This window comes from Streptomyces sp. NPDC045431 (assembly GCF_040646655.1).
GTDB lineage: Bacteria > Actinomycetota > Actinomycetes > Streptomycetales > Streptomycetaceae > Streptomyces.
The window spans coordinates 284,761-507,630 of record NZ_JBEZAQ010000002.1 but is presented as its reverse complement, the minus strand read 5'-3'; the positions used below and the strand labels follow the sequence as shown (position 1 = coordinate 507,630).

General features: G+C 72.8%; 219 protein-coding genes, 1 tRNA gene, 5 pseudogenes and 1 riboswitch (1 of these 226 only partly in view). Of the genes and pseudogenes, 106 read left to right on the top strand and 119 right to left on the bottom strand.

From position 1 onward, the window contains the following. The first annotated feature begins 80 nt into the window (after positions 1 to 80). From AB0A69_RS06770 to AB0A69_RS06730, 9 genes and pseudogenes are all read left to right on the top strand, one after another. Positions 81 to 3,026: a tetratricopeptide repeat protein gene (locus tag AB0A69_RS06770; protein ID WP_361416084.1), complete on the top strand. Its 2,946-nt coding sequence runs from the start codon at positions 81 to 83 to the stop codon at positions 3,024 to 3,026. A gap of 800 nt (positions 3,027 to 3,826) precedes the next feature. Then, positions 3,827 to 4,228 (top strand): hypothetical protein, encoded by a 402-nt coding sequence (locus tag AB0A69_RS06765; protein ID WP_361416082.1) that lies wholly within the window; start codon positions 3,827 to 3,829, stop codon positions 4,226 to 4,228. A 418-nt stretch (positions 4,229 to 4,646) separates the two neighbouring features. Next, on the top strand, positions 4,647 to 4,988 hold the full coding sequence (locus tag AB0A69_RS06760; protein WP_361416080.1) for a CU044_2847 family protein: 342 nt from the start codon (positions 4,647 to 4,649) through the stop codon (positions 4,986 to 4,988). Then, entirely contained in the window at positions 4,988 to 8,035 is a 3,048-nt protein-coding gene (locus tag AB0A69_RS06755) for a serine protease (protein WP_361416078.1), read from the top strand. The genes AB0A69_RS06760 and AB0A69_RS06755 overlap by 1 nt, the downstream gene beginning before the upstream one ends. Positions 8,036 to 8,426: 391 nt before the next feature. Then, a pseudogene (locus AB0A69_RS06750) lies at positions 8,427 to 8,776 on the top strand (IS5/IS1182 family transposase); the annotation flags it as partial. A 217-nt stretch (positions 8,777 to 8,993) separates the two neighbouring features. Next, entirely contained in the window at positions 8,994 to 9,875 is an 882-nt protein-coding gene (locus AB0A69_RS06745) for a DUF72 domain-containing protein (protein WP_361416076.1), read from the top strand. A gap of 32 nt (positions 9,876 to 9,907) precedes the next feature. Continuing rightward, positions 9,908 to 10,054, top strand: coding sequence for a hypothetical protein (locus tag AB0A69_RS06740; protein ID WP_361416074.1), 147 nt, complete (start codon positions 9,908 to 9,910; stop codon positions 10,052 to 10,054). A gap of 78 nt (positions 10,055 to 10,132) precedes the next feature. Continuing rightward, positions 10,133 to 10,525, top strand: a complete 393-nt coding sequence (locus tag AB0A69_RS06735; protein WP_361416072.1) for a hypothetical protein — start codon at positions 10,133 to 10,135, stop codon at positions 10,523 to 10,525. Next, positions 10,468 to 10,887: a hypothetical protein gene (locus tag AB0A69_RS06730; protein WP_361416070.1), complete on the top strand. Its 420-nt coding sequence runs from the start codon at positions 10,468 to 10,470 to the stop codon at positions 10,885 to 10,887. Before AB0A69_RS06735 ends, AB0A69_RS06730 begins: the two co-directional genes overlap by 58 nt. Before the next feature lie 64 nt (positions 10,888 to 10,951). Here AB0A69_RS06730 and AB0A69_RS06725 read toward each other — a convergent pair whose 3' ends face one another. Then, positions 10,952 to 11,536: a CchlQ gene (locus tag AB0A69_RS06725; protein ID WP_361416068.1), complete on the bottom strand. Its 585-nt coding sequence runs from the start codon at positions 11,534 to 11,536 to the stop codon at positions 10,952 to 10,954. A gap of 118 nt (positions 11,537 to 11,654) precedes the next feature. On the opposite strand from AB0A69_RS06725, the gene AB0A69_RS06720 reads away from it, so the two are divergent. Next, positions 11,655 to 12,713: a hypothetical protein gene (locus tag AB0A69_RS06720; RefSeq protein WP_361416066.1), complete on the top strand. Its 1,059-nt coding sequence runs from the start codon at positions 11,655 to 11,657 to the stop codon at positions 12,711 to 12,713. A 171-nt stretch (positions 12,714 to 12,884) separates the two neighbouring features. Here the strand turns inward: AB0A69_RS06720 and AB0A69_RS06715 are convergent, their stop codons facing one another. Beyond that, positions 12,885 to 14,501, bottom strand: coding sequence for an alpha/beta hydrolase (locus AB0A69_RS06715; RefSeq protein WP_361416064.1), 1,617 nt, complete (start codon positions 14,499 to 14,501; stop codon positions 12,885 to 12,887). 450 nt (positions 14,502 to 14,951) lie between these two features. On the opposite strand from AB0A69_RS06715, the gene AB0A69_RS06710 reads away from it, so the two are divergent. The 3 genes from AB0A69_RS06710 (at position 14,952) to AB0A69_RS06700 (ending at position 18,141) form a co-directional block, all read left to right on the top strand. Next, positions 14,952 to 16,301, top strand: a complete 1,350-nt coding sequence (locus AB0A69_RS06710) for an MFS transporter (protein ID WP_361416062.1) — start codon at positions 14,952 to 14,954, stop codon at positions 16,299 to 16,301. A gap of 92 nt (positions 16,302 to 16,393) precedes the next feature. Continuing rightward, entirely contained in the window at positions 16,394 to 16,699 is a 306-nt protein-coding gene (locus tag AB0A69_RS06705; RefSeq protein WP_361416060.1) for a hypothetical protein, read from the top strand. A 32-nt stretch (positions 16,700 to 16,731) separates the two neighbouring features. After that, positions 16,732 to 18,141, top strand: coding sequence for an amidase (locus tag AB0A69_RS06700; protein WP_361416058.1), 1,410 nt, complete (start codon positions 16,732 to 16,734; stop codon positions 18,139 to 18,141). A gap of 125 nt (positions 18,142 to 18,266) precedes the next feature. Here the strand turns inward: AB0A69_RS06700 and AB0A69_RS06695 are convergent, their stop codons facing one another. The 3 genes from AB0A69_RS06695 to AB0A69_RS06685 all read right to left on the bottom strand — a co-directional run bounded on the left by AB0A69_RS06695 (position 18,267) and on the right by AB0A69_RS06685 (position 19,872). After that, positions 18,267 to 19,322, bottom strand: a complete 1,056-nt coding sequence (locus AB0A69_RS06695; RefSeq protein WP_361416056.1) for a lipoate--protein ligase family protein — start codon at positions 19,320 to 19,322, stop codon at positions 18,267 to 18,269. A 74-nt stretch (positions 19,323 to 19,396) separates the two neighbouring features. Further along, positions 19,397 to 19,570 carry a hypothetical protein gene (locus AB0A69_RS06690; protein ID WP_361416054.1) on the bottom strand — a complete coding sequence of 58 codons (174 nt, stop codon included), beginning with the start codon at positions 19,568 to 19,570 and terminating at the stop codon, positions 19,397 to 19,399. A gap of 53 nt (positions 19,571 to 19,623) precedes the next feature. Continuing rightward, entirely contained in the window at positions 19,624 to 19,872 is a 249-nt protein-coding gene (locus tag AB0A69_RS06685; protein ID WP_361416052.1) for a hypothetical protein, read from the bottom strand. Between the two features lie 76 nt (positions 19,873 to 19,948). On the opposite strand from AB0A69_RS06685, the gene AB0A69_RS06680 reads away from it, so the two are divergent. The 4 genes from AB0A69_RS06680 (at position 19,949) to AB0A69_RS06665 (ending at position 24,667) form a co-directional block, all read left to right on the top strand. Next, a complete protein-coding gene (locus AB0A69_RS06680; RefSeq protein ID WP_361416050.1) occupies positions 19,949 to 21,718 on the top strand; it encodes a gamma-glutamyltransferase in 1,770 nt (589 codons plus the stop codon). A 129-nt stretch (positions 21,719 to 21,847) separates the two neighbouring features. Beyond that, positions 21,848 to 22,681, top strand: a complete 834-nt coding sequence (locus tag AB0A69_RS06675) for an inositol monophosphatase family protein (RefSeq protein WP_361416048.1) — start codon at positions 21,848 to 21,850, stop codon at positions 22,679 to 22,681. A gap of 55 nt (positions 22,682 to 22,736) precedes the next feature. Beyond that, entirely contained in the window at positions 22,737 to 24,158 is a 1,422-nt protein-coding gene (locus tag AB0A69_RS06670; RefSeq protein WP_361416046.1) for an NAD(P)/FAD-dependent oxidoreductase, read from the top strand. Further along, entirely contained in the window at positions 24,155 to 24,667 is a 513-nt protein-coding gene (locus AB0A69_RS06665) for an O-acetyl-ADP-ribose deacetylase (protein ID WP_361416044.1), read from the top strand. Before AB0A69_RS06670 ends, AB0A69_RS06665 begins: the two co-directional genes overlap by 4 nt. Positions 24,668 to 25,140: 473 nt before the next feature. Here AB0A69_RS06665 and AB0A69_RS06660 read toward each other — a convergent pair whose 3' ends face one another. The 4 genes from AB0A69_RS06660 to cpt all read right to left on the bottom strand — a co-directional run bounded on the left by AB0A69_RS06660 (position 25,141) and on the right by cpt (position 27,750). Beyond that, a complete protein-coding gene (locus AB0A69_RS06660; RefSeq protein ID WP_361416042.1) occupies positions 25,141 to 25,815 on the bottom strand; it encodes a DUF3618 domain-containing protein in 675 nt (224 codons plus the stop codon). Beyond that, entirely contained in the window at positions 25,791 to 26,237 is a 447-nt protein-coding gene (locus tag AB0A69_RS06655; protein ID WP_361416040.1) for a phage holin family protein, read from the bottom strand. Before AB0A69_RS06655 ends, AB0A69_RS06660 begins: the two co-directional genes overlap by 25 nt. Next, the gene (locus AB0A69_RS06650; protein ID WP_361416038.1) at positions 26,234 to 26,995 is read right to left on the bottom strand and encodes a hypothetical protein; all 762 of its coding nucleotides are present in this window, start codon (positions 26,993 to 26,995) and stop codon (positions 26,234 to 26,236) included. The genes AB0A69_RS06655 and AB0A69_RS06650 overlap by 4 nt, the downstream gene beginning before the upstream one ends. A 221-nt stretch (positions 26,996 to 27,216) precedes the next feature. Then, entirely contained in the window at positions 27,217 to 27,750 is a 534-nt protein-coding gene (gene cpt / locus AB0A69_RS06645; protein WP_361416036.1) for a chloramphenicol phosphotransferase CPT, read from the bottom strand. 60 nt (positions 27,751 to 27,810) lie between these two features. Between cpt and AB0A69_RS06640 the strand changes: the two genes are divergently transcribed. Continuing rightward, complete coding sequence (locus tag AB0A69_RS06640; protein WP_361416034.1) at positions 27,811 to 28,617, top strand: aminotransferase class IV; 807 nt, start codon at positions 27,811 to 27,813, stop codon at positions 28,615 to 28,617. Between the two features lie 39 nt (positions 28,618 to 28,656). Here AB0A69_RS06640 and AB0A69_RS06635 read toward each other — a convergent pair whose 3' ends face one another. From AB0A69_RS06635 to AB0A69_RS06595, 9 genes are all read right to left on the bottom strand, one after another. After that, a complete protein-coding gene (locus tag AB0A69_RS06635) occupies positions 28,657 to 29,487 on the bottom strand; it encodes a hypothetical protein (protein WP_361416032.1) in 831 nt (276 codons plus the stop codon). Between the two features lie 102 nt (positions 29,488 to 29,589). Then, positions 29,590 to 30,744, bottom strand: a complete 1,155-nt coding sequence (locus tag AB0A69_RS06630) for an oxygenase MpaB family protein (protein WP_361416030.1) — start codon at positions 30,742 to 30,744, stop codon at positions 29,590 to 29,592. Positions 30,745 to 30,870: 126 nt separating this feature from the next. Further along, positions 30,871 to 31,893, bottom strand: coding sequence for an ABC transporter substrate-binding protein (locus AB0A69_RS06625; RefSeq protein WP_361416844.1), 1,023 nt, complete (start codon positions 31,891 to 31,893; stop codon positions 30,871 to 30,873). Positions 31,894 to 31,898: 5 nt separating this feature from the next. Further along, positions 31,899 to 32,690, bottom strand: a complete 792-nt coding sequence (locus AB0A69_RS06620) for an ABC transporter ATP-binding protein (protein ID WP_361416028.1) — start codon at positions 32,688 to 32,690, stop codon at positions 31,899 to 31,901. Next, on the bottom strand, positions 32,690 to 33,715 hold the full coding sequence (locus AB0A69_RS06615) for an iron ABC transporter permease (RefSeq protein WP_361416841.1): 1,026 nt from the start codon (positions 33,713 to 33,715) through the stop codon (positions 32,690 to 32,692). The genes AB0A69_RS06620 and AB0A69_RS06615 overlap by 1 nt, the downstream gene beginning before the upstream one ends. A 208-nt stretch (positions 33,716 to 33,923) precedes the next feature. After that, positions 33,924 to 34,014: riboswitch (cobalamin riboswitch) on the bottom strand. A gap of 32 nt (positions 34,015 to 34,046) precedes the next feature. After that, the gene (locus tag AB0A69_RS06610; RefSeq protein ID WP_361416026.1) at positions 34,047 to 34,502 is read right to left on the bottom strand and encodes a MaoC family dehydratase; all 456 of its coding nucleotides are present in this window, start codon (positions 34,500 to 34,502) and stop codon (positions 34,047 to 34,049) included. Beyond that, entirely contained in the window at positions 34,499 to 36,043 is a 1,545-nt protein-coding gene (locus AB0A69_RS06605; RefSeq protein WP_361416025.1) for a long-chain fatty acid--CoA ligase, read from the bottom strand. Before AB0A69_RS06605 ends, AB0A69_RS06610 begins: the two co-directional genes overlap by 4 nt. 24 nt (positions 36,044 to 36,067) lie before the next feature. Beyond that, complete coding sequence (locus AB0A69_RS06600; RefSeq protein ID WP_361416023.1) at positions 36,068 to 36,961, bottom strand: amidohydrolase family protein; 894 nt, start codon at positions 36,959 to 36,961, stop codon at positions 36,068 to 36,070. Between the two features lie 4 nt (positions 36,962 to 36,965). Further along, a complete protein-coding gene (locus AB0A69_RS06595) occupies positions 36,966 to 37,880 on the bottom strand; it encodes an SDR family oxidoreductase (RefSeq protein ID WP_361416021.1) in 915 nt (304 codons plus the stop codon). A 200-nt stretch (positions 37,881 to 38,080) separates the two neighbouring features. Here AB0A69_RS06595 and AB0A69_RS06590 point away from each other — a divergent pair, with 200 nt between their 5' ends. Beyond that, positions 38,081 to 38,521, top strand: a complete 441-nt coding sequence (locus AB0A69_RS06590; RefSeq protein WP_361416838.1) for a MarR family transcriptional regulator — start codon at positions 38,081 to 38,083, stop codon at positions 38,519 to 38,521. Here AB0A69_RS06590 and AB0A69_RS06585 read toward each other — a convergent pair. The 7 genes from AB0A69_RS06585 to AB0A69_RS06555 all read right to left on the bottom strand — a co-directional run bounded on the left by AB0A69_RS06585 (position 38,506) and on the right by AB0A69_RS06555 (position 46,120). Then, positions 38,506 to 38,964 carry a DUF3237 domain-containing protein gene (locus AB0A69_RS06585; RefSeq protein WP_361416019.1) on the bottom strand — a complete coding sequence of 153 codons (459 nt, stop codon included), beginning with the start codon at positions 38,962 to 38,964 and terminating at the stop codon, positions 38,506 to 38,508. The two genes, AB0A69_RS06590 and AB0A69_RS06585, sit on opposite strands and share 16 nt — an antisense overlap. Then, the gene (locus tag AB0A69_RS06580) at positions 38,961 to 39,791 is read right to left on the bottom strand and encodes an ATP-binding cassette domain-containing protein (RefSeq protein ID WP_361416017.1); all 831 of its coding nucleotides are present in this window, start codon (positions 39,789 to 39,791) and stop codon (positions 38,961 to 38,963) included. The genes AB0A69_RS06585 and AB0A69_RS06580 overlap by 4 nt, the downstream gene beginning before the upstream one ends. Next, complete coding sequence (locus AB0A69_RS06575; RefSeq protein ID WP_361416015.1) at positions 39,784 to 40,824, bottom strand: ABC transporter ATP-binding protein; 1,041 nt, start codon at positions 40,822 to 40,824, stop codon at positions 39,784 to 39,786. Before AB0A69_RS06575 ends, AB0A69_RS06580 begins: the two co-directional genes overlap by 8 nt. Further along, positions 40,821 to 41,696 carry an ABC transporter permease gene (locus AB0A69_RS06570; protein ID WP_361416013.1) on the bottom strand — a complete coding sequence of 292 codons (876 nt, stop codon included), beginning with the start codon at positions 41,694 to 41,696 and terminating at the stop codon, positions 40,821 to 40,823. Before AB0A69_RS06570 ends, AB0A69_RS06575 begins: the two co-directional genes overlap by 4 nt. Beyond that, positions 41,693 to 42,643, bottom strand: coding sequence for an ABC transporter permease (locus AB0A69_RS06565; protein ID WP_361416011.1), 951 nt, complete (start codon positions 42,641 to 42,643; stop codon positions 41,693 to 41,695). The genes AB0A69_RS06570 and AB0A69_RS06565 overlap by 4 nt, the downstream gene beginning before the upstream one ends. Further along, on the bottom strand, positions 42,640 to 44,343 hold the full coding sequence (locus AB0A69_RS06560) for an ABC transporter substrate-binding protein (protein WP_361416009.1): 1,704 nt from the start codon (positions 44,341 to 44,343) through the stop codon (positions 42,640 to 42,642). The genes AB0A69_RS06565 and AB0A69_RS06560 overlap by 4 nt, the downstream gene beginning before the upstream one ends. A gap of 79 nt (positions 44,344 to 44,422) precedes the next feature. Beyond that, on the bottom strand, positions 44,423 to 46,120 hold the full coding sequence (locus AB0A69_RS06555; protein ID WP_361416007.1) for a CocE/NonD family hydrolase: 1,698 nt from the start codon (positions 46,118 to 46,120) through the stop codon (positions 44,423 to 44,425). A gap of 107 nt (positions 46,121 to 46,227) precedes the next feature. Here AB0A69_RS06555 and AB0A69_RS06550 point away from each other — a divergent pair, with 107 nt between their 5' ends. Both AB0A69_RS06550 and AB0A69_RS06545 read left to right on the top strand, forming a co-directional pair. Continuing rightward, positions 46,228 to 46,821, top strand: coding sequence for a TetR/AcrR family transcriptional regulator (locus AB0A69_RS06550; RefSeq protein ID WP_361416005.1), 594 nt, complete (start codon positions 46,228 to 46,230; stop codon positions 46,819 to 46,821). 339 nt (positions 46,822 to 47,160) lie between these two features. Continuing rightward, on the top strand, positions 47,161 to 48,621 hold the full coding sequence (locus AB0A69_RS06545) for an amidase (protein ID WP_361416003.1): 1,461 nt from the start codon (positions 47,161 to 47,163) through the stop codon (positions 48,619 to 48,621). A gap of 86 nt (positions 48,622 to 48,707) precedes the next feature. Here the strand turns inward: AB0A69_RS06545 and AB0A69_RS06540 are convergent, their stop codons facing one another. The 3 genes from AB0A69_RS06540 to AB0A69_RS06530 form a co-directional block, all read right to left on the bottom strand. Further along, entirely contained in the window at positions 48,708 to 49,484 is a 777-nt protein-coding gene (locus AB0A69_RS06540; RefSeq protein WP_361416001.1) for an SDR family oxidoreductase, read from the bottom strand. Between the two features lie 94 nt (positions 49,485 to 49,578). Continuing rightward, the gene (locus AB0A69_RS06535) at positions 49,579 to 50,511 is read right to left on the bottom strand and encodes an NAD(P)H-binding protein (RefSeq protein ID WP_361415999.1); all 933 of its coding nucleotides are present in this window, start codon (positions 50,509 to 50,511) and stop codon (positions 49,579 to 49,581) included. Beyond that, a complete protein-coding gene (locus tag AB0A69_RS06530) occupies positions 50,508 to 51,131 on the bottom strand; it encodes a ScbR family autoregulator-binding transcription factor (protein ID WP_355353314.1) in 624 nt (207 codons plus the stop codon). The genes AB0A69_RS06535 and AB0A69_RS06530 overlap by 4 nt, the downstream gene beginning before the upstream one ends. Before the next feature lie 219 nt (positions 51,132 to 51,350). Here AB0A69_RS06530 and AB0A69_RS06525 point away from each other — a divergent pair, with 219 nt between their 5' ends. Together AB0A69_RS06525 and AB0A69_RS06520 are read left to right on the top strand one after the other, a co-directional pair. Next, entirely contained in the window at positions 51,351 to 52,322 is a 972-nt protein-coding gene (locus AB0A69_RS06525; protein ID WP_361415996.1) for a ScbA/BarX family gamma-butyrolactone biosynthesis protein, read from the top strand. 129 nt (positions 52,323 to 52,451) lie between these two features. After that, positions 52,452 to 52,742 carry a hypothetical protein gene (locus AB0A69_RS06520; protein ID WP_361415994.1) on the top strand — a complete coding sequence of 97 codons (291 nt, stop codon included), beginning with the start codon at positions 52,452 to 52,454 and terminating at the stop codon, positions 52,740 to 52,742. 62 nt (positions 52,743 to 52,804) lie between these two features. Here the strand turns inward: AB0A69_RS06520 and AB0A69_RS06515 are convergent, their stop codons facing one another. Further along, positions 52,805 to 53,245 (bottom strand): DUF6086 family protein, encoded by a 441-nt coding sequence (locus AB0A69_RS06515; protein WP_361415992.1) that lies wholly within the window; start codon positions 53,243 to 53,245, stop codon positions 52,805 to 52,807. 174 nt (positions 53,246 to 53,419) lie between these two features. Further along, on the bottom strand, positions 53,420 to 54,658 hold the full coding sequence (locus tag AB0A69_RS06510) for a transposase (protein WP_361415990.1): 1,239 nt from the start codon (positions 54,656 to 54,658) through the stop codon (positions 53,420 to 53,422). Positions 54,659 to 54,967: 309 nt separating this feature from the next. Here AB0A69_RS06510 and AB0A69_RS06505 point away from each other — a divergent pair, with 309 nt between their 5' ends. Then, entirely contained in the window at positions 54,968 to 56,128 is a 1,161-nt protein-coding gene (locus tag AB0A69_RS06505; RefSeq protein WP_361415988.1) for an acyltransferase, read from the top strand. Between the two features lie 2 nt (positions 56,129 to 56,130). Further along, positions 56,131 to 56,877, top strand: a complete 747-nt coding sequence (locus AB0A69_RS06500; protein ID WP_361415986.1) for a DsbA family protein — start codon at positions 56,131 to 56,133, stop codon at positions 56,875 to 56,877. Here AB0A69_RS06500 and AB0A69_RS06495 read toward each other — a convergent pair. Both AB0A69_RS06495 and AB0A69_RS06490 read right to left on the bottom strand, forming a co-directional pair. Further along, the gene (locus AB0A69_RS06495) at positions 56,817 to 57,557 is read right to left on the bottom strand and encodes a formylglycine-generating enzyme family protein (RefSeq protein WP_361415984.1); all 741 of its coding nucleotides are present in this window, start codon (positions 57,555 to 57,557) and stop codon (positions 56,817 to 56,819) included. The genes AB0A69_RS06500 and AB0A69_RS06495 overlap by 61 nt on opposite strands. Positions 57,558 to 57,567: 10 nt before the next feature. Further along, entirely contained in the window at positions 57,568 to 58,704 is a 1,137-nt protein-coding gene (locus AB0A69_RS06490) for a dihydrofolate reductase family protein (RefSeq protein WP_361415982.1), read from the bottom strand. A gap of 608 nt (positions 58,705 to 59,312) precedes the next feature. On the opposite strand from AB0A69_RS06490, the gene AB0A69_RS06485 reads away from it, so the two are divergent. From AB0A69_RS06485 to AB0A69_RS06440, 10 genes are all read left to right on the top strand, one after another. Next, the gene (locus AB0A69_RS06485; RefSeq protein ID WP_361415980.1) at positions 59,313 to 60,755 is read left to right on the top strand and encodes a glycosyltransferase; all 1,443 of its coding nucleotides are present in this window, start codon (positions 59,313 to 59,315) and stop codon (positions 60,753 to 60,755) included. After that, complete coding sequence (locus AB0A69_RS06480) at positions 60,745 to 61,992, top strand: hypothetical protein (protein ID WP_361415978.1); 1,248 nt, start codon at positions 60,745 to 60,747, stop codon at positions 61,990 to 61,992. The genes AB0A69_RS06485 and AB0A69_RS06480 overlap by 11 nt, the downstream gene beginning before the upstream one ends. Before the next feature lie 48 nt (positions 61,993 to 62,040). Further along, positions 62,041 to 62,697 carry a GTP cyclohydrolase II gene (gene ribA, locus AB0A69_RS06475; RefSeq protein ID WP_361415976.1) on the top strand — a complete coding sequence of 219 codons (657 nt, stop codon included), beginning with the start codon at positions 62,041 to 62,043 and terminating at the stop codon, positions 62,695 to 62,697. An 83-nt stretch (positions 62,698 to 62,780) separates the two neighbouring features. Further along, entirely contained in the window at positions 62,781 to 64,088 is a 1,308-nt protein-coding gene (locus tag AB0A69_RS06470; protein WP_361415974.1) for an MFS transporter, read from the top strand. A gap of 34 nt (positions 64,089 to 64,122) precedes the next feature. Then, the gene (locus tag AB0A69_RS06465; RefSeq protein ID WP_361415972.1) at positions 64,123 to 65,805 is read left to right on the top strand and encodes a WD40 repeat domain-containing protein; all 1,683 of its coding nucleotides are present in this window, start codon (positions 64,123 to 64,125) and stop codon (positions 65,803 to 65,805) included. A gap of 16 nt (positions 65,806 to 65,821) precedes the next feature. Then, on the top strand, positions 65,822 to 66,571 hold the full coding sequence (locus AB0A69_RS06460; protein ID WP_361415970.1) for a class I SAM-dependent methyltransferase: 750 nt from the start codon (positions 65,822 to 65,824) through the stop codon (positions 66,569 to 66,571). Between the two features lie 34 nt (positions 66,572 to 66,605). Next, entirely contained in the window at positions 66,606 to 67,988 is a 1,383-nt protein-coding gene (locus AB0A69_RS06455) for an extracellular solute-binding protein (RefSeq protein WP_361415968.1), read from the top strand. 103 nt (positions 67,989 to 68,091) lie between these two features. Next, positions 68,092 to 69,171, top strand: coding sequence for a phytanoyl-CoA dioxygenase family protein (locus tag AB0A69_RS06450; protein WP_361415966.1), 1,080 nt, complete (start codon positions 68,092 to 68,094; stop codon positions 69,169 to 69,171). After that, positions 69,168 to 70,478: a DUF6271 family protein gene (locus tag AB0A69_RS06445; protein WP_361415964.1), complete on the top strand. Its 1,311-nt coding sequence runs from the start codon at positions 69,168 to 69,170 to the stop codon at positions 70,476 to 70,478. Before AB0A69_RS06450 ends, AB0A69_RS06445 begins: the two co-directional genes overlap by 4 nt. Continuing rightward, complete coding sequence (locus AB0A69_RS06440) at positions 70,472 to 71,017, top strand: GNAT family N-acetyltransferase (protein WP_361415962.1); 546 nt, start codon at positions 70,472 to 70,474, stop codon at positions 71,015 to 71,017. The genes AB0A69_RS06445 and AB0A69_RS06440 overlap by 7 nt, the downstream gene beginning before the upstream one ends. On the opposite strand, the gene AB0A69_RS06435 is transcribed toward AB0A69_RS06440, so the two are convergent. The 9 genes from AB0A69_RS06435 to AB0A69_RS06395 form a co-directional block, all read right to left on the bottom strand. After that, positions 70,983 to 71,555 (bottom strand): hypothetical protein, encoded by a 573-nt coding sequence (locus AB0A69_RS06435; RefSeq protein WP_361415960.1) that lies wholly within the window; start codon positions 71,553 to 71,555, stop codon positions 70,983 to 70,985. The genes AB0A69_RS06440 and AB0A69_RS06435 overlap by 35 nt on opposite strands. A gap of 217 nt (positions 71,556 to 71,772) precedes the next feature. After that, entirely contained in the window at positions 71,773 to 72,267 is a 495-nt protein-coding gene (locus tag AB0A69_RS06430; RefSeq protein WP_361415958.1) for a MarR family transcriptional regulator, read from the bottom strand. Positions 72,268 to 72,432: 165 nt separating this feature from the next. Then, complete coding sequence (locus AB0A69_RS06425) at positions 72,433 to 74,937, bottom strand: sugar phosphate nucleotidyltransferase (protein ID WP_361415956.1); 2,505 nt, start codon at positions 74,935 to 74,937, stop codon at positions 72,433 to 72,435. Continuing rightward, positions 74,934 to 75,329, bottom strand: a complete 396-nt coding sequence (locus AB0A69_RS06420; RefSeq protein WP_361415954.1) for an STAS domain-containing protein — start codon at positions 75,327 to 75,329, stop codon at positions 74,934 to 74,936. The genes AB0A69_RS06425 and AB0A69_RS06420 overlap by 4 nt, the downstream gene beginning before the upstream one ends. Beyond that, a complete protein-coding gene (locus tag AB0A69_RS06415; RefSeq protein WP_361415952.1) occupies positions 75,326 to 77,209 on the bottom strand; it encodes an AGE family epimerase/isomerase in 1,884 nt (627 codons plus the stop codon). Before AB0A69_RS06415 ends, AB0A69_RS06420 begins: the two co-directional genes overlap by 4 nt. Continuing rightward, the gene (locus tag AB0A69_RS06410) at positions 77,206 to 77,817 is read right to left on the bottom strand and encodes a DJ-1/PfpI family protein (RefSeq protein ID WP_361415950.1); all 612 of its coding nucleotides are present in this window, start codon (positions 77,815 to 77,817) and stop codon (positions 77,206 to 77,208) included. Before AB0A69_RS06410 ends, AB0A69_RS06415 begins: the two co-directional genes overlap by 4 nt. 60 nt (positions 77,818 to 77,877) lie before the next feature. Then, positions 77,878 to 78,330 (bottom strand): nuclear transport factor 2 family protein, encoded by a 453-nt coding sequence (locus AB0A69_RS06405; RefSeq protein WP_361415948.1) that lies wholly within the window; start codon positions 78,328 to 78,330, stop codon positions 77,878 to 77,880. 27 nt (positions 78,331 to 78,357) lie between these two features. Next, entirely contained in the window at positions 78,358 to 80,055 is a 1,698-nt protein-coding gene (locus AB0A69_RS06400) for a thiamine pyrophosphate-binding protein (protein WP_361415946.1), read from the bottom strand. After that, positions 80,045 to 80,872, bottom strand: coding sequence for a type 1 glutamine amidotransferase domain-containing protein (locus AB0A69_RS06395; protein WP_361415944.1), 828 nt, complete (start codon positions 80,870 to 80,872; stop codon positions 80,045 to 80,047). Before AB0A69_RS06395 ends, AB0A69_RS06400 begins: the two co-directional genes overlap by 11 nt. 249 nt (positions 80,873 to 81,121) lie before the next feature. Between AB0A69_RS06395 and AB0A69_RS06390 the strand changes: the two genes are divergently transcribed. From AB0A69_RS06390 to AB0A69_RS06310, 17 genes are all read left to right on the top strand, one after another. Next, positions 81,122 to 83,368: a maltotransferase domain-containing protein gene (locus AB0A69_RS06390; protein ID WP_361415942.1), complete on the top strand. Its 2,247-nt coding sequence runs from the start codon at positions 81,122 to 81,124 to the stop codon at positions 83,366 to 83,368. Further along, a complete protein-coding gene (treS, locus tag AB0A69_RS06385) occupies positions 83,365 to 85,128 on the top strand; it encodes a maltose alpha-D-glucosyltransferase (RefSeq protein ID WP_361415940.1) in 1,764 nt (587 codons plus the stop codon). The genes AB0A69_RS06390 and treS overlap by 4 nt, the downstream gene beginning before the upstream one ends. Then, positions 85,125 to 86,501 carry a phosphotransferase gene (locus tag AB0A69_RS06380; protein ID WP_361415938.1) on the top strand — a complete coding sequence of 459 codons (1,377 nt, stop codon included), beginning with the start codon at positions 85,125 to 85,127 and terminating at the stop codon, positions 86,499 to 86,501. The genes treS and AB0A69_RS06380 overlap by 4 nt, the downstream gene beginning before the upstream one ends. After that, positions 86,495 to 87,118 (top strand): TetR/AcrR family transcriptional regulator, encoded by a 624-nt coding sequence (locus AB0A69_RS06375; protein ID WP_361415936.1) that lies wholly within the window; start codon positions 86,495 to 86,497, stop codon positions 87,116 to 87,118. The genes AB0A69_RS06380 and AB0A69_RS06375 overlap by 7 nt, the downstream gene beginning before the upstream one ends. 181 nt (positions 87,119 to 87,299) lie before the next feature. Beyond that, complete coding sequence (gene galU, locus AB0A69_RS06370; protein ID WP_361415934.1) at positions 87,300 to 88,214, top strand: UTP--glucose-1-phosphate uridylyltransferase GalU; 915 nt, start codon at positions 87,300 to 87,302, stop codon at positions 88,212 to 88,214. A gap of 230 nt (positions 88,215 to 88,444) precedes the next feature. Continuing rightward, the gene (locus AB0A69_RS06365; protein ID WP_361415932.1) at positions 88,445 to 89,518 is read left to right on the top strand and encodes a winged helix-turn-helix transcriptional regulator; all 1,074 of its coding nucleotides are present in this window, start codon (positions 88,445 to 88,447) and stop codon (positions 89,516 to 89,518) included. 75 nt (positions 89,519 to 89,593) lie between these two features. Then, positions 89,594 to 91,039 (top strand): MFS transporter, encoded by a 1,446-nt coding sequence (locus AB0A69_RS06360; protein ID WP_361415930.1) that lies wholly within the window; start codon positions 89,594 to 89,596, stop codon positions 91,037 to 91,039. 108 nt (positions 91,040 to 91,147) lie between these two features. Further along, the gene (locus AB0A69_RS06355; RefSeq protein WP_361415928.1) at positions 91,148 to 91,936 is read left to right on the top strand and encodes an SDR family oxidoreductase; all 789 of its coding nucleotides are present in this window, start codon (positions 91,148 to 91,150) and stop codon (positions 91,934 to 91,936) included. Between the two features lie 21 nt (positions 91,937 to 91,957). Further along, a complete protein-coding gene (locus AB0A69_RS06350) occupies positions 91,958 to 92,662 on the top strand; it encodes a sigma-70 family RNA polymerase sigma factor (protein WP_361415926.1) in 705 nt (234 codons plus the stop codon). Further along, a complete protein-coding gene (locus AB0A69_RS06345; RefSeq protein WP_361415924.1) occupies positions 92,662 to 93,882 on the top strand; it encodes an MFS transporter in 1,221 nt (406 codons plus the stop codon). The genes AB0A69_RS06350 and AB0A69_RS06345 overlap by 1 nt, the downstream gene beginning before the upstream one ends. A 66-nt stretch (positions 93,883 to 93,948) precedes the next feature. Beyond that, positions 93,949 to 95,625, top strand: a complete 1,677-nt coding sequence (locus AB0A69_RS06340; RefSeq protein WP_361415922.1) for an FAD-binding protein — start codon at positions 93,949 to 93,951, stop codon at positions 95,623 to 95,625. 650 nt (positions 95,626 to 96,275) lie between these two features. Further along, positions 96,276 to 97,466: a UDP-N-acetylglucosamine 2-epimerase (non-hydrolyzing) gene (wecB, locus tag AB0A69_RS06335; RefSeq protein ID WP_361415920.1), complete on the top strand. Its 1,191-nt coding sequence runs from the start codon at positions 96,276 to 96,278 to the stop codon at positions 97,464 to 97,466. 40 nt (positions 97,467 to 97,506) lie between these two features. After that, entirely contained in the window at positions 97,507 to 98,217 is a 711-nt protein-coding gene (locus AB0A69_RS06330; RefSeq protein WP_361415918.1) for a hypothetical protein, read from the top strand. Positions 98,218 to 98,239: 22 nt separating this feature from the next. After that, the gene (locus tag AB0A69_RS06325; RefSeq protein WP_361415916.1) at positions 98,240 to 99,532 is read left to right on the top strand and encodes a VCBS repeat-containing protein; all 1,293 of its coding nucleotides are present in this window, start codon (positions 98,240 to 98,242) and stop codon (positions 99,530 to 99,532) included. Between the two features lie 101 nt (positions 99,533 to 99,633). Further along, positions 99,634 to 100,938 carry an acyltransferase family protein gene (locus AB0A69_RS06320; RefSeq protein WP_361415914.1) on the top strand — a complete coding sequence of 435 codons (1,305 nt, stop codon included), beginning with the start codon at positions 99,634 to 99,636 and terminating at the stop codon, positions 100,936 to 100,938. A gap of 55 nt (positions 100,939 to 100,993) precedes the next feature. Then, positions 100,994 to 101,809: an alpha/beta hydrolase gene (locus AB0A69_RS06315; protein ID WP_361415912.1), complete on the top strand. Its 816-nt coding sequence runs from the start codon at positions 100,994 to 100,996 to the stop codon at positions 101,807 to 101,809. Positions 101,810 to 101,977: 168 nt separating this feature from the next. Beyond that, entirely contained in the window at positions 101,978 to 103,081 is a 1,104-nt protein-coding gene (locus tag AB0A69_RS06310; RefSeq protein WP_361415910.1) for an AI-2E family transporter, read from the top strand. Between the two features lie 121 nt (positions 103,082 to 103,202). Here AB0A69_RS06310 and AB0A69_RS06305 read toward each other — a convergent pair whose 3' ends face one another. The 5 genes from AB0A69_RS06305 to AB0A69_RS06285 all read right to left on the bottom strand — a co-directional run bounded on the left by AB0A69_RS06305 (position 103,203) and on the right by AB0A69_RS06285 (position 107,947). Continuing rightward, complete coding sequence (locus tag AB0A69_RS06305) at positions 103,203 to 104,258, bottom strand: MsnO8 family LLM class oxidoreductase (RefSeq protein WP_361415908.1); 1,056 nt, start codon at positions 104,256 to 104,258, stop codon at positions 103,203 to 103,205. Continuing rightward, positions 104,255 to 104,833: a hypothetical protein gene (locus tag AB0A69_RS06300; protein ID WP_361415906.1), complete on the bottom strand. Its 579-nt coding sequence runs from the start codon at positions 104,831 to 104,833 to the stop codon at positions 104,255 to 104,257. The genes AB0A69_RS06305 and AB0A69_RS06300 overlap by 4 nt, the downstream gene beginning before the upstream one ends. Before the next feature lie 36 nt (positions 104,834 to 104,869). Then, positions 104,870 to 105,715, bottom strand: a complete 846-nt coding sequence (locus tag AB0A69_RS06295; protein ID WP_361415904.1) for an alpha/beta hydrolase — start codon at positions 105,713 to 105,715, stop codon at positions 104,870 to 104,872. A 156-nt stretch (positions 105,716 to 105,871) separates the two neighbouring features. Beyond that, entirely contained in the window at positions 105,872 to 106,324 is a 453-nt protein-coding gene (locus AB0A69_RS06290) for a VOC family protein (protein ID WP_361415902.1), read from the bottom strand. Between the two features lie 174 nt (positions 106,325 to 106,498). Beyond that, positions 106,499 to 107,947 carry an MFS transporter gene (locus AB0A69_RS06285; RefSeq protein WP_361415900.1) on the bottom strand — a complete coding sequence of 483 codons (1,449 nt, stop codon included), beginning with the start codon at positions 107,945 to 107,947 and terminating at the stop codon, positions 106,499 to 106,501. A gap of 186 nt (positions 107,948 to 108,133) precedes the next feature. Here AB0A69_RS06285 and AB0A69_RS06280 point away from each other — a divergent pair, with 186 nt between their 5' ends. After that, on the top strand, positions 108,134 to 109,057 hold the full coding sequence (locus tag AB0A69_RS06280; protein WP_361415898.1) for a helix-turn-helix transcriptional regulator: 924 nt from the start codon (positions 108,134 to 108,136) through the stop codon (positions 109,055 to 109,057). A 51-nt stretch (positions 109,058 to 109,108) separates the two neighbouring features. On the opposite strand, the gene AB0A69_RS06275 is transcribed toward AB0A69_RS06280, so the two are convergent. Both AB0A69_RS06275 and AB0A69_RS06270 read right to left on the bottom strand, forming a co-directional pair. Continuing rightward, positions 109,109 to 110,260, bottom strand: a complete 1,152-nt coding sequence (locus AB0A69_RS06275) for a hypothetical protein (protein WP_361415896.1) — start codon at positions 110,258 to 110,260, stop codon at positions 109,109 to 109,111. Positions 110,261 to 110,410: 150 nt separating this feature from the next. After that, positions 110,411 to 111,580 carry a hypothetical protein gene (locus AB0A69_RS06270; protein WP_361415894.1) on the bottom strand — a complete coding sequence of 390 codons (1,170 nt, stop codon included), beginning with the start codon at positions 111,578 to 111,580 and terminating at the stop codon, positions 110,411 to 110,413. Between the two features lie 175 nt (positions 111,581 to 111,755). Here AB0A69_RS06270 and AB0A69_RS06265 point away from each other — a divergent pair, with 175 nt between their 5' ends. Continuing rightward, the gene (locus AB0A69_RS06265) at positions 111,756 to 113,039 is read left to right on the top strand and encodes an alpha/beta hydrolase (RefSeq protein WP_361415892.1); all 1,284 of its coding nucleotides are present in this window, start codon (positions 111,756 to 111,758) and stop codon (positions 113,037 to 113,039) included. Here AB0A69_RS06265 and AB0A69_RS06260 read toward each other — a convergent pair. The 8 genes from AB0A69_RS06260 to AB0A69_RS06225 all read right to left on the bottom strand — a co-directional run bounded on the left by AB0A69_RS06260 (position 113,033) and on the right by AB0A69_RS06225 (position 121,063). Then, positions 113,033 to 114,049, bottom strand: a complete 1,017-nt coding sequence (locus tag AB0A69_RS06260; RefSeq protein ID WP_361415890.1) for an arabinan endo-1,5-alpha-L-arabinosidase — start codon at positions 114,047 to 114,049, stop codon at positions 113,033 to 113,035. The genes AB0A69_RS06265 and AB0A69_RS06260 overlap by 7 nt on opposite strands. Positions 114,050 to 114,083: 34 nt before the next feature. Further along, positions 114,084 to 114,956 (bottom strand): carbohydrate ABC transporter permease, encoded by an 873-nt coding sequence (locus tag AB0A69_RS06255; RefSeq protein WP_361415888.1) that lies wholly within the window; start codon positions 114,954 to 114,956, stop codon positions 114,084 to 114,086. Beyond that, the gene (locus AB0A69_RS06250) at positions 114,953 to 115,855 is read right to left on the bottom strand and encodes a sugar ABC transporter permease (protein WP_361415886.1); all 903 of its coding nucleotides are present in this window, start codon (positions 115,853 to 115,855) and stop codon (positions 114,953 to 114,955) included. The genes AB0A69_RS06255 and AB0A69_RS06250 overlap by 4 nt, the downstream gene beginning before the upstream one ends. Continuing rightward, positions 115,852 to 117,189, bottom strand: coding sequence for an extracellular solute-binding protein (locus AB0A69_RS06245; protein ID WP_361415884.1), 1,338 nt, complete (start codon positions 117,187 to 117,189; stop codon positions 115,852 to 115,854). Before AB0A69_RS06245 ends, AB0A69_RS06250 begins: the two co-directional genes overlap by 4 nt. Before the next feature lie 66 nt (positions 117,190 to 117,255). Then, a complete protein-coding gene (locus AB0A69_RS06240) occupies positions 117,256 to 118,791 on the bottom strand; it encodes an alpha-N-arabinofuranosidase (RefSeq protein WP_361415882.1) in 1,536 nt (511 codons plus the stop codon). A 54-nt stretch (positions 118,792 to 118,845) separates the two neighbouring features. Next, positions 118,846 to 119,859: an arabinan endo-1,5-alpha-L-arabinosidase gene (locus AB0A69_RS06235; RefSeq protein WP_361415880.1), complete on the bottom strand. Its 1,014-nt coding sequence runs from the start codon at positions 119,857 to 119,859 to the stop codon at positions 118,846 to 118,848. Between the two features lie 216 nt (positions 119,860 to 120,075). Further along, complete coding sequence (locus AB0A69_RS06230; RefSeq protein ID WP_361415878.1) at positions 120,076 to 120,513, bottom strand: ATP-binding protein; 438 nt, start codon at positions 120,511 to 120,513, stop codon at positions 120,076 to 120,078. Between the two features lie 100 nt (positions 120,514 to 120,613). Beyond that, positions 120,614 to 121,063: a flavin reductase family protein gene (locus AB0A69_RS06225; protein ID WP_361416835.1), complete on the bottom strand. Its 450-nt coding sequence runs from the start codon at positions 121,061 to 121,063 to the stop codon at positions 120,614 to 120,616. A 318-nt stretch (positions 121,064 to 121,381) separates the two neighbouring features. On the opposite strand from AB0A69_RS06225, the gene AB0A69_RS06220 reads away from it, so the two are divergent. The 3 genes from AB0A69_RS06220 (at position 121,382) to AB0A69_RS06210 (ending at position 124,895) form a co-directional block, all read left to right on the top strand. After that, positions 121,382 to 122,749 carry an amidohydrolase family protein gene (locus AB0A69_RS06220; RefSeq protein WP_361415876.1) on the top strand — a complete coding sequence of 456 codons (1,368 nt, stop codon included), beginning with the start codon at positions 121,382 to 121,384 and terminating at the stop codon, positions 122,747 to 122,749. 151 nt (positions 122,750 to 122,900) lie between these two features. Beyond that, positions 122,901 to 124,376: an AlkA N-terminal domain-containing protein gene (locus tag AB0A69_RS06215; protein WP_361416832.1), complete on the top strand. Its 1,476-nt coding sequence runs from the start codon at positions 122,901 to 122,903 to the stop codon at positions 124,374 to 124,376. A gap of 21 nt (positions 124,377 to 124,397) precedes the next feature. Beyond that, a complete protein-coding gene (locus tag AB0A69_RS06210; protein WP_361415874.1) occupies positions 124,398 to 124,895 on the top strand; it encodes a methylated-DNA--[protein]-cysteine S-methyltransferase in 498 nt (165 codons plus the stop codon). Between the two features lie 64 nt (positions 124,896 to 124,959). Here AB0A69_RS06210 and AB0A69_RS06205 read toward each other — a convergent pair. From AB0A69_RS06205 to AB0A69_RS06185, 5 genes and pseudogenes are all read right to left on the bottom strand, one after another. Further along, positions 124,960 to 125,729: pseudogene (locus tag AB0A69_RS06205) on the bottom strand (transposase). 42 nt (positions 125,730 to 125,771) lie between these two features. Next, positions 125,772 to 126,206, bottom strand: coding sequence for a hypothetical protein (locus AB0A69_RS06200; RefSeq protein ID WP_361415872.1), 435 nt, complete (start codon positions 126,204 to 126,206; stop codon positions 125,772 to 125,774). Between the two features lie 150 nt (positions 126,207 to 126,356). Beyond that, the gene (locus AB0A69_RS06195) at positions 126,357 to 126,644 is read right to left on the bottom strand and encodes a hypothetical protein (RefSeq protein ID WP_361415870.1); all 288 of its coding nucleotides are present in this window, start codon (positions 126,642 to 126,644) and stop codon (positions 126,357 to 126,359) included. A gap of 2 nt (positions 126,645 to 126,646) precedes the next feature. After that, a complete protein-coding gene (locus AB0A69_RS06190) occupies positions 126,647 to 127,171 on the bottom strand; it encodes a hypothetical protein (protein ID WP_361415868.1) in 525 nt (174 codons plus the stop codon). Between the two features lie 493 nt (positions 127,172 to 127,664). Next, a complete protein-coding gene (locus AB0A69_RS06185) occupies positions 127,665 to 128,387 on the bottom strand; it encodes a Sir2 family NAD-dependent protein deacetylase (RefSeq protein WP_361415866.1) in 723 nt (240 codons plus the stop codon). 66 nt (positions 128,388 to 128,453) lie between these two features. Between AB0A69_RS06185 and AB0A69_RS06180 the strand changes: the two genes are divergently transcribed. Continuing rightward, positions 128,454 to 128,654: a type II toxin-antitoxin system VapB family antitoxin gene (locus tag AB0A69_RS06180; RefSeq protein ID WP_361415864.1), complete on the top strand. Its 201-nt coding sequence runs from the start codon at positions 128,454 to 128,456 to the stop codon at positions 128,652 to 128,654. A gap of 17 nt (positions 128,655 to 128,671) precedes the next feature. On the opposite strand, the gene AB0A69_RS06175 is transcribed toward AB0A69_RS06180, so the two are convergent. Continuing rightward, positions 128,672 to 129,166 (bottom strand): NUDIX hydrolase, encoded by a 495-nt coding sequence (locus AB0A69_RS06175; protein ID WP_361416829.1) that lies wholly within the window; start codon positions 129,164 to 129,166, stop codon positions 128,672 to 128,674. A 90-nt stretch (positions 129,167 to 129,256) separates the two neighbouring features. On the opposite strand from AB0A69_RS06175, the gene AB0A69_RS06170 reads away from it, so the two are divergent. The 4 genes from AB0A69_RS06170 (at position 129,257) to AB0A69_RS06155 (ending at position 133,897) form a co-directional block, all read left to right on the top strand. Continuing rightward, a tRNA-Asn gene (locus AB0A69_RS06170) sits at positions 129,257 to 129,326 on the top strand. A 210-nt stretch (positions 129,327 to 129,536) separates the two neighbouring features. Further along, on the top strand, positions 129,537 to 131,144 hold the full coding sequence (locus tag AB0A69_RS06165) for a TROVE domain-containing protein (protein WP_361415862.1): 1,608 nt from the start codon (positions 129,537 to 129,539) through the stop codon (positions 131,142 to 131,144). 100 nt (positions 131,145 to 131,244) lie between these two features. Then, positions 131,245 to 132,399, top strand: coding sequence for a glycerate kinase (locus AB0A69_RS06160; protein ID WP_361415860.1), 1,155 nt, complete (start codon positions 131,245 to 131,247; stop codon positions 132,397 to 132,399). 217 nt (positions 132,400 to 132,616) lie between these two features. Beyond that, entirely contained in the window at positions 132,617 to 133,897 is a 1,281-nt protein-coding gene (locus AB0A69_RS06155) for a hypothetical protein (protein ID WP_361415858.1), read from the top strand. Here AB0A69_RS06155 and AB0A69_RS06150 read toward each other — a convergent pair. Then, positions 133,837 to 134,130, bottom strand: coding sequence for a hypothetical protein (locus AB0A69_RS06150; RefSeq protein WP_361415856.1), 294 nt, complete (start codon positions 134,128 to 134,130; stop codon positions 133,837 to 133,839). The two genes, AB0A69_RS06155 and AB0A69_RS06150, sit on opposite strands and share 61 nt — an antisense overlap. A gap of 86 nt (positions 134,131 to 134,216) precedes the next feature. Beyond that, the gene (locus tag AB0A69_RS06145) at positions 134,217 to 135,404 is read right to left on the bottom strand and encodes a helix-turn-helix domain-containing protein (protein WP_361415854.1); all 1,188 of its coding nucleotides are present in this window, start codon (positions 135,402 to 135,404) and stop codon (positions 134,217 to 134,219) included. Between the two features lie 179 nt (positions 135,405 to 135,583). Between AB0A69_RS06145 and AB0A69_RS06140 the strand changes: the two genes are divergently transcribed. The 6 genes from AB0A69_RS06140 to AB0A69_RS06115 are packed head-to-tail and all read left to right on the top strand — an operon-like array spanning position 135,584 to position 141,027. Continuing rightward, on the top strand, positions 135,584 to 136,381 hold the full coding sequence (locus tag AB0A69_RS06140) for an ABC transporter ATP-binding protein (RefSeq protein ID WP_361415852.1): 798 nt from the start codon (positions 135,584 to 135,586) through the stop codon (positions 136,379 to 136,381). Continuing rightward, positions 136,378 to 137,148, top strand: a complete 771-nt coding sequence (locus AB0A69_RS06135; RefSeq protein ID WP_361415850.1) for an ABC transporter ATP-binding protein — start codon at positions 136,378 to 136,380, stop codon at positions 137,146 to 137,148. The genes AB0A69_RS06140 and AB0A69_RS06135 overlap by 4 nt, the downstream gene beginning before the upstream one ends. Then, a complete protein-coding gene (locus tag AB0A69_RS06130; protein ID WP_361415848.1) occupies positions 137,145 to 138,035 on the top strand; it encodes a branched-chain amino acid ABC transporter permease in 891 nt (296 codons plus the stop codon). The genes AB0A69_RS06135 and AB0A69_RS06130 overlap by 4 nt, the downstream gene beginning before the upstream one ends. 55 nt (positions 138,036 to 138,090) lie before the next feature. After that, on the top strand, positions 138,091 to 139,140 hold the full coding sequence (locus AB0A69_RS06125) for a branched-chain amino acid ABC transporter permease (protein ID WP_361416826.1): 1,050 nt from the start codon (positions 138,091 to 138,093) through the stop codon (positions 139,138 to 139,140). Next, positions 139,137 to 140,408: an ABC transporter substrate-binding protein gene (locus tag AB0A69_RS06120; protein WP_361415846.1), complete on the top strand. Its 1,272-nt coding sequence runs from the start codon at positions 139,137 to 139,139 to the stop codon at positions 140,406 to 140,408. The genes AB0A69_RS06125 and AB0A69_RS06120 overlap by 4 nt, the downstream gene beginning before the upstream one ends. Positions 140,409 to 140,463: 55 nt before the next feature. Beyond that, positions 140,464 to 141,027, top strand: a complete 564-nt coding sequence (locus AB0A69_RS06115; RefSeq protein ID WP_361415844.1) for a GNAT family N-acetyltransferase — start codon at positions 140,464 to 140,466, stop codon at positions 141,025 to 141,027. 65 nt (positions 141,028 to 141,092) lie between these two features. Here AB0A69_RS06115 and pssA read toward each other — a convergent pair whose 3' ends face one another. The 9 genes from pssA to AB0A69_RS06070 form a co-directional block, all read right to left on the bottom strand. Next, positions 141,093 to 141,956, bottom strand: a complete 864-nt coding sequence (pssA, locus tag AB0A69_RS06110) for a CDP-diacylglycerol--serine O-phosphatidyltransferase (RefSeq protein ID WP_361416823.1) — start codon at positions 141,954 to 141,956, stop codon at positions 141,093 to 141,095. Further along, a complete protein-coding gene (locus AB0A69_RS06105) occupies positions 141,949 to 142,605 on the bottom strand; it encodes a phosphatidylserine decarboxylase (RefSeq protein WP_355363238.1) in 657 nt (218 codons plus the stop codon). Before AB0A69_RS06105 ends, pssA begins: the two co-directional genes overlap by 8 nt. A 168-nt stretch (positions 142,606 to 142,773) precedes the next feature. Continuing rightward, complete coding sequence (locus AB0A69_RS06100; RefSeq protein ID WP_355363236.1) at positions 142,774 to 143,979, bottom strand: acyl-CoA dehydrogenase family protein; 1,206 nt, start codon at positions 143,977 to 143,979, stop codon at positions 142,774 to 142,776. Between the two features lie 2 nt (positions 143,980 to 143,981). Then, positions 143,982 to 144,494, bottom strand: a complete 513-nt coding sequence (locus AB0A69_RS06095; protein ID WP_361416820.1) for a MaoC family dehydratase — start codon at positions 144,492 to 144,494, stop codon at positions 143,982 to 143,984. Between the two features lie 5 nt (positions 144,495 to 144,499). Continuing rightward, positions 144,500 to 145,462: a CoA ester lyase gene (locus tag AB0A69_RS06090; protein ID WP_356645562.1), complete on the bottom strand. Its 963-nt coding sequence runs from the start codon at positions 145,460 to 145,462 to the stop codon at positions 144,500 to 144,502. Further along, the gene (locus AB0A69_RS06085; RefSeq protein WP_361415841.1) at positions 145,459 to 147,471 is read right to left on the bottom strand and encodes a protein meaA; all 2,013 of its coding nucleotides are present in this window, start codon (positions 147,469 to 147,471) and stop codon (positions 145,459 to 145,461) included. Before AB0A69_RS06085 ends, AB0A69_RS06090 begins: the two co-directional genes overlap by 4 nt. Before the next feature lie 17 nt (positions 147,472 to 147,488). Next, on the bottom strand, positions 147,489 to 148,826 hold the full coding sequence (gene ccrA / locus AB0A69_RS06080) for a crotonyl-CoA carboxylase/reductase (protein ID WP_361415839.1): 1,338 nt from the start codon (positions 148,824 to 148,826) through the stop codon (positions 147,489 to 147,491). Between the two features lie 411 nt (positions 148,827 to 149,237). Continuing rightward, entirely contained in the window at positions 149,238 to 150,071 is an 834-nt protein-coding gene (locus AB0A69_RS06075) for a TetR family transcriptional regulator (protein WP_361415837.1), read from the bottom strand. Between the two features lie 103 nt (positions 150,072 to 150,174). Next, positions 150,175 to 151,956: a 3-hydroxybutyryl-CoA dehydrogenase gene (locus tag AB0A69_RS06070; RefSeq protein ID WP_361415835.1), complete on the bottom strand. Its 1,782-nt coding sequence runs from the start codon at positions 151,954 to 151,956 to the stop codon at positions 150,175 to 150,177. Between the two features lie 383 nt (positions 151,957 to 152,339). Between AB0A69_RS06070 and AB0A69_RS06065 the strand changes: the two genes are divergently transcribed. Further along, a complete protein-coding gene (locus AB0A69_RS06065) occupies positions 152,340 to 152,930 on the top strand; it encodes an adenylosuccinate lyase (RefSeq protein WP_361416817.1) in 591 nt (196 codons plus the stop codon). Between the two features lie 25 nt (positions 152,931 to 152,955). On the opposite strand, the gene AB0A69_RS06060 is transcribed toward AB0A69_RS06065, so the two are convergent. Both AB0A69_RS06060 and AB0A69_RS06055 read right to left on the bottom strand, forming a co-directional pair. Next, complete coding sequence (locus AB0A69_RS06060; RefSeq protein WP_361415833.1) at positions 152,956 to 154,527, bottom strand: alpha/beta hydrolase; 1,572 nt, start codon at positions 154,525 to 154,527, stop codon at positions 152,956 to 152,958. A 114-nt stretch (positions 154,528 to 154,641) separates the two neighbouring features. After that, a complete protein-coding gene (locus tag AB0A69_RS06055; protein WP_361415831.1) occupies positions 154,642 to 155,649 on the bottom strand; it encodes an Rv2578c family radical SAM protein in 1,008 nt (335 codons plus the stop codon). Positions 155,650 to 155,790: 141 nt separating this feature from the next. On the opposite strand from AB0A69_RS06055, the gene AB0A69_RS06050 reads away from it, so the two are divergent. Both AB0A69_RS06050 and AB0A69_RS06045 read left to right on the top strand, forming a co-directional pair. After that, positions 155,791 to 156,234 carry an SRPBCC family protein gene (locus AB0A69_RS06050; RefSeq protein ID WP_361415829.1) on the top strand — a complete coding sequence of 148 codons (444 nt, stop codon included), beginning with the start codon at positions 155,791 to 155,793 and terminating at the stop codon, positions 156,232 to 156,234. A gap of 242 nt (positions 156,235 to 156,476) precedes the next feature. After that, on the top strand, positions 156,477 to 158,798 hold the full coding sequence (locus AB0A69_RS06045) for an MFS transporter (RefSeq protein WP_361415827.1): 2,322 nt from the start codon (positions 156,477 to 156,479) through the stop codon (positions 158,796 to 158,798). 66 nt (positions 158,799 to 158,864) lie between these two features. Here AB0A69_RS06045 and AB0A69_RS06040 read toward each other — a convergent pair whose 3' ends face one another. Continuing rightward, entirely contained in the window at positions 158,865 to 159,425 is a 561-nt protein-coding gene (locus AB0A69_RS06040) for a hemerythrin domain-containing protein (RefSeq protein ID WP_361415825.1), read from the bottom strand. A 117-nt stretch (positions 159,426 to 159,542) separates the two neighbouring features. Here AB0A69_RS06040 and AB0A69_RS06035 point away from each other — a divergent pair, with 117 nt between their 5' ends. Further along, positions 159,543 to 160,067, top strand: coding sequence for a hypothetical protein (locus tag AB0A69_RS06035; protein WP_361415823.1), 525 nt, complete (start codon positions 159,543 to 159,545; stop codon positions 160,065 to 160,067). A 28-nt stretch (positions 160,068 to 160,095) separates the two neighbouring features. On the opposite strand, the gene AB0A69_RS06030 is transcribed toward AB0A69_RS06035, so the two are convergent. Continuing rightward, a complete protein-coding gene (locus AB0A69_RS06030; RefSeq protein WP_361415821.1) occupies positions 160,096 to 160,530 on the bottom strand; it encodes a hypothetical protein in 435 nt (144 codons plus the stop codon). 97 nt (positions 160,531 to 160,627) lie between these two features. Between AB0A69_RS06030 and AB0A69_RS06025 the strand changes: the two genes are divergently transcribed. Next, positions 160,628 to 161,068 (top strand): MerR family transcriptional regulator, encoded by a 441-nt coding sequence (locus tag AB0A69_RS06025; protein WP_361415819.1) that lies wholly within the window; start codon positions 160,628 to 160,630, stop codon positions 161,066 to 161,068. Further along, the gene (locus tag AB0A69_RS06020) at positions 161,065 to 162,192 is read left to right on the top strand and encodes a glutamate--cysteine ligase (protein ID WP_361415817.1); all 1,128 of its coding nucleotides are present in this window, start codon (positions 161,065 to 161,067) and stop codon (positions 162,190 to 162,192) included. The genes AB0A69_RS06025 and AB0A69_RS06020 overlap by 4 nt, the downstream gene beginning before the upstream one ends. A gap of 9 nt (positions 162,193 to 162,201) precedes the next feature. Here AB0A69_RS06020 and AB0A69_RS06015 read toward each other — a convergent pair whose 3' ends face one another. From AB0A69_RS06015 to AB0A69_RS06005, 3 genes are read right to left on the bottom strand one after another with little or no spacing between them, the layout of a single operon-like run. After that, the gene (locus AB0A69_RS06015) at positions 162,202 to 162,903 is read right to left on the bottom strand and encodes a 2OG-Fe dioxygenase family protein (RefSeq protein WP_361415815.1); all 702 of its coding nucleotides are present in this window, start codon (positions 162,901 to 162,903) and stop codon (positions 162,202 to 162,204) included. A gap of 25 nt (positions 162,904 to 162,928) precedes the next feature. Continuing rightward, complete coding sequence (locus AB0A69_RS06010; RefSeq protein ID WP_361415813.1) at positions 162,929 to 163,630, bottom strand: phosphoribosyltransferase; 702 nt, start codon at positions 163,628 to 163,630, stop codon at positions 162,929 to 162,931. 20 nt (positions 163,631 to 163,650) lie between these two features. After that, positions 163,651 to 164,325, bottom strand: a complete 675-nt coding sequence (locus tag AB0A69_RS06005) for a dienelactone hydrolase family protein (protein ID WP_361415812.1) — start codon at positions 164,323 to 164,325, stop codon at positions 163,651 to 163,653. A gap of 221 nt (positions 164,326 to 164,546) precedes the next feature. On the opposite strand from AB0A69_RS06005, the gene AB0A69_RS06000 reads away from it, so the two are divergent. The 5 genes from AB0A69_RS06000 to AB0A69_RS05980 all read left to right on the top strand — a co-directional run bounded on the left by AB0A69_RS06000 (position 164,547) and on the right by AB0A69_RS05980 (position 170,049). Next, the gene (locus tag AB0A69_RS06000) at positions 164,547 to 165,380 is read left to right on the top strand and encodes a M55 family metallopeptidase (protein ID WP_361416814.1); all 834 of its coding nucleotides are present in this window, start codon (positions 164,547 to 164,549) and stop codon (positions 165,378 to 165,380) included. Further along, on the top strand, positions 165,373 to 166,734 hold the full coding sequence (locus AB0A69_RS05995; protein ID WP_361415810.1) for a M20/M25/M40 family metallo-hydrolase: 1,362 nt from the start codon (positions 165,373 to 165,375) through the stop codon (positions 166,732 to 166,734). The genes AB0A69_RS06000 and AB0A69_RS05995 overlap by 8 nt, the downstream gene beginning before the upstream one ends. A 45-nt stretch (positions 166,735 to 166,779) precedes the next feature. Next, positions 166,780 to 168,759 carry a prolyl oligopeptidase family serine peptidase gene (locus AB0A69_RS05990; RefSeq protein WP_361415808.1) on the top strand — a complete coding sequence of 660 codons (1,980 nt, stop codon included), beginning with the start codon at positions 166,780 to 166,782 and terminating at the stop codon, positions 168,757 to 168,759. Next, positions 168,756 to 169,685, top strand: a complete 930-nt coding sequence (locus AB0A69_RS05985) for an LD-carboxypeptidase (RefSeq protein ID WP_361415806.1) — start codon at positions 168,756 to 168,758, stop codon at positions 169,683 to 169,685. Before AB0A69_RS05990 ends, AB0A69_RS05985 begins: the two co-directional genes overlap by 4 nt. Before the next feature lie 79 nt (positions 169,686 to 169,764). Further along, positions 169,765 to 170,049, top strand: a complete 285-nt coding sequence (locus tag AB0A69_RS05980; RefSeq protein ID WP_361415804.1) for a hypothetical protein — start codon at positions 169,765 to 169,767, stop codon at positions 170,047 to 170,049. A 24-nt stretch (positions 170,050 to 170,073) separates the two neighbouring features. On the opposite strand, the gene AB0A69_RS05975 is transcribed toward AB0A69_RS05980, so the two are convergent. Both AB0A69_RS05975 and AB0A69_RS05970 read right to left on the bottom strand, forming a co-directional pair. Beyond that, the gene (locus AB0A69_RS05975; RefSeq protein WP_361415802.1) at positions 170,074 to 171,171 is read right to left on the bottom strand and encodes an adenosine deaminase; all 1,098 of its coding nucleotides are present in this window, start codon (positions 171,169 to 171,171) and stop codon (positions 170,074 to 170,076) included. Positions 171,172 to 171,259: 88 nt separating this feature from the next. Next, positions 171,260 to 172,009: a GntR family transcriptional regulator gene (locus AB0A69_RS05970; protein ID WP_361415800.1), complete on the bottom strand. Its 750-nt coding sequence runs from the start codon at positions 172,007 to 172,009 to the stop codon at positions 171,260 to 171,262. 233 nt (positions 172,010 to 172,242) lie between these two features. On the opposite strand from AB0A69_RS05970, the gene AB0A69_RS05965 reads away from it, so the two are divergent. Both AB0A69_RS05965 and AB0A69_RS05960 read left to right on the top strand, forming a co-directional pair. Then, complete coding sequence (locus AB0A69_RS05965; protein ID WP_361415798.1) at positions 172,243 to 173,715, top strand: MFS transporter; 1,473 nt, start codon at positions 172,243 to 172,245, stop codon at positions 173,713 to 173,715. Between the two features lie 109 nt (positions 173,716 to 173,824). Continuing rightward, the gene (locus AB0A69_RS05960; protein ID WP_361415795.1) at positions 173,825 to 174,382 is read left to right on the top strand and encodes a GNAT family protein; all 558 of its coding nucleotides are present in this window, start codon (positions 173,825 to 173,827) and stop codon (positions 174,380 to 174,382) included. Positions 174,383 to 174,459: 77 nt separating this feature from the next. On the opposite strand, the gene AB0A69_RS05955 is transcribed toward AB0A69_RS05960, so the two are convergent. The 15 genes from AB0A69_RS05955 to AB0A69_RS05885 form a co-directional block, all read right to left on the bottom strand. Next, complete coding sequence (locus AB0A69_RS05955; protein ID WP_361415793.1) at positions 174,460 to 174,633, bottom strand: CsbD family protein; 174 nt, start codon at positions 174,631 to 174,633, stop codon at positions 174,460 to 174,462. A 50-nt stretch (positions 174,634 to 174,683) separates the two neighbouring features. Continuing rightward, positions 174,684 to 175,115, bottom strand: coding sequence for a gas vesicle protein K (locus AB0A69_RS05950; RefSeq protein ID WP_361415791.1), 432 nt, complete (start codon positions 175,113 to 175,115; stop codon positions 174,684 to 174,686). After that, entirely contained in the window at positions 175,105 to 175,383 is a 279-nt protein-coding gene (locus AB0A69_RS05945; protein WP_361415789.1) for a gas vesicle protein, read from the bottom strand. The genes AB0A69_RS05950 and AB0A69_RS05945 overlap by 11 nt, the downstream gene beginning before the upstream one ends. Then, on the bottom strand, positions 175,380 to 176,210 hold the full coding sequence (locus AB0A69_RS05940) for a GvpL/GvpF family gas vesicle protein (protein WP_361415787.1): 831 nt from the start codon (positions 176,208 to 176,210) through the stop codon (positions 175,380 to 175,382). The genes AB0A69_RS05945 and AB0A69_RS05940 overlap by 4 nt, the downstream gene beginning before the upstream one ends. Beyond that, positions 176,210 to 176,677 (bottom strand): gas vesicle protein, encoded by a 468-nt coding sequence (locus tag AB0A69_RS05935; RefSeq protein WP_361415785.1) that lies wholly within the window; start codon positions 176,675 to 176,677, stop codon positions 176,210 to 176,212. Before AB0A69_RS05935 ends, AB0A69_RS05940 begins: the two co-directional genes overlap by 1 nt. A gap of 27 nt (positions 176,678 to 176,704) precedes the next feature. Further along, on the bottom strand, positions 176,705 to 177,811 hold the full coding sequence (locus AB0A69_RS05930) for an SRPBCC family protein (protein WP_361415783.1): 1,107 nt from the start codon (positions 177,809 to 177,811) through the stop codon (positions 176,705 to 176,707). Continuing rightward, positions 177,808 to 178,431 (bottom strand): hypothetical protein, encoded by a 624-nt coding sequence (locus AB0A69_RS05925; RefSeq protein ID WP_361415781.1) that lies wholly within the window; start codon positions 178,429 to 178,431, stop codon positions 177,808 to 177,810. The genes AB0A69_RS05930 and AB0A69_RS05925 overlap by 4 nt, the downstream gene beginning before the upstream one ends. 31 nt (positions 178,432 to 178,462) lie before the next feature. Further along, positions 178,463 to 178,714, bottom strand: a complete 252-nt coding sequence (locus tag AB0A69_RS05920) for a gas vesicle protein GvpG (protein WP_361415779.1) — start codon at positions 178,712 to 178,714, stop codon at positions 178,463 to 178,465. A gap of 213 nt (positions 178,715 to 178,927) precedes the next feature. Next, entirely contained in the window at positions 178,928 to 179,368 is a 441-nt protein-coding gene (locus AB0A69_RS05915) for a gas vesicle structural protein GvpA (protein WP_361415777.1), read from the bottom strand. A gap of 72 nt (positions 179,369 to 179,440) precedes the next feature. Then, positions 179,441 to 179,812: a gas vesicle protein gene (locus tag AB0A69_RS05910; RefSeq protein WP_361415775.1), complete on the bottom strand. Its 372-nt coding sequence runs from the start codon at positions 179,810 to 179,812 to the stop codon at positions 179,441 to 179,443. A gap of 438 nt (positions 179,813 to 180,250) precedes the next feature. Then, positions 180,251 to 180,844, bottom strand: coding sequence for an alkaline shock response membrane anchor protein AmaP (gene amaP / locus AB0A69_RS05905; protein WP_361415773.1), 594 nt, complete (start codon positions 180,842 to 180,844; stop codon positions 180,251 to 180,253). A 10-nt stretch (positions 180,845 to 180,854) separates the two neighbouring features. Then, positions 180,855 to 181,526 carry a DUF6286 domain-containing protein gene (locus AB0A69_RS05900; protein WP_361415771.1) on the bottom strand — a complete coding sequence of 224 codons (672 nt, stop codon included), beginning with the start codon at positions 181,524 to 181,526 and terminating at the stop codon, positions 180,855 to 180,857. Next, the gene (locus AB0A69_RS05895) at positions 181,523 to 181,969 is read right to left on the bottom strand and encodes an Asp23/Gls24 family envelope stress response protein (protein WP_361415769.1); all 447 of its coding nucleotides are present in this window, start codon (positions 181,967 to 181,969) and stop codon (positions 181,523 to 181,525) included. The genes AB0A69_RS05900 and AB0A69_RS05895 overlap by 4 nt, the downstream gene beginning before the upstream one ends. Next, positions 181,966 to 182,193, bottom strand: coding sequence for a hypothetical protein (locus AB0A69_RS05890; protein WP_361415767.1), 228 nt, complete (start codon positions 182,191 to 182,193; stop codon positions 181,966 to 181,968). Before AB0A69_RS05890 ends, AB0A69_RS05895 begins: the two co-directional genes overlap by 4 nt. Before the next feature lie 38 nt (positions 182,194 to 182,231). Then, entirely contained in the window at positions 182,232 to 182,663 is a 432-nt protein-coding gene (locus tag AB0A69_RS05885) for an Asp23/Gls24 family envelope stress response protein (protein WP_361415765.1), read from the bottom strand. A 698-nt stretch (positions 182,664 to 183,361) separates the two neighbouring features. On the opposite strand from AB0A69_RS05885, the gene AB0A69_RS05880 reads away from it, so the two are divergent. The 3 genes from AB0A69_RS05880 (at position 183,362) to AB0A69_RS05870 (ending at position 184,573) form a co-directional block, all read left to right on the top strand. Next, the gene (locus AB0A69_RS05880; RefSeq protein WP_361415763.1) at positions 183,362 to 183,631 is read left to right on the top strand and encodes a hypothetical protein; all 270 of its coding nucleotides are present in this window, start codon (positions 183,362 to 183,364) and stop codon (positions 183,629 to 183,631) included. A gap of 368 nt (positions 183,632 to 183,999) precedes the next feature. Then, positions 184,000 to 184,206, top strand: coding sequence for a cold shock domain-containing protein (locus AB0A69_RS05875; RefSeq protein WP_361415761.1), 207 nt, complete (start codon positions 184,000 to 184,002; stop codon positions 184,204 to 184,206). A gap of 193 nt (positions 184,207 to 184,399) precedes the next feature. After that, entirely contained in the window at positions 184,400 to 184,573 is a 174-nt protein-coding gene (locus AB0A69_RS05870; protein ID WP_361415759.1) for a hypothetical protein, read from the top strand. Positions 184,574 to 185,040: 467 nt separating this feature from the next. Here AB0A69_RS05870 and AB0A69_RS05865 read toward each other — a convergent pair whose 3' ends face one another. From AB0A69_RS05865 to AB0A69_RS05840, 6 genes are all read right to left on the bottom strand, one after another. Beyond that, entirely contained in the window at positions 185,041 to 185,754 is a 714-nt protein-coding gene (locus AB0A69_RS05865) for a GvpL/GvpF family gas vesicle protein (protein WP_361415757.1), read from the bottom strand. 5 nt (positions 185,755 to 185,759) lie between these two features. Continuing rightward, a complete protein-coding gene (gene gvpJ, locus AB0A69_RS05860) occupies positions 185,760 to 186,218 on the bottom strand; it encodes a gas vesicle protein GvpJ (protein ID WP_361415755.1) in 459 nt (152 codons plus the stop codon). Positions 186,219 to 186,227: 9 nt separating this feature from the next. Next, positions 186,228 to 186,587 carry a gas vesicle protein gene (locus tag AB0A69_RS05855; RefSeq protein WP_361415753.1) on the bottom strand — a complete coding sequence of 120 codons (360 nt, stop codon included), beginning with the start codon at positions 186,585 to 186,587 and terminating at the stop codon, positions 186,228 to 186,230. 139 nt (positions 186,588 to 186,726) lie between these two features. Then, positions 186,727 to 187,086 (bottom strand): VOC family protein, encoded by a 360-nt coding sequence (locus tag AB0A69_RS05850; RefSeq protein ID WP_361415751.1) that lies wholly within the window; start codon positions 187,084 to 187,086, stop codon positions 186,727 to 186,729. A gap of 57 nt (positions 187,087 to 187,143) precedes the next feature. Further along, positions 187,144 to 187,947: a methyltransferase domain-containing protein gene (locus tag AB0A69_RS05845; RefSeq protein WP_361415749.1), complete on the bottom strand. Its 804-nt coding sequence runs from the start codon at positions 187,945 to 187,947 to the stop codon at positions 187,144 to 187,146. Positions 187,948 to 187,993: 46 nt separating this feature from the next. Then, entirely contained in the window at positions 187,994 to 188,506 is a 513-nt protein-coding gene (locus AB0A69_RS05840; protein WP_361415747.1) for a hemerythrin domain-containing protein, read from the bottom strand. Between the two features lie 54 nt (positions 188,507 to 188,560). Here AB0A69_RS05840 and AB0A69_RS05835 point away from each other — a divergent pair, with 54 nt between their 5' ends. The 13 genes and pseudogenes from AB0A69_RS05835 (at position 188,561) to AB0A69_RS05775 (ending at position 197,687) form a co-directional block, all read left to right on the top strand. Continuing rightward, positions 188,561 to 189,718, top strand: coding sequence for an SDR family oxidoreductase (locus AB0A69_RS05835; RefSeq protein ID WP_361415745.1), 1,158 nt, complete (start codon positions 188,561 to 188,563; stop codon positions 189,716 to 189,718). 124 nt (positions 189,719 to 189,842) lie between these two features. Next, entirely contained in the window at positions 189,843 to 191,255 is a 1,413-nt protein-coding gene (locus AB0A69_RS05830) for an NAD(P)/FAD-dependent oxidoreductase (RefSeq protein WP_361415743.1), read from the top strand. 1 nt (position 191,256) lies between these two features. Continuing rightward, the gene (locus AB0A69_RS05825) at positions 191,257 to 193,104 is read left to right on the top strand and encodes a transketolase (RefSeq protein ID WP_361415741.1); all 1,848 of its coding nucleotides are present in this window, start codon (positions 191,257 to 191,259) and stop codon (positions 193,102 to 193,104) included. Between the two features lie 93 nt (positions 193,105 to 193,197). Further along, positions 193,198 to 193,690: pseudogene (locus tag AB0A69_RS05820) on the top strand (ATP-dependent DNA ligase); the annotation flags it as partial. 204 nt (positions 193,691 to 193,894) lie between these two features. Then, positions 193,895 to 194,317: pseudogene (locus AB0A69_RS05815) on the top strand (DNA primase small subunit domain-containing protein); the annotation flags it as partial. A gap of 71 nt (positions 194,318 to 194,388) precedes the next feature. Beyond that, complete coding sequence (locus tag AB0A69_RS05810) at positions 194,389 to 194,649, top strand: gas vesicle protein (protein WP_361415739.1); 261 nt, start codon at positions 194,389 to 194,391, stop codon at positions 194,647 to 194,649. 38 nt (positions 194,650 to 194,687) lie between these two features. Beyond that, entirely contained in the window at positions 194,688 to 195,089 is a 402-nt protein-coding gene (locus AB0A69_RS05805; RefSeq protein ID WP_361415737.1) for a gas vesicle structural protein GvpA, read from the top strand. Next, a complete protein-coding gene (locus AB0A69_RS05800) occupies positions 195,086 to 195,802 on the top strand; it encodes a GvpL/GvpF family gas vesicle protein (RefSeq protein WP_361415735.1) in 717 nt (238 codons plus the stop codon). The genes AB0A69_RS05805 and AB0A69_RS05800 overlap by 4 nt, the downstream gene beginning before the upstream one ends. Positions 195,803 to 195,819: 17 nt before the next feature. After that, positions 195,820 to 196,056 carry a gas vesicle protein GvpG gene (locus AB0A69_RS05795; protein ID WP_361415733.1) on the top strand — a complete coding sequence of 79 codons (237 nt, stop codon included), beginning with the start codon at positions 195,820 to 195,822 and terminating at the stop codon, positions 196,054 to 196,056. Further along, the gene (locus tag AB0A69_RS05790; RefSeq protein ID WP_361415731.1) at positions 196,053 to 196,370 is read left to right on the top strand and encodes a gas vesicle protein; all 318 of its coding nucleotides are present in this window, start codon (positions 196,053 to 196,055) and stop codon (positions 196,368 to 196,370) included. The genes AB0A69_RS05795 and AB0A69_RS05790 overlap by 4 nt, the downstream gene beginning before the upstream one ends. Beyond that, positions 196,367 to 197,176, top strand: coding sequence for a GvpL/GvpF family gas vesicle protein (locus AB0A69_RS05785; RefSeq protein WP_361415729.1), 810 nt, complete (start codon positions 196,367 to 196,369; stop codon positions 197,174 to 197,176). The genes AB0A69_RS05790 and AB0A69_RS05785 overlap by 4 nt, the downstream gene beginning before the upstream one ends. Then, positions 197,173 to 197,415 carry a gas vesicle protein gene (locus tag AB0A69_RS05780; protein ID WP_361415727.1) on the top strand — a complete coding sequence of 81 codons (243 nt, stop codon included), beginning with the start codon at positions 197,173 to 197,175 and terminating at the stop codon, positions 197,413 to 197,415. The genes AB0A69_RS05785 and AB0A69_RS05780 overlap by 4 nt, the downstream gene beginning before the upstream one ends. Continuing rightward, entirely contained in the window at positions 197,412 to 197,687 is a 276-nt protein-coding gene (locus tag AB0A69_RS05775) for a gas vesicle protein K (RefSeq protein ID WP_361415725.1), read from the top strand. The genes AB0A69_RS05780 and AB0A69_RS05775 overlap by 4 nt, the downstream gene beginning before the upstream one ends. A gap of 18 nt (positions 197,688 to 197,705) precedes the next feature. Here AB0A69_RS05775 and AB0A69_RS05770 read toward each other — a convergent pair whose 3' ends face one another. Further along, a complete protein-coding gene (locus AB0A69_RS05770) occupies positions 197,706 to 197,873 on the bottom strand; it encodes a hydrophobic protein (protein ID WP_361415723.1) in 168 nt (55 codons plus the stop codon). 120 nt (positions 197,874 to 197,993) lie between these two features. Between AB0A69_RS05770 and AB0A69_RS05765 the strand changes: the two genes are divergently transcribed. Further along, a complete protein-coding gene (locus AB0A69_RS05765; RefSeq protein ID WP_361415721.1) occupies positions 197,994 to 198,764 on the top strand; it encodes a hypothetical protein in 771 nt (256 codons plus the stop codon). 10 nt (positions 198,765 to 198,774) lie between these two features. On the opposite strand, the gene AB0A69_RS05760 is transcribed toward AB0A69_RS05765, so the two are convergent. The 7 genes from AB0A69_RS05760 to AB0A69_RS05730 all read right to left on the bottom strand — a co-directional run bounded on the left by AB0A69_RS05760 (position 198,775) and on the right by AB0A69_RS05730 (position 205,905). Then, on the bottom strand, positions 198,775 to 200,295 hold the full coding sequence (locus tag AB0A69_RS05760) for a phosphatase PAP2 family protein (RefSeq protein WP_361415719.1): 1,521 nt from the start codon (positions 200,293 to 200,295) through the stop codon (positions 198,775 to 198,777). A 191-nt stretch (positions 200,296 to 200,486) separates the two neighbouring features. Beyond that, the gene (locus tag AB0A69_RS05755; protein ID WP_361415717.1) at positions 200,487 to 201,650 is read right to left on the bottom strand and encodes a Vms1/Ankzf1 family peptidyl-tRNA hydrolase; all 1,164 of its coding nucleotides are present in this window, start codon (positions 201,648 to 201,650) and stop codon (positions 200,487 to 200,489) included. A gap of 120 nt (positions 201,651 to 201,770) precedes the next feature. Further along, complete coding sequence (locus AB0A69_RS05750; RefSeq protein WP_361415715.1) at positions 201,771 to 202,343, bottom strand: TIGR03086 family metal-binding protein; 573 nt, start codon at positions 202,341 to 202,343, stop codon at positions 201,771 to 201,773. A gap of 106 nt (positions 202,344 to 202,449) precedes the next feature. Further along, positions 202,450 to 202,995, bottom strand: a complete 546-nt coding sequence (locus AB0A69_RS05745) for a type 1 glutamine amidotransferase domain-containing protein (protein ID WP_361415713.1) — start codon at positions 202,993 to 202,995, stop codon at positions 202,450 to 202,452. Between the two features lie 37 nt (positions 202,996 to 203,032). Beyond that, positions 203,033 to 203,464: a CBS domain-containing protein gene (locus tag AB0A69_RS05740; protein ID WP_361415711.1), complete on the bottom strand. Its 432-nt coding sequence runs from the start codon at positions 203,462 to 203,464 to the stop codon at positions 203,033 to 203,035. An 82-nt stretch (positions 203,465 to 203,546) separates the two neighbouring features. Then, positions 203,547 to 203,909 carry a DUF2795 domain-containing protein gene (locus tag AB0A69_RS05735; RefSeq protein WP_361415709.1) on the bottom strand — a complete coding sequence of 121 codons (363 nt, stop codon included), beginning with the start codon at positions 203,907 to 203,909 and terminating at the stop codon, positions 203,547 to 203,549. Positions 203,910 to 204,114: 205 nt separating this feature from the next. Further along, positions 204,115 to 205,905, bottom strand: coding sequence for a thiamine pyrophosphate-requiring protein (locus tag AB0A69_RS05730; protein ID WP_361415707.1), 1,791 nt, complete (start codon positions 205,903 to 205,905; stop codon positions 204,115 to 204,117). A gap of 282 nt (positions 205,906 to 206,187) precedes the next feature. On the opposite strand from AB0A69_RS05730, the gene AB0A69_RS05725 reads away from it, so the two are divergent. Continuing rightward, positions 206,188 to 206,982 carry an RNA polymerase sigma factor SigF gene (locus AB0A69_RS05725; RefSeq protein WP_361415705.1) on the top strand — a complete coding sequence of 265 codons (795 nt, stop codon included), beginning with the start codon at positions 206,188 to 206,190 and terminating at the stop codon, positions 206,980 to 206,982. On the opposite strand, the gene AB0A69_RS05720 is transcribed toward AB0A69_RS05725, so the two are convergent. Continuing rightward, positions 206,960 to 208,156 carry a PAS domain-containing protein gene (locus tag AB0A69_RS05720; protein ID WP_361415703.1) on the bottom strand — a complete coding sequence of 399 codons (1,197 nt, stop codon included), beginning with the start codon at positions 208,154 to 208,156 and terminating at the stop codon, positions 206,960 to 206,962. The genes AB0A69_RS05725 and AB0A69_RS05720 overlap by 23 nt on opposite strands. A gap of 99 nt (positions 208,157 to 208,255) precedes the next feature. Here AB0A69_RS05720 and AB0A69_RS05715 point away from each other — a divergent pair, with 99 nt between their 5' ends. The 3 genes from AB0A69_RS05715 to AB0A69_RS05705 all read left to right on the top strand — a co-directional run bounded on the left by AB0A69_RS05715 (position 208,256) and on the right by AB0A69_RS05705 (position 211,477). Next, positions 208,256 to 209,005 carry a GAF and ANTAR domain-containing protein gene (locus AB0A69_RS05715; protein WP_361415701.1) on the top strand — a complete coding sequence of 250 codons (750 nt, stop codon included), beginning with the start codon at positions 208,256 to 208,258 and terminating at the stop codon, positions 209,003 to 209,005. Positions 209,006 to 209,100: 95 nt separating this feature from the next. Next, entirely contained in the window at positions 209,101 to 210,354 is a 1,254-nt protein-coding gene (locus AB0A69_RS05710) for an aminotransferase class I/II-fold pyridoxal phosphate-dependent enzyme (protein ID WP_361415699.1), read from the top strand. 13 nt (positions 210,355 to 210,367) lie between these two features. Continuing rightward, positions 210,368 to 211,477, top strand: a complete 1,110-nt coding sequence (locus AB0A69_RS05705) for an MBL fold metallo-hydrolase (protein ID WP_361415697.1) — start codon at positions 210,368 to 210,370, stop codon at positions 211,475 to 211,477. A 94-nt stretch (positions 211,478 to 211,571) separates the two neighbouring features. Here AB0A69_RS05705 and AB0A69_RS05700 read toward each other — a convergent pair whose 3' ends face one another. Both AB0A69_RS05700 and AB0A69_RS05695 read right to left on the bottom strand, forming a co-directional pair. Beyond that, entirely contained in the window at positions 211,572 to 212,204 is a 633-nt protein-coding gene (locus tag AB0A69_RS05700; RefSeq protein ID WP_361415695.1) for a VTT domain-containing protein, read from the bottom strand. Continuing rightward, entirely contained in the window at positions 212,201 to 212,968 is a 768-nt protein-coding gene (locus tag AB0A69_RS05695; protein ID WP_361415693.1) for an MBL fold metallo-hydrolase, read from the bottom strand. Before AB0A69_RS05695 ends, AB0A69_RS05700 begins: the two co-directional genes overlap by 4 nt. A 103-nt stretch (positions 212,969 to 213,071) precedes the next feature. On the opposite strand from AB0A69_RS05695, the gene AB0A69_RS05690 reads away from it, so the two are divergent. From AB0A69_RS05690 to AB0A69_RS05680, 3 genes and pseudogenes are all read left to right on the top strand, one after another. After that, on the top strand, positions 213,072 to 213,476 hold the full coding sequence (locus tag AB0A69_RS05690; RefSeq protein WP_361415691.1) for a hypothetical protein: 405 nt from the start codon (positions 213,072 to 213,074) through the stop codon (positions 213,474 to 213,476). Between the two features lie 70 nt (positions 213,477 to 213,546). Continuing rightward, positions 213,547 to 215,670 carry a phage holin family protein gene (locus tag AB0A69_RS05685; protein WP_361415689.1) on the top strand — a complete coding sequence of 708 codons (2,124 nt, stop codon included), beginning with the start codon at positions 213,547 to 213,549 and terminating at the stop codon, positions 215,668 to 215,670. A 69-nt stretch (positions 215,671 to 215,739) separates the two neighbouring features. Then, positions 215,740 to 217,130: pseudogene (locus tag AB0A69_RS05680) on the top strand (amino acid permease). A gap of 51 nt (positions 217,131 to 217,181) precedes the next feature. On the opposite strand, the gene AB0A69_RS05675 reads toward AB0A69_RS05680, so the two are convergent. Together AB0A69_RS05675 and AB0A69_RS05670 are read right to left on the bottom strand one after the other, a co-directional pair. Beyond that, positions 217,182 to 218,099: a helix-turn-helix domain-containing protein gene (locus AB0A69_RS05675; RefSeq protein WP_361416811.1), complete on the bottom strand. Its 918-nt coding sequence runs from the start codon at positions 218,097 to 218,099 to the stop codon at positions 217,182 to 217,184. Between the two features lie 13 nt (positions 218,100 to 218,112). Beyond that, positions 218,113 to 219,081 (bottom strand): helix-turn-helix domain-containing protein, encoded by a 969-nt coding sequence (locus AB0A69_RS05670; RefSeq protein ID WP_361415687.1) that lies wholly within the window; start codon positions 219,079 to 219,081, stop codon positions 218,113 to 218,115. 269 nt (positions 219,082 to 219,350) lie between these two features. Here AB0A69_RS05670 and AB0A69_RS05665 point away from each other — a divergent pair, with 269 nt between their 5' ends. Then, complete coding sequence (locus tag AB0A69_RS05665; protein ID WP_361415685.1) at positions 219,351 to 219,809, top strand: hypothetical protein; 459 nt, start codon at positions 219,351 to 219,353, stop codon at positions 219,807 to 219,809. A 115-nt stretch (positions 219,810 to 219,924) separates the two neighbouring features. On the opposite strand, the gene AB0A69_RS05660 is transcribed toward AB0A69_RS05665, so the two are convergent. The 3 genes in view from AB0A69_RS05660 to tdh are tightly spaced (at most 51 nt apart) and all read right to left on the bottom strand, a layout consistent with a single transcriptional unit that may run on beyond the window. Further along, complete coding sequence (locus tag AB0A69_RS05660; RefSeq protein ID WP_361415683.1) at positions 219,925 to 220,845, bottom strand: LysR substrate-binding domain-containing protein; 921 nt, start codon at positions 220,843 to 220,845, stop codon at positions 219,925 to 219,927. Then, complete coding sequence (locus tag AB0A69_RS05655; protein WP_361415681.1) at positions 220,842 to 222,023, bottom strand: glycine C-acetyltransferase; 1,182 nt, start codon at positions 222,021 to 222,023, stop codon at positions 220,842 to 220,844. The genes AB0A69_RS05660 and AB0A69_RS05655 overlap by 4 nt, the downstream gene beginning before the upstream one ends. A gap of 51 nt (positions 222,024 to 222,074) precedes the next feature. Continuing rightward, on the bottom strand, positions 222,075 to 222,870 hold the 3' portion of the coding sequence (tdh, locus tag AB0A69_RS05650; RefSeq protein WP_361415679.1) for an L-threonine 3-dehydrogenase. The gene runs 233 nt beyond the window's last position; 796 of the gene's 1,029 nt are visible here — the last part of the coding sequence; its start codon lies off the right edge, out of view — the gene reads right to left on this strand; the stop codon is at positions 222,075 to 222,077.

The window sequence follows — 222,870 nt, the reverse complement described above, 5'->3', positions numbered from 1 at the left end:
CGCAGCCCTGCTCCCCGACCCCGCGGGCCCATTCCATGACGACCCGCCCCTCGGCATACTGTCCGCCGGGGGTGGGGCGTATGGCCGAGCAGAGTCCGTCGCGGCGCGAACTGATCCGTCGGCGGCGGAGCATCGGCTTCGTGGGGCGGCAGAGCGAGCTGAATGTGTTTAAGGAGAATCTGGCCCGTAAGCCCGGTGACCCCGACTACCAGTTCCTCTTCCATGTGCACGGCAACGCGGGTGTGGGCAAGACCTGGCTGGTGCGCCAGTGGGAGGACGCCGCGGCCGAGGCGGGCGCGGCGACCGCGTACCTCGACGACAGTGTGCACAGCCCGCTGGGCGCGATGGAGACGATCAGTGCACAGCTGGCCCGGCAGGGCCTGGGGCTGAAGCGGTTCGACAGACTGCTGGGCAGGTTCCGGCAGAACGCCCATGAGGCGCAGATCGCGCTCGCCGCCGAACAGGAGGCATCCGAGGGCGGTGCGGGCGGGGAAGCTCCGCGGGCGTCGGGGTCCAGCACGCTGCTCGCGCAGGCGGGGCTGGCCGGCCTCGGGATGATTCCGGTGGTGGGAGCGCTGGCGGGAGCGGTCGATCCGGCGCCGGTGGCACAGGCCGCCGACCGGATGAGAGCGGCGGTCGGCGCGCGGATGAGATCCCACGAGGACGTCCGGCTCGTCCTCGACCCGGTGGGGCGCCTGACCCCGGTGTTCCTGGAGGATCTGGCCGCGGCGGCTTCGGGCCAGCCGTGGATGGTCCTGATCTTCGACGTGTACGAACGCTCCGGACCGGCCCTGGACGACTGGCTGTGTGCTGTCGCGGCTGCCGAGTCGACCGTGGAGCTGCCGTTGAATGTGCAGATCGTGGTGTCCGGGCAGGGACCGCTCACGCCGTTGTGCTGGGAAGCGGCGCGCGACCTGACGGTGGAGGTGCCTCTGGACGTGTTCACCGAGGCCGAGGCGAGGACCCTGCTCGCACACCAGGGCATCTCCGACGAGCAGGTCGTGGAGGTGATCCTGCGGCTTTCGGGCAGGCTGCCGGTTCTGGTCCACATGCTGGCCCAGAGCCGCCCCCACTCGGCCGGGGACGTGGAGGACCCGTCGGGGACGGCGGTGGGACGGTTCTTGAAATGGGAGCGAGACCCCGCGCGCCGGGCGGCGGCGAGTCTGTGCGCCCTACCCCTCCAGTTCGACGAGGAGGTCTATCGCAGGACCGTGCCGGACGAGTCGGCGGCCCCGTACAGCTGGATTCGTACGCTGGCCTTCGTCAGCGATCGCAACGGCCAGTGCCGGTACCACCACGTGGTCCGCGCTTCCATGCTCCGCCTGCAGCGGGCCCAGTCACCCGCCCGCTGGCGCGCCGCGCAGGAGGCGCTCGCGGAGCTCCACCGTGAACGCCGGGAGGCACGGGAGACCCAGTCCTCCGCCGACGACCACTGGGAGGACGCGGAGTGGCGGACCCACCGCCTCAACGAGACCTACCACCGCCTGTGCGCCGATCCGCAGCGCGCGCTGCCCCGGGCGCTCCTGGAGACCGCGCAGAGCTGCGAGCTGAGAGACGGCTCGGTGCGCCGCTGGGCCCAGATGATCCTGCAGGCGGGTCAGGACACCGACGACGTTCGGCTGACGGAATGGGGCCGCCGTCTGACCGAAGCCTCCGGCGAGGCGCAGACCGTGGACGCCGTCCCCGTCCTGGACACCCTCCTCGGCCACCCCGGCCTGACGACCGGGGGTGAAGCGAGCACCCGTGCCATCCGGGGCCAGGCGCATCTGGACGCGCATCGCCCTGAACAAGCGCTCGCCGACTTCACCGCCGCGCTCACCCTGGAACCCCAGCGGAGCAGCTTCTTCATCGACCGGGGCTTCACCTACATCCGGCTCGACCGCCACGACGAGGCACTCGGAGACATGGACCGAGCCGTCCGGCTCGATCCGGACTCGTCCTGGGTGTATCTGTGCCGGGGGCACGCACGGCGGTGGGTGGGTGATTCCGAGGGCGCGGTCGAGGACTTCACCACCGTCATCGGGCTCGATCCGGAACACGACGTGGCATGGGCGATGCGGGGCAACCTCCTCCGCCTGAACGAGCGGTACGAGGAGGCGCTCGCCGATCTGGATCGCGCGCTCGCGATCGACCCCCGGTACGGATGGGCGTACTACGAGCGATCTTTGTGCCTGCGCATGCTGGACCGCTGGAACGAGACGATCCGCGACCTCCGCCGGTACGTTGAGGTGGTTCCGGACGACGTATGGGGACGCGTCGGGCTCGCTGATGCCCTGCTGTCCACCGGACGCTACGTTCAGGCGCTTGAGGAGATCGACTCCGCGCTGGCCGCCACGGGTGAGGACCGAGCCGACGACGCTGCATGGCCCCATGTCATCCGGGCCTGGGCCCTGCACAGTCTCGGGCAGGACAGCGAGGCCCTGGTAGCTCTGGAACGCGCCGAGAGCCGGGACGACCCGAGGGCGGAGATCTTCGCCCAGAGGGGATGGCTCCTGTGGGAAGCGGGCCGCCTGGACGAAGCGGAAGCGGCATTCGATCGGGCTCTGTCGGACAGCCCGAGTTACCCGTGGAGCCTGGCCGGCCGCGGAGTGGTCCAGTTGTACGGGCGGCGGTACGAGGAAGCCACCGACTCCCTGGCCAAGGCGTTCGCGATCCAGTTCGGCCTCTCCGAAAGCGACGCAGAGATCGACCTGGCCCGCCCGGTGGTCGCCCTGCTCCAGGACCATCTGCCGGCCAACCGGGAAGCCATCACGGCGGCCGTACGGCTCATAGCCCAACTGGCCTGGCAGCAGCAGTGGCCCGGCCTCACACGGCAGATCGCCTCCGTGCTCGCCCTGCGTCCCAGCCCGCGCCTGCTTCTCGGGGCAGCCAGACTCCTGCGCCAGATCGTCACGGTCCTGAACGCCCGGCCCGAGCAGGGGGATTCGCGCCGGATCGCGTGGTCGCTGCGGTTCCTCGGACCCGTCCAGCGGATCCTGGACCGATTGCCGGAGGCGGGGAGGCGGTCGCAGGGCGGGAACGGGTGAGCTGGCCTCGGCGGCATGCAGCGTCCCCCGGCCGGCCGCCGCGGGAACCCAGGAGGACGGGCCGGGGCCGCACGACTCGGTCAGGGCCCGAGGCCGCACCGGCGGCCAGAAACCCAAACTCGGCCCCCGCCAGGTCCAGCTCGCCCGGGAGATGTACGACTCCGGCGACTACACCGTCCCGCAGATCGCCGACGAATTCGGGGTACCGCTCCAAGCCTGGCCGTGTCCGCGTCCGTTCCCGTGCCCGGCCCCCGGCCGGCTCCGCGCCGGTACGTTTCCGTGCCCCCGCGCCGTGCCCTCGGTCCGCGCACCCGCCGCGTCACCCGCCCCACCAGAACCGGCCCCGAGCCCAAGCCGATTGCCGCGCGACCGCAGGCAGTCGATCATGCCGCTCAGCGCCGTCCACCCCGAGCACGGCACCCTGACCTCACCCTGGACGGCCTCGGCTGCCAGGGCCGCCTCAGCGGGAACAAATCCACCGTGCGCGGCCCAGAGCACCGCTGACCTGGCCAGAGTGCCAATGGAAGCTCTGCCCGAAGCTCTCACCGAACGGCTTTCAGTACTTCCCCCTGCTCCCGGGGCACCCGACTGCTCACTACGGGAGGAGATCGAACACCACCGGCAGCTCAAACGGGACCTCGCCGAATGCTGCCGCCGGGTCCCGGGCTGGTCCGCCGAACTCGAACAAGCCGGGACCCACCGGGCCTGGCGGGCCGACGTGCTTGCCACCTGCGTCACCGGCGGCCAGTACGCGTTCGAAGCCCCCTGCGCTGGGCGCCACGCTGCAGGTGCTGCGGGGGATGTTGCTGATCCTCTGGATCGCCCTGCTCGTCACCAGTGTCGTCAACCCGTCCGCGGTCGACGGCAATGCCGCTGTCGCGACAGCCGTGGTGGCCGCGGTGTACGCCCTGAAGTTCGGATGGCGCTGGCTGACCGCCCGGCTTGGTGTGAACAGGTGTTACCTGTGCTCGGACGGCGTGGCCGTCACCAACCTGTTCGGCCAGATCCGCGACTCCGTGGCGTGGAACGAGGTGACCGGAGTGCGGCACAGGACAGTAGCGAGTCTCGTCATGGCCTGCCACCGCATCGAAATCTTCAGAAGCCGCTCCGCCACGCCCCTTTGGTTCGTGGCGCCGGGAGCGAAGTCCGCCCTAGTGCAAGCTCTGTTCGACGAGGGCAGGCGCAGCGGCGCACTCCAGTGATCTGTGCACGGGCGTTGACGGTGACTCCTGAACTGCGGCGGCGGTAATTCGAGCGCGCCGTTCCGCTCTGCTACGAGCGTGGCGCCGGGCCATGACCTGGCTTGCCAGCTGCCGCAGACTCACCAATCCACCTGTCGATGGTCGATGGCCGATGGCAGGGATCGCTCGGGCTGCGCGCTGGTTGGCAACGTCGTCGCGTGTCCAGGCACTGTCCGGTTGATCTTGCCGACGGCGGCACGGCTGGCCGACGCCGTTGGCTGCGCTGCTTCTCCAGCTTTCGGAGATGTCTCCATTTCGCATCCAGCAAGAGCGGCCGGACGGGCCGCTGGGTCGGAGCAGGGGAGAAGTGTCATTCGGCCACCGGGTGGGCGGGTGAGCAGGTAGCGTGCCCGCTGATCGTCCTATCGTCAGGGGGACTGTGGCGGAGCAGCGGGTGCGGTTGGCCGAGGTGGAGTTGGACAACGGCCAGGTGATGCTGGTGGAGGTGGTCTCCAGTGGCGGTGGTGATGTGGCGGCGCCGGGACGCCTGCACCTGTCGCAGGTGAAGGAGACGCTCGGCGAGGTCAGCCGCTGGGCCCTGGAGAGCGTTCGGGAGGCGCTGCCTCAACCGCCCGACCGGCTGGAGGTCGAGTTCGGTCTCAAGCTCGCGGTCAAGTCCGGTCGGCTGCTCGGCGTCCTCGCGGAGGCCGGCGGCGAAGGAAGTGTCAGGGTCACGATGGGCTGGGACCGGGTGCCCGGACAGGCCCCGGACAGTAACTGATGGACCGTACGGCGCCCGGCACGGAAGTGACCGAGCTGGCTCGCCGGCACGCGGTGGCGGTGCAGCTGGGGAGCAGGTTCGCCGGGAGCGGCTTCCTGCTCACCTCCGACCTGGCGGTCAGCTGTGCGCACGTGGTCGCGGACGCCCCGCACGAGGTCGGTATTGAGATCGGCGGGCGCCGTTACGGCGCGGCTGCGGTCGAGTGTCTGCCGGCCCGGCCCGGCGGCGGCGACTACTACGCCTTCCCCGACCTCGCCCTGATCCGACTGACCGAGCCGGTACCCGGTCTGGACGGGGTGTGGCTGGCCGAGCACGCCCCGGCGCCGGGATCCATGGTGCTGGCCCTCGGGTACAGCACCTACACCACCGAGGTCGGGCCCGCGGTGGACTCCCTGCACCTGCGCGTCACCGGTCAGTCGGGTCCAATGCTGCGGGTGGCGGACGACTGGGTGGTGCCCGGGATGAGCGGTGCGCTGGTGCTCGATCCAGCCAGCGGCCGGGTGTGCGGGATGGTGAAGGCCACCCGCGACCAGGACGGCGTCCAGGGTGGCTGGATCGTGCCGTGCGAGGTGCTGGCGGAGCACACCGCCGAGCGGCTGGCCGGCGCGGCTGGACACCGGCCCGGCACCCGGTGGTTCGACCTGGCCAGCGGGCGCGCCGCGTTGAGCCGGACGCTGTTCGGCACCCAGGACCCGGTCGCCGAGCCGCCGACGCCACCGCCCGACCCGCGCCCCTCCTGGTGGCTGGACACCCGCAACCAGGTGGTGCCGTTCACCCCGCGCCCGGAGCTCGACGAACTGCTCGCTTGGTGCGGTGATCAACCGGCCCCGGCAGTGCGGCTGGTGACCGGCGGCGGCGGGGCCGGCAAGACCCGGCTGGCGATGCGGTTATGCCGGACGCTGCGTCAGCAGGGCTGGCTCGCGGGCTTCTGGCCGCAGGGGCGGGCACAGGACAGCGAAACGGTGACGCAGGCGGTGGCCGCCGGGTACCGGGTGCTGCTGGTACTCGACTACGCCGAGACCCGCGCCGGCGAACTGAGTGCCCTGCTGCAAGCGCTGGCCCGCGTGCTGTATTCGGTGCGGATCCTGCTGCTGGCCCGCTCCGCCGGACCGTGGTGGACGACCGTGACCACCGAGTTCGAGCAGGTCGCCGACCCGGATCCGATGCCGCTCTCCCCGCTCGCCGAACGGCTCGGCACCCGCCATGTGGTGGCCGAGGCGTGGTGGGCCTTCAACACCGCCGTCCTGAACCGCGCCGCGCCCGACCTGCCGCCCCGGCTGGCCGGCTTCGACAGCTCCGGCGATGCGCTGACCCTGCACGCCCTGGCCCTCGACGAGGTGCTGATCCAACGGGACGGGACCTGGTCGACGGCTCCGGATCCGCTGCGGGCCATCCTCGGTCACGAGCAGCGGTACTGGCGCAGGATGAGCTGCGAGCATGGACTGGCGCTGGCCCGGGACGACGCCCGCCTGCGCCAGACGCTGCTGGTGCCGACCTTGTTCGCCGCCGCGGACGGCGATCAGGCGGCGAGCGCGCTGCAGGCTCTGGCGGAGCTGTCGATGGCCGCGAGCTGTGAGGCTCGCCCGGCCGCGCAGCTGCTCCGCCAGCTCTACCCGCACGCTGAGCTGTACTGGTCTCCGATGCAGCCCGACCGGCTGGGCGAGGCCTTGCTCCTCGATGTGGTCGCCGAGGCCGACACCGTCGCGGCGGCCACCCGGCTGCTGGTCGCCATGCTGTCGCAGTGCGACACCGAGCAGGCCGAACGCGCCCTGGTGGTGCTGATCCGCGCCGCGCGCCCCTTCCTCGCCGCGGCGACGGAGCGGACCGAGCGACTGGCGGCCGTGTTGCCCGCCCTAGTGCAGCAGCAGCCGCGCTGGTTCGCCACCGCCGCGGTCGCGCTCCCGCTCCCCGAGGAACTGGTGGCCGCGCTGACCACCGTGGCCCGGCAGGCCGACGCCGACCTGCTCCAGGAGATTCTCACCCGGCTGCCCGACACCCACGTCCAGCTGAAGGAATTCGCGGTGCTGGCCGCTGAGGAGCTGGTGAACCGGCTGACGGCCGCGCTGCCACGCTGGGGTGCGGTCCGGTCGCAGCCGGCGGAGGTGAGCCGACTGGCCCAGGCACTGAGTGAACTGGCGTTCCGTTGGGATGCGGTCGGGGAGCTGGCGCAAGCGGCCCGAGTGACCGAGCAGGCGGTGGACCTGACGCGCAAGTTGGCCGACGCCGACCCCCGCTGCCACCAGCCGACCTATGCCGAATACCTCGACGCCCTGGCGCTGCGGCTGTACAACCTGGGTGAGCTCGAGCAGGCGCGGAGCATCGGCGAGTCGGCGGCACGCGAGTGGGAGAAGATCGCCCGCAAGGACGTCGGCTTCGCTCCCCGGCTTGTCGACGCGCTGCTGGGTGTAGGGCGGCTGTGGTCGGAGACAGGCCGCGGCGGCCGCGCCCTGTCCGCCTTCCAGCAGGCCGCCGACCTCGCCGCCGATCTGACCAACGTCGACCGGTACGCCCACGGTCGGCAACTCATACGCTGCCTGCACGCGTTCAGCGTCCAGCTGAGCCGGGAGGGAATGCACCCGGCGGCCGTGGAGCAGGCCGGGCTCTGCTTGGCCGCGACGAAATTGTTCAAGTCCGGGTCGCCGGAGGAGTGGTCGGCGCTGGCCGATTGCATGGAGAACTACTCACGCACCCTCGCGGCCGTCGGTCGGATGAACGAGGCCATCGAATGGAAGGTCGAGTGCGCGCGGGCCCGCCAGCGTGCCGTGGACGAGAGCGTCATGCCCTACTTGTCTCCCCCTCCTCCGTTCGCCGTATTCGCCCCACCGCAACTACAGGAACCCCTGGTCATCACCCTGTACGGGCTGGCCCACCTGCTGCGGCGGGCCGGGTACGGTGAGGAGGCGAAGGAGGCTAGCGCGGCGGCGAGGCGGGAACACGTTCGGTTGGCCGACACCCCCGGCCCCGAAGGCGGCAACCCCGCCTACCTGGAGCTGACCGAGGCGTGGCTTAAGCGAATCGCGGCCTCCGACGGGTTCTTCCGGGACTAGGGCCTGTCTTTCGGATCAGGCCGGATCAGGGAGCGGGGTCTGGTGCATGGGGTCTCCCCAGGCCCCTATGGGGCCGAGGGGACGGATCGCAAGGCGGAGGAGGGAGCCTCCCCCGTGCCCGCAGGGCTACGGGGGCCATTGGCGACCGACGACAACGCGGCGTGGGGGCACCCCCAGGCGAAGCTCTGGGGGAGCGGTGCCAGACCCCGCGAGCCCGGCAAGATCCGGGAGACAGGTCCTAAGGGCCCGTAAGTGCCGGTGTCCGGTCTTAGTGACGTTGCGACGATGCCCTCTGGCGCGGTCCCGAGGCGCTGGCAGCCACCGAGTACCGGCGGGCGACGGCTGCCTGGGGTCCTGTGAGCGCCGCCGCCCCTCACGAGCCCCCGTGATCGATCGGGTGAAGAACTACAGCTCGACCACCAACCACCAAGTCGACGTCGACGGAGATACCCGGCTTGTCGTCGTGGTTGGCCGGCCGCTGCCCGGCAACCGCAACGACGACAAGGTACGGGCCCTATCCGGAGCCAAGGACGCCTCGGCCGCATCACCATGATCGCGACGGCGCGGCTACCGGGGCACCGCCCTGGTCATCCCGCACCGTCGCGAGCACGGACAGAGCGAACTGGCTGCCTGGAAGGAAGAGCACGCCATGTCCCATGTGACTGCCACTTGCAGTGTGACGGCGTCCATCGCGCGATGAGCGGGATTGCCCGCCTGCACAACCTGGCGCTCGGCCGTTAGGCGAACAAAGTCGACCGCGGGACACCGCCTCGAAGATTTTTACGGGACAAGCTTTAGGCCATGCGAGAGAGGGAGCCCCGACCTGTCACAGTGTTGATCGGTCTCACCTTCCCAGTTCGCCATGATGCACAGCGGCGGCGAACGTATCACAAGGGGCCGGCCAGAGGACGAAGGTACGGAGAGGGGCGGAAGCGTCGTGCCGGGGTAGGCGGGCCGTATGGGTGAGATCCTGATCGGTACATGTTCCTGGACGGACAAGGCACTTGTGGCCAGCGGGTGGTACCCGCCGGGACGGCAGGACCCGGAGGGTCGGCTGCGGCACTACGCCGAGCGCTTCTCCGTGGTGGAGGTGGACGCCACCTACTACGCGCTGCCCAGCACGCGCAACAGCCTCCTGTGGGTCGAACGGACTCCGCCCGGCTTCCGCTTCGACGTCAAGGCGTTCTCCCTCCTCACCGGCCACCCCACCCGCGACGCCGCCCTGCCCGCCGATCTGCGCGGCCGGCCCCGTACCACCGGCGACACCGGACTTCTCGACGAGATCTGGCACCGTTTCAGCGACGCCCTCCGGCCGTTGCGGAACGCCGGCCGCCTCGGCACGCTGCTGTTCCAGTTCCCGCCCTGGTTCGCCCCCGGCGCGCGGTCCGAGGCCGCCCTCCGGCACACCCGCCTGCGCACCGGCGACTGGCCCGTGGCCGTGGAGTTCCGGCACCCCGACTGGTGGCGGGACGAGCACCGGGCCCGTACCACCGCCCTGCTCAGGGAGCTGGACGCCGCCGCTGTGGCCGTGGACACGCCACAGGGACTGCCCACCTCGATACCGCCGGTCACCCCGGTCGCCTCCCCCGACCTCGCGGTGGTGCGCTTCCACGGGCGCAGCCCCGAGTGGGGCAGGGGCAGTAAGGAGGACCGCTTCCGCCACGCGTACGCGGAGGACGAGCTGCGGGAGTGGCGGCCGCGTCTGCGTGCCCTGGCCGACCGGGTCACGCACCTGCACGTCCTGTTCAACAACTGCTGCGCCGACGCCGCCGTACGCGCCGCCGCGTCCATGCAGGGCCTCTTGAGCCCGTGCGGACATCCGTCGGACGTGTCCGGGTAGGAGAGTGGTAGACACACACTCCAGGAGGTGCCATGTCCGGACTGATGACACGCATCCAGCGGTTCGTCCGCAGCCCGCAGGGGCAGCGGGCCGTCGCCTCGGCGCGCCGCGCCGCCGCCGACCCGCGCAATCGCACCCGGGCCCAGCGGCTGCTCGCCCGGCTGCGCGGGCGCCGGTGACGGGGTAGGGGCCGAGGGCGTACCCGCGGCGGGCGTCCGGACGGCGGTGATGATGCGCACGGAGGTGGCTCGAGTGGTGTGGGGGGTGCGGGTGGCGCCGGCGGTGCTCCGCTGACGAGCAAGATCGCTGCTCCAGCGGCCTTCGACAGCGCCCAGGGCTGGGAGGTCCAGGCTGCCTGGCTTCCGCCGGGCCAGCCGCTCCCGTACGCGGGACCCAAGCTCACCGAAGAACAGGCCGACGAGACGTCCGGCAAGCTGGCGGTTCCGCAGATCGCCCTCGTCCCCGGTCGGGACCGCGAGTACTTCGCGGTGTGGGCGCGGGGCCAGGTTCGGAAGGACGACTTCCACAAGTACAAGGAGGCCGTCTCCGTGGCTTTCTACCCGGCCGACGTGGCCCCGGTCGCGTGGGGAACGTGGAGGCTCCGGACGGCCGGTTCGCCCGGCCGAAGGCGGTCGATCCCGACTACCTGATGTCGTTCCCCGGTCCGAAGGGGCTGGTGACCAACGGCCCGGAGGACGCCGGGGCCGACGGCGACTGGCAGAGCACGAAGGTGGCTCCGCCCGGCGTCGAGGCGGTCCGCAAGAGGGAGAACGTGGGCTTCGGGATGACGGAGACGCCGAACGGCCGCATCATCGGGGCCGTCGCCGACGACGGCACCGCCTACGGCATGGCCGGCGACGACGCGCCGCTGACCCCGGTCTCCGTCTCCACCGCCACGCCCTTGCCGGAGGCGACGATCACGCCGAAGGCCATGGCCAACGGCGCGGGCGCGTTCGTCACGCACGCGGGGACGGACTCCATGCGTCTGATCGTCCTCAAGCTGAAGAGCTGATGATGCCAGGAGTCGAACGGGTGTCGGTACGGCGGCAGGGCGGAGCCCATCGCCACCACGGCCTTCAGCGCGCCGACGCCCGCTCGGCCCCGGCTGCGCCTCCCGCGCCGCCTGAGCCCCCTGCGCCGCACAGCGAGCAGCGTTCCCTGCCGTCCCAGTCCGCCCAGCCGAAGACGCCCGGCGACAGGGAGCGGCCCTCCAGCTCGTCGCGCACCGCGACCCGGTAGTCCCACACGGACGCGATGTACGGGTGGTAGACGTCGTGGAAGGAGGGCTGGGACAGCAGGGCGCCCGCGGCGACGGCACGGCGCAAGGCGCGCAGCTGCTCGAACATCGCCTGCCCGGCGGCGGCGACCGGCGCGGCGGCGTCGATGAACAGCCGCTCCCGCACCTCGTAGATGTGCGCGTCGGCGAGGGCGGCACGGCTCGCCGCCTCCCGGTCGAGGGACGGGTCCGGGTCCTGGGCCAGCTCACGCAGCCGCGTATGGGCGGTGCCCGCCGCCGAGATGAAGTCGATGTACACCTCGCGCCTCAGCGCGCCGAGCCCCCGCCCCTCCTCCTGCCGGGTACGCAGCCGGTCGGCGAGCACCGTCCCCGCTATCGCGATGACCGCGCCCCCGAACGTCGCCACCAACGTCAACCACTCCACGCCGAGCCCCCCTCGCTCTGCCGTGCCCCCTACGGTCGCGGCACCGTAACATCCGCCGACGGCTGGCCCTGGACACCCCGCGGAATCGGTCCGGCCCGCGCTACCCGACGATGACCCGATGAACGGACAACGGGGAAGCATCGAAGAGGAATCCATCGCCGACCTCGCCCGGCGGCTCGTCGCGGCGGACACCGGCGGCTGGACGCCCGACGGGGCGAGGGCCTTGGCGGCCGAACTGGGCTGGGCCTGGGGCGGCACGCCGGAGAGTCCCGTCCTGATCACCGGCCGGGCGGCGGGGAACGCCCGACTGCGCCCGGTGGGCCGGTTCGAGAAGTCCTACGTCGACGGGGAGTCGTACGTGGAGGTCGCGGTCCCCGTGGCGACGGCCGCCCGGGAAGCCGCCGCTCAGGCCGCTGCCTACCGCACCGTCAGGACGGAGGTGACCCCCGCGCTGGGTACGCCCTCCATCATGGGCTCGCACGGCGACTTGGGCCCCTACTACGACGGCGGGCCGTTCTGGGGCGCGCCCTTCCTGCGGTGGCGCGGCAGGGAAGACACGCTGGAACTGCGCGCCGGGACCGAGGGGCCGGGGCTGGTCCTGCAGCCCACCAGGCCGGCGGAGAACTGGTTCTGGCGTCAGGGCATCGGCGAGGAGTACGCGATCAGCGGCTTCTTCGGCGGCAATCGCGACCCGGCCAACTCCGGCCTCGGCTTCCCCGGTGGCTGGGCGGCCCGGAGCTGGGAGACCGTCACCCGGACGCTGGACGGCTTCCTGGGCGCGCTGCCCGCCGAAACGACCGCCCTCGGCATCAGGATCGGCATGCCGGTCCACGGCCGCACCGACCGCGGCGCACCCCTCCTGTTCCACGTGGCATGTGGCGACCGGCTGACGATCGGCTGCTTCGCCCCCGACGATGTCGATCCGGCCTCCCTCGGCTGGGGGACAGTCGCCCAGCACCCCGACACCGCGTCGGTCTACGGCGACGGCGGCCCGGTATGGCGCGTGGACGCGGGCGGCCCCGGTGAACCGAAGAGCCGTGCGCTCGCGGAGATGCTCGTGGCGACGGCCCGGGCAGTGGGCGTGAACGACCCGTCCGACCTGATCGTCGGCCGCGAGGCCGAGGACGTGGACGGCTACCACGTCACGTACTACGGGCTGGGCCTGCCGACCGGCTGACCATTCCCCTGACGCGGCCGGCACGGCGCCTCGGTGTCGGGCGGGCGCGCGAGGTGGCGTTGCCGTGACGGCGGCGGGAACCTCGGCGCCCACCGGCTGACGCTCACCGTGTCCGACGGTGGGGGCCTTCCGCGAGGGAAGGCCCCCACCCACGCCGGCGAGCGGCGTTCGTCAGCGTGCGTTCATCGCCGGGACGCCCGGAGGCGTCGGCAGCGGCAGCCGCAGACGGGCCGGCTGGTCGGAGACGGCCGGGGTGCGGCAGGTGAGGTCCTTCGCCGGGAGCTTGCCGGTGGTCAGGTAGGCCGTGGCGGTCTTGTCGGCGCAGGACTTGGTTCCGTAGACGCCGTGGCCCTCGCCTCCCAGGACCGTCACCATGCGCGAGCCCTTCATGGCCCGGTGCAGGCCCTGACCGCTGGTCAGCGGGGTCTGGGAGTCCCACTCGTTCTGCAGGATCAGCGCGCCGACCTTGTTGTTCACCGCGGTCGCGGGCTCACTGCCGTTCTTCCAGAACGCGCACGGCATGATGTTCGACGCGAAGTCGCCGTACAGCGGGTACCTGGCCTTGTCGCGGATCGCGTCGCGGCGGTACTGCTCCGGGTCGCGCGGCCAGGCCCGGGTGTCGGCGCACACGACGGCCCAGAAGCTCGCGTCGCCGTTGTCCGACGGGACCTCCGCCCGGGCGAACGCCGGCGGTGCGGGGCGTTCGGGGCTCGGCGTCGCGTCGCCGTTCCGGGACGGGGCCGGCTTCTGGCCCGAGGCCGCCTTCTTCAGGTCGGCGACCCGCTCGGCGGCGTTCTGCACGTAGAAGAAGACGGCCCGCTCGGCGCGGATGTCGTCACCGGTCATGCGCGTCCCGTCGACATCGATGGGCTTGCGGTCGGCCCGGGCGACCAGGTCCCAGTACGTCTTGCGGACCTTGGCCGGAGTGTCGCCCAGCCGGTACGTCGTGTGGCGCTTCGCGGTCCACTCGGTCCAGCGCGTGAACGCGGGCTCGGCGCCCTCGGCCCACACCTGGATCATGCCCCGCCAGGCGCGCTGGGGGTCGACGCCGCTGTCCAGCACGAACCGGTCCGCCCGCTGGGGGAACAGCTGCGTGTAGACGGCTCCGAGGTACGTTCCGTAGGAGAACCCCAGGTAGGAGATCTTCTTCTCGCCGAGCACGCCGCGGACGACGTCCATGTCGCGGGCCGTGTTGCGGGTGGTGAGGTGGGGCAGGACCGCGCCGCCCTTGGCCTGGCACTTGTCGGCGACCGTACGGGCCCACTTCACGTCCTTGGCGAACGTCGCCGCCTTGTACGGGCGCTGCCAGTTGAATTCGTCGTCCGCGAGGCCGCAGCCGACCGGAGTGCTCCGGCCGACGCCCCGTGGGTCGAAGCCGATGAGGTCGTACTGCTTCTTCACGGCCGCGGGCAGATCGGGACCCAGGTACAGGGGCATGTCCAGGCCGGAGCCGCCCGGGCCCCCGGGGTTGAGCAGCAGCACACCGCGACGTTCCTTGGTGCTGCTCGCCTTCAGACGCGACACCGCGATGTCGATCTGCTTGCCGCCGGGACGGCTGTAGTCGAGCGGCACCTTGAGGGTCGCGCACTGCAAGGCGGCGGGGCTCTCGGCGTCACACCGCTTCCACTGCGGCTTCTGCTGCAGGTACCGCTGCAGAGGGTCCGCGGTCGCGGGACGCGAGGGCGACGCGGCGGAAGGGGTGGCGGAGGCGGTGGCGGGTGCGAGGGCGGGGATCAGGGTCGCGACGGCGCCCACGGCCAGGAGAGGGGCTATTCGGCTGCTGCGCACGATGATGCCGTTCCTTACGTAGAGGGTGGCTGTGACCCACCCACCCTCTCGGACAACGGGAGTTGGGCGAATCCGCCGCCGGACCCCCGGCGTCTCCGACCGCAGGAGTAGGGAGTGACCCGGTGAATGGTCCCCCTGTAGGAGAACGCGAACCGCCGTTTTTCCGTCCGCGGTGGCCATCGCGTCGGATGAGGCCCCCGGTCCGGGGGTGGGGAGCCGAGGCGGCCCACCGGTTCCTCCGGTCCACCGGTTCATCCGGCCCCTTGGCCAACCCGGGCGCGGGCCCGGCCCGGAGCGAGCATGGGGTTCGACCCGCGCGGGCGTCCTTCGCCGGAGCCGGGACAGAAGGCTGAGGGGCGCCGCACGGCGGAGCCACGCCCGCGGGTCGCGCTCGTGGGCCGGGGCCCGAACCCATGACCGTTCCCACCGAGTAAGGGGGTTGAGCAACACATGCAGCAGCAAGCGGGGAGGAAGCCAGGACCGCTGGGGCTGCCCCGGGACTTCTGGCTGCTCTGGACCGCGGCAGCGGTCTCCGGGCTCGGCGACGGGCTCGAACTGAGCGCCTTTCCCCTGCTGGCCAGCCACTGGACCCAGGACCCGCTGCTCGTCTCCGCGGCCGCCGCCGCGGCACAGGCACCCTGGTTGTTCCTCGGGCTGCTGATCGGCGGACTGGTCGACCGCTGGAACCGCAAGAGCGTGCTGCTCATCGCCGACAGTTGCCGCGCCCTGCTCGTGATGGCCCTGGCGGTGGCGGTGGCACTCGGTGAAGGGAACATCTGGCTTCTGCTGGCCGTGCTCTTCGCTCTGGGGACGGCTCAGATCTTCTTCGACACCTCGGTACAGGCGGTGATCCCGTCCGTGGTCGGCACGGGTTCGCTGGTCCGCGCCAACAGCCTTCTCCAGGGCAGTTCGACCGTCCTCGTCCAGTTCGTGGGACCGGCGGCGGGTGCCGCCCTGTTCGCGGTGGCCCAGTGGCTGCCCGCAGGCGTCGACGCCGTCAGCTACCTGCTGGGAGTGATGCTGCTGGCAGGCGTCCGGGGCCGCTTCCACCCGTCGCGGACATCCTCGTCCGCGACGGTCTCGTCGGCGACGGCCTCCTCGGCGACGAGGCCTTCCTTGCGGCACAGCGTCGCCGAGGGGCTGCGCTGGCTGCGCGGCGACACGGTGGTGCGAACGCTGGCCATGGCGACCGTTCTGCTGGGTATGGGGAGCGCGGCCGCCTGGGGCGTCATGGTGCTGTTCGCCCGGCAGCAGTGGCACCTCACGGGCGCCGGTTACGGCCTGCTGCTGACGGCGAGCGCCCTCGGCAGCATCGCCGGCTCTCTGGTCGCGGCCCCGCTGGCCCGCCGACTGCCACCTCGGCTGGTACTGGCGGGCTCCGCCGCCGGTTCGGCGGCGGCCTTCGCCCTGCTCACGGTCTCCCGCTCCGCCGCGTTCGCCGCGGTCCTCCTGGCCGTCAACGGGCTGTGCGTGGTGGTGTGGAACGTGGTCACGGTCTCCGAGCGGCAGGCCCGCATCCCGGACGTCCTCACCGGCCGGGTCACGGCCGCCTACCGGGTCCTTGCCTGGGGCAGCATGCCTCTCGGGGGACTTCTGGGTGGTGCGTCGGCTTCCGTCCTCGGGCTGAGCTCAGCCGTTCTGCTGGCAGCCCTGCTGCTCGCTCTGGCAGCCTTGCTGGTCGGCGTGGCACGCGGCGATGCGGACGGCCATGAGGACCTCCACGAAGACCTCCACGAAGACCTCCACGAGGTCTGTAATGAGAAAGCAAAACGATCGTCAACGCGCAAGAACGACTGTTGACTTATCAACAGCAGCCCTTTTACGTCCTGGTCGAGCGTCAGTGATCTCGAAGAGGTTGATTCCTGAGCCCGAACCTGGCCGACGGAGCGCGTGTGTCTGCTGTGATCGAAGCCCAGAACGTCTCCAAACTCCTCGCCGAACACCCGCAATTCGGGGACGCATCCGCCATGCGAAGGCGCGCGGCCGAAGTGCTCGACTTCACGCTGGAAATCCTGTCGGACTCCTTAGCGCCGGCCGGCCCGGCCATCGCCGCCGGCGCGCTGCGCATCCGGCAGGAGCGCCTGTATTTCGATCCCGTGGTCCGGGACATCCTGGAAGTGGGTCTGCGGGAGCTGAAGTGCGCCCGGCGCGTCGCAGATGTGGGAACTTCGCCCTCCTCGGCTCGACTGACCCCCTGACAGCCTTACTTACCGTCCAGTAAGCTCCGGCCATGTCCACCCCCGCCCTAGCCGGACTCACCGATTCCGTACGCGCCTTGACGGAGGGTCAGGTCACCTCCGCCGCCCTCGTCCAGGCCTCCCTCGACCGGATCGAGGCCACCCGCTCCACGGTGAACGCCTTCCGCCTCGTGCGCGACGCCGAAGCCGTCCTCGCGGAGGCCGCGGAGGCCGACCGCCGGCTCGCGGCGGGGGAGCGGGCCCCGCTGCTGGGCGTACCGGTCGCCGTCAAGGACGACACCGACATCGCCGGGCTGCCCACCGCCTTCGGCTGCCGCGGCGACCTCCCGGCCGCGAGTGCCGACGGAGAGGCCGTCCGGCGGCTGCGCGCCGCGGGCGCCGTCATCGTCGGCAAGACCAACACCTGCGAGCTGGGCCAGTGGGCCTTCACCGAGGGCCCCGCCTTCGGCGCCACCCGCAACCCCTGGCACACAGGCCACACGCCCGGCGGCTCGTCCGGCGGCTCGGCGGCCGCCGTCGCCGCCGGGCTGGTCCCCGCGGCGCTCGGCTCCGACGGCGCCGGGTCCATCCGCATACCGGCCGCCTGGACGCACCTGGTCGGCATCAAACCGCAGCGCGGACGCGTCTCCGTGCACCCGTACAACGACTGCTTCGAGGGCCTGACGGTGAACGGACCCCTCGCCCGCACGGTCGCCGACGCCGCGCTGCTCCTCGACGCCGTCTCGGGCGCGCACCCCTCCGAGCGCCACCACCCGGCGCCCGTCGACGCCTCCGCCGCCGCACGCCGCGAACCCGGCCGGCTGCGCATCGCACTCGCGTGGCGCTCGGCGTTCACCGCCACCCGCAACCCCCTGCACCCCGACATACGCCGCGCCGTGACCGACCTCGCCGAGGCCCTCGCCCGCCTCGGCCACACCGTCGAGGAGGCCCGCCCCCGCTACGGTCTCATCGGGCTGAGCTTCCTGCCGCGCGCCACCGCGGGCATCGCCGCGTACGCCGACCGGCACCCGGACCCGGCGCTGCTGGACCCGCGCACCCGCGGCACCACCCGCACCGGCCACCGCCTCGGCGGCCGCGCCCTGCGCACCGCCCGGGCACGCGAGGCCCGCCAGCACCGCCGCATCGGGGCCCTCTTCGCCACGTACGACGTGCTCCTGACCCCCACCACCGCCGCCCCGCCGCCCCGCGTCGGCACCTTCGACGACCTGTCGGCCTGGCGCACCGACCTCACCATGGCGGCCGCCTGCCCGTACGCCTGGCCCTGGAACGTCCTCGGCTGGCCCGGCGTGAACGTCCCCGCCGGCTTCACCACGACCGGCCTGCCGGTCGGCGCCCAGCTCCTCGGCCCGGCCGGCAGCGAGGAACGCCTCATCTCCCTGGCGGCGCAGCTGGAGGCGGACCGGGGCTGGCACCTCCTCCGCCCGGCCCTCGACCCGCTCTGAGAACTCCCGACGAACTGCTGCGCCGCGGAGAGCACGCCTGGCCGGCGGAGCTGGACCTGATGGCACGGCTGCCCATGGAGGCCGTGCCTGCCTTGAGGCTCCTGCCGGGAGGCGATCCGAGAGTTCTAAGGCACGCGTGCCGTCCACTCGGGGGAAGAGAACTTCGTCTCCACCAGCTCCCTCGCCCGCGCCATCTCCTCGGCCGTGACCGCGCCGTCCGTCAGCCCGTACCGCTCGCGGAACGAACCGATCATCCGCTGGATGACCGTGGCACGCGGCAGACCCGTCTGGCGGCGCAGCGGGTCCACGCGCTTCTTCGCGCTCGTCGTGCCCTTGTCCGAGAGCTTCTCGCGGCCGATGCGGAGCACCTCCGTCATCTTCTCCGCGTCGATGTCGTACGACATCGTCACGTGGTGCAGTACCGCGCCCTCCCCGCCGACGATCCGCTTCTGCGCCGCGCCCGCGATCTTGCCCGCCTCGGTGGCGATGTCGTTGAGGGGCTGGTACCAGGCCTTGATGCCCATGTCGCCGAGGGCGCCCAGCACCCAGTCGTCGAGGTAGGCGTAGCTGTCCGTGAAGGAAAGCCCCTTGACCAGGGCCTCGGGGACGGAGAGCGAGTACGTGATGGTGTTGCCCGGCTCGATGAACATCGCGCCGCCGCCGCTGATCCGGCGGACCACCGTGACGCCGTGCCGCTCGGCGGCCTCGGCGTCGACCTCGTTGCGCAGCGACTGGAAGCTGCCGATCACCACGGCCGGCGCGCCCCACTCCCACACGCGCAGCGTCGGCGGCCGGCGCCCGGCCGCGACCTCGGCCGTCAGCGCCTCGTCCAGGGCCATGTGCAGCGCGGGCGACTGCGGCGCGTCGTGGACCAGCTGCCAGTCGTAGTCGGTCCAGTCCGTGGCGTGCGCGAGGGCCCGCCGTACGGCGACGCCGATGCCCTCGCTGGTCAGCCCGAACATCTCCGTCCCGGGCGGGAGCGCCGCGTCGATGCGCGCCGCCAGCCCCGAGGCGTCGGTGTCGGCGGGGGCGCCCTCCAGGGCCCGGTCGATGGCGTCCAGCGCGTCGTCGGGCTCCAGGAAGAAGTCTCCGGCGACCCGCACCCGCCGCAGGACGCCGTCCTCGGTGTCCAGGTCGACCGTGATCAGCTTGCCGCCGGGGACCTTGTACTCACCGTGCACCGCGCGCCCTTCCTGTCGGGGCTTCCACGGTATCGGGGCCCGCCGACATCAAGGCCCGTCCTCCACGCCGGCCGTCAAGGCCTGTCCTCCTCCTCGCCGGACCTCTCGGTCTTGCGGCCTCGCTCGGTGCCGCTCTGCCGTCCGGTGCGGGTGCCCTTCCGCTCCTCCTCCGGGTGGACGTCGTCCTCGCCGGTCACCCGCTCCAGCGGTGCCTTGTTCCGGTCTTCCTGCCGTCCGCGTTCGCCCATGACGTCCGTCCTTCCTGTTCGCCGGGGTCGACGGGTTCCCCACCCGGGGCCCGTCACGCACCCAGCTCCCCGGCCATGGTGCGCAGGGTCGCCGCCAGCTCCCGCACCTGGTGGTCGGACGGCGACGGCGTGCCGATCCGGTCCACCAGGTCGCCGCGCGTCAGGAGCACGGCCGCTCCCTCGCACCGCGCGGAGGCGAGCCGGTCCGGGCGGACCACATGCGCCCGTCCCTCCATCAGGACGAGCGCGGCACCGTCGTCGGGCAGCGCGAGCAGCTCGCGTACATGGCTCTCGTCGATCATGCGGCCCGAGTACCCGATCCGTACGGCCCCGATCCGCCTCGGCGCACACTCACCCGAAAGCGCGTACGCTCCGGCCATGTTCACCACCCGGCCCACCCTCCAGGGCACCTTCGGCATGGTGTCCTCCACCCACTGGCTCGCCTCCCAGACCGCGATGGCCGTCCTGGAGGACGGCGGCAACGCCTTCGACGCCGCCGTCGCCGCCGGGTTCGTCCTCCACGTCGTGGAGCCGCACATGAACGGCCCGGCCGGAGAGGTGCCCGTCATCCTGGCGCCCGCCGGCGGGGACGTACGGGTCCTGTGCGGGCAGGGCCCGGCCCCCGCCGGGGCCACCCTCGCGCACTACCGGTCCCTCGGACTCGACCTCGTACCCGGCACCGGGCCGCTCGCCGCCGCCGTACCGGGGGCCTTCGACGCATGGATGCTGCTGCTGCGGGACCACGGCACCGCGTCCCTCGCCCAGGTGCTGCGGTACGCCATCGGGTACGCCGAGGACGGGCACGTACCCGTGGCGGCGATCGGCGAGACCGTCGAGACCGTACGGGGGCTGTTCGAGACCGAGTGGACCTCCTCCGCCGAGGTGTACCTCGTGGACGGGAAATCCCCCGCCCCCGGCTCCCTCTTCCGGAATCCGGCTCTCGCGCGTACCTGGCGCCGGCTGATCGAGGAGGCGACGGCGGCCGCCGGGGACGACCGGGTCGCGCAGATCGAGGAGGCCCGGCGCGTCTGGCGCACCGGCTTCATCGCGGAGGCGTTGGTACGGCAGGCCGCCCGCCCCACCATGGACACCAGCGGCACCCGCCACACCGGCACCCTCGCCGCCGGGGACCTGGCCGGATGGTCGGCGGCGTACGAGGACCCGGTCACGTACGACTGGAACGGCTGGACCCTGTGCAAGGCGGGTGGCTGGAGCCAGGGACCCGTCCTCCTCCAGCAGCTCGCCCTCCTGCCGGACCCGCTGCCCCCGTACGGCTCCGCCGACTACGTCCACCTGCTGGTCGAGGTCTGCAAGCTCGCCATGGCGGACCGCGAGGCCTGGTACGGCGACGCCGCCGACGTCCCGCTCGACGCCCTGCTGTCCCGCGCGTACAACGCCGAGCGGCGCGCGCTCATCGGCGACAAGGCGTCGTACGAGCTGCTCCCGGGCCGCCCCGGCGGGCGTACGCCGCGGCTCAGCGACCACGCGGCCCGGGCGGGCGCCGCCGCTCCGGCCGCCCTGGGGGCCGGTGAGCCGACCGTCACGGTGGACGGCGCCACGCGCGGCGACACCTGCCACCTCGACGTCGTGGACCGCTGGGGCAACATGGTGGCCGCCACGCCGAGCGGCGGCTGGCTCCAGTCCAACCCGGTCGTGCCCGAACTGGGCTTCCCGCTCGGCACCAGGCTCCAGATGGCCTGGCTGGACCCCGGTCTGCCCAACTCGCTGACGCCCGGCCGCCGCCCGCGCACCACGCTCACGCCGTCGCTGGCGCTGCGGGACGGGGTGCCGGTGATGGCGTTCGGCACACCGGGCGGCGACCAGCAGGACCAGTGGCAGCTGCACTTCTGGCTCGCCGTCACCCACGGCGGCCTCGGCCTCCAGGCCGCCATCGACGCGCCGAACTGGCACAACGAGGCCTTCCCCAGCTCCTTCTTCCCGCGTGCCATGCGGCCGGGCTCGGTCACCGTCGAGTCGCGCATGGACCCGGCGGTGGTCGAGGAGCTGCGGCGGCGGGGCCACGAGGTGACGGTCGGCGGGCCCTGGACCGAGGGGCGGCTGTGCGCGGTCGCGCGCGATCCGCGCACCGGGATCCTCTCGGCGGCGGCGAACCCGCGCGGCATGCAGGGGTACGCGGTCGGCCGCTGACGGACCAGGCTGCCGACGGAACCGGCCGCTGACGAGTCCGGACGCTGACGAGTCCAGCCGGGACGGAACCGGTCGCGCGTTCTCGGGGTTCGGTCGCCCGTTGTCAGTGGTCCGTGATTGGCTGGACACATGATCGATGAGCTTCTCGAGGGATCCGGTTCTCTGTCCTCGCGGGTCGAGGAGGCGGTGCGCGCGGCGGCGGCCGCCGAGATCATGCCGCGCTGGCGGCAGCTCGCCACGCACGAGATCCTCGAGAAGAGCGGCCCGCACGATCTGGTGACCATCGCCGACCGGGCCGCCGAGACCCACCTGACGGCCGCGCTCACCGCGCTGCTGCCGGGCTCGGTGGTGGTCGGCGAGGAGGCGGTCCACGCCGACCCGGAGGTGTACGAAGCGCTGCGCGGCGACGCGCCCGTGTGGATCGTCGATCCGGTCGACGGGACCCGGCAGTTCGTGCGCGGCGAGCCCGGTTTCTGCACGCTCGTCGCGCTCGCCCGCCACGGCGAGCTGCTGGCGGGCTGGACGTACGCCCCGGTGGCGGAGGAGATGGCCGTCGCGGTGCGCGGGCACGGCGCGCGGCTGAACGGCATCCCGATACGGTCCGGCTCGCCGGTGCCCGGGGAGGTGCTCCGGGTGGCGACATCCCACCCCGACTACACCACCCCGGAGCAGAAGGCCGCCCTGCTGGGTCTCGCCACCGAAGGCGTCCACCCCCGGCCGTGCGGCTCCGCCGGCCTGGCGTACCTGGACATCGCCCGGGGCGTGACCGACGCGCTCGCGTTCACCTGGGAGTACGCCTGGGACCACGCGCCGGGCCTGCTGCTGGTGGAAGAGGCGGGCGGCACGCACATCACCGCGTCCGGCGAGCCCTTCCGCATCACCGGCGGCAACGCCCTGCCCTTCACGGCGGCCCGTGACCGGGCCACCGCCGCTCGTGTCCGGGACCTGCTGACCCGTCAGTAGGAGCCGGGACCTATCCTGAAGCCCTTGGCCATCGGCTGACGAAGGAGTCCGAAAGGTGCCGTCGATGCTGGATGCCGTCGTCGTGGGGGCGGGGCCCAACGGGCTGACCGCCGCCGCCGAGCTGGCCCGGCGCGGGTTCTCCGTGGCCGTGTTCGAGGCCCTCGACACCGTCGGCGGCGGTGCCAGGACCGAGGAGCTCACGCTGCCCGGCTTCCGGCACGACCCGTGCTCCGCCGTCCACCCGCTGGGCGTCGGCTCCCCGGCGTTCAAGGCCCTGCCGCTCGACCGGTACGGCCTGGAGTGGCTGCACGCCGAACTGCCCATGGCGCACCCCTTCGACGACGGGACGGCGGCCGTGCTGTCCCGGTCGGTCGCGGAGACGGCGGCCTCGTTCGGGCCCCGGGACGCGGGCACGTACCGGCGGCTCGTCGCGCCGTACATCGGCAAGTGGGACACCCTCGCCCGCGACTTCATGTCCCTGCCGCTCACCGCGCTTCCGCGCGACCCGGTCACCCTCGCCCGGTTCGGCATCACGGGCCTGCCGCCGTCCACCTGGCTGATGCGCCGCTTCCGCGACGACCGGGCCCGGGCGCTGTTCGCCGGGCTCGTCGCCCATGTCATCGCCCCGCTGAACGGGCTCGCCACCAGCGCGATCGGTCTCGTCTTCGCACTCGCCGCGCACGCGGGCGGCTGGCCGCTGCCGCGCGGCGGCTCGCAGTCCATCTCCGACGCCCTGTCCGCGTACGTACAGGACCTCGGCGGTACGGTCCACACCGGTTACGAGGTCAAGCGCCTCGACGACCTGCCGCCGGCCCGCGCGTACGTCTTCGACACCTCCCCGACGGCCCTGGCGCGTATCGCCGGTCTCGGCCGGTTCTACGACCACTACCGTTACGGCGCCTCCGTCTTCAAGATCGACTACGCTCTGGACGGTCCCGTCCCCTGGACCGCGGAGGCGCCCCGCCGCGCCGGCACCGTCCAAGTCGGGCCCAGCAGCCGGGAGATCGGCACCGCGCTCACCCAGGCCGCCGGCGGCACGGCACCCCGCACACCGTTCCTGATCACCGCCCAGCCCAGCCTCGTGGACCCCTCCCGCGCGCCCGAGGGCAAGCACGTCTTCTGGGCGTACGGCCATGTCCCGCACGCCTGGCGCGGCGACCTCACCGACGCCGTCGAGCGCCAGATCGAGCGCTTCGCCCCCGGCTTCCGCGACCTCGTCCTCGCCCGCGCCACCGCCGGCCCGCCCGAACTCGCCGCCCGCAACGCCAACTACGTCGGCGGCGACATCGCCTGCGGCGCCGCCAGCGGCCTCCAGCTCCTGCTGCGCCCGCGCCTCTCCCTCTTCCCGTACAACACGCCGCACCCCGCGGTGTTCCTCTGCTCGTCCGCGACCCCGCCGGGCCCGGGCGTCCACGGCATGTCGGGCCACAACGCCGCGAAGGCGGTCTGGCGCCATCTGCGAAAGGTCCGCCCGTGAAGATCACCCTGGTCCACGGAGACCTCACCGAGCAGCACGCCGACGCCCTGGTCAACGCGGCCAACTCCTCCCTCCTCGGCGGCGGCGGTGTCGACGGCGCCATTCACCGCAAGGGCGGCCCCGAAATCCTCGCCGAATGCCGCCGCCTCCGCGCCTCCCACTACGGCCGCGGCCTCGCCACCGGCCACGCCGTCGCCACCACCGCCGGCCGCCTCCACGCCCGCTGGGTGATCCACACGGTCGGCCCGGTCCACTCGACGGAGGAGGACCGCTCCCCTCTCCTGGCCTCCTGCTACCGCGAGTCCCTCCGCGTGGCCGACGAACTGGGCGCGCGGACCGTCGCGTTCCCGGCCATCTCGACCGGCGTCTATCGCTGGCCGATGGACGACGCGGCGCGCATCGCGGTGGAGGCGGTGCGGTCGACGCAGACGGCGGTGGAGGAGGTCCGCTTCGTCCTCTTCGACGAACGGGCGTACGCGGCGTTCGCCGAGTGGGTCGGTAACTTGTGACACGGAGGCCGACGACCATCATCTTCCTCGTCGGTCAGTCGACCTCCATGAGCGACCTCATCGCGGACAACCCAGCCCGGGTCGACGAGCGAAGCAAGAAGGTGCCCGACGGCGCAGGTGGTCTGGTCGAGACCGCGGTCGCTTCCCCCTGTGGAGGGACCCGGTCGCCCACGGCGGAACTCCGATGAACCGCGCCCTTCAGTATGCCGAGACTCTCGTCGCCGGCTGGACCGAGCGCTATCCGGCCAGCTTCCCGCCGATCGTCATCAATCTCACGGATGGAGAGTCGACCGACGGTGACCCCACCGCGGCCGCCGAAGCCATCAGGTCTCCTTGTCCGTGGGGTAAGCCCGTGCTCGTGCGACACGGGTGGCCACCCTTGTCCCCGCCCGGCATACGTCGACGAGCAGCCCCGAGCGCGCGCGGTCCCGGCGCGCGCCCGGGGCGCAGTGGTCGTCGGAGTCGGTCCCCGGTCAGCGTTGTGTCCGGTCGCGTACCTCGGCGACGGTGTCCTGGCCCGTCCGGCGGAGGCCTTGGGCGGTCTCCTGGCCGGCGGACCGGGTTTGCTCCTTTGTGGTGTCCACCGCTTCCTGAGCTGTGGATTTGACCGACTCGACCGCCTCAGCGGCCGGTTCGCGCAGCTCTTCCTTCACCTGCTGTACGGCTTGGGCGGCTTGCTGCTTCACCGGCTCGATCAGCTCGTCCGAGTGCTCGCGCAGCTGCTGTCCGGCGCGTTCCTCGGCCTCCGTGGTCGGCAGCAGCGCGGCGGTGAGCATCCCGGCACCGAAAGCGATCAGCCCCGCCGCCAGCGGACTCCCCTGCGTCTGCTGTTTGGCCCGCTCCGGCGCCTGCTGCAGCGCGTCACCGACCTGGCTCGTGGCGTCCTGGGCCGTCTGGACCACGCTGCCGGCGGTGTGTCCTGCCGTGTCGGCCATGCCCTGTGCGGATTGCCTCATGCCGCCGACGGCGTCTCGGGTGCTCCCCATCACGCGCTCCTTCACTCCGGTCAGCCGGTGACGTGCCGCGCCGGCCTTTCGCCGCGCCACTCGTCCCGGGGTCACCTTGTCCGCCAGCAGGTCGACATTGCGGGCCAAGTGGGCGCGCCGGTATTCCACGTCGCTCCTCAGCTCCTCGGGTGTCGCGCCCATCGGGCATCCTCCTTCAGCGATTCCACGGTCTGTTCGGGCTTGAGGTTGACCGTGCGCAGGCGCTTGCGGCCGGTGGTGTACAGCACCGCGCCGACCACGGCCCACACGGCCGTGACGATGAGGGCCGCCCAGGCGATGTCCATGACGTTGGCCAGCGCGAAGATCACGGTGAAGCTGCCCAGCAGCAACACCAGATGACCGGCATACCCGGCCCCGCCGAGCATGCCCATGGCCTTGCCCGCCTTGGCCGACTCCTCCTTGATCTCCGCTTTGGCCAGTTCGATCTCGTCGCGGACCAACTGCGACAGGTCCGCGCTGATGTCACCGATCAGATCGCCGATCGACGTGTCCTCGGCCCTCGCGGGCGGCGCGGAGGGCGGCCGCGTCCGGACCCTGTCGTACTCCGACACCCGTGCTGTCACAGCCGGCCCCCTTCGCCCGAGGCCGGGGGCTGGGTGGGCGGTGCCGTGGGTGCCGCGGGGGCTGGAGGTGGCGGCACCGGGGAAGTGGTGGAGGTGCCGACAGGGGGAGTGGGCGGTACGGGAGGCGGGGGCGGAGCTGCGGGCATACCGGACGGGGCGACCGGTGCCGCGCCGGGTGACGCCTCCAGACCCGCGCGTCCCGCGGGCCGGGGCTGCTGGGCCCGGGCGCCGCCTCCACCGCTGCCGGATCCGTTCGAGCCGGCGGCGCTGACGCCCTTGCCGGCGCGCGCCACGACGAAGCCGGCCAGAGCCGCCCCCGCCAGGAAGACACCCGGGCGACGCCGCGCGAAGTCCTGCAGGTCACTGACGAGGCCATCGGGTCCGCGCCGCTCCAAGCGGGAGGCGACCTGGTTCCCACCGTCAGCCACCTGCCGCACCATGCCCGCGACGCCGGAGTCCGGCTTGCCGTTCTCGCTCATCTCGCGCAGCTCGTCCGACAGCCGACGCACATTCTCCGCCAGCCGCCGGGTCTGCTCCTGCGCCTGTCCCTGGAGTTGCTCCCGCAGGTTCCCCACCAGGTCACGAGCCTGGTGCGTAGCCTCCTGAGCCACCCCCGCGGCCTGCTCCCTGGCGGTGCCGGCCACCTCGGCGGCCTTGTCACCCACCATCCCGGCGCCCTCCACCGCCTTGCTCTGCGCCGTTCGCGCCACCGCTCCAGGTGTGCCCTGGTCGCGGCCCGGCCCTTCGAAGTCGCTCATGGTTCCTCCTGATCGAAGGAAAACGTTCCGTCTGCCACCCCCGCGTACCCCCATCGCGGCCGGTCACCATCGCATCGCGGCATCAACCCGAAATTTCCGGCGCAGCGGGCTGGGCCAGCGCGTCATCGACAGGGCGTCCCGGTCCGGCGTTCGCGATCAACCAGCTGGGGCGGGCCTGGCCGGTGCGAGCCCTCGGCGCCGCCGGCCACCCGGGCCGCCGATCACCGCACCCGCGCGGCGATGATGCGCGCGCACTCCATCGACTCCGCGTGCGTGGTGTCCACCTCCACGTCGTAGGCCACACCCCGGTGGACCAGCTCCGCCTGGGCCTCGGCCATCCCGACGACCCGGTCGCCCCGGGCGATCTCGCGGCCGGCCGCCACCGCGGCGTCGCACCTGACGCCGACCCACAGCACGCCCAGTCCGTCCAGGGCCTTCCGCCAGCGCTCCTGTGAGGAGGTACCGCCGAGGAAGACCTCGTCGACGATGACCCGGGCGCCCGCGCGGGCCATCGCCGCGACGCCCTCGATCCACGCCGCCTCCAGCGTCCGGAACTCCGGGCCGACGATCACCTCCCCGTCCGGGCTGAACTCGATGCCGTCCTCGGACGTCTGCAGGGACGCCGGCATGGCGTCCACCAGCGTGTCCGTCCCGAGCGCCAGCCATGGCTGCGGCAGGACCGCCTGGAGACACCGGATGATGCCGGACTTGCCCGAGCTGGAACCACCGTTGAGAACGATCACCTGAGTCGTCACCGCGCCACAGTAGCCCTCTCGCGAACCCCACCGCCGGGCCGTCCTGACATGCTGGGCGGCATGGCCACACTCGACGGACAGCCCGTGACCCCCGACGATCTGCTGCCCCTCGCGCTGACCAACCTCGGTCACTTCACCACCATGCGCGCCGACGCCGACCGCCGCATCCGAGGTCTGTCCCTGCACATGGAGCGCCTCGTACGGGACTGCGAGACCGTGTTCGGCGCGGAGCTGGACACCCAGCGCGTCCAGGCGCACGTCCGGGAGGCCCTCGACGGGCCGGACGGGTCGGAGGGGTCGGAGGGGCCTTGCGTCGTGCGCGTCACCGTCTACGACCCCACCGTCGACGTGGCCCGCCCCGAGGACGCCGACCACCCCCGCGTGCTCGTCACGCTGCGCCCCGCCGGGGCGGTGACCCCGCCGCCGCTGCGCGCCAAGACCGTCCCGTACGAGCGCGACCTGCCCGAGGTCAAGCACACCGGGCTCTTCGGCACCCTGTACGCCCGCAGGGCCGCGCGCCGGCAGGGTTTCGACGACGCCCTGTTCTTCGGGGCGGACGACCGGGTGTCCGAGGGCGGCACCTGGAACGTCGGGTTCATCACCGACGACGGAGTGGTGTGGCCGGAGGCCCCCGCGCTGCCCGGCGTCACCATGGCCCTGCTCCGGCAGCACGTCGACCACCGGGTCGCCCCGGTCACCGTCGCCCAGGTGAAGGCGGCGCGGGCCGCGTTCGCCACCAACGCCTTCATCGGCGTACGCGCCCTGTCGGCCATCGACGACACCCCCATGGCCGTCGAACACCCGCTCCTGAACACCCTGTGCGAGGCGTACGAGGCGATCCCGGGCGAGGAACTGTCAGGCGCCTGAGCGGCCCACCGGCGTGTGGGCCGCTCCACGCCGGCGGCGTCAGCCCTGGGGCTGGTTCTCGCGCACCTCGTCGCTGAGGTCGGCCGTGTCGGAGGCCGGGGGAGCGGTCACCGCCTTGGTGGCGCCGAACTTCAGGAAGTCCGCCTCCACCTTGAGGTTGCCGACCTCCTGGACGAGACGGACCGGCAGGTCCGCGTCGTCCACCCACAGCTCGACGGTGATGGTGTCGACGGGGCCGGTCGCGGAGTTGAGCAGGCTCTTCTCCTCCTCCGGCGAGAAGACGCCCTTGTCCGCCATGTCCTTCACATCGATCGTCGCGCGGTAGTGCTGGGTCTTCTTCCCGCGGATCGTCTGCTCGCCGAGGTCCTCGGTGTCCTTCGACAGGCCGATGTAGCGCAGACCGGCGGTCGGGTCGGCGTTCTTCTCGACGGAGCGCGCGCCCTCCTCACCGAGTACGGCGGCGACATCGATGCGCATCCAGTGCTTGCCCTGGAGGGGGCTGCTGGGCTGCGGGTCGACGTTGTAGTAGTACGCACCGTCCACCAGCAGCGCGCGCAGCTGCGGGTCGTCCTGGACCTCCTGCATGTTCGCCGCCGCCGTGTCCATCATGACGTCGTACGCGGCGCCCTTGCCCCACGAGTAGGTGCCCGTCATCGTGATGGGCCCGGTGCCCGGGTCGGTCTTGAAGACGACCTCGGCCGAACCGAGCTTCTGCGTGCGGTCCGTCGCCCGGGCCAGCGCCGCGGCGATCGTGTCCGCCTGCTCCACCACCTTGGCGGTGTCCCGTGCGGCCTGCGTCCCGCACCCGGCCGTGGCGGTGAGCGCGACGGCCGCCACCCCTACGGAAGCGGCCGCGCGTATGCGTCTCATCGGCCCCATGAAGTCCACCCCTCGTACGTTCTCTTCGTTCGCGTGTTCAACTCGCGTGAACTGTAGAGGGTGGTACTGACATCGCCGGAGGGGCCAGGGTGGTCAGCGGTTGTCGTCCAGCTCCTGGTGCATCTGCGGCTGGTCGTCCTGGTCGTGGGTCACGGCGTAGCGCATCATCTCCCGGTAGGCACCGGAGGCGATGCCGAGGATGTCCTTGTACGGGTTGACGCCCGTCGCCTTCTCGGCGGCGCCGCCGAACAGGCCCCCGCCCACCTTGCCGGCCAGGCCGTGGCCGGTGGCGATCGGCTTGGCGGCGAGGTCAAGGACGCCCTTGGGGAGGCCGGCCATGTCGGCGTACTTGTCGGTGAGGGCGGTACGGACCATGGCGATGAAGGCGTCGTGGGACGGGCCGGGCAGGAACTTCTTGTAGTACTTGACGGCCTGAGCCGTCATGTAGACGCCGTCTTCGGTCTTCTTCCACTCGTTGTCGCGTTCCTTGGTCCACAGGCGGTCGACCTCGTCGGCGTCCTTGGGCAGGAGCCACTTCTCCGGGGTGCCGAGGTAGTGGTTGACGTAATGCCAGGCGCACACGAAGCCGTGGGCGTCGTCCTTGGAGACGTCGATGCCGAGGTTCCGCATGGCCTGCAGGACCTGCACGCTGAAGACGCAGGCCGCGCCGGTGGTGTACTTCTGCGAGACCGGCTCGCCGTGGGTGGCGTAGTCCCACTTTCCGCTCTTCTTGTGCAGCTGGCGCACGGAGGCGTGGACCAGGCGGACCTTGGTGACGTTCGCCGCGAGCTTCCCGCTGGTCATGGCGTCCGGTTCGTCCATGTCGATGAACAGGCGCGAGGACTGCGACAGGCGCCGGCCCGGGCCTTCGACGCCGCCGAGGCGGCCGGTGGAGCGCAGCGTGAAGGCGCCGGTCGGGGAGAGGTAGGTGCCGATCAGGCCCACGGTGCCCTGCAGCATGGACACCTCGCCCTTGTGGCGGCTGAAGAACTTCTGCGCGGCTTTGACGTCCGCCGGGCTCCAGCCCGGCGGCTCGGCCGCGGCCTTGTCCAGGAACTCGGCCAGCCGCGGGGGCAGGTGAGGGTTGTCCTGGCCGGGCCTGATGGTGCCGATCGTGCGGAACAGGGCGTTGACCCCGTCGATCTCCTGCTTGTCGATCAGGTCGGAGACGAGGGCGTCGGCCTCGGGGTCTCCGGCCTTGCTCGCGGCCTCAAGCTCCTGTGTGACGTACTGCGCGGACAAGGGCACAGCGGCTCTCCTCACTCGGAAGTCGGTGGGCGGGGATGTGCTCGTGATCTTGCCGGGAGGGAGGTACGTCTTCCATTACCCGATGGGGTTGCCCGGAGGTGCGCCGGGCGCACCCAGGGGGCGCGCTCAGCCTCGTGGCGGCACCGTCCGCAGGTAGGCGGCGAGTGCGGCGATGGCGGCCGGGTTGCGCGGGCTTTCCACCAGGTCGGCGTAGTCGAGCGTGAAGATCCGCCGGTGCTTCACCGCGGACACCTGCGCCAGCGGCGGGTAGGACAGCAGGAACGCCTTCTTCTGCTCGGCGGTGGTGTCCCCGTAGTCGTTGACGACGATGACGTCGGGGTCCCGCTCCACGACGCTCTCCCAGCCGACCGCCGTCCAGGAGTCGTCGAGGTCCCCCAAGACGTGGTCGCCGCCGGCCAGCGTGATGATGTCGTGCGGCGCGGCGAAGCGCCCCGAGGTGAAGGGCTTGTCCTGGCCGCTGTCGTAGAGGAACACCGTGGGCCGGTCGGCGCCCTTCGGGGCCTTGGCCCGGACGTCGGCGACCTGCGCGCGGAAGTCCGTGATCAGCCGCGCCGCCCGGTCCTCGACGCCGAAGAGCTTCCCGAGGTTGGTCAGGTCGGTGTACAGCGCTTCGAGCGGCGGCATGATGCCCCGGGCCTTGCCGCGGCCGTTGCGGCAGGACTCGGTGAGGACGTAGGACTCGATGCCCAGGCCGCGCAGGGTGTCGGGGGTGAGGCCCTTGTCCTCGCTGAAGCCGTAGTTCCAGCCGGCGAAGACCATGTCGGCGCGGGCGTCGAGGACGAGCTCCTTGGTGATCTCGTTCCGGGAGAGCCACTTCGCCTTGTCGTAGCCGGACTTCCACGGGATGCCGGACACGTCGCCCTTGTCGTCCGGCATCACGAAACCGGCCATGCGGTCCTCCAGACCGAGCGCGAACATGATCTCGGTGATGCCGACGTCGTTGGTGACCACCCGTTCGGGCCGCTTGGCGAAGGTCACCTTCCGTCCGCAGTTCTCGAGGGTGACGGCGGTGGAGCGGCCGTCGTCCCGGGCGGCGGAGGACGACGACACCTCGGCGCCGCACCCGGAGAGGGTGAGGAGCAGGGCGAGGGCGGCGGCCATGGCGGCGGCCGGGCGGGAGTGCGTCATGTGCGTCACGGGCGGTGTTCCTGTCCCTGGTCGTGGAGACGGTCGAAGAGGAGCTGTACGGCACCGGTCCGGGGGTGCCGTACGGGGTGGGCGCTGACGCCGAACACATCGGCCAGCAGCTCGGGGGTGAGGACGTCGTGCGGGGCGCCCGAGGCGACGATGCGGCCCCGCGCGATCACGTACAGCACGTCGCAGTGGAGCGCCGCGAGGTTCAGGTCGTGCAGCGCGGCCAGCACCGTCGGACCGGCCTGGCGTACCAGCGCGAGGACGTCCAACTGGTGCGCGATGTCCAGGTGGTTGGTCGGCTCGTCGAGGACGAGCACCCGCGGCTGCTGGGCGAGCGCCCGGGCGATCAGGACGCGCTGCCGCTCGCCGCCGGAGAGGGAGAGGAAGCCGCGCTCCGCGAGGTGCGCGGCGCCGACCCGGGCGAGCGCGTCCGCGCAGACGGCGCGCTCGTCGGAGGGGCCGCCGGTGCCGCGCCGCTGGTGCGGCAGCCGGCCCATCGCCACGACCTCCGCGACGGTGAAGTCGAACTCCGCCGACGACTCCTGCGGCAGCGCCGCCAGCCGGCGGGCTCCCTCCCGCGCACCCAGGGCGTGCAGGTCGTCGCCGGCCAGCAGGACCCGCCCGGCCGCCGGGCGCAGCGCCCGGTACACACAGCGCAGCAGGGTCGACTTGCCGCTGCCGTTCGGCCCGACCAGGCCTACCACCTGGCCCTCGGCCGCGGTGAGCGTGATGTCGTGGACGAGCCGGGCGCCCGCGACCGTGACGGACAGGCCCTCGATGTCGAGACGCATCAGCGGCCCCCGAAGGCGTAGCCGCGACGGCCGCGCATCAGCAGCAGGAAGCACGGCACGCCCACCACAGCGGTGATCACGCCCACCGGCAGCTCGGCCGGGGCGAGCAGCAGACGCGCGAGGACGTCCACCCACACCAGCAGCACCGCGCCCACCAGCGGCGCCACCGCCAGTACCCGCCGGTGCCCGGCACCCACCACCATCCGTACGAGGTGGGGCACCATCAGGCCGACGAACCCGATGGCCCCGCTGACGGCCACCACCGCTCCGGTGACGGCGGCCGTGACCACGAACAGCTCCCGGCGCAGCCGCCCCGGGTGCACGCCCAGGGTGGCCGCCGTCTCGTCGCCCATGGCCAGCGCGTCGAGCCGCCGCGCCGAGACGGCGAGGTACGCGGTGCCGCCGAGCACGGCCGCGGCGGCGAACGGCAGCGACCCCCAGGTCGCCCCGCCGAGGCTGCCCAGCAGCCACATCATCACCGACCGGGCCGCCTCGCCGCGCTCCGCGTTGAACACCATGACGGTGGTGACCGCCGAGAAGCCGTAGCTCATCGCGCTCCCGGTCAGCACCAGCCGCAGCGGCGTCAGCCCGTGCACGGTGCGCGCGGCCGCGTAGACGAGGACCATCGCGACGAGCGCCGAGGCGAACGCCGAGACCGACAGCGCCCACACGCCCAGCGCGGAGAGCGCGCCGAGCAGGATGACGGCGTTGGCGCCGACCGCCGCGCCGGAGGAGATGCCCAGGACGAACGGGTCGGCCAGGGCGTTGCGCACCATGGCCTGCACGGCGACGCCGGTCACCGCGAGCCCGGCCCCGACGACCGCCGCCAGCACGGTCCGCGGGAGCCGGATCTCCCACACGATGGTGTACGCGGAGACCTCGTCGGGCCGGATCGTGGAGCCGGTCAGCCCGGCCCGCAGGAAGTGCGCCACCTGCCCCCACGCCAGACCCGACGCCCCCAGCCCCACCCCGCACACCAGGGAGCACAGCAGGACGGCGCCGAGTACGACGGTCAGGGGCAGCAGGGGGATCCGGCGCGGGGGAGCGGGTCCGGCCGCCTGCGCGGCCGGGGTGGCGGTCGTCACCGTGGTCAAGGGTGGTTGGTCCTCACGCGTCGGGCGCCGTGTCCGTACGCGTACGAGGAAAGGCCCGCACTCCGCCGGTGGGGGCGGGGTCCGCGCGCATCCCCTCTCGCAGTCCACGGCGAGTGGTCGGGAAGCCGAGCCGTCCCCCGGGTGATCGGGCTCACGCGACCGCCCCCTCGGAACGAGGGCGCTCACGTTTACCGTTGCGGGTCAGCGCCGGACTCTCACCGGACTTCCCCCGCGGGACGCGATCCGCAGCGTAGCAAGAGCCTCAGGCGTAGAAGCGGGAGAGGCTCCGCAGCACCGCGGCCGGCTTGGCGCCGCCGTCGATCTCGAGCGTGCCGTCCACGGTGATCTGCACCCCGCCGGGTACGTCGGTGACGTCGGCGAGGCGGGCGGCGAGCCGCAGGCGGGAGCCGACGGTGACGGGAGCGGGGAAACGCACCTTGTCCAGGCCGTAGTTGACCTTGGTGGTGACGCCCTGGACGTCGAGGAGGCCGGTGAACAGGGGGATGAAGAGGGAGAGCGTGAGATAGCCGTGGGCGATGGGGGCGCCGAAGGGGCCCTCCTTGGCGCGCTCGGGGTCGACGTGGATCCACTGGTGGTCGCCGGTCGCGTCGGCGAAGGTGTCGACGCGTTCCTGAGTGACCTCGATCCAGTCGCTGCTTCCGAGGTCGCTGCCGGCCAGGGCCTTCAGTTCGCCCAGGCCGTTGACGGTGACGGTCATCGCTGCGTGTCCTTCCGGGGGTGGCTTTCGTGGCTTGCGTAGCGCGTACGGAGCTGGTGTTTGAGGAGCTTTCCCGAGGCGTTGCGGGGCAGTTCGCGGACGGCCACCACCGACTTCGGGATCTTGTACTTGGCCAGGGCGGGCGCCAGGAACGCCCGCACCCGCTCGGGGTCGAGCCGGGCGCCGTCCCGGGGGACGACCACCGCGAGGCCCACCTCGCCCCACCGGCCGTCGGGTACGCCGATCACGGCGCACTCGACGATGTCGGGGTGGGCCAGCAGGGCGCTTTCCACTTCGGCGGGGTAGACGTTCTCGCCGCCGGAGATGTACATGTCCTTGATGCGGTCGGCGATGGTGACGTGGCCGTCGGCGTCCACCCGGGCGGCGTCACCGCTGTGCAGCCAGCCGCCGGCGAAGGTGGCGGCGGTCTCCTCGGGCAGCCCCCAGTAGCCGGGGCTGACGTGGGGCCCGCGCACGACGACCTCCCCCACCTCGCCGACGTCCACCTCGCTCATGTCGGGCCGCACCACCCGTACGTCGCTGAAGAAGTGCGGGACGCCCGCCGATCCGGCCTTGGGGACGGCGTGTTCCGCGTCCAGGAACAGCACGCCGGGCGCCGCCTCGGTCATGCCGTAGCCCTGCTGGAAGACCAGCCCGCGCCGCTGGTACGCGCGGATGAGCGGTACGGGTACGGGTGCGCCGCCGCAGTTCAGCAGACGCAGGGAGGACAGGTCCGCGGACTCCCAGGCGGGCTGGCGGGTCATCAGGTCGAACATCGTCGGCACGCCGAACATGAACGTGACGCGGTGCCGGGCGATGGTCTCCAGCGCGCGCTCCGGGTCGAAGCCGTCGGTGAGGACGCAGGCGCCGCCCTTGAGCAGCACGGGCAGGGTGAGCATGCTCAGCCCGGCCGCGTGGAAGAGCGGCGCGGCCACCAGGGCGCGCTCGTCGGCCCGCAGGTCCTGGTCGATGAGGACGTTGACGGCGTTCCAGGTGAGGTTGGCGTGGGTGAGCATGGCCCCCTTGGGCCTCCCCGTCGTGCCCGAGGTGTACATGATCAGGCACAGGTCGTCGCCGGTGACCGTCTCGTCGATGGGGTCGGTCGACGACGCGGCGAGCCGGGACTCGTAGTCCGGGCCGAGGGGCAGGAGGGTGTCCGGCCGGGCGGTGGCCAGGCCGTCGACGACGTCCTGGTGGCCGGGCGCGTACACCAGGACGCGGGCGCCGCTGTCGTGCAGCTGGTAGTCGATCTCGGCGGCGGCCAGCCGGGTGTTGAGCGGCACGAAGACGCCGCCGAGGACGCCGGCCGCGAACAGCGTCTCCAGGAAGGTGTGGTGGTTGGGGCCGAGGTAGGCGACGCGGTCGCCGCGCCGGACGCCCCGCGCGCGCAGGGCGTGGGCGAGGCGGGTGGTGCGCTCGTGCAATCGGGCGTAGGTGAGGGTGATGTCACCCTGGGTGCCCCGGGTCTGGACGAGCGCCGGGCGGTCCGGGGTCTTGCGGGCCCTCCGTGCGGGCCAGGACCCCAGTCCCTCGTTGCGCATGGGCCGCTCCTTGGTCGCGGGGGTTCAGGTCAGGCCGAGCAGCCGGGCGGCGTTCTCCTTGAGGATCTTCGGCCGCACCTCGTCCTTGATCGGCAGCTTGTCGAAGTCGGCGAGCCACCGGTCGGGGGTGAGGACGGGATAGTCGGAGCCGAAGAGGACCTTGTCCTGGAGCAGGGAGTTGGCGTACCGCACAAGCGAGTCCGGGAAGTACTTCGGCGACCAGCCGGACAGGTCGATGTGGACGCCCGGCTTGTGCGTGGCGACGGCCAGGGCCTCGTCCTGCCAGGGGAACGACGGATGCGCCAGGATGATCTTCAGGTCCGGGAAGTCGGCGGCGACGTCGTCGACGTGCAGCGGGTTGGAGTACTTCAGACGGATGCCGCCGCCGCCCGGGACCGAGGCGCCGATGCCGGTCTGTCCGGTGTGGAACAGCGCGATGGCGCCGGTCTCCTCGATGACCTCGTACAGCGGGTAGGCCATCCGGTCGTTCGGGAAGAAGCCCTGGATGCTGGGGTGGAACTTGAACCCCCGTACGCCGTGCTCCTCCACCAGCCGCCTGGCCTCGCGGACGCCCGCCCGGCCCTTCCAGGGGTCGACGCTCGCGAAGGGAACGAGCACGTCCGCGTGCGCCGCGCAGCTTGCGGCGATCTCCTCGTTGGAGATGCGGGGGTGGCCGGTGGCGTGTTCGGCGTCGACGGTGAAGACCACCGCCGCCATGTTCCGCTCCCGGTAGTGCGCGGCCATCTCGTCGATGGTGGGCTGCCGGTGGCCGTGGGCCTTGAAGTACGCCTCCGACGCCGCGAACAGCTCGGGGCTGAGCGCGCCGTGGCCGTCCTTGGAGACCTCGGCGTGGGTGTGGACGTCGATGGCGGTCAGGGCGCCGACGTCGATACGGGCCGTCTGCCCGGCGGAGGACATGGACCTACGCCTCCGGGATCCGGGGCGCGGGGATGCCGACGCTCTGCGGCTCGCGCCCCACCGACGTGTCCCACGCCGCCGCGATGGCTTCCGGTGTCCAGCCGCCGTCCGCGTACGCCACCGCCGTCTCCTGCGGGTGCGACCACAGGGCGAGCCGGTCGCCGCCGATGCCGACGCACTGCCCGGTGACCCCGCGCGCGGCGTCGGAGGCGAGGAAGGGCACCAGCGCGGCGCAGTCGTCGGCGGTGCCGAAGCCCTCGCCCTTGCGCAGGAAGTCCGGCAGCGGCCGGCCCTGCTTCAGGGCGTCGACGTACGGGGCGAAGGCGGGGATGGTCTCGGTCATCGCGGTGGCGGCGACCGGCACGACGGCGTTGACGGTGATGGCCGACCGGGCCAGCTCCATGGACCAGGTCCGCACCATCGCGGCGATGCCAGCCTTGGCCGCCGCGTAGTTGGTCTGCCCGAAGTTGCCGCGCTGGCCCGCGGGGGAGCCGACCAGGACGAGGCTGCCGCCCTCGCCCTGCTCGCGCATCCGTACGGCCGCGGCACGGGCGCAGGTGAAGGTGCCGCGCAGATGCGTGGTGACCACGGCGTCGAAGTCGTCGTCCGTCATCTTCCACAGCACCCGGTCGCGCAGGATGCCCGCGTTGGTGACCATCACGTCCAGCCGGCCGAACTCCTCGACCGCCCGGTCCACCAGGCGGTCCGCCGTTTCCGTGGTGCCCACGGCACCGGCCTGGGCGACCGCGCGGCCGCCCGCCTCGGTGAGGGACTTCGCCGCGGCCCCGGCCGCGTCGGCGTCCACGTCGTTCACCACGACCGCGGCGCCCGCCCGGGCCAGTGCGGCGGCGTACGCGTACCCCAGGCCGCGTCCACTGCCGGTGACCACGGCCACCTTTCCCGTCAGATCCACGGACATCGCCCACCTCGTCTCGTCGAACGGAAGCGCGCCGAGGAGCGCGCTGAAAAGAAGCTAAGAGCAATCATTGTTATCGTCAATGGTTGTTGCGATGACCTGTCTATGGGATCGTGAGCCCGATCCACGTCCCCGTGGCCCCGCGTCACCACGGCTGCCGAAGGAGCCCCCCGATCAGCGACGACATCACCGGCGCCCCCTGGATGCGCGCGCTGCACGCCGACACCGGCTACCTCCTCTACCGGCTCGGCCTGCGCTCCGGCAGCCTCTTCAACAGCGCCCTCGAACAGCACGGACTCCGCCTGCGCCACTACGCGCTGCTGCGCTACCTCGCCACCGTCGAGGGCGCCCGCCAGCGCGAACTGAGCAGCCGGCTCGGCTACGACCCCAGCGCCATCGTCGGCCTCGTGGACGACCTCCAGCGCCTCGGCCTCACCGAGCGGCGCCCGGACCCGGGCGACCGCCGCAACCGGATCGTCGTCCTCACGGAGGAGGGCCGGAAGCTGCTGCGGGACAGCGACCGCGACGCGGCGCACGTCACCGAGCGGCTCCTCGCCCCCCTCGACGAGGAGCAGCGCCGTGCGCTCCACGAACTGCTCCTGCGCGTCACCGAGGGCCGGCCGGATGGTCAGTCGACGCTGTAGCAGCGGATGACGATGTGGCCGTCCTCCTCGCGGGCGAGACCCACGAAGACCGTCTCGGCGAGCCATCGGTGCGCGGGCGCGTCGGTGCGGAAGACCGGGGCGGTACGGAAGTACGTGCCGGCCCGGGCGACCATGAGCGCGCCGTCGTACTGCTCCGGGCTCGTGCCGCCCTCGTGGTAGTAGCCGCGGTTGACGATGTCGATGACGGCGCCGTCGTCGGCGCGGATGAGGTAGCGGGCCTCCAGCTGGAAGATCTCGCCCCGGGTGCTGGACCAGTCGCCGCCACCCGGCAGGACGGTTCCGGTGAGGCGGGGCCCGTGGACGCTGCCGCCGGTGATGGGCGTGAACTCGGTGCGCTCGCCGTCGCCGTGGCCGATGTGCAGGTGCTCGGCGATCTCCGCGCGGATCTCGAAGACGAAGGTGAGGGAAGGGGCGGACGTCATGAGGATGCTCCAGTGGGTTCGGTGCGGCGGGTGGGCTTCCAGCCGGGCCGGGGCACGGCGTCGAGCAGATGACGGGTGTAGGGGTGCCGGGGGCCGGACAGGACGGAGGCGGCCGGGCCCCGTTCGACGACGCGGCCCCGGCGCATCACCACGACGTCGTCGCAGACGTGCCGCACGACACCGAGGTCATGGGTGATGAACAGGTAGGCCACCCGCGTCCGTTCGCGGATGTTGCGCAGCAGCGTGAGGATCTGCGCCTGCACGGAGACGTCCAGCGCCGCGACCGCCTCGTCGAGGACGAGCACGCGGGGCTGTACCGCCAGCGCCCGTGCGAGGGCCACGCGCTGGCGCTGCCCGCCCGAGAGCGCGCGGGGCAGGGAGCCCGCCTGGCGCTCGTCGAGGCCGACCTCCCGCAGCTGTTCGGCCACCTTCCGGTCCAGGGCGGAGCCGCGCAGCCCGGTGTGGAGCGCGAGGACCTCCCCGACGCAGTCGCGGACCCGCTGGTGCCGGTCGAGCGAGGCGTACGGGTCCTGGAAGACCATCTGGATCTCGCGGGCGAAGCGCCTGCGCTCGGCCGTCCGCGCCCGGGGGCCGGGCCGGCCGAGGCCGCCCAGCCGGATGGTCCCGGCGGTCGGCGTCTCCAGCCCGGCGATCATGCGGGCGGTGGTCGTCTTGCCCGACCCGGACTCGCCGACGACGGCGAGGGCGCCGCCGGGCGGGACGGTCAGGCCGACGTCGTCGACGGCGACGAAGTCCCCGTACACCTTGCGCAGTCCGGTCGCCTCCAGGGCGGGGGGTTCGGTCGAGGCGGGGGCGGGCTCAGACATGGCCGGTGCTCCTGTCGTCGGCGCACGGCACGGCGTGCGGCTGGTCCGGGAAGATCGGGAAGTGGCAGGCGGCGCTGCCGTCTCCCGCAGGCCGCAGCGGCGGGCGCTCGGTCCGGCACACCTCCCGCACGTCGGGGCAGCGCGGCGCGAAGGCGCATCCCGGCCCCGCCTCGAACGCCGACAGCGGCCGGCCCGCGATGGCCTTCAGCGGCTGCGCGCCCGCCCCCGGAGCGGGGCGGGAGGCCAGCAGCGCCCGCGTGTAGGGGTGACTCGCCCGGGTGTGGAGGCGCTCGGCCGGCAGCTCCTCCACCACCGTGCCCGCGTACATGACCGCGATGCGGTCGCAGACGGCGGAGGCGAGGGCCAGGTCGTGGGTGATGAACAGCATCGCGAGGCCCCGCTCGGCGCGGGCCTCCTCGATGATGGCCATGACCTCCGCCTGCGTGGTCACATCGAGAGCGGTCGTCGGCTCGTCGGCGAGCAGCAGCCGCGGTTCGCCCGCCAGCGCGGCGGCGATCATCACCCGCTGCAGCAGACCGCCGGACAGCTCCGACGGGCGCTGCCGCAGCCTGCGCGGCGCGTCGGCGACGCCCACCGCGCGCAGCAGCTCCGTGACGGTCGCCTCGGCGGCCCGGGGACGTACGCCCCGCGTGGTGACCAGCCCCTCGGTGAGGAAGTCGCCGACCGTACGCACCGGATTGATGTGGGCGCGCGGGTCCTGGAACACCATGGCGACGTCCCTGCCGCGCAGCGCCCGCAGCGCCGCCGGGCCCATGGCAGGGACGGACACGCCGTCGAAGCGGATGTCCCCGCCCGTACGGGCGCCCGGCGGCAGCAGCCGCAGCACCGCACGCGCGGTGAGGGACTTGCCGGAACCGGACTCGCCGACCAGCCCCACGGCGGACCCGGCGGGCACGGTGAGGTCGACCCGGTGGATCACCGTGCCACGACGGCCGCCCTTGACCGGCAGGGTGATGTGCAGCCCGTCCACTTCCAGGAGGGAGGGTTCGAGAGGAGCGGGGATCTCGGTCATCGGTCGTCTCCCAGGAGGCGTTGGGACAGGCCGCTGCCGAGCAGGTTGCAGGCGACGACGAACACCACGATCACCAGGCCGGCGTAGAGCGACTGCTCGGCCCGCCCGGCGAGGATCCCGGTGGAGCCGTTGGCGACCATCAGCCCCCACTCGGCGGTCGGCGGCTGGGTGCCCAGGCCGATGAACGAGAACGCGGCCACGTCGAGCAGGGCGTACCCGAAGGCGGTCGTCAACTGCACCAAGACCAGCGGCAGCAGATTGGGCACCAGATGGCGCAGGCAGATCCGCCACCCGGACATGCCGAGCATCCGCAGCGCGGACACGTACGGCATCCGGCACTCGCGCAGCGCCGCGCCGCGCACGGTACGGGCGATGTACGGCAGGTACGCCAGCGAGAGCGTCGCCATCGCCACGCCCAGGCCCGCCCCGAGGGCGGCGGCCGCGACGACGGCGAGGACCAGCCCCGGGAAGCCGAAGACCAGGTCCAGCAGCCCGGAGACCAGCCGGTCGTACCAGCCGCCGAGCCAGGCGGCGGACACCGCCAGGGCGGTGCCGGCCGTCCCCGCCGCCAGCGTGACCACGGCGGGCGCCAGCAGGCTGGGCCGGGCGCCGTACAGCAGCCGGGAGAGGATGTCGCGCCCGGTGTCGTCGGTGCCGAGCCAGTGGGCGGCCGAGCCGCCCTGGTACACGGCGAACGGGTCCACGGCGTCGGGGTCGTACGGCGCGAGGAGCGGCGCGCACACGGCGGCCAGGACCACCAGGACGACGACCGACCCGGCGGCGATCAGGACACCGCGGCCCCGGGCCAGGGCGCGGGCGCGGCCGAACCGCCCCTCGCCCCCGGTGAGCCCGGCCAGTCGGTACGTACTCATGCGTCGCCCCCCAGCGGAACGCGGTGGTCCAGGGCGGCGGTGACCACGTCCACCAGGGTGTTGACCGCGACGAAGACGACCACGGCGATCAGGGCCAGCGCCTGGACGACCGCGAAGTCCTGTTTGGCGGCGCTCTGGATGAGCAGGGCACCGATGCCGTTGACGCCGAAGGCCTGCTCGACGATCGCGCAGCCGGCGATCAGGCCCGCGACGGCCACCCCCGACACCGAGAAGATCGGCCCGGAGGCGTTGCGCAGCACGTGCTTGCGCACGACGACGCGTTCCGGAACGCCCCGGCTGCGCGCCGTCTGGACGTGTTCCGCGACCAGTTCGGCGCGGACGGCGGAGCGCGTCACCTGGGCGACGTACGCGAGCCAGGACGCGGCGAGCGCGAGCGCGGGCAGGGTGAGGTGCTCGATCCGCCCGCCGAGCCCGGCGCCGGCGCCGTATGCCGGGAACCAGCCCAGCCGCACCGAGAGCCACCAGATCAGCAGGACGGACATGACGAACGTGGGCACCGCCATGAGGGCGGTGGTCACCACGGTCACGAGCGTGCCGGCCCACCCGCCGCGCAGGGCGGCCAGCGTGCCCAGCAGCACACCGGGCACGATGATCAGGACGGCGGCGTACGCCACCAGGAACAGAGTGTTGCCGATGCGGTCGGCGATCAGGTGGGTGACGGAGTCCTTGTACGTCAGGGACTGGCCGGCGTCGCCCTGGAGCATGCCGCTCAGCCAGCGCCAGTAGCTCTCCACGAAGGGGTCGTCGAGGTGGTACTCGCGGTGGATCCGCGCCAGCAGTTCGGGGCTCGGCGGCTTGCCCCCGCCGATGAGGAGGGTGGCGGGGTCGCCGGGGGAGAGGAACAGCGCGCCGTGGAGGGCGAGTCCGGCGACGAGCGCGGTCACCACCAGCATCGCCGCACGGCGGACGACGAACCGCCAGATCATGAGCCGGCCTCGCCGGTGCGGCTGCCGGTGCCGCTGTCGCCGGTGCCGCCCAGGTGGGCCGCCCACGGCATGTTGATGTAGGCGAAGGACGCGGGGGCGCCGCTGAGGCGCTTGTTGAGGAACATCCGCTCGTGGGGCCAGGCGAGGGGCACGAGGGACAGGTCCTGGGCGTACAGCGCCTGGGCCCGTGTGAAGAGCGCCGCCGACCGGCCGGGGTCGAGCGTCGCCTTGGCCTGCCGCAGCAGCGCGGTCACCTCGGCGTTGCGGTACCGCGTCCAGTTCAGCGGGGATTCGGGCGCCGTGAGCATCTCCGCGTAACTCAGGGGGTCCGGGATCTCGACGTAGCCCAGCACCATGGTGGCGTCCAGGCCCTCGCGGGCGGACGGGTCGTAGAACAGGCCCGACATCTGCGTCGGCTGGAGCTGCTTGATGACGACCTCCAGACCGATCCGCTTGGCCGCGGCCTGGAGGAAGGTGAGGATCTGGAGGGACTGCTGGTCGCCCGCGCCCATGGCGACGGTGAGGGTGCGCTGCCGGGGAGCGGCCTGCTCGACCAGCTTCCTGGCCCGCGCCTCGTCGACGGCGGGCAGGGCGGGCAGCGCGTCATGGGCCTTGGCGTAGACGTCCGCGGCCTCGCTGTTCTTCCACACCAGGGACGGGATGAAGGTCTTCGGCTTCTGGGCGGCACCGTCGTAGACGTTCCTGATCAGGGCGTCGCGGTCGAGCACCAGGGACAGCGCGTCCGCGATGCGGCGGTCGGCGAGCGGCGAGGCCGTGCCGGTCGGGTAGAGGAAGACGGTCTGGGCGGACGGGCCGTAGTAGACGGTGCCGGTACGCGAGGAGCGCAGCGCCTTGGCGACGGTGGAGGGGAGCTCGTAACTGCCGTCGATCTGCCCGGACAGCAGGGCGCTGGTGAGCGTGGAGCTGTCGGTGATGAACCGGAAGGTGAGCTTCTCGGCCTTCGGCCGCAGCGCCGCGTCCCAGTAGGCACCGTTGCGCAGGGCGGTGATGGACTCCCCGGACCTCCAGCTCGTGAGCCGGAAGGGGCCCGTGCACATCAGGCCGCCCTTGGCGGTGCCGTAGGAGGAGCCGGCCTTCCGCAGGTAGGCGGCCTCGCTGACCGCCCCGAAGCCGTTGGCCAGGTACTTCGGGAACAGCTGGTCCGGCGCTCTGAAACGTACCGTCACCTGGTGGGTACCGGTGGCCGTGATCGACGTGACACCGGCCATGACGGCGATGTTGACGCTCTGCGTGGCGGGGTCCCGCTGCCGCAGCAGGCTCGCGACGACATCGTCCGCGGTCATCGGCGTGCCGTTCCAGAACCGCACGCCCTCGCGGAGGTTGAGGACGAGGGTCTTCGGGTCCGGGCGGTTCCAGGAGGTGGCGAGGCCCGGCGCGAGGGAGTAGTCGGCCCTCAGCCTCAGCAGCGGGTCGCAGAGGTTGGACACCACGGTGCTGGGCGAGTAGTCACCGACCTTGGCCGGGTCGAGGGTGGTGGGTTCGCCCATGGGGAGGTTCCAGGTGACCTGGTCGAGTGCGCCGGTGGCGGCGGGTGTGGTGGCGGTCAGCTTCGGGGCGCTCGTCGACGGGCCGGAGGGGCTGCCGGCGCCCGACGTACAGGCGGAGAGCGTCACCAGCGCGGACAGGGCGGCGGCGAGGGTGACGGCGGTTCTGGGAGGAGTGGTTCTGGGAGCGGGCATGAGGTGCTCCTGATCGGGGACTGCGTGGCTCTGACGGTCCTTCGGGGAATCCTTCAGTGGGGGCGTGAACGAACGGGGGTCAGTCGGCCCGTGGGGGAAGGACCGTGACGGTCAGGCGCGACGGGCACGCCCCGCCGGTGCGCAGGGTCTGCGTGCTCGGCTTCGCGGCGACCGTGGTCCACGGGTTCTCGTCCGTCCCCGAGGACGGCAGGAACATGGGGTAGTCGCTGCTCGTCACGATCAGCGCGAGCCGGTGCCCGGGCCGTACGCGGTAACCGGTGTGGCCCAGGTCGATGTGCACCTCGTCGGGCGCCAGCGGGCCGCGTACCGACACCTGTCCGCGCGCGATCAGGTGAGCCCGGCCGTCGGGGGAGACGTCGAGCACCTTGGCGTAGAGGTCGAACACCGGGGCGGTGCTGGTCACATGGAGGTCCAGGCCGATCGGACCGGCCAGGTCGAGCGGCTCGGACAGCACCGGTCCGCTGAAGGCGAGGACGTCCTCGCGCGCGGCGACGGGCGCCACATCGGGGTACGTCTGGAGGAAGGCGAAGGAGTTGGGCACCAGCGACGGTACGAGCGCCTCGGGGTCGTGGCGCCACCGGGTGCTCCGCTGCTCGGCGGCGGGCTCCGTCATCAGCGGGGCGCCCGGCAGCGGGCCCGCCGCGTCGGCGGGGTCGCCCAGCCAGAGGACGCGCTCGGCGGACTCGGCCGGAGGCCAGGCGGTGGACGTGCGCCGGCCGGCGTGGCCGAGCTCCCAGACCACCTTGGAGAGGGAGGAGACCGGGCGGACCCCCTTGAGGAACACGTCGAAGAAGTCGAGGGCCGGGTCGACGTAGGCCGGCAGCATGCGCGCGAGGGCCGCGTCGCTGACGGCGTGGTCGTCCTCCTCGGCGACCGGCGCCAGGTCGAGGTGGTAGTTCTCGTGGTCGACCGCGCCGGCCCACAGGTACTGCACGGCGTCCCAGCCCGGCCGGGAGGCCAGCTCCAGGTAGTCGCGCAGGTGCGGGATCACGATGTTGTCGAACCAGCCGACGCAGTGCAGCACCGGCACGGGCCGCGCGTCGAAGGGGTGGCGTCCGAAGGCCGGGAACAGATTGGTGTAGCGGGGCGCGAGCGTGTCGAACCACGCGGAGCGCGCGCCGATCGCCCGGAACGCCTGCTCGTACTGCTCGATGACCGGGCGCAGCGAGCGGTCCGGTTCGTAGTCGTACGCGCCGTCGTCGACCCAGTAGTGGGCGTAGTACTCGATGCCCTCCAGCCAGACGGGTCGGCCGACCGCGGCCCCGTCGAGCGGGTCGGACTGTGAGGTCGCGTTGAAGTCCACCGTCGTGACCCGGGGCACGACGGCGCGCAGCGCCGGGTGCTCGGCGGCGACCGCGGCCCACTGCGTGAAGCCGTAGTAGGAGTCGCCGAACATGCCCACGACCCCGTCCGACCAGGGCTGTCGGACGATCCAGTCGAGGGTGTCGTAACCGTCCTCGGACTCGCGCAGGAACGGCAGGGTCCGGCCGCCGGAGCGGAACTTGCCGCGTACGTCCTGGACGACGACCGCGTAGCCGCGGGCGGTGAACCGGGCGGCGATCCGGTCGGCGTAGACGTAGCGGCTGTTCTTGTCGTAGGGGAGGCGGATGAGGACGGCGGGAGCCCCGGCGTCGTCCGTGGCCTCGGGGAGGTAGACGTCCGTGGCCAGCCGGACCCCGTCGCGCATCCGGACCCGGTGCTGCCGGGCCTGGTCGGGGACGGGGGCGGGGCCGATCCGCTCGTAGGGGAGGGGCATGCGGTGTTCTCCAGGAATTGAGAAACAACAGCGTCATGTAACGGCGTTGTATGACAACATTGCAGCTCCGGATAAGCGGGTCAACCCCCTGAGTTAAGGTCTGCGACATGCCGATTGAGGTAGACGAGGCGAGGCGGCTTGACGAGATCGCCGACGCCACCATCCAGGTCGCGCGCGAGCGGGGTGTCCGCTCCGTCACCATCCGCGCCGTGGCCGCGCAGCTCGGTGGATCGACGGCCATGGTCACGAACTACGTGTCCAGCCGCTCCGCGCTCATGATCAACGCCCTGCGGCGTGCCGAGAGGGACTGGGCGGGGGAGATGGAGGAGGTGCTCGAAGGTCTCACGGGGCCGGAGCGGCTCCAGGCCGTCGCCCGCTGGATGTGCACCACCGAGCGCGACGACGAGGTGCTGCGCCGCCTGCTGATGGAGATCGCCAGCGCAGGCCCCGGCGCCGGCGCGGACGTCGAGGAGCTGCGGCGCGCCACCGCCCGGCGCGGCCGCGACGAGATGGGTGCCCTCGTCGCCGAGGCGGGACTTCCCGACGCGGCGCTGAGCGCCGACATCCTGCACCTGCTCTTCCGGGGCTACTGGCTGTCCACCCTGGAGGACCCCGACACCTGGACCCGCGAGCGGGGAACGCGGGTCGCGCTGGCGCTGATCGACCTGCTGTCGCGGGAGCGGCCCTCCGGTGGGGAGTAAGGCCTGAGGGTTGACAGCGCCGGGTGGTCGGCAGCAGGCTGGCCCCGATGTACAACGCCGTTGTATGACGGTGTTTGTCGTCGCTGTCGTCGCTGTCGTGGAGCGGCCCCCATCGGCACATCGGCACATCGCGCATCGGCAGATGCGCGGATCAACGGATCAACGGATCAACGGATCACGGATCACGACGCGCGTGACGCTTCTATCCTCGCCGCCAGCTCCTTGCCGCCGGCTGCTCTCCGTCCGTTCCTCTCCGCCCGCTCCTCTCCGCTCCTCCCTCTTCTCCGTCCCCGCCCGGCGCCCTGCCGCGCCCGGGGGCTCTCCCTCCACGAGGTGTCCATGGGAAATGCAGCCCACCCCACCGAGTTGTGGCAGTGCACCGCCACCGACCTCGCCGCCGCCATCCGGGCCCGCGAGGTCTCCGCCGTCGAGGTGGTGCGCTCGTGCCTCGCCCGCATCGAGGAGACCAACCCCCGGCTCAACGCCCTGGTGGACGTACGACCCGACGAAGCGCTGGCCGACGCCCGCCGCGCCGACGAAGCGGTGGCCGCGGGCGCGGACCTCGGCCCGCTCCACGGCGTACCGGTGTCGATCAAGGTCAACACGGAGCAGCGGGGGTACGCCACCACCAACGGCGTGGCCGCCTTCGCCCACCGGCCCGCCGAGGGCGACGCGGCCTGCGTCACCGCCCTGCGCCGGTCCGGGGCCATCCCGCTCGGCCGCAGCAACTCCCCGGCCTTCTCCCTCCGTTGGTTCACCACCAACGACCTGCACGGCCGCACGCTCAACCCCTGGGACCACGGCCGCACCCCGGGCGGCTCCAGCGGCGGCGCCTCCAGCAGCCTCGCCGCCGGCATGACGCCTCTCGCCCAGGGCAACGACATCGGCGGGTCCATCCGCTTCCCCGCCGCCTGCTGCGGAGTCGTGGGCGTACGCCCCACCGTCGGCCGGGTCTCCGACTGGGCCCCGCCCGCCTTCGCCGACACCGCCGACGGGCCCGTCGAACTGGACTTCCCGCCCACCGTCCACGCCTGCGCCGTGCAGGGTCCGCTCGCCCGCACCGTGGCCGACGCCCGGCTGGCCCTGCGGGCGATGACCACCCCGGACGTACGCCACCCGCACGGTGTCCCGGCGCTCCCCGAGCGGGCGGGCACGGCCGCCGGCGCCGTCACGGTGTCCGTGGTCCACAGCATCGGCACCGTCGACAACCACCCCGCCGTCGACCGGGCGGTGAGCGGCGCCGCCGCGCGGCTGAGCGACGCCGGCTACAAGGTCGAGGAGCTGGACGGCATGCCGCTGCTCGCCGAGGCGGCGCGCCTGTGGTCGCTGCTGATCACCGAGGACCTGCGCCCCATGCTGCCCCTGGTCGAGCAGGTCGGCGACGAGGCGATCCGTACGGCGCTGGCCGGGCACTTCGCGGCCGCGGCCGTCACCTGGGGCGAGCGCCCCGGCCTGGAGACCTACATCAACGGCTGGGCCCGCCGTGCCACGCTCGTCACCCGGCTCCAGGAGTTCCTCGGCTCCGACCGGCTTCTGCTCACCCCGGTCTGCGCGGAGCCGCCCTTCGAGCAGGACGCCGACCTCGCCGAAGAGGCGCGCGCCGGACGGCTCTTCACCGCGATGTGGCCGATGACGGCCGTACCCGTGCTGGGCTTTCCCGCCGTCACAGTGCCCGTCGGCCTCGACGGCGGCCTCCCCGTCGGCGCCCAGCTCATCGGCGGCCGCTTCGAGGAGGAGCTCGTCCTCGACGCCGCTCAGGCCGTCGAGGACCGGGCGCCGGCGGTCAGCCTCTGGGCGTAGCGGCGGCCGGGGGTGAGGCCCGCCGCCCGGGCCGTTCCGGGGCGGCGGGCCTCAGGAGGACCGTGGGTCTCAGGTGAGTGTCCGGTTCACGCGGCCGTCCAGCCGCCGTCCACCGGCACCGCCGCCCCCGTCACGAACGAGGAGCGGTCGCTGCACAGCCAGGCGGCGGCCTCGGCCACCTCGGAGGGGGCGGCCATCCGCTTCTGGATGGGGCGGGCGAGGAAGCGTTCCTCCAGCCCCGGCGTCTCCTCCAGCACCTCGTCCATCAGCTCGGTGAGGGTGTTGCCGACCACCAGCGCGTTCACCCGCAGGCCGCGCTGCCCGTACTCGGCGGCCGCCGCCCGGGTGAGGCCGATGACCGCGTGCTTGGCGGCGACGTACGGGGCGACGGCACCGGTGGCGAGGACGCCGGCGACGCTGGAGGTGTTGACGATGGCGCCGCCGGAGGGCGAGCGGAGCAGGACCGGGATCTGGTGGCGCATGCAGTTCCACACGCCCCGGACGTTGACGTCCATGATCTGCTGGAAGACCGTGTCGTCGGTCTCGTGCAGCTCCGTTCCGACCGTCGCCCAGCCGGCGTTGTTGAAGGCGCCGTCCAGGCCGCCGTACGTGTCCACCGCCAGAGCCACCGCGCGCTCGACCTCGTCCGGCCGTGTCACGTCGGCGGGCGCCGCCGTCGCCCTGCCACCGCTGTCGGCGATCTCCTTCTCCAGGGCCCGCAGCCGTTCCTCGCGGCGGGCGACCAGGACGACCGCCGCGCCCTCCGCCGCGAACAGCCGGGCGGCGGCCGCGCCGATGCCGCTGGACGCGCCGGTGACCATGATGACCTTGTCGGTGAGCAGTAAGTGAGTGGTTGTTGTCATGCACCCATTCAACTTGCTCGGGTGCCGTGACCACGCGACGGTTACGACATCCTCACGTACACCGCGGCCCGTGAGCTGCGCGACGAACGGCCGGTTACGCGGCCAGGAAGTGGCCTACGTGGTCCCGCGCCCAGGTCCGGAAGGACGCGGGCGTCCGGCCGAGCAGCCTCGCGACCCCGTCGGCCACCACGGCCTTGCCGCCCGCCGCCTGACGGTCGCTCATCTCCAGCAGGGCCCGCACCAGAGGCTCGGGGTAGCGCCGCCGCCAGGCGTCGCGGGCCTCCTCGGGGGTCAGCTCGACGAAGTCCAGCGGTCTGCCGACCGCGGAGGCCAGTTCCGCGCACTGCTCCCGGGCGGAGATCGCGACCGGACCCGTGAGGGAGTACGCCCGTCCCGCGTGTGGCCCGGGCCGGCTCAGCACGCGCGCCGCCGCCTCGGAGATGTCCCGCGGATCGACGCAGGCGATACGCGAGTCGCCGTGCAGCGCCCGTACCACCGACTCCCGGGCGATCGACGGGGCCCAGTCGCGCGTCTTCGACATGAAGGCGCGCGGGCGCAGCAGGGTCCACTCCATGCCCGTGGCGCGTAATCGCTGCTCGTTCTCGCGCTGCCAGCGGGTCACCAGGTCCTGGGCCTCCGGATCCGTCACGGCGAGCGCGGACACCTTCACGATGTGCCGTACGCCGCCGGCCTCGGCCGCGGCGAGCACGTTGTCCTCGTGGTCGGGCCGGAGCGGGTCGCTGGTGACGAGGAGCAGCGCGTCCGCTCCCCGGCAGGCCCGGGCCAGGGACGCCCGGTCGGCGAAGTCGGCGCCGACGATGTCGCCCGCGAGTCCCCGGCGGGCGGCCCGGGCCGGGTCCCGGGTGAGGGCGCGCACCCGGTGGCGGGGTGCCAGCAGGGCGGAGACCGTGTGGCCCACGGTGCCACTGGCGCCGGTGACCACGATGGCCGGTCGTTTGTCGTCGTTCCGTTCCGACTCGGCCGCGCGCGGTGCCGTGCGGAGTCCGCCGCGGGTGGGGGCGCTCACGCCGGCCTCGCGCGGTCGGCGTCGAGCACGATCCGCTCCGCGACGGAGGGAACGGCGATCCCGGGGAGGAGGTTGCGCCACATGCCCACGGTGCGCTGGGGCAGGTCGGCCCGTCCGCTCACGAGCTGGGAGTAGAGCTGGATGCCGGTACAGGCGCCCACGACGAACTCGGCCACCTCCACCGGGTCCACGGAATCCCGGAGCTCGCCGTCGTGCCGTGCTTCGAGCAGGCAGTCCGTCATGATGCGGACCCACGTGCGGTACGACGTGTCGTCGCGCATCCCGAAGGCGCCCTGTTCCACGGCCAGCCGCACGGCGGCCCGCAGCATCGGGTCCTGCTGGATCTGCCACGACCACAGCAGGGTGATGTCCACCAGTCGTTGCAGGCCGCGGGAGCGGAGCATCGGGACGATGGTGTCGGGCTGGGCGTTCATCACCGCGAGCGCCAGCCCCTCCTTGGACTTGAAGTGGAAGTACATGGCCCCGGTGGTGGCGCCGGCCCGTTCCGCGATCTTGGTGATGCTGGCGCCGGCGAAGCCGTACTCGTCGAGGACCTCGGCGGCCGCGCGCAGGATCGCCTCGCGGGTCCGAACGGCCCGTTCCTGCTTCGTCCGTGGCATGCACCCTCCCTTTAAACGTAGAGAACGCTCTCTATGGTATCTGCTCGCCATGTGGGACGACAGCCCGAACATCCCTGCGCTGACCTGCGGTTGGCGAAAGTTCTCACGGTTTCCCTCGACAAACAAAAAGAACACTCTCTATTTTATGAGCGTGCGGGCACGACATCGCCGTACAGGACGGTCTGTCACACACATCGGACATCAGGGGGAAGGTTCCGCATGTCTCACACCACCCGGCAGCCGGTCGCGCCCAGCGCGTCCACTCCCGTGCTCACGCCCACGCTGACCTACGCCGTTCCGAGGGAGTACGTGCACCGCGCGGCCATAGCCGAGGTGTTCCTCACCGGCTGGCGACCGATCGGGCCCGACTGCTTCACCGTCACCGCCCAGTGGCCCCGCCAGCACAGCTTCTACCTGACGCAGGAGGGGACGCAGGACCCGCTCCTGCTGAGCGAGACCATCCGCCAGACCCTGCCCCTCCTGTCGCACGCGGCGTACGACGTCCCCTTCGGAACCCGGCTCAGCTGGGACTTCTTCCGCTACACGCTCGACCCCGCGGCACTGGCCGTGCAGTTCGTGCCCGCCGAGCTCGAATTAACCGTCACCGCCTCCGACATCAGGCGCCGCGGCGGCCAGCTGGCCGCCGTGACCATGAACTTCGACATCTCGCGCGACGGCATGCCGCTGGCCACCGCCGAGACCCGCTTCGGCTGCTACACCCCGGCGGTCTACCAGCGGCTGCGCGCGGGCCGTGCCGACCTGGACGAGGTCCTCGCGAGCGCCCTCGCCCCCGCACCGCCGGTGCCTCCGGCCCTCGTGGGCCGTGACCGGCCGCAGGACGTGGTGCTGTCCGCGCCCGACGTGGACCGGGGCTGGCGGCTGCGCACGGACACCGCTCACCCGGTGCTCTTCGACCACCCGGTGGACCACGCGCCCGGGATGCTCCTGCTGGAAGCCGCCCGCCAGGCCACCCAGGCACTCGACCCCGCCCGCCGGGTGCTGCCCACCGGCATGGACATCGCCTTCTTCCGGTACGTCGAGTTCGACTCCCCGTGCTGGATCACCGCCGAACCGGACGCCCCGGAGCGCCACGACGAGCAGGGCCGTCAGCGGACGAAGGTGACTGCCTGGCAGGAGGATCAGGTGGCCTTCTCCGCGACGGTGACGACGGAGACGGTCGCCCCTCGCTGAGGCGCCGGACGGGAGGCCGGTTCCCGCTATGCGGGCGGTCGGTGAGCGGGCGGGCCCGGTGGCTTGCCCGCTCTCACCGGCGCGTGTCTTCCTCGCCGGCGATTCGTCGTTGGTTCGCGGATCACTCGGGTGGAGACCCAGGTCGCACGAGCGGCCCCGCCGGGTGCTCTGACGACGGGAAGCACAGCGCCCGGACGACCGGGCCACGCAGTCGGGCGAGTCGACGTAGACCTGAAGGACTACGGCTTCAGCGACCGCCTCACCTCGTACAAGAACAACCAGACCTCCGGCACGCGGGCCCTGTTCTACAACTGGCAGGGCTCTTGGGTCTACAAGTTCGACAGCCACGCGTACCACACGGAGGACAGCCTCGCGAACACCTCCTGGAACAATCTGATCGACGGGGTCCGGGTCTGCTGAGCCCTGCCGGTGGCCCGATCAGCCGGGCAGCCGCGCCTTCGGGCCCGGCCGGACGGTGGTCATCAGCGGGCCATGCGTCGTCCCAGCTCCCGTGCCCTCTCGCGCAGGCCGGCAGCCCAGGCGTCGCCCTCCGCCGGAGCGGACATCCCCGTGGCGGGGGAGACCTGCACGTCTTGGAACGGCGCCTGGGGAGTGGCTCCGTGCCGCGCCCAGTCCACCGTGATCCCGGCGCGCTCCGCCAGGACCAGCACGGTGGCGACGAAGCCTTCGCAGAGAGCCAGCCAGACGCCGTGGCTCATCCTTCTGTGCTCCGCCAGAAGGGCGTTGACGAAGGTCTCGAAGGTGTCCGGGTCTATCTGGCACTCGTCGTTCTCCATCGGCCCGATGCCCGAGGGGAGCTCCAGCTCCGCTTCGAACAGTGCTACATGGCGCTGGAACATGCGGGAAGCCCCATTGGACGGGTTCCACAGGGTCTCGTCGCCCACGTCGAAGTACTGGCTCATCACGGCGCCTTTCAGCTGGTCAGGGCAGGTCAGCGTATCCAGCCGGATCATCGGCGTCGTCTGAATTGACGGCGACGACGAGCGCGGCCAGGAGCCGTGCCGGCCGTGCGCCCCGAGCCCTCGGCCGCCGCAGGAGGGATGCGGCGGCCGAGGGCTCCTCCCGATGGGGTGGGGTCAGGCGGTGCGTCTGGTCAGGCCGAGTGGCTCGGAGCGCTGGGCGAGCCCGGCCAGGCGGCTGTAGGCGTACGCGGCCGAGACGAGCGTCATGTGGTGGTGCCAGCCCGGGAACGACCGGCCCTCGAAGTCCAGCAGCCCCAGGTGCTCGCGCAGGGAGTGGACCGTCGCGGCGCTGCCCGCGCGCAGCCGGGTCAGCGTCAGCAGGTCGCTCATGCGCGTCTGCACCATACTGGTCAGCCACACGACCGACGGCCGCTGCTCGTCCGCCTGCCACTCCGCGAAGAGCCGGTAGGTGCGGTGCGGTGCGCCGGTGCCCGTGCGGACGCCGGGCACCCGTACCAGGCCGGAGACGATCCGGAGCATCCGCTGCCGGCCGTCGGAGGCCGTCACGGTGGCCGTGTGCGGGTGCCGCCGGCTGCTCATGGCCAGGAAGGACCGGGCGCTGAGCGTCGAGGCCGCCGCAGCCGCGTGCGCGGCGGGCTGGGCCTTGAGGTGCCCGTCCGCGATCACCTGCATGCCGTCGGGCACGGCGACGAGGAAGTCGTACCCCCGCTGCGAGAGTCCGGAGACCAGCGGGGCGGCGCTCGGCAGCTCCGTCATGTCCGCCACCACCGGGACCGCGGCCAGCGAGGTGCGCGCGGCCGCGGCCCCCACCAGGTCCAGCGTGTCCGCCCACAGGGGCCGGTGCCGCACGCCGTCCGGGATGCGGGTGCGCCGCCGCAGCCCCGTGTCGTCGGCCCAGTGGTCGGGCAGGAACAGGCGCCAGTCGACGGGGACGTTGTGCCCCGGGACGGAGAGGAACAGCCCCAGCGCCACCTGGCAGTTGACGGTACGCCCGGCCGACGGCACGAAGCGGCGGTGCACCCCGACCGAGTGGTCGCCCCGCTTCGGCAGCACCGCCGGGGCGACGGTCCAGGCCCGGACCGGGGCGCGTTCCTCGACCCAGCGCATCAGCTCGCCCCGGGCGGGTTCCCACTCCCAGGGGCTGGCGTTGATGAACTGCTGCAGCGACTGCGAGGCCGTGGGTGAGGTGGAGACGGCGGCGGCCAGCCGCCGGACCGACTTCTTGCCGGGCGTGGTGAGCAGTCCCTGCAGGTAGGCCTGGGCCCACCTGCGCTGGTCCGCGCGCGGCAGATGGCCGAAGAGCTCCTCGGCGTAGTCGGCGTAGTCGGCGTAGGCGGCGAGCGGGGCCGGTTCGGCCGGTCCCCGTAACTCCGTGATGCCGTGCGCAGCCACGATGCGTTCCCCCTCGACTGGTTCGGACGGACGGCGTGAGAGGACACCTCACTCGTAAAAGAATAGAGAACGTTCTGTATTTTCCAAGGGGGTTCACCGGTCGGCGACGACTTTCGGAAGTCCCGTCCGGGGAACGGCGGTTGAGGGCTGGAACTCGTCGCTTCTTGTGCAAGTCGGCGTTGTCCCGGCCAAGGGCGGGACCGCAGGCTGGCCGCACGGACAAGGGGAGGGAGTGCTGTGGCGGTTCACGTACGAGACGCGAGCACACGGTCCGCCGCCGCGCGCTCCGTTGGCGCGAAGTGTGCGGCCGTGGACGGCCTTCGCGGTGGCCGGCGGCTGCCGTCCCTGACCGGGATGCGGTTCGCCGCCGCGCTGCTCGTCTTCCTCTTCCACGCCACGTACGAGAACGTCTTCCGCGACCCCGGGACCAACGCCGCCTTCGCCCTGCTGTTCTCCAAGGCCGGCTGGGTCGGCGTCTCCTTCTTCTTCGTCCTCAGCGGCTTCCTGCTCACCTGGTCGGCACGCCCGGACGACACCGCACGCCGCTTCTGGCGGCGGCGCGCGTGGAAGATCTACCCGAACCACGTGCTGACCTTCACGGCCGCCGTCGCCCTTCTGGTCTGGACCGGGCAGGCGGTGCCCGGGGCCGTGCGCAACCTGCTGCTCGTCCAGACCTGGACGCCGGACGTCGACGTGATCCTCAGCGCCAATCCGGTCAGCTGGTCCCTCGCCTGCGAGGCGGTCTTCTACCTCGCCTTCCCCGCCCTGCTGCGGCTGGTGGACGCGATCCGTCCGGCCCGCCTGTGGTGGTGGGCGGCGGGACTCGTGCTCGCCGTCCTCTGCGTCCCCGCCCTTGCCTCCGCCGTGGTGCCCGCCGGGCCCGACATGTGGTGGCTGGCGATCTCGGAGGAGCACTACTGGTTCGTGTTCGCGTTCCCGCCCGTACGCGCCCTGGAGTTCGTGCTCGGCATGGTCATGGCGCGGATCCTGGGGGCCGGGCGGTGGCGCGGCCCCGGGCTGCCGCTCGCGGGTGCCGCGGTGGTGGCCGGTTACGGCGTCGCGCTCGTGGTGCCGTTCGCGTACGGCATGGTGGCGGCGACCGTCGTGCCGCTCGCCTGGCTCGTCACCGCCGCGGCCGCCGCGGACCTGCGCGGAAACGTTTCACCGTTCCGTACGCGTCTCCTCGTCCGCCTCGGCGAACTCTCCTTCGCCTTCTACCTGTCGCACCGGCTGGTGCAGATGTACGGGCACCGGGTCCTCGGCGCGGACCGGTCCTGGGACACCCCGGCGGGCGTCGGGGTGCTGCTCCTGGGGCTCGTGGTGACGCTGGGGCTGTCCTGGCTGCTGTACACGTTCTTCGAGCGGCCGCTCACCCGCCGCATGGGCGCCGCCCGGGCGGCCGGACCGCCGCCACCCCCTCACGCTCCACGGGCCGGACGGTCCGGCCCGCCTCATGACGGAGGCTCATGACGATGACGACGAGTACGACGAGTACGACGAATACGACCATGGCGACGAGTGCGACGGCGACCGCGAGTGCGACGGCGACCGCGGGGGTGACGACGATCGACGTGTGGTTCGACTACATATGCCCGTTCTCCGTGATGACCCGCAAGGTGCTCGCCGACGCCCTCACCGATCCGGACGTCCGGACCGTATGGCGCGCCTACGAGCTGCATCCGGAGGGCACCCCGCCGCCCGGTGAGGGCGACTACCCCGAGCGGGTCTGGGAGAACTCCGTCCTCCCCATGGCCGAACGGCTCGGCGTCCGGCTCGGCTCCGCCCCCTCGCTGCCCCTGCCGCGTACGGGCCTCGCACTGCGCGGCCACCGTTACGCGGAGCGGCACGGCGCCGGCCTCGCCTACAGCGACCGCGTCTTCGACGCCCACTTCCTGGAGCACCTGGACATCGCGGACGCGGGACTGCTGGCGGACCTGGCGGGCGACGTCGGGCTCGACGCACGCGAGTTCCGCGCGTTCGTCACCTCCGAGGCGACCGCCGAGCAGTACCTGCGCGAGCAGGACGACGCCCGGCGCACCCACCGCATCCACACGGTGCCGACACTGACCATCGGCACCTGGCGCACGGAGGGCGTCCCCCGGGCGGACCGTGTGCGGGAGGTCCTGGCGGAGCTCCGCCCGGCCGTGGGCGGCTCCCGTCACTCCGCGGGTGCCGCCACGCGGAATCCCACGCCGAGCGCCGCCAGGTCCCGTTCGTAGACACCGTGCCGGCGGGCGCACCGGGCCAGGTCCCGGTCGTGGCGGAAGGACCCGCCCCGCGTGACGTGCGGGTCGAAGGCCCAGTCCTCGGTCCTCGGTACGTCGTCGGGGGCGCCCGGGTAAGGGGCGTAGAGGGTGGAGGTCCACTCGTCGGCGTTACCCGCCATGTCCAGCACGCCGAACGGACTGGCACCCTCGGGGAACGAGCCGACCGGCACGGTCGCCCCGACGCCCAGGTCCACGAGGTTGGCCAGACCGGTGCGGTACTCGTTCCCCCACGGGAACTCCCGGCCGTCGTCCCCGCGCGCGGCGCGCTCCCACTCGTCCTCGGTGGGCAGCCGCACCGCGAGGCCGCCGAGCCGTTCCCCGAGCCATCGGCAGTAGGCCGTCGCCTCGTCCCACGGGACCCCGATGACGGGGTGGTCCGCCGGCGCCTGCGGGACCGGCCTACCGGTGGCCACCGCGAAGCGCGTCCACTGGCCGACCGTGACGGGCGTACGGGCGATCCGGAACGCCGGGACCCGGATCTCCGTACGCGGGGCTTCCTTCCGGTACCACTCCACCGGCACACCGGTGTCACGGAAGCGGTGGGCGACCTCCGCCACCTCCTCCGTCGGCGTGCCCCGGTACAGGAACCCGGCCGGGACCTCGACCCAGTCCACGTCGTACACGTCTTCCACCCGTCCCTCCTCAGCTCGACAGCAGGTGCGCGTTGGGGCTCATCGCGGCGTCGGCGTACCGCGGGATCTCCACCACGGTCACGCCGGACGCCTGGAGCAGTTCCGCGCCGGCGGCCGCGGCGACGAACGTGTCCGGCTCGCGCCAGGCGGTCACCACCCTCCGTACCCCCGAGTCGATGATCCACCGGGCGCACGGGCGAGGGCGCGACGCGCGCCGGCCGCAGGGTTCCAGGCTGCTGTAGACGGTCGCCCCGCGCAGCCGCGGGTCCCCGGCCGGCTTGGCGAGCGCGGACTCCTCGGCGTGGACGTGCGGGTCACCGCCCTCACGGGAGTGGCCTCGGGCCAGCTCCTCCCCGTCGGCGGCGACGACGATCGCGCCGACGGAGAACGCGGTCCGCGACGGCGGGCACGCGGCGGCCAGTCGGCAGGCCTCGGCGAGCCAGGCCGAGTCCGCCGCGGTCGCCCGGCCGTCGGCGCCGGGGCGCCGGCTCAACGCGTACCGGAGCAGGACCACATCGCCGACCGGCCGGGTCTCGACGAGGGTGAGACGGTGCAGGGGTCCGCCCGGATACGTGCCGGGACCCAGCATGCGCGGCGCGTCGCGCTGTCCCACCAGCAGGGGCGCGACGGCGAGTTGCAGCTCGTCCGCCAAGCCGCGCTGGAGCAGCTGGGTGTGGACCTGCCCGCCGCCCTCGACCATCAGGCGTCGCACGCCGAGCGTGCGGAGGTGCCGCAGAACGGCCTCCCAGGCGGCGTTCTCGTCCCCGGCCACCTCGGTCACCTCGTACACCTCGGCGAGGTCGCCGACGGCGGCCACGGCCCTGGCGTGCGCGCGGGCACCCACCGCGTACACCGCCTTGCGTCCGCCGTGGTGCCAGAACCGCCAGGCGGGATCGAGAGCGCCGCTCCGGGTGACGGTGACCTTCAGGGGGTACGCGTGCGGGGCGCGCGACCGCACGCGCAGGCGGGGGTTGTCGGCGCGCAGCGTCCCCGCTCCGACCAGCACGGCGTCGCTGGAGGCGCGCTCGGCGTCCACCCGCCGGAAGTCCTCCTCGCTGGACAGGAGGAGCCGGTCCTCGCCCGGGCGGGTGTCGAGGCAGCCGTCCAGCGACACCGCGGCCGACAGCAGGACATGGGGCATGGACACGGTACGCGGCTCCTTCGCATCGGTCGGTCGCGGAACTTCGTCACACCGCCGGTGTCGTGCCGGAGTGCGCCGGTGCACTCACCGCTGCCGCAAAAGGCGAGGCGTAGAAGTCCCACCCCGCGTTGCGTTGCGGTGAATGCACCTCGTCGAGGCTCACGGCAGGCAAGTAACCCTCTTTTTAAAGGGTTTCTGTAAAAGCCTTACGAAGCTTCGTTTCATATTTATCCGGGCTGCCATCCGACGTCTCCACGGTGACTCCCTGGTGAGCGGAATCCTGCGGTGGCCGGTCACGCTATGAGCATCCAACTGGGCTGTCAACCTGTTTAGTTGAACCGGTAATTATGTCGATGATCATGGTTGACAGACCGTTGAGCTGTGGTGTTGGCTTGCCGAGGTGCTGGGGGTGATCTTCGCCTATTCGTGGACCACTGCCGGTGACCGTGACTCGCCGTTGCTTATTCATCTGCCGGTGACGCGCTTTTCTCCTGCCTGAAGGGAATGAAAGTGCCACACGTACTCCGCTCGCGCAGAAGCTCTCCCGCCGACTCTCGGATCCCGGCCATGCGGATATCACGGGCTCTGCTCGAAAACCCGACCTCAGAGCGCATATGACCGACATTCTGGTCCCCACCTGGCCGGTCATCCCGTACGCGGCGGACGGACTTCCGCCGCAGTGGCGGCCCTCCCGGCGCCTGACCCTGCTGATGCCCTTCTACCGAGAGACCGAGGCCACCCTGACGCGCTCGGCCCGCGCCGTGGCCGCCCTGGACTACCCTCCGGAGCTGCTCCAGGTGCTGTGGCTCGTGGAGGACGGACCCGACGGCGACCAGGACGCCGAACGGGCCACCCGGGCCCGGGCCGCCGCGGACCGTCCGGACCTCGACTGGCGGATCCTGCGACTGCCGAGCATGCGGCCCAAGGGGGCCGCGCTCAACCACGCCTTCCCGTACGCCGACGGGGACGTGATCGCCGTCGTCGACGCCGACGTCGTCCCCGGGCCCCGGCAACCCGCCGAAGCCCTATGGGCGTTGGAGCAGGGCTACGCGCTGGTCCAGGCCGAGGAGGTCAGCGAGCGCGGGCAGGGGCTCACCGCCCGGGTCAGAGCCGCCGAGGACGCCGTCTGGCACGCCTCCGTGCGCGGCCTGGCCCGGGTCGCCGGCGTGCACGTGGTCGCGGGAAGCTCCGTCTACGCCTGGGCGTCCACCTGGGACCGGGTGCGTCCCGTTCGCGAGGACGACGTGGAGGAGTCCTACCACTGGTCGCTGGAGCTGATGAGCCAAGGCGTCCGCACCGGCTTCGTGCGTACGCCGTCCGGCGTCAGCTCCACCGAGCACACCGGCGCCGCGCTGCGGCAGCGGGCGCGCTGGGCGCGCGGGCAGCTGCGGGCCGTCGCCGTGAACTGGCCGACGCTCTCCGCGCGGGGCCGGGTGCTGGGCGCCGTCAGCGTGGGAGGCATGGCCGCCCGGGCCGCCATGCCGGTCCTCCTCGCCGCCGCCGTGGCCTCACCACGCGCCCGCAAGGCGGCCGCCGGACTGCTCGTCGCGGACGCGCTGTGCGTGCTCGGGGCGCGGCGCAGCCCCGAGTACCGCGACCGGGCGGACGGGACGGCGTGGTTCCTGGTCGTGCCCTGGCACGTCCTCGGGTCGGTGGCGGTGTACCGCGCGCTCTGGGAGTGGGCGAGGGGTGACCGCGGCTGGCACAGCGTCCGCGAGGTCTCCGAAGCCGGGGCGGCGGAAGTACCTGCTGCGGCACCCGGGGCCTCCGGAGCCGGGGCGGCGGAAGTACCTGCTGCGGCACCCGGGGCTTCCGACGCGGAGGCTGCCGCAGGTCGGCCCTCCGTGACCGCGGAAGCCCCGGGCGCGGCACCTGGGGCCTCCGATGCGGAGGCCGCCGCAGGTCGGCCCGCCAAGGCCGCCGAGACCCTGGACGCGGCACCCCGGGTCTCCGGGGCCGGGGCCGCGAAAGCCGCGGACCCGGCACCCGAGGTGTCGGAAGCCGAGGCCGCCGCATCCGGTGCCGCCTTACGGGAGGAGCGCCCGCATGGCCGGTGACGCCGTCCCCGTCGAGCCCGCGGCCCCCGGCGTCGTCATCAGCGCCGCCGTGATGACCCACCCCCGCCGGCAGGCGGAAGCGGCACGCCTCGCGGAGGCGTTAGGCGGCTGGCACACCCGGCTCGCCCTCGACCCGCGCCCCGACGGCCCGCCGACGACCCTGCGCACCGCGTGGGCGGCCTGGGCCGCCATCCGCCCCGGCGCCACCCACCACCTGGTGCTCCAGGACGACGTGGAGCTGTGCCGCGACTTCACCGAGCGCGTCGAGTCCGCGGCCCGCGAACACCCCGACACACCGCTCGCCTTCTACGCGAACTGGGACTCGTGGAACGGCGCGGCGACCCGCGCCGCCGCCCTCGGCGGCGCACGCTGGGTACCCGCCGTACCGGGGGAGTGGGTGCCGACCCTCGCCCTGCTCCTGCCGAGACGGGACGTGGAGGCCCTGCTGTCCGCCACGCACCCCGACCACGCGGAGCCCGAACCCGACGACGTGGCCCTCGCCCGGGTACTGCGCGCACGCGGCCGGCGCGTGCTGATCTCCGTACCGCACCTCGTCGAGCACACCGGGCAGCCGAGCCTCGTCGGCAACGACCGCTACGGGCCCCGGCACTCCGCCTGCTTCGCCGACGACGTACACGACCGGGCCGGCGCCCCGCCCGGCGCCCCGCCCGGCGAGCGGGAGCGCGACCGGGACCGCGACCGCCCCGCGGACAGCGGCCCGGCCCGCCTGCCCGAGGTGCTCGTCCACCGGCTCCGCGGACGCGCCCACATCGTCCTTACCGGCCCCGATCCCCTGGAAGACGAGCCGCGCTTCATCTCCCTGCGGGCCTACCTCGACGAAACCGGCATGACCGGGCGCGGCCTCGCCCACTGGGAGAAGGCCCGCCGGGACCTGCAGGCGCCCGACAGCATGCTCCGGCTCTGCGAGGAACTGTGGTACTGCGCCTACCTGTTGGGCGCCCACACCGGCTCCGGCCACATGGTGCCGCCCCCCAGGCTCGTCCGGGTCGCGCTGCGCAGCCTGGTCCTCGGCGGCACGGCGCTCCCCGCCGAGCAGCGGCTGTGGACCGAGCGGCACGCGGCCCGGCTGACGACCCTCGCCGAGCACGGGTTCGCCGCCGGACTCGACGACCACCGCACCTACGGACCACCGCGCCCGGTCCCGGCCGAACGGCGGGCCGCCCTTCCCCCGGCCGAGCGCATCTGGCAGGACCCACGGCTCGCGGACGCGGCGTAACAGGCCGGTTCCCCCACACGACCAGCACGACACCGCATGGAGGATGCGATGACCACGGCTGCACCCATCGGAGAGAACCAGCACGGCGACGTACCCCACTGCACCGTCCGCGCCGAGGTCGCCGTGCCGGTGGACACCGCCGTCGGCCCGGTGACGGCCCGCATGGCGACCTTCACCGGCCTGCTCGACGGCCGCGAACACCTGGCGCTGGTCTTCGGCGACGACCCCGGACCTGCACCGCTGGTACGCGTGCACTCGGAGTGCCTCACCGGCGACGTCTTCGGATCCGGCCGCTGCGACTGCGGCCCTCAACTCCACGAAGCCCTCGGGCTGCTGGCCGAGCACGGCGGCATCCTGCTCTACCTGCGCCAGGAAGGCAGAGGCATCGGCCTGTACAACAAGCTCGACGCCTACCTGTTGCAGGACGAGGGCCTGGACACCTTCGAGGCCAACCTCCGGCTGAACTTCGAGGCGGACGCACGCGACTACCGGGTCGCCGCCCAGATGCTCGGCGCCCTCGGCGTCGGCCGCATCCGGCTGCTCACCAACAACCCCGACAAGGCGGCCCAGTTGACGGCCGGCGGTATCGCCGTCAAGGAGACGGTGGGCACCGGGGTGTTCCTGCGCAGCAGCAACCGGCGCTACATCGAGGCGAAGGCACAGGCAGGCCACCGCATCGTGCTGACGGACGTGACTCCGGCATGACCTCGTCGGCATCTCCGGACACTGTGGCCGCGCAGTGGCGGCGACGCCTGGGACTTCCGGATCTGACCGGCCACGGGCGCATCGTGGCCGCCACCTCCCTGGACACGTTCGGGGTGGGCATGTTCACCCCGCTGTCGTTCCTCTTCTTCCTCCTCACCACCGACCTCACCGTGACCGAGGTCGGGTGGGGGGCCAGTCTGGCGACGCTGCTGTCCATACCGTTCTCCCCGCTGGCGGGGAGCGCGGTGGACCGCTGGGGGCCGCGCGCCTGCCTGATCGCCAACAACGTGCTGGCCGCCGCCGGCTACCTCTGCTACCTGCTGGTCGACTCCCTGCACGCCCTGGTGGCGAGCATGCTCGTGGTGCTCTGCGCGGAACGCCTGTACTGGGCGGCCTGGCCGGCCTTCGTCGCCGACCTCGCCGAGGGCGCCGAACTGGACCGCTGGTACGCCTTCACCGCGGCCGGCAAGAACGCCAGCGTGGCGCTCGGCGGCGCCGTGGGCGGCTTCGTCCTGGGCACCGGCTGGTCGGGGGCGCCCCTGCTCATCGTGGTGCTCAACGCTGCCACGAGCGTCCTGACCGCCTTCCTGTTCCGGCGCCCCTCACCGCGGTCGCGGCCGGCCGAGGGCGCGGGCCGGGACTCGTCCGCGGCGCCGGACCCGTCCGCGGCGCCGGACCCGGGTGCGACGCCGCACACCACCGCCGCGCCGGGGCCGAAGACCGAGGACCCGCCGACGATCGGCGAGGAGGCCGCGGCCCCGCAGGCCGGCTGGGGCACGATCCTCCGCGACCGGGTGCTCCTCTGCCTCCTCGCCTCCCACGCCGCGCTCACGTTCGGCTGGCTCATCCCCACGGTCATCCTCCCGGTCTACCTCGTCGAGGTACGGGCCCTGCCGACCTGGCTGCCCTCCACCACGCTGATGGTCAGCTCCCTCCTGATCGTCGTCGGCCAGACGTACGTCACCGGCCGGCTCGGTGCGGTGGGACGCGGCCGCGTCATCTCCTGGGGCGCCGGGCTCATCCTGAGCGCCGTGGGCCTGCTCGCCGCGGTGCCGGCCGTCGGCGAAGCCGCCATGGTGGTGGTCGTGTTCGTGGCGGTCCTGCTCTTCACGGCGGGGCAGATGACCGCGACCCCCGCCTTCGTCGCGCTGTCCGCGACGGCGAGCCCGCCGCAGGCGCGCGGGCGGTTCCTCGCCCTGTTCAACCTCACCTGGACCCTGTCCGCCGTGGCGGGCCCGGCGCTCGTCGGCGTCCTGATCGAGCGGCACAGCGCGGTCCTGTGGGCCGTCCTCGCGGCCCTGGTCGCGCTGGGCGGTCTCGGCTACCGGCTCACCGGGCGCCTGGCTCCCCACCTGCTCGCCAGCCCGCAGGTCAGGCAAGCCACCTCCTGACCGCCACCCCGTCACTCAGAAAGGGAGAAACCCCATGATCCGCCACTACGGTCCCATCAGCGGTGTCGCCGCCTACGGCACGCAGTACGTCGCGACGGCCGGCTACGACAACCAGCTCATCCTCTGGGACGCCGCGACGAAGCAGCCGCTCGCCCGGGTGAACCACGACCACCTCGCCAACCAGGCGGCGTTCAGCCCGGACGGCCGCTTCCTCGTCAGCTCGTCGAGCGACTACTCCGCCCGCCTGTGGTCGCTGCCGAAGCTGAGCCTGGTCGCGGTCCTCGCCGACCACAAGGACGACGTGGAGATGTCGGTCTTCCACCCGACCAAGGAACTCATCGCCACCGCGTCCCGCGACCACAACGTCCGCGTGTACGACTTCACGGGAACGCTGGTCACCACCTTCGAGGGACACACCGCGGACGTCATCTCGGTCGAGTGGGTCGCCGGCACCGACGAGCTGGTCTCGTCGAGCGACGACGGCACCATCAAGCGCTGGTCGCTGGAGACCGGCGCGATGACCGACGAGATCGACCTCGCCGGGGTCGAGACCGACACCGTCGCCATCACCCGCACCGGTGTCATCTACGCCGGGAACGACGAGGGCGAGATCATCGTCGTCACCGGCGAGAACGTGGAGAACCACCCCGCCCACGAGGCCGGCATCAAGCGCCTGGTGTACAACGCCGAGCGGGACCTCCTGGTGAGCCTCAGCTACGACCGCACGCTCCGCGTGTGGGACACCTCCGCCGATCTCACCGAGGTGGCCAAGGCGTCCCTGCCCTCGGACATCTGGCCGCGTTCGTGCGCCTTCCTCGACAGCGACACCCTCGCCTTCGCCACCTTCGGATCCTCGTACGCGACGTACCGCATCGGCGCCGACGAGTGGAACACCGACGGGGTGGAGCAGACGCCCTGCGTCAACGCGGTCACCGTGGACGGCGGCCGCACCCTCACCATCGGTGACGCGGGCGTGCTGTGGATCGACGGGGAGCGGCACAGCGAGACGGGCAGCCTGTGCAACTTCCTCACCCCGGTCGGCGGGCGGGTCCTCACCGGCGGGCAGATGGGCAAGGTCTTCGACGCGAGGACCGGTGAGGTCCTCCACCAGCACCGCTCCCCGCTGAACTGCGGCGCGGCCTTCGAGCGCGACGGCGTCCCGCACGTCGTCATCGGGGCGTACACCGGTGAGGGCATCGTCCTGTCGGTCGCGGCCGACGGTTCCGTACGGCACGAGGCGACGCTCCGGCTGCACCAGAACGCCGTCAAGGGCATCGCCGTCTCCGAGGGCCGGATCTTCTCCGTCTGCGCCGACGCCAGTACCACCTGGTTCTCCGTCGACGGCCTGGAGCGGCTGCACCACATCGAGGAGGCGCACGAGCGCATCGCCAACGGCTGCGCGCCGCTGCCCGGCGGTGACTTCGCCAGTGTGAGCCGCGACTACAAGCTGCGGCTGTGGCGCGGCTTCGAGCCCACGGTCATCGCCACGCCGCACGACCACTCGATCAAGTGCGTCGCCGCCAGCACCGACGGGCGGTACGTCGCCACCGGCTCGTACCACGGCCTCGTCGCCGTCTACGACGTGACCGCCGACACCTGGTCGACCGTCAGCCGGGTCACCACCGCGGGCATCTCCTCGCTGTTCTACGACGCCGGCACCGACCGCTTCCTGGCCGGCTCGTACGACGGCCGCGTCTACCCCGTGACGTCCCACTGAACCGAGGCGGATACCCATGTCAGGCGCGACCTTCGACTACGGCCCCGACTTCTACGACGAGCCCACGGTCTTCCCCCGCTACCAGGAGGCCCGGGCGGCCGCCGACGAGGGCAACACCACCCTCGAGGAGCCGTACGTCCTCGCCTTCGTCGGCGACCTGCGGGGCCGTACGGTGCTCGACCTCGGCTGCGGGGACGGCACGTTCGGCGCGTCGGTGCTGCGGGCCGGCGCGGACCGCTACCACGGCGTCGACGGCAGCAGCCGGATGCTCGCGGCCGCCGCCGCCCGCCTGGACCCGGCGACGCTGGAGCGCACCGACCTCAACGCCTGGACCTGCCGGGAGCCGGGGGCGTGGGACGTGGTCACGGCCCGCATGGTGGTGCACTACCTCGACGACCTCCCGGCGCTCCTGCGGGAGGTGCGGACCGCCCTGGCCCCCGGCGGCCGGTTCGTCCTCTCCGTCGAGCACCCTGTGGTCACCTGCGCCTACGACGGCGACTTCCACGACGGTGTGCCGTCCGAGATGCGGGTGCGCGGCTACTTCGACGAGGGCGAGCGCGCCTGCGAGTGGCTCGGCTCCTCCGTACGGAAGGTGCACCGCCCCGTCGAGACCTACGTCAGCGAGCTGCTCGGGGCGGGGTTCGCCCTGACCGGGCTGTCCGAGGGGCGGCCCGTACCGGACAACTTCCGGGACCCCCGCACGTGCGAGGCGCGCCGGGCCGTCCCCATGTACCTCACGATCCGGGCGGAGAAGCCGGCCGGCTGACGCCCACGCACCCTCCGCCACAAGGAGCCGTCACATGACGAGAAGGACGAGAAGGACGAGCAAGACGAGCAGCACGAGAAGCAACAGCACGCCCAGAACCATCGGGAACCTCACGGCCCTGGCCGCCTCCCTGCTGCTGACGTGCCTCACCACGGGCGCGTCGGCCGCATCACCGGACACCGCACCGCGGCACCTCAAGGTGTGGTTCATGTGGGGCTCCGTACCGGCGCCCGTGGTGGACCGGCTCGTCGGCGAGTTCGAGGCGGCGCACCCCGGCGTCGAGGTGGACGTCGAGCTGCAGAGCTGGGTCGGCATCCAGGAGCGCCTGGAGGCCGCGCTCGCCTCCGGCGACTCGCCCGACGTCGTGGAGCTCGGCACCACCACGACGCCCTCGTTCGCCTCCGCCGGCCTGCTCAAGGACCTCAGCGCGAAGGCCGACGCGCTGGGCTCCCGGGAGTGGATACCGTCGCTGCGCGAGTCGGGGAACTGGCAGGGCAAGCAGTACGGAGTGCCGCTGTACGCAGCGTCCCGCGTGGTCATCTACCGCACGGACCTCTTCGCCCAGGCCGGTCTCGACACACCCCGGGACCAGAAGGAGTGGGTGCGCACCACACGGGCGCTGGGCCGGGCGCACCAGGCGGACCCCGGCTTCCAGCCGATCTACCTGCCGGGCCAGAACTGGTACGTGCTCTCCGGCCTGCTCCACGACCGGGGCGGCCGGCTCGCCACCCATGACGGCACCCGCTGGCACGGCGGACTCGCCACCGCCGAGGCCGCCTCGGCGCTGAAGTACTACCGCACGCTCCAGTCGCTGTCGCAGGCGCCGAAGGACCGGGACGAGGCCCACCCGTTCCAGTACGAGGAGCTCGCCAAGGGCGGGATCGGCCAGATGGTCGGGCTGCCCTGGGAGCTGGCGGACGCCGAGCGCATCAACCCCGCACTCCGCGGCAAGCTCGGCATGTTCCCCGTGCCGGGGCTCTCGGCGGACCGGCCGGGCAGCGTCTTCCTCGGCGGTTCGAACCTCGCGGTGTCGGCCCGCAGCGCGCAGCCGGAGGCGGCGCTGGAGTGGGTCGCCGGGATCACCGGCCCCGAGGCCCAGAAGCGGATCGCGGCGGCGAACGGCACGCTGCCCAACCGGCTGGCGCTGGCGCGGGAGGTCGACAGCCCGGTGGTCAGGGTGCAGGCCGAGGCCGCCGCGAACGGGCACACCACCCCGGTCGACCCCCGCTGGCCGCTGGTGGAAGCCGAACCGAACCCGGTCAAGACGCTCCTCACCGACGTGCTCACCGGCCAGCCGGCCCGCGCGGCCGGGCGCCGGGCGGACCTGGCCGTGGAGGAGCGGCTGAACGGAACACCACCGCCGTCGGCCGGAACACCACCGTCACCGGCGGGCGGCCGCGCCGGTCCGCTCCACTGAGCGAGCACGGACAGCCACCGGGTGCTGGTCCGGCGCCTCGTCACGAGCGACCGCCGGACCGTCACCCGGTTCCCCCACCACCATCCGTCCTGGAGTGAACGACATGTCGGCAACCCCTCCGTATCTGCACCGGGCGTCCTCCGACCGCCCCTACTTCAGCGCCGACGGCGAGACCTATCTGACGCCGACGCCCCTGCGGGACCTCGACAAGAGCCTGCCACTGCGGGTCCTGTCCGAGGAGGACTTCACCTTCTGGCAGACGTACGGCTACGTCGTCGTCAAGCAGGCGATCCCCGCCGCCCACGCGAAACGGCTGCTCGACTTCGCCTGGGAGTTCCAGGGCCTCGACCCCGAGCGCCCCGACACCTGGTACGAGGACCGGCCCTTCCGCACCGACCTGGACAGAGAACTCCACGTCTACGGCTTCGTGGAGGCCTACCAGCACCAGCTCATCTGGGACAGCCGGCAGCGGCAGCGGGTCTACGACGCGTTCGTCGACGTCTGGGACTGCGAGGAGCTGTGGGTCACCCTGGACCGGCTCAACCTGAACCCGCCCAACGTGAGGAACCGGGACCGCGCGCTCATCGCGCCGACGGACCAGGGGTTCGACATCGAGCTCCACTGGGACGTCGACACCACCCTCAGCGTGCCGCCCCAGCGGGTCCAGGGCATCATCGCCCTCACCGACACCCGGCCCGACCACGGCGGCTTCCAGTGCTCGCCGGAGCTCTTCCGGCGCTTCGACCGGTGGAAGCTCGACCAGCCCGCCGACCGGGACCCCATCAGGCCCCGTACCGACAAGGCCGAATTCCCCGTGATCCGCCCCGAACTCGAGGCCGGCGACCTGCTGATCTGGAACGGCCTGCTGGCCCACGGGGTGGCACGCAACACCTCGGCGGACGGGGTGCGGGCGGTGCAGTACCTGTCCATGATGCCCGCCCTGGAATCACACCAGACGCTCCGCCGGTCCCGTATCGACTCCTGGCGCCATCTCTCCACCCCCGAGTGGAACAAGACGCTGGTCGGCGACTGCGTCCGGCACGAGTCGCTCCGCTACGGCAGGGCGACGCTCAACGACCTCGGTGCCCGGCTCCTCGGACTCGCCCCCTGGCACGGGGAGCCGCACGGAGAGCCCGACGGGACCGGGAAAGCGCCCGCACACGTCTCCGGAGAGCCGGCGTGAACCGCATATGCCTGGCCCTCCCCACCAACAGGGCCTGCGCCCCGATGATCTCGGCCATCGGTGGGGAGGCCGACTACGCGGCCACCCACTTCGGCGTCGAGGTGCACCTGCTCGTCCTGGACTCCTCCGACGCGGCGACGTACGCCGAACACGCCCGCGTCATCGAAGAAGAGCGCGAGTTCCGGGCGCCCCAAGTGGTCGTGCACCATCTGAACGACGCGGACCAACGGGCCTTCCTCCACGAGGTGGTACGCCGTTCCGGAGCGGCGAAGCCGGAGCTGCTGCTCGACCTGATGCTCCCCGCCGCCCTCTCCTACGGCGCCTGCACCAACCGCGCCTTCCTGCTGGCCGCCGCGCTGGGCTGCCGGTCGGTGCACCGCAGGGACTCCGACAGCGCCTACCAGGTCCTGGACGGTGAGCCGGTGTACCCCGTCGACCAGGAGCTCCGCTCGCTGGGCAGGCGCGCCGCCGACGCCGCGGCCGGCGTCTCGGCCGTCGCCCTGCCGCCCGAACGCGTCGACCTGCCGGTCGTTCTCGCGGGCGCCTCGTTCGTCGGCGAGCTGTCCGTGGACATCTCCGAGATCCGCGCCCTCGACCCCGCCGTCTACCACGACGTCGTCAGCCTGTGGGCCCCGCCCGAGTGGTCGTACGAGCAGAAGCGCGCGCTCGTCGAGGAGTCGTTCAAGGGCGCGGGCACCGAGCCGTTCGTCGGGGATCACTCCACGCTGACCACGGTCGACCCCATGCGCGTGGACATGTGCAACGTCGCCTTCCACCAGGACGTGTACGGGCGGGTGCCGCTGCCGCCGGCCACCGACACCATCGGCAGCGACTACTTCCTCCTGCACCTGGTGCACGACGCGCTGTTGCCCGGCGTCCTGCACAACAGGCACGTCGTGAACTTCTACACCCCCGAGCGGCGCACCACGCCCGGGTTCATGGCGTACCAGACGCGGTTCACGAAGTTCCTCCTCTCGATGCTGTACTTCCACTTCGTCTACCGCGAGATGGCCGCGGCCGGCCCGGAGCTCCTCGACGGCCGGAACCGGCTGCGCGCGGACCGGATCGCCGCACTGGCGCGGCAGAGCGCCCTGCTGGACCAGACGGAGAACGTACGGCGCCTGCTGACCATCGAGCGTTCCTACCGGAAACTCGGAGGCAGGTACGCCGAGTTCGCCGACTCCCTGGCGGAACGCGCGCCGCGGCTGCTCGACGAAGCCCGCCAGGACGTCCTGCACTTCGCGCTCCTCGTCGAAGCGTGGGAAGCGCTGACGCGCGCGAGCGACGCGGTGGGCCCGACATGGTGACGGCCGCCGGCGTCCACATACGCCCCCTCTCCGAGGGCGACTGGGCCGACATCACGGCGCTGGAGGCCGCCGCCTACACCGACCTCACGCTGTCGGAGGACCCGGCCGCACTGAAATCCAGAGCGCGCTCCTCGCCGAGTACCTGTTTCGTACTGGAATGGGAGTGGCGGACCGTGGGCTATGTGCTCGCCCTTCCCTATCCGCTCTTCTCCTATCCGGATCTCACCAGGAGCGAGGAGGCCGTGCACCACGCGCGCAACCTGCACCTGCACGACCTCGTCATCGCCGAGCCCTTCCGGCGCAGGGGGCTGGGCAGGCGCCTGCTGCACGCCCTCACGGCGAGGGCCCGCTCGGAGGGGTACGAGCAGATCTCCCTGATCGCGGTCGGCGGCAGCGACGCCTTCTGGGCGGTGAACGGGTTCCACGCCCGGCGCGAGGTCGAGCTCCCCCCGAGTTACGGCCCGCAGGCGGTCTACATGTCCAAGGGGGTGCGGCAGGACCGGGTCAGCCGGACCCCCTCAGCGGCTCGGCGGCCATGAGCGACCCGGTGACGGCCTCGGCCGCGGCGATCCCGGCGACCTTGGTGGCGCCGTGGGTGACCAGGTCGGCGGCGCCGGTGGCGCCGTCGGCGGGCACGCCCATCTCCACCACCACGGCGTCCGGGCGGTCGCGCAGCAGGCGGGCCACGGCGTCGGACATCCAGCGGTGGCGGGCCGCGTCCCGCACCACGATGATCAGCGCCCGCCCCAGGGCCGGGAGGAGCACCCCACGGCCGAGCGCCTCGCCCGCGGGATCGACGTCCGCCTCGGTCAGCCGGACCGAGGTGGTGGCCGGGCGCAGCCGGCCCAGCGGCTCGGCCAGACCCCAGGGGGTGCGGCCGTCGACGGCCAGGCTCATCGCCGGGGAGAACTCCACGACATGAGCGTCACCGACGACCGGCAGGGCCCTCTCGGGCGCACCGGGGCGGCGGTGGATCCGGACGGCCTGCCGGGCGGCGACCAGACCGACGTCGGAGCGGGTGCCGTCGGGCGCGACCGCCTGGAACCGCTTGCCGGACCAGGAGGCGAACTCCGCCACGCGGTGGAGATCCGCGAGCGCGGCATATGTCGCGCTCCGATCCGAGCCGCTCCAGGGTGTCCCGCCTGCGCTCCGCCGTGGTGCGGCGCATGTTCTCCGTAGCGTGCACGGGTGACGACCTTAGCCATCAGGCCGACGGTGCGCATGGGGCGCAGGTCCTAAGCCCGAAGGCGGACCGGGCTTGTCACACCCGTGCGCCATGCTTTCCGACATGCGCCTAAGAACCCTCGGGGGAGGACTCCAGCGCGTCGACCGCCTGTGCCAGCAGCGCCGTCAGGGCGTCGACCACCCCGGGCGGGAGCCCCGCGAGCCGACGGGCGTGCGTGGCGTCCACGGTGTCCTGGATCCGCTCGCAGACGCGCAGGCCCTCGTCGGTGAGCTGTGCCCACGAACTGCGCCCGTCGTGCAGGTCCGCCTCCCGTACGACGTAGCCGGACTCGGTCATCCGCCGGATGACGTTGCTGGTCCCGCCGGACGACAGGCGGCAGACGGCGGACAGCTCGGTCGGCTTCAGCCGGTGTTCCGGCGCCGCGCCCCGCAGCGCCGCCAGGACGTCGAAGTCGGCGCGGGTCAGGCCGTGGCGGGTGGCCTCGGCGTTGACGGTGGCGTCCATGGCGGTGGTCAGCCGCGTGGCCTGCTCGGCCAGTTCCGCCGGCGCGCTGCGCGCCGCCACCCCGGCGGCCGCGCGTTCCCGGCCCCGCCTCGCCCTCACGTCCACGTCCGCCACTTCCCGGTCCCTCCCCGTGATGGGGAACATCCGCCCCTGCACGGGCCAGGGAAGTCTAGGCGGCGCACGCCCCGGCGGAACAGCACACCGAGGCACGGCTTCCGGGGCCACACGCCCCGCAAGCCGCGCTAGCGACGAGGACGGACCGCGTCATGCGGTGGAGCGGGACACCGCGTCGGCCCAGCGGGTCAGCAGGGCGTCCGCCGCCGCGGCGTTCGGGGCCTCCACCCAGACGCCGGTGACCGCCCGGGAGGCGTCCGGCAGCACCAGGGCCCAGCAGCCGTCCGGCTCCACCACGCGGATGCCCTCGGTGGTGTCCACCTCGAGCCCGGCGGCGGCCTCCGCGACCTGCCGCATGACCGTGCCCTTCGCCTCCCACGGGGTGGCCAGCTCGCGCCTGCGGACGAAGGTCCGCGGCACCGCCTCCACCAGGGCGCTCAGCGGCGCGGCGCGGCGGGCGAGGAGCGCCGTGAGGCGGGCGAGCGCCGCGAACCCGTCGTGGTACGGGGAGTTCTCCGGCAGGGCGAAGCCTCCCCGGCCGTCGGCGGCGAGGACGGTCCCGGCGGCCTCGGCGGCGCGGATGGCACGGTCCGGGGCCGAGGAGGTCCGTACGACCCGGCCGCCGTGCCGCGCGGCGACGTCCTCGGCGGCGCGGCTGACGGTGGGCGGCAGCACGACCGCGCCGCCGGGCCGCTCGGCCGAGACCAGCTGGACCATGAGGAGGAGCAGCGTCTCGTCGGACACCTCACGGCCGCGCTCGTCCACCACGGAGACGCGCTGCCCGGTGGGATCGATCCGGACGCCGAAGTCGGCGTGGTTGGCGGCGACGACGTCACCGAGGTAGCGCAGGGCGCCCCGGCGTTCGACGGCCGTCTCGGTGGCGCGCTCGTCGTCGAGGCCGGTGTTGAGGGTGACCGCGCGGACGCCCAGCCCGTCGAGGAGGCCCGGCAGCACCAGGGCGCCGCTGCCGAACGCCGCGTCCACGACGACCTTGGGCGCCCGCTCGCGGACCGCCGCCGTGTCGACGCGCTTCAGCAGCCGCTCGGTGTACGCGCCCAGCGCGGTCGCCGCCGACTCCTCCCCGGACAGCAGCGCACCGAACTCCCCGGCGGGCGCCCGCCGGAACTCCGCCCGGCTCAGCAGCCGCTCCAGCTTGCGCTGCGCGGCCTGCGGCAGGTCCACGCCGTGGGCGTCGAGGAACGTCAGGCTCACCGAGTCGGCCGCGCCCGGCGTCGTCGTCAGCAGGACGCCGCCGTCGGTGAGCGCCGCCTCCCGCCGGGCGACCGGCACCGGGACGTGGCCCAGGTCGCGTACGTGCACGCCGCTCGACTGGAGCGCGGACACGACCGCGGTGGCCAGCACCCGTGAGCCCTGGGCGTGGTCGCGGGCGACGGTGACGGTGGCGTCGTGGGGCACCGTCGTCGCGAACGCCCCGGCGAGCCGCACGGCCAGTTCGGGCGTGAGGTCGACGTTGACGACACCGCTGACGCCCTGCGGACCGAACAGCGCCCGGGAGCCCTGGTTGTCCCAGAGGAGGTCGGTGCCGATCACGGCGCCCGCGCCGACGGCCTTCCCCGGGTTGACGACCACGCCCGCCGACACCACCGCGTCCTCGCCCACCCGGGAGTTCTCGCCGACGACCACGCCCTCCTCCAGGCGCGCCGAGCGCCGCACGGTGGTGTTGCGGCCCACGACGCACCCGCGCAGCGAGGTGTGCGCCCCGGCGTACGCGTACGGGTGCAGCACCGCCCGGTGGAGGTGGGCGCCGGGCTCGACGACGCTGTGGGCGCCGATCACCGAGTGCTCGTGGACCCGCGCCCCGGCGGCGATCCGCGCGTGCTCGCCGATGACCACCGGACCCCGGACGTCGGCCTCCGGGTCGACCCAGGCGCTGTCGGCCACCCACACACCGGGCAGGATCTCGGTCCCGGGGAGGCCGGAGTCCACGCGGCCGTCCAGCAGGTCCGTCTGGGCCTGCCGGTAGCCGTCGAGGGTGCCGACGTCCTGCCAGTAGGCGTCGGCGACGTAGCCGCGGACGGCCGCGCCCTGGGCGATCAGCCGCGGCAGGACGTCACCGGACCAGTCGACCGGCGCCCCGGCCGGCACGTGGGCCAGGACCTCCGGCTCCATCACGTAGATGCCGGTGTTCACGGTGTCGGAGAACACCTCGCCCCACGTCGGCTTCTCCAGGAAGCGCTCGATGCGGCCGTCCTCTCCGACCACGGTGACGCCGAACTCCAGCGGGTCGGGCACGCGGGTCAGGCAGACCGTGACCATCGCCCGCCGCTCCCGGTGGTGGCGTATCAGCGCCGACAGGTCGATGTCGGTGAGGGCGTCTCCGGAGATCACCAGGAAGGGCGCGCCGCCCAGCTCGTCCTCGGCGTTCTTGACGCTGCCGGCCGTCCCGAGCGGGGTCTCCTCGTGGGCGTACGTGAGGGACATGCCGAGGTCCGAACCGTCCCCGAACCGCTCCTCGATGAGGTGGGCGAGGAACTGCACGGTGACCACGGTCTCCGTGACGCCGTGTCTGCGCAGCAGCCTCAGTACGTGTTCCATGATGGGTCGTTCGCCGACGGGGAGCAGCGGCTTGGGCACGGACGTGGTCAGGGGGCGCAGGCGGGTGCCCTCGCCTCCGGCCATCACAACAGCCTTCACAGGGAAAGACTCCTTTCGGACGGGTGGCGGTGCGGCGGGAAGGGAGCTGTCTCGGGCGGAACGGGCGGGACAGGCGGAACGGACAGTGCGGTCGGTACGGAGGGGGCGTTCACGCCGCCCAGGCGCAGCGCGAACAGGACCTCGTCCCGGGCACCTTCCAGGACCAGGTCGGTGCCGGGGGCCAGTTCCTGCTGGGCGAGGGCGACACAGCGCACCCCGCCGGCGGCGAGCGAGTCCAGCCCGCCCATGCGCAGCAGCAGGCGGTCCACCGGCTGCCGTACCGCCTGGCCCAGCAGGGCGCGCAGGGCGGGTACGCGTGCGTCGGTGAGCTCCCCGGACAGATGGAGGACGGCGGTCCGTCCGGAGACGGCGAGATAGGCGTCGAAGGTCATCGGCCGGGTCCCTTTCGTACGGGGGCGGAGGCGGGGCCGGGCGCGGCGGGCCGCAGGCGGACCCGTACCGTGGGCCGGCCGGCGGTGTCCGGGAGCCGTACGGCCATGGCCTCGGCGTCGAAGTCGGACCAGGGCTCGCCGTCGACGAGCACCCGGTCCAGGAGGACCCTTCCGGGCGGCAGGAGGTCGGGGGCGACGCGCAGGACGCGCCGACCGCCGCCCCGGGGGAGTGCGGCGTCCGGCCGCGGCTTGTACCAGAGCTCCAGCGGCTCGCCCTGGAGCAGCAGCCGCTGGTACACCTCGGCGAGGTAGCAGAGCTCCGCCTTGTGGTACATGGACATCGCGTGGCTGCCCTTGAGGCGTTCGTCGCCGACCGCGTACGGGATGCCCTGGGCGAGCACGGTGAAGTGGACGGCGCCGGCGTCGTGGTCGAGGAAGAAGGCGTTGTAGAAGGCGGCGGCCTCGCGCGCGTGCCGCAGATGGCCGTCGTCGCCGGTGTGGGCGGTCAGCAGCAGATAGGCGAGGATCGCCTGCTCCTGCTGCCACCAGGCCTTGCGGTCGTGGTGTGCGAAGGCGTGCCGGCCGTCGCGTGGTTCGCGCTCCATCAGGTCGTACCAGCCGCCGCGTTGGCCGTCCCGCCCGATGTCGGGCAGCAGCGCGCCGAGCCGCTCGGCCAGCGCCCGGTACTCGCGCTTGGGGCGGGCCGCCTGCATGCGCAGCAGGTTCCAGACGATCTTCAGGTTGTGGCCGACCACCGCGTGGTTCCTCTGCCAGCCCCAGTGGTGGTCGGGGGTCCAGTCGGCGTGGAAGCGCTCGTTGACGAAGGGGCTCGTGCCGCCGCGCTCCGGCATGTGCTCCACGATCATGTCGAAGGTGTGCTCCAGCATGCGCAGATGGCGCTCGTCGCCCGTGGCCAGGTAGAGGTTGATCAGGTACGCGGGCGCGTGGTCCCCGACGGAGTTCCAGTTCTTGCGGGAGCGGTTGGGGCCCAGGGTGTCGGCGTGCGGGCTCAGGGTCACCGGGTCGATGTGGGAGTAGTAGCCGCCCAGCCTGCGGTCGGCGTAGAACCGCTCGAAGAGCCGTACGGTGCCGTCGATGTCCGCCCGGATCCGCGGGTCGCCGGTGATCCGGTACGTCTGGGCCAGACCGACGAGCGCGTAGATCTGCTCGTACGCGGGCAGGGACCGGTGCTCGTCGCCGAACTCCGAGGCGAACAGCTTCCGTTCGCCCAGCGGGTGCTTCTCGATGCCGTGGTACCAGTAGACGACGTCCTCCGCCCGGTCGTGGAAGCGCAGGTGGTCGTGGAGGTAGCGGGAGCCGCGCTCGGCGGTGTCCAGGTACGTCTCGTCGCCGGTGAGCAGGTAGGTGGTGGCCATGCCGTACACGAGCCGCGAGATGGTGTCCGTCTCCTGCACGCCGTACGCCGGCTTCTCGCCGCCGCCGCGCAGTTCGGTGCGGTACTGCCCGAAGTCGGCCGGGCCGCCGCCGAACTGGGAGCGGTGGTAGAAGCCGGCGAGCCGGCGCAGCTGGTCGGTCCACCAGCCGGGCTCCTCGTGCGGGTGCGGGTACGGCGTCCCGGGGCCGCCCGCCACGACGAGGTGGTCGACCTGGCAGCGCGGACCGTCCGGGCCGCCCTGGTAGACCGGGCCGTAGCCGAACACCAGGGCGCTCGGCACCAGGTGCTCCGCCAGCCGGCCCGTCACGTCGTGGTACGGCTCGCCCAGGTTGCGCAGCCGCTGCGCGGAGGTGGCCGCGGTGACCTCCAGCGTCACCGGCGCCCCGCCCAGGGTGCGCAGCACCAGCCGGTCGCCCCGGAACTCCTGGACGTAACCGGCCATCGTGTCGGAGAACGACGCCACGGGGGTGCTTACGGCGTTCACGCGGCGGCTCCCGCGGGACGGGCCAGCGTCTCGATCACGGTGCGCGCCAGCAGGTGGCAGTGGTCCGCGCTGCGCGAGGTGATGAGGTCGCCGTCCACGACCAGGTCCTGGTCCAGGTAACCGGCGCCCATGTTGCGCACATCGGCGACGAGGTTGTTGTGACAGGTCACCGGGCGGCCCCGGATCAGCTCCTTGGCCGCCGACAGCAGCAGCAGGCCGTGGCAGGAGAACGCCTTCACCAGGTGCGGGATGCCGAAGGCGCGCCGCATCAGCCGTACGGCGGGCGCCTCGCGGCCGACGTCCTCGCTGTAGCGCAGCCGGTCGGCGACCATCCCGCCGGGCACCACCAGCGCGGACAGCCGGGACAGTTCGTGGTAGCCGAGGGCCTCCAGGTCACCGGTCACGCGGACCTCGCCGCGGTGGTCGTGCCCGTGGAAGGTGAGGGAGTCACCGCCCCACAGCCGGGTCAGCAACTCGACGTGGGCGCCCTCCTCGGCGAACCGCCGCTCGAAGTAGGCGATCTCGTCCTCGGCGAAGTCGTTCTCCATGAGGACACCGATGCGCTTGCCGGCCAGGCGGCCGTCCGGCAGCGGTCTGATACGTGCCATGCTGACATTCCCCCGCGGGTGAGAAGTACGGAAACGGTCGGAACGGACGGAACGGGGACGTCACGCGTGGGCCGGTACCGGGGACCCGGCCCGGGGCGTGAGGGCGTCCACGGTGTAGCCGCGGATGCGCGGCCGGCCGTCGAGCAGCACGACGGACCAGGTCTGCCGGGCGTCGAAGTCCAGGGTCCGGCTGTACGCGTCGGGCGGGCTCCACACCCGCGCGCGCCAGCTGACGGCGACCTCGACCTCCGCGCTCCGCGGGTCCACGGGGCGGACGGTGACCGCGTCGACCCGGTGCACCTCGTCGAAGTACAGCGCGCAGACCTTGCGGTACCAGGAGCGGAAGCCGGCCAGCCCCCGGACGGGGCCCTCGGGGAAGCGCATGACGAGTCCGCGCGGGACCAGGTGGTGCAGCACCTCCTCGACGGGGGCGTGCCGGTCGAGGGCGGCGTACCAGTCGGTGACGGTCCGTTCCACGGCGGACCGGGTGAGGAGGTCGGTGACAGGGGGCATGGATGGTCTCTTCTCCGTAACGGGGGGTCAGTTCGTGGTGACGAGGTCGATCAGGAACGGGCCCGTGCCGCCCAGCGCGGCGTCGACCGCCGGACCGATCTGCCCCGGGGTCTCCACGCGCACCGCCGGCACGCCGAGGGACTCCGCCAGCCCGGTGAACCCGATGGCGGGCCGGGACAGGTCGAACGCCTGCGGCGGGGCGGCCGTCCGGGCCTGCGGCCCGCCGCCGGGCCGCGTTTCGCGGTAGACGTCGAGGTTCAGGTCGAGCAGCCGGTAACGGCCGTTGTTGCAGACGACGAAGGTGGCGTCGATGCCGTACCGGGCGGCGGTCCACAGCGCCTGGATCGTGTACATGCTGCCGCCGTCCCCGGTGAAGCCCACCACCTCCAGGTCCGGCCGGGCCAGCTTCACGCCCATGGCGCCGGGGATCCCGACGCCCAGGGAGCCGCCGCGGGTCTGGAAGTACGTGCCCGGGAGGCGGGGAGGCAGGTGCCGTACGAGGTCGCCGGAGGCGGTCAGGGCCTCGTCGAACACGGCGAGGTCGTGCGGCGCGCGGGCGGCCAGCGTTGTGCAGAAACGTTCCATCAGGGAGGGTTCCGCCGAGAGCGGTGCCGCGAGCGGTGCCGAGGGCGCCGGAGCCGGCCCCGCCGCCGGCTCCGTCGTCGACGCCGGGGCCGTACCGCGCCCCCGCCCGGCCGCGGAGGCCGTACGGCCGCGGCGGCCCAGTTCGGCCGCGAGGGCGCCCAGCGCCGCCTTCGGGTCGGCGGCCACACCCAGGTCGACCGGGAAGTTCTTGGCGATCTCGTACGGGTCCGCGTCGACGTGGACCAGCCGCGCCCCGGGCCGGAAGGGACTGGCCAACCGGGGGAAGACCTCCGGGAACACGTACGTGCCCACGATCAGCACGGCGTCCGCCCCGGCCACCACGCGGGCGCTGTCGTCGCCCGACATGTGCCCGAGGACACCGGCGAAGAGCGGGTGCGTGGTGTCCATGTTCACCTCGGAGGAGTTCACCCCCCACACCCGTGCGCCCAGCCGCTCCGCGACGTCCGTCAGCTCCCGCTGCGCCCCGCTGACGGCGACGCCGTCGCCCATCAGGATCAACGGCCGCTCCCCGGCCAGCAGCAGGTCCGCCGCCTCCCGCGTGGTCGCCGCGTCCGGTGCGGAACGGGTCACCGGGACGGGGGCGGGCACGGCCGGTTCCGCCGTGAGCTCCTCCAGGACGTCGGCGGGCAGCACCACGAGGACGGGGCCGCGTGGGGGCGTCGCCGCGATCTTCACGGCGCGGCGCAGCACCCGCAGGACCGAGTCGGGGTGGACGACCCGCGTGGCGTACTTGGTGACCGGCGCCGCCATCGCCACCAGGTCCGCGGCCATCTGGGCGTCCATCGCGTCGTACCGCAGGCCCGCCTCGCCCGCCAGCGCGACCAGCGGGGAGCCGCCGCGCAGGGCCTGGTACAGCATGCCGATCGCGTTGCCGAGGCCCGCGCTGCTGTGCAGCTGGACGACCGCGGGGCGCCCGGAGGCGCGGGCGTAACCGTCGGCCATGGCCACCGCCACGCCTTCGTGCAGGGCGAGGACGTACGACGTGTCGCTGGCGTCGACGAGGTCCAGGAAGCCCTGCTCCACCGTGCCGGGGTTGCCGAACATGTGGCGGATGCCGTCGGCGGCGAACTGCTCGAAGAGCGCGGCCTTGGCGGGGCGCGGCTCCACGTCACCAGCCATGGCGCCGCAGCCCCCCGTCCAGGACCTCGGCCAGCAGCTCGCCCGCGAGGGCGGAGTCCGGCGTCGAACGGGCCGTGACGAAGGGGAAGTCGACGACGACCGAGGTCTCCTTGCCGACATTGCCGTGGAAGCCGCCGTCCGGCCCGGTGGCGTCCCGCAGGATGTACTCCAGGGGATAGGGCGGCGGGCCCATCACGAAATCGGTGCCGAGAAAGCCGGTCCCGTCCTTGTAGTCGTATTCCTTCGGGTGTCCCGTGACGTGTTTGCCCCACAGCAGACTGGTACGGGTATCCGGGTCGCGTGCGAATGCCAGCGCCGCCACTCCGTAGCATTCCGCCAGGATCGGCCGGTCCGCCGCCGCGAACGCCAGGATGATCTCGTGCAGCCGCTCGTTGTTGGCGAGGTCCACGATGGGGCCGCTGCCCCCGACGATGACCAGGGCGTCGAATCCGGCGAGCAGGTCGTCGGTGACCGCGGTGAGCCGGCGGTGGTACTCCTCCAGCTCCCTCAGGTGGTTCAGCGCGCTGAGGTACGGGCGCTCGGGCAGCAGCCCGGCCAGCGACAGCGGCTGGTCGAGCCGGTCCGATCCGTCCAGCTCACGGGCGCGCCGCGCCATGTCGGGGGTGGTGACCGTGCGCCCCAGCGGGGGGTCCAGATAGGTCGGATCGAGGCTCGGCGGCAGCGCTCGCGCCCGTTTTCCGGTGGGCGTGAGGAACGTGGTGCGGTAGCCGCGGGCGTCGAACACGTCGAGCGGACCGACCAGTTCCTCGCCCCAGTAACCGTATTCGGACAACACCACGAGAATGCGTTGGGACACGAAAGGCTCCATGCGGTGGAAAAGCCCGGCGGCATGGCGGAATTCGGCGTCCGGTGTGCCGGGACAACGTGGAGTTTGAGTCAAACCTCAGGAGTACGCCATCGGCAAGCCGCGCCCGGCGCGTTGGTGACACTGGAGCGAGTTGCCGAAGTAGCGGTGGTTCCCGCGTACCGGAAACGGGGCGTGCCGTACGTCCGTTCTCCCCGGACATACCGAATGCATCAGTGCGAGCCGTGAAAGGGGGCGGACATGAGCGGCCGTCTGTTCATCGACGACGTGTCACCGGTCGTCAGTCTGGGGCGCTTTCCCGCCAAGGCCGTGGTGGGTGAAGCCCTGCCCGTGGAGGCGACCGTGTGGCGCGAGGGCCACGAGGCGCTCGCCGCCGCGGTGCTGTGGACCGGCCCGGACGGGACCTGCCGCGAGATACCGCTGCGGAGGCCGGACCCGGAGGGCGACCGGTGGCGGGCCGTGATCGTGCCCGAGGGCACGGGGGAGTGCGCCTTCCGGGTCCGGGCCTGGACGGACCCGTGGCAGACCTGGCTGCACGCGGTGGAGGCCCGCCGCGAAGCCGGCCTCCCGCCGGGCGGGTCGGGTGATCCGGAGGCAGGGGCGAGGCTCCTGGAGGAGGCGGCACGGCTCCTCACCGCGGAGGCGGAACCGCGAGGCGGCGCCGGTGCGGGGCTCGGTGCCGCGCCTGCGGCCGGGGCTGTTGAGGCGCCGCACGAAGAGGCGCTGCCCCGCCCCGCCGACGCGGCGCTCGACTCAGAGGCCGGGGACGGGGCGGCCGGGCCCGGTGCGGTGCGTGCCACCGCGGCGGTCCTCGGGTCCGCGGCTGAGCCCGGGTTCGGCGGGTGCCACGCCGAGGGGGTTCCCGGAGCCGGGGGGCTGCTCGCCGCCGACGCGGCGCTCGGTGCCGGTGCCGGTGCTACCGCGCCGCGGTCCGTCGCCGCCCCCGGGCTGCTGCTTCGCGCCGCCGGCGCCCTGCGCGGCGCGGCCGACGCCGAGGGCGTCTCCGCCGCGCTCGGCCCCGCCGTGCGCGCGGCCATGGAGCGGCACCCGCTGCGCGCCCTGGCGGCCGAGAGCCCGGCGTACCGCGTGCGCGTGGAGCGGCGCCGGGCGCTGTACGGCAGCTGGTACGAGTTCTTCCCCCGCTCCACCGGCGGGCGGGCCGCCGACGGCACCCCGCGGCACGGCACCTTCCGTACGGCCGTCGGCGAGCTGCCGCGCATCGCCCGCATGGGCTTCGACGTGGTGTACCTGCCGCCCATCCACCCCATCGGCACCACCGCCCGCAAGGGCCGCGACAACGCCCTGAGCGCGGCCCCCGGCGACGTCGGATCGCCCTGGGCCATCGGATCGGCGGACGGCGGCCACGACGCGGTCCACCCGGAGCTCGGCACCCTGGAGGACTTCGACGCCTTCGTGGCCGCCGCCCGCCGCGCCGGCCTGGAGGTGGCGATGGACCTCGCCCTCCAGTGCGCGCCCGACCACCCCTGGCTGCGCGACCACCCGGAGTGGTTCACCCACCGCCCCGACGGCACCATCGCCTGCGCGGAGAACCCGCCCAAGACGTACGAGGACATCGTCCCGCTGAACTTCGACAACGACCCCGAAGGGCTCTACGCGGAGATCCTGCGCGTCGTCCGCTTCTGGACCGGCCGGGGCGTCCGCGTCTTCCGGGTCGACAACCCCCACACCAAGCCGCCGGACTTCTGGCACCGGCTGATCCGTGACGTCCGGTCCACCGAGCCCGACGTGCTGTTCCTGGCCGAGGCGTTCACCCGGCCCGCCGTCCAGCACGGGCTGTCGAAGCTCGGGTTCAGCCAGTCGTACACCTACTTCACCTGGAAGACGGACAAGCGCGAGCTGACCGACTACCTCACCGAGCTGACGGGGGAGGCGGCCGCATGGTTCCGGCCCAACTTCTTCGTCAACACCCCCGACATCCTCCCCGTCCACCTCCAGAGCGGGCAGCCGGCCGTCTTCGCGCTGCGCGCGGCCCTGGCGGCCACGCTGTCGCCGAGCTGGGGCGTGTACAGCGGCTACGAGCTGTACGAGAGCGACCCGCTGGTGCCGGGGGAGGAGGAGTACCGCGCCTCGGAGAAGTACGAACTGCGTCCCCGCGACCACACCGCCGCCGGTCCCTCGCTGGAACCCTGGATCACCCTCCTCAACACCCTCCGGCGCCGCCACCCCGCGCTCCAGCAGCTCCGCTCGCTGCACTTCCACGACACCGACAACGACCGGGTCCTCGTCTACTCCAAGCACGACCCGGTCAGCGGCGACACCGTCCTGTGCGCCGTCACCCTCACCCCGGACGAGACGGAGCAGACCACCGTACGGCTCGACACGGCGGCCCTCGGCCTGGAACCCGGCCGGCGCGTCCACGCCGTCGACGAGGTGACGGGCCGGACCGCCGAACTCGGTCCCGTACTCGACCTCAAGATCGACCCCCAGCAGTCCGTGGCCCACGTCTTCACCTGGAGCGACCAGTGACCTTCACGGATCTCCCACCGCTGTCCCTGCACGGCGTGCTCGCCGACGGCCCTGCGGCGAGACCGCCCGCGCGCCGCGCGTCCCCGCTCCCGTACGCGCACCACTGGTACAAGCGGGCCGTCTTCTACGAAGTGCTCGTCAGCGCCTTCCAGGACAGCGACGGCGACGGCATCGGCGACCTGAAGGGGCTGACCCGGCGGCTGGACTACCTCCAGTGGCTCGGCGTGGACTGCCTGTGGCTGCCGCCCTTCTACTGCTCGCCGCTGCGCGACGGCGGCTACGACATCGCCGACTACCGCAGCGTACGGCCCGACTTCGGCACCCTCGACGACTTCGTCGACCTGCTCGAGGCCGCCCACAGCCGGGGCATCCGGGTGATCATCGACATGGTGATGAACCACACCAGCGACCAGCACCCGTGGTTCCAGGAGTCCCGCCGCGATCCGTCCGGCCCGTACGGCGACTTCTACGTCTGGGCCGACGACGACACCGGCTACCCGGACGCCCGCATCATCTTCACCGACACCGAGACCTCCAACTGGGCCTTCGACCCGGTCCGCAAGCAGTACTACTGGCACCGCTTCTTCAGCCACCAGCCGGACCTCAACTACGAGAACCCGGCCGTACGGGCGGCCATGCTCGACGCGCTCGGCTTCTGGCTCGACCTGGGTGTGGACGGCTTCCGCCTGGACGCCGTGCCGTACCTGTACGCGCGGGAGGGCACGAGCTGCGAGAACCTGCCCGCCACCCACGACTTCCTGAAGCTCGTGCGCAAGACGCTGGACAACGAGTACCCCGGCCGGGTGCTGCTCGCCGAGGCCAACCAGCGCCCCGAGGAGCTCGTCGACTACTTCGGCGAGCCCACCACGGGCGGCGACGAGTGCCACATGGCGTTCCACTTCCCCCTCATGCCGCGCCTGTTCATGTCCGTACGCCGCGAGACGGCCCGCCCCCTGTCGGAGATCCTCGCCAAGACGCCCGAGCTCCCGGACGGCTGCCAGTGGGGCATCTTCCTGCGCAACCACGACGAGCTGACGCTGGAGATGGTCACCGACGAGGAACGCGCCTACCTGTACGCCCAGTACGCCCGGGACCCGCGGATGCGCGTCAACGTCGGCATCCGGCGCCGCCTGGCGCCCCTGCTCGACAACGACCGCGGCCAGCTCCAGCTGTGCACGGCGCTGCTGCTGTCGCTGCCCGGGTCGCCGGTGCTCTACTACGGCGACGAGATCGGCATGGGCGACAACATCTGGCTCGACGACCGGGACGCCGTCCGCACCCCCATGCAGTGGAGCCCCGACCGCAACGCCGGTTTCTCCACCGGCGACCCCGGCCGGCTCACCCTGCCGGTCGTCATGGACCCGGTCTACGGCTACCAGGCGGTCAACGTCGAGGCCCAGCAGGGCTCCGGCGGCTCCCTGCTGCACTGGACGCGCGCCCTGCTGGCCGCCCGGCGCGCGCACCCGGCCTTCGGGCCCGGCACCTTCACCGAGGTGCCCACCGACAACGACGCGGTCCTCGCCTTCGTCCGCCACCACACCGAGGAGGACGGCACGGCCCACACGGTGCTGTGCGTCAACAACCTCTCCCGCCACCCGCAGCCCGTCGCACTGGACCTGGACCGGTGGGCCGGAGCCGTACCCGTCGAACTGCTGGGCGGAGCCGCCTTCCCCAGGGTCGGGGAGCGGCCCTACCGGCTCTCCCTCCAGGGCCGCGGCTTCTACTGGCTGTCGCTCACGGCGGACGGGCCACGCCCATGACCGTCGACATGGGCACGCTCCAGCTCCGGCTGGAGCGTGCCCTGACCGCCTGGGTGCCCTGGCAGCGCTGGTACGGCAGCAAGGGCCGCCCCCCGCACGGGGCGTCGATCGTGGGGACCACCGCGTTCAGCGACACCCTCCGCACCGGTGGGGCGCGGGGCGTGCTGCTCCTGCTCCGCGTCACCTTCGCCGACGGCGGCCCGCCCGAGTACTACCAGGTCCCGGTGGGCATGCGGGCCGTGCTGGCGCTGGAACTGGAGCCGTACGTGATCGCCGGGGTGGACGACCTCTTCGTGTACGAGGCGGTCGGCGACTCCGCGCTCGTCGGCGCGCTGCTGGGGCTGACCGGCGCCCGGTCCGTGCCGCCCGGGACCAGCAGGCCGCTGGGCGTGGAGCAGACCCACACCTCCGTCGTCGTGGACGAGCGCTACCTGCTGAAGATCTTCCGGCGGATCAGCACCGGGACCAACCCGGACGTGGAGCTGCTGCGGGCCCTCGGCGCCACCGCCAACCCCCACGTCACGGGGTTACGGGGGGCCGTGGAAGGCGAACTCGACGGCGAACCGGTCACGTACGCCATGGTGCAGGACTACCTGCCGGAGGCCACGGACGGCTTCACGGCGGCCTGCGCGGCGGTGGCGGCCTGCGCGGCGGCGAGCACCGGTGCGGCAACGAGCACCGGTACGTCGGCGAGCACCGGTGCGGCGCATCAGGGAGCCTTCGTCCCCGAGGCACGCGCCATGGGGGAGGCCGTCGCCCGCGTCCACGCCGACCTGGCGCGGCGGCTCGGCACCGCGCCCACCGGCGCCGCGGAACTCGCCGCACTGCGCCGCGACCTGGCCGCCGACCTGGACGAGGCGGCCCGCCGGGTGCCCGCCCTGCGCCCGCTGCGGCCGGCGGTGCGCGCCGCCTACGAGCGCCTGGCCGTCCTGGCCTCCGGGCCGCCCGCGCAGCGCGTCCACGGCGATCTGCACCTGGGCCAGCTGCTGCGGTCCTCCACCGGCTGGATCCTGGTGGACTTCGAAGGCGCCCCGGGCGTGCCGCTGGCCGAACGCAGAGCCCGGCATTCGCCTTTGTCCGACATAGCGGGCATGCTGCGTTCGTTCGACTACGCGGCCCGTTGTGCCGGGGTACCCGACACCGGCCGCTGGACGGCCCGGTGCGCGGACGCCTTCTGCGACGGCTACGCGCGGGTGTCGGGCCTCGATCCGCGGGAGCACACGCTCCTGCTCCGGGCCTGCGTCCTCGCCAGGGCCGTGCACGAGGTGGTGTACGAGCACGACCACCGGCCCGAGAGGACCAGCCTGCCTCTCGCGGCCGTCGCAGAATTGGCGCAGCACGGACACCTGAACAGCGGGAATCAAGCATGGTGAAACAAGAACGGGCAGTACGGACTCGGCACTCCCTGGTCGTGGCGGCCGCCGAGGAATTCGACAAGAACGGATACGAGGGCACGTCCCTGGCCCGGGTGAGCAAATCCGCGGGAATTTCCATGGGCGCGTTGACCTTCCATTTCCCCACCAAGGACGAGCTCGCGGAGGCGGTGCACGCGTGCGGCCGGTCCGCCACCCGGTCGGCGCTGGAGGACTCGGCGGGCGCTCCGGCGGACGAGCCGGTGCCGGCGCTGGAGCGGGTGGTCGCACTGACCGTCACGCTGGCCCGGCTGCTGCGGGAGAAGGCCCTCGTCCGCGCCTGCGCCCGGCTGGAGCGGGACGGCTGGCGCAGCGCGGCGGGCAGCTGGTCGTCCCTCTGGGCGCCCCTCGCCCGCGAACTGGCCGAACGCGCCGACGAGCAGGGCGAACTGCGGGAGGGTGTCGAGCCGGACACGGTGTCGGCGCTCGTCGCCCACCTGATCGCAGGGTCGGAGGTGCAGGTCCGCGAATGGCTGCACGGCCTTCCCCAGCCGGGCGGCTCCCCGTGCCCCGCCGACGCCCAGCTCGCCCGCATCTGGGAACTGGCCCTCCGCGGCCTGCGCGCCCCGGAGTCCTGAGCCGGGGCCGCGGCGTGGCGGCTTGGGCGCGGGGGCCTGGACCTGCGCGCGGCCGCCCCGAGGGCCCCGGCGCGACCGGGACCGCCGGGGCGGCCACGCGCCTTTGGCCAATTGCCGAAGTCGGTTTCGTGCCAGGGAAATTGCTTCAACCGGCCCGTATGCACCGCCTAGCGTTCTTCCCATGAATTCGACTCCGCGCCGCATAACGAAGGCAGTCGTCCCGGTGGCGGGACTCGGCACGCGTTTCCTGCCGGCCACGAAAGCCACCCCGAAGGAAATGCTGCCGGTGGTGGACAAGCCCGCCATCCAGTACGTGGTCGAAGAAGCCGTGTCCGCCGGGATGACGGACGTCCTCATGGTGACGGGCCGGAACAAGCGCCCGCTGGAGGACCACTTCGACCGCAACTACGAGCTCGAGGAAACCCTCGCGCGCAAGGGCGACCAGGACAAGCTCGCCCGCGTGTGCGCCCCCACCGAGCTCGCCACCTCCATCCACTACGTACGCCAGGGCGACCCCAAGGGGCTGGGGCACGCGGTGCTGTGCGCGGCGCCGCACGTGGGCCGCGAACCCTTCGCCGTCCTGCTGGGCGACGACCTGATCGACCCCCGCGACCCGCTGCTCGCCAGGATGGCCGAGGTGCGGGCCCGGTACGGCGGCAGCGTGGTGGCGCTGATGGAGGTCGACCCCGACCAGATCCACCTCTACGGCTGCGCGGCGGTCCGGCCGGCCGGCGGCGACACCGTACGCGTCACGGACCTCGTGGAGAAGCCCGCCCCGGGCGAGGCGCCCAGCAACTACGCCGTCATCGGCCGGTACGTCCTCGACCCGGAGATCTTCGACGTACTGCGCCGCACGCCGCCCGGCCGCGGCGGCGAGATCCAGCTCACGGACGCCCTGCGCGAACTGGCGGTACGCCAGGACGCCGGACCGGTGCACGGGGTCGTGTTCTCCGGCCGGCGGTACGACACCGGCGACCGGCTCGGCTTCCTCCAGGCGACGGTCCGCCTCGCCTGTGAACGCGAGGACCTGGGGCGGGACTTCCGTGCCTGGCTGGGGGAGTACGTCGAGCGGGAGCTGTTCGTCCCGGTCGGCTGAGCCGCACGGGGCGCGTGTGGTGTGCGACCGCGCAAGGTGCACGGTTGCACACCACAACGGGCGCCCCTCCTGGGCAAGTTGCCAAGGTCGTACCCGGGAGGCCTCGCCAGAGCGGCATACCGAACGGTATCTACGTAATCTCGTGGTCGTGCCCGATCCGGCCGGAACACCGCCGGGGGCAGACCGTCCACGACCCGATCCCACGACCACCCGAGGGGGTGCGCCCGTCCATGTCCTCGTCCATGTCCCCGCCCATCCCGTCGGCCCGGACCGACGCCGATCCCCGTCTCCCGGCCGAGGGTCCCCTGCACGACGGCCCCCTGCACGAGGCGGTCGACCGGCGTGTGCACCGGATCCCGGTCGACGACCTGCTGCCCGCCGACTCACCGCGCATCGCGGGCGAGGACGTGGGGCACGCCCGGGCCCTCGCGGCCTGCGGCGACCCGCTGCCCCCGATCCTGGTGCACCGGTCCACCCTGCGGGTGATCGACGGGACGCACCGGCTGCGCGCCGCGCGGTTGCGCGGACAGCACCTCGTCGAGGTGCGGTTCTTCGACGGCAGCCCCGAGGACGCGTTCGTCCTCGCCGTCGAGTCCAACACCCTGCACGGCCTGCCGCTGACCCTCGCCGACCGGACGGCCGCGGCCGCGCGCATCCTCGCGAGCCACCCCGACTGGTCGGACCGGGCCGTGGCCTCCCGCACCGGGCTCGCCGCCGCGACCGTCGGCGCGCTCCGCCGGCGGACGGCTCCGCCGGACGAGGCCGCCGCCACCCGCCGGATCGGCCAGGACGGCCGCGTCCGCCCGCTCAGCACCGCCGAGGGCCGCAGGGCCGCCGCCCGCCTCATCGCCGAGGACCCGGGCGCGTCCCTGCGGGCCATCGCGGAGCGTACGGGCCTGTCGCCCGGCACGGTCCGCGACGTACGGCGGCGGACCGACGACGGCGAGGACCCGGTGCCGCCGCGCCAGCGGGAGGCGGAACGCAAGACCGCCCCGGAACGGGCCCCGTCGGTGCCCGCCGTACCCCCCGCGGCCGGTGACGGTGGGTCCGGCCGGGGGCTCGACGCCCTGGTCAGGAACCTCTGCCAGGACCCGGCCCTGCGGCTGAGCGACGCCGGACGCCTGCTCCTGCGGATGTTCGACGCCCAGGTGGCCGGAGCCCGCCAACGGCAGCAGATCCTCGCCGCCGTGCCGGCGCACCGCGCGGCCACGGCCGCGGCGGCCGCCGACCAATGTGCCGCGCTCTGGCGGGACCTGGCGATCAGGATGCGCTCCCGCTCCGGCGCGGAGGGCGGTGACACCTGATGTCCACCGCGCCGCGCCGCCCAGAAGCTTCCCCCGGAAGACCCCCCAAGACAGTGCCCAGAGAGGAACGTCCCCATGTCGGTTATTGATGATGTGAAGTCGGTTGGTGAGGGGAGGAGGGTTGGTCCGTCTCGGATGACGGGCCGGCAGCGGTTGGTGCTGGTGGTGTTGCTGGTCGCGCAGTTCATGCTGGCGGTGGACTTCTCGATCCTGAACGTGGCGTTGCCGGTGATCGGTAACGGTCTGGGGTTCTCGCTGGCGAACCTGCAGTGGATCGCGACCGCGTTCGCCCTGTGCGCGGCCGGGTTCACCCTGCTGTTCGGCAGGGTGGCCGACCTGTTCGGCCGGCGCCGGCTGTTCCTGTTCGGCCTGGCCCTGCTGGGTGTGTCGTCCCTGGTGGGTGGTCTTGCCACCACTCCTGAGGTGCTGATCGCCGCCCGCGTGGCCCAGGGCCTGGCCACCGCCGCCGTGACTCCGGCCGGCCTGTCGCTGCTGACCACCTCCTTCCCCGAAGGTCCCCTGCGCGACAAAGCCCTCGGCTTGAACGGCGCGCTGATGTCGGCCGGGTTCACCACCGGCGCCATCCTCGGCGGCGTCCTGACCGACCTGCTCTCCTGGCGCTGGGCGTTCTTCATCAACGTCCCCGTCGCCGTGGCGGTCCTGCTCATCGCCCCGGCGATCATCAGCGAGTCGCGTCCCACCGAGCGGCCCAAGCTCGACGCGCCCGGAGCCATCACCGTCACCGCGGGTCTGCTCGCCCTGGTCTTCGGCCTGACCCAGGCCGGCGAACACGGCTGGACCTCCCCCATCGCCGCCGGCTTCCTGCTCGCCGGACTCGCCCTCCTCGTCGTCTTCTACGCCGTCGAAGCCAAGTCCTCTTCTCCCCTGGTCCCGGTCACCGTCCTCAAGCGCCGCACTGTGGCCTGGGGCAACATCGCCGGACTGATCGCCTTCGTCACCGAGACCTCCCTGGTCTTCCTGATGACCCTCTACCTCCAGGAAGTCCTCGGCTTCTCCCCCCTCGCCGCGGGGCTGTCCTTCGGTGTCCTGGGCATCGGCACCGTCATCGGCGGCTCCATCGCCGCCAAGGTCATCGGCGAAATCGGCACCAAGCAGACCCTCATCTACGGCGGCATCCTGCAGACCATCGCCACCGCCGCCCTCTTCGGCCTGGGAGATGAACGCTCCTTCATGTGGCTGCTGCTGACCGGCACCTTCGCCGGCGGTATCGGCAACATGCTCGTCATCGTCGGGTTCATGGTCACCGCCACCTCCGGCCTGCCCGACCACGAACAGGGCATGGCCACCGGACTTGCCACCATGACCCAGCAGATCGGCATCACCATGGGCACCCCGATCATGAGCGCGATCGCCACCGCCCACATCGCCGGACGCACCACCACCAACGCCATCCTCGACGGCATCGGCACCGCCGTCCTCGTCAACGCCGCCATCGTCCTCCTCGGCGTCCTCACCACCACCCTCTTCCTCCACAACCGAGAGAAGAAGGCAGCCCTCTGACCGGAGCCCTTCCGGCACAGGCCCGGCGGTGCACCCCCTGCCTCCCCCGTCAGGGAGTGCACCGCCGCCCCCTTTCCTCCCCTCCTCCTCACCCATGAAAGAGAACCGATGGACCTGCACCTGGCCGGCCGGGTCTACCTCGTCACCGGCGCCTCCACGGGCATCGGCGAGGCCACCGCCCGGCTGCTGGCCGCCGAAGGGGCCCGGGTCGTCGGCGTGGCCCGCCGGACCGACGGCGTCGACGCCATCGGCCGCCCCGAGGTCACCCCGGTCGCCGCCGACCTGACCGACCCGGAGGCCGCGCGGCGCGTCGTCGACGCCGTACTGGACCGGCACGGCCGCCTCGACGGGCTGGTCAACAACGCCGGAGCCCTCGTCTCGCACAGCGGCTTCCTCGACGTCACGGAAGACGACTGGCACCGGACCTTCGCCCTCAACTTCCACGCGCACGTACGGATGACCCGCGCCGTCCTGCCCGTCCTGCTGGAGCGCGGCGAGGGCAGCCTGGTCCACGTCGCCAGCGAGGCGGCCCGCTTCCCGGACCCGGGCATCGTCGACTACGCCGCCACCAAGACGGCCCTGCTGTCACTGTCCAAGAGCCTGTCGGCGGAGTTCGCGCCGCGCGGCATCCGCTCGACCGTCGTCTCGCCCGGTCCCACGCGTACGGCGCTCTTCGACGCCCCGGGCGGCTTCGCCGAGCAGCTGGCCGAGCGGTACGGGCTGTCCGCCGACGCGGCCGTCGACCACTTCATCCGCGAGGAGCGCAAGCTGCCCACCGGCCGCATCGGCACGCCCGACGACGTCGCGCGGGTCATCGCGTACCTCCTCTCGCCGCAGGCCGGGCAGGTCACCGGCGCCGAATGGGCCGTGGACGGCGGAGCCCTCCGCCAGCTCTGACCGTGACCGCAAAGGACTCCGATGACCGACACCGACACCCTCACCCCGGCGGGGACCCCAGAGACCCCAGAGGCGCCAGGGGCCCCAGAGACCCCGGAACAGCGCAGCGCCCGCTTCGCGGGGGACGCGCTCGGCTACCGGGACCAGATGTACGCGGCCGCCCTGCGGCTGCACCGCAACCGTCCCGACGCCGAGGACCTGGTGCAGGAGACCTTCACCAGGGCCTACCAGTCCTTCCACCACTTCCGGGCGGGCACCAACCTGCGGGCGTGGCTCCACCGCATCCTGATCAACACCTTCATCACCACCTACCGCAAGCGCCGGCAGGAGCCGCGGTGGGCGCCGATGGGGGACACGGACGACTGGCGGCACGTCCGGGTTGCCGGCCACGGCGCCGCCCGGCTGCCCTCAGCCGAGTCCCAGGTGCTGGACCACCTGCCCGACCACGAGGTGCTGGAGGCGCTGCGCGCGCTGCCCGCGCCCTTCCGTACCGTCGTCTACCTCGCCGACGTCGAAGGGCTGGCGTACCGGGAGATAGCCGCCCGCCTGGGCGTCCCGCACGGCACGGTCACCTCCCGCCTCCACCGCGGCCGCCGCCGACTGCGCGCCGCACTCACGCCGTACGCCCGCCACCGCGGTCTGACCGGCTGCTCCCGCCGCGCCCCCGTCCCCGTCCATGCCCCCGCCCACACCCGCGAGCACCGTGCCCGGCGGGAGGGCCTCTGATGCCTCTCGCCCTCCTCGCCCTGGCGCTCGGGGCCTTCGGCATCGGCACCACCGAGTTCGTGATCGTCGGCCTGCTGCCCGAGGTGGCCCGCGACCTGTCGGTCCCCATCCCCAGCGCCGGCATGCTCGTCACCGGTTACGCCCTCGGCGTCGTCGTCGGCGCGCCCCTGATGACCGCCGCGGGCTCCCGGCTGCCCCGCAAGACGATGCTCACCCTCCTGATGGGCGTCTTCATCGCGGGCAACCTGCTGTGCGCGCTCGCCCCCACCTACGAACTCCTCATGGCGGGGCGCCTGGTGGCCGCCCTCACCCACGGCGCCTTCTTCGGCATCGGCTCCGTCGTCGCCGCGAACGTCGTCGCGCCGGACAAGAAGGCCAGCGCCATCGCCCTGATGTTCATCGGGCTGACCGTGGCCAACGTCCTCGGCGTCCCCCTGGGCACCGTCCTGGGCCAGCACTTCGGCTGGCGCTCCACCTTCTGGGCCGTCACCGCGCTCGGCGTCGTCGGCATGATCGCCGTCGCCGCCCTCGTACCGCCCCAGCCGAGGGACGCGGACGCGGGCCTGCGCGGCGAACTCGCCGTCTTCCGCCGCCCGCAGGTGTGGCTGGCGCTCGCCATGACCACGCTCGGCTTCGGCGGGGTGTTCGCCTCCTTCACGTACATTGCGCCGATGATGACCGAGGTGGCCGGCTTCTCCGCCGGAGCGGTGGCCTGGCTGCTCGTCCTGTTCGGACTCGGCCTGTGCGTCGGCAACGTCCTGGGCGGGAAGGCCGCCGACCGGACCGTGATGCCCAGCCTGTACGTCATCCTCGGCGCGCTCGCCGTGGTGCTGCTGGTCTTCGTGCAGACCGCCCGCGCGCCCCTGCCCGCCGCGATCACCCTCTTCGTCTTCGGGGTCGTCGGCTTCGCCACCGTGCCGCCGCTGCAGACCCGCGTCATGCAGCAGGCCGAAGGGGCTCCCGCCCTCGCCTCCGCCGCGAACATCGCGGCCTTCAACCTCGGCAACGCCGTGGGCGCCTGGCTCGGCGGCCTCACCGTCGAGCACGGTCTCGGCTACACCGCGCCCAACTGGACCGGTGCGCTGCTCGCCGCGGCGGGCCTGGCCGTGGCCCTGCTCTCCGGCCTCCTCGACCGGCGGACCCGCCGGCACGCGGCCGCCCCGCGACCGGAGGCGCCGGCCCCCGGGGAGCCGGACACCGCTCCGTACGCCCGCGTCTGACGGGCCGGACCCGCACGCCTCCCCATCCGTTCCTCACCATCACGACAGAACTTGAGGTAATCGACCATGAGTGCAGTCAATCGCCGTACGGTGCTGAGCAGCGGCGCGGCCCTCGCCGGCGGTGCCGCCGTGACCGCGGGCCTGGCCACGGCCGCCGTCGCCGCGCCGGCCGCCCCGGCGGCCGCGGCGAGCGCGCGGACCGGCGCCACGATCCGGCCCGACGACCCGCGCTACCCGGAGCTGACGACGGGCAACAACCAGCGCTTCGTCGCCAGACCCGACTACATCAAGATGATCAAGTCGTCCGCCGACGCCGAGAAGGCCCTGCGCGACGCGTTCCGCGCCCGCAAGCGCGTCTCGGTGCGCAGCGGCGGCCACTGCTTCGCCGACTTCGCCTGCAACCCGGAGATCGAGGTCATCCTCGACTTCTCCGAGATGACCGACGTCGGGTACGACGCCGCCCGCCGCGCCTTCTACGTCGAGCCCGGCGCCCGGCTCATCAACGTCTACGAAGCGCTCTACAAGGGCTGGGGCGTCACCGTCCCGGGCGGCATCTGCTACAGCGTCGGCGCCGGCGGGCACATAGCCGGCGGCGGCTACGGCCTCCTCTCCCGCGCCCACGGCCTGGTCGTGGACCACCTGTACGCGGTGGAGGTCGTGGTCGTCGACGCGGCGGGCCGGACCCGGACCGTGGTCGCCACCCGCGAGGAGGACGACCCGCACCGGGACCTGTGGTGGGCCCACACCGGAGGCGGCGGCGGCAACTTCGGCCTGGTGACCCGCTACTGGTTCCGCTCGCCGGACGCCAAGGGCACGGCCCCGGAGGACCAGCTCGTCTCGCCGCCGTCCACGGTCCTGGTCAGCGCGGTGGACTTCCCGTGGGACCAGCTCGACGAGACCAAGTTCGCCCGGCTGCTGAGGAACTTCGGCGCCTGGCACGAGCAGAACAGCGGGCCCGACTCGGAGTACCGTCACCTCAGCAGCCTCTTCAATGTCAGCTCCAAGGCCCACGGCAGCCTCGGCATGTTCACCCAGGTCGACGCGACCGTGCCCGGCGCCCGGCGGCTGCTCGACAGCTACCTGGCGGCCATCACGGCCGGCACCGGCATCAAGCCCGGCGCGCTGACCAAGCCCACCGGCGAGCTGCCCGCCATGCCGCAGCTCGCGGAGCCGCGCACCATGCCGTGGCTCCAGGCGACGCGGCTGGTGGGCACCAACAACCCGACCATCACGGACCCCACGTCCCGGGGCGCGCACAAGTCCGGCTACATGCGCCGCACCTTCACCGACGACCAGATCGCGGCGCTCTACAAGCACATGACGCGCCCGGACTTCACCAACCCCGACACCATGCTGGTGCTGTTCTCCTTCGGCGGCCGGGTGAACGCGGTGGCACCGGACGCGACGGCGAACGCGCAGCGCAGCTCGGTGTTCAAGATGTGCTTCCAGACCTTCTGGCAGGACGAGAGCGAGGACGACTTCTACCTCGGCTGGGTGCGCGACCTGTACGAGGACTTCTTCGCGGCGACGGGCGGGGTGCCGGTCATCGACGACCGCACCGACGGCTGCTACATCAACTACCCCGACCGTGACGTCGCCGACCCGCGGCGCAACCGGTCCGGCGTGCCGTGGCAGACGCTGTACTACAAGGACAACTATCCGAAGCTCCAGCAGGTCAAGCGCCGTTACGACCCGTCCGACTTCTTCCGCCACTCCCTCTCGGTGGAGCCCGCCAAGCGCTGAGGCACCCCCCGTCACCCCGCCCCTGGGCGGCCCGGCACCCCCGCCGGGCCGCCCTTCGGCGTATACGGACCCGGCTGGGCCGGCCCTGACGGCGCCCCCGGCCCCCCCTGACGCCCCCGGGTCCACTGCCCGGGCTCCCTGCCGCGCCCCTCCGGCCCCCCTGACGGCCTCTGAAGGCCCTCTGCGGGCCCTCTGTGGCCCTCTGAGGCCCCCACCCCCACCGCCCCTTCACTGCCCCTCACTGCGCCCGCCACGCGACCCACGCGGCGGGCGCAGTGCCGTTTCCGCCCCCGCGCCGTAGGCGTCAACCGCCTCCAGCTGCACGGGCGTTGGTCCTCCTCGGCGCGCGGTGTGCAAGTCGGGACAGCGCGGCTTGACGGCAGAGATAGCTCACGGAAAAGATATCTCTCGTCCGGAAGGGAGAACCGCCCCGGAGCTTCGGCCCCGAGAGGCACCGCACTCCACCTCCCGCCGGCGGCGCAGTGTCCGGCGCCCGGTCGCAACCCGGCGCCTGAGCCATCCGGCCGCCCACGCACGGCCGCACGCACGCTCCACGCACCCACGCTCCCCGCACCACGTGGCTCCCTCACCGCGCCCTGCCCGTCCTCCCGTCCTGCCGTCACCCACGTCGTAGTAAAGGAATGGCACCCATGCGGTCCGTCGCAGTAGTCCTCGGTACCAGGCCCGAAGCCATCAAGTTCGCCCCGGTCATCCGCGCGCTCCAGGACGACCCCCGGTTCGACCCCGTGGTCATCTCGACCGGGCAGCACCGCCAGATGCTCGACGAGACCCTCGACGCGTTCGGTCTGAAGCCGGACGTCGACCTGGAGATCATGGCCCCGAAGCAGACCCTCTCCCAGGTCACCTACCGCTCGCTGCGCGGCCTGGAGGAGCACTTCGAAATGCTCTCCACCGAGGCCGTCCTCGTCCACGGCGACACGGCCACCACCCTCGCCGGCGCCCTCTCCGGCTTCCACCACCGCATCCCCGTCGTCCACGTGGAGGCGGGCCTGCGCAGCGGCCACCTCGGCTCGCCGTTCCCGGAGGAGGGCAACCGCCGGCTCGTGGCCCAGGTCGCCCACCTGCACCTGGCGCCCACCCCCGGCAACCGCGCCAACCTCCTGCGCGAGGGCATCAGCGAGGACACCGTCGTCGTCACCGGCAACACCGTCATCGACGCGCTCCAGTGGGCGTGCAACAAGGCCCAGGACTACGGCGACCCGGCCCTCGCCGACCTCGACGGTGACCCGCGGCGCATCATCCTCGCCTCCGCGCACCGGCGTGAGGCATGGCCGCACCTGCCCGAGATAGCCGAGGCCTTCGCCGAGATCGCCGACGAACCGGACGTCCGCGTCGTCGTCCCGCTGCACCGCAACCCGGTGGTGCGCGAGGCGATGCTGCCCCGGATCGGCAACCACCCGAACATCACCGTCGTCGACCCGCTGCCGTACCTGAACTTCTGCCGGCTCATGCGCCGCGCCGACCTCATCCTCTCCGACAGCAGCGGCTCCCAGGAGGAGGGCCCCGCCCTCGGCAAGCCGACGCTCGTCCTCGGCACCGTCACCGAGCGCTCCGAGGCCATCGTGGCCGGCACCGCCCGCCTGGTCGGCACCAGCACCAAGACCATCGTCGGCGGAGCCACCCGGCTCCTGCGCGACCGGGCCGAGTACGACCGCATGGCCGCCGCCGCCAACCCGTACGGCGACGGCCGGGCCACCGAGCGCACGGTCGGCGCGCTGGCGCACTTCTTCGGCGACGGCCCGCCGGTCGAGCCCTTCGTCCCCGGCACCCCGATCGACGAGATCGCCGCCGAACTCGCCCGCACCGCCTCGTACGCATAGGCCTGACGCCCCGTCACCCACTGGAGAGGCTCACAGCACCGTGCCCGAGACCGCCCTCGGCTTCAGCGGCCCCCGCATCGAAGCGACGCTCGTACGCGACGCCCGCGACTACCACGTGCGCGAAGCCGCCATCGTCGTCAACACCGGCGTCACCGACGTCCACATCGCCGAGACCCCGCGCAAGAGCATCCCGCCCCTGTCCTCCACGATCCTGGCCGACACCCGCGTCGAGCGGGCCGACACCCTCCTCCTGCTCCGCGTACGCGACGAGGCCGGCATGCCCGGCATCACCGGCGACCCGGGCTGGGCCCTCCTCGGCGACGTCCTCGCCGGCTTCCCCCGGGACACCCCCCTGTGGAAGAGCCCCCAGGACGACGCGGGCACCGTCACCTTCGACGCCGCCCACCTGCTGAAGGAGGCCCCGGCGCCGCTCCGGCCGGAGACGTACGACGTCAAGGTCAACCTCTGGTACGCCCCCGCCGGCACCGACTGCGCCATCCACAACCAGCACGACTTCATCGAGGTGCACACGCAGGTCCACGGCATCGGCCGCATGCAGAAGTTCCGCGAGCAGGACCACAGCACCCTCTACCAGGACGTCGTGATGGCCCCGGGCTACACCACCCCGGACCCCTTCTGCTCCACCGCCCCGGACGGCACCTACCCCTACCCCTGGCACCAGTACCGCGCCGACACCGACTGCGTCTGGCTCGCCGTCGAGTACCACCGCCGCCACACCGCCACCCACTGACCGCATCCGTGAGGAGCACACCATGACCGGCACCAACCCGTCGCAGTCGCAGCCCCAGCCCCAGCTGAAGACCCCGAAGTTCACCCCGGAGCTCGTCGCCGACCAGCTGCGCGACGGATACTGGCTGGAGGCCCCGGACATCGACGGCGACGGCCGCCCCGACCTGTTCGGCTACGGCCTGCGCCTCGGTGAGATCTACTGGTACCAGAACGACGAGCGGTGGACCCGCCGCCTGGTCCAGGACAAGATCAAGATGCCCGTCGGCGCCGACTTCGCCGACGTCAGCGGCAACGGCCACCCCGACATCATCCTCTGCTACGACCTGTACGGCCCGATCGGCACCATCCACGACGCCAACACCGCCGGCGGGAAGATCGACTGGCTGGAGAACCCCGGCTCCCCGGACAAGGACGAATCCCGCTGGAAGCGCCACTACATCGGCCGCGCCACCGGTATGCACCGGCTGCGCGTCGGGCACTTCACACAGAAGGAGCGCCTGGAGGTCATCGGCCTGCCGATCGTCGCCAAGGAGGACGTCCACGCCGTCCTGCCGGTGGTGATGTTCACCCAGCCCGACGACGTGCACACGGCCGAGGAGTGGCCGATGACCGTCATCGACGACAGCCACTTCCGCATGATCCACGGCGCGGAGAAGAAGAAGGGCCTCATACCCGGCTCCGACCTCGACTCGCTGCTGCTCGCCTCCGACGAGGGCGTGACCTGGCTGTACTGGGACGCGGACCGCAAGGAGTGGATCCGCGAGCTCATCGGCACCGGTGAGCTGACCCAGTTCGAGCAGACCGGCTTCCGCGGCAGCGGCGACCTCAACGCCGGCCGGCTCGGGGACGACCCGATGGCGTACGTCGCCGCCATCGAGCCCTTCCACGGCAACACGGTCGCCGTTTACACCAAGTCCACCGACGGTCCGCCCGGCGCCAAGCCGACGTGGAACCGCGTCCTCCTCGACGTCTACGGCGACCCCAACGAGAACGGCGAGGGCCCCGGCCACCAGATCGTCTGCGCCGACTTCGACGGCGACGGCGACGACGAGTTCCTGGTCGCGCTGCGCGGACCGTGGCCCTGGCAGGGCGTCATGTACTACAAGGCCATCGACGCGGCCAACGGCGTCTGGGCCAAGTGGCGGGTCTCCGAGGAGTCCGTCGCCCGCATCGCCACCGCCGACTTCAACGGCGACGGGCGGCTCGACTTCGCCACCATCGCGTACTCGGTCCAGAACTACTACGTGGCCAAGGAAGCCAAGCTCATGGTCTACCGCAACGAGATGGACGTCCCCTCGGCCGACGGCGCCGAGTAGCCGTCCCACCCCTGCCGTACCCCACGGGGGCGACCGCCGCCCGGCGGCCGCCCCCGGCCGGACCCCGACCGTCGTCCCTCTCGCCGGAAAGCACCCACACCATGTCTGTGTCCTCGTCCTCCACCGCCACCACCCCCGCTCCCACCAGACGCGCCAACCTCCCCTCCCTCACCGGCCTCCGCTTCTTCGCGGCCCTGCTGGTCTTCTTCTTCCACGCCTCCCTGATGGACTCGCCCATCCCGCCGAACGCCCCGATCAACCCCTTCGCGGACGACGGCGTGGCCGGGTTCTTCACCACGGCCTTCAGCAAGGCCGGCTACATGGGCGTCTCGTTCTTCTTCGTCCTCAGCGGCTTCGTCCTCGCCTGGGCCTCCCGCCCCGGTGAGCGCCTGACCTCCTTCTGGCGGCGGCGCGTGTTCAAGATCTTCCCGAACCACCTGGTGGTCTTCGCCGCCTCGATGCTGCTCTTCGCCGGCGCCGCCGTCACCAGCGTCGGCGACTGGCTGCCGAACATGCTGCTGATCCACACGTTCTTCCCGCAGCCGTCCATCAACCTCAGCGTCAACCCGCCGAGCTGGTCCCTGGGCAGCGAGTTCCTCTTCTACATGCTGTTCCCGCTGCTCATGGTGGGGATCCGTCGCATCGCCGAGAAGCGGCTGTGGCTCTGGTCCGGCCTGATGGTCGCGGGCATGGTCGGCGTGCAGCTCGTCACCCGCTTCCTGATCCCCGCCACCCCGAAGTCGGCGATCACCCCCATCTCCGACCTGCAGTTCTGGTTCGGCTACCTCTTCCCGCCCGCCCGCGTCTTCGAGTTCGCCCTCGGCATCCTGCTCGCCCGCATCGTCCTGGCCGGCCGCTGGCCGCGCCGCATCGGCTTCGGCGTCTCGCTCGTGCTGTCGGTGCTCGGTTACGCCGCCGCCCTGGTCGCCCCGTTCGAGTACGGCTTCGTCGTCGCCACCATCATCCCGGTGGCCGCGCTCATCTGCTCCGTGGCCTCGGGCGACGTGGAGGGGCGCGAGACCTGGCTGCGCAGCCGGCCCATGGTGTGGCTCGGTGAGGTCTCCTTCGGCTTCTACCTGGTGCAGGGCGTCACGATCTTCTACCTGCGCTCGCTGCTCGGCGAGAGCACGTACAGCGTCCCCGTCGCGGTCCTCGTGGTCATCGGCTTCTTCGCGGTCTCGCTGCTGGGCGGCTGGCTGCTGTACCGGTACGTGGAGACGCCCGCCATGCGGCGCTGGAGCCGCGCCCGCAAGCGGCCCGCCGCCGTCACCGCTCCGGAGACGGCTCCGGAGACGGCTCCCGAGACGGCCCCCGTGCCGGCTCCGGTGTCCGCCACGATCCCGGCGCAGGCCACCGCGCACCACGACTCCCTCGCGCAGCGCCCCTCGACGCCGGTACGCGGCTGAGCCCCCGCCCACGCGACCCGTATCCCCACCCGACCGCTCCCGAGGAGGCGTCACCATGCCCACCGTCACCGTCGCGGGCACCGAGGTCCACTACCGTGCCGAAGGCACCGGACCCGGCCTGCTCCTCATCCACGGCTCCACCGCCGACTCCGAGGCCAACTACGCGGCCATGCGGCCGCTGCTCACCGACCGCTTCACCGTCATCACCCCCGACTACGCGGGCAGCGGCCGCACCGCCCTGCCCCGCGGGGAACTGACCCTGGACCTGCTGGTCCGCCAGGTCGCCGCCGCCGCCCGCGCCGCCGTCCCGGGCCCGGTCCACGTCGTCGGCGCCTCCCTGGGCGCGGTGGTCGCCGCGGCGCTGGCGGCCGAACAGCCCGACCTCGTACGGCGCCTGGTCCTCGTCGGAGGCTGGGCACGCAACGACGACCCCCGGCAGGAGCTGGCACTCGGCCTGTGGCGCCGCCTCGCGGACCTCGACACCCTGGCGTACCAGCAGTTCATCACCCTGCTGTCGCTCTCACCGGACCGCCTCTCGGCCACGAGCCGCGAGGAGATCGCCGCCGCGGCCGCGGCCGCCCGCCCGTCCGAGGGAGCCCGCCGCCAGCTCGACCTGGACCTCGCCGTGGACATCCGCGACCGGCTGCCCGCCATCGAGGCCCCCACCCTGGTCGTCGGCGCCCGCCAGGACCAGGTGATCCCCGTCGCACACTCCAGGGAGCTGCACCGGGGGATCGCCCACAGCCGCTACACGGAACTGGACTGCGGCCACAACATCCCGTACGAGCGTCCCGCCGAACTGGCCGCGCTGCTGCGCGCGTACCTGGTCGAGCAGCCCGCCCTGGCGGCGGCCGTGGCGGCGGGCGGCTGAGAGGGGAGACACGACGGAGCGGCGGCACCACCGCGTTGCGCGGTGGTGCCGCCGCTCGGTGCGTCGCCCGCACGCGCCGGCCGGCAGGGCGTGTGCCTGGTGCGTGAGCCGGGCGATGCGGGGGCACCACGCTGAAAGCGGAGTTGGGCCCGCCCATAGGGTGCCCCCATGCCTGCTTCGTTGAGTTCCACGAAAACCGCCGCCGCACTGCGCACATCGGCCCGCGTCTCCGTCGAGTTGCTGTTGGTCCTTCTGGCAACCTCGGTGGCGCTGTGGCTTCTGGGGCGGATGTGGTCGGTCGTCTGGCCTCTCGTCGTGGGCTTGTTCCTCACCACACTGACCTGGCCCCTTGCCGCCTTCCTGCGTCGTCGGGGATGGCCTGCGGCCCTGGCTGCCGCGGTGGTGACCGTGCTGTTCCTGCTCGTGGTCACGGGCATCGCGGCGCTGATCGCGGTTCCGGTGGCGTCGCAGGCCGGTGAACTGGCCGACGGGGTGACCGCCGGTATCGAGAGGCTGCGCGAGTGGGCCGCCGGGCCGCCGCTGCACATCGGCGACGACCAGATCACCGGTGCCCTGGACACGACCGTCGCCCGCGTCCAGGACAGCCTCGGGAGCATGGTCACCGCGGTGGTCACGGGGGTGAGCACCGTCGTCAACGGTGTGGTCACCGCCGTGCTCGCGCTCTTCCTGATGTTCTTCTTCCTCAAGGACGGTCCGCGGTTCCTGCCCTGGCTGGCCCGTCAGCTCCCCGGCCGCCTCGCCACCGACGTCCCGGTCGTGGCCGAGCGCGGTTGGGAGACGCTCGGCGCGTTCGTGCGGTCCCAGGCGTTCGTCGGTCTGCTCGACGCCGTTCTCATCGGCATCGGCCTGTGGGTCCTCAAGGTGCCGCTCGTGCTCCCGCTCGCGGTCCTGACCTTCGTGTCCGCGTTCGTACCGATCGTGGGTGCGCTCTTCGCCGGTCTGGTCGCGGTGCTCATCGCCCTCGTCTCGAACGGTCTGACGGACGCGCTGATCGTGCTGCTGATCATCGTCGTGGTGCAGCAGCTCGAGGGAAACGTGTTCCAGCCCATGATCCAGAGTCGCGGGCTCGGCCTGCACGCGGCGGTGGTGCTCCTCGCCGTCACGCTGGGCGGCAGCCTGGCCGGCATCGTGGGCAGCCTGCTCGCGGTACCGGCCGCCGCGCTGATCGCGGTGGTCTGGAACTACGTGCGCGAGCAGCTGCGGGAGCCGGAGGTCGACGAGTCGCCTTCGGAGCCGGTCGTCCCTTCGTAAAAGAGGTCGTTGCGACGGCGGGCCCGGGGAGAGGCTTCTCCCCGGGCCCGCCGTCACGACAGGATCGACTACCAACCACCGGATCCCTGTCCCCGATCCGGCCTGATCGACAAGGCACCCCCTAGGCGACGGCGGGCTCCCGGTGCGCCGCGGGTTCGCGCGGACCGGAGCCGGGCAGGGCCGAGCCGGGCAGCGCGAAGGCCTGCGCCAGCAGCTCGTAGGAGCGCACCCGGTCGGCCGGGTCCTGCGTGAGCGTGTTGACCACGATCTCGTCGACGCCGTGTGCCGCCGCCAGCCGCTCCAGCTCCTCGCGCACCTGCTCCGGCGTCCCGTAGACCAGCGCCTGGCTGTTGACGGCGGCCCGGTCGGCCTCCGCGCCGCTCCACCGGTGCCGCCGCGCCTCCGCCGGCGAGGGCAGCGGGCGGTCCTCGCCGAGGTCCTTGCGGCTGCGCCACAGCAGCAGGCTGAGCGCCAGCCCGTCGGCCTGCTCGCGGGTGTCGGCGACGACGGCGCGGACCGCCAGCACGCCCTTCTCCGCCGGGCCGCCGGCCGACGCGGCCGCCGACGCGGCCAGGCCCTGCCGGTAGCCCTCCAGGGCGGCCACGCCCGGTTCCGGGGCGAGGAAGTGCGCGAAGGCGAACGAGGCGCCGAGCTCGCCCGCCAGCACGGCGGAGCGGGTGCCCGCGCCCAGCAGCCACAGCCGCGGGGGCACGTCGGGAGCCGACACCAGCGGCGGCAGCGGCCCCGCCTCCCGGGCCTGGCCGCCGGCCTCGCCGCGCCCCTCGCCCAGGCCCAGCAGCCGGCTCACCTCCCGCACCTGCTGCGGGAAGCCCTGCGCGGGGCCGCCCGCCCGGCCGAGCCCCAGATCGACGCGGCCCGGGTGCAGCGAGGCGAGCACCGAGAACACCTCCGCGACCTTCACCGCCTCGTAGCGCGGCAGGAGCACGCCACCGGTGCCGATCCGCATGCGGGTGGTCCGCGACAGCAGCGTCCCGGCCAGGATCTCCGGGGCGGTGCCGGCGAAGCCGGGGGAGTGGTGGTGCTCGGCGACCCAGTACCGGGTGAACCCCAGGGCGTCGGCCCGCTCCGCCAGCTCGACGGAGGCGCGCAGGGCGTCGGAGTGGGTGAAACCCTCGCCGACGGGGGACTGGTCCAGGACGGAAAGGCGCAGGCTCATGACGGGAGTCCCTTCGTACGCGGGTTCAGCACGGCGCGGGGACCGAGCGAGGCGTGGCCGGCGATGGTGGCCGGCACGATCCTGAAGTCCCGTTCGAAGACCAGGTTGTGGATGTCGGCTGCGGCGATCGCGCGCAGGACGGGCAGTTCGGCGGCGGCCTGCTCGGCGGTGAAGACGTTCAGCGGCCACTCGCCGATCGTGGCACCGCGCAAGTGCGGGTGGTGGAAACCTCCCCCGTAGTGCGCGGTGATGGTGATGGGGGCGATCTCGGTGATCCGCTGCTGCGGCCAGGTCAGCGCCCAGACGGCCGCGACACCGCCGTCCGGCGTCCGGTGCACCCCGGAGGCCCTGACCTCACCGGTGTGGTCCAGCAGGTGCTCGTTGATCTCCTCCAGGGCCTGCCCGGCGTACGGGCTCAGCAGCTCGACCGCCTGGGCGAACAGGCGCTCCTTGCCCTGGCGGGACGCCTGGTCGCCGTGGGTGCCGTCCCGCAGGTCGCCGAAGTGGCGCAGCAGTGCGCCGATATGACCCGGAACCGTGCCGGGCGGGGTGGAGGTGGTGCCGGTGCTGTTCATGATCTTCCTTTCTCGCTGTCAGAGCCGTTCTCGCTGTCAGAGCCGTTGTGTCGCGGTCAGACCGGACAGCCGGTCGCTCAGGGCGTCCGCCAGCCAGTGGCGCAGCCCCCGGGGGCCGTCCGCCCCCTCGCTCCGCCCGTCCCGGAACCGGAACCCCCCGACGCCGGCGGGCTGGAGGAAGGCACCGTGCAGGAGGTGCGGGAACTCGTGGAAGGTCACCTCGTTGCCCGCCTCGCGCAGCAGGCGGGCGTAGGTGCGTACGTCGTCGGCCACCGGGTCGAACGCGCCGACGCCGAGGATCGCCGGGGCGAGACCGGTGAGGCTGTCGGCCTCGAAGGGTGTGCTGGGCGGGAAGGCGGCACCGGTGTTCCCGCCCCGGTAGTCGCGCCAGGCGGCGGCCATGCCCTCCTGGCTCGGGAAGTTGTCGCGGTAGCGGGTGTAGGACCGGGCGCGGCAGGACGGGTCCAGCGGCGGGTAGGCGAGGACCTGCGCGCTCAGCGGCTCTCCCCGGTCGCGCCGGACCAGCGCCGCGGACGCCGCGATCGTCCCGCCCGAGCTGTCGCCGCCGACGGCGACGGGCGGCAGCCCCTCGGCGGCGGCCCGCTCCTGGGCCCAGTCCAGGACCGTGAGCACGTCGTGGAGGGCCGCCGGGTGCCGGTGCTGCGGGGCGAGCCGGTAGTCGACGCTGACCACCGCGCACCCCGACCGGCCGGCCAGGTCCGCGCAGGCGGCGTGCCAGCCCTCCAGCGAGCCGGTCCGCCAGCTGCCGCCGTGCCCCCAGACCAGCCAGCTCGCGTGACCGCCCTCGGGCCGGTAGACGCGGACGGGGATGTCGTGACCGGCGGCCCGGACGCGCAGCGGGTGCCAGACGACGTCCCGCACGGAACGGTCACGGTCACGGTCGCTGTCACGGTTACGGTTACGGTGAGCTGTGTGCGGCATGGCGGCTGCCTCCCTCTCGGATCTCTCCCTCTCGGGCCCCTCGGAAGCCATCCTTCGCCCGCCACCGCCGACCAGCCAGAACCGTGTTCTGGCTAGTCATCCCACGGTCAGGTTGGCGCCGTCCGCCCCCTCGGGCAGGTCGCGGTAGCCCTGGCTGACCTCGACCACGTTGCCCTCGGGGTCGGCGAGCCAGACGCTGCGCCAGCCGGGGATGAACGCGTCGAAGTCCAGCGGCCCCAGGGTGACGCGGGCGGCGCCGCCCATCCGGGCCAGGAAGGCGTCCACGTCCTCCGTCTGGAACGCCAGGTGCCGTACGGCTCCGGGGGCGTGCGGCCCGTCGGCGGAGGGATCGGGCGCGGGACCCGCGGCCTCCGCCGCCTCGAGCGAGCACAGCTCCAGATAGGCGTCACCGAGCCGGAGGAAGACGAACCGGGCGCCCGCCACGTCGAAGGCGCGGGCACGTGTCATGCCGAACCAGCGGCGGTAGAACTCCTCGGTCGCGTCCAGGTTCCGGCAGTTCAGGGCGGCGTGGGACCACCGCAGGGCCATGAGTGTCCTCTCCACGGGGCGAAACCGGCCCGAGAGCCGGGCCTGGCCCCCACCCTCCGGCGCGCCGCGCCACCGGAACAAGGCGCACTTGCCGAGGTCGCCGCCGCGTCCACGCACGAAAGCCCGGCCGGGGGCGCATGGCGCGCTCCGCGGCCGGACGGGCGTGACGGTCGGTCAGTTCAGGGAGCTCTTCTCTCGGTTGTGGAGGAAGAGGGTGGTGGTGAGGACGCCGAGGAGGACGATGGCGGCGTTGACGAGGACGGCGGTGCCGATGCCGTCGAGGATGGCGTTGGTGGTGGTGCGTCCGGCGATGTGGGCGGTGGCGATGGCGCTCATGATCGGGGTGCCCATGGTGATGCCGATCTGCTGGGTCATGGTGGCAAGGCCGGTGGCCATGCCCTGTTCGTGGTCGGGCAGGCCGGAGGTGGCGGTGACCATGAACCCGACGATGACGAGCATGTTGCCGATACCGCCGGCGAAGGTGCCGGTCAGCAGCAGCCACATGAAGGAGCGTTCATCTCCCAGGCCGAAGAGGGCGGCGGTGGCGATGGTCTGCAGGATGCCGCCGTAGATGAGGGTCTGCTTGGTGCCGATTTTGCCGATGACCTTGGCGGCGATGGAGCCGCCGATGACGGTGCCGATGCCCAGGACACCGAAGGACAGCCCCGCGGCGAGGGGGGAGAAGCCGAGGACTTCCTGGAGGTAGAGGGTCATCAGGAAGACCAGGGAGGTCTCGGTGACGAAGGCGATCAGTCCGGCGATGTTGCCCCAGGCCACGGTGCGGCGCTTGAGGACGGTGACCGGGACCAGGGGAGAAGAGGACTTGGCTTCGACGGCGTAGAAGACGACGAGGAGGGCGAGTCCGGCGAGCAGGAAGCCGGCGGCGATGGGGGAGGTCCAGCCGTGTTCGCCGGCCTGGGTCAGGCCGAAGACCAGGGCGAGCAGACCCGCGGTGACGGTGATGGCTCCGGGCGCGTCGAGCTTGGGCCGCTCGGTGGGACGGGACTCAGCGATGATCGCCGGGGCGATGAGCAGGACCGCCAGGGCGACGGGGACGTTGATGAAGAACGCCCAGCGCCAGGAGAGCAGGTCGGTCAGGACGCCGCCGAGGATGGCGCCGGTGGTGAACCCGGCCGACATCAGCGCGCCGTTCAAGCCGAGGGCTTTGTCGCGCAGGGGGCCTTCGGGGAAGGAGGTGGTCAGCAGGGACAGGCCGGCCGGAGTCACGGCGGCGGTGGCAAGGCCCTGGGCCACGCGGGCGGCGATCAGCACCTCAGGGGTGGTGGCAAGACCACCCACCAGGGACGACACACCCAGCAGGGCGAGGCCGAACAGGAACAGCCGGCGCCTGCCGAACAGGTCGGCCACCCTGCCGAACAGCAGGGTGAACCCGGCCGCGCACAGGGCGAACGCGGTCGCGATCCACTGCAGGTTCGCCAGCGAGAACCCCAGACCGTTACCGATCACCGGCAACGCCACGTTCAGGATCGAGAAGTCCACCGCCAGCATGAACTGCGCGACCAGCAACACCACCAGCACCAACCGCTGCCGGCCCGTCATCCGAGACGGACCAACCCTCCTCCCCTCACCAACCGACTTCACCTCTTCGACAACGGCCGACATGTCCGGGCTCCCTTCGCTTCGTCTCGTCCAACCAGGCGGTGACGGAACAACCTTGGCGCCGGCGCCACCGGCTACCCAGACCTCTCTTCTGGCTAGGCGAGGGGAGACCACGAGGCCGGAGACTACTCATGACGTGAGTAGCCTCAGCGCTCGCAACCGGCGTGCCCGGCGGGGAGACTGGACGGCATGGGTACTCAATCGGAACTCGGAGCCTTCCTGCGCAGCCGCCGCGCCAGACTGCGCCCGGAGGACGTCGGTCTGCCGCCGCACGGCACCCGCAGGCGCGTGCCCGGCCTGCGCCGCGAGGAGCTGGCCCTGCTCGCCGGTGTCAGCGTCACCCACTACACCCGGCTCGAACAGGGCCAGAGCACCAACGCCTCCGAGGCCGTCCTGGACGCCATCGCGCGGGCGCTGCGGCTCAGCGACGACGAGTGCGCACACCTCAAGGACCTGGCCCGCCCCGCCCGGCCCCGCCGCCCCCAGGTCCCGCGTCCCGAGCACGCCCGCCCCGGCCTCCGGAACCTGCTCCACGCGATGGGCGAGGTGCCGGCCGTCGTCCTCGACCGGCGCAACGACGTCCTGGCCTGGAACCCCCTGGGACACGCGCTGCTCGCCGGGCACATCGACCCCGACAGCCCCGACAGCCCCACGCAGCGGCCCAACCTGACCCGCATGCTCTTCCTGGACGCGCACACCCGCGAGCTCTACACGGAGTGGGAGGAGGAGGCGAGGACGGCGCTCGCCGCGCTGCGCCTGACCGCCGGCCGCCACCCCGACGACCGGCACCTCGCCGAGCTCATCGGCCAACTGGCTATGAACAGCCCCGAGTTCGCCGCGCTGTGGTCCCGCCACCCGGTGCGCAACTGCACCTCCGGCGCCAAGCGGTTCCACCATCCCCTCGTCGGCCCGATGGAGCTCGAGTTCGAGAGCATGCACCTGTCCGACGCCTCGGGCCAGCGGCTGCTCGCCTACAGCGCCGAGCCGGGTACGCCGTCGGAGGCGGCGTTGCGCCTCCTGTTCGCAGCCACCGCCACCGCAGACGCCGCCAAGGCCGGTGGTCGGGGCGGGGCCGACGTACCGTCCGGCCTGCGCAGCAGCGGCACCGCATGAGACCGGGCGGCGAGGCCGTACGCGTGCACGACCGCGCCGCCCGGGGTGGCGTCACATGCTCCAGCGCAGCACCGCGCCCAGGCCGCCCGCCGGGCCCCGCATCCCGTCGGGGACGGTGAGCACCTCGCAGGCGGCCGCCGCGGCGGACCGCAGCAGGGCGTCGTCGGCGCGCGCACGCTCGGGCCTGGCGACCCCCATCGCCCGCACCTGGGAGCGCTGCACGGCGACCTGGTCGACGCCCGGCCCGATCCACACCTCCCGGCGTGCGTCGGAGGCGTCCGGCGTCAGCAGCAGGGTGGCCACCTGGTGTCTGCGTACGGCGTCGACGACCGCCGGCATGCCTTCGGCGGCCTGGCCGGGGCCGGTGTCGACGGAGGCGGTCTCCCGGTGTTCGCCCGGCCTGCCGCGCCCCGTGTAGAAGCGTTCGAGGGCGTCCTGGAGCCGGGCGCGCGCGAACCTCTCGCACGCTTCGGCGATCTGCTGGTCGAGCACCCGCTTCGAGGCCCCCGGCGACCTGCCGCCGTTCCCGGCCTCCGCGGTGACGGCCCGGACGCGCTCCGGCAGCCGGTTGTGCACGGCCCTGCGCTCGCGCGGATCACCGGTCAGGACCAGCAGGTCGGCGCCGCACTCCTGCCAGGCGCGGACGATCTCCGCCGCGATGATGTCGGCGGTCTCGTTCCAGCTGTTCTCGATCTTGTTGCGGTAGTGCCACTCGTAGCGGTCCTCGGGGATGCTGCGGTGCCCGCGTCCCTGCCACTCCTTGCCCTGCGCCTGGCCCACGACCCGCCGGTCCTGCGCGTCGCGCAGTTCCAGATCGGCGCCCGTGTGGTCGATGTAGGCGACCAGACACCGCGGCTCGTCGCCCCGCAGGCCGGTGAGCGGCGCGATGTGCGGCAGGATCGACCAGGTCGCCTGGGTGGACGGCGGCGGCACCGAGAGCGGGACGTCCAGCACGACCTCGGCGCCCGTGGCGAAGAGCGCCCGGCCGGGTGGCGCGCCCGAGACCGGTTCACGGGCGAGCGTGTCCGTCACCGCCCGCACGGTGTAGGCGTCGGCACCCGCGTCGATGAGCTGCGACGCGGCCGCGCGGTTGCGGAGCTCCTGCATCTTCGCCGCGTCCTCGGTCGCGCGCGAGGTGTCGAGGTAGACGGAAGCCCATGGGCCTGGCCGGTCGAAGAGCGGTTTGAGGAAGCCGAGTTCCATGATTCCCCCAGGCTCTGGAGAGTGAGTACCACCAGGTTAAGTCGATATCCACCATTTCGTCCGGTGAAGCGGTCACCCCCGGCCGGGGCGGGCGCCGCCCATGCCCGCCCCGTGCTCGCCGTACGCACCCGTCCGGTCGCCCAGAGTGTCTTACCGGGGCGGCGGAAGGACGATCCCGGCCGCCTGGGCGGCCTTCCCCGGGCGCAGGGTCCACGGCACGGGGGAGGTGTCGGTGAGCCATCCGTCCGCCAGCAGCCGCTCCACGACGACGGTGCGCACATTCCGGGACAGCTTCCAGCCCAGACCGGCGCACAGCTGGGTGTAGGAGGGGCCGTGGCCGTGCTGCGCGCGGAACGCGACGGTGAACCGCGCGGCAAGCGGGCCGCGGTCGGGGTGCTTCTCCTGCCAGGCGTCGTAGGCGTCGCGTACGGACCGCGGCGCCGGGACGGAGGGGCGGGTGGCGACGAAGGCGGTCGCCACCCGCCCGAGGGGCATCCTGCACACGGCGCAGTGCTCGACGGCCTCGGCGTGCCGCCGCAGGGCCGGGCTGGCTCCGGCCTTCCACTTCTCCCACTCGGCCGGGCCGACCTCCGGCACCTCGGGGGCGCGCTGCGACGGCACCGGGGCGGGCTGATCCTGGTCGTCGGGGTGGGGCAGCAGGCCGGCGAGGTGCCGCACCCCCGGGGCGAGGCGGTAGCGGTCACCCGCGAGTTCGGCGAGGAACGCCCTGCTCAGCAGGTCGGGTAGGGCGGCACGGCACGCTTCGGGCAGGTCCTCGGGCACCGTCCCGTGGAGCTCGGCGGAGGCGTGGGCGGCCAGGAACAGGGCGGCGAGCCGCGTATCCGGCGCCGTCTTCTTGACCGGCTTGGAGTTCATGGTGCGGACGGTCCAGCCCGACACCCGGGAGCGCATGAACTTGCCGAACGGCAGGGGCCGATCCGTCCCGTCGGCGAGGCCCGGCACCGTCACGGGGACGGGAACGTCCGGGTCCCCGCCGAGGAGCCGGTCGGGCACCTGCCACCCGAGGCCGCTCAGCGCGGCGACGGCCTCGGCGGGGTCGGCCAGCCTCAGCGACCGCAGGTCCATGCCCGTGATGTTGCCGATGCCGGTGCGGGCGGCCCGGATGGCGAGGACGACCGCGAGCAGCCGGGCATCGGGTGACGGCAGGGGCAGCGCGGCCACGTACGACAGGAGGGTACGTGCCGCCCCGCCCTGCGGTGTCGTCAGCAGGAACGGCGGCGGAGCGGGCGGCGCGCCGGCGTCGTCAGCGGGAACGGCGGCGGTGGTGACGGCGGTTGCGGTGTTGACGGTCTTTGACACAAACGGCTTAACGCGCTGCGGCGGCGCGCGTCACTCATCCCCGTGGGGCAGGCCCGCCTCCACGCCATCCTTTCGGGCAGGGACTGAACGATGGCCCGCGCTCCTCTCCGGCGCGCAGCATGCGGTCATGCCCCCGCGCTCGCGCGGGACGTGACCGAGAGGACAGAGGAGAGACATGTCGCAGAACACGCCCGGGCCCGGAGGCCCCGCCGCGGTGAGCCGCCGTACCGTCACCGCCTCGGCCGTACTGGCCACCGCGCTCACGGCCCTGGGCGGCACCACGCGGGCCCGGGCCCGGGCAGGGGCAGGGACGGGGGCCGAGGGCGGCGATGTGGTCCCGCGGCTGCCGGCGCCGACCGGCCCGTACCGGATCGGGGCCGTCACGCTGCATCTCGTCGACCGCTCCCGGCGCGACCCGTGGGACCCGGGCATCCCCGTCCGGGAGCTGATGGTCACGGTGTTCTACCCGGCCCGCACCGTCCGCGCGTACCCCCGGGCCCCGCACATGACGCCGGGCGCCGCGCGGTCCTTCGCGGAGCTCGCTCCCGCGATGCGCCCGCAGCTGCCGCGCGCGGGGGTGGACTGGGCGGCCACCACGACCCACGCCCACCTGGGCGCGCCCGCGCTGCCCGTACCGCGGCCGGTGCTGCTGTACAGCCCGGGCGGCGGCGATCCGCGCACCCTCGGCACCGCGCTCGCCGAGGAACTCGCCTCGCGCGGCCACGTGGTGGTGGCCATGGACCACCCCGGCGACGCGAGCGAGGTCGAGTTCCCGGCCCCGGCCGCGTACCGGGACGGCGTCCTGCGCCAGACCGTCTTCACCGGGGACCCCCGCACCGATCCCGCGCTCTTCCGGACCGTGATCGGCACCCGCGTAGCGGACACCCGGTTCGTCCTGGACCGGCTGGCGGAGCTGGCGGCCGGGCGGAACCCCGACGCGGCGGGCCGCGCGCTGCCGCTCCACCTCGGACGCGCCCTGGACCTGCGGCGCGTGGGGATCTACGGCCACTCCGCCGGCGGCACCGCCGCGGCCCAGGCGCTGTACGAGGACGCCCGTCTGGTTGCGGCGGCCAACCTGGAGGGCTACCTCGACCACCCGGCCGAGGCACCCGGCCGCGAAGGGGAGCTGTTCCCGGTCGCCCGGGACGGCGTGGACCGCCCGCTGCTCCTGCTGGGGACCGACGGCTTCACCGACCGGAAGGCGCTGGAACGCTCCTGGTCGGCGATGCTCGCGCACCCGCGGGGACGCACCGTGCGACGGCAGCTGGACGGTGCCGCGCACGGCGTGTTCACCGACTACGCGGCCTTCGCGCCCCTGTTGCAGGCCGTCGGGCTGATGACCGCCGAGGGCCGGGCCGAGCTCGTCGGCGCGCTCGACCCGGCCGTGTCCGTGCCGGCCGTGCGCCACCACGTGGCCGCCTTCTTCGGCCGGCACCTGGGCGCACGCCGGGCTCAGTAGGCCGTCGGCCAGCCGCCGCTCCAGTTCAGCAGGTTGACGCCCAGTTTGGAGCGGCCGCCGTCCTGGCCGTCGTAGTAGTGGTACACGAGCAGGTCGCCGTCGACGTCCCGCATCACCGACTGGCCGCCGGGGCCGATGTAGCGGCCCTGGGTCTCCATGACCGGCGTGCCGCCGCCGTTCGTCAGCGGCGTGCCGGTCCGGTCGACGTACGGGCCCGTCACGGCGGTCGCGCGTCCCACCTTGATCCGGTAGGTGGAGTCGACGCCGGCGCAGCAGCGGTCGTACGACGCGAAGAGGTAGTAGTAGCCGTTCCGCTTCACGATGAACGGCGCCTCGATGCCGCCGCCGCCCGGCCGCGCCGCGATCGGGCGGAGCGCGGTGTCGCCCGCGAGCCGCTTGCCCGTGGCCGGATCGATCCGGATCAGCTTCAGACCGCTCCACCACGATCCGAACGACAGCCACCACCTGCCGTCGTCGTCCACGAACAGGTGCGGGTCGATGGCGTTGTGGTCGTCGCCCGTACGGGAGGCGATGACGACGCCCCGGTCCGACCAGCTGCCGGGGCGGCCGGTCGACGACACCGCGAGCCCGATCGCGGAGGTGTTGGAGCCGAAGGAGGAGACGGAGTAGTACATCCAGTACCGCCCGCCCTGGTACGACACGTCGGGCGCCCACGCCTCCGGGACGGAGGAGTACTCCTTCCACCAGCCGGGCCGGGTGGTGAAGGCGTTCCCGGCCCGGCCGAAGGCGACCCGGTCGGTGGACGTCCGCACCTGGAGTCCCTCCCCGGTGGAGTGCAGCAGGTACTGGCCGGACGGGTCGCGCAGCATCGACGGGTCGTGGACGGCGATGTCCCCGGTGACGTACCCGGGCGCGGGGTAGGCGGAGGCCGTCCCGGGGACGAGGGCGAGCAGCACCGCGAGGGTGAGGGTGAGCAGGGTGCGGCGCGCGCGGCGGCGGTACGTGTGGGGGCGGTGCGGGTGGGGGCGGTGCGGAGAAGTGCGGCTCATGCGTTTCTCCTTGAGGGGGATGGGTGAGGCGGCGTCACTGGCCGGCGAGGCCGGTGTGCGCGATGCCCCGGACGATCTGCCGCTGGAACAGCATGAAGATCACCAGCAGCGGCAGTCCGGCGATCACCACGGACGCCATGATCTGCGCGTAGCGCACACCGAACGACGACTGGACGTTGACCAGTCCCACCGGCAGCGTCATGCCGTTCGGGTCGGTGGTCACCAGGAACGGCCAGAGGAAGTTGTTCCAGGTGGAGATGAAGGTGAAGACGGCCACGGCCGCCAGCACCGGCCGCGACAGCGGCAGCACGATCGTCCAGAAGACCCGCCACCGCCCGGCCCCGTCGACGAAGGCGGCCTCCTCCAGCTCGCGCGGCAGGCCCTCGAAGAACTTCACCAGGATGAAGACCATCGCCGGCACGGCCACCTGCGGCAGGATCACGCCCCAGTACGTGTCGACGAGCCCGAGCTGCACCATCTCCGCGAACAGCGGCGCGATCAGCACCTGCGGCGGGACCATGATGCCGGCGAGCACCAGCCCGTACAGCAGCTTGCGGCCGCGGAAGTCGGTGCGCGTGAAGCCGTACGCGGCCATCGCGCACAGCACCACCGTGAGCAGGGTCGTCATCACGGAGACGTACGCGGAGTTGAGCGTCCAGCGCAGCAGGTCGCCGGACTCCCACACCTTGGCGTACGCGTCGAGGGTGACCGTGGAGCCGAACCACTCCAGCGGGGTGCGGGTCGTCTCGCCCTCCGGTTTGAGGGAGGTGGCGACGGCCCAGGCGAGCGGCAGCAGCCACGCCACCACGAGCAGCAGACCGACGGCGAACAGGGCGGTCCGGCCCGCGGACCAGCGGGTACGGGTACGGGTACGGGGGCGGGGGCGGGGGACGGCGGGCGCGCTCACGTGGCGGCCTCCTCGGCTCGGCGTCGCCGGGACAGCCACGGCTGCACCAGGGAGACGGTCAGGATCAGGGCGAAGAAGAGGTAGGAGACCGCTGACGCGTAGCCGATCCGGTATCCGGTGAAGCCCTGCTGGTAGACGTACTGGAGGATCGGCCGGGTGGAGTCGTCCGGGCCGCCGCCGGTCATCAGGTACACCTGGTCGAAGATCTTCAGCGAGGCCAGCACCTGGAGGACGACGACCAGTCCGGTGGTCCGGTGCAGCATCGGCAGCGTGATGTGCCACAGCCGGCGCCACGCGCCCGCGCCGTCCAGCTCGGCCGCCTCGTACAGGTGGAGCGGGATGGCCTGGAGGGCGGCGAGGTAGAGCAGGAAGTTGAAGCCGACGGTCCACCACACGGTGGTCAGGACGATGGAGAGCATCGCGTAGCGCTCGTCGGTGAGCCAGCCGATGCCCGGCTCCAGGCCGGCCGAGGCCAGCAACTGGTCGGCGAGCCCGAAGCCCGACGGGTAGATCATCTGCGCGAAGAGCAGGCACACCACGCCGGACGGCAGCAGGAACGGCGCGAACCAGCTCAGCCGCCACAGCCACTGCACCACCCGCAACTGGTGCGCCAGCAGCGCGAGTCCCAGGCCCACGACGACGAGGGGCACCGTGGACAGCACGGTGAACCACACCGTGTTCCACAGCGAGGACCACACCGCGGGGTCCCGCACCGCCTCCGCGTAGTTGTCCAGGCCCACGAACGCGGCGCCCGACGCGGTGATGTTCTCGCTGGTCAGGCTCATCCCGACGCCCGAGACCAGCGGCCACACCAGGAACAGCCCGTAGACGGCGAGGAAGGGCGCCACGAACACGAGCCCGTGCTCGGTCCAGCGGCGGCTCACTCCGACGGTGCTCATGAGGCCGCTCCGGAGAGGGGGTCGCGGGTGTCGAGGAGGCGCCGCAGCCGCCGCTTGGCCTCGGCCAGCGCGGCGCGCGGCGTGCGGGACCCGGTGAGGACGCCGGAGAAGACACCGCCCAGCTCGATCCACATGCGGGAGGCGGAGCCCGTGAACCATGCCGGGTCGTCGAGCACCACGTCGTCCACGACGTCGCGGTACGCGGACTGCGGGTGCAGCGCCAGGTATTCGGGGTCGTCCAGGACCGGCAGGTAGGCCGGTACGTGGCCGCCCTGCGCCCAGGCGACCGAGTGCTTCAGCATCCAGGCGACGAGCGTGTGCGCCGCCTCGTCGGGGGCGCCGCCCCGGCCCGCGATGTGCGGGAGGACGAAGGCGTGGCAGTCGGCCTGGGCGGTGGGCCGGCCGAAGAGCCCGGGGACGCGGGTCATCGAGAACTTCAGACCGGTGGTGCGGAAGGACGTGACCTCCCACTCCCCGTTGAGGTGGAAAGCGGTCTTCCCGCCGTTGAAGATGCCGACGGACGCCGCGTAGTCGGCGCGCCGCACCCACAGCCCCTCTTCGACGAGCCGGGCCATGAACTCCAGCACCGTCAGCGCCTTGGCGTCGTCCAGGACGAGCCGTCTGCCGTCCTCGGAGAGCACCCGGCCACCGGTCTGCGAGTAGAACGTGGCGAACAGCCGCCACGGTGTGATGCAGTCCGGACCCAGGGTCTCCGTGACGAGCCCGGGCTGCCCGGTGGCCTTCTTCGCCGCCCGCAGTGCGTCGGCGAACTCGGCCGCGTCGCGGAGGGGCTTGAGCGTACGCCGGTCACCGCCGCCCTCCAGCAGGCCCGCCTTCTCGCACACCTCGGTCTGGTAGTAGAGGACCAGCGGGTGGGTGTCCAGCGGTACGGCGTACTGCTTGCCGCCGGCCTGGCCGCGCCGCCAGATGTCGGACGGGAAGTCGGTGGCGCGGACGCCCAGTTCGCCGAGCAGGTCCAGGTCGAAGGGGTCGAGCAGCCGCCCGGGGGCGAACCCGGCGAGGCGGGCGAGGTGGAGGACGGCCAGTTCGGGGGCGCGGCCGCCCGCCCCCGCCATGCCGAGCTTCGTGTAGTACGGGGCACCCCATTGCAGGGTCGCCGCCTCCAGGGCTATCCCGGGGTGGTCGGCGCGGAAGGCGTCGAGCATGGCCTGCATGGTGACGCCGTCGCCGCCGCCGAACAGGTGCCAGAAGCGCAGCCGGGTCCGGCCCCCGGCCGCGGCGGAGGGTGCGGCACAGCCGCCGGCCAGCGCGGCGGTCGTGGCGGCGGCCGCCGCTGCCAGGGCGCCGCGCCGGCTGAGGTGAGGTGGTCTCATGAAGCTCGTCTCTCGGGAACGGGACAGGGGGGACGGGGGACAGGGGACGGGGGACGGGGGACGGGCTCAGGCGAGCCGGAGCATCGTCCAGGACAGCGGCTCGAGGGTGACCTCCAGTACGCCGTCGGCCACCCGGGCGCCCTCGCCCGCGTGCGGGACGACCCGCTCGGGCTCGGCGAGGGTGTTGCGCGCGTCCGGGTCGGCGTCGGCGAGCACGCTGTGCTCCACGACCCCGCCGACGCCCAGCCCGCCGAGTGCGACCCGGAGCGGCAGCGGCTCACTCTGGCTCCGGTTGACGGCGAAGACGGTGACGGCCCCGGTCTCCGGGTCCCGTACGGCGGTGGCGTGCAGCAGCGGCACCTCGCCGTACTTCGCCGTCCGCCGGCGCGGTGCGTCCACCCGTACGTCCAGCACCTCGCCGCGCCCGTGACGGGCGGCCTGCGCGAAGGGGAAGAAGGTGGTCTGCCGCCAGGCCGGTCCGCCCGGCTCGGTCATGATCGGGGCGATGACGTTCACCAGCTGGGCCAGGCACGCCACGGTGACGCGGTCGGCGTGCCGCAGCAGGGTGATCAGCAGCGAGCCGAACACCACCGCGTCGGTGACGCTGTAGGAGTCCTCCAGCAGGCGCGGCGCCTCGGGCCAGTCCAGCGGACTGGCGTCCGCCTCCTCCTGGAAACGGCTCATGTACCAGACGTTCCACTCGTCGAAGGAGAGGTTGATCCGCTTCGGCGACTTCAGCCGGGCGCCCACGTGGTCGCAGGTGGCCACGACGTTCTCGATGAAGGACTCCATGTCGACGGCGGAGGCGAGGAACGAGTCGCGGTCACCGTCCACCTCCTCGTAGTACGCGTGCAGGGAGATGTAGTCGACCAGGTCGTACGTCTCCTGGAGCACCGCCGCCTCCCAGGCGGCGAAGGTCGGCATGGCCCGGCTGGAGGAGCCGCAGGCGACGAGCTCCACGTCGCGGTCGATCTGGCGCATGGCGCGCGCCGTCTCGGCGGCCAGTCGGCCGTACTCCTCGGCGGTCTTGTGGCCCGTCTGCCAGGGGCCGTCCATCTCGTTGCCGAGGCACCACAGCCGGATGCCGAAGGGGTCCTTGTCGCCGTGGGATACGCGCAGGTCCGAAAGGGCCGTGCCGGAGGGGTGGTTGGCGTACTCCTGGAGCGCGAGGGCGTCGGCGACCCCGCGCGTCCCGAGGTTGACGGCGAGCATCGGCTCCGCCTGCGGGCCGACCTTCTGCAGGAACGCCATGAACTCGCTGAGCCCGAAGCGGTTGGTCTCGGTGGAGCGCCACGCGAGGTCGAGGCGGCGCGGCCGCTCCTCGACCGGCCCGACGGAGTCCTCCCAGCGGTAGCCGGAGACGAAGTTGCCGCCGGGGTAGCGGATCGTGGTGACGCCCAGTTCGCGGATCAGCTCCAGGACGTCGGTGCGCAGCCCCGCCTCGTCGGCGCTGGGGTGGCCGGGCTCGTAGATGCCGGTGTAGACGCAGCGGCCGAGGTGCTCGACGAAGGAGCCGAAGAGCCGGGGGCTGACCTCGCCCACGGTGAAGGCGGGGTCCAGCGTGAAGCGCGCGGTACCGGAGGCGGGGGCGGAGCGGGACATGGTGGCCTTTCGGAGTCGGAGTCGGAGTCGGAGGAGGGAGGAGGAGAGCGGCGGTCAGCGGCCGACGGCGGGCCAGTCGGCGTCGTCCCAGCGCAGGGTGCGCAGGGCGAGCTTGGGGACACCGCCGTCCTCGGCGTCGTAGTAGTGGTGGACGAGCACGTCCCGGCCGCCCGGTTCGCGCAGGACGGACTGCCCGCCGGGCCCGACGTACCGCCCCCGCGAGGCGAGCAGCAGCTCGCCGCCGCCCTCGGTCATCGGCGTACCGTCCCGGTCGGTGTAGGGGCCGGTGGGCGAAGTGGCGCGCCCGACACGGATGTTGTACGTCGAGTCGGTGCCGGCGCAGCAGCGGTCGTACGACACGAAGAGGTAGTAGTACGGGCCCCGTTTGACGATGGCCGGGGCCTCGACGGCGTACGGCGCGTCCGGGCGGGTCGCCAGGTGGTGCACCGGGGCGCCGGGCCGCGCCTTGCCGGTGCGCGGGTCGAGTTCGACCATGCGGATGCCGGTCCAGTGCGAGCCGAAGGACATCCACAGCCTGCCGCCGCCCTGGATGACGCCCGGATCGATGGCGTTGTAGTCGTCCGCGGTGCTGGACGAGAACACCACTCCCCGGTCCTCCCACGTGCCGGGCCGCCCTGTGGGGGAGGTGGCCAGGCCGATGGCGGAGTGGTTGGAGCCGAACGACGAGACGGCGTAGTACAGCCAGTACGTGCCGCCCCGGTGGAGGACCTCGGGCGCCCAGGGGTCGCTCTCGGCGGAGTACGCGCGCCACCACGCGGGCGTCGAGCGGAAGGCCGAACCCGCCCGCCGCCAGTGGCGGCCGTCGGCGGAGGTGCGGGCCTCGATGCCGTTGTGCGTGGAGTAGACGACGTACGTGCCGTCTTTCAGCCGTATCGCGGACGGGTCGTGGACCTCGATGTCACCCGTGACCGAACCCGTGACGAGGTGGCGGGCGGTGCGGTGGTCCGCGGCGTGCGCCGTGGGCGGCGGGCCCAGCAGCAGGGCGGCGCACGCGGCGGCGGTGAGGGCGGCGCGCGGGCCGGGGGAGTGACGACGACGTCCGGGCATGGGCAGCGGCTCCTTGGGCACGGGGACGCGTCCCGGCGCCCCCGGATGTTCGATATGACGAATGCTGCTCGTGAATTCGAACGGGACCGTAGACCGGCTGAAAATGCGCCGTCAATGGTCCTGACAAAATTACGAACGATGTGCGACATACCGAACAGGGCTGCCCTGTTGAGGGCGCCCCCTCAGCCCTGGATCTCCGCCGTCACACGCCCCGCGTCACGCGCCCCCGCCCCGCGGTCCGGCGGAAGGCGGGCTCGGCGGGGTGAAACACGCCGTGATGGTCTTCCCGTCCTCCCGGGCGTGGGAGTGCCAGTGGTCGCAGACCGCGTCGACGAGCGCGAGGCCCCGGCCGCCCGGTGACGTGGTGTCAGGTGAGCGGGGCGTCGGCACGCCGCCGCCGGAGTCGTGGACGCTGACGTGCAGGCAGCGGTTGTCCCAGGTCAGGACGAGGTGCGCGGTGCTGTGGGCGTGGACGTGCGCGTTGGTGATCAGCTCCGACACGGTGAGCAGGATGTCGTCGACCGTCTCGGCGGCGTACTCCGTCCACCCCAGCGTCTCCAGGTGCTCGCGCGCCCAGCGCCGTCCCGCGCGGACGCCTCCCGTGATGGGAAACGACCTGGCCCAGCCCACCGCCCTCATCGAGGAGTCCTTCATGGTGTCTCCTTTCGCCGGTTTGTCCTCCCGTCAGCGCGCGTACCCGCGAACGCCGAGGACACCGCTCGGAACACCGACCGGAAAACCCGGGGGCACGGACTCAGGCCGGGTGGCCCGGCTCCAGCCCCCTCGCGTCGCCGAACATCAGCGGGCGCGGCCGGTCGCCCGGTACCGACGGCGACTCCTCCACGGGGTCCAGGAGGAAGCCCACATGGTCCCCGCCGTCGAGCCGCTCCCGCACCCGGCCCACGAACCACGCGGGGGCGTCCCGCAGCACGGGTGTGTCGCCTTGCCGGGCCTCCCACGCGACCCGCGCGAACTTGTCCACGTCGTCGTCGCCCGTCCGGCTCCCGAACAGCCGCGCCTGGTCGAGCTGTTCGCGGTCGAGCAGATGCACACCGAGGTGGGTCGCGTGGCGGGCCACCCGGTACGTCCGGTTGGCGGTGGACAGCCACACCATGAAGCGAACCGGATGGATCGAGCACTGCGAGGCGAAGCCCACCAGACAGCCGGCCCGCTCCCCGTGTGCCGCGGCCGTCACCACGTACATCGGATAGTCGAGCAGGTCCGTGAAAAAGCCGAGGTCCGAGTCCGCCACACGCGCGACTCTAGCCACCAACCGTCACGCGGACGGGTAAGGCGCGGCGCCCCGGCCGGAATTGGGCTTTTCCGCGCGGTGCCGACGCGGGATATAACCCCCATGACGGAATCCCCCCGCCTGGAATCCCCCCGTCCCGCATCCCCCCACTCCGAACCCCTCTCCGCCGACTCTCTTTCCTCCGAGTCCGCCCACTCCGAGTCCCCCCACTCCGCATCCGGCCACCCGCGTCGCCGCACCGTCCTCGCCGGTCTCGGCACCGTCCCCCTCATGGGCGGACTGACGGCGGGTCTGACCGGCGCCGCCCGCCCCGCCCCCCGCAGACAGCCCCAGCAGGGAGAGCAGAGACCCGACCGGCCGCACCCCACCCTGCTCCGCGGCGCGGAGCTCGTCCTCACCATGGACCCCGGCATCGGGGACGGCCCCCTCGGCACCCTCCGCCACGCCGACGTGCTCCTGCGCGACGGCGCCATCGCCGCCGTGGGCCGGCGGCTCGCCGCGCCGACCGGGGCCCGCGTGATCGACGTGACCGGCCGCATGGTGCTGCCCGGATTCGTCGACATCCACAACCACCTGTGGCAGTCCAGCATCCGCGGCGGCTGCTCCACCCAGGACCTGTACGGCTGGCTCGCCGACTGCAACAGCGCGACCCTCGCCCGAATCGGCCCCGACGACATGTACCGCTTCGTCCACCTCGCCGCCCTCGACGCGCTCCAAGCCGGTGTCACCACCCTCGTCGACTGGGTGCACCCCATCCCGTACGCCACCAGCGAGCGCTACGTCCAGGCGCTCGACGACTCCGGGCTCCGCTTCGTCTACGCGATGATGCAGAGCGAGGCCAACGCCGACCTCGTACCCCGCGTGAAGAAGGAGCTGCTCGACCCGCTGCCGCTCGCCTCGGCGCAGGTGTCCGTCCACGCGGGCATGTACGCGGTCAACCGCCTGCGCCGCTTCCACGAGATCGCCCGCGACCTCGGGGTGATGTTCAACTCCCACGTCCTCGAACACCCCGTCGACCGCAGGGACGACCCGATCGGCGCCCTCCGCCTCGCCGGGGCCTTCGGCCCCGACCTGCTGATGAACCACGCCATCCACCTCACCGACGACGAGATCGCCCTCATCGCCGAGCACGACGTCCGCGTGGCCCACTGCCCCCTCAGCAACATGCGCCTCGCCTCCGGCATCATGCGCCTGCCCGCCCTCCACGCGCGCGGCGTGAAGGCCGGGCTCGGCCACGACGGCGGCACCAACGACACCTCCGACATGTTCAACGTGATGAAGGCGGCCGTGGGACTCCAGCGCGCCCTGCACCAGGACGCCGGGGTACACCCCACCATCCCGGCGGTGCTGCGCATGGCGACCCTGGGCGGCGCCGAGTGCGTCGGCATGGCCGACCGCGTCGGCTCCCTGACCCCCGGCAAACGCGCGGACGTGGTCGTCCTCGACCCGGGCACCCTGAACTTCGCGCCCCGCTTCGACTGGATCAGCCAGATCGTCCTCAACGGCCAGCCCCCCAACGTCAGCCACGTCTTCGTGGACGGCCGCCTGCGCAAGGCGCACGGCGTGCTCGTCGACGTCGACACCGAGACCGTGATCAGGGAGGCCGAGCTGGCCGCCGCCCGCGTACGCGACAAGTAACCCGGGCGACGAGGAGCCCGGCGACAGGAGCCCGGGCGACAAGTGCCCCGGAGCAGGCGACGCGCGAGCGTGCAGGCAGTGCGAGGATGGTGTCGTATTCCCGCCAGCCCCGCGCGCTCCGCTGCTGAATGCTTGGACCATGCACACCGTCATGCACACCGACACCGATCGCTGCGTGCGGGCCGTCCGCTCCAAGGACGCCCGGTTCGACGGCTGGTTCTTCACGGCCGTCCTCACCACCCGGATCTACTGCCGGCCCAGCTGCCCGGTCGTGCCGCCCAAGCCCGAGAACATGACGTTCTACCCCAGCGCCGCCGCCTGCCAGCAGGCCGGTTTCCGGGCGTGCAAGCGGTGCCGCCCCGACACCAGCCCCGGATCTCCCGAGTGGAACGCCCGCGCCGACACCGTCGCCCGCGCCATGCGCCTCATCCAGGACGGGGTCGTCGACCGCGAGGGCGTGCCCGGGCTCGCGGCCCGGCTCGGCTACTCGACCCGGCAGATCGAGCGCCAGCTCCTCGCCGAGCTCGGCGCCGGACCGCTCGCCCTCGCCCGCGCCCAGCGCGCCCAGACCGCGCGGCTGCTCATCGAGACGACCGAGCTGCCCATGGCGGACGTGGCGTTCGCCGCCGGGTTCGCCTCCATCCGCACCTTCAACGACACCGTCCGCGAGGTCTTCGCCCTCGCCCCGAGCGAGCTGCGCGCCCGGGCCGCCCGCAGCGCGGCGAAGACGCCCCACACCCCCGGCGTCATCGCGCTGCGGCTGCCCTACCGTGCCCCCCTCAACCCCGACAACCTCTTCGGGCACCTGGCCGCCACCGCCGTCCCCGGCGTCGAGGAGTGGCGCGACGGCGCCTACCGCCGCACCCTCGCCCTGCCGCACGGCCACGGCATCGTCGCGCTCGCGCCCCGCCCCGACCACATCGCCTGCCGCCTCTCGCTCACCGACCCGCGCGACCTCACCCTCGCCATCAGCCGCTGCCGCCGCCTGCTCGACCTGGACGCCGACCCCGTCGCCATCGACGACCAACTGCGCACCGACCCGCTGCTGGCGCCCCTCGTCGACCAGGCCCCCGGCCGCCGGGTCCCCCGCACCGTCGACGCCGCCGAGTTCGCCGTACGCGCGGTCCTCGGCCAGCAGGTCTCCACCGCCGCCGCCCGCACCCACGCCGGACGGCTCGTCACGGCGCACGGCACCCCCGTCGACGACCCCCAAGGCGGCCTCACACACCTCTTCCCCGGCCCCGAGGCGCTCGCCGCCCTCGATCCGGAGGCGCTGGCCCTGCCGCGCAGCCGCCGCGCCACCCTCACCACCCTGGTCGGCGCCCTCGCCGACGGCTCGCTCCGGCTCGGCCTGGGCACCGACTGGGACGAGGCCCGCTCCCGCCTCGCCGCGCTCCCCGGCTTCGGCCCCTGGACGGTCGAGGCCATCGCGATGCGCGCCCTCGGCGACCCGGACGCCTTCCTCCCCACGGACCTCGGCGTCCGCCGCGCCGCCGCGGGGCTCGGCCTGCCCTCGACCCCCGCCGCGCTGACGGCACGGGCCGCCGCCTGGCGTCCCTGGCGCGCGTACGCCGTCCAGTACCTGTGGGCCACCGACAGCCACCCGATCAACCACCTGCCCGCGTAACGACTCGAAGGAAGCCATCCGATGCACCGCCAGCACACCGTGGTCGACAGCCCGTACGGCCTCCTCACCCTCGTCGCCACCGACGGGGTCCTCAGCGGGCTCTACATGACCGACCAGCGCCACCGCCCCCCGGAGGAGAGCTTCGGCGACCCGGACCCGCGCCCCTTCGCCGAGGCCGTCCGCCAACTCGACGCCTACTACGCGCGCGAGCTCACCGTCTTCGACCTGCCGCTGCACCTCGACGGCACACCGTTCCAGCGCAGCGTCTGGGAGCAGCTGCGGAAGATCCCGTACGGCGAGACCCGTTCGTACGGCGAACTGGCCGTGGCCCTCGGCAAACCCGGCGCCTCCCGCGCGGTCGGCCTGGCCAACGGCAAGAACCCCATCGGCATCATCGTCCCGTGCCACCGGGTCATCGGCGCGAGCGGCGGCCTGACCGGCTACGGCGGCGGCCTGGAGCGCAAGCAGCGCCTGCTCGCCTTCGAGAGCGGCGTCCCCGAGCCCGCCTCGCTCTTCTAGGGGCCGTCCCGTAAAGATCTTTGAGTCAGTGGAACTGTGACCGGCTGCTGTCCGCTCGGCTCGCCTATCGGCCGAGTGCGAGGTTGTGCAAGTGGGCGATGCCTCTCATCGCGTGATGGACACCGTCGCCCTTCAAGCGGCAGTCGCGGAGGATCTTCCAGGTCTTCATGCGGGCGAAGGCGTGCTCGACACGGGCGCGGACCTGGCGGTGAGAAGTGTCGTGGTCTTCCTGCCAAGCCGGCAGTTCGCTCTGCCCGCGCTCGCGCCGGTGCGGGATGACCAGGCCGGTGCCCCGATAGCCCCCGTCGGCGATCACGGTGGTGCGGCCGACGGCGTCCTCGGCTCCGGACAGTGCCCACGCCTTGCAGTCGTGCGGTTGCCGGGTAACGGCCGGCCGACCACGACGACGCGCAGGGTGTCGGCGTCGATGACGACCTGGTGGTTCGTCGAGTACCGGTAGTTCTTCGACCGCTCGGCCACGGTGTGGTCGCGGGTGGGGACCAGGGTTCCGTCCACGATGAGCACGGTGTTCTTGCGGAATCGCCTGCGGGGCTTGAGCGCGAGCTGAGGGCCGAGGTGGCTGATGATGCGGTTGGCGGCGGACTTCGAGACGCCGAACAGCGGGGCGAGCTGCCTCAGCGTCAAGTTGGTGCGCCAGTAGGCCGTGACCAACAGCATCCGGTCCGCCAGCGGCAGGCTCCACGGTCGGCCTCTGCGAACCGCGTCAGCTCCCTCATGCCGCAGCTGTGCCACCAATGTGCTGAAACAGCGGGGGCTCAACCCGGTGAACGGGGCTATCCAGGACGGCTGCGACGCCGTGATCACACCAGCCACGGTGGGAGCCTCACACGGTTCACGCCATGGCCGGTCCGTTGATCACTTGCTGGACAGGCGGAGATCTCCGGACCAGGTCTCACATCGGACACGGCCGGAGTCGAAGGTGAGCTCCAATGCGATCCGTCCGCTGTCCGGGACACTCTCTTCGCTGACTGCCAGTACCGTCTCGCCGAGGTGATCCGCGAACGGGATCTCGTTGCTGATCGGCGCCACCTCGACGCGGCCTGACTCCGCCATGTCGTATCCCGCGAAGGGGACCGACGTCTCCACGATCAGGCACCAGTCCGAACCGGTCGTGATGTGTGTGGCGACCGCTTCGCTGTCGATCAGCCACACGTCCAATGGGCCGGACGGAACGTCTGAGTCGTACAGGTGCCACGAGGCGACTGCTTGCTCAAGACGACGTCCGACCAGGTAGTCAGGACGCACACCGACCCCGTGCGCCGGGCACCCGTTCTCCCTCTTCGACTCCACCCGCCGACCGTACCGTCAGGCAAACCCCCAACTCACGCCCTTATGCGGGACAGCCCTTAGCGACGCCGCCATCAGGCCCGAGCCAGGGCCAGCCATTACCGCCGACAGGCCGCGAATCAGACATGAAGATCACGATCTACGACTGGAGTACTAGGTGCCCGTAGGCCGGACGTTGGATTCCCCGAACTCGTCCCGAAGTACCTGGACAGCTCGACTGACGTCCTCGCCCGGAGAGAGCATCACGCGGACGATCTCCTGTCGCTGCACCTGCTGCACCTGCTGCACCTGTTGCACTTGCTGTACGCCAAAGCCTCTGATCTGCAAGATCTTCGCGACATGCATCTCGCTGGCGTCCTTGCCGAAGACGTACAGCCAAGCGTCTTCTTCATCATTTTCGCGCGACACGTACGGCCATTGTTGGTCGTCACCATTACCCATCGTTACTCCAGGCTGATCAGCGCAATGAGGAGAATCCCTACTTCGAGGAGTAGCAGAACAATGGCCACTTGAAGGAGTCTGGCCATCCGCCGTATGACCTTTGCATTGGCCTTCATGTTGGCCTGCATGCCTTCAATGAGTGGGCGGTTGATTGGCTTCAGTCCTACTTGACTCGCCATTGGGTTGATAACGCTTCCTACAGGATGTCCGAAGTTGAATTTGACGGGCCACAAGACACCCATCACAAAGCCACCCTGGGCGAGCATCATCCCAAGCAGAGTCCACGCGGCCCATTCCGGGAATATCAGTTCCTTCGTCGTCGCGTCGGACCGCAGTAGGCCAACGGATGACGAGAACGTCACAACGAACGCCGCCACACCCAGAATCGCACTTGCGCGAGTGCGCAGGTTCGCCACCGTGCCCTCTTGCGCGCCAAGCAGGGTCTTTGCCATCTCGTAACCCAGCTTGAGACGTTCGTCTTCAAGCGGGTCGCTCGCTCCGTTGCGCTTACGTCTCCAAAATGCCACGTCTCCATTGTCGTGCCGCAAGGAGCGCTACGCGACTTGATCCCGTTTCGTATTCAATTGACGGAGCAACGGCGTGTGCAGCAGTTGCCTATTCATATTCACCCGCGCACCGGCGACCGCGCCCTCGGCCGCCCGATCTGGCCCATCAAGGGCGACTCGGGCGAGGGTGGCGGCGACCCAAGCCCGACCCCACCCGTGCCGCCCCCGGCCGACTGGCCCGCGCCCGGATCGACGCGGACCTCTCGGCCCGACTGGCCGGGCTCGGCGCCCAGTACGCCTACCTCATCGACGCGGCCGCCAACGACGGACGCACCGAGGATGTGGCCACCTGCAGCGGCGCCGACTGCGCCGCCACGGCCGTACCGACGACGGTCCGGAGTCAGCGCGCGCGGTCACGGGGAGCACATCGACCGGGTGAAGGTCGGCGGCGACGTCGTCTTCATCGGTGAGGGACGCCTGCCGGCGCTGCCCGGCATGATCGGCTAGACGCCCCCTAGGTCTCCAGGCGCCCCAGCAACTCCGGCAGCGCCGTGCCGATCGGCTCCCGTACGACCTCGTCGGCGAGTGCGTCGTACGGCGTCGGCTCGGCGTTCACGATGATCAGCCGCGCCCCGTGCTCGGCCGCGATGCCCGCCAGCGAGGCGGCCGGCTGCACCTGGAGCGTCGAACCGACCGCGAGGAAGATTTCGGCCGCCTTGGCGATCGACATCGCCTCGCCCAGCACCACCGGGTCGAGCCGCTCCCCGAACATCACCGTCGCCGACTTCAGGATCCCGCCGCACGCCTCGCACGCCGGGTCCTCCTCGCCCGCCTCCACCCGCGCCAGCGCGTCCGTCATCGAGGAGCGCGCATGGCAGCGGGTGCACACCACCGCCCGCGCGGTGCCGTGCAGTTCGAGCACCTTGCGGTCGGGCATCCCGGCCAGCTGGTGCAGGCCGTCGACGTTCTGCGTGAGCACCCGCACCGCGAAGCCGGGGGTGCGCTCGAGCTCGGCGACGGCCCGGTGGGCGGCGTTCGGCTCGGCCCGCAGGGCCGCGCTGTCGCGGCGCATCCGCCACGAGCGGCGCCGGATCTCCGGATCGGCCATGTAGTAGTCGTACGTGACGAGCTTCTCCGCCTCCGGATCGCGCCGCCACAGGCCGTTCGGGCCCCGGTAGTCACTGATGCCCGAGTCCGTGGAGATGCCGGCACCGCTGAGGATCGCGACGAGAGTCATGCCGCGAGCGTAAGCAGCACCCGGTCGACCCCGCGAACGCGTTTCGCACGGTGCTATGGTCCGCCCATGGCCAAGGTCACCGTCACGCTCGATGCCGAACTCGTCGTGGAAGTCATGGTGTTGGCGGGCGTCGGTAGCCCCCAGGACGCCGTCGAGCTCGTCGTACGCGACTACATCGCGCGCGGCCACCGCACGGAGGCGCGCACCGCGACCCGCGACGAGCACCTGACCACGGCCGAGGCCGCGCCACCGGAACCCCAGGGCTGAGCCGAGCCGGGGCCCGGTCAGCGCGGCGGGCGCCCGTTCTCCAGCTCCACCGGGCCCCCGCCGTCCGCCAGCGCGTCGAGGGCGTGCAGCACGCGCGGACCGAGCGCGCCCAGCAGATACGTCGGCAGCTCCGCGCGCTCCACCAGCTTCCAGGAGATCAGCTCCTCCTCCTGGAGGCGGATCGCCCGGAACTGCTCGCCGCTGAGCACGCCCCCGTCGTACACGTACGACACGATCGGCGGCCGCCCGGGCCCCGGTACCCAGTCCACCGCGAGCAGCGGGCCCGGCTCCACGTCGAGACCGATCTCCTCCAGCGTCTCCCGCCGGGCCGCCTGCCGCGGGGTCTCGCCCGCGTCCGACTCGATGGTCCCGCCGGGCAGCGTCCACCCCTCGCGGTAGCTCGGCTCGACGAGCAGCACGCGCCCCTCCGCGTCCCGGAAGAGGGCGGCGGCCCCGGCCAGCACCCGGGGCAGACCGGCGATGTACGTTGCGTAGTCGCTCACGACGGCCAGCCTAACCGCCGTCGACCAGGCGAAACGTTCCAGGAACCGGCTCGCGGATAATCCGTGGCGCTCGAACAGGTGACTGCCTACAGTGATCAATGTCCAGGTGCGAAGGCAGGACCTACTTCCACTGTTAATGGGGCGGCCGCGGGTTCGAGTCCCGTCACCGGCTTTCCGGCCGGTGTAGCTCAGTTGGTAGAGCACCTTGTCGGTTCCGCCGGCCTTGATCTCTGGACACCTGTACGTCACGCACCTCCCGGTGCGCCGGACCGCGGCTCCTTCCTGTAAAGAACGCATGCCGCGGCCACTTTGATCTCGGGAGGCGCGGCGGTGCGCTCTGCCGCGCGTCCCCACCGAATTCGGGGGGATTCACCACATCATGGCCCGCTTCAACACCCGTGCCTCGGCCGCCGTGGCTGCCGCGGTCGCCGTGGCCCGCGCGGTCTCGCCCGTGCGCTCCACCGGTAGCGCCACCACCCACCAGGGCGGCACCGGCGTGCTGCGCGACCCGCGCTCCGAGCTGTTCCTGCTGGCCGTCGCCAACTTCGTCACGCAGAACACCTTCTACGAGTCCGCCGACGACCGCGACGACCGGTTCGCCACGCTCGTGCGCACGCTCGCCGTCGAAGACCCCGAGTGGACCGCCGGACTGCTGGGCTGGCTGCGCGGCGAGGGCAACCTGCGGACCGCCTCCCTCGTCGGCGCCGCCGAGTACGTCAAGGCACGCCTCGACGCCGGCGCGACCGAGGGCCCCACGGGCCGCCAGGTCATCGCCTCCGTCCTGCAGCGCGCCGACGAGCCCGGCGAGCTCCTCGGCTACTGGACCTCCCGGTACGGGCGCAATGTGCCCAAGCCGGTCAAGCGGGGCATCGCGGACGCCGTCCGGCGCCTCTACACCGCCCGGTCGCTGCTGAAGTACGACACGGCCGCCAAGGGCTACCGCTTCGGCGACATCCTCAACCTCGTGCACGCCGCGCCCGACCCGGCGAAGCAGCCGTGGCAGGGCGAGCTGTTCCGGTACGCCCTCGACCGCCGCCACCACCCGGAGACCGCGCTCCCGCCCGCCTCGAACCGCATGCTCACCGCCCACCGGGCGCTGATGGAGCTGCCCGTCGCCGAGCGCCGCGCCGTGGTCACCGGGCCGGGCGGGGCCGAGCGGCTCGCGGAGGCGGGCATGACCTGGGAGGCCCTCGCCGGCTGGCTCCAGGGCCCGCTGGACGCCGCCGCCTGGGAGGCGGTCATCCCCTCCATGGGCGTGATGGCCCTCCTTCGTAACCTGCGCAACTTCGACCAGGCGGGCGTCCGCGACGAGGTCGCCGCGCGCGTCGCGGCGAAGATCTCCGACCCGGAGACCGTCGCCGCCTCCCGCCAGTTCCCGTTCCGCTACCTCGCGGCGTACCAGCACGCCCCGTCACTGCGCTGGTCCTACCCGCTGGAGCAGGCGCTCGGCCACTCGCTGGCCAACGTGCCGGCGCTGCCCGGCCGCACCCTCGTCCTGGTCGACCGCTCCGGTTCGATGTGGGAGCCGCTGTCCGCCCGCTCGGAGCTGAACCGCGCGGACGCGGCCGCCGTTTTCGGTACGGCGCTGGCGCTGCGCGCCGCCGACGCGGACCTGGTGCAGTTCGGCACCACCAGCAGCCCCGTGGAGTACCGCGCGGGCGAGTCCGTGCTGAAGGTGCTGGACCGCTTCGGCGACCTGGGCGGCACCAACACCACCGAGGCCGTACGCGCGCACTACCGCGGCCACGACCGGGTGCTCATCGTCACCGACGAGCAGGCCACCTACAGCCACTACGGCGACCCGACGGCGCAGGTCCCGGCGGACGTGCCGGTCTACACCTGGAACCTCGCGGGCTACCGCCCCGGCCACGCGCCCTCCGGCCGGGACAACCGGCACACCTTCGGCGGCCTGACGGACGCGGCTTTCCGGATGGTGCCGCTGCTGGAGGCCGGGCGGGCGGCCCACTGGCCCTGGTCACGGGCCTGACCAGCGGGTCCGTACGCCGGACAGGGGTGGCACAGCCTCCGGCAGTACGGATAGGGTCGGCCTCGGCGCGACTGCCTGTTCGATAGCAAGGGATGCAAGGGTGACGGACGGAGCAGTAACTGAGGCCGCGCGTGTACTCGTCGCGGCTGACAAGTTCAAAGGTTCGCTCACGGCCGTACAGGTCGCGGAGCGGGTGACGGCCGGGCTCCGGCACGTCGTCCCCGGGCTCGAGGTGGAGACCCTGCCCGTAGCCGACGGCGGCGACGGCACGGTCGCGGCCGCCGTCGCGGCCGGGTTCGAACGGCGTGAGGTACGGGTGACCGGCCCGCTCGGCGAGCCGGTGACCGCCGCGTACGCGCTGCGCGACACCACGGCCGTGGTGGAGATGGCGGAGGCGTCCGGTCTCCAGCTGCTGCCCGAGGGTGTCTTCGCGCCGCTGACCTCCACCACGTACGGCTCCGGCGAGCTGCTCGCGGCCGCGCTGGACGCGGGCGCGCGCACCATCGTCTTCGGCGTGGGCGGCAGCGCCACGACCGACGGCGGCGCCGGCATGCTCGCCGCCCTCGGCGCGCGCTTCCTCGACGCGGACGGCAAGCCCGTCGGCCCGGGCGGCGGCGCCCTGCGCGACCTCGCGACCGCCGACCTGTCGGGCCTCGACGCCCGCTTCAAGGACGTGGAGCTGGTCCTCGCGAGCGACGTCGACAACCCGCTGACCGGGCCGAAGGGCGCGCCCGCCGTGTACGGGCCGCAGAAGGGCGCCTCGCCCGAGGACGTGGCCGAGCTCGACACGGCCCTCGCCCACTTCGCCGAGGTCCTCGCCGACGCCATCGGCCCCCGGGCCACCGAGCTCGCCGCCTCCCCGGGTGCGGGCGCGGCCGGCGGCATCGGCTACGGCGCGCTGGTCGGCCTCGGCGCGAGCTTCCGCGCCGGCATCGAGGTCATGCTGGACGTCCTCGGCTTCGGCCCCGCGCTCGACCGTGCCACCCTCGTCATCACCGGCGAGGGCTCCCTCGACGAGCAGACCCTCCACGGCAAGGCCCCCGCCGGTGTCGCGGCGGCCGCCCGCGCCGCCGGCATCGAGGTCGTCGCGGTCTGCGGCCGCCTCGCCCTCCAGCCCGAGGCCCTCGGCAGGGCCGGCATCCGCCGCGCCTACCCGCTGACGGACCTGGAGCCGGACACGGCGAAGTGCATCGCGGAGGCGGGACCCCTGCTGGAGCGCCAGGCGGCGAACATCGCCCGCGACTTCCTGACGTAACCCCGCCCTGAAGGCCACACCGCCCCCGGACCGGCATCCGCCGGACCCCGGGGGCGGTGGCGTTTCCGGGAGAGGGGCGGGGGTCCGCCGCGCACCAGGCGCGGGCCGAAAGTGTGTGCCAGAGCCATCGTGACAGGTCAGAGGCGGTTTTCGTAGGACGAACGGCATAGCCCGGCAGCCTTGTTGGGCCGCGCGGAAGGCCCGCAGACTCTCCGTCATGAATCACTCCGCGAGCCCGGTGACAGTGGACCACGACGACATCATCCGCGCCCGGACGGCGCTGCTCGCCTCCGGACGCCGCACCCCGCGCGAGGAGGTCCGGGCCTACCGGGTGCTCGCCCAGGTCGGCCCGGCCGCCTACCTGCCGCTCCTGGCCGACTCGCTGCTGAGCTGGAGCTACCAGGTCCCGAACGACCGGCCCGACGTCTGCCTCCCCCTGGTGGAGGAGGCCGTGGCCGCGGCCCGCGCCATCGACCCGGCCGAGCCCGCACGCGCCGAGGTGCTGCGCCGGGCGCTCCACGCGTATCAGCGCGAGCTGTACGCGACCGGCCGACGGGCCGAAGGGCTCGCCGTACGCGCCGAGCTGGGCCCGGGCATCTGGGCGACCGGCCTGCTCGAGGAGGGCCGTTACGCCGAGGCCGCCGACGCCCTGACCCGAGTGGTCCCGGCGCTCCGCGCCGACGGCCCTCGAAGCGGCGCCCTCGCTTGGTCGCTGCTGGAGTGGACCACCGCCCTGGACGCCGCGGGCCGGCACGCCGAGGCCCTCGCCGCGTTCGCCGACTTCGTCGCGATGCAGGCCGAGGAGGCGGCGAACGAGCGCGCCTCCCTGTCGAGCCACCTCCTGCTCCTCCTCCGGTACGCGCGGATGCTCGACGCCGCCGGTCGCGGCGAGGAGGCCACCGCCGCCCGGCGGGAGGCGCTCGCCCTGCTGACGCGGCTGGCCGCCACCGGGGAGCCCAGGACCTGGAGCGGCTACCAGAGGGTCTTCTGGGCGGTCCTCCTCTCGATCTCGGGCGCCGAGAGCGAGCGGTTCGCCCCGGGGGAGCCGCGGCCGCCCTTCGGCGCCACGGTCATGGACTGGTCGCCCGACATCAAGAAGCGCTACTTCGACGCCTGTGACGGGCTCCGCGACCGGATCGACGCGCTCGTGCCCCAGGCCGCCGACGACCCGGACCGCCACCTGGCCGAGCTGGTACGGCTGCAGCGGGTGCTCACCGTCCGTTCGGCCGTCCGCTGGGAGCACTGCGGGTGCCTCTCGGTGGAGAAGGCCGGGCCGCTGTTCGACGAGGGCGTGGAGCTCGCCCGCCGCCTCGCCGCGCACGACCCGGCCGACGGCCCGGCGGCGCTGGTCACCGCGCTCACCGACCGGTGCACCCTCCGCATAGCCGGCCGCGACTTCGCCCCCGCGCTCGCCGACTTCCGGGAAGCCCTCGGCCTTCAGCCCGCAGGCTGCGGGACGATCCGGCCCCGCTCGTCGAGGGTCTTGTCGTCCCAGTAGCGGTCCCACTCGTCGTTCAGGTACTCCGGGACCTTGCCCTCCGGGTAGCGGGCCCAGCCCTTCGGGGGCTCCTCGCCGTCGGGGACGCAGTCGCGGCCCGAGTTGTTCACCGCGAGCACGGGGTAGTGGTCGGGCGGGCAGACCCGCTCCCGGTAAGCGCAGCCGGTGAGCAGCAGCGCCGCGACGGCGCCCGTGAGGGCGAGGCAGGGGAGGGAGCGTCGGTACGGCGGCATGGTGCGGGAGCCTCTCTCGTCGGTGTGCGCCCAGTGTGGCCAACCTGCCCGTCTGCGGGGTGAGTACGCGTACTCACGTGGCGTACTCACCCCGCCGTGAGCCGGAACGCGTCCAGGGCCAGCGTCATCTCCGTCAGGTCCCTCGGCCGCGACAGCGACCGCGAGGTGAGCTGCTCCAGGCGGCGCAGCCGGTTGAAGACCGTGTTCCGGTGGCAGTACAGGCGGCTCGCCGCCCGCCCCGCCGAGCCCTCGCAGTCGAGCCACACGTCGAGGGTCTCCAGCAGCACCGCCCGGTCCGCCGGGTCCAGCTCCAGCAGGGCGCCCAGGACCTCGGAGACCAGCAGGGACGCCAGTTCCGGCTGGCTGACCACCAGCGCCCCGGCCATCCGCCGGTCCAGCCGGACGATGGACGGGGCGTCGGGCGGGCAGGTGCGCAGCGCCAGTTCCGCCAGGCGCCGCGCCCTGCCCAGCTCCGTCAGGCCCGACACCACCGGACTGACGCCACCGGGGCCCGGGCAGCGGCCCTCCATCAGCTCCACCAGGGCGTCGAGCCCCGTGCCGTCGGCCAGCGACACCACGCCGATCTCGCAGTCCGTCCGCATCCGCCAGACGAACCGCAGCCCCGGCCCCGCCAGCCGCCGGTGCGCCACGTCCCGCCGCTCGGTGCGCAGCACCACCACGGCGTACCGCCCCCGCTCGGGCAGGTCCAGGCCCGCCGCGGCCCGCGCCGAGACCTCCGGCGACCGGCCGCCGTCCAGCAGGGCGTCGAGCAGCGCCTGGAGCTGTTCGTCGGTACGGCGCCGCAGCTCCCGCTCCGTGACGCGGTACGCCTCCGACGCGGTGTCCGTCTGCGCGTCCACCGCCGACCACACCATCGTCGCCGCCTGCATCAGCGCGGCGAGGCGCCCCGCGTCCGCGCCCGCGTCCTCCAGCAGCGCGTCCCACACCAGGTGCCCGGCGAGCCGGTAGGCGTGCACCACCAGCTCCAGCGGCAGCCCCTGCTCGGCGCGCCGCCGCCCCATCCACTCCGCGTGCTCCAGGTCGCGGCGCGGCGCGGCCCGCGGCGCCGAGATCATCTCGATGCCGATGCGCATCGCGTCGCGCGCCTCCTGCCAGTGCTGGTCGTAGCCGATGACCCGCTCGTACGCGGGGGAGTGCGCGTGCAGCTCCCGCAGGTGCCGGTCCACCAGCTCCGGCAGCCGCTCCAGCAGCGTCGTACAGGCCTGGCCGAGCAGCTTCCAGTCGTCTCCGGTACGTGGTCCACGGGCTCCCATGGCCGGAGGATGCCACCTCCGCACCCCATCCGGCATGCCCCTGACACGTGGTGTTGTGCGCGTGCACAACCCGCCGCCGCGCCCGCTGGGCACCGGCAGCGATTCGGACGGCCCACGTGGACGGGGGACCCGCCCCGGTGCTGGGGTGAGCGCCACCGAACAAGCATCGAGGGGGTTCCATGAGTGCTGCCGCCCTGCGGGTGCGGGGTCTGACAGCCGGGTACGGCAAGGTGCGGGCCCTGCGCGACGTCTCGCTGGACGTACCGGAAGGCACCGTCGTCGCCGTCCTCGGCGGCAACGGCGCAGGCAAGTCCACCCTGCTGCGCGCCCTGTCGCGCACGCTCGCCTTCCACGGCGGCGCCGCCACCGCCGGCACCGTCACCTTCGCCGGCCGCCCCCTGCACGGCCTGCCGCCCGACCGGATCGTCGCCGCCGGGCTGTGCCACGTACCCGAGGGCCGCCAGGTCTTCGCCCGCATGACCGTCGAGGACAACCTGCGCGCGGGCGCCCTCGCCGCGAGCAGAGGCACGAAGGCGGAAGCCCTGCGCCGCGTCCACGCCCTCTTCCCCGTCCTCGCCGAACGCGCCCGCCAGCGCGCCGGCCTCCTCTCCGGCGGCGAACAGCAGATGCTCGCCGTCGCCCGCGCCCTCATGCCCTCCCCGCGCCTGCTCCTCCTCGACGAGCCGTCCCTCGGCCTCGCGCCCCTGATGGCCGCCCGGATCGCCGACACCGTCCGCGAGATCCACGCCCAGGGCACCTCCGTCCTCCTCGTCGAGCAGAACGCCGCGCTCGCCCTGCGCCTCGCGACCCAGGCGTACGTCCTCGAAGTCGGCGAGGTCACGGCCGCGGGACCCGCCGCCGAACTCGCCGCATCCGACGAGATACGCCGCCGCTACCTCGGCGTCGTGGACGAGCGGGCGGCCGACGACCCGTCACCCGCCCACGCCCGGCGGCTGGCCCCCTGGGAGGGGGCGTGACCACCCTCGAAGTCCGCGACCTCACCGTACGGTTCGCCGGCCTCACCGCCCTCGACGGCGTCGGCTTCACCGTCCGCCCCGGCACCGTCCACGCCGTCATCGGCCCCAACGGCGCCGGCAAGTCCACCACCTTCAACGTGCTCTCCGGCGTCTACCGCGCCACCTCCGGCAGCGTCCGCTTCGACGGCCACGAGCTCACCGGCCTGCCCCCGCACCGCATCGCCGCCCTCGGCGTCGCCCGCATCTTCCAGAACCTGGCCCTGCCGCCCCGCGCCACGGTCGCCGACGCGCTGATGCTCGGCCGCCACCGCCTCACCCGCGCCGGGTTCCTCGCCACCGGGCTCCGGCTGCCGACCGCCACCCGGGAGGAAGCCCGCCACCGCGCCCGCGTCCGCGAGATCGCCGACTTCGTGGGACTGGCCGACCGGCTCGACCAGCCGGCCGCCTCCCTCCCGTACGGGCAGCAGAAGCTCGCCGAACTGGCCCGCGCCCTGTGCATGGAGCCCAGGCTCCTCCTCCTCGACGAGCCGGTCGCCGGCATGACCGCCGACGAACGCCGCCGCACCGCCGCCGTCATCGCGGGCGTCCGCGACAGCCTCGGCATCTCCATCGTCCTCGTCGAACACGACATGGGCGTGGTGATGCGTCTCGCCGACACGGTCACCGTCCTCGACTTCGGCCGCCGCATCGCCGACGGCGCCCCCGCCGACGTACAGAACGACCCGGCCGTCGTCCGCGCCTACCTCGGAGAGGACACCGCCGAGTGACCACCTTCGCCGAACTCCTGCTCAACGGACTCTCCCTCGGGTCCGTCTACGCCCTCATCGCCCTCGGTTTCGTCGTCATCTTCCGCGCCACCGAGGTCGTCAACTTCGCCCATGCCTCCCTGCTCCTCGCGGGCGGGTACGTCACCGCCGTCCTCCACGAGCGTCTCGGCTTCTGGCCCGCGCTCGCCGCCGGGATCGCGGGCGCCGCGCTCGTCGGCGCCGCCGTCGAGTTCCTGGTGATGCGCCGCCACCGGGGCGCCGACCACAGCGTCCTCGCCATCGTCACCATCGGCGTGGACATCCTCCTCACCACCGAGCTCACCCGCCGCATCGGTACGGAGGTGCTCGCCCTCGGCGACCCGTGGGGCGACGCGGTGGTGAGCCTCGGCCCGGTCACCCTCGCCCAGACGCGGATCGCCGCGTTCGTCGCCGCCGCGCTGCTCATCACGGCGTTCCTGCTCGCCTTCCGGTTCACGTCCTGGGGCGTCGCCATGCGCGCCGCCGCCGAGTCCCCGTCCACGGCCGCGCTGATGGGCGTACGCCTCGGGCGGGTCTCGCTCGGCGCGTGGGCGGTGGCCGGGGGCCTCGCCGCCGTCGCGGCCCTCTTCCTCACCGTCTTCCCCACACCCGGACTGGAGCGCTCCACCTCCCTCGCCGCGCTCAAGGCCTTCCCCGCCGCCATCCTCGGCGGCCTCGACTCCACCACCGGCGCGCTCGTCGGCGGGCTGCTCGTCGGCGTCACCGAGTCCCTCGCCACCGGCTACCAGAGCGACCTGGCCTTCCTCGGCCGTGGCATCGGCGACCTGGCGCCCTACCTCGTCATGGTCGCGGTCCTGCTGATCCGCCCCGCGGGGCTCTTCGGGACGAAGGAGCTCGCCCGTGTCTGACACCGTCCCGAAAAGGAGCTCCAAGCGGCTCACCCGCCCGCGTACGTACGCGTGGGTGATCGCCACGGCCCTCCTCCTCGCCCTGCCCTTCTACCTCGACCGCTTCTGGCTGCAAGCCGGCCTCTTCGCCATGGCCGCCGCGATCGGCGCCGTCGGCATCAACCTCCTCACCGGCGCCACCGGGCAGCTGTCCATGGGGCACGCCTTCTTCCTCGCCGTCGGCGCGTACGGCTACTGCGCCCTCGCCGGGGACGGCACCGACGGGCTCGCCGGACTCGGCCTGCCCGGCTGGCTCGCCGCCGTCGGCGCGGTGGCGCTGGCGGGCGCGGCCGGCGGGCTGTTCAGCCCGATCGCGGGGAGGCTGCGCGGTGCGTACCTCGGTATCGCCACCCTCGCGCTGATCTTCATCGGCCAGCACGTGCTGTTCAACGCCCACGACCTGACCGGCGGCTTCAACGGCCGCGCCGTCCCGCCGCTCAGCCTCCTCGGCATCACCTTCGACGACACCGAGCTCATCGTCGCGGCGGTCCCGTTCGGCGCCGCCGAGAAGCTCTGGTACCTGGGCCTGGCGCTGCTCGCCGCGTCCGCCCTCTTCGCGCGCGGCGTGCTGCGCGGCAGGCCCGGGCGGGCGCTCAACGCCATCCGGGACCACCGCATCGCCGCCGGGGTGCTGGGCATCCCGGTCGCCCGCTACCGCGCGGCGGCGTTCGTGCTGTCCTCCATGTACGCCGGGCTCGCCGGGGTGCTGCTGGCGCTGGTCTTCCAGCGGACCGTGCCCGAGTACTTCGGCATGCTGCTCTCGCTGGAGTACCTCGCCATGATCGTCATCGGCGGTCTCGGCTCGGTGGCGGGCGCGGTGGCCGGCGGCGTCTTCGTCTCCCTGCTGCCGCAGCTGTTGAACCGCTACAGCGACGCCCTGCCCCTGGTCTCCGCCCCCGGCACGGGCGGCGTCGCCCCGGGCGAGGCCGCGCGCTACCTGTACGGCGCCGCCGTCGTCGCGGTGGTGCTCTTCCTGCCCGGCGGCCTGGCCGGCCTCGCCGCCCGGCGCCCCCGACGCACCCCCCGTACCGCACGCATCGCACGCACCCCAGCGGAGGAACGATGACCATATCCAGGCACCGGCAGCTCGCCGCCGCCCTCACCGCGCTCGTCGCCCTGACCGCCGGGGTCACGGGCTGCAGCGCCAAGGCGAAGACCGGCACGGACGGCGCGGCCGGCGCCGACGGCGTGAAGACCGGCGCGGGCGTCGACGCCAAGACGATCCGGCTGGGCGCGCTCACCGACATGACCGGCGTGTACGCCACCCTCGGCAAGAGCATCACCCAGGCCCAGCAGCTGTACGTCAAGCAGCTCAACGCCGCGGGCGGCGTCTGCGGGCGCACCGTGGAGCTCACGGTCCGCGACCACGGCTACGACCCGCAGAAGGCGCTGGCCGCGTACACCGAGCTGGAGCCGGAGGTGCTGGGCTTCCCGCAGTTCATCGGCTCGCCGTTCGTGGCGGCCGTGAAGCAGCGGGTCGACGGCCGGGACAAGGCGCTCGTGCTGCCGCAGGCGTGGTCGGCGGAGCTGCTCGGCAGCTCGTACATCCGGGTGATCGGCACCACGTACGACGTCGAGACGATCAACGCCGTCGACTTCCTGATGAAGGAGAAGGGCCTGAAGAAGGGCGACAAGCTCGGCCACGTCTACTTCGAGGGCGACTACGGCGAGAACGCCCTCCAGGGCTCGAAGCACATGGCGGGGCAGGCCGGGCTCACGGTCGTCGAGCAGAAGATCAAGCCGACGGACAACGACATGTCGGCGCAGGTGGCGGCGCTCAAGCAGGCCGGGGTCAAGGCGGTCCTCCTCTCCACGGGCCCCCGGCAGGCCGCCTCCTTCGTCGGCGTCGCCGCGGCCGTGAAGCTCGCCGTGCCGGTCATCGGCAACAACTCGGCCTTCTCCCCGCAGCTGCTCGGCACCCAGGCCGGGCCGGCGCTGGAGAAGACGTACTACGTCGCCACGCCCAGCCTGCCGATCGGCGCCGACACCCCGGCCGCCAAGAAGCTGGTGGCGGACTACCGCGCCGCCTACCCGAAGGACTCCCTCGACAACGGCGTCGTCGCGGGCTGGTCCGCCGCCGAGGTCTTCGGCGCGGTCCTGAAGAAGGCGTGCGCGGACAAGGACCTGACCCGCGAGGGCGTCGGCAGGGCGCTGCTGACCCTGAAGGCGCTCGACGGGGGCTTCGGCGTGACCCACGACTTCTCCGACCCGAAGGCGCCCTCCTCGCGGCAGACCGTCGTCTTCCAGCCCGACAAGTCCGTCCCCGGCGGCGCCCGGGTGGTGCGGCAGCCGGAGGCCGCACCCGCGGCGCAGGGCTTCACCCCGGGCGGCTGACCGGACGGGAGGCCCCCGTCACCGGGCCGAAACCCGGCCGTGTGAAGCTCGGTCCATGAGTGATCACACAGATCCCCACCACCGCATCGAGCCCCTCACCGCGCGGCGGATCCACGCCGACGCGGCCGAGGGGCTCGCCGCGCTCCTGGTCGACGCCGTCGACGGCGGCGCCTCCGTAGGCTTCCTCGCCCCGCTGAGCCCCGCGGAGGCGGCCTCCTGGTGGCGCGGCGCCGCCGAGGAGGCCGAGCGGGGCGTACGGGCCGTCTGGGCGTCGTACGGGCCCGACGGCGCGGTCTCGGGCGTGATCAGCCTGGTCCGGGCGGGCATGCCCAACCAGCCGCACCGCGCCGACATCGCCAAGCTCCTGGTCCACCGGGCGGCCCGGGGCCGGGGGCTGGGCCGCCGCCTGCTGGAGACGGCCGAGCGCGCGGCCGCCGCCGAGGGGCGCACCCTGCTGGTGCTGGACACCGAGACGGGCAGCGGGGCCGAGACCCTCTACCGGAAGGCGGGCTGGACGCGGGCCGGCTCGATCCCCGGTTACGCCCTCACCCCGGATGGCGTCCCGCACCCGACGACGTACTACTACAAGGTCCTGGAGCGTGGCCGGGACAGTGGCTGAGAGAGCGGAAGGGCCCGGGTGCTTGGGGAAGCACCCGGGCCCTTCTCACATCCGTACGACGGGGACTACGGCAGCTGCGCCGCCCGCGCCTCCCGGTTCACGCGCCGGTTGTCGCGGAAGGTGTTCACCCGCCGGGCCGTCGCGAAGAGGGGGATCACCGCGCCCAGCACGACCTGCAGCGCGCAGCCGGTCTGGAGCAGCAGCTGGCCGCCCGGCGCGTCGAACGCCCACGCCGCCAGCAGGCCCATCGCCCCGACGATCCAGCTGAGCATCGCCACCGCGAGGATGCCCCGCGGCTTGGGGTACTCGACCCGGCTCACCATCAGCCACGCCGTGCCGATGATCGCCAGCAGCGTCGGGATGAACGGCAGCTCCAGCAGCACGATCGAGACGACCGTCAGTGCGCCGAACGGGGACGGCATGCCCTGGAACATGCCGTCCTTCATGGTCACGCAGCTGAATCTGGCGAGCCTCAGCACCACCGCCAGCAGCACCACGATCGCGGCCACGGCCGAGACCTTCTGGTGGGCGTCGTCCGCGACCATCCCGTACACGAGTACGAAGTACGCCGGGGCGAGCCCGAAGCTGATCAGGTCGGACAGGTTGTCCAGCTCCGCGCCCATCGGCGAGCTGCGCAGCTTGCGCGCCACCAGCCCGTCGAAGAGATCGAAGATCGCCGCGAGGAGCATCAGGATCACGGCCGTGGCGGCGCTGTGCCGCGCCATGCCGGTCTCCTGGCTCCCCGTGAGGTGCGGGATCAGGATGCCGGTGGTGGTGAAGTACACCGCCATGAAGCCGCACGTGGCGTTGCCCAGCGTGAGGGTGTCCGCTATTGAGAGACGCAGCGACAGCGGCATCTCCTCGGCTTCCTCGACGATGTCCGCCTCGGCGTCGGCCACCCAGTCGGCCCGTGTGTCGGGATCAATCACGGTCAATTCGAGTCACCCCCGCGGTCGTGGTCTGACCGACCTCGACTGCGACGTCGACACCTTCCGGAAGGTAGATGTCAACGCGCGATCCGAAGCGGATCAAACCGATGCGCTCGCCCTGCTCGACCTTGGTCCCCTGCGGGACGTACGGCACGATGCGGCGCGCGACCGCACCCGCGATCTGCACCATCTCGATGTCACCGAGCTCGGTGTCGAAGTGCCAGACAACGCGCTCGTTGTTCTCGCTCTCCTTGTTGAACGCCGGCACGAAGCCGCCGGGGATGTGCTCCACCGACGTCACCGTGCCCGCCAGCGGGGCGCGGTTCACGTGGACGTTCAGCGGGCTCATGAAGATGGCGACCCGGGTGCGCCCGTCCTTCCACGGCATGATGCTCTGCACCACCCCGTCGGCGGGCGAGATGACCCTGCCCTGCGCGATCTCGCGCTCGGGGTCGCGGAAGAACCACAGCATGCCCGCCGCCAGCGCGGTGGTGGGCACGGCGATGGCCGCGGCACGCTTGGAACGGCGCGCGCGGGCAAGACTGAGTGCTGCGGTGGCGACGGTCGGCAGAAGCCACGGCGATGCTCCGCGAGCGATACGCACGCCAAATCGGCTGTCGCGAGGTGCAGAGGTTTGGCTGTGGGGCATGGATGACCTTCGTAGCGGATGATGCCGCGCGGATGCGGGGGACGGCGGCTTTTCGGCGATGCTATCGGTTGCGGGCCGCAACTGGGCAAGCCAGAAGCCGAGTCGGCGGCCGGAAGAGGATGACAGGGTGTGATCTTCTTCGCGGCCGAACCGACCTAAAAGCGACAATCAACCCTGGAACCGGTACTCCTCGAGCAGCCGACGCCCAATGATCATTTTCTGGATTTCGGCGGTACCTTCACCGATCAGCAGCATCGGAGCCTCTCGGTAGAGACGCTCGATCTCGTACTCCTTCGAGAACCCGTAGCCACCATGGATACGGAAGGCATCCTCCACGACCTCTTTGCAGTACTCGGAGGCGAGGTACTTCGCCATCCCTGCTTCCAGGTCGTTTCGCTCCCCGGAGTCCTTTTTGCGAGCTGCGTTGACCATCATGGCATGAGCGGCCTCAACCTTGGTAGCCATTTCGGCCAGCTTGAACTGGATTGCCTGGTGCTGAGCGATCGGCTTCCCGAAAGTGTGACGTTGCTGGGCATACGAGACACCCAGCTCGAAGGCACGCTGAGCGACGCCACAGCCGCGCGCCGCCACGTTCACGCGCCCCACCTCGACGCCGTCCATCATTTGGTAAAACCCTCGGCCGGTGACCCCACCGAGCACACGATTGGCCGGAATGCGCAGTCCGTCCATGATGAGCTCGGTGGTGTCGACCCCCTTGTAGCCCATCTTGTCGATCTTCCCCGGGATGGTCAGGCCGGGCCGGACCTCTCCGAAGCCGGGCTCCTTCTCCACGAGGAAGGTCGTCATCGACTTGTGGGGGGCGGTGCCCTCGGGGTGTCCTTCGTCACTTCGGACGAGGACGGCCACGAGCGTTGACGTTCCGCCGTTCGTGAGCCACATCTTCTGGCCGTTCAGGACGTACTCGTCGCCGTCCTTGACCGCCTTCGACGTGATCGCCGACACATCGGAGCCGAGCCCCGGCTCCGACATCGAGAAGGCGCCCCGCACCTCGCCGGCCGCCATCCGGGGCAGGAAGGTGTCCTTCTGCTCCTGCGTGCCGTGCTGCTTGAGCATGTACGCGACGATGAAGTGGGTGTTGATGATGCCCGAGACGGACATCCAGCCGCGCGCTATCTCCTCCACGCACAGCGCGTACGTGAGCAGGGACTCGCCCAGCCCCCCGTACTCCTCCGGGATCATCAGGCCGAAGACACCCAGCTCCTTCAGACCGTCGACGATCGCCTGCGGGTACTCGTCGCGGTGCTCCAGCTCCGTGGCGACCGGGATGATCTCCTTGTCGACGAAGTCCCGGACCGTGGAGAGGATCTCCTGCTGGACATCGGTCAGACCGTGGGTCTGGGCGAGTCGGGCCATGGCTACTTCTCCTGCACCTTCGGTTCCGGGCGGCCCGGCTGCTCGCCGCCGCGCTCCTTGATGTACTGCTCGGTCGGCACCATCACTTTGCGGCGGAAGACGCAGACCAGCGTGCCGTCCTGCTTGTAGCCCTTGGTCTCGACGTACACGATCCCGCGGTCGCTCTTCGACTTCGACGGCGTCTTGTCGAGGACGGTGGTCTCGCCGTAGATGGTGTCGCCGTGGAAGGTCGGCGCCACGTGGCGCAGCGACTCGATCTCCAGGTTGGCGATCGCCTTGCCGGAGACGTCCGGCACGGACATGCCCAGCAGGAGCGAGTAGATGTAGTTGCCGACGACGACGTTCTTCCCGAAATCCGTCGTCTTCTCCGCATAGTTCGTGTCCATGTGGAGGGGGTGGTGGTTCATCGTCAGCAGGCAGAAGAGGTGGTCGTCGTACTCGGTGACCGTCTTCCCGGGCCAGTGCTTGTAGACGGCACCGACTTCGAACTCTTCGTAGGTACGGCCGAACTGCATGGTGCTCACGCCTCCGGGGCTTCGAACTTCGACGTACGGGTCATGCCGGCGGCGCGGCCCTTGCCGGAGATGACGAGCGCCATCTTGCGGCTGGCCTCGTCGATCATCTCGTCGCCGAGCATCGCGGAGCCCTTCTTGCCGCCCGCCTCGGACGTGTAGTACTCGTACGCGTCCAGGATCAGCTCGGCGTGGTCGAAGTCCTCCTGGGAGGGCGAGAACACCTCGTTCGCCGCGTCGACCTGACCCGGGTGGAGCACCCACTTGCCGTCGAAGCCGAGCGCGGCGGCGCGGCCGGCGACCGCGCGGAAGCCGTCCACGTTCTTGATCTGAAGGTACGGGCCGTCGATCGCCTGCAGATCGTTGGCGCGGGCCGCCATCAGGATCTTCATCAGGATGTAGTGGTACGCGTCCGCCGGGTAGCCGGGCGGCTGCTCGCCGACGACCAGCGACTTCATGTTGATGGAGGCCATGAAGTCCGCCGGGCCGAAGATGATCGTCTCGATGCGCGGCGAGGCCTGCGCGATCGCGTTGACGTTGTTGAGGCCCTGGGCGTTCTCGATCTGCGCCTCGATGCCGATCCGGCCGACCTCGAAGCCCATCGTCTTCTCGATCTGGGTGAGGAGGAGGTCCAGCGCCACGACCTGCTCGGCGGTCTGCACCTTCGGCAGCATGATGCAGTCGAGGTTCGGGCCCGCACCCTCGACGACCGTGACCACGTCGCGGTACGTCCACTCGGTGGTCCAGTCGTTGACCCGCACGACCCGGGTCTTGCCCGTCCAGTCGCCCTCGTTGAGGAACTTGACGATGGTGTGCCGCGCCTCCGGCTTGGCGAGCGGCGCGCACGCGTCCTCCAGGTCCAGGAAGACCTGGTCGGCGGGGAGGCCCTGGGCCTTCTCCAGGAAGCGCGGGTTGGAACCGGGGACCGCCAGGCACGAGCGGCGCGGGCGGAGACGGTTGACGGTCGTCATGCGGGGACCTCCACAGGGTCGAGCTTGTTCGCTTTCCGGATCTCGTCGACGATACGGCCGATGATCTCCGTGATACCGAAGTCCTTCGGCGTGAAGACGGCGGCCACGCCCGCCCGCTTCAGTTCGGCGGCGTCGGCGTTCGGGATGATCCCGCCGACGATCACCGGGATGTCCGACGCGCCGGCCTCACGCAGCCGGGCCAGTACGTCGGGGACCAGCTCGGCGTGCGAGCCGGACAGGATGGACAGTCCCACGCAGTGCACGTCCTCCGCCAGGGCGGCGTCCACGATCTGCTCGGGCGTCAGCCGGATGCCCTGGTAGACCACCTCGAAGCCGGCGTCCCGCGCACGCACCGCGATCTGCTCGGCACCGTTGGAGTGCCCGTCCAGGCCGGGCTTGCCGACCAGCAGCCGCAACCGCCCCGCGCCCAGCTCGGACGCCGTCCGCGTCACCTTCTCGCGTACGGCGGCGAGCGGGGTGCCCTCCTCGGCGGCGACCGCCACCGGCGCGGACGACACGCCCGTCGGCGCCCGGAACTCGCCGAAGACGTCCCGCAGCGCCCAGGCCCACTCCCCGGTGGTGACGCCCGCGCGGGCGCACTCCAGGGTCGCGGGGAACAGGTTCTCGTCCCCGGCCGCCGTCGCCTTCAGCCGGGCCAGGGCCTCCTGGGCCCGGCCCTCGTCGCGGTTGTCGCGCCACTCGTGCAGCTTCGCGACCACGCGCGCCTCGTTGGCCGGGTCCACCGTCATGATCGCGGTGTCCAGGTCGGCGGTGAGCGGGTTGGGCTCGGTCGTCTCGAAGATGTTGACGCCGACGATCTTCTCCTCGCCGGCCTCGATCCGGGCCCGCCGCTCGGCGTGCGAGGAGACCAGCTGCGACTTGAGGTAGCCCGACTCAACGGCGGCCATCGCGCCGCCCATCTCCTGGATCCGCTCGATCTCGGCGAGGCACTCGGTGACCAGGGTGTCCACCTTGGCCTCGATGACGTGCGAGCCGGCGAAGATGTCGTCGTACTCCAGCAGGTCGCTCTCGTGCGCCAGCACCTGCTGGATGCGCAGGGACCACTGCTGGTCCCAGGGGCGGGGCAGGCCCAGGGCCTCGTTCCACGCCGGGAGCTGCACGGCACGGGCGCGGGCGTCCTTCGACAGCGTCACGGCCAGCATCTCCAGGACGATGCGCTGGACGTTGTTCTCCGGCTGCGCCTCGGTCAGCCCGAGCGAGTTGACCTGCACGCCGTAGCGGAAGCGGCGCTGCTTGGGGTCCTCGATGCCGTACCGCTCGCGCGTGATCGTGTCCCAGATGCGGCCGAAGGCGCGCATCTTGCACATCTCCTCGATGAAGCGGACGCCCGCGTTCACGAAGAAGGAGATCCGCGCGACGACGTCGCCCTTCCGCTCCTCGGGCACCTGCCCGGAGGCGAACACCGCGTCGAGGACGGCGATCGCCGTGGACATGGCGTACGAGATCTCCTGGACCGGAGTGGCGCCCGCCTCCTGCAGGTGGTAGCTGCAGATGTTGATCGGGTTCCACTTCGGGATGTGGTTCACCGTGTAGGTGATCATGTCGGTGGTCAGGCGCAGGGACGGACCCGGCGGGAAGACGTGCGTCCCGCGCGACAGGTACTCCTTGACGATGTCGTTCTGCGTCGTCCCCTGGAGCCTGGTGATGTCCGCGCCCTGCTCCTCGGCGACCACCTGATAGAGCGCCAGCAGCCACATGGCGGTGGCGTTGATGGTCATGGACGTGTTCATGCGCTCCAGCGGGATGTCCTGGAACAGCCGGCGCATGTCACCGAGGTGCGAGACCGGGACCCCGACCCGGCCCACCTCGCCGCGGGCGAGGATGTGGTCGGGGTCGTACCCGGTCTGCGTCGGCAGGTCGAACGCGACCGAGAGGCCGGTCTGGCCCTTGGCGAGGTTGCGCCGGTACAGCTCGTTCGACGCCTCCGCCGTGGAGTGACCGGCGTACGTCCGCATCAGCCACGGCCGGTCCTTCTGACGCTCTGTCATCTAGGAAACCTCAGACCTCAGACGTTACGGAAGCGGTTGATGGCGTCGATGTGCTGGTCCCGCATCTCCTGGTTCTTCACGCCCAGGCCCTCCTCGGGGGAGAGGCACAGCACGCCGACCTTGCCCTGGTGGAGGTTGCGGTGGACGTCGTACGCGGCCTGACCCGTCTCCTCCAGGGAGTACACCTTCGACAGGGTGGGGTGGATCTTGCCCTTGGCGATCAGGCGGTTGGCCTCCCACGCCTCGCGGTAGTTGGCGAAGTGGGAGCCGACGATCCGCTTCAGCGACATCCACAGGTAGCGGTTGTCGTACTCGTGCATGTAGCCGGAGGTGGAGGCGCAGGTGGTGATGGTGCCGCCCTTGCGGGTGACGTAGACGCTGGCGCCGAAGGTCTCGCGGCCGGGGTGCTCGAAGACGATGTCGATGTCCTCGCCGCCGGTGAGCTCGCGGATGCGCTTGCCGAAGCGCTTCCACTCCTTGGGGTCCTGGGTGTGCTCGTCCTTCCAGAACTTGTAGCCTTCGGCGTTTCGGTCGATGATCGCCTCGGCGCCCATGGAGCGGCAGATGTCCGCCTTCTGGTCGCTGGAGACGACGCAGATGGGGTTGGCGCCGCCGGCCAGCGCGAACTGGGTGGCGTACGAGCCGAGGCCGCCGCTGGCGCCCCAGATGAGCACGTTGTCGCCCTGCTTCATGCCGGCCCCGTTGCGGGAGACCAGCTGGCGGTACGCGGTGGAGTTCACCAGGCCCGGTGCCGCCGCCTCCTCCCAGCTGAGGTGGTCGGGCTTGGGCATCAGCTGGTTGGACTTGACGAGGGCGATCTCCGCCAGGCCGCCGAAGTTGGTCTCGAAGCCCCAGATGCGCTGCTCGGGGTCCATCATCGTGTCGGAGTGGCCGTCGGGGCTCTCCAGCTCCACGCTCAGGCAGTGCGCGACCACCTCGTCGCCCGGCTTCCAGGCGTTGACGCCGGGGCCGGTGCGCAGGACGACGCCCGCGAGGTCGGAGCCGATGATGTGGTACGGCAGGTCGTGGCGCTTGGCGAGCGGCGAGACCTTTCCGTAGCGCTCCAGGAAGGCGAAGGTCGAGACCGGCTCGAAGATCGACGTCCACACGGAGTTGTAGTTGACCGAGGACGCCATGACGGCCACCAGGGCCTCGCCCGGGCCCAGTTCGGGCAGCGGAACGTCGTCGAGGTGCAGCGACTTGCGCGGGTCCTTCTCGCGCGTGGTGAGACCGGCGAACATCTCGGTCTCGTCCTTGTGCACGGTCACCGCGCGGTACGACTCGGGGAGCGGCAGTGCGGCGAAGTCGGCGGCGGTGGTGTCCGGCGACTGGATCGCGTCCAGGATTTCCTTCACGGTGTTGCCTCCGGCGAAGAAGCGTCTTGAGGGGAAGACGCTGGGTTGAACGTCGGGGAAGTGCTGCTCTGGGAGGTGTGTGCCGTCGGTTCGGCGGGTGGTGCTCGGCTTGGCAGCGCTGGGTGGTGCGCGAAGAGTGCCTGTGACGCAGGCGTCCGGGCGCGCGACAACGATGTTGTGCGGGGACAGCCGGCGTACGAGAAGTTCTCTGCACGCCGGCCGCCCGGACACCATCAACGTATGACACCGCGTGCCAGGCCGCAAGACACTGAGTGCCAACAATTTCTCTCAGATGTCATCTGCCGGTCACAGATGAGCGATGATCGATCGGGAGGGGATTTTCCGGCACGCCAAACGCCCGCCGGGCTCGACGGTGACGTCGAGCCCGGCGGGCGTGGGGAAGGAGAGCGGCTAGCCGTGTTCCTTCAGGGTGCGCTCGATGCTGCGCATGATCTCCTCCAGCGGCGCGTCCGTGCGGGCCACCGTCACCAGCACGTCGCCGGTGGTGCTCGCCGTCGCGGCGGGTGTCGGCGCCGGGGCGCTTCCCGCGCCGGAGCGGCCGGCGCCTATGCCGGTGCCGAAGGTCTCCCGGACGATCGCGAAGGCGTGGTCCAGCTGCGCCTCCACGTCACCCTGCCCGCCGGCCCGCAGCCAGCGGCGCAGTACGTGGTTGTGCGCCGTGACCACCGCCGACGCGGCCACCTCCGCCAGCAGCGGGTCGTCGTTGCCGTCGTGGTGGTCGCGTTCGTCGAAATGGCCCAGCAGATAACGCGTGAACAGCCGTTCGTAACGGGCCACCGAGGCGATCTCACGCTCCCGCAGGGTGGGCACCTCGCGGGTGAGGCGGTAGCGCGCGACCGAGACCGAGGGGGACGCCGCGTACATCTTCATGACTTCCTTGATGCCCCGGCAGACCGTGTCCAACGGGTGCTCGTGCGCCGGGGCGGCGTTCAGCACCGCCTCCGCGCGCACCAGGGTGTCGTCGTGGTCGGGGAAGATCGCCTCTTCCTTGGAACGGAAGTGGCGGAAGAAGGTCCGGCGGGCGACCCCCGCCGCGGCGGCGATCTCGTCGACCGTCGTCGCCTCGTACCCCTTGGTCGCGAACAGTTCCATGGCCGCGGCCGCGAGCTCGCGGCGCATCTTGAGCCGCTGCGCGGCGGCGCGGCTGCCCGCGGCACTCTCCGGGGCGTCGGACGAGGAGGCGGCACGAGGGGGTCGGCGGGCGGCATCAGCGGGCTGGGACATGACCTGAACGTACTGCATCGGTGCAGGAGACCGCGCCTGTGGGGCCGGGCTGCCCGACCGCTCGGCCGCCCCGCCGAGCAGCCCGCCCCACTCCCCGTACGGCTCAGCGCCGGGCATATTCGCGGAAACCGCGCCCCGTCTTCCGGCCCAGGCAGCCGGCCGCCACCAGGTGCTCCAGGAGGGGGGCCGGCGCCAGGCCGGGGTCGCGGAACTCGCGGTGCAGCACCCGCTCGATGGCGAGCGAGACGTCCAGGCCCACCACGTCCAGCAGCTCGAAGGGCCCCATCGGGTAGCCGCCGCCCAGCCGCATCGCGGCGTCGATGTCGTCGAGCGAGGCGTAGTGGTTCTCGACCATCTTGATCGCGTTGTTCAGGTACGGGAAGAGCAGCGCGTTCACGATGAAACCGGCCCGGTCACCGCAGTCCACCGGGTGCTTGCGGATCTTCGCGGTCACCTCGCGGACGGTGGCGTGGACGTCGTCGGCGGTCAGGACCGTACGGACGACCTCCACCAGCTTCATCGCGGGCGCCGGGTTGAAGAAGTGCATCCCGATCACGTCCTGCGGGCGCGAGGTGGCGCGCGCGCAGGCGACCACGGGCAGGGAGGAGGTGGTGGTGGCGAGCACCGCGCCCGGCTTGCAGACCTTGTCGAGCGTGGCGAACAGCTGCCGCTTGACCTCCAGGTCCTCGGCCACCGCCTCCACGGCGAGGTCGACGTCGGCGAAGGCGTCCAGGGAGCCGGCGGGGGTCACGCGGGCGAGCGCCTCGTCGGCCGCCTCGGCGGTCAGCCGGCCCTTCTCGACGGAGCGCGCGAGCGACTTCGCTATCCGCCCCTTGGCCGTCTCGGCCTTCTCGAGCGAGCGGGCGGCCAGGACCACGGCGTACCCGGCCTTCGCGAAGACCTCCGCGATGCCGCTCGCCATGGTGCCGGAGCCCGCGACGCCGACGGAGCGGACCTCGCGGACCTCGCCCGTGGCGGCCGTCTCCGAGGGCGTGAGCGCGTCGCGCACCACGACGCCGCTGCCCGGCTCCTCGTACGTGTAGAAGCCCCGGCCCGCCTTACGGCCCGTCAGGCCCGCCTCGCTCAGGTGCCGGAGGACCGGCGCGGGGGCGTGCAGGCGGTCGCCCGACTCGGCGTACATCGCGTCCAGGACCGTACGGGCCGTGTCGATGCCGATCAGGTCGAGCAGGGCGAGCGGGCCCATCGGCAGGCCGCAGCCCAGCCGCATCGCGGCGTCGATGTCCTCGCGGGAGGCGTACTTCGACTCGTACATCGCCGCGGCCTGGTTCAGGTAGCCGAAGAGGAGGCCGTCGGCGACGAAGCCGGGCCGGTCGCCGACGGCGACCGGCTCCTTGCCCAGCTGGTGGGCGAGGTCCGTGACGGCGGCGACGGCCTGCGGGGCGGTCAGCACCGAGGACACCACCTCGACCAGCTTCATCGCCGGGGCCGGGTTGAAGAAGTGCAGGCCCAGCACGCGCTCGGGGTGCGCGGAGTCGGCGGCGAGCCGCGTGACCGACAGGGCGTTGGTGCCGGTGGCGAGGATCGCGTCCGGGCGGACGATGCCGTCCAGCTCCCGGAAGACCTGCTGCTTGAGCTCGTACGACTCGGGCACGACCTCGATCACGAGGTCGGCGTCGGCGGCGGCCCGGAGATCGGAGAAGGTGCGGAAGCGGGCGAGGATGTCGCGCCGCTCCTCCTCGGTGATCCGCTCACGGGCCACGGAGCGGGCGGTGGCGGCCTCCAGGCAGCCGACGGCGCGGCGGGCGGCGGCCTCGCTGACGTCGATGCCGACGACCTCACGGCCCGCCCGGACGAGAACCTCGGCGATGCCGGAGCCCATCGTGCCCAGACCGACGACGGCGATGGTGGAGAGAGGGGTGTCCATCACGGGACTCCAGGGATGAGTGACGACTGAATGAGGGGCGCGGGCGCGCACGGCGGCGATGCGTGCGGTGCGGTGCCTCGCGGAGCGCGTGCGTTCTCGGCGTGAGCGCGAGTGCACATGCGGGTGCGTTCGCGCTGCCGCGCGTCGCGCGCGGGTCGCGGTGAAGAAGCGACGGACCCTGTCCCGGAGCCACGTCGTACAGAGGTGCCAGGTGTGCCGAACCGACGGACACGGCGCTCGCGGCGGCTGCGTCACCAGGCCGCCGTGAGTGCGTTCGCGGGTGTGTCCCGCTCACTTGAGATTAACCGGCGGGTAACGAGCGCGCCAGTCCTGGGAACTCCCCGGTCAATGTGACGCTCGCTACGCTGACGGCCATGACGGCCGTGGATGAGGAATTCCGCTCGCTCGTGTACCGGTTGCGGGACGAGGCGGAGGGGTCGGGCGCGTCGGACGCGTACGAACGGCTCGTCGCCGTCGACGACCCGGAGGAGCTCGCGGCGGTGCTCACGCGGGGTGGCCAGCCGCTGTGGGCGCGCGAGCTCGCGGCGTTCCGGCTGGGGCTCGCCGGTGACCGGCGCGCCTTCGAGGCGCTCGTGCTGCTGCTGAACCACCGGGACCCGGAGCGCTGCGTCTCCGCCGCATACGCGCTGGCGCGGCTGGGCGACCCGCGGACGGCGCGGGCCGCCGCCGCGCTCGCCACCAACGAGCTGCGCGTCGCCTACGCGCTCACGCCGGTACGGCTGTTGGCCCGGCTGCGGGCGCCCGAGTCCGTACCGGCGCTGGTCACGGTCCTGGAGCGGCGCCTCGCCGACCCGGCCGACCCGTACTGGCGGGTGGCGGTCGCCTGCGCGGAGGGCCTGGGCGCCCTGGGCGACGCCCGCGCCCGGCCGGTCCTCGAAGCGGCCCGCCTCCGCCCGCGCCTGGCCCCGGCCGCCACGGAGGCGCTCACGCGCCTGGGGCGGCCGGGGCCGTAGGGGGTGTCGTGTCGATCAGGCCCGGTCAGACGCGGTGGGCCGGGTGGGGGAGCGGGGCGGCCGCGCGGGCCGTCCGGGGGCTCGGCTCCGGTGTCGCCGCGCAGACCGCGTCTGCGTCGGCGGCCGCGCCGGTGCCGGTGGCCGTGGCGCGGGGGACCTCGCCGGTTTCCAGGTAGCGCGCCAAGTGGCCGTCGAGGCAGGCGTTGCCGGCCAGGGTGATCGCGTGGTTGCCGCCGCCCTGTTCGACGACCAGGCTGGAGCCTCGCAGGGCGCGGCGGACGCTGACGCCGCCGGCGTACGGCGTGGCGGCGTCCTCCGTCGCCTGGAAGAGCAGTACCGGGGGCAGCGCGTCGTTCGCGACCTCCGGCGGGGTCTCGGACCCGACGGGCCAGAAGGCGCACGGCGCGTTGTACCAGGCGTTGTTCCAGGTGGAGAAGGGCGCCTTGGCGTGGACGGCCCAGTTGTCGCGGTGCCACACGCCCCAGTCGCGGGGCCAGGCGGCATCCCGGCACTGCACCGCCGTGTAGACCGAGTAGCCGTTGTCGTCCGTGGGGTCGGACGCCGCCAGCGACTCGAAGGCCGACACGAGGGGCGCGGTGTCCTTCTCGTTGGCGTACGCGGAGAACGCCTCGGCGAGCGTCGGCCAGAAGCCGTTGTAGTAGCCGCCCGGCAGGTAGGTGTCCTCCAGCTCGGCCGGGCCCACCTTCCCCGCCGCCGGGGCCTTCGCCAGCGCGGCGCGCATCGCGTACCAGCGCGCCTCGACCTTCGCCGGGTCGGTGCCCAGGCGGTACGTCGCGTCGTGCCGCGCGACCCAGGCCAGGAACGCCTTGTGGCGGGCGTCGAAGGCGAGGTCCTGCCCGAGGTTGGCGTCGTACCACACCGCCTGCGGGTCGACGACGGAGTCCAGCACGGCCCGCCGCACCCGCTGCGGGAAGAGCTTGGCGTAGACGGCGCCGAGGTACGTGCCGTAGGAGTAACCGAAGTAGTTGATCTTCTCCGCGCCGAGGGCCCGCCGGATCACGTCCAGGTCCTTCGCCGCGCTGACCGTGCCCATGTGGCGCAGCAGCGAGCCGTACTTGTCGTCGCACGCCCGCGCGAAGGACGCGGCCCTGGCGAGGTTGGTGCGCTCGGTGTCCAAGTCGCGGGGCAGGGAGTCGGGGCGTACGGGTGCGAAGTAGCCCGGCTTGCAGTCGAGCGCCGGCTTGCTCGCGCCCACGCCACGCGGGTCGAAGCCGATGACGTCGTACTGCGCGGCGACCTCGGCGGGCAGCGACGCCGCGACGAACCCGGCCATGGTGAGCCCGCTCGCGCCCGGGCCGCCCGGGTTGACGAGCAGCGGGCCCTGCGAGGTCTTCGCGGTGTGCGGGATCCGCGACAGCGCCAGCGTGATCTGCTCGCCGCCCGGGTCGTCGTGGTCCAGCGGTGCCCGGACCGTCGCGCACTGGAGCTTGGGGTACTGCTTGGTGGCACACGCCTTCCAGCTGGGGGCCGCGGCTCTCGGCTCGGGGGTTCTGGGCTCCGCCGTGGAGGGGACGGCGGTGACGGCGCTCGCCATCACCGCCCCGGCGGCGATCAGCACTGCGGCGCGTTTCTGCATATGGCCTCCCGAGCCGGACGGAACGGTCCCTCGGCGGATCGTCCCCGCATTCCGGCCCGGAAGTCGGCTTCCGGTCAGACTTGACCCGATCAGAGGATCTGATCAGCAGTCGGTTCACAACAGGGTGAGTTGGGTGGGCTCCTCCGCGACCGGGACAGGGGGTACCTCACCCCGGCGGCGGCCAGGCCCGATGCCGAACTCGTCGGCGAACTCGTGCACCTGACGGGTGATCCGGCGCTGGTACCACTTCGGGGCGTAGGCCCCGTCCGCGTACAGCCGCGCGTACCGGCCCACCAGGTGCGGGTGGTGGCGGTGCAGCCAGGACATGTACCACTCGCGTGCGCCGGGCCGCAGGTGCAGGGCGAGTGGGGTCACGGAGACCGCCCCGGAGGCGGCGATCGCGCGGACGGTGGCGCGCAGCTGGTCGGGGTGGTCGCCGAGGAACGGGATGACCGGGGCCATCAGCACCCCGCACTCGATGCCGTGGTCCGTGAGGGTCCGTACGACGTCGAGGCGGCGTTCGGGCGCGGGCGTGCCCGGCTCGACGGTGCGCCACAGCTCGTGGTCGGTGAAGCCGACCGAGACCGAGATGGAGACGTCGGTGACTTCGGCGGCCTGGAGGATGAGCTCCAGGTCGCGCAGGAGCAGGGTGCCCTTGGTGAGGATCGAGAACGGGTTCGCCCGGTCGCGCAGGGCGGCGATGATGCCCGGCATGAGCCGGTATCTGCCTTCCGCGCGCTGGTAACAATCGACGTTCGTGCCCATCGCGATGTGCGCGCCCCGCCAGCTCGGGGCGGCGAGCTGACGGCGCAGCAGGTCGGGGGCGTTGATCTTCACCACGATCTGCGAGTCGAAGCCGAGTCCCGTGTCGAGGTCGAGGTAGCTGTGCGTCTTGCGCGCGAAGCAGTACACGCAGGCGTGGGTGCAGCCCCGGTACGGGTTGACCGTCCATTCGAACGGCATGCGCGAGGCGCCGGGCACCCGGTTCACGATCGAACGGGCCCGCACCTCGTGGAACGTGATGCCCCGGAACTCGGGCGTGTCGAAGGTACGGGTGGTCACGGCGTCCGTACCGAACAGCACGGCGTCGGCGGAGCGGTCGCTCAGATGGTCCCAGCGCATGGGCCAGAGAATAGAACAACTGTTCCCATGATCGCTTGCCCCGGTCGCTTGCCGGGCCTGAGGGGCCCCTCGATTTGGGCGTGTCCGGTCCAAGTGGTTGGCTGGGTCCCCCCTTATGGAACGAGTGCTGGAGGACAAGGCATGGCGCAGGTCGAGGCCACGACGGAGCGGGTCATCGCGGCGGACGCGGAGACGGTGTTCGACGCGCTGGCCGACTACAAGGACACCCGCGCGAAGCTGCTGCCCCAGCACTTCAGCGAGTACCAGGTGCGCGAGGGTGGCGACGGCGAGGGCACCCTCGTCCACTGGAAGCTCCAGGCCACCAGCAAGCGCGTCCGCGACTGCCTGCTGGAGGTTACCGAGCCCAGCGACGGCCGTCTGGTGGAGAAGGACCGCAACTCCTCCATGGTCACCACCTGGACCGTCACCCCGGCCGGCGAGGGCCGCTCCCGGGTCGTCGTCACCACCGTCTGGAACGGCGCCGGCGGCGTCGGCGGCTTCTTCGAGCGCACCTTCGCCCCCAAGGGCCTGGGCCGCATCTACGACGAGGTGCTCGCCAAGCTGGCCTCCGAGGTCGAGAAGTAGAGCCTCCGGCAGAGATCGCTGATCGAGGTCACCGATTCGGGTGATCTTGCCGTCCGCTCCTCGGCGTTGCGTACGCCGGGGAGCGCGGCAAAGCCCCTGATGGCCGGGGGCCGCCCCCTCTTCCACGCCCGCCGTCACCCCAATTGGGCGGCTTGCTCCCGCTGAGCGCGCAATGCGAAGAATGGCGCCGCGTAGGCGTCCGAGCGGACGCCGGAGCGGACGCGACGGAGGGGAGCAGGTTCGTGGGTGGGATCACGCTGACCGATGACGAGCAGGCGGCCGCTCCCGAGGACGCGCCGCCACCCCATCCGGACCACCCGGCCGACGCCCACGCCCCCGCGCAGCGGCACGTCCGCCTCGTCTTCGCCGCGCTCGTCCTCGCGCTGCTCCTCGCGGCGCTCCAGCAGACGGCCGTCGTCCCCTTCCTGCCGCGCATCGTCGACGAACTCGGCGGCGGCGCGCGGTCGGTGTGGGTGGTCGTCGCCCCCGTGCTGGCCGTCGCCGTGACCCTGCCCGTCCACGGCAGGCTCGGGGACCTGCGCGGCCGCAAGGGCGTCTTCCAGGCGGCCCTCGTCCTCTTCGTGGCCGCGTCCGCGCTGGCCGGCTGGTCCCGCACCATGGACCAGCTCATCGCCTGCCGCGCCCTGCAGGGCGTCGGCGCCGCCGGGTTGCTGGCCGGCGCGCACGCGATCACCGCCGACCTCGTTCCCGCCCCGGCCCGCGCCCGCTTCCTGGGCGTGCTCGGCGCGGCGCTCGGGGCCGCCGCCGTGGCCGGGCCGGCGGTCGGGGAGGCCGTGCGGGTCTCCTGGCGCTGGATCTTCTACGCCAACGCCCCCCTCGGCCTGCTGGTGCTGATCGTCGTCGGCGCCGGGCTGAGGCCGCTCCGGCCGCTCCGGCCGTCGTACGCGGACGAGCGCCGCCGCTTCGACGTCCTCGGCGCGCTGCTGCTGGGCACCGCCTCCACCTGCCTGGTGCTGCTGGCCACCTGGGGCGGTACGCGGTACGCCTGGGACTCCCGCGTCATCCTCGGCCTCGCCTGCGGCGCCGCCGGAACGCTGTTGCTCTCCTTCGCCGCCGAGCACTACGCCGCCGAACCGCTCGTGCCGCTCGGGCTCGCACGCCCCCTCCTCGTCAGCGGACTCGTGGGCGCGCTGACCGGCACGGCGCTGTACGCGGCCGCCGCCTGGCTGCCGGAGCTCCTCGGGCCGCGGGGCGCGCTGCCGCCGCTCGTCCCGCTCGCGGGCGGCATCGTGCTGGGCTCGCTGGTCTCCGGACAGCTCATCGCCCGCACCGGGCACCACCGGATCCACCCGGTGTTCGGCTGCGCCGTCGCCGCCGTCGGCACGGGGCTGCTCTCCCGCCTCGAACCCGGCACTCCGGTCCTCGACCACAGCGTCTGGCAGGCCGTGCTCGGCACCGGCGTCGGTCTGGCGCTGCCCGCGCTCGTCGCCGCCGTCCAGCAGGCCGCGCCCCGCGCCGACCTCGGCGCCGCCACGGCCGCGCACTTCCAGGTGCGGCTGCTCGGCGGCTGCCTGGGCGCCGCCGCCGTCTCCACCCTCGCCGGCGACGGAGGCGTCCAGGGACACGGCGGTGTGACGCCGCGGTTCTTCGTCGTCGTCCTGGTGCCCGTACTCGTGCTGGGCCTGTTGCTCGCCTGCTTCCTCAAGGAGAAACCGCTGGTGTCCCAGAACGCCCCCACCGCGTCGACGGCCTCCGTTCCCGCGGCCCGCACCGCCGCTCCCGACATCGGCCCCGCATCCGCTTCCGACGGAGCCGTGTGGCCGTCCTCGCCGTACGGCTCCGGCGTGCCCGTCTGCGGCGCCGTCCAGCACCACGACGGCAGCTGTGTGCCGCGCGCCGCCCTCACGCTCGTCGACGGGCAGGGGCGGCAGATCGGGCGCGGGGCGAGCGGCGACGACGGCCGGTACGCGCTCAGCGTGCCGGGGCCCGGCGCGTACGTGCTGATCGCGGCCGCCCCCGGACACCAGCCGCAGGCCGTCAGCGTCACCGTCACCGCGGGCGACCGGCCCGTCGAGCTCGACATCGCCCTCGGCGGCGCCGGGCGCCTCACCGGAACCGTGGTCACCGCCGACGGCACGCCCGTACGGGACGCCGCCGTCACCCTGACCGACGTACGCGGCGAGGTCGTCGCCGCCACGCGCAGCGGCCGCGACGGCGGCTATGTGATGGCCGCGTTGGTGGCGGGGGAGTACACCCTGGCCGCCGGCGCCCCGGACTTCCGGCCCGTCGCCCTGCCGGTGAGCGTGCACGCCTCCCGCGAGACCCGGCAGATCATCGAGCTGGCCGGCGGCGCGATGCTGCGCGGAACCGTACGGACCACCGGCGGCCGCATCGTGGAGGACGCGCGCGTGACGCTGCTCGACGCCGCGGGCAACGTGGTCGACACGCTCACCACGGGCCCCGACGGCGTCTTCCGCTTCGCGGACCTGTCGTCCGGCGCGTACACGGTCATCGCGTCCGGCTACCCGCCCGTGGCGACGGTGCTCCAGGTGGCGGGCGGCGGGCGCACCGAACGGGACCTCCAGCTCGGGCACGGCGACTGACGACAGGCCCAGACCTAGGGCCGCCCGGAGGTCCACCGGGCGGCCCAGGGCGCGAGCGGTCGGGGCTCAGCTCTTGCCGCGGCCGGACATCATGTCGCGGAGGCGGTCCACCATCCCGGCGCCCGGGGCGAGGAGCTTGTTGGCCGGAGGCTTGTCCGGGGCCGAGGGGTGCGGGCGCGTCGGGGCGGTCTTCTTCGCCTGGCGGACCTTGTCGCCCAGCTCGTTCAGCATCTCGGGGGTGCAGGCATCCCGCAGCCGCGGGAAGAGGTTGTTCTCCTCGTCCACCACGTGCGCCCGGATCTCCGTCATGAGCTTGTTCATGAGCATGTCGAAGCGGGGGTCGTCCGCCGCGCAGCCCTCCAGGTCCTTCATGGTCTGCTCGGCGGCGGCGTGGTCGCGGAGCTCCTTGTCGGCGAGGGCGTCACCCCCGTCGATGTGCTCGCGCACCGCCGGGTAGAGGTACTCCTCCTCGGCCACCGAGTGCCGGACCAGTTCCATGGTGACCTGGTCCGCGTACTGCTTCCGCTGTTCGTCACCGGACGGCAGTTCCTCGATGGTGCTGAACAGTTCCTCCACCTCCTCGTGGTCGCTGGTCAGCTCCGCGATCACGTCTCCGCCGTGTCCCATGACCTCACTCCTCTGCGCGGTGTGCGGGAATCCGGATGCCCATGATGTGGTTCAGGCCACGCACTTCCCGTGAGCCACGCCATTTGTCGCCGCGAATGGCGGCGATAGCGTTCCGGCGTGACCGCAGACCACCTCACCCCGCTCATTACGGCGACCGCGCAGTGGCTGACCCGCGCCTACCCGTCGGGCGGCGGCGCGCTGGAGTCCGCCCTCGCCGGCGTACAGGCGCGGCAGGCCGTGACCGTCGCGGCGTGGCTGCGCTACCCCACCGACCTGGACGCGGCACTCGTCGCCATCGCCGGGCCGGGCGGCTCGGCCCGGCTCGACTGGGTCACCGGTGCGGACGACGCCGACGCCGACACCTACGCCTGGCGCACCTGGGTCGACGAGGTCGTCGCCAGTTGGGCGGCGGTCCTGCTCAGCACCCCGGGGCTGGCCGCGACCGCCATGGACGCGCTGGCCGCCTGCGGCCGCCTGACGGGGGCGCCCGTCGACTTCCGCCGCCTGGTCACGCCCGACGAACACGACCGGCGCGCCGCCGCGCTGCTGCGCCACCCCGACCTGCTCGCGCCGATAGCGGACCTGCACCGCACGGAGCTCCTGGACCGCCTGGAAGCCGGGGTCGGCGGGCACGCGCGGTAGCCCCTGCGCGGCCGCTCCCGAGGGGCCGTCACCGAGCGGTTACAGGGAAGGCGGCATTCCGTCGCCACGGGACGAGCTGGACGATTCCCCAGGCCACCTCGACGGTGAGGAACAGCCACAAGACCCGCGAGGCCCCGTGGGCGAGCGCGTACGCCATCCATGCGGAGAACAGGACGCGCGCGACGCCGTCGAACAGTCCGTGCACCGGCAGCGACCGGAAGAGGCGCAGAAGGGCCCAGACGAGCACGACCGAACCCATCAGGTTCGCGTACAGGGTCTGCCACGGGTCGAGTGCGGGCAGCAGGCCCAGGCCCAGTGCGCCGCCCAGCGAGGAGAGGGCGTCGTGCACCAGCGTGTACGTCCACGGTGTGGCGAATCCGGCGGTGACGACGAGGTCGTACCAGGCACTCGCGCGTACGACACGAAGATAGGTGGGACCTGCGGGGTCGACGAGACGACTCATGACGGGACTCCTGCTGCTCTGGTGTCAGGGACGCCTCACGCTAAACAGTGGAGTACGGTCCAAGGTCAAGTTCGTCGTCCGAAGGGGGAGCAGGGGCATGCGCATCGGGGAGCTGGCCGCGCAGACGGGGATGACCAGGGACACGATCCGGTTCTACGAGAAGGTCGGCCTCATCGAGGGCCGGCGCCTGGCCAACGGCTATCGCGACTTCCCGCCCGAGGCGGTGGCCTGGCTGCACTACGTCCGCACCGCACAGACCCTCGGATTCTCGCTGGCGGAGATCGCGAGGACCAGCGAGGAGCTGCGCGCGGCGCCGGACGCCGCGGAGGCGCTGTCCGCGCTCTTCGAGGAGAAGATCGAGATCGTCGACGCGCGGATGGCCGAACTCGCCACCCTGCGGGCCGAACTCTCCGCGCGCGTGGGCACCGGTTGTCCGTTGCGGGCGGCCGGCCACCCCGGTGAGGGTTCTCCGGCCCGAGGTCGGATGCGGCCACCTCGGGCGACAACGCCGCCGAAGGGCGCGATGCTGAATCCGTGAACAGCCCGGATTTCGGCGAGCCGCCCACGGTCGGGGTGGAGGAGGAGTTCTTCCTCGTCGACCCGGCCGACCACAGCGCGACTGCGGCCGGTACGCGCGTGGTCGCGCGCGTCCCACCCCCGCTCGCGGAGAGCGTCTCGGGGGAGTTCACGGAGTACCAGGTCGAGGGGAAGACCGCGCCCTGCTCCCGCGTGGACGAGCTGCGCGCCCAGCTGCTCGCCGTCCGCGCCGGCCTGGCCGCCGCCGCGCGTGCCGAGGGCCTGCGCCTGTGCGCCTCCGGCACGCCGGTCCTCGGCGGCGACGGCGGGCGCGCCGACATCGCCGGCCATCCGCGCTACGGGGCGGGGGCACGGCAGTACCGCGCGATGCACGACGACTTCGCCGTCTGCGCCTTCCACGCCCACGTCCACCTGCCCGACCGCGAGACGGCCGTCCTCGTCGGCAACCACCTGCGGCCCTGGCTGCCGCTGCTCGTCGCGATGAGCGCCAACTCGCCCTTCCACCAGGGCCGGGACACCGGCTACGCCAGCTGGCGCTCCGTGATCCGGGGCCGCTTCCCGTGCCTCGGCCCGCCGCCGTACGCCGAGTCGCTCGCCGATCACGAGCGGATCGCCGCCGCCATGGCGGCCAGTGAGGCGATGCTGGAGCCCGGCATGCCGTTCTGGGACGTACGGCCCAACCCGCGCCTGCCGACGGTCGAGGTCCGCACCATGGACGTCCTGTCGGACGTGGACGACACGGTGGCGCTCACGGTGCTGATCAGGGCGCTCGTCGCGACGGCCGCCCGGCGCGTGGCGGCCGGCGACCCAGGGCCCCGCACCGGCGCCGAGTTGCTGCGCGCGGCGTACTGGCGCGCCGCGCGGGACGGCTGGTCCGGCCACGGCGTCGACGCGCCGACCGGGCGCGTGCTGCCCACGCCGGTCCAGGCGCGGCGCCTGGTCGAGCACGTGGGCCCCGCCCTGCGCGCGTACGGGGACGAGGGCGAGGTCGCGGCCTTCCTGCGGCGGCTGGAGCTGCGCGGGTCCGGCGCCGAGCGCCAGCGGGCCCGCCTGGCCGCCGAGCCGCGCCTGGGCGCGGTGGTGGAGGGGCTGGTCCGCGACACGTGCCCGGAGGACGGCGTGTGAGGCGGGGTCTCAGCCGGGTGGGAGCAGCGTCGTCACCAGGACGTCGCGGCGGGCGGGCCGCTCCGGGGCGAGCGGGCGGATCGGGGACACCTCGTGGAGGGTGCGCCGGTCGTCGCCCAGCAGCAGGCTGCCCGGCTCGTCGAGCGTCGTCGTCAGGAGGTGCTCGCCGTCGGCGCCGTACACCGAGCTGGCGCCGCCCGAGGCGTTCTCGCGGCCGATCAGCAGCGAGGTGACGAGCGTGACGCCGTCGCGGTGCCGTCCCTCCGGGGTGGGCTGCCCGTCCTGCCCGGCGGAGGCGAACACCCGGAAGGGGTGCACCTTCACCTGCCACTCGTCCCGGTCCTCCAGACAGCTCGCGACCCGCCCGAGCAGCCGGATCAGGGACGCCAGCAGGGGGTCGGCGGTGAACGCGTCGGTCAGCGGCTCGAAGTGCCGGTCGACGCCGACGTACATCGGATTGCTGGCCTCCGGCTGGACGAACGCGTCGTGCGGCCGCGGGGTCAGCCGTCCGTCGCGCGTCAGGGCGAAGGTGCCGTACCGGCGCATCCGCACCGTGCCGCTCTCGGCCGCGTACGGGTCCGGCGCCAGGTCGTCCCAGTGGGCGGCGAACCGCGCCCAGCCCGCCGCGTCCGTGCCCACGCACGCCGACACCTCGGCCGGCTCCATCGGATGCGTGCCGGTCGACAGCAGGGCCCGCCGGGCTGCGTCCACGGGCGCCTCCGCGCCTCTCCTCATGTCACTCAACACGTCCCCCATCGTCCGCCGACCCGTCGCCCGCCGCATCCCCGCGCGGCTCGCGCGCCGCGCTCAGGATGCGGATCACCTCGTCGTCGCCCACCTGGTCGAAGTCCAGGTACCACTGGCCCACCGACGAGAACGGCCGCGGCTGGTGCAGCCAGACCAGGTCGTCGGCCTCCGCGCCCACCAGCTCCGCCGCCTCGCGCGAGCACACCGGCACGGCCATGATCAGCTCGGCCGGCTCCAGGCCGCGCGCGGACCTGAGCGCCGCGCGGGCGGTGACGCCGGTGGCCAGGCCGTCGTCGACCAGGACGACCGTGCGGCCGTGTACGTCCGGCAGCGGCCGGCCGCCCCGGTAGAGGTCCTCGCGCCGGTGGAGCTCGGTCCGTTCGCGCGCCACCGTCGGCCCGAGGCGGTCCTCCGTGAGGTCCAGCATGGCCAGCGTCCGCTGGTCGTACAGCGGCGGCCCGTCCCCGGCCACCGCGCCGACGCCCAGCTCCGGATTGAACGGCGCGCCGATCTTGCGGACGACGAGCACGTCCAGCGGCGCGCCCAGCGCCGTCGCGATCTCGACGGCGACCGGCACCCCGCCGCGGGGCAGGGCCAGCACCACCGGATCCGTCAGCCGGCCCTCGCGCTGCCGGCCGGCGAGCCGGGCGGCGAGTTCGCGCCCGGCCTCGGTGCGGTTCCGCAGGAGCACGGCTCCCTCACCTCCCTCGCTCACTGCCCTCCCGTCCCGCCCGGCACGGCCATCTGGCCGAACCACTCCCGCGCCGCCGCCGCGACCTCCTCCAGGGCGCCCGGCTCCTCGAAGAGGTGCGTGGCACCCGGCACCACATGGATGCGGTACGGGGCGCTCAGCCGCTCCGCGGCCTCCTCGTTCAGCCGCAGCACCTGGTGGTCCTCGCCGCCGACCACCAGCAGGACCGGCGCGCGCACGGCGGGCAGCACCTCGTCGCCCGCCAGATCCGGCCGCCCGCCCCGCGACACCACGGCCCGGACGCCGTCCGGCCGCTCGGCGGCCGCCACCAGAGCCGCCGCGGCCCCGGTGCTCGCGCCGAACAGCCCCACCGGCAGCCCCGCCGTGTCCGGCTCGGTACCCAGCCAGTCCACCGTCGCCGTCATCCGCCGCCCCAGCAGCGCGATGTCGAAGCGCAGCTCCGCGGTGACCATGTCGACACGCTCCTCCTGCTGGGTGAGCAGGTCGAGGAGCAGGGTGCCGAGCCGCGCCTCCCGGAGCGCCTCCGCGACCGCCCGGTTGCGGGGGCTGTGCCGCGAGCTGCCGCTGCCGTGGGCGAAGGCCACCACGGCCCGCGCGTCCGCCGGGAGCACCAGGTCGCCGACCAGGGGCGCGTCACCGGCGTCGATACGGACGGTCCGCGATGCCGTCGTCATGGCCCACACCTCCGTCCAGCCCACTCCCGTCCGGCTCTCCCGCCGCCCGGGGTACCCAGAGGCGGGCGTGACATGCGGTACGCGGGGTCTGTTTCGGGGCCCGGGGCGGTCGGTAGGGTCGGACCTCTCCCCGCACGGAGCACGGAACGCACGCGACGCACCAGCACGGAACGCACGCAGCACGGAACGCACGACGGAACGGAGTGGCACGCCAAGTGGGCTTGAAGATCCTCATCAGCGCCGACATGGAGGGCGCCACCGGCGTCACCTGGCCGGCCGACGTGCTGCCGGGCACCCCCCAGTGGGAGCGCTGCCGCGCCCTGTTCACCTCCGACGTGAACGCGGCGGTCCTCGGCTTCTTCGACGGCGGCGCCGAGCGCGTCCTGATCAACGAAGCCCACTGGACCATGCGCAACCTGCTGCTGGAACGGCTCGACGAGCGCGCCGAGATGCTCACCGGCCGCCACAAGTCGCTGTCCATGGTGGAGGGCGTCCAGCACGGCGACGTCGACGGCGTCGCCTTCGTCGGCTACCACACGGGCGCCGGCACCGAGGGCGTCCTCGCCCACACCTACCTCGCCAACTCCATCACCGGCGTCTGGCTCAACGGCGTGCGCGCGAGCGAGGGCCTGCTCAACGCGCAGGTCGTCGCCGAGTACGGCGTACCCGTCATCCTCGTCACCGGCGACGACCTGACCTGCGACGACGCACTCGGCTACGCGCCCGAGGCCCGCAAGGTCGCCGTCAAGGACCACGTGTCGCGGTACGCCGCGGTGTGCCGCACCCCCACCCGTACGGCCGCCGACATCCGCGCCGCGGCCAAGGAGGCGACCGCTCTCGCCGTACGGTACGAACCGGTGCGCGGCGGGCCGTTCACCGTGGAGCTGGAGTTCGACGCCGAGCACCTCGCGGCGGCCGCCACCGTCGTACCCGGCGTGGCGGTGAGCGGCGAGCGGCGGGTGGCGTACACCAGCGAGACGATGTACGAGGGCATCCGCGCCTTCAAGGCGGTCACCACGATCGTCTCGGCCGCGGTGGAGGAGCAGTATGGCTGACGTGACGTCCCTGGGCACCCCGGAGAACGGGCCCTTCGACACCGATTCGGAGGCGCTCGACGAGGTCGTGACCTTCACCTCCGAGCTCATCCGGATCGACACCACCAACCGCGGCAGCGGCGACTGCCGGGAGCGGCCCGCCGCCGAGTACGTCGCCGAGAAGCTCGCCGAGGCCGGCCTGGAACCGGCCCTGCTGGAGCGCACGCCCGGCCGCACCAACGTGGTGGCGCGGATCGAGGGCACCGACCCGTCCGCCGACGCCCTCCTCGTCCACGGCCACCTCGACGTCGTCCCCGCCGACGCCGACGACTGGGACGTGCACCCCTTCTCCGGCGAGGTCCGCGACGGGCTGGTGTGGGGCCGGGGCGCCGTCGACATGAAGAACATGGACGCGATGATCCTGGCGGTCGTCCGCGAATGGGCGCGCCACGGCATCCGGCCCCGGCGCGACATCGTCATCGCGTTCACCGCCGACGAGGAGGCCAGCGCCATCGACGGCGCCGGCTACCTCGCCCGCCACCAGGCGCATCTCTTCGAGGGCTGCACCGAGGGCATCGGCGAGTCCGGCGCCTACACCTTCCACGCCGGGCCCGACCTCGCGCTCTACCCCATCGGGGCGGGGGAGCGGGGCACCGGCTGGGTCAAGCTCACCGCCGAGGGCCGGGCCGGCCACGGCTCCAAGGTCAACCGGGAGAACGCCGTCAGCCGCATCGCGGCGGCCGTCGCCCGCATCGGCGAGCACCAGTGGCCCGTCCGGCTCACCCCCACCGTGCGCGCCGCGCTCACCGAGATCGCCGCGCTGTACGGCATCGAAGCCGACGTCGACGCGCCCGACTTCGACGCCGACACGCTGCTGGCGAAGCTCGGCCGGGCCGCCGCCCTCGTCGAGCCGACCGTACGCAACAGCGCCAACCCGACCATGCTGCACGCCGGTTACAAGGTGAACGTCATCCCGGGGACCGCCACCGCCCATGTCGACGGGCGGTTCGTCCCCGGCGGCGAGGACGAGTTCGCCGCGACCATGGACCGGCTCACCGGCCCGGACGTCACGTGGGAGTTCCAGCACCGGGAGATCGCCCTCCAGGCGCCCGTCGACTCGCCGACGTACGAGAAGATGCGCGCCGCGCTGCTGCACTTCGACCCGGACGCGCACGTCGTGCCGTTCTGCATGTCCGGCGGCACCGACGCCAAGCACTTCGCCCGCCTCGGCATCACCGGCTACGGCTTCTCCCCGCTGAGGCTGCCCATCGGCTTCGACTACCAGGCGCTCTTCCACGGCGTCGACGAGCGCGTCCCCATCGAGGCGCTCCACTTCGGCATCCGCGTCCTCGACCGCTACCTGCAGACCGCGTAAACGCGTCAGACCGCGCGACAAGAACATGTGAGGGGGAGCACCCGGATGGTACCCACGGGGGCTTACGGAACCTGGCCGTCACCCATCGGCGCCTCGCTCGCCGCCGCACACGACGGCCGTCCCGAGTACGTCGGCGTGGTCGGCGACGAGATGTGGTGGACCGAGCCCCGGCCCACCGAGGACGGCCGGCGCACCCTGGTGCGCCGGCGCGCCGACGGCACCGAGGAGCCGGTGCTGCCCGCCCCGTGGAACGTCCGCAGCCGGGTCATCGAGTACGGCGGCAGCCCCTGGGCCGGGACGGTGCGCGCGACCGGACCGCTGGTCGTCTTCAGCCACTTCCCGGACCAGCGGCTGTACGCGTACGAGCCCGACGGCGACACCCCGCCGCGCCCCCTCACCCCGCTCTCCCCGGTCGGCGGCGGGCTGCGCTGGGCCGACCCCGTCGTCCGCCCCGAGCGCGGCGAGGTGTGGTGCGTCCTGGAGGAGTTCACCGGCGAGGGACCGGGGGACGTGCGGCGGGTCATCGCCGCCGTACCGCTCGACGGCTCGGCCGCCGACGACCGGGCGGCCGTACGCGAACTGACCGACGGCACGCACCGGTTCGTCACCGGGCCCCGCCTCTCACCGGACGGGCGCCGCGCCGCGTGGATCGCCTGGGACCACCCGGACATGCCCTGGGACGGCACGCGCCTGATGACCGGGGAGGTGCAGGAGGACGGCCCCTTCACGGGCGTACGGCAGGCCGGGGGCGGTGACGGCGAGGCGGTCTGCCAGGCCGACTGGGCGGCCGACGGGTCGCTGCTGTACGTCTCCGACCGGCGCGGCTGGTGGGAGCCGTACCGCCTGCGGCCCGGCTCGTCCACGCCGGCCGCGCTGTGCACCGGCCGCGCCGAGGAGTTCGGCGGGCCGCTGTGGAAGGTGGGCATGCGGTGGTTCCACCCGCTCGACAACGGCCTCGTCGCCGTCATCCACGGCCGGGGCGCCACCGCCCTCGGCATACTCGACCCCGAGACCGGCGAACTCGTCGACGCCGCCGGGCCCTGGACCGAGTGGGCGCCCACCCTCGCCGCCCACGGCAGCCGCGTCGTCGGCGTCGCGGCCAGCCCCCGCAGCGCGTACGAGGTCGTCGAACTCGACACCGGCACGGGCAGGGCACGGGTCATCGGTTCCGCGCACGACGACCCCGTCGACCCCGCGTACTACCCCGAACCGCAGATCCGCACCTTCACCGGTCCCGACAACCGCGAGATCCACGCCCACATCTACCCGCCGCACAACCCCGACCGCAGCGCCCCCGACGACGAGCTGCCGCCGTTCGTGGTGTGGGCGCACGGCGGCCCCACCGGCCACGCGCCGCTCGTCCTCGACCTGGAGATCGCCTACTTCACCTCGCGCGGCATCGGCGTCGCCGAGGTCAACTACGGCGGCTCCACCGGCTACGGGCGCGCCTACCGGGAGCGGCTGCGCGAGCAGTGGGGCGTCGTGGACGTCGAGGACTGCGCCGCCGTCGCCGAGGCGCTCGCCGCCGAAGGCACCGCCGACCCGGCCCGCCTCGCGATCCGCGGCGGCAGCGCGGGCGGCTGGACCGCCGCCGTCTCGCTCGCCGTCACCCGCGTCTACGCCTGCGGCACGCTCCTCTACCCCGTCCTGGACCTGGAGGGCTGGGCCGAGGAGACCCACGACTTCGAGTCCCGCTACCTGGAGTCCCTGATCGGCCCGCCCGGCGAGGTCCCCGGCCGCTACCGCGAGCGTGCGCCGATCGAGCTGGCCGAACGGATCACCGCGCCGTTCCTGCTGCTCCAGGGGCTCGACGACGTCGTCTGCCCGCCTGCCCAGACGGAACGTTTCCTGGCCCGGATGGCGGGTCGCGGCGTACCGCACACGTACCTCGCCTTCGAGGGGGAGGGGCACGGTTTCCGGCGGGCCGACACGATGACGCGGGCGCTGGAGTCGGAACTCGCCCTGTACGTCCAGGTCTTCGGCGTCACCCGCTTCGACGTGCCGCTGCTGGAGCTGCGGAAGTGACGGACCGGGTAAGGGCGTTGGAGCGGCCGCGCCGCCTGCGGCCCGGGGACCGCGTCGCGATCGTCGCGCCCAGCGGTCCGGTGGCCGAGGAGCGGCTCCGGGCGGGGCTGGACATCCTGCGCGGCTGGGGCCTCGATCCGGTGGCGGCGCCTCATGTCCTCGACCGGCACCTGGGCTACCTGGCGGGGGACGACGCCGCACGCGCCCGCGACCTGACGCGGGCCTGGTGCGACCCGTCCGTCGCGGCGGTGATCTGCGCGCGCGGCGGTTACGGCGCCCAGCGCATGGTGGACCTGGTCGACTGGGCGGCGATGCGCGCGGGCGGGCCCAAGGTGTTCGTCGGCTACAGCGATGTGACCGCGCTCCACGAGGCGTTCGCCGCACGGGGCCTCGCCACGCTGCACGGCCCCATGGCCGCCGCCGTCACCTTCCTCGAGGACGCCCGCACCCAGGAGTCGCTGCGCGCCACGCTCTTCGACCCCGACTCCGTACGCACCCTGGGGCTGGACACCGCCCGCCCGCTGGTACCGGGCCGGGCGCGGGGCGTGACGCTGGGCGGCTGCCTCACCCTCCTCACCGCCGAGCTCGGCACGCCCGGGGCCCGGCCGTCCGCGCGGGGCGGCCTGCTGCTCCTGGAGGACACCGGCGAGGAGCCGTACCGGCTGGACCGCGCGCTCACCCAGCTGCTGCGCGCCGGATGGCTCGACGGAGTCGCGGGCGTCGCCCTCGGCTCCTGGCAGGCCTGCGGCCCGTACGAAGCGGTCCGCGCGACCCTGCGCGACCGGCTGGCCGGGCTCGGCGTGCCGGTCGTCGAGGAGCTGGGCTTCGGACACGGCCCGACGAACCTGACGGTGCCGCTGGGCGTGCCCGCCGTCCTGGACGCGGAGGCGGGCACGCTGACGTGCGAGGTGCCGGCGCTGCGGTGAGGCCTCGCGGGGCGGCCTCGGGGACTCCGTTCGGGCGCACCCGGGTATGACCGGCGGGCCGGGCGGTCACCCTGTCACCATGAGCCAAACCGACGAAGAGGTCGCCGAGCGACTGGTACCCGTATGGCTGGAGGAGGCCGCGCGGTTCGAGCCGCGCGCCGCCGAGGACGCGCGGCGCGGCTGGGAGCAGGGGCGGCTGTCGCCCGCCGCCGCCCGCGAACTGGCCGACTGGGTCACCGCGCGCGTCACCGAGACGGCCTTCAACCGGGACGAGGGCCCGTCCCGGCACGGCCCGCCCCACGTCAGCGTCGCCGACAAGGCGGCCGTGCACCGGTGGCTCGCCGCGCAGGGCTACGACGTCTGAGCGCGCGCGCCGGTGACCCGGGGGTCAGCGGCCGGCCGCGAGGGCGGCGTAACCCGGGCGGATCACCTCGTCGATGAGGCGCCGGCGCTCCGGCAGCGGCAGGAAGGCGGCTTCGACGGCGGCGACCGTGAACTCCTCGAAGACCTCCGGGCCGTAGCCGAAGGCGTCCGCCATGTGCTGGAACTCCCGGCTCATGGTGGTGCCGGAGACCAGGCGGTTGTCGGTGTTCAGCGTGATGCGGAAGCCGAGGCGGCGCAGCTGGTCGATGGGGTGCGTGGCGTAGTCCTTCGCGGCGCCCGTCTGGAGGTTGGAGGTCGGGCAGACCTCCAGGGCGATGCGGTTGTCGCGGACGTACGCGGCCAGGTGGCCCAGCGTGCCGTCCTCGGCGATGTCGTCGGTGATCCGGACGCCGTGGCCGATCCGCTCGGCGCCGCAGACCTGCACCGCCTCGTGGATGGACTCGGCGCCGACGGCCTCGCCCGCGTGGATGGTGAAGTGGCAGTTGTGCCGCTTGAGGTGCTGGAAGGCGGGCAGGTGGCGGGCCGGCGGGTTGCCGATCTCGCCGCCCGCGATGTCGAAGCCCGCCACGCCGCGCTCGCGGTGCGCGACGGTCAGCTCGGCTATCTCCAGCGAGCGGTCCGTGTGGCGCATGCCGGTCAGCAGCGTGCCGACGGTGATGCGGCCGCCGGCGCGGCGCTCGCCCTCGCGGAAGCCGTCGTTCACCGCCTCCACGACCTCGTCGAGGGTGAGGCCGGCGGCGAGGTGCTGCTCGGGGGCGTACCGCACCTCGGCGTAGACGACGCCGTCCGCCGCCAGGTCCTCGGCGCACTCGGCCGCGACGCGGAACAGCGCCTCGCGGGTCTGCATCACCGCACAGGTGTGGGCGAAGGTCTCCAGATAGCGCTCCAGTGACCCGGAGTCGGCGGCGTCCCGGAACCACACGGCCAGCTCGGCCGGGTCCTGGGTCGGCAGGCCGGTGTAGCCGCAGTCGCGGGCCAGCTCGATGATCGTCGCGGGGCGCAGGCCGCCGTCCAGGTGGTCGTGGAGGACGGCCTTGGGGGCGCGCACGATCCAGTCGGCGGGAGCGGGGGCGGCGGCGGGGAGGTTGTCAGACAAGTGCATGGGGCGGGAGTGTACGCCACGAGGGCGGGTCGGCGCCGTGACGCGGGTGACGGCGGTGCCGGCGCCGGGCGGGGGCGCCCGGGTGCTCTCAGGACGACTGGAGGACCGGCAGCGCCGCCGCGCCCGTCGGGAGCATGTGCTTGGCCGCCATGACCGGGGTGTCGTTCACCCGCACCACCTGGGTGACCAGCACCGCCGGGGTGTCGGCCGAGCGGGCCAGCTGCTCGCCCCGCCGCTGGCCGACGAGCGTCGCCGTCACGGTGCTGTGGGCCGTCAGCGGCACGCCGCGCGAGGCACCGGTCAGCACCGCCAGCATCGACGTACCGACCGGGTCGGGCTGGGTTTCCAGGGCCCGGGCGAAGGCCGGGTGCACGCGCTCCAGGACGTCCTCGGCCGCCGCCCACTCCTGGCTCAGCGCCGCCGCCGTACCGTCCGCCGCCAGCAGTGACTCCCAGAACCGCAGCTCCGCCCGGGCGGGCGCCAGCAGGTGCTGGGTGGTGAAGTCCGTCGGCTCCTCGACCGTGCGCAGCAGGCCCCGTACGCGTACGGGCGCGCCCGCGCCGATCAGTTCCTCCAGGGGCTGGATGTGCTCGAAGCCGCGCCGCGGCGGGCTGTCGTTGACGGTGCGCCCCACCCCGCGGCGCACCGAGAGCAGGCCGTCCTCCTGGAGCAGCAGCAGGGCCTCGCGCAGGGCCGGGCGGCTGACGCCCAGCTCGGCGGCGAGCTTCGGCTCGGAGGGGAGGGTGGAGCCGGGCGGATAGGTGCCGGCGTGGATCGCGTCCACGATCCGCTCGTACAGCACCACGACCGGTCTCCGCTGCTCTGCGCTGACCACCACTGCCCCTCCTCGGCTCACTTGTCTGCAAGTTATGCCGAGCCGACCCGGGCGGGCAATGCCATACCCTCCCGGCCGCTCTCATGTGAGCTGGGAAAACAGCAAAAGTTTGCTCGGAGGTCTTGACGTCGACGCGCGTAGATCTCAGGCTGTGTCAGCAATGCTTGTCTGACAAGCATGGGCATCGCTTGTTCGATCTCCCGACATGACATGACATCCAAGGCAAAGGGGCCGACATGTCCATCTCGTTCGGCCGGACGCGTTCCGGAGCCGAAGCGGCCACATCCGACCTGGCGGGGCGCGGCCCCATGCTGCTGGCGATGGTCCTCGCCGTCCTCGGCTACCAGATCAACGCCACCATGCTGAGCCCCGCCCTGCCCGATGTCATCGAGCGCCTCGGCACCACCACCGCGGCCGCCGGCCTCTCCCAGACGCTGTTCTTCCTCATGGCGGCCATCGGCCAGGTCACCCTCGCCCGCCTGAGCGACCAGCGCGGCCGCAAGCCGATGATGCTGCTCTGCGCGGTCGTCCTGATCGTCGGCAACCTGCTCTGCGTCTTCGCGCCGAACATCGAGATCTTCATCGCGGGCCGCGTCCTCCAGGGCGTCTCCGCCGCGATGTTCACCCTCGCCTTCCTCACCCTGAACCAGCTGCTCACCCCGGCCGGCTTCGGCAAGGCCGCCGGCATCATCACCGCCGTCAACGGCGGCCTCGCCGGTGTCGACGCCATCGCGGGTGGCCAGATCGCCGACACCATCGGCTTCCGCGGCATCTTCGTCTGCTCCACGCTGATCGCCGTCGCCGGTCTCCTCGGCGTACGCCGGTACGTCCCCGACGTCCCGCCCACCGCCGACGCCGACGCCCGCTTCGACTCGCGCGGCATCGCCGCCCTCGCCCTCGGCCTGACCGGCGTCCTCGTCGGCCTCGCCCAGGGCGCCGCCTGGGGCTGGACCTCCGCCCTCACCCTCGGCTTCCTGCTCGGCGGCGTCGCCTCCCTCGTCTTCTTCGTCGTCTCGCAGAAGAGCGCCGCCAACCCGGTGATCGACCTCGACGTCCTCGCCTCGCGCCGCGCCTGGCCGCTGCTGCTGACCACGATCTGCACCCTCGGCGGAGCCTTCGGCGCGATCGCGCTCACGATCCCGCTCTTCTCCCAGGACGCCCGGGTCGGCCTCGGTCTCTCCGCCGTCACCGCCGCCGTCCTCTTCCTCACCCCCATCCAGCTGATCGGCGTGGTGTCCGCCCCGCTGACCGGCCGCCTCGGCCCGAAGATCGGCTGGCGCACGGTCGTGGTCGCCGGCGCGATCGCCAACTTCGCGATTTTCGTCTTCGCCACGCTGTTCCTGCACAACGAGTGGATCCTGGTGGCCGCCCTCGCCGCGCTCGGCGTCACGTACGGCGGCTTCATGCTCACCGGCCTCAACGGTCTCGCCGTCACCACCGCCCCCAAGGACAAGCCCGGCTCGCTCTCCGGTCTCAACGGCGCGTGCTTCGGCATCGGGGCCTCGCTCGGCATCGCCCTCGCCTCCGCCATGATCACGGCGGGCAGCGACGCGGGCGGCGTCACCGAGGCCGGTTACCAGCACGCGATGTACACGGCGCTCGCGCTGCTCGCCATCGGAGTCGTCACCGCCCTGCTCATCCAGCGCCCGGACCCGGCGGAGTCCGACGACGCGGACGACGAGCGCCAGGTGGTCCTCACCCACCACTGAGGCTTCCCACCCGTACGGCCGCTCCCACCGCCCCCGTGCGACCAGGGATGATCCACTCGTCCTGGTCCCGGGGGCGGTGGTCCGCTGATCGCCCGGCTAGCCTGAGCGGATGCACGGCACCCGTTCTTCCGCCTCTCCGTATCTGACCGAGGGCCCGCGTGTGGGCCTGCGCCACCTGACGTACGAGGACGCCGACGAGTTCACCGCGCGGGCCAGGGAGAGCCGGGACCTCCACAAGCCCTGGCTTTTCCCGCCCGTGGACGCCGACGCGTACGCCCGCTACGCCCGGCCCCTCGTCGAGGGGGACGACCGCGAGTCCTTCCTGGTCTGCGAGCGGGGGGCAGACGGGGCCATCGCCGGGTTCATCAACATCAACAACATCGTGCGCGGCGGCTTCCTCAGCGGCGCGCTGGGATACGGGGCCTTCGCCCACGCCGCCGGGCGCGGGCTGATGAGCGAGGCGCTCGGGCTGGTCCTGCGGTACGCCTTCGGCCCGCTGGGCCTGCACCGGCTGGAGGCCAACATCCAGCCGCTGAACGCCGCCTCCCTCGCGCTCGTACGCCGTGCCGGCTTCCGGCTGGAGGGCTTCTCGCCCGCGTTCCTCCTCGTCGACGGGGAGTGGCGCGACCACGAGCGCTGGGCGATCACCGCCGACATGGTCGCGTAGAAGCGGCCGGCGGCTCCCTGACCGCGCATCGCGGTCCGGGAGCCGCCGGCCGTGGACCGGAGGACGTGGGGCAGGGGTCAGTGCTTGAAGGTGTCCTTCGCCTTCTCCACCGTCTGCTTCGCGTCACCCTTGGCCTGCTCCGCCCGGCCTTCCATCTCCAGGCTCTCGTTCCCCACAGCCCGTCCCGCGGCCTCCTTCGCCTTCCCCTTGGCAGTCTGGGCGGCGTTCTTCGCCTTCTTCTCAGTGCTCATGTCTGTCACCTCCAGTCCGCTTCTGCCCGCTGCAGCGCGGGTCAATCCGGTCAAAACGGATCCTCTGGAGGCGGGAGCAGACTGCCGAGCGGGCCGAGGTCCAGATTCAGATCCGCCATGGTCAGGCCGTAGCGGGCACACAGCTCGGTCATCCGGTCGTGCAGGAGCATGAGGGTCGTGCCGAGGCGTTCCTCCTCGTCCTCGGTGAGGTCACCGGCGTCCACCCGGTGCAGGGCCTGCCGCTCCATGAGCTGCCGCAACAGCTCGACCAGGGTCAGGACGAGTTTCATCAGGTCGCGCTCCACCGTGTCGGGATCGGTGTTGATCCGGTGCGTGGGCGCGGACGGGCGCCCGCGCCCGGACCGGCGCAGCTCGCGCGGCGCTGCGGGGAGCAGCCGGAAGGCGCGCGCCGCCGCGTCGGCGAGCTCCTGGTGGCGGTCGACGGGCTCGTGGGGGGCACCGCCGCGAGGGTCAGCGGACATCCCGCACCGGCCCGGTACCCGGGACGCCTCGGACCTCCGGCAGGGGGAGCTCCGCGAAGGGGGAGGGGTTCTCCGCGCTGATGGACACGATCAGGGTGCGCAGGGAGATCCGTACGAGGTCGATGTCGGCGATGGACAGGGTGATGTCGCCGGTGACGACGACGCCGCTGGTGAGCAGGCGGTCCAACAGGTCGATCAGGGCGATCTGCCGGCCGGGCAGAGGAGCCTGGCCGCCGCTGGTGTACGGGGATACGCCGGGTGCCGTCATCCCGCGGTCGCCTCCTCGCCCTCCTGGTTCTCGGGCGCGGGAGCGGCTGCCGCGAACGAGTAGGGCGCCCAGGGGCCGGTGATTTCGAGCTGGACCGTGTCTTCGCCCTCGGCCGCCTGCCGGACGGCCGCGAGGAAGGGCTCGGACCGGTCGGAGGGCACGAGATAGGCGTCGTTGGCGATGTTCTCGAACGGCCCTTCAACCAGCGCACCCTGCTGCGCACGATGACGAGTGTGCTCGACGGCCCGGCCGCGGGCGGCGACATGGATGCGCTGAGCGGCCTCCAGTGCCTCCTGGTACGCGGTGTCCCGTGTGTGCCGCTCCTGGCGGCGGTGGCGCAAGTAGGCCCGGCCGGGACTCAGCTCGGGCGCGGGCGGTGCGGCCGTGGTGCCCGTGCCCGGGTCCGTTACGGGGTCGACCGGTGGGGCGAAGAAGACCTTGACGCCCCATTCCACGTGACCGGCGAGCCGTGCGAGCCGGGGGAGGAAATCGTCCCGGCCGGCCGCCAGCAGCGTGCGGACTCCGTCATCGTCGCGGTAGATGGTGGCGAGCCGCAGGGGAAGCACGGTGGTCCTGGCCGCCACGGCGTCGATCACACCGTGGTGGGCGCGGGCGACTGTCTCCAGCCAGCCCAAGTCCTCCAGGTGGGCGGTCAGGGGCGCCTCCTCGAAGTCGGCGGAGGGCACATCGCTGACCACCGCGGCCATGTCCCGGTCGGTCACGACACGGACGGGCGCGTCGCCGACGCCCCGCAGGGCTGCCACCGCCTCACGCAGCTCCGTCGTCGCGGCGGCGATCGCGTACAGATAGTCGACCGTCGCGCTCATCACCCGTCTCCGGAGGGCCGGTACACGTCTCTGCCTCCCCTGCCTTCCCGGCCTTCGAGGTTTTCCCGGCCGGCTGTGCGCCGCCGGGGTTCCGGGGCCTCTTCCTCCAGGCGCCTCCTGGGCGGGAGAGCACGGGCGTCCCTCAGGGCGGCGATCTCCTCGCGCAGGCGCCGGTTCTCCTCGGCGAGTCCGGGGCGTTCGACGGCGCGGGAGGACAGGGACGGATCGTGCTCCCACCAGTCGATTCCCATCTCCTTGGCCTTGTCGACCGATGCGACCAGCAGCCGGAGCTTGATGGTGAGCAGCTCGATGTCGAGAAGGTTGATGCGGATGTCGCCTGCGATGACGATGCCTTTGTCCAGGACACGTTCCAGGATGTCGGCCAGGTTGGCCGACGAACCCTGCCCGTAGGACGGTGATGCCCGGGACGGGAAGGAGCCGAGGTTGCTGGAGACGGGTTCGCTCACGGCGGTTCGACCTCGATTCGGGGCAGTTCAGCGCCGGGCCGAGGGGCTGCGACCGTGACGTTCGTCCTCGTACGGCTCTTCGTCCTCGTCTTCGTACGCCCTTTCACCTTCGACCTCTATGTCTTCCTTGGAGGGTTCGCGCGCCTCGGAGCGCCCGCCCTCACTGCGGTCGTCGTCCTCGTCCTCTTCGTACTCCTCCTCGCCCTCGGCCTCGTCTTCGTGGTACGCGTCCTCGGTGTCGTCCGCCGGTTCTGCTTCGTCCAGGTCCTCGTCCTCATCCTCGTTCTCGCGCCCGTCCTGGGGCTTCCCCGTCTCCTCCTCGGCGTCGCTCACCACCTCGCCGTCGCGGATCTCGCCGCGCCAGCCATCAGCGGGCTCCTCCTGGAGAGTGACGAACTTGCGGAACAGCTTCAGATCCAGGCGGGCCCGTCGGCCCTGCGCGCGCCATATGTTCCCGGTCTTCTCGAACAGCCCCTTGGGGAAGTACTCCATGACCAGCAGCACCTTGGTCAGGTTGTCGCCCAGCGGGTGGAAGGTGACCGCTCCCTTGGTGGTGCCCTTGGCGCCCTCCGACGTCCAGGTGATGCGTTGGTCCGGGATCTGATCGCCGATCTTCGCCTTCCAGCTGCGATTGGACTTGGCTACCTTCACCTGCCATTGGCTCGTCGTCTCGTCGGATTGTTCGACGTTGACCACACCCTTGGCGAAGCGGCTGAACTGCTGAAACCGTGTCCACTGGTCGTACGCCTGACGGACGGGTACGCCCACGTCGATGTCCTCGACGACCAGGACGCTCTTGCCCTTGGTTTCGCCCTTGCCGCCGCCCTTTCCGATCTTTCCGAAGAGGCCGGCCACCTTTTCCTTCACGCCGCTGGTGATGTGCGACATCGCCATCGAGGCGACGGCGCGGCGGGGCGACTTGCCCTTGCCGAGTGCCTCACCGCCCTTGGACAGCGCGCCGAACGCGCTGCCGAGCGAACTGCCGGGGTCGCCCAGGTTCCGGGTGGCTTCACCGAGACGCTCTCCCATGCCGGTGACGGCCTTCTGCGCCCGAGCTTCCAGATACCTCTGGAGTTCTTCCTTGAGCCGGTCGCCGGCCTCGCCGGCCAGGCGCGTGCGTCCGCTGTCGGTCATGCTCCAAACCTCCTCCGGGCACGTTCCTCACCCGTCTCACGATCCCGCCCCCGCTCCCCGCCCGGACGTCGGGGCCGGCCTGACTCACCGCCCGTGTCCCGCATGCGGGGACGCAGCACCGCCTTGGCCGCCTTGTCCGAACGGACTTCCGCGCGCCGCTTGGCAGCCGGTCGGCCGGGGCTGCGCTCCGGCTCTTCCCCGTCACCACCCTCTTCTTCGCCCCTCAGGTGCTCAGCGCCGTCCGTGTCTCCCTCGTCCCTCCCGGGTTCCTGGTCGTCGACGTCGACGTCGACGTCGACGTCGGCATCGTCATCCGCGTCGTCCTTGGTGACCCCGGGTATCTCCTGGCGGAGGCTGAGCGTGCGCTCGTGGAGAGAATCCGCCAACCGGTCGGCCCGGGTGGCCACGGCCGTGACGGCGGCCTCCTTGCCGGCGGTGAGCAATTCCTCGCGGATCTGTTCACCCAGGGCGTCCAGGGCGGGTGAATCCGTGACCAGAGACGCCACCTTCTTGGGGTCGATCTTCTTCCTGAGGACCCAGGACGCCAGAGCGATCGCGACCTTGGCCTTCTTGGTCCGTCCGAGCACGTAACCGCCGATCAGGGCCGCGCCCGTCATCATGTTCGTCATCGCAGGGGGTCCTCCTGACACCTCATGGCCCGCTTCCTTCCCAGAAGCGGCGGATCTCGTCGAGCCGGTCCAGCAGCTCGTCCTCACGCCTGTCGAAGGTCTCCTGATCGATCCGGCCGGACATCAGCTCACGCTCCAGCTCCGTGAGCGCCTGGAGGACCGGGCCTTCGTCGTAGTACTCCCTTTCCGCCACCTCGGTGACGCGCTGCACCACCCATCCGACGCCTCGTAGCGGGGCGAGGGGGAAGGTGAGCAGTTGAACCAGTACGCCCATGTCCGTATGGCTCCTTCCCGACTCACACAGGAGTCGCTGGGCTTGATGGACGGCACTCACCGCGCTCGCTGGACGAAGCTGTACGGGGGCAGCGGGCCGTGGAGCCGGAAGTCGACGTCGTCGCCGTGCTGCTCGGCCAGCCGGGCCTCCTGGGCCGTCGAGCCCCGGTGGATGCGTCGCTGCCGTGAACGCGTAGACGTAGACCGGCATGGCTCAGTCTTCCCGGCGCCTGGGAGGGCGGCGCTCCGGCCGTTCCCGCTGCCGTTCCTCGACTGGTTCGGGCTCGTCGTCACGGCTCTTGCGGAAGGATTCCGAGAACGCCTCCACCGCGCCCGTGAGGGCTCCCTTGCTCTTGCCGCGTGCTCCGTCCTCGGTGAGCTCGCCGACCAGCTCGGGCAGTTGCCTCGGTGCCTTGCGCCCCGTTTCCAGGTCGAGGCGGTTGCACGCCTCCGCGAACCGCAGATATGTGTCCACGCCGGCCACCACGACTCGGGCATCGACCTTGAGGATCTCGATGCCCACCAGGGAAACCCGGGCGAAGACGTCGATGACCAGGCCGCGGTCCAGGATCAGTTCGAGTACGTCGTACAGCGACGAAGAGCTGCCGCCGCCCTGCGCGACGCCACCTCCGCCACCTTGCGGCACCACCGTCATGGCGCCTCCTCTCGGGGACCGCACCCCTCGGGCTGTCCGGCCCCCGGTTCGTCCGCTTGAGAGCGGGAGGATTCACGTGCGCGAGTCGATCTGACCCCGCGTGTAACGGCGGATCCGCTCGTACGCCATCAGCTCGCCCTCGGCGTCGAGTGTCACTCGATAGCTGGCCAGCACGCTGGTGGTCACGGGGATCCGCTCAAGTTCCAGGACCTCCACCTCGGCCTCCCACCCGTCGTCGATGGGGCGGAGGGCGGAAATGGACTCAGGGGCTCGGCCGAGCAGCTCCTTGAGCTGGTCCACAGCCAAGCGCATCGCCTTGGGGGCGGGAAGTCGTTGCCCTGTCCCCTGGCCGTCACGGTGAGCCTCCGGTCGACGCTCTTCCTGCCGACGCTCGTCACGCGGGTCGTGGGGGTGGCGTCCGCTGGTCTGTCGCTCCGAAGGCATGACACTGCTCACCCACTGCCAAAAGTGCACAAAAGCATTAAATAAATCATATAGGACTAATCCGGTTCTAGCCTGATCTCCACGGCCGCCCCGCGCGCAAGAACGATTGCCAGCCTCGAAGGCGCTGCAGTACATGGGCTCCGCCCAGGCCCGGGGCGTGGTGCCGTCGGCGATGGGTGTAGGAGAACTGGATCACCGGGATCTCCGGATGACTCTCCAGCTGGTCGCGAAGCTGACGCCGCTGATCGGTGACGGCACAGCCGAATCCCATCCACACCGCTCCTGACGGTTTCGGTCGCAGGTGCTTCACGGCCGCCGGTCCGCCTGGCCGTGCTCTTCCCGCCGCCGACGCGCCCTGTGCAACCAAGCCCACTGTCGGGGCCGCGCGACGCCGCTCGGGAAGCCTCGCCGCTACCCGGAGTTGCGGTTCGGGGGATCTCAGGCGACGCGCCGGGCGGAGTGCCGGGCTTCCCGGAGTCGGATTTTCGACGGGAGGCGGTCCAGGCCGGCCGAGACTCTGGCGTGTGCAAGTGTTTCCTGGCTCAATCGCTCCACGGTCCGCGCTGGATCCGCGTGAGGCTCCAGCAACAGTCGCACGCGTGCGGTGGGAGCAGTAGGCCGGCCTGTCAGCCGTACATGGACGCGCGAGACTCCGTCCAGGGCTTGTGCCTCGTCCTCGATCACCTCTTCCAGCGTGCGGCCGTTGAGTTGTGCTGCCGCGCCGTCCTTGCTGTTGACGAGGACCCGGCCCAGGCGGTGGCTGCGTTGTGCAAGAAGCCACCACAGCAGCAGGGCCAGCAGTACGGCGAGTACCGCGATGACGGTCGGCCACCACCAGCCTTCGTCCCGCCACCGGGTGCGTCCCTCGGTGCCCAGCAGCACGTCGTCCGGCCCACGGAAGGGCCACCAGTCCGGCATGCGGAAACCCCAGCGGCGTTGCAGATCCAGGCCGCCCAGCAGCACGCCGCCACCCAGGGCGAACAGCCCCAGGCCGCAAAGCCCCAGCAGCACCCGGTTCCCTGTCTTGAGCATCGAGATCTCCTCAGCCCTTCTTCGGGCGCCGGACGTGCACGGTCAGCGTGGGTTGCCGGGCAAGTCGCAAGGACGTCACGGCTTCGCCCAGCGCGGCCTTCAGGTCCGCGCGGACCTCCTCGAGATCGCGGAAATGGGCCTGTGCCCGTGCTTTGACCTTCCGGCGGCCGACAGCGACCTGTGCCGACTGGACACCGGGCACCTGCAGGGCCCGGTCGCGCAGCACCAGGGCGGCCGCGCGGTGGTCGATCCCGGCGCGGACCTCCTTGTTCTCGGGGATACCGGTGGGCTGCCGCATGGGCAGCAGCCTGCGCAGACCCGGTGTCACCGCCAGCAGGAAAAGCCACAGGCCGAGGGCCATCGTCAGGGCGGCCCCGACGATCATCCAGGTGTCCTCCAGCGGCCGTTGGGCCAGTTCCTCGGCGAGTCGCCGGCGCCATCCCATTGCAGACCCGCCTGCCCGAACCGAAATGACGTCGTACAGGAGCAAGCCCGTGGCCGCAGCGGACAGTAGGGCTACGACGGCGGCGGCAATCCTCCGCGCAGACCAGAAACGATGCGGCGACCGGCCTTCCTTTTCGGTCACCTTTGTCGTGCCCGCGCCCGGGGCATCGGCAGAAGGAGCCGCCTGTCCCGAATCGGAGGGAGGGGTGCTCGGCTGCCGCCAGGCGTTCGCGTTCATCTCACCCTCCCCTGGTCCGTGTGCCGCGTATGCACCGAGTGCAGCCTCTCGACCGACACCACGAGGTCGGACACCTCCATGCCGGCCCAGGTCCTGACCCGTTGGGTAACCTCCCGGCGCACTGCGGCGCACTGCGCCCCGATGTCGGACGGATAGCCGAGCTCGACGGTGATGTGCATGTGCACCTCACCGAGCACCGCCTGCCCCCTGGCGGCAGACTCGGCGTCTCGTCCTGTCGCACTCCGCTCCGGTGCCTGCTGCACGGACGCGGTCACGCGTGGCGTCCGGCGCCCAGGTGGTACGTGGCCAGTCGAGTCAGTGAACCGGCTGAGCGCCTCGCGCGCCACCCGGGAAGCGGTCTTCGCGACAACCCGGTCGGCGACGGTGATCGCACCGCGCTCGCCGCGGGGGACGCCCGAAGGCTGGACGGCTTCAGCGGTCACCGCTGCCAGTCTCCCCGAGTCCGTCGCCGGTCATCGCGAATCCGATCCTGCCGGTCTCGCCGACGGACGAAGTCGCCCGGTTCGAGATCGCCTTCCATCAGGCGCCCGATCACCAGGCCGACGACGCCGAGCCCCAGCACCAGCAGGAAGCCCCAGAAGTCACCGAAATATGCCGCGAAACCCAGCGCCATTCCGGCGATCAAGCCCACCACGGCCCTGCTCATCACGTGCTCCTTCGCTCAAAGAGCAGCTTCGCGCCCGGTTACTGGACCCGCTGCCGCCCTTCCTCTTCGTCGTCCTCCTCCGGCAACTTCACATCACTGACCATGATGTTGACTTCCACGACTTCCCGACCCACCAGCCGCTCCACTGCGGAGATCACGCTCTCCCGGACCGCCCCGGCCACGTCCGTGATGGAGGTGCCGTAGTAGACGACGATCTCCAAGTCGATGGCCGCCTGCACCTCTCCGACCTCGACGCTGACCCCGCGTGTGACGGACTTGCCGGCACCGGCGCCGGGCATCCGCTCCCTCATGGATCCCATCGAACGAGCGAAACCGCTGCCCAGGGCATAGACGCCGCGCACGTCCCGCGCCGCCATTCCGGCGATCTTCTCCACCACCACATCGGCGATGTCCGTCCGGCCGCGAGAACCGGGCACACTGCCGTGCCGTATGCCGGCGTTCTCAGTCATCAGGGAGTTCCTTCCTAAAGAAGTCACTCTGCACTATTTATCTGCATTATATTCGATTTAGTACCTTTATTCCAGATTTAGGGTGTGAGGCGGGGGTGGCAACGCGTGGCCTGAGCGTTCCTGCGCGAAGCCCTCGCGGTCACTCTGGGCGCAGTGCGGCAGGAAGAGAACGGCGGCCAAGCAAGAAAGAGGGTGCGAGACCGGTGTCTGAGGCGTGGAAGCAGGCAGCACGGCAACAGCTCGGCCTGGGCCGGCTGCTCCCGCTCGGCGGGCCCGACGACGGGACATGGATCACTGAGCAAGCGGCCGTCCGGGCCCTCGGGCGCGCTGCGGCTGAGATTCCCGGTGTTTGGCTGGAGTCTCTGCGCATCGGTTCGGCACCGCTTGAGCCTGTTTCCGAGCCGACCGTCCGTCCGCCGGCCAGTGCGCTACCGCCTGGCCCGCTCAGGATCGAAGCCACCTTCACAGCATCCCTCGGGCAGCCGCTGCCTGAGAGTGCCGACCGGTTGAGGAGCGCCCTGCTCAATGCGGCTGCTGAACGGCTCGGCCTGCCCACCGTCACGGCTGACCTGTGTGTGACGGATCTCCGTGAGGGCCCGCAGGCAGTCGTGGAGTCGCGACTTGCGGCGGAGGCCGTAAGGCCCGCGCCGGAAGCCGCACCCGCACGAAGCCCGGCCCTGGGATCCGGACCACGACCCATGCGGGGCCTCGTCGGTGAGCTGGCTGACGTCGCAACGGCTGTTCGGGGCGTCGCCCGCCTCACCACCGTGCTGGGAAGCCGCCCGGTCAAGGTGGACGACTATGACGATCCACCCAGCCGACGCATCGAAGTCCACCTCGCGGTCGCCCCCGGACACCATCCACTGGAAGTCGCCCGCGCCGTCCGGGCCGCCGTAGCCGACGCAGCCTCCACTGACACCTCGGGCCCGGTCACCGCCGCCGTTCTCATCACGGAAACCGCGGCCTAGCCAGCCAGGCTCTGGCGCACCATCCCCCAGATCCCGCACAGCGGTGCCCACGCCCTGGTCCTCGCACCAAGCGGATCTCGCATGCGTGAGCGCGCGGGCACGGATCGACGGTTGTAGGCGGGGGCCTGCCGCCTCGATGTGGCCGCCGGCATGAACCACGGAGTCCCCTTCTGCGAGAGTTGAGCCCGCCTGCTGCAGCAGGCGGCCTATCTCCCACCGGCGCAGGGGCCGTAACACCAGGCGCCCTGCGCAGCGGGCATGTCGTGTTTGCTGCTTCGCGCCCCTTCACACGCCTTGAAGGGCGGTCGGCATCGGGCGGACGGTTCAGGTCTGGTACTGACTCTGAGCTGAACGGGAGGTGACGTCCATTGCCCAGTGGTGTCGTTAAGTGGTTCGACTCCGACCAGGGTGTCGGGATGATCTGCCAAGGGCGCGATCAGCCAGAGGTTCTGGCCGAGCTTTCTGCGGTTCGCGGACCGGCTCGCCGACTGGTCCAGGGCGACAGGGTGTTGTTCGACATCACCTTCGATGCCGCAGGGCGTCGGGCGGACAACATCCACCGTCTCCCCGACTAGTCGCCGGCCGGGATGGCTAGGTGGCGGAAGCAAGAGTGTGCTGGGTGCGTGTCGTCAGCCCCACACCCACGCCCAGCCCTCCTGGCCGGCCGCCTCTGGTGTATCCGGCATGGGGCCTGGTGACAAGCGGGGCACTGTTTCCGTCCGGCGTCAGGGGGCAGGCGCATCGTAAAGCGTCGACGAAGGGACCGACATGAGCGCCGGGCAGAAGGCCAAGGCCACGACCGAGCAGGTTGTCGGGAAGGCTGTGAGGAAGGTGGCCCACGCGATGGGCAAGGACACCACCGCCGCCAAGGGCGCCGCACTTGAGGCACGGGGCAAGGCCCGAGCCGCCAAGGAGGGCGCGAAGGACGGCTTCCGCCACTGATCACGTCCCCCCGAGGGGTGCGGGAAGAATGGGGCTCGGTGTGTGAAGCAGCGGGCCCCGCTCACTTGGGCCGACGGCAGTACCCAAGCAGCAGGTTCACCGGGGCCGCAATTGGGCACGCAGCCGCCTGAAAGATACACATTGCTGCCCGTGCGCCGGCATGCGCGCGCACTGGATCGTCGGAGTCCTCGCGCCGCATTGCTCGGAGCAGCGCCGCCGATGCCCTCGGGTGTGTGGGCACGGGGTTGAAGCGCCAGGATGACCGCGGCTCCGGCTACGAGCGGCCCTTGTTGCCGTGAGGGCCACCGCTACCAAGCAACGAACCCGCATCACCACTCGGCAGGCCGCCACCGCAGCAAGTCGCCCGCCGACCCGCCGCACCACCCAGCCGCGCCCCGCGGCGGGGCGAGCGGGAGGGGGAGCAGCCGGCTCGGTACGCCCATGACCGGATGGCCTTCTGCCGGCGCCTAGACGAAGCTGTACGGGGGAAGGGGTCCGTGGATCCGGAAGTCGAAGTCCTCGCCGTACTCCTCGGCGAGCTGGGCCTCCCGGGCCGTGAACTCCTGCTGCCGGGGCCGCTCGACGAGGAAGGAGGCGCCGAGGAAGTCGTCCCCGGCCGCCTCCGACACCTTGGTCTCGCGTGCCAGCGGGCGTAGCGCTTCGACGATGCCGGAGCCGAACGACGCGTGGCGGGCCTCTACCTCGCGGGCGACGAGCTCGCCGAGCGCCAGCTTCAGTTCCTGTCCGCCGCGTCCGGCCCGGATCTCGTCGTTCATGCGACGCGCGTCGTCGGACTGCCGCAGCACTTCGCGCAGCAGTACGTCCTCGTCGCAGGAGACCTTCAGGTGGAACTCGGCGCAGCCGTCGAGGGCGGCCAGCCGCTCCTGGTAGGCGTCGGCGCGCTCCTCCAGGGTGTCGCGGACGGACTGGTCGTCCGGGGCGAGGGCGCCGAAGCGCAGCGGGAGCACGGTCGCCTGGCCCATCAGCTCTTCGAGGACCGTCTCGTGGGCGAGCACGTCGCGGCGCTTGGCGCGCAGTCCGTCCGGCGCGTCGCTGACGACGGCGGCGAGCGATGACCCCTTCACCACGCGGAGCTGCCGCGGGGGGTCTCCCACCCCGGCCACGCCGTCGAGTTCGAGGGGGTGGGTCGCGGCCGTGATCGCGTAGACGTAGACCGACATGGGGTTCACTCTTCCCGGTGCCTGGGGGGCCTGCGTTCGGGCCGGGACCTCTCACGCTCCTCGACCGGTTCGGGCTCTCGCTCGGACTGCTCGTCCCGGCCCTTGCGGAACGACTCGGAGAACGCCTCCACGGCCCCGGTCAGAGCTCCCTTGCTCTTGCCGCGGGCGCCGCCCTCGGTGATCTCGCCGACCACGTCGGTCAGCTGGGCCGGGGCCTTCCGTCCGGTCTCCAGGTCGAGGCGGTTGCACGCCTCGGCGAAGCGGAGGTACGTGTCCACGCTGGCCACCACGACACGGACGTCGACCTTGAGGATCTCGATGCCCACTAGGGACACGCGGGCGAAGACGTCGATGACGAGGCCGCGGTCCAGAACCAGTTCCAGCACGTCGTAGAGCGATGACGAGGAGCCACCGCCCCCGCCGCGTGCGACGGCGCCTCCGCCGCCTTGTGGCACCACGGTCATGGTGCCTCCTCACCTTCGTGGGTCGATCTGCGCCCGCGTATAGCGACGGACCCGTTCGTACGCCATCAGCTCGCCGTCCGCGTCGAGCGTGACCCGGTAGCTGGCCAGCACGCTGGTGGTCTCGGGGATCCTTTCGAGCTCCAGGACCTCCACCTCGGCCTCCCACCCGTCCTCGGTGGGCCGGAGGGCCGAGATGGACTCCGGGGCCCTTCCCAGCAGCTCCGTCAGCTGGTCGGCAGCGGAACGCATCGCCTTGGGAGCGGACAGTCGCCTACGAGGCCCTTCGCTTCCGTCGCGGCGCCCGCTGTCACGGGGCTCGTCGCGCGGGTCGTCGGGGTCGGGTTCGCGGGCCGGTCGCTCGGAAGGCATCGCGCTCCTCACCCACTGCTAAAGCTGCACAAAAGCATCAAATGAATCATATAGGACATGTGGGTGGGTCCGGCCGTCCTGGCGGGGATCCGTCGGAACGGCCGGGCGAGGCGGCCGGTGCCGCGCACACGGAGCGTACTTACGGGCGCCGACGGTCGACGTACTCGAACACCGAGCCGTCCGGGTGGGCCGCGATCAGGTTGCGCCCCACCGGCGTCGGTACCGGGCCCGCCACGACCCGTGCGCCGACCTCGGCGAGCCTGTCCCGCGCCACGTCGACGTCGTCCACCGCGATCGTCGCCGCCACCTTGCGCAGCACCTCCAGCTCCGACTCCGGGCCGGTCATCAGCAGGAAGCAACCCACCGCCGCCACCGACACACCGCCGCGTTCGAAGCGGAGCGCGGGGCTGCCGGTGAGCCGTTCGTAGAAGAGGACCGACTCCTCCAGGGTCTTCGGGTCATCGAGGCAGATGCGCAGCGTGGCGCCGAGGATCTCCATGCGGGCGAGGGTAGTTGACGGCACTGGGGGATGTGGTCCGCTCGCCGCGACGTCACGTCACGCGCGGCACAGCACCTCCCCGTGCGGCACCAGGAACCAGCCGTCCTCCTCGCGGCCCCATGCGCGCCAGCCCTCCGCGATGGCGGCCAGCTCGTCCTCGGTCGCGTACCCGCCCTCGGTCGCGAGCCGGGCGTACACCGAGGCGGTCGTACGGTCCGCCCACAGCCCGCTCCACCAGGCGCGCTCGTCGGGGGTGGCGTAACACCAGGTCGAGGCGGTGGCGGTGATGTCGGTGAAGCCGGCCTGCCGGGCCCAGGACAGCAGCCGGCGTCCGGCGTCCGGCTCGCCGCCGTTGCCGCGCGCGACGCGCCGGTAAAGCCGCAGCCAGCCGTCCAGTACCGGCACCTCGGGGAACCAGGTGAAGGCCCCGTAGTCGCTGTCGCGCGCCGCGACCACACCGCCGGGGCGGCACACCCGCCGCATCTCGCGCAGCGCGGCCACCGGGTCGCCCACGTGCTGGAGCACCTGGTGGGCGTGGACCACGTCGAAGGAGTCGTCGGGGAAGTCCAGCGCGAGCACGTCGTCGACGCGGAACTCGACGTTGTCCAGGCCCCGTTCGGCGGCCACCGCGCGCGCCTGGTCCAGTACGTCCCCGGCGGTGTCCACGGCCGTCACCCGGCCGGGGGCGACCAGCGCGGCCAGGTCCGCGGTGATGGTGCCGGGGCCGCAGCCCACATCCAGAACGTCGAGACCCGGCCGCAGCCGGTCGATCAGATAGGCCGCGGAGTTGGCGGCGGTACGCCACCGGTGGGACCGCAGCACCGACTCGTGGTGGCCATGGGTGTACACAGCATCCGTCATGCCGTCACCGTACGCCGCCGTGTCGGATCGTGAGACCCCCATCTCACTATCTGGTCGCAGGAGTTGTTCCGCGGCCCGGCCGCGAAGGCGCCACCGCCTGAGCCGCCTTCACCGCCTTCGCGAGGTTCTCCAGCTGGTCGTGGTCCGAGGTCTCCCGCAACCGGGCGAACTCCTCGCGCTCCTCGGCCTCCGCGTGGGCCATAAGGTCGTCCCGCAGCGCCGCGCACCGCTCCGCGAACTCCGGGGCGTCCACGCCGAGTTCCCCGCCGAGTTCCTCCAGGGCGCGCAGCCCCGCCCGTACGCGCTTCTCCTCCTCCAGCCGCTGCTCGACGATCCGTTCGCCGTCCTCGATGCGGCCGCGCGCGAACGGATGGACCATCTCCTCCTCCGCGGCCTCGTGCACCGCGAGCAGCCCGGCCAGTTCACCGAAGCGCTCCTCGCGCGCCTTCCCCTCGCTCCGCATCAGCTCGTCGAAGAGGCGGCGGAGCCGTACGTGCTGCTCCTCCAAGAGCGCCACCACGTCCTGACCGCCGCCCCCGGACGCCTCGGGCATGGGCATGCGGGCCTCCTCCCTCCGGCGTTATCCGCCGGGCCGCCCGGGTACCCGCCGCCCATGAACGCGAACCTTGCCGAGGCCGCCCGCACGGTCGTGATCACCGGAGCCGGCGGCGGGGTGGGCCGCGCCACGGCCCGCGCCTTCGCCGCGCGCGGCGACCGCGTGGCGCTGCTCGCGCGCGGCGAGAAGGGGCTCGCGGGCGCGGCCGCCGACGTACGGGCGGCCGGCGGCACCGCGTTGACCGTGTCCGTCGACGTCTCCGACACCCGGGCCGTCGAGGAGGCCGCCGACCGGGTGGAGCGCGAGCTCGGCCCGATCGACGTCTGGGTCAACAACGCCTTCGTCGGCGTCTTCGCGCCCTTCACCGAGATCCATCCCGACGAGTTCCGCCGCGTCACCGAGGTCACCTACCTCGGGTACGCCAACGGCACCCGCGCCGCCCTGCGCCGCATGGTGCCGCGCGACCACGGCACCGTCGTCCAGGTCGGCTCCGCGCTCGCCTACCGCGGCATCCCGCTCCAGTCCGCGTACTGCGGCGCCCAGCACGCCATCCAGGGCTGGAACGAGTCCGTCCGCTGCGAGCTGCTGCACGCCGGCAGCAAGGTGCGCACCACCATGGTGCAGCTCCCGGCCGTCAACACCCCGCAGTTCGACTGGGTGCTGTCGCGCATGCCGGGCCGCGCCCGCCCCGTCCCGCCGGTCTACCAGCCGGAGGTCGCCGCCCGCGCCGTCGTGCACGCCGCCGACCACCCCGGCCGCCGCGAGTACCGCGTCGGCGCCCGTACGGCGCTGACCCTCCTCGCCAACGCGCTCGCGCCCGCGCTGCTCGACCGCTACCTGGCCCACACCGGATACCGCGCCCAGCAGGAGCCGTGGAACGGCGCCGGTGAGGGGGCCGCGCCGCACTCCGACGAGCCCGCCCCCAGCAACCTGTGGGCGCCGGTCGACGGCCCGCTGGGCCAGGACTTCGGCGCCCACGGCCGCTTCGACGCCGAGGCGCGCGACCTGTACGCGGACACCGTGCTGCTGCGCCACCCGGCCGTGCTGGCCACCGCGGCGGCCGGAGCCGCCGCCGGGATCGCGGCGGGCGCCGGCGCGGTGCTGCGCCGCCGGGGCGGCGGCGTTTGGCAGGCGGCCGCACGGGCACCGGGAAGGTTCGTGCGGCGCCGGACACCGACCCGCCGGCGCCCGGCCCGACCGATCCGACCGATCTGACGACGACCGATCCGACCGACCCGACCGACCCGACCGACCCGACCGATCTGACGACGACCGATCCGACACAGACCCACCTGCCACCACTCGACCTGTCACCGTTCGACCTGACGCTGGAGGCGCTGTGACCCCGTCCGTCAACCCGCCCGCCGGTACGCCGTCCCGCCGCCGGCCGCGCATCGTGATCGTCGGCGCGGGATTCGCCGGCTACCAGACCGCCCGCAGCCTCAGCAAGAGCCTGCGCGGCCGCGCCGAGATCGTGCTGCTCAACCCCACCGACTACTTCCTCTACCTGCCCCTGCTGCCGCAGGTCTCCGCCGGCATCCTGGAGCCCCGCCGGGTCACCGTCTCGCTGCCCGGCACGCTCCGGCACGTCCGCCTGGTGCTGGGCGAGGCCGACCACATCGACCTCGACGGGCGGAAGGTGCACTACACCGACCCCGAGGGCACCACCGGCGAGCTCGGCTACGACCGGCTCGTCCTCGCCGTCGGCAGCGTCAGCAAGCTCCTGCCCATCCCGGGCGTCGCCGAGCACGCCACCGGCTTCCGCGGCCTGCCCGAGGCGCTCTACCTGCGCGACCACATCACCCGGCAGATAGAGCTCGCCGCGTCCGCCGGCGACCCCGCCGAGTGCACCTCCCGCTGCACGTTCGTCGTGGTGGGCGCCGGTTACACCGGCACGGAGGTCGCCGCCCACGGCAAGATGTTCACCGACGCGCTCGCGCGCAAGTACCCGTCCTGGCCCAAGGGCGTACGCCCCCGCTGGATGCTCCTCGACGTCGCCGACCGCGTCCTGCCCGGGCTCGACAAGCGGCTCTCCGACACCGCCGACCAGGTGCTGCGCGCCCGGGGCGTCGACGTGCGGATGGGCACCTCCGTCAAGGAGTCCACGTCCGACGGCGTGCTCCTCGACAACGGTGACTTCGTCGAGACGCGCTCCCTCATCTGGTGCGTCGGCGTGCGCCCCGACCCGCTCGTCTCCGAGCTGGGGCTGCCCGTCGAACGCGGCCGGCTCGTCGTCACGCCCGAGCTGCGCGTGCCCGGCCACCCCGACGTCTTCGCCTGCGGCGACGCCGCCGCCGTACCCGACCTGAACCGGCCCGGCGAGTACACGCCCATGACGGCGCAGCACGCCTCCCGGCAGGGCAAGACCGCCGCCCGCAACGTCGCCGCGTCCCTCGGTGTCGGCGAGGCCGCCCCGTACCGCCACAGCGACATGGGCTTCGCCGTCGACCTCGGTGGGGTGAAGGCGGCCGCCAACCCGATGGGTGTCCCGCTGTCCGGGCCCGTCGCCGGGGCCGTCACCCGGGGCTACCACCTGGCCGCCATGCCGGGCAACCGGGTGCGGGTCGCCGCGGACTGGCTGCTGGACGCGGCGCTGCCCCGGCAGGCCGTCCAGCTGGGCCTGGTCCGCTCCTGGCAGGTGCCGCTGGACACCGCCTCGCCCGAACTGGCCAAGAGCGGCGCCGGGAACGGCGGCGCCAAGAGCAGCACCGACAGCAGCGCCGCGACCGGCTCCGGCGCTCGCAAGGAGTGACATGCACTACGAAGAACTCGCCTCACTCGCCCAGCAGTTGAGGGTCGACGCGGTCCGGGCCTCGGCAGCCGCCGGCTCCGGGCACCCCACGTCCTCGATGTCCGCCGCCGAGCTCGGCGCCGTCCTCCTCGCGCACCACCTGCGCTACGACTTCGACCGGCCCGACCACCCCGGCAACGACAAGTTCGTGCTCTCCAAGGGCCACGCCACGCCCCTGCTCTACGCCATGTACCGGGCCGCCGGCGCCATCGACGACGAGGAGCTCGCCACCTACCGCACCCTCGGCAGCCGCCTCGAAGGGCACCCCACGCCCCGGCTGCCCTGGGTGGACGTGGCCACCGGGTCCCTCGGGCAGGGCCTGCCCGTCGGTGTCGGCATGGCGCTCGCGGGCAAGCGCCTCGACCAGGCGCCGTACCGCGTCTGGGTCCTGTCCGGCGACAGCGAGATGGCGGAGGGCTCGGTGTGGGAGGCGGTCGAGCACGCCGCGTACAACCAGCTCGACAACCTCACCCTCGTCGTCGACGTCAACCGGCTCGGCCAGCGCGGGCCCACCCGCCACGAACACGACCTCGGCGCCTACGCCCGGCGCCTGCACGCCTTCGGCTGGCACGTGGTCGAGGTCGACGGGCACGACGTCCAGGCCGTCGACCGCGCCTACGCCGAGGCCCGCTCCACCATCCGGCAGCCCACCGCGATCCTCGCCGCCACCCGCAAGGGGCGCGGGGTCGCCGCGGTCGAGGACCGGGAGGGCTTCCACGGCAAGCCGCTCAAGGACGCGGACGCCGCCATCGAGGAGCTGGGCGGCCCGCACCCCCACCACGTGTCCGTACAGAGCCCGCCGGACGTGAGCGCGCCCCGGCGCGCCCCGCGCGGCACCGTCGAGCTGCCGCGCTACGACGTCGGCGACACGGTCGCCACCCGCACCGCGTACGGGCACGCCCTGGAGGCCCTCGGCTCGGCGCGCGCCGACGTGGTGGCGCTCGACGCGGAGGTGAGCGACTCCACGCGCACCGAGTTCTTCGCCAAGGCCCACCCCGACCGGTACTTCGAGTGCTACATCGCCGAACAGCAGCTCGTCGCGGCGGCCGTCGGCATCCAGACGCGCGGGTACGTCCCGTACGCGTCGACGTTCGCGGCCTTCCTCACCCGGGCGTACGACTTCATCCGCATGGCCGCCGTCAGCCGCGCCGGCATCAATCTGGTCGGCTCCCACGCGGGCGTCGCCATCGGTCAGGACGGGCCGTCCCAGATGGGCCTGGAGGACCTGGCCATGCTCCGCGCGGTCCACGGCAGCACCGTGCTCTACCCGTGCGACGCCAACCAGACCGCCCGGCTCGTCGCCACGATGGCCGACCTGTCCGGCATCCGCTACCTGCGCACCTCGCGCGGCGACGCCCCGGTCCTGTACGGGCCCGACGAGGAGTTCCCGGTCGGCGGCAGCAAGGTCCTGCGCGGGGGCGGCGACGACGACCGCGCCACCCTCGTGGCGGCCGGGGTCACGGTGCACGAGGCCCTCAAGGCGGCCGACCTGCTGGCCGAGCACGGCATCCCGGTACGCGTCATCGACCTGTACTCGGTCAAGCCCGTCGACACCGAGACGCTGACCGCCGCCGCGACCGCCACGGGCTGCCTCATCACGGTCGAGGACCACCATCCCGAGGGCGGCCTGGGCGACGCGGTCGCCGAGGCCTTCTCCGACGGCCGGCCGGCCCCGCGCCTGGTCCGCCTCGGCGTCCGCGCCATGCCGACCTCGGCGACACCGGAGGAGCAGCTGCACGCGGTGGGTATCGACGCCGACTCGATCGCCGCGGCGGTGAAGCTGGCGGTGGAGAGCGGCGTGACGGCCTGACGCGCTCCCCGCGACGCCCCGACCGGTCCCGCTCCGCGGGCAGCCGGCCGGGGCGTTCCGTGTACCCGGCGGCACGCCGGGTACGGGGCCCCGATGAGCGCACAGACCCAGACCCGCACCGCCCTGCGGGCCGGGCGCAGGACCGTGGAGGTCCACCGGCCCGACAAGGTCCTCTTCCCCGACGACGGACTGACCAAGGCCGACCTCGCCGCGTACTACCGCGCGGTCGCGCCGTTCATGCTGCCGCACCTGCGCGGCCGCCCTTTGATGCTGGAGCGGCACCCCGACGGCGTCGGGGTGCCGCTTCATGCAGAAGGACACCCCGGACGGCTACCCGGAGTGGGTGCGCCGCGCCGAGCTGCACAAGGAGGGCGGCACCATCACCCACACCGTGTGCGACGACACCGCCACCCTGCTCCACCTCGCCGACCAGGCCGCCCTCACCCTGCACCGCTGGTTGGCGAAGGCAGACCGGCCCCGGTGGCCCGACCGCATGGTGTTCGACCTCGACCCGGCCGGTGACGACTTCGACGCCGTACGCCGCGCCGCGCACGCCCTGCGCGAGCTGCTCGACGCCCTAGGTGTCTTGCCGATCTTGCCGGGCTCGCGACGCCTGGCACCGCGCCTCGCCGCGTTGTCGTCGGTCGCCAATGGCCCCCGTAGCCCTGCGGGCACGGGGGTGCCCCCACCGCAGTGGCTCCCTCCTCCGCCTTGCGATACACGGCACCAGACCCCGCTCCCTGATCCGGCCGGATCGACAAGACACCCCCTCGGCCTGTCCGGCGTGCCGATGACCACCGGCTCCCGGGGCCTGCACGTCGTCGTGCCGCTCGCCGGGCGCACCGGCCACGACGACGTGCGCGCCTTCGCCCGGGACGTCGCGGACACCCTCGCCGCCCGCCACCCCGACGCGCTGACCACCGCCGCCCGCAAACAGGCCCGCGGCGGCCGCCTCTACCTCGACGTGCAGCGCAACGGCTACGCCCAGACCGCCGTCGCGCCCTGGTCCGTACGCGCCCTGCCGGGCGCACCCGTCGCCGCGCCGCTGACGTGGGAGCAGCTCGACGAGCCCGCCACGCACGCCCGCCGCTGGACCGTGCGCACCGCGCTGGAGCAGGCGTGCACCCGGCCCTGGGACGCCGAAGCGGCCCGGCCGCGCGTCCTCGGACCGACGGTCCGCGGGCGGCTGGACGCCCTGCGCCGAGGGGATTGACGCCGTCCGGACTTGCGGGATCCGCGTTCCCGTGTTTGCGGGCTCCCTGTGGCGGCAACCCGCATGAAGTCATGGCCAACACATCAGAGACCCTGCGCCGCGCGTGCGAACAGCTCGCCGAACTCACCGGGCTGACCGCCGAATCGGTGTCGTCCTTCCAGCGCACCGACGACGGCTGGAGATTGACCGTCGAAGTGGTCGAACTGACCCGCGTCCCCGAGACGATGAGCCTGCTCGCGTCCTACGACGTCGAACTCGACGAGGACGGCGAGCTCACCGGCTACCGGCGCGTGCGCCGCTACGAACGCGGCCGGGCCGACCGGCAGCGCTGAGGCGCCAACTGACAACCCCTCAGGGAGGGAGCCACACCATGACCGTAGCCACACAGACAGGCGGTCCGGCCGGAGGCGGTTCCGGCGGTACCAGTGGCCTGTACGACGTCCTGGAACTCGTCCTGGACCGCGGGCTCGTGATCGACGCGTTCGTCCGCGTCTCGCTCGTCGGCATCGAGATCCTGAAGATCGACGTCCGTGTCGTCGTCGCCAGCGTCGACACCTACCTGCGCTTCGCCGAGGCGTGCAACCGCCTCGACCTGGAGGCCGGCCCCCGCAAGAACCCGGGCCTGCCCGAGCTGGTCAACGACATGACCGAGTCCGGAGCGCGCGGCAAGACGAAGGGCGCCCTCCAGGGCGCCGCCGAGACCCTGTCCGACACCCTCAGCCGTTCGTCCAGCCGCTCGTCGTCGCGGAAGAAGGAGGAAGAGGAGAAGTGAGCACGTACGTCTACGGCATCACACGGAGCTCACACCCCGGACTCCCCAAGGGGACCTGCGGCATCGGCGACCCGCCCAAGCCCGTCCGGATCCTCACGGAGGGCGGCCTGACGGCGCTCGTGAGCGACGCGCCCGAGGAGCTGCGCCCCAAGCGGCGCGACCTGCTCGCCCACCAGAACGTGCTCGCCGGGGCCGGCGTGGACGGCCCGGTGCTGCCCATGCGCTTCGGCGGCGTCTCGCCCGACGACGACACGGTCGTCGCGGTCCTCGCCGAACGCCAGGACCACTACCTGGAGCGGCTCGACGCCCTCGACAACAAGGTCGAGTACAACGTCAAGGCCTCCCACGACCAGGACGCCGTCCTGCACCAGGTGCTCGCCGACGACCCCGACCTGCGGGCGCTCAGCGAGGCCAACCGCGCGGCGGGCGGCGGCACCTACGAGCAGAAGATCGCCCTCGGCGAGCGGGTGGCGGCCGCCGTCAAGCAGCGCGAGGCGCGCGACGCGGTACTCGTCCAGGAGGCCCTGCAGGGCGAGGCCGCGGACATCCGGCCCGGACCCGAGTCCACCGGCTGGCTGGCGAACATCTCCTTCCTCGTGGACCGGGACGCCGCCGACGGCTTCGTCGCGGCCTGCGAGGCCCTCGCCAAGCACCACGGCCACCTCCAGCTGCACCTGAACGGGCCGCTGCCGCCCTACAGCTTCGTGGAGTAGAGGGGAGAGGCTCCGGTATGGGCCTGCTGGGTGAGCTGCTCCTGCTACCCGCCGCCCCCTTGCGCGGCACCGCCTGGGTGCTGCGCCAGGTGGTGGCGGAGGCGGAGCGGCAGTACTACGACCCCGCCGCCGTACAGCGCGAACTCGCCCGCCTCGCCGAGATGCTGGAGGCGGGCGAGATCGACGAGGCGGAATTCGACCGCCGGGAGGACGAGCTCCTCGACCGCCTGGAGAAGGGTACGAGACCGACATGACCACCCCCAGCCGGGGCCTTCCGAGCCCGTACGCCGCCGAAGGCAGCAGCGCCAACCTCGCCGACATCCTCGAACGCGTCCTCGACAAGGGCGTGGTCATCGCCGGCGACATCAAGATCAACCTGCTCGACATCGAGCTGCTGACCATCAAGCTGCGTCTCGTCGTCGCGTCCGTCGACCGTGCCAAGGAGATGGGCATCGACTGGTGGGAGAGCGACCCCGCCCTCTCCTCGGGCGCCCGCCAGCGCGAACTGGCCCGCGAGAACGAGGAGTTGCAGCGCCGGATCGCCGAGCTGGAGGAGCGCACCGCATGACCGTCACCCCCGCCGCCCCCCGCACCCCGCGGCTGCGGTACGTCTACGCCGTGTGCCGGCCCTTCGACGGCGTCCTGCCCGAGGGGCTCCGCGCCATCGGGGACCAGCCGCCGCGGCTGCTCCGCCACGGCGACCTCGTCGCCGTGGTGGGCGCCGTCCCCGCCGAGGACTTCGACGAGGCCCCGCTGCGCGCGCGCCTGGAGGACCTGGACTGGCTGGCCGCCACCGCGCGCGCCCACGACGCGGTCATCGCCGCCCTGACCACCGTGACCTGCCCGCTTCCGCTGCGGCTCGCCACGGTGTGCCGCGACGACAGCGGCGTGCGGCGGCTGCTGGAGGAGGGCCACGACCGGTTCGTCCGCGCCCTGGAGCGGCTGGACGGCCGGGTGGAGTGGGGGGTGAAGGTGTACGCGGAACCGGAACCGGAGCCGGAACCGCGGCAGGAGCCCCGGCAGCCCGCGGCGGCGCCCGCCGCCGGCGGCGGACGCGACTACCTGCGCCGCCGGCTCCAGCAGCGGCGCGGCCAGGAGGCCGGGCTGCGGCGCGCGGAGGACCTGGCGCGCCGCCTGCACGACGAGCTCTCCCGGCACGCGGAGGCCGCCACCGTCCACCCGCCGCAGGACGCCAAACTGTCCGGCGCCGGGGGCGTCAACGTCCTCAACGCCGCCTACCTCATCGACCGGGAGCGCGGCGAGGGCTTCGTCCAGCTGGTGCGGGGGGCGTCCGAGGAGGGCGTCCGGGTGGAGCTGACCGGGCCCTGGGCGCCGTACTCCTTCGCGGGGATCGCGGAGGAGGAGGCCGCGTGAGCGTCGAAGAGCGGCGGATCGCCCTCGTGGACCTGCTCGACCGGCTGCTCGCCGGAGGCGTGGTCATCAGCGGCGACCTCACGCTGAGCATCGCCGACGTCGACCTCGTCCGCGTCGACCTCAAGGCGCTGGTCAGCTCGGTGAGCGCCCAGGTGCCGTCGCCGTGGGAGCCGGCCGGGCAGACCACCGGGAAGGTCGCGGGGGAGATCGCGGGGGAGATCGTGGGGGAGCGGGTATGAGCGAGCAGCGCCGCCGCGTCGAGCTGGACCCCGACACCGTCGAGCGCGACCTCGCCCGGCTGGTCCTCACCGTCGTCGAGCTCCTGCGTCAGCTCATGGAGCGGCAGGCGCTGCGCCGCGTGGAGGGCGGGGAGCTGACCGAGGAGCAGGAGGAGCGGATCGGCCTGACCCTGATGCTGCTGGAGGACCGCATGGAAGTCCTCCGGACGAGGTTCGGACTCGCGCCGGAGGACTTGAACATCGATCTGGGACCGCTCGGCCCCTTGTTGTGATCTCCGAACCGTCACCCCCTACCAGCGGTACCAGCGGGACCGCGTGCCGCCCGACGACGTCCTGAACAGGAACCCGAGCAACCAGATCACCAGGACCGCCACCGCGATCCACCACAGCGCCTCCACCGCGAACCCGGCGCCGAAGAGGATCAGGATGAGTAGCAGCACCAGAAGGATGGGAACCATAATGCACCTCCACCCTTCGGGTGCCCCCGATTCGAACGTGTACACGGCCCAGGGCGGGGTACCGCCCGTCTGCCGTCACCGCCGTGCGGGAGCGGGACGATCGGCCGATCATCGTGTTTCATGGCCACAAGATCGGACATGCCCCTCCTCGCCGCGCTGCTGACCCCCCTCTGCGCCGGCCTCCTGCTCACCGGATGCGCCGAGCCGTCCTCCGCCCCCACGGCCCGCCCGGCGCAGGCCGCGACCGCCCCCGCGCCCGGAGCCCCCGCCAAGCCGGCGCCCGCGCTCGCCCCCCGGCCCGCCGAGCTCCCCGGCATCGGGCCGCTCACCCGCGCGCGGATCCCGGCCACCACCCGGCAGGCGCTCGTCGTCACGGGCGAGGGCCCCGACTCCTCCCGCTCCACCGCCGTCCTGTACGGGCACGACCCGGTACGCGGCTGGCACCCGGTCACCGAACCGTGGCAGGCGCACAACGCCCTGCGCGGCTGGACCGACGACCACCACGCCGATGACCTGCGCACGCCCATCGGCGTCTTCCGGATCGGCGACGCCGGCGGCCGTCTGCCCGACCCCGGCACCCGGCTGCCCTACGACCAGGACGAGGAGTTCAACATGTCCGGCACCGGGTTCCTCGGCGAGCCGCTCGAAGGCTCCTTCGACCACGTCGTGGCCATCGACTACAACCGCGTCCCCGGCACCACGCCCCTGAACAAGACCCGCCCCCTCGGCCTCGCCAAGGGCGGCGGCGTGTGGATCCACGTCGACCACGGCGGCCCCACCCGGGCCTGCGTCTCCCTGCCCCTGGAGCGCATGCGGGAGCTGCTGCTCGCCCTGGACCCGGCGAAGGAGCCCGTGATCGTGATGGGGGACGCGGCCGCGCTGGCCCGGTGAGGGGTATTTCCTAGGCGCGTACCTGCGGCCGGTAGACGGTGAGCGCCTCGTCCACCTTGTCGACCAGCAGCTCCGGCGGCGCCTCGGTCACCTCGCCGTCGTACGCCAGTACGGTGCCGGGGGCGAGCCCCGCGATCCGCAGCCGCCGCAGCGACACCGCCGCGTGCACGGGGGAGCGGCTCAGCGGGCCCGCGAGGACCGCCGCCAGGAGCCGCAGCCCCGGCAGCCGGCCGGCCCGTACCACCCGCACGTCCAGCAGGCCGTCCGCCAGCTCGGCGCGGTGCCCGGGGGTCGGGCCCATCCGCCGGTACAGGCAGTTGCCGGCGAACAGCAGCCACAGCGCGTGCCGTTCGCCGCCCAGCTCGGCCTCCAGCGGGTGCTCGCCGCGCAGCAGCCGCAGCGCCCCGAGCACCCCGGCCGGCCAGCCGCCGATCCGCGGCGCCCAGCGCTCCCGCAGCCGCACCAGCTCCGGGTACACGCCCAGGCTGAAGGTGTTGACGAAGTAGCCGTGGGCCGCGCCGTCCGGGCCGGGCGTGAACCGCCCCAGGTCCACCCGTACGGCGTCACCCGCGGTCAGCGCGCGGCAGGTGTCGTGGACGGACTCGACGCCCAGGTCGTACGCGAAGTGGTTGAGCGTCCCGCCGGGGAAGACCGCCAGCGGCACCCGGTGCCGGGCCGCCACCGCCGCCGCCCGGTTGACCGTGCCGTCGCCGCCCACCACGCCCAGGGCCCGGCACCGATCCGCCGCGGCCTCCAGCTCCTCTTCCACGGCCTCCGGGGCACACGCACGCACGTCCGCGCGCGGCAGCGCGTCCTGGACCAGCGCGGCGGCCGCCGCGGAGTCCGACCCCGACTCCTCGTTGACCACGACGACCAGGCCGGCCCCGCCCGGCAGGGCGGGCGCGTCGGCGTGCGGCCGCCCCGGCGCCGGGAGCTGCGACCGGGTCGGCACCAGGCCCCGTACGGCGAAGGCGGCGCCCACCCCGAGGGCCGCGCCCACCAGCACATCGCTCGGGTAGTGCGCGCCCGTGTAGATCCGGGAGAGCGCCACGGCGGCGGCCACCGGCGCCACGACCGCCCCCCAGCCACGCGACTCCAGCGCCACACCCGTCGCGAAGGCCGCCGCCGACGCCGAGTGGCCCGACGGGAACGACGTGGTGATCGGCTGCCGCTTCAGCCGCCGCACCATCGGCACGGCGTCCAGCACGGGGCGCGCCCGCCGCACCGACCGCTTGCCGACGGTGTTGATGGTGGCCGACGCCACCGCGAGCGACGCCACCCCGCGCACGGCCGCCCGCCGCGCCCGCGCCCCGCGCCCGAGCGCCGCGATCCCGGCCGCCGCGCCGAACCACAGCATCCCGTGGTTGGCGCTGTGGCTCAGCCGGGGGAGCAGGGGCTCGGCGCCCGGCCAGTGGCGGGTGGCCACCCGGTGGAAGACGTCCCGGTCCCAGGCGCCGAGCAGCGCGGTGACTCGGGAACGGACGGGGTCGGCGGCCTGCGCGGTGGTGTGGGCGGCATGGTCATGGGGCATGGGAGGCGCTTACCCCTTCCAGGGCCTACGAAGCCGACAACGGCGCACGCGGGCGCACGCAGGCGGCCGGGCGCCGCCACCCGAGGGCGGCACCCGGCCTGCTCCACCGCGGGAGGGGCCCCTCGGAGCCCCGCTCAGCCGCGGGAGGGGCCCCTCGGAGCCCCGCTCAGCCGCGGGAGGGACCCACGGGACTACGCCGGCTCCACCTCCCTCTCCCGCTCGCTCTCGTCGTACGGCCAGCGCAGCAGCGCGCCCAGCCCGCCGACCGGGACCTCGTCCTCGATCTCCGGCCGTACCCGCAGCACCTCCGCCCCTGTCATCACCGCCGAGCGGATCAGCGCGTCGTCGGCGCGGGCCGGCATGGGCTCGGTCTCGCCCAGGTACTGCGTCTCGTTGCGGCGCACCGCGATCTGGTCCGGCTCCGCGCCCACCCACACCTCGCGGTGCGCGTCCGGGCCCTCCGTACGGATCAACAACTCGGCGATCCGGTGCTCCCGGGCCGCCTCGATCAGCGCGGGCACGCCCTCGGCCGCACCCTCCGGGCGGCCGCCGCCGGTGGAGCGGGCGGCCCGGAACCGGTCCAGCTCCTGGGCGGCCAGGCGCCGCATGTGCTCCTGGCGGGCGGCTTCCACGTCCTCGTCCAGCAGCCGCCTGCTCGCGCCGGCCGCGCGTCCGCCGTGGTCGCTCTCCACGGTGAGCGCCCGGATGTCCGGGGCCAGCCGCTCGTGCACGGAGCGCCGCTCGCGCGGATCACCGGCGAGCACGATCAGATCGGCGCCGGTCTCGCGCTCGCACGCGGTGAGGGCCTCGGCGATCTCGGCTGCGTTCTCCTCCCAGGTGTTCTCGACCTTGAGCTGGAAGTGCCGCTCGGACCAGTCCGCGGTCCCATGGCGGCGCAACGGCCAGGAGCGGCCCTCCACATGGCCGGCCGGACGCCCGCCGAGCGGTGTGCGCAGCTCCAGGTCGGCTCCGGCGCGGTCGATGTACGCGACCAGGCAGACCGGTTCCTGCGTCGCCAGGTCCAGGAGCGGGCCCAGGTGCGGCAGCGCCGACCAGGTGACCTCGGACGGCCACGGGGGCCGTACGCCCAGCGGCGGGTCGAGGACGACCTCGCCGTGCGCGGCGAACACCGCCCGACCGGCCTCACCCGGCGGGCGCGGCTCGTCCGTCAGCGCTTCGTACACGGCCCGCTCGGTCTCCGGGTCGCACCCCTGGGACCGGAGTTCGTGACAGACCTCCTTGGCCTGGAGCGCCCGCCGCTCCTTGGTGGACTCGTCCACCCTTGAGGTGTCCAGATAGACACTCGCCCACGGCCCGGGGCGGTCGAAGAGGGTGGAGAGAAACGAGAGTTGCATGGCTCCCTCCCGGAGGCCAGATGTGCGTCGTGCGTCGTGCGTCATACGTCGTGCGTCATCGTGCGTCGTACGTCATGGACGTCGTCGTCCGTTGCGGACGGGGTGCCGGGCGGGCGGCCCTCAGACCTTGCGGCCGACCATCGCCAGCAGCTTCGTCTGCGCGTCGGCGCCCGGCGGTGTCGTCACCGGCGGGGCGAACAGGCCGCTCTTGGACAGCCCGGCGGCCTGCGGGGCGATGTCCCGGGTGGTGAAGTCGACGAGCGCCTTGGGCAGGTGCTCGTCCGCGCCGATCGCCCGGGACAGGTCCCACGCGTGGATGACGGCGTCGTCCACCATCTGGTGGCAGTAGTCCTCGGCCGGTGTCTCGCCGTACGAGAGGTGGACCGTACGTCTGAGGGCCCCCTCCTCCCGGAACGCCTCGACGGCCTCGGTGGCCGCCCGGTCCCACACCCCGACGGGGTCGTCGCCGAGCACGTCGCCGTCGAACCGGTCGCCGACCTCCTCGATCGTCAGTCCGTCCCGCACCAGCGGCACCACCCACAGCTGCTCACCGGTGAGGTGGTTGACGAGGTCGCGCACCGTCCACTCGGTGCAGGGCGTCGGGGCGTCCCACTGGTCGTCGCGGACCGCGTGCACGCGCGCGCCGAACACCTCCAGAGCCTCGGCGTGCCGTGCGAGCAGGGTGTTCGCCATGGGGCTCACCTCCATGGACGGGATCGGATCCGCATCCGCATCCGCGTCCGAGTAAGGGGCTCCTCGTCCGCCGCGCGGGACGAGGAGCCCGGCCGGGGCGTGGGCGTCAGCCCCGCGCAACCTTGGCGAACACCTTGGTGAACGCCTCGCAGAACGCCTTGAGGTCGTCCGGCTTGCGGCTCGTGACGAGCGTGCTGGGCGTCGCCTCGCAGACCTTGACCTGTTCGTCCACCCACTCGCCGCCGGCGTTGCGGATGTCGGTCTTCAGACTCGGCCAGGACGTCAGGGTCCGGCCCCGTACGACATCGGCCTCCACCAGGGTCCACGGACCGTGGCAGATCGCCGCGACCGGCTTCCCGGCGTCGAAGAACGCGCGGACGAAGGCGACCGCCTGCTCGTCCATTCGCAGGAAGTCCGGATTGGCGACGCCGCCGGGCAGGACGAGCGCGCCGAAGTCCGCGGCGGACGCGTCGGCGACGGTCTCGTCGACCGGGAACGTGTCCGCCTTGTCCAGGTGGTTGAACGCCTGGATCTTGCCCGAATCGGTCGACACCAGCACCGGGGTGTCACCGGCGTCGGCCACCGCCTGCCACGGGTCGGTCAGTTCCACCTGCTCGACGCCTTCCGGCGCCACGAGAAACGCTACGCGCACGATTCTCCGCTCCCTTCCTCTGTACTTGCGTGGTCGTCTATGTGTTCGGCTCGGCCCGGCGGCTGATGTCGGCGAGGGCGGACCCCGGGTCCCGCGCCACCGCCAGGTCGCCGAGGGCCACCATGCCGAGCGGCCGCCCGTCCTCCACCACCGGCAGTCGCCGGACGGCGTGGCGCCGCATCAGCTCCACGGCGTCCGCGACGTGGTCCTCGGGGGTCACGCACACGGGGTCGGGGGTGCACACGGACTGGGCGCTGACGGTGAGCGGATCGGCCCCGTCGGCCACCGCACGCACCGCGATGTCGCGGTCCGTGACCATGCCGAGGACCCGGTCCCCCTCCGCCACGAGCACGTCTCCGATGTCCTGGGCCCGCATGACCTGCGCCGCTTCGACGAGCGAGGCGTCCGGCCGCACGGTCGCCACACCGGGCGTCATGACGTCCCGCACGAGCCGCGCCCGCTGTGCCATGTCCCTGTCCGCCTTCCGCGCCCGTCCCGCTCGCGTGTGCCGCCGCCCGGAGTACCCGTGCGGGCCGCCCCCATGCCCTCGGTCACGCACCCTGCACGGCCACCGCCACGTCCTGGACGCTGTGGTACGTCGGGTCACCGGGCAGCTCGGACACGAGCTCCACCAGGCGGTCGGGGGCGTGCCGCTCGCGCAGCACCCGGAGCAGGTCGCCACGGTGGGCCGGGAAGGGCGTGCGCGCGAGATACCGGCCGAGCTCCAGACGCAGCGCCTCGAACCGGTCGGCGGTGACCCTGCTGGCCGGGACGTCGGGATCGTCCTCCGCCACCGGCTCCGGGTCGTGCCACTCCTCGGTCCTCGTGGGGTGTCCCGACCTCAGCAGCCCCTGGAGCTGGTGTTTCATCTCGTCGTCGCGTCGACGGCTGAGCCCGCCGCTCCCTCGCTCCATGGCACCCTCCACGTCTGAACTATGTGCCTCTCCGGACGCCCGGCGGGTACCCGACGGGGCGGTCGCAAACCCGGGGTTTGGACCCGTCGGCGCGGGTACCCGCCGGGACGGCCGAGCGGCCACGGGGTGAATATGGGGTGACAGGTCTTCGGGCGCGGACGGCGGTCCGCGCCCGAAGACCGTTTTATGCCTGTTCGCCCGGGAGCTACGACTTCCCGCCCGGCAGGAACTCCTGCACCTTCGCCTTCAGGCCCCGCTTCACCACCGCGCCCCGTTCCGGGTCGCCCTTCAGCAGCGCCGCCGCCGTCGACTCCATCTGCTGCCAGGTCGCGTGCGGCGGAATCGGCGGCACGGACGGATCGGTGACGAACTCGACGACCGCCGGGCCGTTCGCCGCCAGCGCCTCCTCCCAGGCGTCCACCACCTCGTCCGGCTTCTCCACCCGGATCCCCGTCAGGCCGAGGGACTCGGCGAACGCCGCGTACGGCACGTCCGGCAGCTCCTGCGACGGCAGGAACGAGGGCGCGTCGCCCATCGCCCGCAGCTCCCACGTGACCTGGTTGAGGTCCCGGTTGTTCCAGACGCCGACGACCAGCCGCGGGTCCTCCCAGCGGTGGCGGTACTTCGCGGCGGTGATCAGCTCCGCCAGCCCGTTCATCTGCATCGCGCCGTCCCCGACGAGCGCCACCACCGGCCGGTCCGGGTGCGCGAACTTGGCGCCGATCGCGTACGGCACCCCGCAGCCCATCGTGGCGAGCGTCCCCGACAGCGAGCCCCGCATATCGCCGCGCATCCGGATGTGCCGCGCGTACCAGTTGGCGACCGAGCCGGAGTCCGAGGTCAGCAGCGTACGGTCGGGGAGCAGCGGCGACAGGGCCCGCGCCACGTACTCGGGGTTCACCGGGTCGGCGCTCAGGGCGGCGCGCCGCTCCATGACCTCCTCCCACCGGCGTACGGACTTCTCCACCTGCTCCCGCCACGCCCGCTTCTTCCGGCGCCGCAGCAGCGGCACCAGCCGGCGCAGGGTGGCGCCCGCGTCGCCGATGAGGTTCACCTCGTACGGGTAGCGCATCCCCGCCATGTGCGGGTCGATGTCGATCTGCACGGCCCTCGCCTGCCCGTACTCCGGCAGGAACTGGCTGTACGGGAAGGAGGATCCGATCGTCAGCAGGGTGTCGCACTTCTGCATCAGCTCCCAGGAGGGCCGGGTGCCGAGGAGGCCGATCGACCCCGTGACGTAGGGCAGTTCGTCCGAGAGCGCGTCCTTGCCGAGGAGCGCCTTCGCGACGCCCGCGCCCAGCAGCTCGGCGACCTGCTGCACCTCGGCGCGGGCGGAGGCGGCGCCCTGCCCGATGAGGATCGCGGGCTTCTCCCCGGAGTTGAGGACCTCGGCCGCCCGCTCCACCGCCTCGTCGGCCGGCACCGCCGTCCACGCGCTGCGGTCCAGGCTGGAGGGCACCATCTTGAACTCGTGCGAGGGCGGCGTGTACGGCAGTTCCTGTACGTCACCGGGCACGATGATCACGGTCGGGCAGCGGCGGCCGTACGCCGTGCGGATGGCGCGGTCCAGCACGTTGGGGATCTGCTCCGGGACGTTCACCTCTGCGAGGAAGTCCGACGCGACGTCCTTGAAGAGCGCGTGCAGGTCGACCTCCTGCTGGTACGAGCCGCCCATCGCGCTGCGGTGGGTCTGCCCCACGATCGCCACCACCGGGACGTGGTCCAGCTTGGCGTCGTACAACCCGTTGAGCAGGTGGATCGCCCCCGGCCCCGAGGTCGCCACGCACACCCCGAGGCGGTGCCCGAACTTCGCGTAGCCGACCGCCTGGAACGCGGCCATCTCCTCGTGCCGCGCCTGGATGAACCGCGGCTGGTCCTCCGCGCGGCCCCAGGCGGCGATCAGCCCGTTGATCCCGTCACCCGGATAGCCGAACACGCACTCGACGCCCCAGTCGCGCAGCCGCGCCAGTATCTGGTCGGCGACGTCCTTGCTCATCTGCGTACCTCCCGAAGTGAACCGCTGGGTAGCCATCGCCGCCGTACAGGCAGCACAGCCCCGGGTACCGGGTGCCGATCCGCGGAAACGCGAGGACAGTGGAATCAGTGCAACGACGTGTTTGCTCGGGCAAGCCCCGGGCATGCGCATCTCGTGCTTCGGACCGGAGGCACGTCCGCGGGAGCGACCCACCCGCTCCGGGCGTGTCCGCGTGCCCGGAAAGGGAGCTCTTCCTCGGGGTGACACCAACCGTCAGCACCGTACAGGGAGCTGAAAAGCATCATGCCTACCCTCGCCCACACGAAGCATCCGCACGACGACGCCCCCGACACCGCCGAGGCGTTCCAGCGCCTGGCCTCGCTGCCGGAGGGGGAGGAGAGGGAAGCCGTCCGGCAGGACATCGTGCGCGCCTGGCTGCCCATGGCGGACCGGCTCGCCGGCCGCTTCCGCAACCGCGGCGAGTCACTGGAGGACCTCAAGCAGGTCGCCGCGCTCGGCCTGGTCAAGGCCGTCGATCGGTACGACCCCTCGCGCGGCGCCGCCTTCGAGAGCTTCGCCGTGCCGACCATCACCGGCGAGATCAAGCGCCACTTCCGCGACCACATGTGGACCCTCCACGTGCCGCGCCGCGTCCAGGACCTGCGGGGCCGCGTCCGCGCCGCCTACCAGGAGCTCTCGCACACGGTGGGGGGCCGCGCCCCCACCGTGGCGGAGATCGCCGAGAAGGCCGGCATGACCGAGGAAGAGGCCATGGCCGGACTGGAGGCGCTGGACAGCTTCACCGCGCTGTCACTCGACGCCGAACTGCCCGGCACCGAGGACGGCTACACCCTCGTCGACGCGCTCGGCGGCCCCGATCCGGCCCTCGACGTCGTGGTGGACCGCGAATCGGTCAAACCGCGGCTGCGCACGCTGCCCGAACGCGAACAGAAGATCCTCTACATGCGGTTCTTCCGCGACATGACCCAGAGCAGGATCGCCGAGGACCTCGGCATCTCCCAGATGCACGTGTCCCGGCTGATCAGCCGCTGCTGCACCCGGCTGCGGGAGGACATCATGCGGGACGTCGCCGCATAGCCAGCGCCACATGGCGGGACATCACGTCCGCCGCCTGCGCCTCGGCCATCGAGAACGCGCGCCGCGCCCCCGTGCGGAAGAGCGTCAGCACCCCCGCCACGCCGCCGCCCGGCCCGTCGCCGGGCAGCGGCAGGCACAGCAGCGAGCTCACCCCGGCCCGCGCCAGGACCGCGGCGCCCGAGGCGTCCTCGCCGAACGCGAGAGCGTCCTCGGGCCGCACCTGGAGCGCCGGGCCCCCGCCGCGGGCCGCCTCCACCACCAGGGGGCAGTCCGCCGGCTCCTGCTCCGCCACCGCCTTCAGCAGCGGCCCGCCGTCCCCGGAGACGTCATCCGGGGACGGCGGGCCCAGTACGACGGTGCGACGCAGCACCGGCCGCCGGACGGAGGCTTCGTCGGAGTCCGCGGTGTCGATCACCACCCAGTCGGCGAACCGCCCGTGCAGCACCCGCCCCGCCGCCTCCACGGCCGCGTCGGCGTCCCCCGGCGGGCCGCCCAGCAGGGCGCTCGCCATCGCGTCGACCAGGTCCAGCATCTCGGCACGCTGCGTCGTCACCGCCAGGTCCGGCGGCATCAGCCGCCGCCCCACGGCGCCCGCGTCCATCCCCACCGGGGAGGCCGCCCCGGACACGCCCGGCTGGAGCACCACGACCACCGCCGGCTGCGGCTCGCCCGGCAGCGGCAGCGAGACGAGCGTGGCCCGCACCGGATCGTGCGGCCGCTCCTGCAGCCGCACGCTCAGGCTGCGGCCGCCCTCCCCGCGCGCGGCGGCCGCCGCCTGCGTACGGAACGGAGCCCGGTCGGCGGAGACCAGCAGCCCGGCGAGCGGCCGCCCGGTGGCGTAACCGGCTCGCACCCCGGTCAGGCCGGTCGCGGCGAAGTTCATGCGCCGTACCACCGTGTCGCGGTCGACCAGCACCACCGGCAGCGGCAGCCGCTGGAACAGCGTCTTCAGCAGCTGCCGCTCGTGCCGGTCGGCCGTCGTGCCGTCCGGGGCCCGCGCCGCCAGCCGCTCGTAGCGCGGCCAGAGCGACTCTGCCGCATGCTGGAGTTCGAAGAGGGCGGCGTCCAGCACGCCCTGCTGCTCGTCGGCCGGAAGCGCCCGCGCGGTGCGGAGCTCACCGACCCGGCGCACGAAATCCGCGAGGTCATCGCCGAACGCGTCGGTCTCCGTCATAGGAGCACCGTAACCGCCGTGGCCGTGCGGCGGGCTGCGGCGGCGGTCCCGTTTCGCGCGGCGGGCGCGGGGCAACCGCACGGAGGAAGGAGGACCGCGATGCTGCCCGAGCGTGAGTACGAAGGCCCGGAACCGGCCTCCACCGTCCGCAGGCTGCAGAAACTCACCGAGCAGTGCGTACGGTCGGTCCCGGCGTGCTGCGGGGCCGTCGCCACCCTCAGCGACGGCGAGTCCGAGCGCCGCACCGCCGCCACCCATCCGGACCTGGCGGCCCTCGTCGCCGTCCAGCTCGACTCCGGCGACGGACCCATCCACACGGCGCTCGACACCGGCGAACCCGTCGACGCCGAGGACCTCCTCACCGACGACCGCTGGCCCGACTACCGGGCCATGGCCCTCGGCTCCGGCGTCCGGGCCAGTGTCACCCTCCCGTTCCACCGGGCCGGCATCGACATGACCCTGAACCTCTACGGCTTCCGGGCCGGCTCCCTGGAGGACGCCGCCCACGGACCCGCCGCCATCCTCGGCGAGGAGATCACCGCGGGCCTCGCCCGCGACCGCCGCTACCGCGCCGCACTCACCGAGGTCGGCCAGCTGTCCACCGCGCTGCGCTCCCGCCCCGTCATCGACCAGGCCGGCGGCATCGTGATGCACGTCCTCGGCTGCGACGCCGCCGAGGCCCACACCGTGCTGCGCCGGATCTCCCAGCTCACCAACCGCAAGCTCGCGGACGTCGCCGCCGGTGTCGTACGCACCCGGGGCCGCGGCCTGGAGAAGGAACTGGCCCGGCTGGGCCCGGCGAAGACCGCCCCCACGCGGAGCGGCGACTTGCCGGGAACATCCGTATAAAAGGCTTTGGGGACGGATAGCGGGCTCCGTGCACGGGCAGGGTCCCCCAGACCAACAGCACCGACATCGGCAGGGACGCCAGGGCGGAGACAGGCATGCGGCAACCGGCAGCGGACGGCCCCGAGGCCCCCTCGCTCCCCGAGGGGCGGGGACCCGTGCGGTACGCGCCCGGGGCGCCCGAAGCCGGCCTGCCGACGGTCGCCGAACTCGTCGCCGTCTTCGCCGCGGCCGCCGACCGCACCGAGGCCGAACCGCCCGGCGGCGGCCCCGTCCTGCGCGACGCGGCCTGCGGCTACTGGTGGCGGCGCGGACTGCGCTGCCACCCCGAGGACCTGGCCGCCGCCCCCGGTGCGCAGCCGCTGCTCGCCGCGCTCATCGCCGCGCACGGCGGCGACGTCCTGCTGCCCCGGCCCTGCCCCGCCGGCTGGGCCCCGCAGGCCCGGCTCCTCGGCAGACCCGCGTACTCCGTGCCCACGCCCGCCGAATGCGGCGGCGTACCCGACCCGTACGCCCTCCTGGAGACCGTGCGGCGGGTGCGCGCCGAAGGCGGCCACCCGGTGCTGCTGCTGCTGTGCGTGGCCGACGACCCGACCGCCACCGTCCCGCCGCCCGAGCTGGTGCGCGAGACGTGCGAGGCGGCGGTCGGCGAGGGCCTGCACATCGTCAGCGACGAGACCTGGCGCGACACCCTGCACCGGCCGCACGACACCGTGCTGGTCAGCCCCGCCGAGATGTGCCCCGAGGACGTCACCGTCCTCTGCGACCTCGCCGGCGCCCTGACCCCGCCGGCCTGGCCCACCGCGATCGCCCGCTTCCCGTCCACCCCGGCCGGCGCCGCCCGCCGCGCCCGCGTCCTGGACCTGCTCACGGCGCTCGGCGCCCATGTGGCGGGGCCCGTCGCCGCGGCCGCCGCCCACGCGCTCGGCGAGCCGGAACCGGTCACCTCCCGGGCGGCCGCCGCGGCCGCGCTCCACGCGAGCGTGGCCGCCGCCGCGCACCGCGCCGTCCTGACCGCCGGAGCGCTCGCCCTGCCGCCGCAGGCCGGGCGCCACTTCTACGCCGACCTCGGGCCGCTGCGCGGACGCCTCACCGAGCGGGGCGTCACCGACTCGATGGAGCTGGAGGAGTACCTCACCGGCCGGCTGGGCGCGCCCGCTCCCGGCGGCCACCGGTTCGGCGACGAGCTGGGCGCACTGCGCGTACGGCTGTCGACCGGGCCGCTCCTCGGGGCCACGGCGGAGGAGCGTATGGAGGCCCTCACGGCGCAGCGGCCACTGGAACTGCCGCATGTCGCGCGAGCGTTGGACACGTTCGCAGCCGCTTTCCACGATCTTCAAGGACCACGGTGAACGGAGCGCGCAGATGACGGAACAGACGTCACCCACGTCCCCCACGACGGCGACGGCCGCCGCCACGGCCGCGACGGCCACCGTACGGACGGCCCCGGTGGCCCCGGTGGCCCCGGTGGCCCCGGCGGGCCGTACGGGCTCCGTGGCGGGCGGTGCCCTCCGCCCGCTCGGTGAGGTGCGCTCCTGGCCGAGATCCTTCGCCGACCGGCTCACCGCGCCCCTCCCGGGCGTACGCGCCATGGCCAGGCTGGCCAGGGAGGGCGCCGTCCGGCCCGGCCGCGACGGGCTGCGCGACATCCCCAGGCTGCCGTACGCCCCCGAGCCGCTGCCCGACGTCGACGTCGACGCCGGCACCGTCGCCGTCACCTGGGTCGGCCACGCCAGCTGGATCGTCCGCGTCGGCGGCCTCACCGTGCTCACCGACCCCGTCTGGTCCCGCCGCATCCTCGGCACCCCCGCCCGCATCACCCCCGTCGGCGTGCGCTGGGAGGACCTGCCGCCCGTCGACGCCGTCGTCATCAGCCACAACCACTACGACCACCTCGACGCCCCCACCCTCAAGCGACTGCCGCCCGACACGCCGGTCTTCGTCCCCGCGGGGCTCGGCCGCTGGTTCCGCCGCCGCCGCTTCACCCGCGTCACCGAGCTCGACTGGTGGGAGGCGGCCGAACTCGACGGCACCCGCTTCGACTTCGTACCGTCCCACCACTGGTCCAAGCGGACCCTGACCGACACCTGCCGCTCCCTGTGGGGCGGCTGGGTGCTGACCGACCCCGCCGGCCGGCGCGTCTACTTCGCGGGCGACACCGGTTACGGCCACTGGTTCGCGGAGATCGGCCGCCGCCACCCCGGCATCGACCTGGCGCTCCTCCCCATCGGCGCCTACGCCCCGCGCTGGTGGCTCCGCGACGTCCACACCGACCCGGAGGAGGCGGTCCAGGCCTTCCAGGACCTCGGCGCCCGGGTGATGGCGCCCATGCACTGGGCCACCTTCGTCCTCTCCTCCGAGCCGGTCCTGGAACCCCTCACCCGCCTGCACGCCGCCTGGGTCGCCGCCGGCCTGCCCCGCGACCGCCTCTGGGACCTGCCGGTGGGCGGATCACGGGTGCTAGGGGGTGTCTGACGACTCCCGCCTGCCCCGCGACGCCTGCCACGCACGCTCGCAAGGCGCCGCGGGCCCGCCCTCCGGGCGGACGACGGGAATCGTCAGACACCCCCTACCGCCGTAGCCGCCGCCAGATCCCCGGCACGGCGCTGATCAGCAGCGCCAGGCCCACCGCGGCCGCCACGCCCTCCCAGGGGCGGGCGAACAGCGAGCCGCCCAGGACGCCGATCAGCTGGTAGGTCGCGGCCCACGCCAGGCACGCCGGGATGTCGCCGCGCACGAACCCTCCCAGCCGCATGCCGGAGAGCAGGCACGCCAGCATCACCGGGATCCGGCCCGCCGGGAGGAGCCGGGACAGCACCAGCACCGACACTCCGTGGGTGCGCAGCTTGGCCCGGGCCTGTTCGAGCCGGTCCGGCGCCGCCCGGTCGCTCAGCGCCCCCAGCAGCCGCGAGCCGTTCTTCGAGCGCACGCCCCGCTGGCCCAGCCAGTACAGCGCCACGTCCCCGGCGAACGCCGCGCCGGCCGCCAGCGCGAACACCGCCGCCAGCGAGAACGGCGCCGTCTGGTGGATCGCCACCACGGTCGCCGAACTGACGAGCGCACCCGTCGGCACCACCGGGACCAGCGCCCCCAGCGCCACCAACAGGAACAGTGACGGATAGCCGATCGCCTGCTGCGTCGGCTCCGGCGGCAGCCCCGCCGCCAGCCCCGGCCCCCACCCGGCCCCCAGCACGGCGATCACGGCCGGACCTCCGGCCGTACGCGCTCGCCGTGCCCCAGCCGGTGCACCGCCACCCCCGGTGCGAGCCGCGCCGCGTGCCGTACGAACTCGTCGCCCGGCGCGTGGAACTCGTGCGGCCGGACCGCGTCCATCCCGATCGGCCAGTACGTGCCGTAGTGCACCGGCACCGCCGCGCGCGGCCCCAGCGCGGCGAGCACCTGCGCGGCCCGCCGCGCGTCCAGGTGGCCGTGGCCCAGGTAGGGCCCCCAGCCGCCGACCGGCAGCAGCGCCACGTCCACCTCGCCCACCGCGTCCGCCATCCCGTCGAACAGCCCGGTGTCCCCGGCGAAGTACGTGCGCGCCTCACCGGTCACCACGTACCCGAGCGCGGGGGAGCGGTGCGGCCCCACCGGCAGCCGCCGCCCGTCGTGCAGCGCCGGCACCGCCCGTACGACCAGGTGCTCCACCGCCACCTCGTCACCGGGCCCCACCTCGGTGATCCGCAGCCCGTCCAGCCTGCGCAGCCCCGGCACGGAGCGGGTCGCGCCGCGCGGCACGATCAGCGAGGTGCCGGGCGCGAGCCGGGCCAGCGACGGCAGGTGCAGATGGTCGCCGTGCAGATGCGAGACCACCACCGCGTCGGCGCGCGCGGCCTCGGGCGTCGGCAACGCGCCCCGCCGCCGGCGCAGATGGGCCAGCCGGCGCGCGAAGAGCGGATCGGTGAGCACCCGCACTCCGGAGTCCTCGACCGTGCAGGTGGCATGACCCCACCAGGTGACCTCCACCGGCCCGCCACCCTCCTCGTCGCTGGTGCCCGCTCAGCGGAACGCTCCCTAGAGCGTAGTTCCGCGCCTCCTCACGCGGAGCCGATCGGAGTAGGGTCGGCCCATGGAGGACGTACGCGTGGCGGCGATCGCCAGCCTGACGCCGCTCGAGGAGCTCGAGCGCGACCCGTTCCTGGTGGATACCCGCAGCCAGCACGCGATGTGCGAGCGCTGGGCCGCCGACCAGGGCTATGTCGTCAGCCGGCAGCTGCTGCTCTACGGGCTGCGCCCCGACCACCGGATGCTGTGGGCCGACATCGAGGCGGGCGCCGTGGACCTGTTCGTCGCCCCCAACGAGCGGGTGCTGGAGCGGGCCGTCACCTCGGCGCGGGCCTTCTCCGCGGAGTGCGAACGCCGCGGCGTACGCCTGGAGACGGCCGGGTTCGACGAGCCGGCGTACGACGCGGCCATGAAGGCCCACGTGCACCGCAGGCTCTCCATGCCGACCGCCGGCTACGACGGCCGCTGACCCCGTTCCACGGACGGCGTCGACGTTCCGTGTGCCACGCTGGAGCCAGGCTCGGCGGAAGGCTGGCGGCGTGGCGGAGAGGCGATGGCGGAGGACCGGCAGCGCCGTGCTGCGGGTCGTCGCGGTCTGGGCGGTGTCGAGCCTCACCATGCTGGCGCTCGCCGCGCTGCTCCCCGACTTCCGGCTGCAGTCCGACGACGGCGACACCCTCACCCGGACCGCCGTCACCGCCGCCTGGGGCGCCGGGGCCTTCGGACTGCTGAGCGCGCTCGTGTGGCCCCTGGTCGTACGCGCCCTGCTGCTCGTCCCGGCCCTCGTCCTCGGGCTGCTCGTCTTCTTCCTCAACGGCTCCCTGCTGCTCGTCGCGCTCTCGCTGATCCCCGACGGCCGCGGCCAGGCCGACCCGGAGAACGCCGTCGTGGTCGCCGCCGTGATGTCCGCCGTCGCCTCCGCGACCTCCACCGCCGTCGCCGTACGCGACGACGACGCCTACCGCCGCAGGCTCTACCGGCTCACCGACCGCCGCCGCCCCCGCTCCGCACGCGGGCCCGACGCGTCCGCGCCGGGCGTGGTCTTCCTGCAACTGGACGGCGTCGGCCACGACCTCCTGCTGCGCGCGACCGAGGACGGTCTGATGCCGACCGTGGCGTCCTGGCTCCACGGCCCGGGCGCCCACCGCCTCACCCCGTGGCGCACCGACTGGTCCAGCCAGACGGGCGCCAGCCAGCTCGCCCTGCTGCACGGCTCCAACCACGACGTCCCCGCCTTCCGCTGGTACGAGAAGGACACCGGCCAGCTGATGGTGAGCAACCGGCCCGCCAGCGCCGCCGAACTCCAGCGCCGCGCCGTCGCGCGCACCGGTGACCCCGGGCTGCTGGCCGGGGGCGGCGCGAGCCGCGGCAACCTCTTCAGCGGCGGCGCCGGCCAACTCGCCCTGGTCCTCTCGGTCACGGCGCGCCGGGGCCGCGGAAACCGCTCCAGGGCGGGCTACTTCGCGTACTTCAGCGACCCGGCCAACGCCGTCCGCACCGCCGTCTCCTTCGTCGCCGAGGTGGGGCGCGAGATCGGCCAGTCCACCCGGGCCCGCCTCCGCCGCGAGACACCGCGGGTCCGCCGCGGCGGGCTCTACCCCTTCATCCGCGCCTTCGCCACCGTCGTCGAACGGGACGTCGTCGTCGCGGCGGTCATGGGCGACGTGCTCGCCGGCCGCCCCGCCGTCTACGCCGACCTCGTCGCCTTCGACGAGGTCGCCCACCACTCGGGGCCGTACAGCCGCGACGCCGCCAAGGTGCTCCAGCGGCTGGACCGGTCCCTCGCGCTCATCGCCGAGGTCGCCGAGCACGCGCCGCGCCCGTACCGGATCGTGCTCCTCTCCGACCACGGCCAGAGCCCCGGCGAGACCTTCCGGAGCCGGTACGGGCTGACGCTGAAGGACCTCGTCCGCGTCGCGTGCGGGCTGCCCGTCCCGCGCCGCGCCCGGCGCGCGCAGACCGGCGCGGAGGCGCGCGGCGCGCTGCGCAGCGCCCTGCACCGCCCGGTGGAGGAGCCGGCCGAGGTGCGCCCGCCGCGCGGCTCGGAGCCGGTGGTGCTCGCCTCCGGGAACCTCGGGCTCATCTCCTTCCCGGACGTGCCCTACCGCCTGTCGCGCGAGGAGATCGACCGCCGCCACCCCGCCCTGCTGCCCACCCTGGCCCGCCACCCCGGCATCGGTTTCGTGCTGGTGCGCAGCGAGGAGCACGGCTCGGTGGTGATCGGCCCGGACGGCCGCGAGGTGCCGGTCGACGAGCTCACCGACGGCGACGCCGGCCCGCTCGCCGTCTTCGGCCCCGGCGCGGCCGACGCCGTCCGGCGCACGGACTCGTTCCCGCACGCCGCGGACATCATGGTCAACTCGACGTACGAGCCGTCGACGGGCGAGGTGCACGCCTTCGAGGAGCAGATCGGCTCCCACGGCGGGCTCGGCGGTGAGCAGGCGCGGCCGTTCCTGCTGTCCCCGCCGGCGCTGTCGGCGCCGGTGGAGGACGGCGGCGATCTGGTGGGCGCGGAGCAGGTGCACCGGGTGCTGCGCCGCTGGCTGCGCGAGTCGCAGGGGCTCGGGGAGACCGTACGGGCCGTGCAGGAATCGCCGCCGCGGACGCAAGCGGAAGAAGTTTTTCCGGTTCCGGATGGTCTCGCGCCGGACAAAAACGGGTGATTTGGAGCGACGCCCTCCCTCCTCGACCATATCTGAGGTTTATACGGAGAAAGGCGCACCGCACCCCCCATGGCCACGGTCCTCACCCCACCCCAGCACCCTCGCGACCAGCACCACCCCGACCACCAGCCGGGCACGCACGAGAACAAGCACGCCCGGCGCTTCGGTCTCCCGATCGCCACCGCGCTGGTCATGGGCAACATCATCGGCGGCGGGATCTTCCTCCTCCCCGCGTCCGTCGCCCCGTACGGCACCATCAGCCTGGTCGCCTTCGCCGTCCTCACCGTCGGCGCGATCGCCCTCGCGCTCGTCTTCGGCCGCCTCGCCCGGCGCCACCCCCGCACCGGCGGCCCCTACGTCTACGCCCGCGAGGCCTTCGGCGACTTCGCCGGGTTCCTCGCCGCCTGGTCGTACTGGATCACCACCTGGGTCTCCAACGCGGCGCTCGCCGTCGCCGCCGTCGGCTACCTCGACGTCCTGATCCCCGTCGACCACTCCACGCCGCGACCATCGCGGCGGCCCTCTGCCTCCAGTGGCTGCCCGCCCTCGCCAACCTGGCCGGGACGCGGTACGTCGGCGCCGTCCAGCTCGTCGCCACCGTACTGAAGTTCGTGCCGCTGCTCCTCGTCGCCGTCGGCGGGCTGTTCTTCTTCGACTCCGGCAACCTCGGCCCCTTCCAGGGCGGCGACTCCGGCGCCCTCGGCGCGATCTCCGCCTCCGCCGCGATCCTGCTCTTCAGCTACCTCGGCGTCGAGTCGGCCGCCGTCAGCGCCGGCGAGGTCCGCGACCCCGAGCGCAACGTCGGCCGCGCCACCATCCTCGGCACGCTCGGCGCCGCCGCGCTCTACCTGCTCGGCACCCTCTCCGTCTTCGGCACCGTCGCCCACGACAAGCTCGTCGCCTCCGACGCGCCCTTCTCCGACGCCGTCAACACCATGTTCGGCGGCTCCTGGGGCGGCACCGCGGTGGCGTGCATGGCGCTGGTCTCGATGGTCGGCGCGCTGAACGGCTGGACGCTGCTCAGCGCCCAGACGCCGTACGCCGCCGCCCGGGACGGGCTCTTCCCGACGGCCTTCGCCCGCAAGAAGCGCGGCGTGCCGACCGTCGGCGTCCTCGTCACCGTCGTCCTCGCCTCGCTGCTGACCGTGTACAACTACACGGCCGGCTCCGACGGCGTCTTCGAGGTCCTGGTCCTCGTCACCACCTTCACCGCGACCGTCCCCTACCTGCTGTCCACGGCCGCGCAGATCCACTTCCTCGCCTCCGGACAGACCGACCGCGTCCACCGCGGCCGCCTCGTCCGGGACGCGCTCCTCGCCGCCCTCGCCTTCGGCTTCTCCCTGTGGCTGGTCGCCGGCTCCGGCTACGCGGCCGTCTACCAGGGCGTGCTGTTCCTCTTCGCGGGCGTGCCGGTGTACGCGTGGATGTCGGCCCGCAAGGAGCGCGCCGCGCGCCGCTGACGCGCCCCCGGCGCGAGGGCGTCACAGCGCGCGGCGCACTCGGCGGCCGCCTCAGCCGAAGCACTCCCGGTCACCGCGCGCGGGCAGGAGGCAGACCTGCGCGCCGGCCGTCCCGGGCGCGTCGGCCGCCGCCATCGGGGTGGTGACGTACCCCTCGACGGCCCGGCCCCCGGTCGCGACGATCCGCTGGGTCCGGCCGCCCGGCAGCGTCAGCTCCACGCCGTCGCCCGCCCGGAGCCCGGTGGCCCGTACCCACACCGCACGGCAGTCCTCGCCCCGCCGCAGCTCCAGGCGCTGCCCGTCCGAGGCGGTACGGGCCGCGACGGTGGACACCATCCCGGTGCCGCCGCACCCCATGTCCTTCGGGTCCTCGCCCTCGCAGGACGCCCCGGCGCAGCCGGGGTTGCGGATGCCGGACTCCAGGGGGCTCGGCTCGGGCGACGTCGGGGTGCCGTCCCCGCGGGGCAGGACCAGCGGTCCCGGGCCGCTCAGGCCGCCGAGACCGAGCGCGATGCCGGCCACTACGACGCCCGTCGCCACGGCGGCCCACCGCCGCGGGCGCCGGGGCGACGGGCGGAGCCGTACCTCCCCGTCGCCCCGGGGTGCCGCCGCCCCGCCCGGCCCCGGGTCCGGGTGCGGGTCCGGTCGGCGGCCGGCCGGGCTGACCGGCTCGACCGGCTGCGGTGGCTCGGCCGGCTCGGGTGGCTCGGCGGGCTCCGGGGGCGCGGCCCGGCCGCTCCAGGCGGCGTCGGCCAGCTCCCACAGCGCCAGCAGCCGCCCGGGCGGCTCCCCGACCATCGCGCACAGCGCCTCCACGGCCTGGCGCGGCACCGGCGCCTTGCCGTTGAGGTACCGCTCCCAGGAGGACTTGCTGTACGGCGTGCGGGCGGCGAGTGCGGCGAGGCTCAGGCCGGTGGCCTCCCGCAGCTCGCGCAGCGCGGCGGCGAGCCGGCTGCATTCGGTGGCGATCCTGTGCCCGCGCTCACCGCCGCAACTCCCTCCAGGTGTCGGGGCCCACGATGCCGTCGACGACGAGCCCTCGTTCCTTCTGGAACCGCTTGACGGCCTCCTTGGTCCGCTCGTCGTACAGGCCGTCCGTGGCCTGCGGGTCGACGCCGTGCTCCCGCAGCAGGCACTGGGTCTCCACCACGTCGAAGCCCGTGCTGTTGGTGTCCAGGAGCATCTCCCGCGTGGTGCTGTGCCCGGCCCGGAGCTCGCCCTTCTCCCGCCGGATCTCGCAGTCGTACGTCTGCCCCCGGCGGTAGCCGGACGCCGACGTGGACGCGCCCTCCATGGCGGGCCCGCTGTCCCGCCACGCGCCGGCGGTCAGCAGACCGCCGACGAAGGCGGCGGCCGCGACGAGCGCGACCACGACGAGCCCGCGCCCCAGCGGCATCACGCGCACCGCCCGCCCGGACCGGCCGAGGCCCCGGTCCTCCGCAACGGCCGCCTTCCCGTCGGCGACCTCCCCGTCGGCGGCCTTCCGGTCGGCGATCTCCCCCCGGCCGGCGATCTCCCCGTCGGCGGCCCCGTGGCCGGCCCGGCCCTCCGGCAGGCCGGCGTCGCGTGCGTCCGGAACGCCCTCTGGCGTGCCGTGCTCCGCCGCCCCGCCCGGCCGGTCCACCGCGGCGGGGGCGCTCGCCGTGCCCCCGGTGCCGTCCGTCTCGCGTCCCTCGGGTTGCGGCGGCTCCCGGTCGCCGAGCGCCACCTCGTGCAGCACGACCAGCCGTGTCGGATCGGCCCCGCACACCCGGGCCAGCTCCTCGACGGCCTGGCGCGGCACGGGCTTCTTCCCGTTGAGGTACCGCTCCCAGGAGGAGCGGCTGTAACCGGTCCGGCCGGCGAGCGCGGCGAGGCTGAGCCCGTTGTGGTCCTTCAAGCGGCGCAGCTGGACGAGCAGTTGCCGCTCGCGCTCCCCGAGGCCGGGCGGCAGTTCCTTCCATCGAGCCATGTGCTGTTCCCCCTATCTCCACCACGCGGTGACATCCAGGGAAGGCCAAGGGTTCCCGTCCCCCGCGTCCCCCGGCGTGATCCGGACAGCGGCGGCGTCCCGCCAACGCCGCGTGGGACGGCGCGTCCCAGCAGGTCGCAACGTGGGACGTCCCACGCCGCCCCATCCTCCCGGCCGGCTCTGGCCCGGCCCGAATTGACGCGGAAAAGTCGTTCTCGCAACCGCCGGGCGGCACCGCCCCCGGCCCACCAACGGAGGGAAGCACGACCATGAACCTGCGCAGGAGCCTCGCCCTGTCCACGGCGACCGTGATGCTCGGTGGCGGCCTCGCCATGGGCGCCGCCCCGGCCATCGCCGCGACGCCCACCGCCCCGGCCCCCGTCGCGGCGGAGGCGGCCCCGGGCCCCGTCGCCACCAAGGCGGGATGGAAGAACCTGTGGAATGCCGACATCAGTGGTGACTACCTCAAGAGCCACAACAAGAAGTGGGTCTCCCAGGGCTACAAGCTGCCGGGTGGCTCCACCATGGCGCGCGGAGTCTTCACCTGCTCGGGTGGCGGCAACGCCAAGCTGAAGGTGCTGGTACTGGACTCCGGCAAGTCCACCACGAAGAAGCACCGCTGCAACGGCAAGAAGCACTACGCGACCGTCGCCTACAAGTCCGGCGAGACGGTGAAGCTCATCCTCGAGGGCTCGAAGAACACCCGCGTGGAGGCCTGGGCCGGCTGATCGACGGCCCCGACCGCTAGCGGGACGGGGGGTGGCCCGTTCCCGGCGTACCGCCGGGAACGGGCCACGCCGTTCACCCCACGCCGTTCACGCCACACCCGTTTTACGCCACGCGTCAGACGCCCGTCGCGGACAGCCCTTCCGCCGCGTCCGCCAGCGCCCCCAGCACCGGCCGGATCAGCGGGTGGCCCTCCGCCCCCCGCCGCACCGCCGCGAAGACCCGCCGGAACGCCGCCGGACCCGCCACCGGGCGGACCACCACGTCCTTGAGCTCCATGCCCCGCAGCGCCGAGCGCGGCACCAGGGCCACGCCCGCGCCCGCGCCCGCGAGGGCCACCACCGCGCGGAAGTCGTCCGAGGAGTGCACCAGCCGCGGGTCGAAGCCCGCCAGCTCGCAGGCGAGGAGCACCATGTCGTGGCACGGGTTGCCGGGGTACGGGCCGATCCAGTCGGCGTCCGCCAGCGCGGCGAGCGCCACCTCGGACCCCTGCGCCAGCGGATGACCCGCGTGCAGCACCGCGTCGAACGGCTCCGCGTACAGCGCCACCCGCGCGAGGCGCCGGTCGCCCTCCCGCGGAGCGCCCCGGTACTCCACGGCGAGCGCCACGTCCGCCTCGCCGTCCAGGACCAGCGGCAGCGACTCGTCGCCCTCCGCGTCCCGTACGCGCACCCGGATGCCGGGGTGCGTCTCGGCCAGCCGCCCGATCGCCGGGGCCAGCACCTCCGCGATCCCGGTCGCGAAGGCGGCCACCGTCACCTCGCCGGCCGTGCCCCCCGCGTACGCCGCGAGCTCCGCCTCCGCCCGCTCCAGCTGCGCGAGGACCTCGTTGGCGTGTTCCAGCAGGATCTCGCCGGCCGCAGTGAGCCGTACGCCCTTGCCGCTCCGGGTGAGCAGCGTGTGCCCGGTCTCCTGCTCCAGCGCGGCGAGCTGCTGCGAGACGGCGGACGGGGTCAGGTACAGCGCCGCCGCCGCGGCGGTCACCGTACGGTGGTCCGCCGCGGCCCGCAGGATGCGCAGCCGCCGGGGGTCGATCACCCCGCCATTGTCGCGCGTGCGTCGGTGAACGCGGCCACCGCCCGCTCCACGTCCTGCGTGGAGTGCGCCGCCGACAGCTGCACCCGGATGCGCGCCTGCCCCATCGGCACCACGGGGTACGAGAAGCCGATCACGTACACGCCCCGCTCCAGCAGCAGCTCCGCCATGCGCGCCGCCTCGGCCGCGTCCCCGATCATCACGGGGGCGATCGGGTGGTCGCCGGGCAGGATCTCGAAGCCCTCCTCCGCCATGCGCGTACGGAACAGCTTCGTGTTGGCGTCCAGTCGCTCCCGCAGGTCGCCGGCGGACTCCAGCAGGTCCAGGACCTTCAGCGACGCGGCCGCGATCACCGGGGCGAGGGAGTTGGAGAAGAGGTACGGGCGCGAGCGCTGCCGCAGCAGCGCGACGATCTCCGCGCGCGCCGCGACGTAACCGCCGGACGCGCCGCCCAGTGCCTTGCCGAGCGTGCCGGTGATGATGTCGACGCGGTCCATCACGCCGTGCAGCTCGGGCGTGCCGCGCCCCTCCGGGCCGACGAACCCGACGGCGTGCGAGTCGTCGACCATGACCATCGCGTCGTACCGGTCGGCGAGGTCGCAGATCTCCCGCAGCGGGGCCACGTAGCCGTCCATCGAGAAGACGCCGTCGGTGACGATGAGCCGGCGCCGCGCGTCCTGGGTGTCCTTGAGCTGCTGCTCCAGGTCGGCCAGGTCGCGGTTGGCGTACCGGTGGCGGCGGGCCTTGGACAGCCGGATGCCGTCGATGATGGAGGCGTGGTTGAGGGCGTCGGAGATGACCGCGTCCTCGGGGCCGAGGAGCGTCTCGAAGACGCCGCCGTTGGCGTCGAAGCAGGAGGAGTACAGGATCGTGTCCTCCTGGCCCAGGAACGCCGACAGCCGCCGCTCCAGCTCCTTGTGGACGTCCTGCGTGCCACAGATGAAGCGCACGGACGCCATGCCGTAGCCCCAGCGGTCCAGCGCCTCCTTGGCGGCGGCGACGACCTCGGGGTGGTCGGCGAGGCCCAGGTAGTTGTTGGCGCAGAAGTTCAGTACCTCACCGGAGGCCACGGAGACGGTTGCGCTCTGGGGGGTGGCGATGACGCGCTCGGGCTTGAAGAGACCGGCGTCGCGGATCTCGTCGAGGGTGGCGCGCAGCTCGTCGCGGACGGAGTCGTACATGAGGGGTGCTCCCTGCTCTCGGAAGCCCGGCGAGCGAACCGAGCCACAAAACTAACGGGTCCAGTCGAGGATGATCTTGCCGCTGCGGGCGGTGGCGGCCTCGTCGAAGGCCGCGTCGAAGTCCTGGTAGGAGTAGCTGCCGGTGATCACGGGGCCGAGGTCGAGGCCGCCTTCGAGCAGGACGGTCATGGCGTACCAGGTCTCGAACATCTCCCGGCCGTAGATGCCCTTGACCGTGATCATCGAGGTGACGATCTTCGACCAGTCGACGGCGAACTCCTCGGCGGGCAGGCCCAGCATCGCGATCCGGCCGCCGTGGGTCATGTTGGCGACCATGTCCCGCATGGCCTCGGGCCGCCCGGACATCTCCAGGCCGATGTCGAAGCCCTCGCGCAGCCCGAGCTGGCGCTGCGCCTCGCCGATGGTCGTCTCGGCGACGTTGACGGCGAGCGTCGCGCCCACCTTGCGGGCGAGTTCCAGCCGGGGCTCGCTCACATCGGTGATCACCACGTTGCGCGCCCCCGCGTGCCGGGCGACCGCCGCCGCCATGACACCGATGGGGCCGGCGCCCGTGATCAGGACGTCCTCGCCGACGAGCGGGAAGGACAGCGCCGTGTGCACGGCGTTCCCGAACGGGTCGAAGATCGCCGCAACGTCCAGGTCCACCTTGGTGCGGTGCACCCACACGTTGGACGCCGGCAGCGCGACGTACTCGGCGAACGCCCCGTCCCGCCCGACGCCGAGCCCGATGGTGGCCCGGCACAGGTGCCGCCGTCCCGCCAGGCAGTTGCGGCACTTGCCGCACACCAGGTGCCCCTCGCCGCTGACCAGGTCGCCGACCGCGATG

Excerpts from the sequence above, each read along its gene's own strand:
- AB0A69_RS06580 (WP_361416017.1), bottom strand. The coding sequence starts at position 39,791 with ATGTCTGAGCCCGCCCCCGCCTCGACCGAACCCCCCGCCCTGGAGGCG.
- AB0A69_RS06235 (WP_361415880.1), bottom strand. The coding sequence starts at position 119,859 with ATGCCCGGACGTCGTCGTCACTCCCCCGGCCCGCGCGCCGCCCTCACC.
- AB0A69_RS05740 (WP_361415711.1), bottom strand. The coding sequence starts at position 203,464 with ATGGCACAGCGGGCGCGGCTCGTGCGGGACGTCATGACGCCCGGTGTG.
- AB0A69_RS05775 (WP_361415725.1), top strand. The coding sequence starts at position 197,412 with ATGAGCGAGCAGCGCCGCCGCGTCGAGCTGGACCCCGACACCGTCGAG.
- AB0A69_RS06165 (WP_361415862.1), top strand. The coding sequence starts at position 129,537 with ATGGCCCGCTTCAACACCCGTGCCTCGGCCGCCGTGGCTGCCGCGGTC.
- AB0A69_RS06300 (WP_361415906.1), bottom strand. The coding sequence starts at position 104,833 with ATGAACAGCACCGGCACCACCTCCACCCCGCCCGGCACGGTTCCGGGT.
- AB0A69_RS06060 (WP_361415833.1), bottom strand. The coding sequence starts at position 154,527 with ATGCAGAAACGCGCCGCAGTGCTGATCGCCGCCGGGGCGGTGATGGCG.
- AB0A69_RS05770 (WP_361415723.1), bottom strand. The coding sequence starts at position 197,873 with ATGGTTCCCATCCTTCTGGTGCTGCTACTCATCCTGATCCTCTTCGGC.
- AB0A69_RS05960 (WP_361415795.1), top strand. The coding sequence starts at position 173,825 with ATGCACGGCACCCGTTCTTCCGCCTCTCCGTATCTGACCGAGGGCCCG.
- AB0A69_RS06560 (WP_361416009.1), bottom strand. The coding sequence starts at position 44,343 with ATGCCCGCTCCCAGAACCACTCCTCCCAGAACCGCCGTCACCCTCGCC.
- AB0A69_RS06545 (WP_361416003.1), top strand. The coding sequence starts at position 47,161 with ATGGGAAATGCAGCCCACCCCACCGAGTTGTGGCAGTGCACCGCCACC.
- AB0A69_RS06595 (WP_361416021.1), bottom strand. The coding sequence starts at position 37,880 with ATGTCCGTGGATCTGACGGGAAAGGTGGCCGTGGTCACCGGCAGTGGA.
- AB0A69_RS05930 (WP_361415783.1), bottom strand. The coding sequence starts at position 177,811 with ATGACCGACAGCGGACGCACGCGCCTGGCCGGCGAGGCCGGCGACCGG.
- AB0A69_RS06195 (WP_361415870.1), bottom strand. The coding sequence starts at position 126,644 with ATGGGTAATGGTGACGACCAACAATGGCCGTACGTGTCGCGCGAAAAT.
- AB0A69_RS05715 (WP_361415701.1), top strand. The coding sequence starts at position 208,256 with ATGCTGCCCGAGCGTGAGTACGAAGGCCCGGAACCGGCCTCCACCGTC.
- AB0A69_RS06090 (WP_356645562.1), bottom strand. The coding sequence starts at position 145,462 with ATGACGACCGTCAACCGTCTCCGCCCGCGCCGCTCGTGCCTGGCGGTC.
- amaP (WP_361415773.1), bottom strand. The coding sequence starts at position 180,844 with ATGCTCAAGACAGGGAACCGGGTGCTGCTGGGGCTTTGCGGCCTGGGG.
- AB0A69_RS06605 (WP_361416025.1), bottom strand. The coding sequence starts at position 36,043 with ATGCGCAACGAGGGACTGGGGTCCTGGCCCGCACGGAGGGCCCGCAAG.
- AB0A69_RS06565 (WP_361416011.1), bottom strand. The coding sequence starts at position 42,643 with ATGATCTGGCGGTTCGTCGTCCGCCGTGCGGCGATGCTGGTGGTGACC.
- AB0A69_RS06275 (WP_361415896.1), bottom strand. The coding sequence starts at position 110,260 with ATGGAACTCGGCTTCCTCAAACCGCTCTTCGACCGGCCAGGCCCATGG.
- AB0A69_RS05880 (WP_361415763.1), top strand. The coding sequence starts at position 183,362 with ATGCGGGGCCTCGTCGGTGAGCTGGCTGACGTCGCAACGGCTGTTCGG.
- AB0A69_RS06720 (WP_361416066.1), top strand. The coding sequence starts at position 11,655 with ATGAACGGACAACGGGGAAGCATCGAAGAGGAATCCATCGCCGACCTC.
- AB0A69_RS06480 (WP_361415978.1), top strand. The coding sequence starts at position 60,745 with ATGGCCGGTGACGCCGTCCCCGTCGAGCCCGCGGCCCCCGGCGTCGTC.
- AB0A69_RS05865 (WP_361415757.1), bottom strand. The coding sequence starts at position 185,754 with ATGTCGGTCTACGTCTACGCGATCACGGCCGCGACCCACCCCCTCGAA.
- AB0A69_RS06700 (WP_361416058.1), top strand. The coding sequence starts at position 16,732 with ATGTCCACCCCCGCCCTAGCCGGACTCACCGATTCCGTACGCGCCTTG.
- AB0A69_RS05835 (WP_361415745.1), top strand. The coding sequence starts at position 188,561 with ATGAACGCGAACCTTGCCGAGGCCGCCCGCACGGTCGTGATCACCGGA.
- AB0A69_RS06640 (WP_361416034.1), top strand. The coding sequence starts at position 27,811 with ATGGCCACACTCGACGGACAGCCCGTGACCCCCGACGATCTGCTGCCC.
- AB0A69_RS06365 (WP_361415932.1), top strand. The coding sequence starts at position 88,445 with ATGTCCTCGTCCATGTCCCCGCCCATCCCGTCGGCCCGGACCGACGCC.
- AB0A69_RS06600 (WP_361416023.1), bottom strand. The coding sequence starts at position 36,961 with ATGTCCTCCGCCGGGCAGACGGCCCGTATCGACGTCGGCGCCCTGACC.
- AB0A69_RS05845 (WP_361415749.1), bottom strand. The coding sequence starts at position 187,947 with ATGACGGATGCTGTGTACACCCATGGCCACCACGAGTCGGTGCTGCGG.
- AB0A69_RS06420 (WP_361415954.1), bottom strand. The coding sequence starts at position 75,329 with ATGACCTTCGACGCCTATCTCGCCGTCTCCGGACGGACCGCCGTCCTC.
- AB0A69_RS05755 (WP_361415717.1), bottom strand. The coding sequence starts at position 201,650 with ATGCAACTCTCGTTTCTCTCCACCCTCTTCGACCGCCCCGGGCCGTGG.
- AB0A69_RS06635 (WP_361416032.1), bottom strand. The coding sequence starts at position 29,487 with ATGAGACGCATACGCGCGGCCGCTTCCGTAGGGGTGGCGGCCGTCGCG.
- AB0A69_RS05825 (WP_361415741.1), top strand. The coding sequence starts at position 191,257 with ATGCACTACGAAGAACTCGCCTCACTCGCCCAGCAGTTGAGGGTCGAC.
- AB0A69_RS06115 (WP_361415844.1), top strand. The coding sequence starts at position 140,464 with ATGAGTGATCACACAGATCCCCACCACCGCATCGAGCCCCTCACCGCG.
- AB0A69_RS05850 (WP_361415751.1), bottom strand. The coding sequence starts at position 187,086 with ATGGAGATCCTCGGCGCCACGCTGCGCATCTGCCTCGATGACCCGAAG.
- AB0A69_RS06625 (WP_361416844.1), bottom strand. The coding sequence starts at position 31,893 with ATGACGCACTCCCGCCCGGCCGCCGCCATGGCCGCCGCCCTCGCCCTG.
- AB0A69_RS06215 (WP_361416832.1), top strand. The coding sequence starts at position 122,901 with ATGCACACCGACACCGATCGCTGCGTGCGGGCCGTCCGCTCCAAGGAC.
- galU (WP_361415934.1), top strand. The coding sequence starts at position 87,300 with ATGAATTCGACTCCGCGCCGCATAACGAAGGCAGTCGTCCCGGTGGCG.
- AB0A69_RS05870 (WP_361415759.1), top strand. The coding sequence starts at position 184,400 with ATGAGCGCCGGGCAGAAGGCCAAGGCCACGACCGAGCAGGTTGTCGGG.
- AB0A69_RS05670 (WP_361415687.1), bottom strand. The coding sequence starts at position 219,081 with ATGGCTCGATGGAAGGAACTGCCGCCCGGCCTCGGGGAGCGCGAGCGG.
- AB0A69_RS06440 (WP_361415962.1), top strand. The coding sequence starts at position 70,472 with ATGGTGACGGCCGCCGGCGTCCACATACGCCCCCTCTCCGAGGGCGAC.
- AB0A69_RS05765 (WP_361415721.1), top strand. The coding sequence starts at position 197,994 with ATGGCCACAAGATCGGACATGCCCCTCCTCGCCGCGCTGCTGACCCCC.
- AB0A69_RS06030 (WP_361415821.1), bottom strand. The coding sequence starts at position 160,530 with ATGAGTCGTCTCGTCGACCCCGCAGGTCCCACCTATCTTCGTGTCGTA.
- AB0A69_RS06540 (WP_361416001.1), bottom strand. The coding sequence starts at position 49,484 with ATGACAACAACCACTCACTTACTGCTCACCGACAAGGTCATCATGGTC.
- AB0A69_RS06040 (WP_361415825.1), bottom strand. The coding sequence starts at position 159,425 with ATGGGACACGGCGGAGACGTGATCGCGGAGCTGACCAGCGACCACGAG.
- AB0A69_RS05980 (WP_361415804.1), top strand. The coding sequence starts at position 169,765 with ATGAGCCAAACCGACGAAGAGGTCGCCGAGCGACTGGTACCCGTATGG.
- AB0A69_RS06585 (WP_361416019.1), bottom strand. The coding sequence starts at position 38,964 with ATGACGTCCGCCCCTTCCCTCACCTTCGTCTTCGAGATCCGCGCGGAG.
- AB0A69_RS06500 (WP_361415986.1), top strand. The coding sequence starts at position 56,131 with ATGACGACGAGTACGACGAGTACGACGAATACGACCATGGCGACGAGT.
- AB0A69_RS05805 (WP_361415737.1), top strand. The coding sequence starts at position 194,688 with ATGACCGTAGCCACACAGACAGGCGGTCCGGCCGGAGGCGGTTCCGGC.
- AB0A69_RS05665 (WP_361415685.1), top strand. The coding sequence starts at position 219,351 with ATGAACCTGCGCAGGAGCCTCGCCCTGTCCACGGCGACCGTGATGCTC.
- AB0A69_RS06455 (WP_361415968.1), top strand. The coding sequence starts at position 66,606 with ATGACGAGAAGGACGAGAAGGACGAGCAAGACGAGCAGCACGAGAAGC.
- AB0A69_RS06485 (WP_361415980.1), top strand. The coding sequence starts at position 59,313 with ATGACCGACATTCTGGTCCCCACCTGGCCGGTCATCCCGTACGCGGCG.
- AB0A69_RS06155 (WP_361415858.1), top strand. The coding sequence starts at position 132,617 with ATGAATCACTCCGCGAGCCCGGTGACAGTGGACCACGACGACATCATC.
- AB0A69_RS06525 (WP_361415996.1), top strand. The coding sequence starts at position 51,351 with ATGTCTCACACCACCCGGCAGCCGGTCGCGCCCAGCGCGTCCACTCCC.
- AB0A69_RS06225 (WP_361416835.1), bottom strand. The coding sequence starts at position 121,063 with ATGTACGTGGTGACGGCCGCGGCACACGGGGAGCGGGCCGGCTGTCTG.
- gvpJ (WP_361415755.1), bottom strand. The coding sequence starts at position 186,218 with ATGACCGTGGTGCCACAAGGCGGCGGAGGCGCCGTCGCACGCGGCGGG.
- AB0A69_RS06050 (WP_361415829.1), top strand. The coding sequence starts at position 155,791 with ATGGCGCAGGTCGAGGCCACGACGGAGCGGGTCATCGCGGCGGACGCG.
- AB0A69_RS05720 (WP_361415703.1), bottom strand. The coding sequence starts at position 208,156 with ATGACGGAGACCGACGCGTTCGGCGATGACCTCGCGGATTTCGTGCGC.
- AB0A69_RS06620 (WP_361416028.1), bottom strand. The coding sequence starts at position 32,690 with ATGCGTCTCGACATCGAGGGCCTGTCCGTCACGGTCGCGGGCGCCCGG.
- AB0A69_RS06320 (WP_361415914.1), top strand. The coding sequence starts at position 99,634 with ATGTCTGTGTCCTCGTCCTCCACCGCCACCACCCCCGCTCCCACCAGA.
- AB0A69_RS05810 (WP_361415739.1), top strand. The coding sequence starts at position 194,389 with ATGGCCAACACATCAGAGACCCTGCGCCGCGCGTGCGAACAGCTCGCC.
- AB0A69_RS05915 (WP_361415777.1), bottom strand. The coding sequence starts at position 179,368 with ATGACGGTGGTGCCGCAAGGTGGCGGAGGTGGCGTCGCGCAGGGCGGC.
- AB0A69_RS06210 (WP_361415874.1), top strand. The coding sequence starts at position 124,398 with ATGCACCGCCAGCACACCGTGGTCGACAGCCCGTACGGCCTCCTCACC.
- AB0A69_RS05735 (WP_361415709.1), bottom strand. The coding sequence starts at position 203,909 with ATGGAGCGAGGGAGCGGCGGGCTCAGCCGTCGACGCGACGACGAGATG.
- AB0A69_RS06140 (WP_361415852.1), top strand. The coding sequence starts at position 135,584 with ATGAGTGCTGCCGCCCTGCGGGTGCGGGGTCTGACAGCCGGGTACGGC.
- AB0A69_RS06355 (WP_361415928.1), top strand. The coding sequence starts at position 91,148 with ATGGACCTGCACCTGGCCGGCCGGGTCTACCTCGTCACCGGCGCCTCC.
- AB0A69_RS06380 (WP_361415938.1), top strand. The coding sequence starts at position 85,125 with ATGACCGTCGACATGGGCACGCTCCAGCTCCGGCTGGAGCGTGCCCTG.
- AB0A69_RS06075 (WP_361415837.1), bottom strand. The coding sequence starts at position 150,071 with ATGTCCCAGCCCGCTGATGCCGCCCGCCGACCCCCTCGTGCCGCCTCC.
- AB0A69_RS06005 (WP_361415812.1), bottom strand. The coding sequence starts at position 164,325 with ATGACGACGGCATCGCGGACCGTCCGTATCGACGCCGGTGACGCGCCC.
- AB0A69_RS05920 (WP_361415779.1), bottom strand. The coding sequence starts at position 178,714 with ATGGGCGTACTGGTTCAACTGCTCACCTTCCCCCTCGCCCCGCTACGA.
- AB0A69_RS06610 (WP_361416026.1), bottom strand. The coding sequence starts at position 34,502 with ATGACCGTCACCGTCAACGGCCTGGGCGAACTGAAGGCCCTGGCCGGC.
- AB0A69_RS06650 (WP_361416038.1), bottom strand. The coding sequence starts at position 26,995 with ATGAGCGACTTCGAAGGGCCGGGCCGCGACCAGGGCACACCTGGAGCG.
- AB0A69_RS05690 (WP_361415691.1), top strand. The coding sequence starts at position 213,072 with ATGGAGGACGTACGCGTGGCGGCGATCGCCAGCCTGACGCCGCTCGAG.
- AB0A69_RS06555 (WP_361416007.1), bottom strand. The coding sequence starts at position 46,120 with ATGCCCCTCCCCTACGAGCGGATCGGCCCCGCCCCCGTCCCCGACCAG.
- AB0A69_RS05995 (WP_361415810.1), top strand. The coding sequence starts at position 165,373 with ATGGCTGACGTGACGTCCCTGGGCACCCCGGAGAACGGGCCCTTCGAC.
- AB0A69_RS06405 (WP_361415948.1), bottom strand. The coding sequence starts at position 78,330 with ATGCCCCCTGTCACCGACCTCCTCACCCGGTCCGCCGTGGAACGGACC.
- ribA (WP_361415976.1), top strand. The coding sequence starts at position 62,041 with ATGACCACGGCTGCACCCATCGGAGAGAACCAGCACGGCGACGTACCC.
- AB0A69_RS06400 (WP_361415946.1), bottom strand. The coding sequence starts at position 80,055 with ATGGCTGGTGACGTGGAGCCGCGCCCCGCCAAGGCCGCGCTCTTCGAG.
- AB0A69_RS06375 (WP_361415936.1), top strand. The coding sequence starts at position 86,495 with ATGGTGAAACAAGAACGGGCAGTACGGACTCGGCACTCCCTGGTCGTG.
- AB0A69_RS06710 (WP_361416062.1), top strand. The coding sequence starts at position 14,952 with ATGCAGCAGCAAGCGGGGAGGAAGCCAGGACCGCTGGGGCTGCCCCGG.
- AB0A69_RS06575 (WP_361416015.1), bottom strand. The coding sequence starts at position 40,824 with ATGACCGAGATCCCCGCTCCTCTCGAACCCTCCCTCCTGGAAGTGGAC.
- AB0A69_RS05910 (WP_361415775.1), bottom strand. The coding sequence starts at position 179,812 with ATGCCTTCGGAGCGACAGACCAGCGGACGCCACCCCCACGACCCGCGT.
- AB0A69_RS06530 (WP_355353314.1), bottom strand. The coding sequence starts at position 51,131 with ATGCCACGGACGAAGCAGGAACGGGCCGTTCGGACCCGCGAGGCGATC.
- AB0A69_RS06025 (WP_361415819.1), top strand. The coding sequence starts at position 160,628 with ATGCGCATCGGGGAGCTGGCCGCGCAGACGGGGATGACCAGGGACACG.
- AB0A69_RS06390 (WP_361415942.1), top strand. The coding sequence starts at position 81,122 with ATGAGCGGCCGTCTGTTCATCGACGACGTGTCACCGGTCGTCAGTCTG.
- AB0A69_RS05655 (WP_361415681.1), bottom strand. The coding sequence starts at position 222,023 with ATGTACGACTCCGTCCGCGACGAGCTGCGCGCCACCCTCGACGAGATC.
- AB0A69_RS05925 (WP_361415781.1), bottom strand. The coding sequence starts at position 178,431 with ATGATGACGGGCGCGGCCCTGATCGGCGGTTACGTGCTCGGACGGACC.
- AB0A69_RS06070 (WP_361415835.1), bottom strand. The coding sequence starts at position 151,956 with ATGGACACCCCTCTCTCCACCATCGCCGTCGTCGGTCTGGGCACGATG.
- AB0A69_RS05710 (WP_361415699.1), top strand. The coding sequence starts at position 209,101 with ATGCGGCAACCGGCAGCGGACGGCCCCGAGGCCCCCTCGCTCCCCGAG.
- AB0A69_RS05730 (WP_361415707.1), bottom strand. The coding sequence starts at position 205,905 with ATGAGCAAGGACGTCGCCGACCAGATACTGGCGCGGCTGCGCGACTGG.
- AB0A69_RS06325 (WP_361415916.1), top strand. The coding sequence starts at position 98,240 with ATGACCGGCACCAACCCGTCGCAGTCGCAGCCCCAGCCCCAGCTGAAG.
- AB0A69_RS06265 (WP_361415892.1), top strand. The coding sequence starts at position 111,756 with ATGTCGCAGAACACGCCCGGGCCCGGAGGCCCCGCCGCGGTGAGCCGC.
- AB0A69_RS06150 (WP_361415856.1), bottom strand. The coding sequence starts at position 134,130 with ATGCCGCCGTACCGACGCTCCCTCCCCTGCCTCGCCCTCACGGGCGCC.
- AB0A69_RS06100 (WP_355363236.1), bottom strand. The coding sequence starts at position 143,979 with ATGGCCCGACTCGCCCAGACCCACGGTCTGACCGATGTCCAGCAGGAG.
- AB0A69_RS05965 (WP_361415798.1), top strand. The coding sequence starts at position 172,243 with ATGTCCATCTCGTTCGGCCGGACGCGTTCCGGAGCCGAAGCGGCCACA.
- AB0A69_RS05840 (WP_361415747.1), bottom strand. The coding sequence starts at position 188,506 with ATGCCCATGCCCGAGGCGTCCGGGGGCGGCGGTCAGGACGTGGTGGCG.
- AB0A69_RS06220 (WP_361415876.1), top strand. The coding sequence starts at position 121,382 with ATGGGCGGACTGACGGCGGGTCTGACCGGCGCCGCCCGCCCCGCCCCC.
- wecB (WP_361415920.1), top strand. The coding sequence starts at position 96,276 with ATGCGGTCCGTCGCAGTAGTCCTCGGTACCAGGCCCGAAGCCATCAAG.
- AB0A69_RS06285 (WP_361415900.1), bottom strand. The coding sequence starts at position 107,947 with ATGTCGGCCGTTGTCGAAGAGGTGAAGTCGGTTGGTGAGGGGAGGAGG.
- AB0A69_RS06675 (WP_361416048.1), top strand. The coding sequence starts at position 21,848 with ATGATCGATGAGCTTCTCGAGGGATCCGGTTCTCTGTCCTCGCGGGTC.
- AB0A69_RS06460 (WP_361415970.1), top strand. The coding sequence starts at position 65,822 with ATGTCAGGCGCGACCTTCGACTACGGCCCCGACTTCTACGACGAGCCC.
- AB0A69_RS06680 (WP_361416050.1), top strand. The coding sequence starts at position 19,949 with ATGTTCACCACCCGGCCCACCCTCCAGGGCACCTTCGGCATGGTGTCC.
- AB0A69_RS06690 (WP_361416054.1), bottom strand. The coding sequence starts at position 19,570 with ATGGGCGAACGCGGACGGCAGGAAGACCGGAACAAGGCACCGCTGGAG.
- AB0A69_RS06310 (WP_361415910.1), top strand. The coding sequence starts at position 101,978 with ATGCCTGCTTCGTTGAGTTCCACGAAAACCGCCGCCGCACTGCGCACA.
- AB0A69_RS06245 (WP_361415884.1), bottom strand. The coding sequence starts at position 117,189 with ATGAGACCACCTCACCTCAGCCGGCGCGGCGCCCTGGCAGCGGCGGCC.
- AB0A69_RS06105 (WP_355363238.1), bottom strand. The coding sequence starts at position 142,605 with ATGCCCCACAGCCAAACCTCTGCACCTCGCGACAGCCGATTTGGCGTG.
- AB0A69_RS05975 (WP_361415802.1), bottom strand. The coding sequence starts at position 171,171 with ATGCACTTGTCTGACAACCTCCCCGCCGCCGCCCCCGCTCCCGCCGAC.
- AB0A69_RS06685 (WP_361416052.1), bottom strand. The coding sequence starts at position 19,872 with ATGATCGACGAGAGCCATGTACGCGAGCTGCTCGCGCTGCCCGACGAC.
- AB0A69_RS06240 (WP_361415882.1), bottom strand. The coding sequence starts at position 118,791 with ATGTCCCGCTCCGCCCCCGCCTCCGGTACCGCGCGCTTCACGCTGGAC.
- AB0A69_RS05855 (WP_361415753.1), bottom strand. The coding sequence starts at position 186,587 with ATGCCTTCCGAGCGACCGGCCCGCGAACCCGACCCCGACGACCCGCGC.
- AB0A69_RS05795 (WP_361415733.1), top strand. The coding sequence starts at position 195,820 with ATGGGCCTGCTGGGTGAGCTGCTCCTGCTACCCGCCGCCCCCTTGCGC.
- AB0A69_RS06290 (WP_361415902.1), bottom strand. The coding sequence starts at position 106,324 with ATGGCCCTGCGGTGGTCCCACGCCGCCCTGAACTGCCGGAACCTGGAC.
- AB0A69_RS05750 (WP_361415715.1), bottom strand. The coding sequence starts at position 202,343 with ATGGCGAACACCCTGCTCGCACGGCACGCCGAGGCTCTGGAGGTGTTC.
- AB0A69_RS06340 (WP_361415922.1), top strand. The coding sequence starts at position 93,949 with ATGAGTGCAGTCAATCGCCGTACGGTGCTGAGCAGCGGCGCGGCCCTC.
- AB0A69_RS06360 (WP_361415930.1), top strand. The coding sequence starts at position 89,594 with ATGTCGGTTATTGATGATGTGAAGTCGGTTGGTGAGGGGAGGAGGGTT.
- AB0A69_RS06180 (WP_361415864.1), top strand. The coding sequence starts at position 128,454 with ATGGCCAAGGTCACCGTCACGCTCGATGCCGAACTCGTCGTGGAAGTC.
- AB0A69_RS05790 (WP_361415731.1), top strand. The coding sequence starts at position 196,053 with ATGACCACCCCCAGCCGGGGCCTTCCGAGCCCGTACGCCGCCGAAGGC.
- AB0A69_RS06765 (WP_361416082.1), top strand. The coding sequence starts at position 3,827 with ATGTTGCTGATCCTCTGGATCGCCCTGCTCGTCACCAGTGTCGTCAAC.
- AB0A69_RS06230 (WP_361415878.1), bottom strand. The coding sequence starts at position 120,513 with ATGAAGGACTCCTCGATGAGGGCGGTGGGCTGGGCCAGGTCGTTTCCC.
- AB0A69_RS05990 (WP_361415808.1), top strand. The coding sequence starts at position 166,780 with ATGGTACCCACGGGGGCTTACGGAACCTGGCCGTCACCCATCGGCGCC.
- AB0A69_RS06755 (WP_361416078.1), top strand. The coding sequence starts at position 4,988 with ATGGACCGTACGGCGCCCGGCACGGAAGTGACCGAGCTGGCTCGCCGG.
- AB0A69_RS05725 (WP_361415705.1), top strand. The coding sequence starts at position 206,188 with ATGCCTACCCTCGCCCACACGAAGCATCCGCACGACGACGCCCCCGAC.
- AB0A69_RS06660 (WP_361416042.1), bottom strand. The coding sequence starts at position 25,815 with ATGGGCGCGACACCCGAGGAGCTGAGGAGCGACGTGGAATACCGGCGC.
- AB0A69_RS06515 (WP_361415992.1), bottom strand. The coding sequence starts at position 53,245 with ATGAGCCAGTACTTCGACGTGGGCGACGAGACCCTGTGGAACCCGTCC.
- AB0A69_RS06315 (WP_361415912.1), top strand. The coding sequence starts at position 100,994 with ATGCCCACCGTCACCGTCGCGGGCACCGAGGTCCACTACCGTGCCGAA.
- AB0A69_RS05785 (WP_361415729.1), top strand. The coding sequence starts at position 196,367 with ATGACCGTCACCCCCGCCGCCCCCCGCACCCCGCGGCTGCGGTACGTC.
- AB0A69_RS06095 (WP_361416820.1), bottom strand. The coding sequence starts at position 144,494 with ATGCAGTTCGGCCGTACCTACGAAGAGTTCGAAGTCGGTGCCGTCTAC.
- AB0A69_RS05705 (WP_361415697.1), top strand. The coding sequence starts at position 210,368 with ATGACGGAACAGACGTCACCCACGTCCCCCACGACGGCGACGGCCGCC.
- AB0A69_RS06345 (WP_361415924.1), top strand. The coding sequence starts at position 92,662 with ATGCCTCTCGCCCTCCTCGCCCTGGCGCTCGGGGCCTTCGGCATCGGC.
- AB0A69_RS06450 (WP_361415966.1), top strand. The coding sequence starts at position 68,092 with ATGTCGGCAACCCCTCCGTATCTGCACCGGGCGTCCTCCGACCGCCCC.
- AB0A69_RS05950 (WP_361415791.1), bottom strand. The coding sequence starts at position 175,115 with ATGTCCGCTGACCCTCGCGGCGGTGCCCCCCACGAGCCCGTCGACCGC.
- AB0A69_RS06185 (WP_361415866.1), bottom strand. The coding sequence starts at position 128,387 with ATGACTCTCGTCGCGATCCTCAGCGGTGCCGGCATCTCCACGGACTCG.
- AB0A69_RS06770 (WP_361416084.1), top strand. The coding sequence starts at position 81 with ATGGCCGAGCAGAGTCCGTCGCGGCGCGAACTGATCCGTCGGCGGCGG.
- AB0A69_RS05900 (WP_361415771.1), bottom strand. The coding sequence starts at position 181,526 with ATGAACGCGAACGCCTGGCGGCAGCCGAGCACCCCTCCCTCCGATTCG.
- AB0A69_RS06570 (WP_361416013.1), bottom strand. The coding sequence starts at position 41,696 with ATGAGTACGTACCGACTGGCCGGGCTCACCGGGGGCGAGGGGCGGTTC.
- AB0A69_RS06145 (WP_361415854.1), bottom strand. The coding sequence starts at position 135,404 with ATGGGAGCCCGTGGACCACGTACCGGAGACGACTGGAAGCTGCTCGGC.
- AB0A69_RS06305 (WP_361415908.1), bottom strand. The coding sequence starts at position 104,258 with ATGAGCCTGCGCCTTTCCGTCCTGGACCAGTCCCCCGTCGGCGAGGGT.
- AB0A69_RS05890 (WP_361415767.1), bottom strand. The coding sequence starts at position 182,193 with ATGAGCAGGGCCGTGGTGGGCTTGATCGCCGGAATGGCGCTGGGTTTC.
- AB0A69_RS06590 (WP_361416838.1), top strand. The coding sequence starts at position 38,081 with ATGCGCGCGCTGCACGCCGACACCGGCTACCTCCTCTACCGGCTCGGC.
- AB0A69_RS06350 (WP_361415926.1), top strand. The coding sequence starts at position 91,958 with ATGACCGACACCGACACCCTCACCCCGGCGGGGACCCCAGAGACCCCA.
- AB0A69_RS06085 (WP_361415841.1), bottom strand. The coding sequence starts at position 147,471 with ATGACAGAGCGTCAGAAGGACCGGCCGTGGCTGATGCGGACGTACGCC.
- AB0A69_RS06280 (WP_361415898.1), top strand. The coding sequence starts at position 108,134 with ATGGGTACTCAATCGGAACTCGGAGCCTTCCTGCGCAGCCGCCGCGCC.
- AB0A69_RS06250 (WP_361415886.1), bottom strand. The coding sequence starts at position 115,855 with ATGAGCACCGTCGGAGTGAGCCGCCGCTGGACCGAGCACGGGCTCGTG.
- AB0A69_RS06550 (WP_361416005.1), top strand. The coding sequence starts at position 46,228 with ATGCCGATTGAGGTAGACGAGGCGAGGCGGCTTGACGAGATCGCCGAC.
- AB0A69_RS05885 (WP_361415765.1), bottom strand. The coding sequence starts at position 182,663 with ATGACTGAGAACGCCGGCATACGGCACGGCAGTGTGCCCGGTTCTCGC.
- AB0A69_RS06465 (WP_361415972.1), top strand. The coding sequence starts at position 64,123 with ATGATCCGCCACTACGGTCCCATCAGCGGTGTCGCCGCCTACGGCACG.
- AB0A69_RS05945 (WP_361415789.1), bottom strand. The coding sequence starts at position 175,383 with ATGACGGCACCCGGCGTATCCCCGTACACCAGCGGCGGCCAGGCTCCT.
- AB0A69_RS06740 (WP_361416074.1), top strand. The coding sequence starts at position 9,908 with ATGTCCGGACTGATGACACGCATCCAGCGGTTCGTCCGCAGCCCGCAG.
- AB0A69_RS05940 (WP_361415787.1), bottom strand. The coding sequence starts at position 176,210 with ATGAGCGCGACGGTCGACTATCTGTACGCGATCGCCGCCGCGACGACG.
- AB0A69_RS06120 (WP_361415846.1), top strand. The coding sequence starts at position 139,137 with ATGACCATATCCAGGCACCGGCAGCTCGCCGCCGCCCTCACCGCGCTC.
- AB0A69_RS05955 (WP_361415793.1), bottom strand. The coding sequence starts at position 174,633 with ATGAGCACTGAGAAGAAGGCGAAGAACGCCGCCCAGACTGCCAAGGGG.
- AB0A69_RS05760 (WP_361415719.1), bottom strand. The coding sequence starts at position 200,295 with ATGCCCCATGACCATGCCGCCCACACCACCGCGCAGGCCGCCGACCCC.
- AB0A69_RS06745 (WP_361416076.1), top strand. The coding sequence starts at position 8,994 with ATGGGTGAGATCCTGATCGGTACATGTTCCTGGACGGACAAGGCACTT.
- AB0A69_RS06055 (WP_361415831.1), bottom strand. The coding sequence starts at position 155,649 with ATGCGCTGGGACCATCTGAGCGACCGCTCCGCCGACGCCGTGCTGTTC.
- AB0A69_RS06260 (WP_361415890.1), bottom strand. The coding sequence starts at position 114,049 with ATGAGCCGCACTTCTCCGCACCGCCCCCACCCGCACCGCCCCCACACG.
- AB0A69_RS06410 (WP_361415950.1), bottom strand. The coding sequence starts at position 77,817 with ATGGCACGTATCAGACCGCTGCCGGACGGCCGCCTGGCCGGCAAGCGC.